206 protein-coding genes, 5 tRNA genes, 1 other RNA gene, 3 pseudogenes and 1 other annotated feature (2 of these 216 cut by a window edge) are annotated in these 230,686 nt (G+C 53.7%); of the genes and pseudogenes, 91 read left to right on the top strand and 124 right to left on the bottom strand.

Annotated features, from left to right (window positions below; translation table 11 throughout):
• The 3 genes from cysB to sohB form a co-directional block, all read right to left on the bottom strand.
• Positions 1–890, bottom strand: the 5' portion of a protein-coding gene (gene cysB / locus EPYR_RS08495; protein WP_012667989.1) for an HTH-type transcriptional regulator CysB. Its footprint begins 85 nt before the window's first position; the window shows 890 of its 975 coding nt (coding positions 1–890); its start codon is at positions 888–890; its stop codon lies beyond the left edge, outside the window.
• A gap of 211 nt (positions 891–1,101) precedes the next feature.
• Positions 1,102–3,699, bottom strand: a complete 2,598-nt coding sequence (topA, locus tag EPYR_RS08490; protein ID WP_012667988.1) for a type I DNA topoisomerase — start codon at positions 3,697–3,699, stop codon at positions 1,102–1,104.
• A gap of 534 nt (positions 3,700–4,233) precedes the next feature.
• Positions 4,234–5,283 (bottom strand): protease SohB, encoded by a 1,050-nt coding sequence (sohB, locus tag EPYR_RS08485; protein WP_012667987.1) that lies wholly within the window; start codon positions 5,281–5,283, stop codon positions 4,234–4,236.
• A 213-nt stretch (positions 5,284–5,496) separates the two neighbouring features.
• Between sohB and EPYR_RS08480 the strand changes: the two genes are divergently transcribed.
• Positions 5,497–6,264, top strand: coding sequence for a YciK family oxidoreductase (locus EPYR_RS08480; protein ID WP_012667986.1), 768 nt, complete (start codon positions 5,497–5,499; stop codon positions 6,262–6,264).
• A gap of 149 nt (positions 6,265–6,413) precedes the next feature.
• Here EPYR_RS08480 and rluB read toward each other — a convergent pair whose 3' ends face one another.
• The 4 genes from rluB to rnm all read right to left on the bottom strand — a co-directional run bounded on the left by rluB (position 6,414) and on the right by rnm (position 10,589).
• Positions 6,414–7,301: a 23S rRNA pseudouridine(2605) synthase RluB gene (gene rluB / locus EPYR_RS08475; protein ID WP_012667985.1), complete on the bottom strand. Its 888-nt coding sequence runs from the start codon at positions 7,299–7,301 to the stop codon at positions 6,414–6,416.
• Positions 7,302–7,765: 464 nt separating this feature from the next.
• A complete protein-coding gene (locus tag EPYR_RS08470) occupies positions 7,766–8,659 on the bottom strand; it encodes a hypothetical protein (RefSeq protein ID WP_231844234.1) in 894 nt (297 codons plus the stop codon).
• Positions 8,660–9,057: 398 nt separating this feature from the next.
• A complete protein-coding gene (locus tag EPYR_RS08465) occupies positions 9,058–9,678 on the bottom strand; it encodes an L-threonylcarbamoyladenylate synthase (RefSeq protein ID WP_012667983.1) in 621 nt (206 codons plus the stop codon).
• On the bottom strand, positions 9,678–10,589 hold the full coding sequence (rnm, locus tag EPYR_RS08460) for an RNase RNM (RefSeq protein ID WP_012667982.1): 912 nt from the start codon (positions 10,587–10,589) through the stop codon (positions 9,678–9,680). Before rnm ends, EPYR_RS08465 begins: the two co-directional genes overlap by 1 nt.
• A gap of 154 nt (positions 10,590–10,743) precedes the next feature.
• Positions 10,744–10,842: a sequence feature (Trp leader region), on the top strand.
• 24 nt (positions 10,843–10,866) lie between these two features.
• Between rnm and EPYR_RS08455 the strand changes: the two genes are divergently transcribed.
• From EPYR_RS08455 to EPYR_RS08425, 6 genes and pseudogenes are all read left to right on the top strand, one after another.
• Positions 10,867–12,429: an anthranilate synthase component 1 gene (locus tag EPYR_RS08455; RefSeq protein ID WP_012667981.1), complete on the top strand. Its 1,563-nt coding sequence runs from the start codon at positions 10,867–10,869 to the stop codon at positions 12,427–12,429.
• Positions 12,429–14,020 (top strand): annotated as a pseudogene (trpD, locus tag EPYR_RS21045) (bifunctional anthranilate synthase glutamate amidotransferase component TrpG/anthranilate phosphoribosyltransferase TrpD). The gene EPYR_RS08455 and the pseudogene trpD overlap by 1 nt, the downstream one beginning before the upstream one ends.
• A gap of 2 nt (positions 14,021–14,022) precedes the next feature.
• Positions 14,023–15,384, top strand: coding sequence for a bifunctional indole-3-glycerol-phosphate synthase TrpC/phosphoribosylanthranilate isomerase TrpF (trpCF, locus tag EPYR_RS08440; protein ID WP_012667978.1), 1,362 nt, complete (start codon positions 14,023–14,025; stop codon positions 15,382–15,384).
• A 14-nt stretch (positions 15,385–15,398) separates the two neighbouring features.
• Positions 15,399–16,589 carry a tryptophan synthase subunit beta gene (trpB, locus tag EPYR_RS08435; RefSeq protein ID WP_012667977.1) on the top strand — a complete coding sequence of 397 codons (1,191 nt, stop codon included), beginning with the start codon at positions 15,399–15,401 and terminating at the stop codon, positions 16,587–16,589.
• Positions 16,589–17,395, top strand: coding sequence for a tryptophan synthase subunit alpha (gene trpA / locus EPYR_RS08430; RefSeq protein WP_012667976.1), 807 nt, complete (start codon positions 16,589–16,591; stop codon positions 17,393–17,395). Before trpB ends, trpA begins: the two co-directional genes overlap by 1 nt.
• 156 nt (positions 17,396–17,551) lie before the next feature.
• Positions 17,552–17,866, top strand: coding sequence for a BON domain-containing protein (locus EPYR_RS08425; RefSeq protein ID WP_014538873.1), 315 nt, complete (start codon positions 17,552–17,554; stop codon positions 17,864–17,866).
• Positions 17,867–17,973: 107 nt separating this feature from the next.
• Here EPYR_RS08425 and ompW read toward each other — a convergent pair whose 3' ends face one another.
• Positions 17,974–18,606 carry an outer membrane protein OmpW gene (gene ompW / locus EPYR_RS08420; protein WP_012667974.1) on the bottom strand — a complete coding sequence of 211 codons (633 nt, stop codon included), beginning with the start codon at positions 18,604–18,606 and terminating at the stop codon, positions 17,974–17,976.
• A gap of 371 nt (positions 18,607–18,977) precedes the next feature.
• On the opposite strand from ompW, the gene EPYR_RS08415 reads away from it, so the two are divergent.
• The 3 genes from EPYR_RS08415 (at position 18,978) to yciA (ending at position 20,828) form a co-directional block, all read left to right on the top strand.
• Positions 18,978–19,715: a YciC family protein gene (locus EPYR_RS08415; protein WP_012667973.1), complete on the top strand. Its 738-nt coding sequence runs from the start codon at positions 18,978–18,980 to the stop codon at positions 19,713–19,715.
• A 76-nt stretch (positions 19,716–19,791) separates the two neighbouring features.
• On the top strand, positions 19,792–20,328 hold the full coding sequence (locus EPYR_RS08410; protein ID WP_012667972.1) for a septation protein A: 537 nt from the start codon (positions 19,792–19,794) through the stop codon (positions 20,326–20,328).
• Positions 20,329–20,399: 71 nt separating this feature from the next.
• Positions 20,400–20,828: an acyl-CoA thioester hydrolase YciA gene (gene yciA / locus EPYR_RS08405; protein ID WP_012667971.1), complete on the top strand. Its 429-nt coding sequence runs from the start codon at positions 20,400–20,402 to the stop codon at positions 20,826–20,828.
• A gap of 73 nt (positions 20,829–20,901) precedes the next feature.
• On the opposite strand, the gene tonB is transcribed toward yciA, so the two are convergent.
• Positions 20,902–21,615, bottom strand: coding sequence for a TonB system transport protein TonB (gene tonB, locus EPYR_RS08400; protein WP_012667970.1), 714 nt, complete (start codon positions 21,613–21,615; stop codon positions 20,902–20,904).
• Positions 21,616–21,819: 204 nt separating this feature from the next.
• Here tonB and EPYR_RS08395 point away from each other — a divergent pair, with 204 nt between their 5' ends.
• Positions 21,820–22,116: a YciI family protein gene (locus EPYR_RS08395; protein ID WP_012667969.1), complete on the top strand. Its 297-nt coding sequence runs from the start codon at positions 21,820–21,822 to the stop codon at positions 22,114–22,116.
• 45 nt (positions 22,117–22,161) lie between these two features.
• Here EPYR_RS08395 and EPYR_RS21350 read toward each other — a convergent pair whose 3' ends face one another.
• The gene (locus tag EPYR_RS21350; protein WP_014538870.1) at positions 22,162–22,275 is read right to left on the bottom strand and encodes a YciY family protein; all 114 of its coding nucleotides are present in this window, start codon (positions 22,273–22,275) and stop codon (positions 22,162–22,164) included.
• A gap of 191 nt (positions 22,276–22,466) precedes the next feature.
• Between EPYR_RS21350 and cls the strand changes: the two genes are divergently transcribed.
• Together cls and EPYR_RS08385 are read left to right on the top strand one after the other, a co-directional pair.
• The gene (gene cls / locus EPYR_RS08390) at positions 22,467–23,927 is read left to right on the top strand and encodes a cardiolipin synthase (RefSeq protein ID WP_012667968.1); all 1,461 of its coding nucleotides are present in this window, start codon (positions 22,467–22,469) and stop codon (positions 23,925–23,927) included.
• 47 nt (positions 23,928–23,974) lie between these two features.
• Positions 23,975–24,298 carry an HI1450 family dsDNA-mimic protein gene (locus tag EPYR_RS08385; RefSeq protein ID WP_012667967.1) on the top strand — a complete coding sequence of 108 codons (324 nt, stop codon included), beginning with the start codon at positions 23,975–23,977 and terminating at the stop codon, positions 24,296–24,298.
• A gap of 98 nt (positions 24,299–24,396) precedes the next feature.
• On the opposite strand, the gene oppF is transcribed toward EPYR_RS08385, so the two are convergent.
• From oppF to EPYR_RS08355, 6 genes are all read right to left on the bottom strand, one after another.
• A complete protein-coding gene (gene oppF, locus EPYR_RS08380) occupies positions 24,397–25,398 on the bottom strand; it encodes a murein tripeptide/oligopeptide ABC transporter ATP binding protein OppF (protein ID WP_012667966.1) in 1,002 nt (333 codons plus the stop codon).
• Positions 25,395–26,411 (bottom strand): ABC transporter ATP-binding protein, encoded by a 1,017-nt coding sequence (oppD, locus tag EPYR_RS08375; RefSeq protein ID WP_012667965.1) that lies wholly within the window; start codon positions 26,409–26,411, stop codon positions 25,395–25,397. The genes oppF and oppD overlap by 4 nt, the downstream gene beginning before the upstream one ends.
• Positions 26,412–26,422: 11 nt before the next feature.
• Positions 26,423–27,331: an oligopeptide ABC transporter permease OppC gene (gene oppC, locus EPYR_RS08370; protein ID WP_012667964.1), complete on the bottom strand. Its 909-nt coding sequence runs from the start codon at positions 27,329–27,331 to the stop codon at positions 26,423–26,425.
• Positions 27,332–27,345: 14 nt separating this feature from the next.
• Positions 27,346–28,266: an oligopeptide ABC transporter permease OppB gene (gene oppB / locus EPYR_RS08365; RefSeq protein ID WP_012667963.1), complete on the bottom strand. Its 921-nt coding sequence runs from the start codon at positions 28,264–28,266 to the stop codon at positions 27,346–27,348.
• An 85-nt stretch (positions 28,267–28,351) separates the two neighbouring features.
• The gene (gene oppA / locus EPYR_RS08360) at positions 28,352–29,983 is read right to left on the bottom strand and encodes an oligopeptide ABC transporter substrate-binding protein OppA (protein ID WP_012667962.1); all 1,632 of its coding nucleotides are present in this window, start codon (positions 29,981–29,983) and stop codon (positions 28,352–28,354) included.
• 173 nt (positions 29,984–30,156) lie between these two features.
• The gene (locus tag EPYR_RS08355; protein ID WP_012667961.1) at positions 30,157–31,791 is read right to left on the bottom strand and encodes an ABC transporter substrate-binding protein; all 1,635 of its coding nucleotides are present in this window, start codon (positions 31,789–31,791) and stop codon (positions 30,157–30,159) included.
• A 718-nt stretch (positions 31,792–32,509) separates the two neighbouring features.
• Between EPYR_RS08355 and EPYR_RS08350 the strand changes: the two genes are divergently transcribed.
• Entirely contained in the window at positions 32,510–33,550 is a 1,041-nt protein-coding gene (locus EPYR_RS08350) for an IS630 family transposase (RefSeq protein ID WP_012666458.1), read from the top strand.
• Positions 33,551–33,564: 14 nt separating this feature from the next.
• Here the strand turns inward: EPYR_RS08350 and EPYR_RS08345 are convergent, their stop codons facing one another.
• Positions 33,565–34,212, bottom strand: a complete 648-nt coding sequence (locus tag EPYR_RS08345; protein ID WP_012667960.1) for a YchE family NAAT transporter — start codon at positions 34,210–34,212, stop codon at positions 33,565–33,567.
• 129 nt (positions 34,213–34,341) lie between these two features.
• On the opposite strand from EPYR_RS08345, the gene EPYR_RS08340 reads away from it, so the two are divergent.
• Positions 34,342–35,007, top strand: coding sequence for a c-type cytochrome (locus tag EPYR_RS08340; protein WP_012667959.1), 666 nt, complete (start codon positions 34,342–34,344; stop codon positions 35,005–35,007).
• A gap of 336 nt (positions 35,008–35,343) precedes the next feature.
• Here the strand turns inward: EPYR_RS08340 and tdk are convergent, their stop codons facing one another.
• Positions 35,344–35,961 (bottom strand): thymidine kinase, encoded by a 618-nt coding sequence (gene tdk / locus EPYR_RS08335; protein WP_012667958.1) that lies wholly within the window; start codon positions 35,959–35,961, stop codon positions 35,344–35,346.
• 343 nt (positions 35,962–36,304) lie between these two features.
• Between tdk and hns the strand changes: the two genes are divergently transcribed.
• A complete protein-coding gene (gene hns, locus EPYR_RS08330; RefSeq protein WP_012667957.1) occupies positions 36,305–36,712 on the top strand; it encodes a histone-like nucleoid-structuring protein H-NS in 408 nt (135 codons plus the stop codon).
• Positions 36,713–36,841: 129 nt separating this feature from the next.
• On the opposite strand, the gene EPYR_RS08325 is transcribed toward hns, so the two are convergent.
• From EPYR_RS08325 to rssB, 4 genes are all read right to left on the bottom strand, one after another.
• Entirely contained in the window at positions 36,842–37,849 is a 1,008-nt protein-coding gene (locus EPYR_RS08325; RefSeq protein WP_012667956.1) for an NAD-dependent epimerase, read from the bottom strand.
• A 14-nt stretch (positions 37,850–37,863) separates the two neighbouring features.
• Positions 37,864–39,204, bottom strand: a complete 1,341-nt coding sequence (locus tag EPYR_RS08320) for a UDP-glucose dehydrogenase family protein (protein ID WP_012667955.1) — start codon at positions 39,202–39,204, stop codon at positions 37,864–37,866.
• Positions 39,205–39,231: 27 nt separating this feature from the next.
• A complete protein-coding gene (gene galU / locus EPYR_RS08315; protein ID WP_012667954.1) occupies positions 39,232–40,140 on the bottom strand; it encodes a UTP--glucose-1-phosphate uridylyltransferase GalU in 909 nt (302 codons plus the stop codon).
• Between the two features lie 194 nt (positions 40,141–40,334).
• Positions 40,335–41,348: a two-component system response regulator RssB gene (gene rssB / locus EPYR_RS08310; RefSeq protein WP_012667953.1), complete on the bottom strand. Its 1,014-nt coding sequence runs from the start codon at positions 41,346–41,348 to the stop codon at positions 40,335–40,337.
• 820 nt (positions 41,349–42,168) lie between these two features.
• On the opposite strand from rssB, the gene EPYR_RS08300 reads away from it, so the two are divergent.
• The 5 genes from EPYR_RS08300 (at position 42,169) to xthA (ending at position 44,880) form a co-directional block, all read left to right on the top strand.
• Positions 42,169–42,630, top strand: a complete 462-nt coding sequence (locus EPYR_RS08300; protein ID WP_012667952.1) for a YchJ family protein — start codon at positions 42,169–42,171, stop codon at positions 42,628–42,630.
• 38 nt (positions 42,631–42,668) lie between these two features.
• Positions 42,669–43,517, top strand: coding sequence for a formyltetrahydrofolate deformylase (gene purU, locus EPYR_RS08295; RefSeq protein ID WP_012667951.1), 849 nt, complete (start codon positions 42,669–42,671; stop codon positions 43,515–43,517).
• Between the two features lie 145 nt (positions 43,518–43,662).
• Positions 43,663–43,747: transfer RNA gene (locus EPYR_RS08290), tRNA-Tyr, on the top strand.
• A gap of 39 nt (positions 43,748–43,786) precedes the next feature.
• Positions 43,787–43,917: non-coding RNA, RtT sRNA (locus EPYR_RS19130), on the top strand.
• Between the two features lie 156 nt (positions 43,918–44,073).
• The gene (gene xthA, locus EPYR_RS08285) at positions 44,074–44,880 is read left to right on the top strand and encodes an exodeoxyribonuclease III (protein ID WP_012667950.1); all 807 of its coding nucleotides are present in this window, start codon (positions 44,074–44,076) and stop codon (positions 44,878–44,880) included.
• A gap of 73 nt (positions 44,881–44,953) precedes the next feature.
• Here xthA and EPYR_RS08280 read toward each other — a convergent pair whose 3' ends face one another.
• The 3 genes from EPYR_RS08280 to EPYR_RS08270 form a co-directional block, all read right to left on the bottom strand.
• Complete coding sequence (locus EPYR_RS08280) at positions 44,954–45,256, bottom strand: DUF1496 domain-containing protein (RefSeq protein ID WP_012667949.1); 303 nt, start codon at positions 45,254–45,256, stop codon at positions 44,954–44,956.
• Entirely contained in the window at positions 45,253–47,178 is a 1,926-nt protein-coding gene (locus EPYR_RS08275) for a DNA topoisomerase III (RefSeq protein WP_012667948.1), read from the bottom strand. The genes EPYR_RS08280 and EPYR_RS08275 overlap by 4 nt, the downstream gene beginning before the upstream one ends.
• 163 nt (positions 47,179–47,341) lie before the next feature.
• Positions 47,342–47,893: an NAD(P)H nitroreductase gene (locus EPYR_RS08270; protein WP_012667947.1), complete on the bottom strand. Its 552-nt coding sequence runs from the start codon at positions 47,891–47,893 to the stop codon at positions 47,342–47,344.
• A 192-nt stretch (positions 47,894–48,085) separates the two neighbouring features.
• On the opposite strand from EPYR_RS08270, the gene sppA reads away from it, so the two are divergent.
• The 3 genes from sppA (at position 48,086) to pncA (ending at position 51,700) form a co-directional block, all read left to right on the top strand.
• The gene (gene sppA, locus EPYR_RS08265) at positions 48,086–49,942 is read left to right on the top strand and encodes a signal peptide peptidase SppA (protein ID WP_012667946.1); all 1,857 of its coding nucleotides are present in this window, start codon (positions 48,086–48,088) and stop codon (positions 49,940–49,942) included.
• A 122-nt stretch (positions 49,943–50,064) separates the two neighbouring features.
• Positions 50,065–51,078 (top strand): asparaginase, encoded by a 1,014-nt coding sequence (gene ansA, locus EPYR_RS08260; RefSeq protein WP_012667945.1) that lies wholly within the window; start codon positions 50,065–50,067, stop codon positions 51,076–51,078.
• 7 nt (positions 51,079–51,085) lie between these two features.
• Positions 51,086–51,700: a bifunctional nicotinamidase/pyrazinamidase gene (pncA, locus tag EPYR_RS08255; RefSeq protein WP_012667944.1), complete on the top strand. Its 615-nt coding sequence runs from the start codon at positions 51,086–51,088 to the stop codon at positions 51,698–51,700.
• Between the two features lie 71 nt (positions 51,701–51,771).
• Here the strand turns inward: pncA and EPYR_RS08250 are convergent, their stop codons facing one another.
• Both EPYR_RS08250 and msrB read right to left on the bottom strand, forming a co-directional pair.
• Complete coding sequence (locus tag EPYR_RS08250; RefSeq protein WP_012667943.1) at positions 51,772–52,050, bottom strand: YeaC family protein; 279 nt, start codon at positions 52,048–52,050, stop codon at positions 51,772–51,774.
• Positions 52,051–52,059: 9 nt separating this feature from the next.
• Positions 52,060–52,470, bottom strand: coding sequence for a peptide-methionine (R)-S-oxide reductase MsrB (gene msrB / locus EPYR_RS08245; protein ID WP_012667942.1), 411 nt, complete (start codon positions 52,468–52,470; stop codon positions 52,060–52,062).
• Positions 52,471–52,808: 338 nt separating this feature from the next.
• Here msrB and gapA point away from each other — a divergent pair, with 338 nt between their 5' ends.
• On the top strand, positions 52,809–53,804 hold the full coding sequence (gene gapA, locus EPYR_RS08240) for a glyceraldehyde-3-phosphate dehydrogenase (protein WP_012667941.1): 996 nt from the start codon (positions 52,809–52,811) through the stop codon (positions 53,802–53,804).
• A 113-nt stretch (positions 53,805–53,917) separates the two neighbouring features.
• The gene (locus EPYR_RS08235; protein ID WP_012667940.1) at positions 53,918–54,796 is read left to right on the top strand and encodes a D-hexose-6-phosphate mutarotase; all 879 of its coding nucleotides are present in this window, start codon (positions 53,918–53,920) and stop codon (positions 54,794–54,796) included.
• Positions 54,797–54,975: 179 nt separating this feature from the next.
• On the opposite strand, the gene EPYR_RS08230 is transcribed toward EPYR_RS08235, so the two are convergent.
• Positions 54,976–55,167: an aldo-keto reductase family protein gene (locus EPYR_RS08230; RefSeq protein WP_014538864.1), complete on the bottom strand. Its 192-nt coding sequence runs from the start codon at positions 55,165–55,167 to the stop codon at positions 54,976–54,978.
• A 145-nt stretch (positions 55,168–55,312) separates the two neighbouring features.
• On the bottom strand, positions 55,313–56,101 hold the full coding sequence (locus EPYR_RS08225) for a MipA/OmpV family protein (RefSeq protein ID WP_014538862.1): 789 nt from the start codon (positions 56,099–56,101) through the stop codon (positions 55,313–55,315).
• A 514-nt stretch (positions 56,102–56,615) separates the two neighbouring features.
• Between EPYR_RS08225 and yeaG the strand changes: the two genes are divergently transcribed.
• The 5 genes from yeaG to EPYR_RS08200 all read left to right on the top strand — a co-directional run bounded on the left by yeaG (position 56,616) and on the right by EPYR_RS08200 (position 66,020).
• Entirely contained in the window at positions 56,616–58,550 is a 1,935-nt protein-coding gene (gene yeaG, locus EPYR_RS08220; RefSeq protein WP_012667938.1) for a protein kinase YeaG, read from the top strand.
• Between the two features lie 70 nt (positions 58,551–58,620).
• Positions 58,621–59,898 carry a YeaH/YhbH family protein gene (locus EPYR_RS08215; RefSeq protein WP_012667937.1) on the top strand — a complete coding sequence of 426 codons (1,278 nt, stop codon included), beginning with the start codon at positions 58,621–58,623 and terminating at the stop codon, positions 59,896–59,898.
• 1,155 nt (positions 59,899–61,053) lie between these two features.
• Positions 61,054–62,775: a potassium/proton antiporter gene (locus EPYR_RS08210; protein ID WP_012667936.1), complete on the top strand. Its 1,722-nt coding sequence runs from the start codon at positions 61,054–61,056 to the stop codon at positions 62,773–62,775.
• Between the two features lie 434 nt (positions 62,776–63,209).
• Positions 63,210–64,679, top strand: a complete 1,470-nt coding sequence (gene wbaP, locus EPYR_RS08205; protein WP_012667935.1) for an undecaprenyl-phosphate galactose phosphotransferase WbaP — start codon at positions 63,210–63,212, stop codon at positions 64,677–64,679.
• A gap of 150 nt (positions 64,680–64,829) precedes the next feature.
• Positions 64,830–66,020 (top strand): multidrug effflux MFS transporter, encoded by a 1,191-nt coding sequence (locus EPYR_RS08200; protein ID WP_012667934.1) that lies wholly within the window; start codon positions 64,830–64,832, stop codon positions 66,018–66,020.
• Positions 66,021–66,025: 5 nt separating this feature from the next.
• Here EPYR_RS08200 and dadX read toward each other — a convergent pair whose 3' ends face one another.
• Both dadX and EPYR_RS08190 read right to left on the bottom strand, forming a co-directional pair.
• Positions 66,026–67,096 (bottom strand): catabolic alanine racemase DadX, encoded by a 1,071-nt coding sequence (gene dadX, locus EPYR_RS08195; RefSeq protein ID WP_012667933.1) that lies wholly within the window; start codon positions 67,094–67,096, stop codon positions 66,026–66,028.
• Between the two features lie 27 nt (positions 67,097–67,123).
• Positions 67,124–68,425 (bottom strand): D-amino acid dehydrogenase, encoded by a 1,302-nt coding sequence (locus tag EPYR_RS08190; protein ID WP_012667932.1) that lies wholly within the window; start codon positions 68,423–68,425, stop codon positions 67,124–67,126.
• A gap of 509 nt (positions 68,426–68,934) precedes the next feature.
• On the opposite strand from EPYR_RS08190, the gene EPYR_RS08185 reads away from it, so the two are divergent.
• A complete protein-coding gene (locus EPYR_RS08185; RefSeq protein WP_012667931.1) occupies positions 68,935–70,473 on the top strand; it encodes a SpoVR family protein in 1,539 nt (512 codons plus the stop codon).
• A 97-nt stretch (positions 70,474–70,570) separates the two neighbouring features.
• Here the strand turns inward: EPYR_RS08185 and fadR are convergent, their stop codons facing one another.
• The gene (gene fadR, locus EPYR_RS08180; protein ID WP_012667930.1) at positions 70,571–71,287 is read right to left on the bottom strand and encodes a fatty acid metabolism transcriptional regulator FadR; all 717 of its coding nucleotides are present in this window, start codon (positions 71,285–71,287) and stop codon (positions 70,571–70,573) included.
• A 302-nt stretch (positions 71,288–71,589) separates the two neighbouring features.
• Between fadR and dsbB the strand changes: the two genes are divergently transcribed.
• The gene (gene dsbB, locus EPYR_RS08175) at positions 71,590–72,120 is read left to right on the top strand and encodes a disulfide bond formation protein DsbB (protein WP_012667929.1); all 531 of its coding nucleotides are present in this window, start codon (positions 71,590–71,592) and stop codon (positions 72,118–72,120) included.
• A 93-nt stretch (positions 72,121–72,213) separates the two neighbouring features.
• Here the strand turns inward: dsbB and EPYR_RS08170 are convergent, their stop codons facing one another.
• From EPYR_RS08170 to EPYR_RS08160, 3 genes are all read right to left on the bottom strand, one after another.
• Entirely contained in the window at positions 72,214–72,663 is a 450-nt protein-coding gene (locus EPYR_RS08170; protein ID WP_012667928.1) for a YcgN family cysteine cluster protein, read from the bottom strand.
• Between the two features lie 63 nt (positions 72,664–72,726).
• Positions 72,727–73,386, bottom strand: coding sequence for a fumarylacetoacetate hydrolase family protein (locus tag EPYR_RS08165; RefSeq protein WP_012667927.1), 660 nt, complete (start codon positions 73,384–73,386; stop codon positions 72,727–72,729).
• A gap of 314 nt (positions 73,387–73,700) precedes the next feature.
• Positions 73,701–73,976, bottom strand: coding sequence for a YcgL domain-containing protein (locus tag EPYR_RS08160; RefSeq protein WP_012667926.1), 276 nt, complete (start codon positions 73,974–73,976; stop codon positions 73,701–73,703).
• 154 nt (positions 73,977–74,130) lie between these two features.
• Between EPYR_RS08160 and minC the strand changes: the two genes are divergently transcribed.
• Genes minC through minE form a run of 3 tightly spaced genes read left to right on the top strand, consistent with a single transcriptional unit; the run spans position 74,131 to position 75,956 of the window.
• On the top strand, positions 74,131–74,823 hold the full coding sequence (minC, locus tag EPYR_RS08155) for a septum site-determining protein MinC (protein ID WP_012667925.1): 693 nt from the start codon (positions 74,131–74,133) through the stop codon (positions 74,821–74,823).
• A 41-nt stretch (positions 74,824–74,864) separates the two neighbouring features.
• The gene (minD, locus tag EPYR_RS08150) at positions 74,865–75,677 is read left to right on the top strand and encodes a septum site-determining protein MinD (RefSeq protein WP_012667924.1); all 813 of its coding nucleotides are present in this window, start codon (positions 74,865–74,867) and stop codon (positions 75,675–75,677) included.
• 3 nt (positions 75,678–75,680) lie between these two features.
• Positions 75,681–75,956, top strand: coding sequence for a cell division topological specificity factor MinE (gene minE, locus EPYR_RS08145; RefSeq protein WP_012667923.1), 276 nt, complete (start codon positions 75,681–75,683; stop codon positions 75,954–75,956).
• 52 nt (positions 75,957–76,008) lie between these two features.
• On the opposite strand, the gene rnd is transcribed toward minE, so the two are convergent.
• The 5 genes from rnd to EPYR_RS08120 all read right to left on the bottom strand — a co-directional run bounded on the left by rnd (position 76,009) and on the right by EPYR_RS08120 (position 82,455).
• A complete protein-coding gene (gene rnd, locus EPYR_RS08140) occupies positions 76,009–77,118 on the bottom strand; it encodes a ribonuclease D (protein WP_012667922.1) in 1,110 nt (369 codons plus the stop codon).
• Positions 77,119–77,240: 122 nt separating this feature from the next.
• A complete protein-coding gene (fadD, locus tag EPYR_RS08135) occupies positions 77,241–78,926 on the bottom strand; it encodes a long-chain-fatty-acid--CoA ligase FadD (protein ID WP_148217834.1) in 1,686 nt (561 codons plus the stop codon).
• Between the two features lie 204 nt (positions 78,927–79,130).
• Complete coding sequence (locus EPYR_RS08130) at positions 79,131–79,724, bottom strand: Slp/YeaY family lipoprotein (RefSeq protein ID WP_012667920.1); 594 nt, start codon at positions 79,722–79,724, stop codon at positions 79,131–79,133.
• Between the two features lie 57 nt (positions 79,725–79,781).
• Positions 79,782–80,483, bottom strand: coding sequence for a tRNA (adenosine(37)-N6)-threonylcarbamoyltransferase complex dimerization subunit type 1 TsaB (gene tsaB, locus EPYR_RS08125; protein WP_012667919.1), 702 nt, complete (start codon positions 80,481–80,483; stop codon positions 79,782–79,784).
• A 61-nt stretch (positions 80,484–80,544) separates the two neighbouring features.
• On the bottom strand, positions 80,545–82,455 hold the full coding sequence (locus EPYR_RS08120) for an ATP-dependent DNA helicase (RefSeq protein WP_012667918.1): 1,911 nt from the start codon (positions 82,453–82,455) through the stop codon (positions 80,545–80,547).
• Between the two features lie 132 nt (positions 82,456–82,587).
• On the opposite strand from EPYR_RS08120, the gene EPYR_RS08115 reads away from it, so the two are divergent.
• A complete protein-coding gene (locus tag EPYR_RS08115; RefSeq protein ID WP_012667917.1) occupies positions 82,588–82,932 on the top strand; it encodes a RidA family protein in 345 nt (114 codons plus the stop codon).
• A gap of 41 nt (positions 82,933–82,973) precedes the next feature.
• Here the strand turns inward: EPYR_RS08115 and EPYR_RS08110 are convergent, their stop codons facing one another.
• On the bottom strand, positions 82,974–83,201 hold the full coding sequence (locus tag EPYR_RS08110) for a YoaH family protein (RefSeq protein ID WP_012667916.1): 228 nt from the start codon (positions 83,199–83,201) through the stop codon (positions 82,974–82,976).
• Between the two features lie 114 nt (positions 83,202–83,315).
• Between EPYR_RS08110 and pabB the strand changes: the two genes are divergently transcribed.
• From pabB to sdaA, 3 genes are all read left to right on the top strand, one after another.
• Positions 83,316–84,683 (top strand): aminodeoxychorismate synthase component 1, encoded by a 1,368-nt coding sequence (gene pabB / locus EPYR_RS08105; RefSeq protein ID WP_012667915.1) that lies wholly within the window; start codon positions 83,316–83,318, stop codon positions 84,681–84,683.
• The gene (locus EPYR_RS08100) at positions 84,673–85,254 is read left to right on the top strand and encodes a CoA pyrophosphatase (protein WP_012667914.1); all 582 of its coding nucleotides are present in this window, start codon (positions 84,673–84,675) and stop codon (positions 85,252–85,254) included. Before pabB ends, EPYR_RS08100 begins: the two co-directional genes overlap by 11 nt.
• A gap of 186 nt (positions 85,255–85,440) precedes the next feature.
• The gene (sdaA, locus tag EPYR_RS08090) at positions 85,441–86,805 is read left to right on the top strand and encodes an L-serine ammonia-lyase (protein ID WP_012667913.1); all 1,365 of its coding nucleotides are present in this window, start codon (positions 85,441–85,443) and stop codon (positions 86,803–86,805) included.
• Positions 86,806–86,849: 44 nt separating this feature from the next.
• Here sdaA and EPYR_RS08085 read toward each other — a convergent pair whose 3' ends face one another.
• From EPYR_RS08085 to EPYR_RS08065, 6 genes and pseudogenes are all read right to left on the bottom strand, one after another.
• A complete protein-coding gene (locus EPYR_RS08085; protein ID WP_012667912.1) occupies positions 86,850–88,403 on the bottom strand; it encodes a TerC family protein in 1,554 nt (517 codons plus the stop codon).
• A 287-nt stretch (positions 88,404–88,690) separates the two neighbouring features.
• Entirely contained in the window at positions 88,691–89,509 is an 819-nt protein-coding gene (rlmA, locus tag EPYR_RS08080) for a 23S rRNA (guanine(745)-N(1))-methyltransferase (RefSeq protein WP_012667911.1), read from the bottom strand.
• A 173-nt stretch (positions 89,510–89,682) separates the two neighbouring features.
• Positions 89,683–89,892 carry a transcription antiterminator/RNA stability regulator CspE gene (gene cspE / locus EPYR_RS08075; RefSeq protein WP_001062678.1) on the bottom strand — a complete coding sequence of 70 codons (210 nt, stop codon included), beginning with the start codon at positions 89,890–89,892 and terminating at the stop codon, positions 89,683–89,685.
• Positions 89,879–90,048 (bottom strand): annotated as a pseudogene (locus EPYR_RS21515) (DUF2627 domain-containing protein). Before EPYR_RS21515 ends, cspE begins: the two are co-directional and overlap by 14 nt.
• 506 nt (positions 90,049–90,554) lie before the next feature.
• A complete protein-coding gene (locus EPYR_RS08070; protein ID WP_012667910.1) occupies positions 90,555–91,565 on the bottom strand; it encodes an MBL fold metallo-hydrolase in 1,011 nt (336 codons plus the stop codon).
• A 20-nt stretch (positions 91,566–91,585) separates the two neighbouring features.
• Positions 91,586–91,861, bottom strand: a complete 276-nt coding sequence (locus EPYR_RS08065; protein WP_012667909.1) for a YebO family protein — start codon at positions 91,859–91,861, stop codon at positions 91,586–91,588.
• Positions 91,862–92,088: 227 nt separating this feature from the next.
• Here EPYR_RS08065 and EPYR_RS08060 point away from each other — a divergent pair, with 227 nt between their 5' ends.
• Positions 92,089–92,325: a YobH family protein gene (locus tag EPYR_RS08060; RefSeq protein WP_012667908.1), complete on the top strand. Its 237-nt coding sequence runs from the start codon at positions 92,089–92,091 to the stop codon at positions 92,323–92,325.
• A 196-nt stretch (positions 92,326–92,521) separates the two neighbouring features.
• Here the strand turns inward: EPYR_RS08060 and htpX are convergent, their stop codons facing one another.
• From htpX to EPYR_RS08040, 4 genes are all read right to left on the bottom strand, one after another.
• Positions 92,522–93,400: a protease HtpX gene (htpX, locus tag EPYR_RS08055; RefSeq protein WP_012667907.1), complete on the bottom strand. Its 879-nt coding sequence runs from the start codon at positions 93,398–93,400 to the stop codon at positions 92,522–92,524.
• Between the two features lie 221 nt (positions 93,401–93,621).
• Positions 93,622–95,637, bottom strand: coding sequence for a carboxy terminal-processing peptidase (prc, locus tag EPYR_RS08050; RefSeq protein WP_012667906.1), 2,016 nt, complete (start codon positions 95,635–95,637; stop codon positions 93,622–93,624).
• A 19-nt stretch (positions 95,638–95,656) separates the two neighbouring features.
• A complete protein-coding gene (gene proQ, locus EPYR_RS08045; protein ID WP_012667905.1) occupies positions 95,657–96,349 on the bottom strand; it encodes an RNA chaperone ProQ in 693 nt (230 codons plus the stop codon).
• A 96-nt stretch (positions 96,350–96,445) separates the two neighbouring features.
• A complete protein-coding gene (locus EPYR_RS08040) occupies positions 96,446–96,946 on the bottom strand; it encodes a GAF domain-containing protein (protein ID WP_012667904.1) in 501 nt (166 codons plus the stop codon).
• Positions 96,947–97,156: 210 nt separating this feature from the next.
• On the opposite strand from EPYR_RS08040, the gene yebS reads away from it, so the two are divergent.
• The 3 genes from yebS (at position 97,157) to rsmF (ending at position 102,582) form a co-directional block, all read left to right on the top strand.
• The gene (gene yebS / locus EPYR_RS08035; RefSeq protein ID WP_041474204.1) at positions 97,157–98,401 is read left to right on the top strand and encodes a membrane integrity lipid transport subunit YebS; all 1,245 of its coding nucleotides are present in this window, start codon (positions 97,157–97,159) and stop codon (positions 98,399–98,401) included.
• Positions 98,370–101,003, top strand: coding sequence for a PqiB family protein (locus EPYR_RS08030; RefSeq protein WP_014538857.1), 2,634 nt, complete (start codon positions 98,370–98,372; stop codon positions 101,001–101,003). The genes yebS and EPYR_RS08030 overlap by 32 nt, the downstream gene beginning before the upstream one ends.
• Before the next feature lie 133 nt (positions 101,004–101,136).
• Positions 101,137–102,582, top strand: a complete 1,446-nt coding sequence (rsmF, locus tag EPYR_RS08025) for a 16S rRNA (cytosine(1407)-C(5))-methyltransferase RsmF (RefSeq protein WP_414738038.1) — start codon at positions 101,137–101,139, stop codon at positions 102,580–102,582.
• Positions 102,583–102,772: 190 nt separating this feature from the next.
• Here rsmF and EPYR_RS08020 read toward each other — a convergent pair whose 3' ends face one another.
• Complete coding sequence (locus EPYR_RS08020; RefSeq protein WP_012667900.1) at positions 102,773–103,066, bottom strand: hypothetical protein; 294 nt, start codon at positions 103,064–103,066, stop codon at positions 102,773–102,775.
• A 216-nt stretch (positions 103,067–103,282) separates the two neighbouring features.
• On the opposite strand from EPYR_RS08020, the gene EPYR_RS08015 reads away from it, so the two are divergent.
• Entirely contained in the window at positions 103,283–104,086 is an 804-nt protein-coding gene (locus tag EPYR_RS08015; protein ID WP_012667899.1) for a spermidine synthase, read from the top strand.
• Between the two features lie 107 nt (positions 104,087–104,193).
• On the top strand, positions 104,194–105,312 hold the full coding sequence (locus EPYR_RS08010) for an AI-2E family transporter (protein WP_012667898.1): 1,119 nt from the start codon (positions 104,194–104,196) through the stop codon (positions 105,310–105,312).
• 176 nt (positions 105,313–105,488) lie between these two features.
• Here the strand turns inward: EPYR_RS08010 and EPYR_RS08005 are convergent, their stop codons facing one another.
• The 5 genes from EPYR_RS08005 to EPYR_RS07980 form a co-directional block, all read right to left on the bottom strand.
• Positions 105,489–106,379: a LysO family transporter gene (locus tag EPYR_RS08005; protein ID WP_012667897.1), complete on the bottom strand. Its 891-nt coding sequence runs from the start codon at positions 106,377–106,379 to the stop codon at positions 105,489–105,491.
• A 54-nt stretch (positions 106,380–106,433) separates the two neighbouring features.
• Positions 106,434–107,102, bottom strand: coding sequence for a 2OG-Fe dioxygenase family protein (locus EPYR_RS08000; RefSeq protein WP_014538856.1), 669 nt, complete (start codon positions 107,100–107,102; stop codon positions 106,434–106,436).
• A gap of 582 nt (positions 107,103–107,684) precedes the next feature.
• Positions 107,685–108,725, bottom strand: coding sequence for a TIGR04086 family membrane protein (locus EPYR_RS07990; RefSeq protein ID WP_012667895.1), 1,041 nt, complete (start codon positions 108,723–108,725; stop codon positions 107,685–107,687).
• Between the two features lie 465 nt (positions 108,726–109,190).
• Positions 109,191–109,526 (bottom strand): DUF2511 domain-containing protein, encoded by a 336-nt coding sequence (locus EPYR_RS07985; protein WP_012667894.1) that lies wholly within the window; start codon positions 109,524–109,526, stop codon positions 109,191–109,193.
• Between the two features lie 49 nt (positions 109,527–109,575).
• A complete protein-coding gene (locus EPYR_RS07980; RefSeq protein ID WP_012667893.1) occupies positions 109,576–109,833 on the bottom strand; it encodes a hypothetical protein in 258 nt (85 codons plus the stop codon).
• Positions 109,834–110,039: 206 nt separating this feature from the next.
• Between EPYR_RS07980 and EPYR_RS07975 the strand changes: the two genes are divergently transcribed.
• Both EPYR_RS07975 and exoX read left to right on the top strand, forming a co-directional pair.
• Entirely contained in the window at positions 110,040–110,270 is a 231-nt protein-coding gene (locus EPYR_RS07975) for a DNA polymerase III subunit theta (protein WP_012667892.1), read from the top strand.
• 145 nt (positions 110,271–110,415) lie between these two features.
• On the top strand, positions 110,416–111,081 hold the full coding sequence (gene exoX, locus EPYR_RS07970) for an exodeoxyribonuclease X (protein WP_012667891.1): 666 nt from the start codon (positions 110,416–110,418) through the stop codon (positions 111,079–111,081).
• Here the strand turns inward: exoX and EPYR_RS07965 are convergent.
• The gene (locus EPYR_RS07965) at positions 111,078–113,138 is read right to left on the bottom strand and encodes a S9 family peptidase (RefSeq protein WP_012667890.1); all 2,061 of its coding nucleotides are present in this window, start codon (positions 113,136–113,138) and stop codon (positions 111,078–111,080) included. The two genes, exoX and EPYR_RS07965, sit on opposite strands and share 4 nt — an antisense overlap.
• Before the next feature lie 254 nt (positions 113,139–113,392).
• Here EPYR_RS07965 and EPYR_RS07960 point away from each other — a divergent pair, with 254 nt between their 5' ends.
• Positions 113,393–114,205, top strand: coding sequence for a sugar phosphate isomerase/epimerase family protein (locus tag EPYR_RS07960; protein WP_012667889.1), 813 nt, complete (start codon positions 113,393–113,395; stop codon positions 114,203–114,205).
• A gap of 41 nt (positions 114,206–114,246) precedes the next feature.
• On the opposite strand, the gene EPYR_RS07955 is transcribed toward EPYR_RS07960, so the two are convergent.
• Positions 114,247–114,546: a YebG family protein gene (locus EPYR_RS07955; protein ID WP_012667888.1), complete on the bottom strand. Its 300-nt coding sequence runs from the start codon at positions 114,544–114,546 to the stop codon at positions 114,247–114,249.
• Between the two features lie 138 nt (positions 114,547–114,684).
• On the opposite strand from EPYR_RS07955, the gene purT reads away from it, so the two are divergent.
• A complete protein-coding gene (gene purT, locus EPYR_RS07950; RefSeq protein WP_012667887.1) occupies positions 114,685–115,863 on the top strand; it encodes a formate-dependent phosphoribosylglycinamide formyltransferase in 1,179 nt (392 codons plus the stop codon).
• 201 nt (positions 115,864–116,064) lie between these two features.
• On the opposite strand, the gene zwf is transcribed toward purT, so the two are convergent.
• Entirely contained in the window at positions 116,065–117,540 is a 1,476-nt protein-coding gene (gene zwf / locus EPYR_RS07945; RefSeq protein ID WP_012667886.1) for a glucose-6-phosphate dehydrogenase, read from the bottom strand.
• 760 nt (positions 117,541–118,300) lie between these two features.
• Here zwf and pyk point away from each other — a divergent pair.
• Positions 118,301–119,782, top strand: coding sequence for a pyruvate kinase (gene pyk, locus EPYR_RS07940; RefSeq protein ID WP_012667885.1), 1,482 nt, complete (start codon positions 118,301–118,303; stop codon positions 119,780–119,782).
• Between the two features lie 211 nt (positions 119,783–119,993).
• Complete coding sequence (locus EPYR_RS07935) at positions 119,994–121,235, top strand: MFS transporter (RefSeq protein ID WP_012667883.1); 1,242 nt, start codon at positions 119,994–119,996, stop codon at positions 121,233–121,235.
• A 52-nt stretch (positions 121,236–121,287) separates the two neighbouring features.
• On the opposite strand, the gene lpxM is transcribed toward EPYR_RS07935, so the two are convergent.
• From lpxM to znuA, 3 genes are all read right to left on the bottom strand, one after another.
• Positions 121,288–122,259: a lauroyl-Kdo(2)-lipid IV(A) myristoyltransferase gene (gene lpxM, locus EPYR_RS07930; RefSeq protein ID WP_012667882.1), complete on the bottom strand. Its 972-nt coding sequence runs from the start codon at positions 122,257–122,259 to the stop codon at positions 121,288–121,290.
• A 138-nt stretch (positions 122,260–122,397) separates the two neighbouring features.
• Complete coding sequence (gene mepM / locus EPYR_RS07925) at positions 122,398–123,723, bottom strand: murein DD-endopeptidase MepM (RefSeq protein ID WP_012667881.1); 1,326 nt, start codon at positions 123,721–123,723, stop codon at positions 122,398–122,400.
• 11 nt (positions 123,724–123,734) lie between these two features.
• Positions 123,735–124,694 (bottom strand): zinc ABC transporter substrate-binding protein ZnuA, encoded by a 960-nt coding sequence (gene znuA / locus EPYR_RS07920; protein WP_012667880.1) that lies wholly within the window; start codon positions 124,692–124,694, stop codon positions 123,735–123,737.
• Between the two features lie 77 nt (positions 124,695–124,771).
• Here znuA and znuC point away from each other — a divergent pair, with 77 nt between their 5' ends.
• Positions 124,772–125,530, top strand: coding sequence for a zinc ABC transporter ATP-binding protein ZnuC (gene znuC, locus EPYR_RS07915; RefSeq protein WP_012667879.1), 759 nt, complete (start codon positions 124,772–124,774; stop codon positions 125,528–125,530).
• Entirely contained in the window at positions 125,523–126,308 is a 786-nt protein-coding gene (gene znuB / locus EPYR_RS07910) for a zinc ABC transporter permease subunit ZnuB (RefSeq protein ID WP_012667878.1), read from the top strand. The genes znuC and znuB overlap by 8 nt, the downstream gene beginning before the upstream one ends.
• 79 nt (positions 126,309–126,387) lie before the next feature.
• Here znuB and ruvB read toward each other — a convergent pair whose 3' ends face one another.
• From ruvB to aspS, 6 genes are all read right to left on the bottom strand, one after another.
• A complete protein-coding gene (gene ruvB, locus EPYR_RS07905; RefSeq protein WP_012667877.1) occupies positions 126,388–127,392 on the bottom strand; it encodes a Holliday junction branch migration DNA helicase RuvB in 1,005 nt (334 codons plus the stop codon).
• Between the two features lie 8 nt (positions 127,393–127,400).
• Complete coding sequence (ruvA, locus tag EPYR_RS07900; RefSeq protein ID WP_012667876.1) at positions 127,401–128,015, bottom strand: Holliday junction branch migration protein RuvA; 615 nt, start codon at positions 128,013–128,015, stop codon at positions 127,401–127,403.
• Between the two features lie 69 nt (positions 128,016–128,084).
• Positions 128,085–128,606, bottom strand: a complete 522-nt coding sequence (ruvC, locus tag EPYR_RS07895) for a crossover junction endodeoxyribonuclease RuvC (protein ID WP_012667875.1) — start codon at positions 128,604–128,606, stop codon at positions 128,085–128,087.
• Positions 128,607–128,637: 31 nt separating this feature from the next.
• The gene (locus EPYR_RS07890; RefSeq protein ID WP_012667874.1) at positions 128,638–129,381 is read right to left on the bottom strand and encodes a YebC/PmpR family DNA-binding transcriptional regulator; all 744 of its coding nucleotides are present in this window, start codon (positions 129,379–129,381) and stop codon (positions 128,638–128,640) included.
• Positions 129,382–129,470: 89 nt separating this feature from the next.
• The gene (gene nudB, locus EPYR_RS07885; protein WP_012667873.1) at positions 129,471–129,905 is read right to left on the bottom strand and encodes a dihydroneopterin triphosphate diphosphatase; all 435 of its coding nucleotides are present in this window, start codon (positions 129,903–129,905) and stop codon (positions 129,471–129,473) included.
• The gene (gene aspS / locus EPYR_RS07880; protein WP_012667872.1) at positions 129,905–131,692 is read right to left on the bottom strand and encodes an aspartate--tRNA ligase; all 1,788 of its coding nucleotides are present in this window, start codon (positions 131,690–131,692) and stop codon (positions 129,905–129,907) included. Before aspS ends, nudB begins: the two co-directional genes overlap by 1 nt.
• A 385-nt stretch (positions 131,693–132,077) precedes the next feature.
• On the opposite strand from aspS, the gene EPYR_RS07875 reads away from it, so the two are divergent.
• The 4 genes from EPYR_RS07875 (at position 132,078) to cmoB (ending at position 135,174) form a co-directional block, all read left to right on the top strand.
• Positions 132,078–132,902 carry a DUF72 domain-containing protein gene (locus EPYR_RS07875; RefSeq protein ID WP_014538851.1) on the top strand — a complete coding sequence of 275 codons (825 nt, stop codon included), beginning with the start codon at positions 132,078–132,080 and terminating at the stop codon, positions 132,900–132,902.
• A gap of 86 nt (positions 132,903–132,988) precedes the next feature.
• A complete protein-coding gene (locus EPYR_RS07870; protein ID WP_012667870.1) occupies positions 132,989–133,384 on the top strand; it encodes an MAPEG family protein in 396 nt (131 codons plus the stop codon).
• Between the two features lie 84 nt (positions 133,385–133,468).
• Positions 133,469–134,209 (top strand): carboxy-S-adenosyl-L-methionine synthase CmoA, encoded by a 741-nt coding sequence (cmoA, locus tag EPYR_RS07865; RefSeq protein WP_012667869.1) that lies wholly within the window; start codon positions 133,469–133,471, stop codon positions 134,207–134,209.
• Positions 134,209–135,174 carry a tRNA 5-methoxyuridine(34)/uridine 5-oxyacetic acid(34) synthase CmoB gene (gene cmoB, locus EPYR_RS07860; protein WP_012667868.1) on the top strand — a complete coding sequence of 322 codons (966 nt, stop codon included), beginning with the start codon at positions 134,209–134,211 and terminating at the stop codon, positions 135,172–135,174. The genes cmoA and cmoB overlap by 1 nt, the downstream gene beginning before the upstream one ends.
• Before the next feature lie 1,955 nt (positions 135,175–137,129).
• Here the strand turns inward: cmoB and cutC are convergent.
• Positions 137,130–137,882, bottom strand: coding sequence for a copper homeostasis protein CutC (cutC, locus tag EPYR_RS07850; protein ID WP_012667865.1), 753 nt, complete (start codon positions 137,880–137,882; stop codon positions 137,130–137,132).
• 89 nt (positions 137,883–137,971) lie between these two features.
• Between cutC and EPYR_RS07845 the strand changes: the two genes are divergently transcribed.
• On the top strand, positions 137,972–139,111 hold the full coding sequence (locus EPYR_RS07845; protein WP_012667864.1) for a MalY/PatB family protein: 1,140 nt from the start codon (positions 137,972–137,974) through the stop codon (positions 139,109–139,111).
• On the opposite strand, the gene EPYR_RS07840 is transcribed toward EPYR_RS07845, so the two are convergent.
• Positions 139,105–139,674, bottom strand: a complete 570-nt coding sequence (locus EPYR_RS07840) for a VOC family protein (RefSeq protein WP_012667863.1) — start codon at positions 139,672–139,674, stop codon at positions 139,105–139,107. The genes EPYR_RS07845 and EPYR_RS07840 overlap by 7 nt on opposite strands.
• Positions 139,675–140,011: 337 nt before the next feature.
• Here EPYR_RS07840 and argS point away from each other — a divergent pair, with 337 nt between their 5' ends.
• Positions 140,012–141,742 carry an arginine--tRNA ligase gene (gene argS, locus EPYR_RS07835; protein ID WP_012667862.1) on the top strand — a complete coding sequence of 577 codons (1,731 nt, stop codon included), beginning with the start codon at positions 140,012–140,014 and terminating at the stop codon, positions 141,740–141,742.
• A gap of 67 nt (positions 141,743–141,809) precedes the next feature.
• Here argS and flhE read toward each other — a convergent pair whose 3' ends face one another.
• The 20 genes from flhE to otsB all read right to left on the bottom strand — a co-directional run bounded on the left by flhE (position 141,810) and on the right by otsB (position 166,628).
• Positions 141,810–142,202, bottom strand: a complete 393-nt coding sequence (gene flhE / locus EPYR_RS07830) for a flagellar protein FlhE (RefSeq protein ID WP_012667861.1) — start codon at positions 142,200–142,202, stop codon at positions 141,810–141,812.
• On the bottom strand, positions 142,202–144,289 hold the full coding sequence (gene flhA, locus EPYR_RS07825) for a flagellar biosynthesis protein FlhA (protein ID WP_012667860.1): 2,088 nt from the start codon (positions 144,287–144,289) through the stop codon (positions 142,202–142,204). The genes flhE and flhA overlap by 1 nt, the downstream gene beginning before the upstream one ends.
• On the bottom strand, positions 144,282–145,433 hold the full coding sequence (gene flhB / locus EPYR_RS07820) for a flagellar biosynthesis protein FlhB (protein ID WP_012667859.1): 1,152 nt from the start codon (positions 145,431–145,433) through the stop codon (positions 144,282–144,284). Before flhB ends, flhA begins: the two co-directional genes overlap by 8 nt.
• Positions 145,434–145,595: 162 nt before the next feature.
• A complete protein-coding gene (gene cheZ / locus EPYR_RS07815; protein WP_012667858.1) occupies positions 145,596–146,240 on the bottom strand; it encodes a protein phosphatase CheZ in 645 nt (214 codons plus the stop codon).
• Between the two features lie 13 nt (positions 146,241–146,253).
• The gene (gene cheY, locus EPYR_RS07810; RefSeq protein ID WP_012667857.1) at positions 146,254–146,643 is read right to left on the bottom strand and encodes a chemotaxis response regulator CheY; all 390 of its coding nucleotides are present in this window, start codon (positions 146,641–146,643) and stop codon (positions 146,254–146,256) included.
• A gap of 102 nt (positions 146,644–146,745) precedes the next feature.
• Positions 146,746–147,795 (bottom strand): protein-glutamate methylesterase/protein-glutamine glutaminase, encoded by a 1,050-nt coding sequence (locus tag EPYR_RS07805; protein ID WP_012667856.1) that lies wholly within the window; start codon positions 147,793–147,795, stop codon positions 146,746–146,748.
• Positions 147,795–148,667, bottom strand: coding sequence for a protein-glutamate O-methyltransferase CheR (cheR, locus tag EPYR_RS07800; RefSeq protein WP_012667855.1), 873 nt, complete (start codon positions 148,665–148,667; stop codon positions 147,795–147,797). The genes EPYR_RS07805 and cheR overlap by 1 nt, the downstream gene beginning before the upstream one ends.
• A 36-nt stretch (positions 148,668–148,703) precedes the next feature.
• Positions 148,704–150,302 carry a methyl-accepting chemotaxis protein gene (locus EPYR_RS07795; protein ID WP_012667854.1) on the bottom strand — a complete coding sequence of 533 codons (1,599 nt, stop codon included), beginning with the start codon at positions 150,300–150,302 and terminating at the stop codon, positions 148,704–148,706.
• 118 nt (positions 150,303–150,420) lie between these two features.
• Positions 150,421–152,103, bottom strand: a complete 1,683-nt coding sequence (locus tag EPYR_RS07790) for a methyl-accepting chemotaxis protein (RefSeq protein ID WP_012667853.1) — start codon at positions 152,101–152,103, stop codon at positions 150,421–150,423.
• A 157-nt stretch (positions 152,104–152,260) separates the two neighbouring features.
• Entirely contained in the window at positions 152,261–153,925 is a 1,665-nt protein-coding gene (locus EPYR_RS07785) for a methyl-accepting chemotaxis protein (protein ID WP_014538847.1), read from the bottom strand.
• 78 nt (positions 153,926–154,003) lie between these two features.
• A complete protein-coding gene (locus EPYR_RS07780; protein WP_012667851.1) occupies positions 154,004–155,659 on the bottom strand; it encodes a methyl-accepting chemotaxis protein in 1,656 nt (551 codons plus the stop codon).
• Positions 155,660–156,129: 470 nt separating this feature from the next.
• Complete coding sequence (locus tag EPYR_RS07775; protein WP_012667849.1) at positions 156,130–157,794, bottom strand: methyl-accepting chemotaxis protein; 1,665 nt, start codon at positions 157,792–157,794, stop codon at positions 156,130–156,132.
• A 174-nt stretch (positions 157,795–157,968) separates the two neighbouring features.
• Entirely contained in the window at positions 157,969–158,466 is a 498-nt protein-coding gene (gene cheW / locus EPYR_RS07770) for a chemotaxis protein CheW (protein ID WP_012667848.1), read from the bottom strand.
• Between the two features lie 24 nt (positions 158,467–158,490).
• Complete coding sequence (gene cheA, locus EPYR_RS07765) at positions 158,491–160,446, bottom strand: chemotaxis protein CheA (RefSeq protein WP_012667847.1); 1,956 nt, start codon at positions 160,444–160,446, stop codon at positions 158,491–158,493.
• A 10-nt stretch (positions 160,447–160,456) separates the two neighbouring features.
• On the bottom strand, positions 160,457–161,488 hold the full coding sequence (gene motB, locus EPYR_RS07760) for a flagellar motor protein MotB (RefSeq protein WP_012667846.1): 1,032 nt from the start codon (positions 161,486–161,488) through the stop codon (positions 160,457–160,459).
• On the bottom strand, positions 161,485–162,369 hold the full coding sequence (gene motA, locus EPYR_RS07755) for a flagellar motor stator protein MotA (protein WP_012667845.1): 885 nt from the start codon (positions 162,367–162,369) through the stop codon (positions 161,485–161,487). Before motA ends, motB begins: the two co-directional genes overlap by 4 nt.
• Before the next feature lie 134 nt (positions 162,370–162,503).
• A complete protein-coding gene (gene flhC / locus EPYR_RS07750; protein WP_012667844.1) occupies positions 162,504–163,082 on the bottom strand; it encodes a flagellar transcriptional regulator FlhC in 579 nt (192 codons plus the stop codon).
• Complete coding sequence (gene flhD, locus EPYR_RS07745) at positions 163,082–163,435, bottom strand: flagellar transcriptional regulator FlhD (RefSeq protein ID WP_012667843.1); 354 nt, start codon at positions 163,433–163,435, stop codon at positions 163,082–163,084. Before flhD ends, flhC begins: the two co-directional genes overlap by 1 nt.
• A 978-nt stretch (positions 163,436–164,413) precedes the next feature.
• Positions 164,414–165,844 carry an alpha,alpha-trehalose-phosphate synthase gene (gene otsA / locus EPYR_RS07740; RefSeq protein ID WP_014538845.1) on the bottom strand — a complete coding sequence of 477 codons (1,431 nt, stop codon included), beginning with the start codon at positions 165,842–165,844 and terminating at the stop codon, positions 164,414–164,416.
• Positions 165,819–166,628 (bottom strand): trehalose-phosphatase, encoded by an 810-nt coding sequence (gene otsB, locus EPYR_RS07735; RefSeq protein ID WP_012667841.1) that lies wholly within the window; start codon positions 166,626–166,628, stop codon positions 165,819–165,821. The genes otsA and otsB overlap by 26 nt, the downstream gene beginning before the upstream one ends.
• A 714-nt stretch (positions 166,629–167,342) precedes the next feature.
• Here otsB and EPYR_RS07730 point away from each other — a divergent pair.
• From EPYR_RS07730 to umuC, 3 genes are all read left to right on the top strand, one after another.
• Complete coding sequence (locus EPYR_RS07730) at positions 167,343–168,074, top strand: YoaK family protein (RefSeq protein WP_012667840.1); 732 nt, start codon at positions 167,343–167,345, stop codon at positions 168,072–168,074.
• 171 nt (positions 168,075–168,245) lie between these two features.
• Entirely contained in the window at positions 168,246–168,665 is a 420-nt protein-coding gene (gene umuD / locus EPYR_RS07725; RefSeq protein ID WP_012667839.1) for a translesion error-prone DNA polymerase V autoproteolytic subunit, read from the top strand.
• A 2-nt stretch (positions 168,666–168,667) separates the two neighbouring features.
• Positions 168,668–169,930 (top strand): translesion error-prone DNA polymerase V subunit UmuC, encoded by a 1,263-nt coding sequence (gene umuC / locus EPYR_RS07720; RefSeq protein WP_012667838.1) that lies wholly within the window; start codon positions 168,668–168,670, stop codon positions 169,928–169,930.
• Positions 169,931–170,008: 78 nt separating this feature from the next.
• Here umuC and EPYR_RS07715 read toward each other — a convergent pair whose 3' ends face one another.
• From EPYR_RS07715 to hemB, 3 genes are all read right to left on the bottom strand, one after another.
• Positions 170,009–170,926 (bottom strand): nucleotidyl transferase AbiEii/AbiGii toxin family protein, encoded by a 918-nt coding sequence (locus tag EPYR_RS07715; RefSeq protein ID WP_012667837.1) that lies wholly within the window; start codon positions 170,924–170,926, stop codon positions 170,009–170,011.
• Positions 170,919–171,692, bottom strand: coding sequence for a type IV toxin-antitoxin system AbiEi family antitoxin (locus tag EPYR_RS07710; RefSeq protein ID WP_012667836.1), 774 nt, complete (start codon positions 171,690–171,692; stop codon positions 170,919–170,921). The genes EPYR_RS07715 and EPYR_RS07710 overlap by 8 nt, the downstream gene beginning before the upstream one ends.
• A gap of 484 nt (positions 171,693–172,176) precedes the next feature.
• Entirely contained in the window at positions 172,177–173,154 is a 978-nt protein-coding gene (hemB, locus tag EPYR_RS07705; RefSeq protein WP_012667835.1) for a porphobilinogen synthase, read from the bottom strand.
• Between the two features lie 227 nt (positions 173,155–173,381).
• Here hemB and EPYR_RS07700 point away from each other — a divergent pair, with 227 nt between their 5' ends.
• Positions 173,382–173,960 carry an NADPH-dependent FMN reductase gene (locus EPYR_RS07700; RefSeq protein WP_012667834.1) on the top strand — a complete coding sequence of 193 codons (579 nt, stop codon included), beginning with the start codon at positions 173,382–173,384 and terminating at the stop codon, positions 173,958–173,960.
• A gap of 94 nt (positions 173,961–174,054) precedes the next feature.
• Positions 174,055–175,389: a cation:proton antiporter gene (locus EPYR_RS07695; RefSeq protein ID WP_012667833.1), complete on the top strand. Its 1,335-nt coding sequence runs from the start codon at positions 174,055–174,057 to the stop codon at positions 175,387–175,389.
• Between the two features lie 256 nt (positions 175,390–175,645).
• On the opposite strand, the gene EPYR_RS20310 is transcribed toward EPYR_RS07695, so the two are convergent.
• From EPYR_RS20310 to exaC, 3 genes are all read right to left on the bottom strand, one after another.
• Positions 175,646–176,008 carry an MATE family efflux transporter gene (locus tag EPYR_RS20310; protein WP_014538840.1) on the bottom strand — a complete coding sequence of 121 codons (363 nt, stop codon included), beginning with the start codon at positions 176,006–176,008 and terminating at the stop codon, positions 175,646–175,648.
• Between the two features lie 155 nt (positions 176,009–176,163).
• Entirely contained in the window at positions 176,164–177,579 is a 1,416-nt protein-coding gene (locus EPYR_RS07685; protein WP_012667831.1) for a purine-cytosine permease family protein, read from the bottom strand.
• A gap of 210 nt (positions 177,580–177,789) precedes the next feature.
• Complete coding sequence (exaC, locus tag EPYR_RS07680; RefSeq protein WP_012667830.1) at positions 177,790–179,310, bottom strand: acetaldehyde dehydrogenase ExaC; 1,521 nt, start codon at positions 179,308–179,310, stop codon at positions 177,790–177,792.
• 365 nt (positions 179,311–179,675) lie between these two features.
• Here exaC and EPYR_RS07675 point away from each other — a divergent pair, with 365 nt between their 5' ends.
• Positions 179,676–180,551: a DMT family transporter gene (locus EPYR_RS07675; RefSeq protein ID WP_014538839.1), complete on the top strand. Its 876-nt coding sequence runs from the start codon at positions 179,676–179,678 to the stop codon at positions 180,549–180,551.
• Between the two features lie 15 nt (positions 180,552–180,566).
• Here the strand turns inward: EPYR_RS07675 and EPYR_RS07670 are convergent, their stop codons facing one another.
• The 4 genes and pseudogenes from EPYR_RS07670 to EPYR_RS07655 all read right to left on the bottom strand — a co-directional run.
• Positions 180,567–181,133: a TorD/DmsD family molecular chaperone gene (locus tag EPYR_RS07670; protein WP_012667828.1), complete on the bottom strand. Its 567-nt coding sequence runs from the start codon at positions 181,131–181,133 to the stop codon at positions 180,567–180,569.
• A 78-nt stretch (positions 181,134–181,211) separates the two neighbouring features.
• Positions 181,212–181,535 (bottom strand): CcdB family protein, encoded by a 324-nt coding sequence (locus EPYR_RS07665; RefSeq protein WP_012667827.1) that lies wholly within the window; start codon positions 181,533–181,535, stop codon positions 181,212–181,214.
• The gene (locus EPYR_RS07660) at positions 181,535–181,801 is read right to left on the bottom strand and encodes a type II toxin-antitoxin system CcdA family antitoxin (RefSeq protein ID WP_041474105.1); all 267 of its coding nucleotides are present in this window, start codon (positions 181,799–181,801) and stop codon (positions 181,535–181,537) included. Before EPYR_RS07660 ends, EPYR_RS07665 begins: the two co-directional genes overlap by 1 nt.
• 144 nt (positions 181,802–181,945) lie before the next feature.
• A pseudogene (locus EPYR_RS07655) lies at positions 181,946–182,212 on the bottom strand (MFS transporter); the annotation flags it as partial.
• Between the two features lie 230 nt (positions 182,213–182,442).
• On the opposite strand from EPYR_RS07655, the gene EPYR_RS07650 reads away from it, so the two are divergent.
• A tRNA-Ser gene (locus EPYR_RS07650) sits at positions 182,443–182,530 on the top strand.
• A gap of 382 nt (positions 182,531–182,912) precedes the next feature.
• Here the strand turns inward: EPYR_RS07650 and phoA are convergent.
• The gene (gene phoA / locus EPYR_RS07645) at positions 182,913–184,316 is read right to left on the bottom strand and encodes an alkaline phosphatase (RefSeq protein WP_012667825.1); all 1,404 of its coding nucleotides are present in this window, start codon (positions 184,314–184,316) and stop codon (positions 182,913–182,915) included.
• A gap of 241 nt (positions 184,317–184,557) precedes the next feature.
• Between phoA and EPYR_RS07640 the strand changes: the two genes are divergently transcribed.
• Positions 184,558–184,645 (top strand) — tRNA-Ser (locus EPYR_RS07640).
• 434 nt (positions 184,646–185,079) lie between these two features.
• Positions 185,080–185,820, top strand: coding sequence for a nitroreductase family protein (locus EPYR_RS07635; protein WP_012667824.1), 741 nt, complete (start codon positions 185,080–185,082; stop codon positions 185,818–185,820).
• Between the two features lie 78 nt (positions 185,821–185,898).
• Here EPYR_RS07635 and phoH read toward each other — a convergent pair whose 3' ends face one another.
• The 5 genes from phoH to putP form a co-directional block, all read right to left on the bottom strand.
• Positions 185,899–186,687 (bottom strand): phosphate starvation-inducible protein PhoH, encoded by a 789-nt coding sequence (phoH, locus tag EPYR_RS07630; RefSeq protein WP_012667823.1) that lies wholly within the window; start codon positions 186,685–186,687, stop codon positions 185,899–185,901.
• A 527-nt stretch (positions 186,688–187,214) separates the two neighbouring features.
• Positions 187,215–188,501, bottom strand: a complete 1,287-nt coding sequence (gene efeB / locus EPYR_RS07625; protein WP_012667822.1) for an iron uptake transporter deferrochelatase/peroxidase subunit — start codon at positions 188,499–188,501, stop codon at positions 187,215–187,217.
• Positions 188,502–188,507: 6 nt separating this feature from the next.
• A complete protein-coding gene (gene efeO / locus EPYR_RS07620) occupies positions 188,508–189,638 on the bottom strand; it encodes an iron uptake system protein EfeO (RefSeq protein ID WP_012667821.1) in 1,131 nt (376 codons plus the stop codon).
• A 56-nt stretch (positions 189,639–189,694) separates the two neighbouring features.
• Positions 189,695–190,528, bottom strand: coding sequence for an iron uptake transporter permease EfeU (efeU, locus tag EPYR_RS07615; protein ID WP_012667820.1), 834 nt, complete (start codon positions 190,526–190,528; stop codon positions 189,695–189,697).
• A 217-nt stretch (positions 190,529–190,745) separates the two neighbouring features.
• Positions 190,746–192,230 carry a sodium/proline symporter PutP gene (gene putP, locus EPYR_RS07610; RefSeq protein ID WP_012667819.1) on the bottom strand — a complete coding sequence of 495 codons (1,485 nt, stop codon included), beginning with the start codon at positions 192,228–192,230 and terminating at the stop codon, positions 190,746–190,748.
• Positions 192,231–192,658: 428 nt separating this feature from the next.
• On the opposite strand from putP, the gene putA reads away from it, so the two are divergent.
• Positions 192,659–196,606: a trifunctional transcriptional regulator/proline dehydrogenase/L-glutamate gamma-semialdehyde dehydrogenase gene (gene putA, locus EPYR_RS07605; RefSeq protein WP_012667818.1), complete on the top strand. Its 3,948-nt coding sequence runs from the start codon at positions 192,659–192,661 to the stop codon at positions 196,604–196,606.
• An 88-nt stretch (positions 196,607–196,694) separates the two neighbouring features.
• Here the strand turns inward: putA and EPYR_RS07600 are convergent, their stop codons facing one another.
• The 5 genes from EPYR_RS07600 to EPYR_RS07580 form a co-directional block, all read right to left on the bottom strand.
• Complete coding sequence (locus EPYR_RS07600; protein WP_012667817.1) at positions 196,695–196,901, bottom strand: hypothetical protein; 207 nt, start codon at positions 196,899–196,901, stop codon at positions 196,695–196,697.
• A 238-nt stretch (positions 196,902–197,139) separates the two neighbouring features.
• Complete coding sequence (gene fliZ, locus EPYR_RS07595; protein WP_012667816.1) at positions 197,140–197,664, bottom strand: flagella biosynthesis regulatory protein FliZ; 525 nt, start codon at positions 197,662–197,664, stop codon at positions 197,140–197,142.
• A gap of 41 nt (positions 197,665–197,705) precedes the next feature.
• Positions 197,706–198,428, bottom strand: coding sequence for an RNA polymerase sigma factor FliA (locus tag EPYR_RS07590; RefSeq protein WP_012667815.1), 723 nt, complete (start codon positions 198,426–198,428; stop codon positions 197,706–197,708).
• A 156-nt stretch (positions 198,429–198,584) separates the two neighbouring features.
• Entirely contained in the window at positions 198,585–199,553 is a 969-nt protein-coding gene (locus EPYR_RS07585) for an HNH endonuclease signature motif containing protein (protein ID WP_012667814.1), read from the bottom strand.
• Positions 199,554–199,623: 70 nt separating this feature from the next.
• A complete protein-coding gene (locus EPYR_RS07580; RefSeq protein ID WP_012667813.1) occupies positions 199,624–200,466 on the bottom strand; it encodes a flagellin N-terminal helical domain-containing protein in 843 nt (280 codons plus the stop codon).
• A gap of 276 nt (positions 200,467–200,742) precedes the next feature.
• Here EPYR_RS07580 and fliD point away from each other — a divergent pair, with 276 nt between their 5' ends.
• The 4 genes from fliD to amyA all read left to right on the top strand — a co-directional run bounded on the left by fliD (position 200,743) and on the right by amyA (position 204,578).
• Positions 200,743–202,146 (top strand): flagellar filament capping protein FliD, encoded by a 1,404-nt coding sequence (fliD, locus tag EPYR_RS07575; RefSeq protein WP_012667812.1) that lies wholly within the window; start codon positions 200,743–200,745, stop codon positions 202,144–202,146.
• A 17-nt stretch (positions 202,147–202,163) separates the two neighbouring features.
• Entirely contained in the window at positions 202,164–202,562 is a 399-nt protein-coding gene (fliS, locus tag EPYR_RS07570; protein WP_012667811.1) for a flagellar export chaperone FliS, read from the top strand.
• A gap of 12 nt (positions 202,563–202,574) precedes the next feature.
• On the top strand, positions 202,575–202,943 hold the full coding sequence (gene fliT, locus EPYR_RS07565) for a flagella biosynthesis regulatory protein FliT (RefSeq protein WP_012667810.1): 369 nt from the start codon (positions 202,575–202,577) through the stop codon (positions 202,941–202,943).
• Positions 202,944–203,075: 132 nt separating this feature from the next.
• Positions 203,076–204,578 (top strand): alpha-amylase, encoded by a 1,503-nt coding sequence (gene amyA, locus EPYR_RS07560; RefSeq protein WP_014538832.1) that lies wholly within the window; start codon positions 203,076–203,078, stop codon positions 204,576–204,578.
• A gap of 23 nt (positions 204,579–204,601) precedes the next feature.
• Here amyA and yedD read toward each other — a convergent pair whose 3' ends face one another.
• Positions 204,602–205,027 (bottom strand): lipoprotein YedD, encoded by a 426-nt coding sequence (gene yedD, locus EPYR_RS07555; protein WP_012667808.1) that lies wholly within the window; start codon positions 205,025–205,027, stop codon positions 204,602–204,604.
• 275 nt (positions 205,028–205,302) lie between these two features.
• Here yedD and EPYR_RS07550 point away from each other — a divergent pair, with 275 nt between their 5' ends.
• Positions 205,303–205,626: a DUF6388 family protein gene (locus EPYR_RS07550; RefSeq protein ID WP_012667807.1), complete on the top strand. Its 324-nt coding sequence runs from the start codon at positions 205,303–205,305 to the stop codon at positions 205,624–205,626.
• 64 nt (positions 205,627–205,690) lie between these two features.
• Here EPYR_RS07550 and EPYR_RS07545 read toward each other — a convergent pair whose 3' ends face one another.
• From EPYR_RS07545 to EPYR_RS07535, 4 genes are all read right to left on the bottom strand, one after another.
• Positions 205,691–205,870: a YodC family protein gene (locus EPYR_RS07545; RefSeq protein WP_012667806.1), complete on the bottom strand. Its 180-nt coding sequence runs from the start codon at positions 205,868–205,870 to the stop codon at positions 205,691–205,693.
• A gap of 180 nt (positions 205,871–206,050) precedes the next feature.
• Positions 206,051–206,182 (bottom strand): hypothetical protein, encoded by a 132-nt coding sequence (locus tag EPYR_RS21345; protein WP_014538830.1) that lies wholly within the window; start codon positions 206,180–206,182, stop codon positions 206,051–206,053.
• Between the two features lie 53 nt (positions 206,183–206,235).
• Positions 206,236–207,147 carry a DUF808 domain-containing protein gene (locus EPYR_RS07540; protein WP_014538829.1) on the bottom strand — a complete coding sequence of 304 codons (912 nt, stop codon included), beginning with the start codon at positions 207,145–207,147 and terminating at the stop codon, positions 206,236–206,238.
• 11 nt (positions 207,148–207,158) lie between these two features.
• Positions 207,159–207,434, bottom strand: a complete 276-nt coding sequence (locus EPYR_RS07535; RefSeq protein WP_012667804.1) for a hypothetical protein — start codon at positions 207,432–207,434, stop codon at positions 207,159–207,161.
• A 161-nt stretch (positions 207,435–207,595) separates the two neighbouring features.
• Between EPYR_RS07535 and yedA the strand changes: the two genes are divergently transcribed.
• Positions 207,596–208,510 (top strand): drug/metabolite exporter YedA, encoded by a 915-nt coding sequence (gene yedA, locus EPYR_RS07530; RefSeq protein ID WP_012667803.1) that lies wholly within the window; start codon positions 207,596–207,598, stop codon positions 208,508–208,510.
• Positions 208,511–208,513: 3 nt separating this feature from the next.
• Here yedA and EPYR_RS07525 read toward each other — a convergent pair whose 3' ends face one another.
• Both EPYR_RS07525 and EPYR_RS07520 read right to left on the bottom strand, forming a co-directional pair.
• Positions 208,514–208,981, bottom strand: coding sequence for a very short patch repair endonuclease (locus EPYR_RS07525; RefSeq protein WP_012667802.1), 468 nt, complete (start codon positions 208,979–208,981; stop codon positions 208,514–208,516).
• A gap of 81 nt (positions 208,982–209,062) precedes the next feature.
• Positions 209,063–210,466 carry a DNA cytosine methyltransferase gene (locus tag EPYR_RS07520; protein ID WP_012667801.1) on the bottom strand — a complete coding sequence of 468 codons (1,404 nt, stop codon included), beginning with the start codon at positions 210,464–210,466 and terminating at the stop codon, positions 209,063–209,065.
• 154 nt (positions 210,467–210,620) lie between these two features.
• On the opposite strand from EPYR_RS07520, the gene EPYR_RS07515 reads away from it, so the two are divergent.
• Positions 210,621–211,280, top strand: a complete 660-nt coding sequence (locus tag EPYR_RS07515; RefSeq protein WP_012667800.1) for an epoxyqueuosine reductase QueH — start codon at positions 210,621–210,623, stop codon at positions 211,278–211,280.
• 72 nt (positions 211,281–211,352) lie between these two features.
• Here EPYR_RS07515 and EPYR_RS07510 read toward each other — a convergent pair whose 3' ends face one another.
• Entirely contained in the window at positions 211,353–212,042 is a 690-nt protein-coding gene (locus tag EPYR_RS07510) for a phosphohydrolase (RefSeq protein WP_012667799.1), read from the bottom strand.
• Between the two features lie 586 nt (positions 212,043–212,628).
• Here EPYR_RS07510 and EPYR_RS07505 point away from each other — a divergent pair.
• The 10 genes from EPYR_RS07505 to EPYR_RS20300 all read left to right on the top strand — a co-directional run bounded on the left by EPYR_RS07505 (position 212,629) and on the right by EPYR_RS20300 (position 221,761).
• Positions 212,629–213,285 (top strand): hypothetical protein, encoded by a 657-nt coding sequence (locus EPYR_RS07505; protein ID WP_012667798.1) that lies wholly within the window; start codon positions 212,629–212,631, stop codon positions 213,283–213,285.
• Positions 213,286–213,327: 42 nt separating this feature from the next.
• Positions 213,328–214,110 (top strand): DgsA anti-repressor MtfA, encoded by a 783-nt coding sequence (gene mtfA, locus EPYR_RS07500; protein WP_012667797.1) that lies wholly within the window; start codon positions 213,328–213,330, stop codon positions 214,108–214,110.
• Between the two features lie 99 nt (positions 214,111–214,209).
• Positions 214,210–214,285, top strand: a tRNA-Asn gene (locus tag EPYR_RS07495).
• Positions 214,286–215,189: 904 nt separating this feature from the next.
• Positions 215,190–217,382 (top strand): catalase/peroxidase HPI, encoded by a 2,193-nt coding sequence (gene katG, locus EPYR_RS07490; protein WP_012667795.1) that lies wholly within the window; start codon positions 215,190–215,192, stop codon positions 217,380–217,382.
• Positions 217,383–217,676: 294 nt separating this feature from the next.
• The gene (locus EPYR_RS07485; protein ID WP_012667793.1) at positions 217,677–218,588 is read left to right on the top strand and encodes a metal ABC transporter substrate-binding protein; all 912 of its coding nucleotides are present in this window, start codon (positions 217,677–217,679) and stop codon (positions 218,586–218,588) included.
• On the top strand, positions 218,585–219,388 hold the full coding sequence (locus EPYR_RS07480; RefSeq protein WP_012667792.1) for a manganese/iron ABC transporter ATP-binding protein: 804 nt from the start codon (positions 218,585–218,587) through the stop codon (positions 219,386–219,388). The genes EPYR_RS07485 and EPYR_RS07480 overlap by 4 nt, the downstream gene beginning before the upstream one ends.
• The gene (gene sitC, locus EPYR_RS07475; RefSeq protein ID WP_012667791.1) at positions 219,388–220,245 is read left to right on the top strand and encodes an iron/manganese ABC transporter permease subunit SitC; all 858 of its coding nucleotides are present in this window, start codon (positions 219,388–219,390) and stop codon (positions 220,243–220,245) included. The genes EPYR_RS07480 and sitC overlap by 1 nt, the downstream gene beginning before the upstream one ends.
• The gene (locus EPYR_RS07470) at positions 220,242–221,078 is read left to right on the top strand and encodes a metal ABC transporter permease (RefSeq protein WP_012667790.1); all 837 of its coding nucleotides are present in this window, start codon (positions 220,242–220,244) and stop codon (positions 221,076–221,078) included. The genes sitC and EPYR_RS07470 overlap by 4 nt, the downstream gene beginning before the upstream one ends.
• 245 nt (positions 221,079–221,323) lie before the next feature.
• Positions 221,324–221,399, top strand: a tRNA-Asn gene (locus EPYR_RS07465).
• A 167-nt stretch (positions 221,400–221,566) separates the two neighbouring features.
• Entirely contained in the window at positions 221,567–221,761 is a 195-nt protein-coding gene (locus EPYR_RS20300; protein WP_148217832.1) for an Arm DNA-binding domain-containing protein, read from the top strand.
• A gap of 405 nt (positions 221,762–222,166) precedes the next feature.
• Here EPYR_RS20300 and EPYR_RS07460 read toward each other — a convergent pair whose 3' ends face one another.
• From EPYR_RS07460 to EPYR_RS07445, 4 genes are read right to left on the bottom strand one after another with little or no spacing between them, the layout of a single operon-like run.
• Entirely contained in the window at positions 222,167–223,591 is a 1,425-nt protein-coding gene (locus tag EPYR_RS07460) for an ABC transporter ATP-binding protein (protein WP_012667789.1), read from the bottom strand.
• Entirely contained in the window at positions 223,588–224,376 is a 789-nt protein-coding gene (locus EPYR_RS07455; protein ID WP_014538824.1) for an ABC transporter permease, read from the bottom strand. Before EPYR_RS07455 ends, EPYR_RS07460 begins: the two co-directional genes overlap by 4 nt.
• 11 nt (positions 224,377–224,387) lie before the next feature.
• Entirely contained in the window at positions 224,388–225,323 is a 936-nt protein-coding gene (locus EPYR_RS07450; RefSeq protein WP_014538823.1) for an ABC transporter permease, read from the bottom strand.
• Positions 225,320–226,843 carry an ABC transporter substrate-binding protein gene (locus EPYR_RS07445; RefSeq protein ID WP_012667786.1) on the bottom strand — a complete coding sequence of 508 codons (1,524 nt, stop codon included), beginning with the start codon at positions 226,841–226,843 and terminating at the stop codon, positions 225,320–225,322. The genes EPYR_RS07450 and EPYR_RS07445 overlap by 4 nt, the downstream gene beginning before the upstream one ends.
• A 275-nt stretch (positions 226,844–227,118) precedes the next feature.
• On the opposite strand from EPYR_RS07445, the gene EPYR_RS07440 reads away from it, so the two are divergent.
• The 4 genes from EPYR_RS07440 to EPYR_RS07425 form a co-directional block, all read left to right on the top strand.
• Positions 227,119–227,883: a hypothetical protein gene (locus EPYR_RS07440; protein ID WP_012667785.1), complete on the top strand. Its 765-nt coding sequence runs from the start codon at positions 227,119–227,121 to the stop codon at positions 227,881–227,883.
• An 81-nt stretch (positions 227,884–227,964) separates the two neighbouring features.
• On the top strand, positions 227,965–228,636 hold the full coding sequence (locus tag EPYR_RS07435) for a TetR family transcriptional regulator (RefSeq protein WP_012667784.1): 672 nt from the start codon (positions 227,965–227,967) through the stop codon (positions 228,634–228,636).
• 236 nt (positions 228,637–228,872) lie between these two features.
• Positions 228,873–229,709: a glycosyltransferase family 8 protein gene (locus EPYR_RS07430; protein WP_012667783.1), complete on the top strand. Its 837-nt coding sequence runs from the start codon at positions 228,873–228,875 to the stop codon at positions 229,707–229,709.
• Between the two features lie 485 nt (positions 229,710–230,194).
• A protein-coding gene (locus EPYR_RS07425) for a glycoside hydrolase family 28 protein (protein WP_014538821.1) crosses the window boundary here: on the top strand, positions 230,195–230,686 show its 5' portion. 702 nt of this gene lie beyond the right edge of the window; the window shows 492 of its 1,194 coding nt (coding positions 1–492); it begins with the start codon at positions 230,195–230,197; the stop codon falls past the right edge of the window.

Genomic DNA, 230,686 nt, shown 5'->3' with positions numbered 1-230,686 from the left:
CGCGTCAGGTGAGGAGCGAAACGTTGGATAAAGTCATACATGTAGCTGCGCAAGAATGTGCTGCGGCGAAAGCCAATTTTGGTGGTGCTGTAGGTGAACACGTCTGTCGCTTCGATCCGCACTAAATCGGGATCCGAAACCGGGTCTACCGCCATACTGGCGATGACGCCCACCCCAAGCCCCAGTCTGACATAAGTCTTAATCACATCCGCATCAGTGGCCGTAAAGACAATGCGCGGAGTCAAGCCGGCACGATTAAATGCAGTATCAAGTTCGGAGCGACCGGTGAAGCCAAAGGTGTAAGTGACCAGGGGGTATTCTGCCAGTTCTTCGATTGATACTTTGCTGCTGGCTGCCAGAGGATGATCCGGCGTCACCACGATGGCACGGTTCCAGTGATAGCAGGGTAGCATGATCAAATCATCATACAAATGGAGAGCTTCGGTAGCTATCGCAAAGTCAGCATTCCCCTTTGAGACGGCTTCAGCGATCTGAGTCGGCGAACCTTGATGCATATGCAAGGAGACGCGTGGGTAGCGCTCGATAAAGCCTTTAATGACATTCGGTAGGGCGTAACGTGCCTGAGTGTGAGTGGTGGCGACATATAGCGAACCTTTGTCTGGCCAGGTATGCTCACCCGCTACAGATTTGATCGCATCAACTTTTGACAATACCTCACGCGCGATGCGAATAATCTCCTGCCCAGCGGGGGTGACTTGAGTCAGATGCTTACCGCTGCGGGCAAAAATCTGGATACCCAGCTCATCCTCCAGCATACGCACCTGCTTACTGATGCCGGGTTGTGAAGTATAAAGACCTTCGGCTGTTGAAGAGACATTGAGATTATGATTCACCACTTCAACGATGTAACGCAGCTGCTGCAATTTCATTATGTATTCCATCCTGGGCGGGGCATGCGAAGAGAAACCGGAGGACATGCCGTAAACCGGCCTAATGCGATTAAATAATAAGAAAAGACATATCTATAACCACTATATCAAATATAGCGGATATGTATAGCATCGCCCGGGGAAAGCTGGAGAGAACAGGAAAAAGACGGGCAGCCCATTTCTGGACTGCCCACGACGGAAATAAGTGTAACTATTTTTTTGTGACTTCCCATTTACCATCAACATAGAAAGCGGACCAGCCGCTAGCCTTGCCGTCTTTTTCGGTACTGACATACTGCTGTTTGGTTTTGCGACTGAAGCGCACGACCGCCTTATTGCCATCCGCGTCCTTAGCGGGTGCATCTGCCAGATAGCGTAACTTTTCTGGCAGACGGTCGCGGAAGCGCTGCAGCTCTTCTACCTGCGGCGCGCGGGTTTCACGCGATTTAGGGAAGGTATTTGCCGCGAGGAACACACCGGCAGCACCGTCACGCAGAACAAAGTAAGCGTCTGACTTTTCACAAGGAAGTTCCGGGAGCGGTACTGGATCTTCTTTCGGTGGCGCGACATCCCCGTTGCGCAGAATTTTACGCGTGTTCTTACAGTCGTCGTTGGTGCAGGCCATGTACTTGCCGAAACGCCCCATTTTAAGGTGCATTTCTGAACCGCACTTCTCACATTCAACAACCGGCCCGTCATAACCTTTGATGCGGAACTCACCCTGTTCAATGTCGTAGCCATCGCATTCCGGGTTATTACCACAGACGTGCAGTTTACGCTGGTTATCGATCAGGTAACTGTCCATCGCCGTGCCACATTTACCGCAGCGACGACGCGCGCGCAGCGCGTTTGTTTCCGCATCATCACCTTCAAGAATATTAAGTACTTCATTCTCAGGGATCAGGTTGATGGTCTGTTTACAGCGCTCCTTCGGCGAGAGGGCATAGCCGGAACAGCCAAGGAACACGCCGGTGCTGGCGGTACGTATGCCCATTTGCCGGCTGCAGGTCGGGCACTCAATGGACGTCAGTACCATTTGGTTAGGCTGCATGCCGCCCTCTTCCGGATCTTTCTCTGCCTGCTCCAGCTGCTGGCTAAAATCACCGAAGAACTGATCAAGCACCGCTTTCCACTGCGCTTCGTTATTCGCCACCTTGTCCAGATTGTCTTCCATGTGCGCGGTGAAGTCATAATTCATCAGCTCACGGAAGTTCTCTTCAAGGCGGTCGGTAACGATCTCCCCCATTTTTTCAGCGTAGAATCGACGGCTTTCCACTTTCACGTAGCCGCGATCCTGAATGGTCGAGATGATTGATGCATAGGTAGATGGACGACCAATACCCCGTTTTTCCAGCTCGCGCACCAGCGAGGCTTCACTGAAACGGGCTGGCGGTTTGGTAAAGTGCTGACCTGGCAGCAACTGTTGCAGGCTCAACTCGCTGCCGACTTCCACCGCTGGCAAGGTACGGTCGTCGTCACCTTTACGCAGTGCCGGCATGACTCGCGTCCAGCCATCAAACCGCAGCGTACGTCCCTTCGCCTTGAGTTTGAAATCCGCAGCTTCCACGGTCAGGGTGGTGGAATCGAATTGCGCAGGCACCATCTGGCAGGCGACGAACTGACGCCAAATCAGCTGGTACAGCTTCTGCGCATCTGCGTCCATATCTTTCAGCTGCTCAGACTGCACTTTCACATCCGACGGGCGAATGGCTTCGTGCGCTTCCTGTGAATTCTCTTTACTGCTGTAAAGGTTGGCGGTTTTCGGCAGATATTTCGCCCCGAACTCCTCCTCGACATAACCGCGCACCATGCTGAGCGCATCCTGACTCAGGTTAGTGGAGTCGGTACGCATGTAGGTAATGTGCCCGGCCTCGTACAAACGCTGGGCCATCATCATGGTTTTTTTCACGCCAAAACCGAGGCGTGTACTGGCGGCCTGTTGCAATGTCGAAGTGATAAACGGTGCGCCAGGCTTACTGCCGGTTGGTTTATCTTCACGATCGACCACCACATAGCGCGCTTTTTCCAGCAGGCTGACTGCGGCATAAGTCTGCTCACGATTGATTGGCCGGAAAGGTTTATCGTGCTGATGAGTAACCTGCATCGGCAAATCGACGCCTTTTGGCGTGGTCAAATCGGCATTCAGCTCCCAGTACTCTTCTGGCACGAAAGCTTTAATTTCACGTTCGCGATCGACAACCAGACGCACCGCAACCGACTGGACACGCCCGGCGGACAACCCGCGCGCGACTTTTTTCCACAGCAGTGGTGAGACCATATAGCCCACCACACGGTCCATAAAACGCCGCGCCTGCTGAGCATTGACACGGTCGATATTCAGTTCGCCCGGCCTGTCAAAAGCCTGACGAATGGCATTCTTGGTGATTTCATTAAACACCACGCGGCTGTAGCGCGATTCGTCACCGCCGATCACTTCCCGCAGGTGCCAGGCGATGGCTTCCCCTTCGCGGTCAAGGTCGGTTGCGAGATAGATGTGGTCGGCTTTTTCCGCCAGCGCTTTCAGTTCAGCAACCACTTTTTCTTTGCCGGGCAGGATCTGATAATTCGCTTCCCAGCCGTGGAAAGGGTCGACGCCCATACGGTTGACTAACGCCGTCTTCTCGTCTTTTTTGACCTTTTTGGTGGTTTTACTGGTTGTAGAGTCAGCGCTCTTTTTAACTGTTGATCCACTTGTCGGCAAATCGCGAATATGACCCACACTGGATTTCACCACGTAGTCATTACCGAGATATTTATTGATCGTTTTGGCTTTTGCCGGGGACTCAACTATTACGAGAGCTTTTCCCATAGTTACCTTTACCTGATTAAAACATCCGAGAGTAATTTATGCCGTCATCCTGAAGACTCGCAGCGCAGTGGCGATATAAGGCTCTTGGGGAAAACGAATTCAACCCGCCTAACCTTTTATCAAAGCCGGTGCGAAAAGCCTTGATACAACATGTTGATTAACGGCATTTTTTACAACCTGTTAAGCGAATATCTAACAAAGCGTAAAGTCTGTTTTACGCCCGGAACCCGAAACGCCCACACTCTACCTGATAAAATCTGTTACGCAACTTAATTAGCATTAAGGCTCCATTTACGCCAGAAAAGGGACAAAAAAGAGAAGCGTTTTGCAAGCAAAGGCAAACTTATCAGATTTATTCTATTGAAGAATGCCAGTCCACAATTCAGAAGTGCTCAATGAGTATGACGGGTGCCGTTCCACTCTGCCGGTTGCGCTTAAAGCCGATAGCGCCCCGTCGCTGGCAGACCATTCCCTTCGGCACGCTGCGCTGTTGACGGCTGCCCTGACGCCCGCGAATGCGGGCATCATACACAGCTATAACAGCGGTTTATCGCCGCGTTGCCAGATGCGAAGCAGCAGGCGTTCAAGGCTAAGAGTGGCGCTCTGGGTAAAACGGTCCATCATCCCTTTCCGACGGGCGTAACGCACCCCGATGACCTGATGTTTTGCGATATGGTCAATAATCAGATCGTCACTTGTACCGATGGCATCGACCAGCCCTTTTTCCAGCGCCTGCTGGCCGTACCAGTGTTCGCCGGTGGCAACGCTGTCAATGTCAAGCGTTGGCCGCATCTGATGCACAAATTGCTTAAACAGCTGGTGAGTTTCATTCAGATCCTCGCGGAACTTCTCACGCCCCTGCTCGGTGTTTTCTCCGAACAGCGTCAGAGTACGCTTGTATTCCCCGGCCGTGTGCAGTTCAACGTCGATTTCATTGCGTTTCAGCAGACGGTTGAAATTGGGGATTTGCGCAACGACGCCAATCGAGCCAATAATAGAAAACGGCGCGGCAACGATACGATCCGCCACGCAGGCCATCATGTAACCCCCACTGGCGGCAACTTTGTCCACGGCCACCGTAAGCGGGATGTTTTTGTCCCGCAAGCGCTGCAGTTGAGATGCCGCCAGACCATAACCATGAACCACACCGCCGGGGCTTTCAAGGCGCAGCAGAACTTCATCCCCCTTTTCTGCCACGGCCATCACCGCAGAAACCTCTTCGCGCAACGAGGAGACTTCCCCGGCACCCATACTACCTTTGAAATCAATAACATAAAGCGTGGACTTCCCTTTGCTCACGGCATGACCAGACTTCGCCTGCTGCCTGGCCAATTTTGCCTCTTGTTTGTCCTTTTTTTTCTGCTCCTTGTTCCACAGCTTTTGCTGTGGGGGTTGCATTTTTGCCAGGCGCATCCTGTCCTGCATCTTAGTATAATTCTCATCCAGTCGGGTGAGTTTAAGCTGCCCGGCGTGGGCGCGCTTGCGCATCGCCAGCTGGGTAACGATGACCGCGATCGCCGCAATCGCCACCACCACAGTGACGGTTTTCGCCAGGAAAAGTCCGTAATAAGAGAGTAGATCCACACAATCCGCCTTAAATTACATTATGTTAGAGAGTAGATTAGTGTAGCTGAGTCATGGCCCGGAGTCGCCTGCAATCCGTTAACAAAAGATGAATCAGCGCCCAAAAGGATTGTACACGGTAGCCATTTCAGGCATAACTCGCATTATTCAATCTGTGCAAGGGTTCGCTGAAGCTACCCTCGCTATACAACCTCATCGTCAGAGGAATGTTACGTGCAATATCAACCAAAAAGCGACCTGCTTAATAACCGGGTCATTCTGGTGACCGGAGCCAGTGATGGCATCGGGCGCGAAGCGGCTTTAACCTATGCGCGTTATGGCTCACAGGTGGTACTTTTGGCTCGCAATGCAGAAAAACTGCTTCAGGTCAGTAAAGAAGTGGCGGCATGCAGTCAGTCACAACGGCCTGCGCTCTGGTTTGCACTCGATTTAGAGACAGCAACGCCGGAAAACTGCCAGCAGCTGGCACGTTCTCTCGCAGAAAAAATTCCGCGCCTTGATGGGGTATTGCATAACGCCGGGTTGCTGGGTGAAGTCTTGCCTGTGGCACAGCAGAACCCGGCCATCTGGCAACAGGTGATGCGGGTTAATATAGACGGCACATTCTTTCTCACTCAGGCATTGCTGCCGCTGCTGTTGAAATCGCCAGCGGCTTCTCTGGTCTTCACATCATCCAGCGTAGGTCGCCAGGGGCGCGCCGGCTGGGGCGCTTATTCGGTGTCCAAGTTCGCAACCGAAGGCATGATGCAGGTGCTGGCACAGGAGTACGATCCGCGCCAGCTGCGGGTGAACTGTATCAATCCAGGCGGTACGCGCACCAAAATGCGTGCCAGCGCCTTCCCCGATGAAAATGCCGATAAGCTGAAAACCCCCGCAGAGATCATGACGCTCTATCTGTGGCTGATGGGCGACGACAGCAAAGGTAAGACCGGTGTGAGTTTTGATGCACAGCCGGGGCGGAAGCCGGGCGCGGCAGAATAATCAACGGGGATAAAGCCTGAACACAGAGAGCGGGACTGCAAGAGCGGGTACAGTATAGGGAAACCGCTCAAGGGGGAATTAAACAGCAGACAAAAAGCGGCCGGATGAAAACATAAGGGCCGTGAGGCCCTGAGCGCCGTTGCTGGCGGTTAACCCTGCTGACGCTTTGAAGGGCGACGACCGCTGCCGGGTTTGCTCACCTTGGTGGTGGTATGACGTTTTACCGCACGACGGATTTGATTCGCCTTGGTGCGGCGGCGATCTTTTTCCACCGGGACTTTACTGACGGTTTCAGGTGCCAGCCCTACCAGCTCGCGCAGATAGTTGGTCGGAGACAGATCCAGCTCGGTCCAGCCACCGCGTGGCAGTCCTTTCGGCAAATCAATGTCACCATAGCGGATGCGGATCAGACGGCTAACCTGCACGCCTACCGCTTCCCACAGACGACGAACCTCGCGGTTGCGCCCTTCGGTCAGGGTCACGTTGTACCACTGGTTAATGCCTTCACCCCCGGTGAACTTCAGCGTTTTGAACGCCGCCGGGCCATCTTCCAGCTGAACGCCGCGACTGAGCAGTTTGATTTTTTCATCATCAACCGCACCAAACACGCGCACGGCATATTCGCGCTCCACTTCACGGCTTGGGTGCATCAGGCGGTTTGCCAGCTCGCCGTCAGTGGTGAACAGCAGCAGACCACAGGTATTCACGTCCAGTCGCCCAACCGCTATCCAGCGTGCGCCACGCAGTTTTGGCAGACGATCGAACACCGTCGGGCGTCCTTCCGGGTCGCTACGCGTGCAAAGCTCACCTTCCGGCTTGTAATAAGCCAGGACGCGACACACTTCGCTGATGGACTCACTGACCGGCACAACGTGCCCGTCGATGCGGATTTTCAAGGATGCGCCTGGCTCTACGCGGTCGCCCAACGTGGCAAGCTTGCCGTCTACGCTCACGCGCCCGGCGGAGATCATGGTTTCGATTTCACGCCGGGAACCGTGCCCGGCGCGTGCTAAAACTTTTTGTAACTTTTCGCTCATGGAGCTACCTCTGTGTCGCCTTCCCAGGCGTCATGATAAATAATTTCTTTATTTTTCAATGGTTTAAATTGAAATTGCGCTGCCATTATACAGCTTTTTCACTACGGTGTAACTCTCTTTGTTGCCCATTAATCTGCACGCTTTTTTATGCTGATAAGGGTTGATTGAAAATTCACAACATGGATTTCCACATATCGCAACAGCCGCTGTCTGCGGCATACAAGGGCTTGAGCGACGGCCAGGTTACTATGTACTTAACCGCTGCCCCTTATCAGACAGCAGAACATCGGAATCCACGAAAAGTTCAAATCTAAAAATCAGGATGCTGGTTTGACCCCACCAACCACCTTGCCATGGGCGGCCTATTGTGGCGCAACCTTGTCAGGCTGACCCGGAATCTGCCACGGAGGCTTAACGTATGGAAGGAACTTACCCCTGAAGGTGCGTCTTATTAACTTTTTCAATCATGTGATAATACGCCCAGGGGGATTCATTATCATCGCTAATACCATTTGATGTAGCAGATAATTCTCAATTAAGCGGCCAAAAGGAGCGTTCAGCACTTTGTCCATCTTAATTATGCCTGACGAAGGCGGAGTGACTGTATTAATAGTACCTCCGGCAAGAAACATCGACGAGTAACGATCTCGAAGCCGGGCCAACACCTTATGCGAAATTTTAAATGTCTTATCCGCAGCACGCAGTTCGACGAGATGATCCCACAACGCACTCATCTTTGAGGCCAGTACCAGTCCGGCATCATCTTTGTTAGCCTGAAATAAACTATCAGCCTGATTGAAAATCTCACTGATATCCCTTTCATTAAGATTTTGTTCATAAAGCCGTAATGTTAAGCTGTGCTGACTATCAAAATAGCCATGGGCAACAGTGAGTTGAGGGGACATGTCATTAAATATTTTTTTGATTGGGTCAACCACCTCAAGAACACCAGGATAACGGCAAGTCATTGCCCAAGTCGATATTTCTTTATCTGTGAAGCCATTTTTTTGGTTAGCGAGAGCTGCAACTGTTTGAGGGGATGCCTTCTCTTTCATAGCACTGTACAATAAAAGATACTCGTTTTTTTGTTGTTCTGTCTGGGGAACATTATTGCCACGGAATTTATTCGCAATACTACTTATACTCTCTAAACGATCTCGAAAAAATGGACAGGTCTGGCGAAGCTCTCCATAACTTCCACCTGAAAAAGATGCCACTTTTTGCAATAGTTCCACGGGGAGATTTTCAAAGTAATTAGTTACCTCCAATGTGCTTTTTACACTCGATGATTCTTCCGGCACTGGTGTTAACGAAGTGGTTGAAGTTGATTGAGACGTGCTGGTAACGTTCATTTTCATTATCTCATGTAATAAAAAATGCATGCTAATTCATTTACCAACATAAAGCCTTTCAGAAAACGCCTTTCTTTTGACGTAATTCTATAGACTGCCCTAAGGTTTAACGTGCCGTAAGAGCCTGCACGGTGAAATCGTTATTCTTCTATGGCGACCACCGGGTTTGAGCTTTTTGCCTGCCCGGATCGATCCACATGCCTGATGTCATTGCAGCGCCGCTACCGGCTTTAACCCCGGTAGCTTTTGCCACATCTGCGAAGACTGCTGTAATGCGCCAGCCAGGGACGCCAGTTATTCAACAAAAATTTTGCGCAAGCAAGATGGACGACGAAAATACCCGCGTCGAACGGCAGTGATTAGCCAGGACGTCTTGTTAGTTTCCCAAGGCGAACTTTTAGTCATTAACGAAAAGGCTGAACATCACCCACGCCTTCACGTACCACTTCCGGGGCAACTTCCGTTAAATCAATCACCGTGGTTGGCTGCTGGCCAAGATAACCACCGTGAATAATCAAGTCCACCAGCTTGCCAATCTCATCCTGAATCGCTTCCGGGTCGGACTCGGTAAAGTCATTGCCCGGCAGCATCAGCGAGGTCGACATCATCGGCTCGTTGAGTGCTTCCAGCAGGGCAAGAGCAATCGGGTTAGAGGGGACGCGCAAACCGATGGTTTTGCGTTTTTCGCTCATCAGGCGGCGCGGCACTTCTTTGGTGGCCTTGAGGATGAAGGTGTAGTTGCCCGGCGTATTGTTTTTAATTAAACGAAACGCGGTGTTGTCGACGTAAGCGTAGGTAGACAGCTCGGACAGATCGCGGCACATCAGGGTAAAGTTGTGATTGCCGTCAAGTTGACGAATACGGCAAATCCGCTCCATGGCGCTTTTATCTTCCAGCTTACATCCCAGCGCATATCCGGAATCGGTCGGGTAGACGATCACGCTGCCCTTATTTAACATCTCTACCGCCTGCTTAATCAGACGCGGCTGCGGGTTATCCGGGTGGATATAAAAAAACTGACTCATCACTCACCTCTTATCTGAAATTCCTGGCGACAAACCGATGCGGTAATATCAGGGAACCGCTGCCAGACGGCCTCTACGCCGCCAGGCAGCCATAATTTTTTGCCCAGTTCAATCCACGGGCACGCCTGATGGAAGTCAGATCCCTGCGAGGCGGCCAGCTGATAATCCTGGGCATAGCGTGCCAGCTGCTGGCGCTCGTTGGGTGCCTGCTGACACTGGGCAACTTCCATCGCGTCTCCACCCTGCTCGCTAAAATGTGCCAGCAGGCGCTTAAGCCATTTGGCAGACAGGCCGTAACGCCCCGGGTGGGCCACTACCGCCCTGCCGCCTGATTGATGAATGGCATCAATGGCTTGCTTAATTGTACACCACTGCGGCGGAGCGTAGCCGGTTTTGCCGCGTGCCAGATAGTCTTTGAAAACCTGTTGCATATTGTTGGCTTTACCGGCCGCAATAAGGAAACGAGCGAAATGCCCGCGCGTGATCGCGCCGCCTGCAGCCAGCGCCAGCGCCCCATCCAGCGCACCGGGAATATGCGCCTTTTCCAGCCGCTCGGCGATTAAGCGGGCGCGCGCAAGGCGACGTTCAGCCTGCGCGGCAAGCAGCGCAACCATCTGCGGATGCGCGATATCGATCCCCAGCCCGACAATATGGATCTCGTGATTCTCCCACAGGGTGGATATCTCCACGCCGTCGACCAGCCGCAGCGGCAGCTGATGGCGCGTCACCGCTTCACGCGCCGGGGCAATGCCGTCAGTGGTGTCATGGTCGGTGATGGCCAGTACGCCCACGCGCTGCTGCACTGCGCGCAACACCAGCTGTTCTGGCGTCAGTAAGCCATCGGAGGCGCGGGTATGGCTGTGAAGATCGTAAACAGGAAATGCACTGACTGGGGAAACGACGGCGGTCAAAACAACTCCGGGTAGACGGGGACATAGCGCAGCATGATAACGCGATTCCCGCTAAGTGAAAAAGAGTATTGACTTTTTTACCATGAACTAGTTAACTAGTACACAAGTTCACAAACAAGGTATCTGTCTCATGGCCTACTTATTCAACTTAAACACTGGCTGGTGGCGCACTTCTCCCTGACGGGCGAGGCGGTCATGCACGGTTAATTACGTTGTGCAGATACTCAGGCCCGCATAGTGCGGGCTTTTTTTTGAGCAAAATACAGAGAACATCTTAATGCCAAATGCCAAACCTGGAGTGAAGTTGATTACCGCCAGTGCACCGTACCGGGAAGATCCGGCTGCGGTTTTCCATCAGCTCTGCGCGGCACGTTCAGAGACGCTGCTGCTGGAATCTGCCGATGTCGACAGTAAATGCAATCTGAAAAGCCTGCTGATTGTTGACAGCGCCCTGCGCATCAGCGCACTGAATAATCGCGTGCACATCCAGGCGCTGTCGGCCAACGGTTGTGCGCTGCTGCCGTTACTGGATGCCGCGCTGCCCTCGACGGTAATCAACCAGATACGTCCTGAGAGTCGGGAACTGGTGTTCCCGCTCAATGAAGAAATCCAGGATGAAGACGCTAACCTGCGCGCCCTGTCAGTATTTGATGCGCTGCGCCTGATCCCCGGGCTGGTCAATTCTCCTCAGGAGGAGCGTGAGGCGATGCTGCTTGGCGGGCTGTTTGCCTATGACCTGGTCGCCGGCTTTGAAACGCTGCCGGAGCTTGATAACCAGCAGCGCTGCCCGGACTACTGTTTTTATCTGGCGGAAACGCTGCTGGTCATCGACCACCAGACACGGAGCGCTCGCCTGCAGGCCAGCCTGTTTACCCCGGAAGCGACTGAGTTTCTGCGTTTGCAGAGCCGTGTAGAACAGCTGTGCGGCATGATGTCTCAACCTGTCAGCGCCTTACCGGTGCAAAAGGTGGACAGTATGCAGCTTAGCGTCAGTCAGAGCGATGAAGAGTACTGCGCCATTGTGCGCCAGATGCAGGAGGCTATCCGTATCGGTGAAATTTTCCAGGTTGTGCCATCGCGCCGCTTCTCTCTGCCTTGCCCTTCCCCGCTGGCCGCTTACGACACGCTGAAAAACAGTAACCCCAGCCCGTATATGTTCTTTATGCAGGATCGTGACTTTAGCCTGTTCGGTGCCTCGCCGGAGAGTTCGCTGAAGTACGCAGCCGCCAGCAATCAAATCGAAATCTACCCGATTGCCGGAACGCGCCCGCGTGGCCGTCACGCAGACGGCTCGCTCGATCGCGATCTCGACAGCCGCATAGAGCTTGAAATGCGTACCGATCATAAAGAGATGGCCGAACATCTGATGCTGGTCGATCTGGCGCGTAACGATCTGGCACGTATCTGCCAGCCCGGTACGCGCTATGTTGCCGACCTGACAAAGGTCGATCGCTACACCTTCGTTATGCACCTGGTTTCGCGCGTTGTTGGCCAGCTGCGCAGCGATATTGATGTGCTGCACGCTTATCGCGCCTGTATGAACATGGGCACGCTGAGCGGTGCGCCGAAAGTGCGCGCCATGCAGCTGATTGCCAAAGCCGAAGGCACGCGGCGCGGCAGCTATGGCGGCGCGGTAGGCTACTTTACTGCCAGCGGCGATCTCGACACCTGTATTGTTATCCGCTCCGCGTACGTTGAAGACGGCGTGGCAACGGTGCAGGCCGGGGCTGGCGTGGTGCTGGACTCCTGTCCGCAGGCGGAAGCGGATGAAAGCCGCAATAAAGCGCGGGCGGTTTTGCGCGCCATCGCCACTGCTCATCACTGCCGGGAGATTTTCTGATGGCCGATATTCTGCTGCTCGATAACTTCGACTCATTCACTTACAACCTCGTTGACCAGCTGCGTACCTTTGGCCATCAGGTGACGATTTACCGTAATAACGTGCCGGCAGAGACGCTGATTGCTCGCCTGCAACAGATGGAAAATCCGGTACTGATGCTGTCACCCGGCCCCGGCGCGCCGTCGGCAGCAGGCTGTATGCCAGAACTGCTCCGACAGCTGCGAGGCCGTCTGCCGATCATTGGTATCTGTCTGGGGCACCAGGCGATAGTGGAGGCCTACGGCGGCCACGTTGGTCAGGCGGGTGAAATCCTGCACGGCAAGGCCTCTGCCATCAGCCATGACGATCAAGGCATGTTTGCCGGACTGAGCAACCCGCTGCCGGTGGCACGTTACCACTCACTGGTTGGCAGCAAAATTCCCGGCGGACTGACCGTTAATGCCACCTTTAACGATATGGTGATGGCGGTGCGCGATGACGCTAACCGCGTCTGCGGCTTCCAGTTCCATCCGGAATCCATTCTCACCAGCCAGGGGGCGCGCCTGCTGGAGCAAACCCTCGCCTGGGCGCTGGCGTAATCAAGGAGCCATTGATGAATAGCATTCTGGAAAAATTATACCAGTCCAGGGGACTGACACAGGCGGAAAGCCACCGGCTGTTCACTGCCATGATCGGCGGCCAGCTGGCACCCGCGCAGCTGGCCGCCGCGCTGATCGCCATAAAGGTGCGCGGTGAAACCCCGCAGGAGATTGCCGGAGCGGCAACCGCCCTGTTGGCCGATGCGAAACCCTTCCCGCGCCCTGATTATCCCTTTGCCGATATCGTTGGCACCGGCGGTGACGGCAGTAACAGTATTAATATCTCCACCGCCAGCGCCTTCGTTGCTGCGGCCTGCGGATTAAAAGTGGCGAAGCACGGCAACCGCAGCGTCTCCAGCCAGTCCGGCTCTTCAGATTTATTGGCGGCTTTTGGCATCAGCCTGGACTTACCAGCGGAACAGGCGCGCCAGGCGCTGGATGAGCTGAACGTCTGTTTCCTGTTTGCCCCGCAGTATCACAGCGGCTTCCGCCATGCCATGCCGGTGCGTAAAGAGCTGAAAACCCGCACTATCTTCAATGTTCTCGGCCCGTTGATTAACCCGGCGCGCCCGCCGCTGGCGCTGATCGGCGTCTACAGCCCGGAGCTGGTGTTGCCAATCGCCGAGACGCTGAAGATGCTGGGCTACCAGCGTGCGGCGGTGGTACACGGCGGCGGAATGGACGAAGTGGCGCTGCACAGTGCCACTCAGGTGGCCGAACTGCGCGACGGTGATATAACCCGCTACCAGCTGACGCCGGATGACTTCGGGCTGGGCAGTCACCCACAGGAGGCGCTGGCTGGGGGTTCGCCGGAAGAAAATCGTGACATTCTGGCGCGTTTACTCCAGGGTAATGGCCAACTGGCTCATGAAGAAGCCGTAGCGGCAAATGTCGCCCTGTTATTGAAAATTTTTGGCCATGAAGACCTACGGCTTAATGCCCGACAGGCGCTTGAAACCATCCGCAGCGGCAAAGCCTGGCAGCATGTGCTCGCACTGGCAGAAAGAGGATAATCATGCAGGAAACCATACTTGACCGAATCGTGCGCGATAAAGCCGTCTGGCTGGCGGCACGCCAGCAGCAGCAGCCGCTGGCCTCGTTTCAGAATGATATAGTCCCGGCCACGCGCAGTTTCTACGATGCCCTGAAGGGCGCCCGTACCGCATTTATTCTGGAGTGCAAAAAAGCCTCGCCGTCCAAGGGAGTGATCCGAGAGGACTTCGACCCGGCGGTGATCGCCGGCGTGTACCGGCATTACGCCTCCGCGATTTCCGTGCTGACCGATGAGCAGTACTTTCAGGGGAACTTTGACTTTCTCGCCATCGTCAGTGCGGCAGTCAGCCAGCCGGTGCTGTGCAAGGACTTTATTATCAGTCCGTATCAGATCCATCTGGCGCGCTATTATCAGGCAGACGCCATTCTGCTGATGCTGTCGGTACTGGACGATGAGCAGTATCGCCAGCTGGCCACCGTGGCACACAGCCTGAATATGGGCGTGCTGACGGAAGTCATCAACGATGAAGAGCTTAAGCGCGCCACCTCGCTGGGCGCTAAAGTGGTCGGCATCAATAACCGCGATTTGCGCGATCTGTCGATCGACCTTGACCGCACCCGCCGCCTGGCGCCTGCCGTGGCGCATAACGTCACGGTCATCAGTGAATCCGGTATCAATAGCCATGCCCAGGTACGCGAGCTAAGTCATTTCGCCAACGGCTTCCTGATAGGTTCGGCGCTGATGTCTGAAGATAATCTTGCCGCTGCCGTCAGGCGGGTGATGCTCGGCGAGAACAAGGTATGCGGACTGACCCGCCCCCAGGATGCGCGCAGTGCGCTGGAGTGCGGGGCTATCTATGGCGGGCTGATCTTCGCCGCCGGCTCGCCGCGCCAGATTGACGCAGTGCAAGCCCAGCAGGTGATCGCCGCCGCTGCGCTGCAGTATGTTGGCGTATTCCGCAACGACAGCGTGGGTGACATTGTCACTATTGCCCGGCACCTCAACCTGCACGCGGTACAGCTGCACGGCGACGAAAATCGCGATTTCATCAGCCAGCTGCGTGCCGCGCTGCCTGAAAATGTGCAGATCTGGAAAGCCTTCAGCATCAGCACCCGCCTGCCCGCACGCGACTGGCCGCACGTCGATCGCTACGTCTTTGACCAGGGGAATGGCGGCAGCGGTAAAGCATTCGACTGGTCGCTGTTAAAGGGTGAAAAGCTGGATAACGTCCTGCTGGCCGGTGGCCTGAGTGCGGATAACTGCGTTGTGGCCGCACAGCAGGGCTGTGCCGGTCTCGACTTTAATTCCGGCGTGGAGAGCGCTCCAGGGATCAAAGATGCAGCTAAAATGGCTTCCGTCTTCCAGACGCTGAAAGCCTGGTGAACAAGAGAGATAATATGACACGTTTAAACCCTTATTTTGGCGAGTTTGGTGGCATGTACGTGCCGCAGATCCTGATGCCTGCCCTGCTTCAACTGGAAGATGCGTTTATCAGCGCGCAGAGCGATCCCTCATTCCAGGCCGAATTTACCGACCTGCTAAAAAATTACGCTGGCCGCCCAACCGCGCTGACGCTGTGTAAAAACGTGACTAAGGGCAGCAAAACGCGCCTTTATCTGAAGCGTGAAGACCTGCTGCACGGCGGCGCGCACAAAACCAATCAGGTACTGGGCCAGGCGCTGCTGGCAAAGCGCATGGGCAAAAACGAAATTATTGCTGAGACCGGTGCCGGTCAGCACGGCGTTGCCTCGGCGCTGGCCTGCGCGCTGCTCGGCCTGAAATGCCGCATCTATATGGGTGCGAAGGATATTGAGCGTCAGTCGCCTAACGTATTTCGTATGCGCCTGATGGGTGCGGAGGTGATCCCGGTGCACAGCGGTGCCGCCACGCTAAAAGACGCCTGTAATGAAGCGCTGCGCGACTGGTCCGGCAGCTACGAAACCACCCACTATATGCTGGGTACGGCGGCAGGCCCGCATCCATTCCCGACCATCGTGCGTGAATTCCAGCGCATGATTGGGGAGGAGACTAAAGCTCAGATCCTACAGCAGGAAGGTCGCCTGCCGGATGCCGTCATCGCCTGCGTCGGCGGGGGGTCTAACGCCATCGGCATGTTTGCCGACTTTATTGATGAGTCGGGTGTGGAACTGATTGGCGTCGAGCCAGGCGGTCACGGTATTGAAAGCGGCGAGCATGGCGCTCCGCTCAAGCACGGGCGCGTCGGTATTTATTTTGGTATGAAATCACCGATGATGCAGACCACAGACGGGCAAATTGAAGAGTCTTATTCTATTTCAGCCGGTCTCGACTTCCCTTCAGTCGGCCCGCAGCATGCTCACCTTAACAGTATCGGCCGGGCGAACTACGTCTCGATTACCGATGAAGAAGCGCTGGATGCCTTCAAGGCGTTGTGCCGCAGCGAAGGGATCATCCCGGCGCTGGAATCCTCACATGCGCTGGCCCATGCGCTGAAAATGGCACGCGAAAATCCTGAAAAAGAGCAGCTGCTGGTGGTCAATCTTTCCGGCCGTGGTGACAAAGATATTTTCACCGTGCACGACATCCTTACCGCTAAGGGAGAAATCTGATGGATCGCTACGACCTCTGTTTTAAACGCCTGGCCGCAAAGCAGGAAGGGGCGTTTGTCCCCTTCGTCACCCTCGGCGACCCGACGCCCAAACTGTCGTTACAGATTATCGATGCGCTGGTGGCAGGCGGTGCTGATGCGCTTGAGCTGGGCATTCCCTTTTCCGACCCGCTGGCAGATGGCCCCACTATACAGAATGCTAACCTGCGCGCCTTCGCTGCCGGAGTCACGCCGGAGCAATGTTTTGAAATGCTGGCGGCGATCCGTGAGAAATACCCACAGCTGCCCATTGGCCTGCTGATGTACGCAAACCTGGTCTTCTCCAACGGCATTGATAACTTCTATTCCCGTTGCCAGCAGGTTGGCGTTGATTCGGTGCTGGTGGCCGATGTACCGGTTGAAGAGTCTGCCCCGTTCCGCCAGGCGGCCATGCGACATAACGTCGCGCCTATATTCATCTGCCCGCCAAACGCCAGTGACGATTTACTGCGTGAAATTGCTTCTCACGGCCGGGGGTATACCTACCTGCTGTCGCGTGCCGGGGTGACCGGTTCAGAAACCCGCGCCAGTCTGCCGCTTAAACACCTGGTGGATAAACTGCGCGAATATCATGCGGCCCCGGCGCTGCAGGGCTTTGGCATTTCCGAAGCCTCACAGGTGCAGCAGGCGATTGCTGCCGGGGCGAGAGGGGCGATTTCAGGTTCTGCCGTGGTCAAAATCATTGAGAAACATCTGACCGAGCCTGCGGTGATGCTGTCAGAACTGACCGCTTTTGCCGCCAGCCTGAAAGACGGCACCCGATGCTAACCCCTGATGATGCCTTATCCTGGCGATAAGGCATTATTTTCTTTCCAATTGTTGCGCCTGAAATTTGCAATTATCACCTTCGTCGACAAAAATTACTGCGTACCGCCATTTGTCGGTAAACGCAATGTCAACGTGAACAATAACAGGGAGTACGCTATGAAATGGTTTAACGTCTTGTCAGGTACCATTATTGCAGCCGTTGTCGCATTATCAGTCAGTGCCTGTGCACCCACGGCGACCAAAGAAGGAACGGGTGGTTATATCGACGACACGGTAGTGACCACCAAAGTCAAAACGGCTTTACTGGGCGATAAATCGCTTAAGTCGACTGAAATTAATGTTGAAACGTTTAAAGGCCGTGTGCAGCTGAGTGGCTTTGTTATCTCACCTCAGGCGGCAAACCGCGCAGTTCAGGTTACGCGTGGCGTGGCCGGGGTGAAATCCGTGGTCAACAATATGCAGATCAAGTAACCGGTTACCGCAATCATCAAGGCGCGATTATCGCGCCTTTTTTTGTCTCGTGCGGTTGGCGAACGTGACAGTACAGCGCTTCGGCCATTTGCAGCAGGATTGCCAAATCAGAAACGGTAACCGGCTCCAATAAAGAATACCCACGGGTCGATATGGGTATCAATGCTCTGTCGGGCTTCTCCGGCGTTGAAGCTGACCTTAGTGTCAATATCCATGTACCACACAGAGGCGTTCAGCATCCATTCAGGGGTTAGCTGGTAATCCAGCCCCACCTGACCCGCCATGCCCCAGCTGTTTTTAACGCTCAGATCGCTCAGTCCGGCGTCACGCCCCGTCTGGTTAAAATCAGCGTGATAGAACAGGGTATAGTTGACTCCGATACCCGCATAAGGCTGCCATTTGCTGGCATCGTCCATAAAGTACCACTGCGCCATCAGCGTTGGCGGCAGCTGGCGCACCGTGGCCAATGTCCCGGTCGGCCCCAGACCGACTTTGTGGCGGAACGGCGTGGCTGCCAGTAGCTCAATACCCAAGTGGTCAGTTGCCATCCAGGTAAAGGTCAGACCAAGCTGGGTGTTATTATCTACACTGAATTCCCCCAGACCCAACACATCATCAGATCCGCCGCCTGGCCGCACGGTAGCCGAACCCGCACGCATAAAAAAATCACCCGCCTGATGGGCGGAGGCGATCGCAGGCATCACCGCGATGACCGACAATGCCAGTGCTTTCAACTTCATCACCACTCCTTTGCATTCAATTTATTCATGTGCTTTGGCTGGACCCTCTGCGGAGGCTTAAGCCAAATTTCGCGACATATATTTACGCTGTTTTAACCCACTGGTCATGCTAATAATTCCAGATAAAGAAGTTAAAAAACATCAGGTTGATTTAGATCAATTTCCACCAGATGCAAAAGACAAGTTCGCTACAACCCGGTCGGTTTGCATCTGCGGATTAGCGAGCAATGTTCGGTAAAATGCGCACTGTCCTGCAAAGAATCGCCGCTAAAACCTTCTTTAAGCGAAAGTTATGTCAATCTGAGTGCCAGTACCCCACCGGAGCATGTACAATCGCCGGGTCTTTAAACCGGCCTTTTCAAGGAGAGTACATGTCTATCACGGCGGGTTCGCTATACCGTGACACGGGGAATTTTTTCCGCCATCAGCTGATCACCATTATTTTGATGGCGCTGCTGACTTCATTTGTCACCATGCTCATCGGCAAGGCGCTGACGCCGGGTATCGATCAGATGCAGATCCTCGGTGACGGCGCAGCGCGTTCTGCCAGCAACCTGATGGAGATGGTGCGCAACATGTCGCCCGAACAGCAACAGGTACTATTACGTGCTTCAGCCGCCGGAACCTTTGCCTCACTGATGGGGAACGTGCTGCTGCTGGGCGGCATGTTAAGCCTGATCCCTTTGGTTTCATCCGGGCAACGGGTCAGCGCTTTGCGCGCCATGGGTTCCGCTGCCCCGGAGCTGCCACGCCTGCTGCTGTTGACGTTCCTGATGACGCTGGTCATCCAACTCGGCTTTATGGCGCTGGTGGTTCCCGGCGTTCTGCTGGCGGTGACTCTGGCGCTGGCACCGATGATTATGACCACCGAGAAAGTCGGCGTTTTCGCAGCGATGCGCGCCAGCTTCCGCCTGTGCTGGAGCCAGATGAAACTGGTGGCTCCGGCAGTGACTCTGTGGATGGCGGCAAAGCTGATGGTACTGCTGCTGGCTTCGGCGTTGCTGGTGCTGCCGCCGGATGTTGCCTCGGTGCTGCTGAATGCACTGAGCAATCTGCTTTCTGCCGCGCTGATTATTTATCTGTCACGTTTGTATATGCTGTTACGTTGATTGTGGATGAATGCCTCGACAGGGGCATTTCATTGCATAATGATATTTCGCATTAGCCTGTTATCTGGAGGCCGCTATGAAGCAATTACTCGACTTTCTCCCCCTTGTGGTATTTTTTGTTTTCTACAAGCTGTACGACATTTTCGTCGCATCCGGCGCGCTGATTGTCGCTTCGGCTATCGCGCTGGCCATCAGTTGGCTGCTGTATCGCAAGCTGGAAAAAATGTCGCTGATTACCTTTGCCATGGTGGCTGTTTTTGGCACCTTGACGATTGCCCTGCATAATCCTGATTTTATTAAGTGGAAAGTGACCATCATTTATGGTCTTTTTGCCACCGCACTGCTGTTCAGCCACGGGTTTATGCAGCAGCCGCTGATTCAGAAAATGTTGGGCAAAGAGATCCAACTGCCCGCATTTGCCTGGCGCCGCCTGAACCTTGCCTGGGCGCTGTTTTTCCTCGCCTGTGGCGTGGCTAACATCTACGTTGCGTTCTGGCTGACTCAGGACACATGGATGAACTTTAAAGTCTTTGGCCTGAGCGGCCTGACGCTGCTGTTTACCCTGTTGAGCGGCATATATATTTATCGTTTGATGCCACAAGAAGAAAAATAAATGCCCTTCCCCGGCAAGCTCCTTGCCGGGGAATGAAAGACCACACCAGCGAACCATTCAAAGAGCAAATAATGAGCAAACAACTGAGAACCCCGCAGGGCGAGATGGTGCTGCGCACGCTTGCCATGCCGGCAGATACCAACGCTAACGGCGATATTTTTGGCGGCTGGCTGATGTCACAAATGGACATGGGCGGCGCTATTCTGGCTAAGGAGATTGCCGGAGGACGTGTGGTTACCGTACGGGTTGACGGCATGACATTTATGAAGCCGGTGGCGGTGGGCGATGTTGTTTGCTGCCACGCGCGCTGCGTGCGCACCGGCACCAGTTCCGTCACCGTCAATATTGAAGTGTGGATCAAGAAAGTATCATCGGAACCGATTGGTCAACGCTACTGCACCACCGAAGCGGTATTTATTTACGTCGCGGTGGACAGCCAGGGAAAACCGCGCCCGCTGCCGGAGGGTAAAAGCCACTTTAGCGCAGACCCGCAGCCTTAATCCCTTTTCGTTAACCTCCGGGAGCTGCCTGTATTCAGCGCCCGGAGCATTCGCCGGCATGGGGCTTACGGCGTTAGCCGATGCTGGAACCACCATTAAGCTTGAACTGAATGTTCATGGTAAGGTCTTTACCTGGTTTACCCGCCTCATAACGCCACTTGCGCATCGCCTGTTTCACTTCACGTTCGAACATATTGCGCGGCTCTGCCGACAAGATACGAATGTTGTCCACCTGCCCCGAACTGTCAACGTCGAACTGCACGCGTACTTGCCCTTCGATGTGCAAGGCAAAGGCGCGGGCGGGATAAGACGGCTTACCCACGCTTAACGCACGCGGTCCGCTTGACAGCGCACTGGAAGGCGATGGCGAATTTTTCGGCGCGGTGGAGGGTTTAGCCTGTTCTGCCGGCCGGGTTTCCAACGGGGCGGCCGGGCGAGGCTTCACCTCCGGCTTCGGCTTCACCACCTCTTTCTTAACCGGTTTTGGTTTGGGTTTGGGCTTAGGCTCAGGCTTGGGAATGGCTACCGGCTCTTTTTTTACCGGTTCGGGTTCGGGTTCTGCTTCGGCTTCAGGCTCCGGAGCGACGTCAGGCGGTACAGCCTGTGGTTCCGGCTGCATTTCAGGTGCCACCATCGATACGCTAATTGGCTGAGATGCTTTTGGCATGTCCACTGCCTGATGCAGTGAGGCATACAGCATTGCCCCAATCACCGCTCCATGCAGTGCGATCGAGCCAAGCAATGGCAGCGGTGAGCGGCGAGGTAAATCAGTTATCAGCGTGGTCATAATCTTTCTGGTCATCATGTGAGGTGACGATTTTAAATGCAAATAGCAATCAGTTTCAACAAACGCGCAGCGATAATCGCTGTTTTGCACCTTAAAGTTCATCAAACCGGCCTTAGCGACGGCTGAATAATCTTTATTTGCACAAACGTTAACGATCGCTTAACGTGAAGCCGAATCACATCCCCCCGACAGGAGTTCTCAAACGTGTTGTATGTCATTTACGCTGAAGATCATGCTGACTCTCTGGAGAAACGCACGGCGGTGCGCCCGGCGCACGTTGCCCGCTTACAGTTACTGCGTGACGAAGGGCGGCTGATTATTGCCGGCCCGATGCCGGCAGTTGACAGCAACGAACCGGGGGATGCGGGGTTTAGCGGTTCAACCATCATTGCCGAATTCCCGTCTCTGGAAGCGGCACAGAAGTGGGCGCAGGATGACCCGTACAATGCGGCGGGAGCCTACAAACACGCCACGGTCAAACCATTTAAACGGACGTTTTAAACCGTCGCCGCCCGGACGGCAAAGCTTCCCGGCCCGGTGACAGCATCAGAGAATGGGGCTGATAAACAAAATCGAGCGGCGTTGTTGCTGGCTCAGCTGATGGCGGAATGAGTACATATGCCCATAGCGACGTGATTGCCCTTCCAGCCAGCGCGCCACATCATTTCTGCTTCATCTCATTACAGCCTCTGTCCGGACATCTGTATAAGGAAAACTCGCGGCGCATGATAGACCTTTCTTGCATTCTGTAAGGTCCGATGTCTTTTAACAGTTTGCCGCTTTGAGGTTTTCAGCGCGATTAACTGCACGTAAACTCACCGCACTGATGTGTGAACGGGACTATTCACTTAATGACCACTTTTTACACCGTGATGAGCTGGCTGCTGGTATTCGGTTACTGGTTGCTGATTGCCGGCGTCACCTTGCGCATCCTGATGAAGCGCCGCGCAGTGCCATCTGCGATGGCCTGGCTGCTGATTATCTATATCCTGCCGCTGGTCGGCATAATCGCTTATCTTTCTCTGGGTGAACTTCATCTCGGTAAACGCCGGGCTGAACGGGCGCGCACCATGTGGCCATCTACCGCCCGCTGGCTTAACGAATTGAAGTCCGGTCACCCTATTTTTGCCAAAGAGAACAGCGATGTGGCCCAACCGCTGTTTCAGCTTTGTGAAAAGCGTCAGGGGGTGGCGGGAGTAAAAGGCAACCAGCTGCAGTTGCTGACCAGTACCGACGACACGCTACGTACGCTGGTGCGCGATATTCAACTGGCACGCCACAACATTGAGATGGTGTTTTACATCTGGCTACCCGGCGGGCACGCCGACCACGTTGCGGAAGCGCTGATGGCGGCCGCACGGCGTGGGGTGCATTGCCGTCTGCTGCTTGACTCGGCCGGCAGCGTAGATTTCTTCCGTAGCCCGTGGCCGGCGATGATGCGCAATGCCGGGGTAGACGTGGTGGAAGCGCTGCGCGTCAGTCTGCTGCGCGTGTTCCTGCGCCGCATGGATTTGCGCCAGCACCGCAAAGTGGTGCTGATTGATAATTATATTGCTTATACCGGCAGCATGAATCTGGTTGACCCGCGCTTCTTCAAACAACATGCCGGGGTCGGCCAGTGGGTAGACCTGATGGCGCGAATGGAAGGCCCGGTGGCAACGACCATGGGCATTATCTACGCCTGCGACTGGGAGATTGAAACCGGCAAGCGTATTCTGCCCCCCCCGCCCGACGACAATGTGATGCCGTTTGAGCAGGAGAGCGGCCATACCATTCAGGTAATCGCTTCCGGTCCCGGCTTCCCGGAAGATATGATACACCAGGCGTTGTTAACGGCCGTCTACTCGGCGCGTGAGCAGCTGATCATGACCACCCCCTACTTTGTGCCCAGCGATGACCTGCTGCATGCCATTTGTACCGCCGCCTGGCGCGGCGTTGAGGTCAGCATTATTGTGCCCCGCCACAATGACTCGCTGCTGGTGCGCTGGGCCAGCCGGGCCTTCTTTGATGAAATGCTGGCCGCCGGCGTGAAAATCTATCAGTTCGAGGGCGGGCTGCTACACAGTAAAAGTATTCTGGTTGACGGCCAGCTAAGCCTGGTCGGCACCGTCAATCTGGATATGCGCAGTCTGTGGCTCAACTTTGAGATAACGCTGGTGATCGATGATGACGGATTTGGCAGCGACCTGGCCCGCGTTCAGGAGGATTATATCGCCCGCTCCCGCCTGCTTGATGCCAGGCGTTGGGCGCACCGGGCATACTGGCAGCGCATTGTTGAACGACTGTTTTACTTCTTCAGCCCGTTACTGTAAAACGAGCCAAAAAGCACAGCGCCCTCAAAGGCAATACAGGAACCATTATGGATTTAAACAACCGCCTGAGCGAAGACGAAACCCTGGAACAGGCATACGATATTTTCCTTGAGCTGGCCGTCGATAATCTCGACCCCGCCGATGTGATTCTGTTCAATCTTCAGTTTGAGCAGCGCGGCGGCGCAGAGCTGTACGATCCCGCTGAAGACTGGGCTGAGCATGTTGACTTCGACCTTAATCCGGACTTTTTCGCTGAAGTGGTGATCGGCCTGGGCGAAGCAGACGGTGAGCCGATTAGTGATGTGTTTGCCCGCGTGCTGCTATGCCGCGAGAAAGACCATAAGCTGTGTCATATTTTGTGGAAAGAGTGATATAACGGCCATATTGAACGTGGCTGCCATTCAGCCACGTTCACGATGATGCGCTAACCGGTGGTGTCTGCTAACCTGACGGCTGCATTACCCGCGCATCACAGCGGATCGACCTTCAGGCAGGATACCGCATGGCGGAAACTGCCCTCCAGCAACGGGCGCGTTACGGCACATTCCGGCCCGGCTATCGGGCAGCGGGTGCGGAAAACGCAGCCCGATGGGGGATCGATAGGTGACGGCAGTTCTCCTTCCAGTAACTGGATAGTTTTGTTTTTCTCCAGATCGGGATCGGGGATCGGCACTGCTGACATCAGCGCACGGGTATAGGGGTGCTGCGGGTTCTGGTACACCTCGTCATAGGTGCCCAGTTCCACCGGGTGACCAAGATACATCACCAGTACGCGGTCAGAGATATGCTTTACCACCGCCAGATCGTGCGCAATAAAAATCAGCGACAGACCCATCTCACGCTGCAAATTCTGCAACAAATTGACCACCTGAGCCTGAATTGATACGTCCAGCGCCGAGACCGGCTCATCGCAGATAATCAGTTTAGGTTCCAGGATTAAAGCGCGGGCGATGCCGATACGCTGGCACTGGCCGCCGGAGAACTCGTGCGGATAGCGGTTAATCAGATTAGGTAGCAGCCCCACTTTCATCATCATCGTTTTCACGCGCTCTTTCACCTGCTCACGCGCCATGTCCGGATGGTAGGTACGCAGCGGTTCCGCGATGATATCTCCAATGGTCATACGTGGATTAAGCGATGCCAGCGGATCCTGGAATATCATCTGAATATCGCTGCGCGCCGCGCGCCATTGTTCGGCACTTTGCCCGAGCAAATCGCGCCCCAGCCACGCCACGCGTCCGTCGGTGGCTTTCACCAGCCCGATAATCGCCCGCGCCAGCGTGGACTTGCCACAGCCGGACTCGCCAACAATTCCCAGCGTTTCACCTTCGTATAAACGCAGACTGACGCCGTCTACCGCCTTCAGGGTCTTGGGGGCTTGCCAGAACCACTGCCGCCCATCTTTGATATCGAAATGGACCTTCAGGTCGGCAATTTCCAGCAGGATCTTTTTCTCTGCCACGCTATTCATACCAGTTCCTCCACGGGTTTGAAGCAGGCACGCAGTCGGCCTGGCGCAAAAGCCTCAAGCGGCGGTGTGGTCGTGCATACTTCCATAGCATGCGGGCAGCGCGGCTGGAACGGGCAACCGCCCGGCAGGCGCAGCAGGTTGGGCGGGTTGCCGGGGATGGTAATCAGCGACTCACCGGCTGGCGCATCCAGGCGCGGTACTGCGTCCAGCAGGCCAATGGAGTAAGGATGCGTCGGCTGGTAAAAGACATGGCGCGCATCACCATATTCCATGGTGCGCCCGGCATACATCACCAGCACGCGATCGCAGATGCCCGCCACCACGCCCAGATCGTGGGTGATCATAATAATGGCGGTATTGAACTCCCGTTTCAGTTCATTCAGCAGGGTCATAATTTGCGCCTGAACGGTGACGTCAAGTGCGGTGGTCGGCTCATCGGCGATGAGCAATTTTGGTTTGCACAGCAGCGCCATGGCAATCATCACGCGCTGGCGCATGCCGCCTGAAAATTCATGCGGGAACATGTTCATGCGTTTGCGCGCCTCCGGCATTTTGACCGCATCCAGCATGCGCACCGACTCTTCAAACGCCTGAGCGCCCTTCAGCCCTTTGTGCAGCTGCAACACTTCCATCAGCTGCTCACCGACGCGCATATAGGGGTTCAGCGAGGTCATCGGATCCTGGAAAATCATGGCGATTTGCTCGGCGCGCAGCTTATTCAGCTGCTTTTCCGGCAGATTGAGAATTTCGGCACCGTGGAATCGCGCCGAACCGCCAATACGGCCGTTGCTGGCTAGCAGCCCCATCAGGGCGAAAGCGGTCTGTGATTTTCCGGAACCTGACTCGCCGACAATGCCAAGCGTTTCCCCGGCATGCAGGCTGAAGTTAAGGTCGTTGACCGCCGTCACATCGCCGTCCGGGGTACTGAAGGTGACGCGCAGGTCTTTCACATCCAGCAGAGGTTCGCTTCCCTGGGTTTTCGCCATTGCGGGCTTTAATTCAATTACTCTCATCGGGAAAATCCTTAACGATCTTTCGGGTCGAGGGCATCACGTAAACCATCGCCGATAAAGTTAAAACAGAACAGGGTAATGACGAGGAACGCCGCCGGATAAAGCAGCAGCCACGGCGAAACTTCCATGGAATTGGCCCCGTCGCTGAGCAGTGCGCCCCAGCTGCTTAACGGCTCCTGGGTGCCCAAACCGAGGAAGCTAAGGAACGACTCAAACAGGATCATGCTGGGCACCAGCAGCGAGGCGTAAACCACCACAACGCCCAGCACATTAGGCACAATGTGGCGCAGCACGATTTTGAAGGTAGAGACACCCCCGACCTCGGCGGCTTCAATAAACTCTTTACGCTTCAGGCTCAACGTCTGACCACGCACGATACGCGCCATATCCAGCCAGGAAACCATGCCGATGGCGACAAATATCAGCAGGATATTCTGACCGAAAAAGGTCACCAGCAGGATAACGAAGAACATAAACGGAAATGAGTTGAGGATCTCCAGCAGGCGCATCATTACCGAGTCGGTTTTACCGCCGATATACCCCGCCAGGGTGCCGTAAAGCGTGCCGAGCACCACTGCCACCAGCGCGGCGGCAACGCCCACCATCAGCGAGATGCGCCCGCCGATTGCCACGCGCACCAGCAGATCGCGCCCGGAGGAGTCGGTGCCCATATAGTGACCGGAAGCGATGTCCGGCGCGGCTGACATCATCGCCCAGTCGGTATCATCATAGGTGAACGGCGACAGCATCGGGGCCAGTACCACGAACAGCGTCACCAGCAGCAGCACGACCAGGCTGGCCAGCGCCGCGCGGTTGTGAATAAAGCGACGGCGCGCATCCTGCCACAGGCTGCGCCCTTCGATTTCAAGCTTTTCGCTGAATTTATCCAGGGCTTCGCTGTTTTTATGACTTAACTTCATTGCCAGCTCCAGAATCAGTAACGAATTTTTGGATCGATAACGGCGTACAGCACGTCAACAATCGCGTTAAACAAGATGGTTAATGCGCCGACCAGAATGGTCAGACTTAACACCAGCGAGTAGTCGCGGTTAAGCGCGCCGTTAACAAACAGCTGGCCGATGCCGGGCAGGCCGTAAATGGTTTCAATCACCATCGAACCGGTAATAATGCCGACGAAAGCAGGCCCGAGGTAGGAGAGCACCGGCAGCAGCGCGGGCTTCAGCGCGTGGCGCAGCACGATGCGGTGCATCGGCAGACCTTTGGCGCGGGCGGTACGGATAAAGTTGGAGTGCAAAACTTCAATCATTGAACCACGGGTTATACGCGCAATGCTGGCAATATAGGCCAGCGACAGCGCCACCATTGGCAGGAGCATATACTTCAGCGCCCCGCCATTCCAGCCACCGCCGGGCAACCATTTCAGGGTAATCGAGAACAGCAGCACCAGCAGCGGTGCCACCACAAAGCTCGGAATAACGATGCCGGTCATCGCCACCCCCATTACCGCATAATCCCATTTGCTGTTTTGCTTCAGCGCAGCGATCACCCCAGCGCTAACGCCAAAGACCAGCGCAAACAGAAATGCCGCCGCGCCCAGCCTGGCGGAGACCGGGAATGAAGCGGCGACCAGGTCGTTAACCGAATAGTCTTTGTATTTAAACGACGGGCCGAAATCCCCGTGCGCCAGCTGCTGAAGATAGTTGAGATACTGCTTCCACATCGGGTCATTGAGATGATATTTGGCTTCAATATTGGCCATGACTTCTGGCGTCAGCTGACGCTCGCCGGTGAAGGGGCTACCGGGTGCCAGCCGCATCATAAAGAAAGAAATGGTGATCAGAATAAAGAGCGTCGGGATCGCTTCGAGAAAACGACGCAGAATAAATTTTAACATTGCCCGTACCTGCTGGCGTTAAGCCGCAGCGGCACAGCCGCTGCGGTGACATTGCGTTAAACGGGCAGCTCGCTGCCCGACCTGCTTAATGTTGAATAATGTACAGATTTTTATCGCGGATATTATCCAGCGGATCTTTTCCGTTATAGCCGCCGACCCACGGCTTCACCAGGCGCAGATTTTTGTAGTAATAGACCGGAATGATGCCGGATTCAGCATCAAGGACTTTCTCTGCTGCGCTATAGTCGGCGGCACGTTGGCTTTCATCTTTCGCCTGCAGTGTCGCCTTCACCGCCTTATCAAAGGCCGCGCTCTTGTAGTGAGAGGTATTGTTGCTGCTGTCTGACAACAGCATATTCACAAAACTACTCGGTTCATTGTAGTCGGCACACCAGGCCGCACGCGCCACGTCAAAGCTGCCCTGATGGCGGGTATCAATGTAGGTTTTCCACTCCTGGTTTTGCAGCTTAACGTTCACCCCAAGGTTCTTTTTCCAGATGGAGGCGGCGGCAATCGCCAGCTTTTTATGCAGATCGGAGGTGTTGTACAGCAGGTCAAAGGTTAGTGGCTTATCGGCGGTGTAACCCGCTGCCGCCAGCAGTTTTTTCGCTTCTTCGTTACGCTTGTCCTGTGACCAGGTGAACCACTCCGGCGGAGTCAGCTTAATGCCGTCGGTATAAGGAGGCGTAAAGCTGTAAGCCGGATCTTCGCCCTGCGCTTTCACCTTATTCACCAGAATATAGCGGTCAAGGCCCAGTTTTAACGCGGTACGCACGCGCACATCGTTGAACGGTGGCTTCTGGTTATTGATCTCGTAATAGTAGGTGCAAAGATAGGGTTCAGCGTGAATTTCAGCCGGGATCTCTTTTTTCAGCTTCTGATACAGTTCGATCGGTAAATAGTTGAAGGTCATATCGCTGCTGCCGCTGCGATAGCGGTTGGTATCGGTGACTTCAGACGAGATCGGCAGGAAAGTGACCTTGTTCAGCACGGTATGGGCGTTATCCCAATACTGCGGGTTGCGCTCCAGCACGATCCGTTCGTTTACCACCCACTCTGCCGGTTTAAACGCGCCGTTGCCGACGAAATTCGCTGGCTGGGTCCATTTTTCACCGAACTTCTCCACCGCCGGTTTGTAGACAGGTGACATGGATGCGTGGATCAGCAGCTTGTAAAAGTAAGGTACGGCGTCACTGAGCGTCACCTGTAACGTATGAGGATCAACCGCCTTCACGCCGAGGGTATCCGGCGACTTCTTGCCGGCGATAATGTCATCGACGTTCAGCAGGTGGCCATATTGCAGATAGCTGGCATAGGGCGACGCGGTTTTCGGGTCAGCCAGCCGCTGCCAGCTGTAGACAAAGTCCTGCGCGGTGACCGGCTCGCCGTTAGACCATTTCGCGGTGTTGCGCAGATGGAAAATCCATACCTTGCCGCCCTCTTTACTTTCCCAGCTTTCCGCCACGCCGGGGATCACTTGACCCTCTGTATCGGCAATAACCAGACCTTCCAGAATGTCGCGGTTGATATTTGATTCCGTAACGCCTTCGATCTTGTGCGGATCGAGCGACTGCGGCTCGGCACCGTTGCCCTTGACCAGCTCCTGCTTATCCGCCAGCTGCACGCCGGCCGGAACGTCAGCGGCCCACGCCAGGTTGCCGGTCAAAGCGGCCATGACGCCAGCGGCGATCAGCGTATTCTTGGTGATATGTTTCATTATTGACCTACTCCTGTTTTATATGTACCAACGTGTGCCGGGCACCGTGGCTGTCCCCTGTCGGGAAAACTTCACCGGGCGACGGAACGCGCCAGCCCGGTCTGTTTTTTTATATGCGCGAATGTGCGCTATGGTTTGCTATCATCCTCTCCCCCCAGGCTAAGCCCTGTGGTTCAGTGACGGGTAATATAAAAGTATTTAACGTCCATATGATCTTGTGGGTCTTTGCCGCTGTAGCCGCCCACCCAGGGTTTTATCAGTCGGGCGCTAACGCGGTAATAGACCGGAACCAGGGCAGAATCCTTATCCAGCAGCTGCTCGGCCTGCCGGTAAATCTGCGCCCGCTGCGCATTATCGGCAACGGTCAGCGAGCTTTTCATCAGCTCGTCAAAGGCCGCGCTGCGGTAAAATGTGGTATTGGTTGAGGCATTGCCAATCATCATATTGAGGAAGGTAGAAGGCTCGTTATAGTCGGAACACCAGGTGGCACGCGCCACGTCGTAGTTGCCCTGGTGGCGAGTATCGAGCAGGGTTTTCCACTCCTGATTGTGTAAAGTCACCTGCGCCCCGAGGTTTTTACTCCACATTGATGCAGCAGCAATCGCCTGCTGTTTGTTGACGTCAGAGGTGTTGTACAGCAGTGAAAAGCGCAGTGGATTGCTGGCGTTGTAACCCGCTTCTGCCAGCACGGCTTTAGCCTGCTGATTACGCTGCTGCTGGCCGATCGTGAACCACGCCGGAGGCGTTAACGCCGCGCCATCGGTATAGGGTGGCGTCAGGCTGTAAGCCGGGATCTGTCCCTGCCCCATGATTTTTTCCACAATAATGGTGCGATCCAGCGTCATCTTCACCGCAGCGCGCACCCGCGCATCGTTAAACGGCGGGCGGCGGTTATTCAGCTCGTAATAAAAAGTACAAAGGTAGGGGCTGACATGAACCTGCGCGCCCAGCTGCTGCTTAAGCTGCCGGAAGCGGTCCGGCGGCAGTGCACTGTTGCTGATATCGATCTCTCCGCTGCGGTAGCGGTTAACATCACTGGTTTCCGATGAAATGGGCAGAAAAGTGACCTGCTCGATCGCCGTTTTGCCATTGTTCCAGTACTGCGGATTGCGCTTAAGCACGATTTTTTCATTAATTACCCAGTCACTTAGCGTGTAGGCTCCGTTCCCCACATAGTGCGCGGGCTGCGTCCACTTCTCGCCCCAGGTTTCAATAGTGCGACGATTTAACGGCTTAAAGGGGGTATGGGCGGCCATCGCGAGAAAATAGGGTACGGGTTCGCTCAGCGTGACTTCAAGATGATGCGCATCCAGCGCCCGAACGCCCAGCGCGCTGGCAGGAAGCTGACCCGCCAGTATCTTATCGGCATTAAGCAGGTGTGCGGCCTGTGCAAAGCTGGCATAGGGCGAAGCGGTATCGGCTCTGACCAGTCGCTGCCAGCTATAGACGAAATCGTCAGCGGTCACCGGCTCACCGTTACTCCAGCGCGCATCGGGGCGCAGCGTTAAGATCCACACCTTGCCCTGCTGGTTCTGCCAGCTTTGCGCCACGCCGGGTGCCAGCTTGCCGTTATTATCGGTGGTGACCAGGCCTTCCAGCAGGTTCAGGGTCACATCACTTTCCGGCACCCCTTCGCTTTTTTGTGGATCGAGGGATGATGGCTCCGTGCCGTTATTAATCACCAGCTTCTGGCTGTCACTCAGCCTAACCCCCGCCGGAATATCGGCGGTAAGTGCCTGCATGCTCCACAGGCTAAACAGCATTCCCATTCCGGTCGTCGCCAGACACCGTGACTTAATATATTTCATCAGGCATTAACCCCTTTATCGTAGAAGCCTGCTCTAACCCGGCAGCGCGCCAGCAAAATCTTGCACATCTGATGCCAATCTTTGCCGATTTATTGAAAATTATCAGAAATATCTTAGCTCGCCTAATGCCAAATGATAAAAATGTTAACCCATTCTCTTTTAACATGATAAAGAGACAGGGGGATAGAGTTATTTATCATTGAAAAATAACAGGCAAGACATTGAATTAAATCATATATTTATATTCAACTTACCGGCTGTGCAAATATCGCGCTCAACCTGGTCAGAAGATAAACAAATTAAGCCAAATTTACTGAAATGATGATAAAATCGACAACGGAACCCTCTTCCTTCAGCAGTTAACGCCGCACGGTGGCTAATTAAACCTGCAATATGGGATGTGATTTAAATAACATTTGTTTCTAAGCTTTGGTCAGAAAGGTCTTTTGCAGTAATTACATTAATAATCATCACTTGGAATTAAGAATGATGAATAATTGCGCCATTACAGTGCAATCCAGCGGAATAATGCACGGATAAGGTGCACGGTTAAGGTTCCGGCAAAAAAAAAGCGCATTAAATGCGCTTAATGATTATTCTGTAAGAATTAAAAACTAAATAGCTGCGCGGAATAGTAGATCACTTTGAGGGAACTCAGCCCGGATTGTGCGATCTGATCAATCGCCAAATCAAAACAAATCACCAACCGGACTGAGCAATGCCGATCATAGCACCCATTTCCCGTGAAGAACGACGCCTGATGCGAAAAGCTATCCATAAAACGCGCGATAAAAATCATGCCCGCAGGCTGACGGCCATACTGATGTTGCACCGGGGAAACCGTGTCAGCCACGTCGCCAGAACGCTCTGTTGCGCCCGTTCATCCGTCGGGCGCTGGATTAACTGGTTTACGTTGTCCGGTGTTGAAGGTCTGAAATCGTTGCCCGCAGGGCGCTCCCGCCGATGGCCATTTGAGCATATCTGCACTCTGTTACGTGAACTGATAAAGCACTCTCCCGGCGATTTTGGTTATCAGCGTTCACGCTGGAGTACGGAATTGTTGGCTATAAAAATTAAAGACATAACCGGCTGCCGGTTGCATGCAGGAACCGTCCGTCGCTGGTTGCCCGCTGCCGGGCTGGTGTGGCGCAGAGCTGCGCCAACCCTGCGGATCCGTGACCCGCACAAAGATGAAAAGATGGCGGTGATCCGCCAGGCGTTGGACAAATGCAGCGCAGAGCATCCGGTATTTTATGAAGATGAAGTGGATATCCACCTCAATCCAAAAATCGGTGCTGACTGGCAACTGCGCGGGCAGCAAAGACGCGTGGTAACACCGGGTCAAAATGAAAAATATTACCTGGCGGGTGCGCTGCACAGCGGAACGGGCAAAGTCAGTTACGTTGGCGGTAACAGCAAAAGTTCGGTGCTGTTTATCAGCCTGCTTAAGCACCTGAAAGCGAGTTACCGCCGGGCAAAAACGATCACGCTGATTGTCGATAACTATATCATCCACAAAAGCCGTGAAACGCTGAGCTGGCTGAAACAGAATCCAAAGTTCAGGGTGATTTACCAGCCGGTTTACTCGCCGTGGGTCAATCATGTTGAGCGCCTGTGGCAGGCGCTGCACGATACCATTACACGCAATCATCAGTGCCGGTCAATGTGGCAACTGTTGAAAAAAGTACGCCACTTTATGAAAACGGTCAGCCCGTTCCCGGGCGGTAAACACGGACTGGCAAAAGTGGAGCGCTATTAGACGCAGCTATTTAGTCAGGTCACCAGCCCCGGAAACAGTGCGCGGATGCCGGTCACCATAAATTCGATGCCCAGCGCCATCAGCAACAGACCCATGATACGTGTCACCACGTTGATCCCGGTTTGCCCCAGCGCCCTGACCATCAAGGGTGCAGCGCGAAACAATAACCAGCAGCAGCCGGCAAACAGGGCAATGGCCAGACTGAAACCCAGCAGGTTTTGCCAGCTGTGATAGCGGGTGCTCCAGACAATGGTCGAGCTGATTGCCCCCGGCCCTGCCATCAGTGGTAGCGCCAGTGGCACAACGCCGATGCTTTCGCGATTGGCGGTTTCGGTTTTTTCCTGCTTGTTCTGTTTATCCTCACCCAATTTGCCGCTGATCATCGACATGGCGATAGTCACCACAAGAATACCGCCGGCAATGCGAAACGAGTCAATCGAAATACCAAAGATATGCAGGATGCCGTCCCCAAGAAACAGCGCGGTCCACAGTATGATAGCCACCGACAGGTTGGCTGTCAGATTGGTTTTATTGCGTGCCGCCGGGATTTGATCGCGGGTCATACTGATAAAAACCGGGATAATGCCAATCGGGTTAACCAGCGCGAACAGGCCAACAAAAAATTTGATATAGCCAGAGAGATCTAACAAAACGGGGTTCACAGCGCGCTCCTGTGGCGAGGGCAGATTGATGGCGGCTAATGTAATGGAAATCCACGTTGCTGACTATCCCTGACGACCGGAATATCAGCGCTTTATCGCCTCGTCTGGCTATAGCTGAATGGAGTCAGCTTGCATATCACTCCTCATCCGCAGGCGGGCATCGACAGCTGGAGCCAACATCAGCGGGTGACCTATTTGAAAACCGGCTTTGTGGCCGGAAAAGCCAGCGCTTCAGGCACGATGGCTGAAGCTGTCGAGCACAGCCTGCAATATCTTCACGATAGCGTCCTCAACGATATCGCCATCTACCTGAGGAGCGCACCTGCGCGCGGGGATCGCGCTCAAATCCGAGACCGCAGCGACTGGGGACAGCCTTCAAACGCCCTGAGCGCGTTGCGTGGCACTGATGCCAAAGCATGGAGGGCGCAGCCGGGCGCGCGGGTATTTGCCGGTAATTGTGCCAGCTGCCACCACGCAGAGGGTTCCGGTTCCGGACAGGGCCTGCATACTTACCCGTCGTTGTTTCACCACAGCACCACCGGCGCGGCGGATGTACGCAATCTGGTCTCGGTGGTGTTAAACGGCGTGCATCGTCATATGCAGCAGGGGGAGATCGTAATGCCTGCCTTTTCTGAAGAGCTGAATGACCAGCAGGTGGCCGATGTCAGTAATTTCGTTATCCGGCAGTTTGGCAATCCTGCTGCGGCTAAGGAGACCCCGCAGCAGGTGAAAGTACTGCGAGAGGAAGCAAAGCTGGCATCGCCCCCCGCATATATGCAGGGTGACACGCCATAAGTTGGCCAGGGTAAAGTCGAATGGCGGGCATGCAACTGGTCACGGCTAAGGTCGTTATCACTGATTTTATTAACGCCTGACTGTAACAGGGTTAAAAAAGCCGTTCCCATAAGGGGAGTCTGATAGCGTTAAAGATAAAAAACGCTCCCAGCCACGATGGTTGAGGGCGTGATAAATAGGGCTAAAATCGCTGGCGGGTTAACCGTTACGTCCGGATTTATGGTGATTAACTTAACTTTTAAGCAAAAATTTTCTCAAAGAAACAGTAAGTGATGCTTATAAACGCATTGGCTTTAGATTGGGTTAAGTTGTGCAAATAAAAAACACTTTGACCTCTTAGCCAGGCTGTTGCTTACCATAAATAGCCTGTAAAGATCCACTTTCCAGCGCTTCTGTGTAATGCTTACGACAGACAGAAACATAACGCTCATTACCGCCTATTTGTACCTGCTCCCCCTCTTTAAAAGGCTTCCCGCCTGCATCAATACGCAGCACCATGCTGGCTTTTCTACCGCAGTGACAGATGGTTTTTAATTCTATCAGCTTATCCGACCAGGCTAATAAATACTGACTACCCGTAAATAATTCACCGCGAAAGTCCGTGCGTAATCCATAACAGAGTACGGGTATATCTAGCATATCAACAACTTCAGATAATGATTTAACCTGTTCACGCGTCAGAAACTGGCTTTCATCGACCAGTACACAGTGCACCGCTTGCCGTTGATGTTCGGCGCTTATCTCAACAAACAGTGACGTACTGTTATTATACAACTTAGCGGGAGATGAAAGGCCGATGCGCGAACTGACTCTCGCTGCACCGAAACGATTATCGATCTCGGCGGTATACACCAGGGTTCTCATACCGCGTTCATGGTAATTATAGGAAGATTGTAACAAAGCTGTGGATTTTCCGGCATTCATCGCCGAGTAATAGAAATAAAGCTGAGCCATCAGCCCTTACTCCGAAGTCGCTAAAGATGATTGAGTATATCATAAACCGGGTAAAGCAACGGCCGCACGGGCATAGCGAAAGCTTGAGAGGAAAGTTTATCAACCCTGGCGGGAAAAATTTTACTAATAATAAATGCTATATCCCCCCCATTCAGGTAGGTAAACTCTGCCAGAGATGACGTTATTTAACTGCCCCCTATTTTCGCCCCTCTTTTTCTACCCGGTGGTTAACCGATTATTAGCTGCAACGTGTTTCTTCCGAAATTAACTATTGCAGTTCCCTGGCACCAACACTATTATTAGGCAGAATCATCCCTAACAATATAATTTTGAGAATTGGACTATGAGCGAAGCACTTAGAATTCTGAACAATATCCGCACACTCCGTGCTCAGGCAAGAGAATGTACTCTGGAAACTCTTGAAGAGATGCTGGAAAAACTCGACGTTGTGGTAAATGAACGCCGTGAAGAAGAAAGTCAGGCACAGGCAGAAGTTGAAGAGCGTGTGCGTAAACTTCAACAATACCGCGATATGTTGATTGCAGACGGCATTGATCCTAACGAACTCCTTTCCACACTGGCTGCAGCTAAAACCCCTGGTAAAGCTAAGCGCGCTGCTCGTCCGGCCAAATACTCTTATGTCGAAGAGAATGGCGAAAATAAAACCTGGACAGGCCAGGGTCGTACTCCGGCAGTTATCAAACAGGCTATCGAAGAGCAAGGCAAGAAGCTCGAAGACTTTCTGCTGTAATCTCGCTCAAAGTCCTGTTCTGGCGTTTCAATAATTGACCGTTTTTTTGCAATTGCTTTGTCATTGCCACCAGGTATAAAAAAGGAAGCCCAATTGCGGCTTCCTTTTTTTTCAGGCAATCAATCTGACTTACTGATGATAAAACCCTTTATACCAGGACACAAAACGCGCAACCCCCTCTTCAACTGAAGTTTGCGGTTTAAAACCGATGACCTCATACAAGGCCCGGGTATCCGCGCTGGTTTCGACGACGTCACCAGCCTGCATCGGCAGCATGTTCTTATCCGCCACCGTGCCCAATGCACTCTCCAGCGCCTCAATATAGGTCATTAACGTCACAGGCTGGCTGTTACCGATATTGTAAACCCGGTAAGGTGCCGAGCTGGTGGCAGGGCTACCTGCTTCAACCGTCCAGTCTTTATCCGCCTGCGGGGTAACATCCTGCAGGCGGAAAATGGACTCAACAATATCGTCAATATAGGTGAAGTCGCGCCGCATCTGGCCATGGTTATAAACGTCGATTTTTTCGCCGGCAATCATCGCACGAGTGAATTTAAATAATGCCATATCCGGACGCCCCCACGGACCGTAAACGGTGAAGAATCGCAGTCCGGTGGTCGGGATGCCATACAGATGAGAATAGGTATGAGACATCAGCTCATTGGCTTTTTTGGTCGCAGCGTACAGAGAAACCGGATGATCGACGGAATCATCGGTAGAAAATGGCATTTGACGATTAAGCCCGTAAACCGAGCTGGAAGAGGCGTATAACAGGTGTTCTACCTGGTTATGGCGACACCCTTCAAGAACATTAAGGTGACCCACCAGATTAGCGTCTGCATAGGCCAGCGGGTTTTCCAGTGAATAACGCACGCCTGCCTGTGCGCCAAGATGGATGACACGCTGAAAGCGATGGCAGCGAAATAATTCTGCCATACCTTCCCGGTCAGCCAGATCGCCTTTGATAAAGGTAAAACTGGCGTGTTGGGCGATGTGCGCCAGGCGGGCCGTTTTGAGATTAACATCATAATAGTCATTCAGGTTGTCAAGGCCGACAACCTGGTGACCGGCGTTAAGCAGGCGTTGCGTGACATGGAAGCCAATGAAGCCTGCTGCGCCGGTGACCAGATATTTCATAATGCCCTCGTTAATTATGCAATGTTGAGAGATGCTCCGCGGCCAATTGCATAATAAACAAAACCGCGCTTGCTGATTCTTTCTGGATCATACAGGTTACGACCATCAAAAATCACGGGTTCTTTAAGTGCATTTTTAATCACGTCAAAATCAGGCGCGCGGAAATTCTGCCACTCAGTGCAGATAACCAAACCATCAGCACCTTGTAATGCCGCTTCTTTGGTTCCCATCAGCTTCAGGTCGCTGCGCTGGCCGTAGATGCGCTGCGCTTCGTCCATTGCTTCCGGGTCGAAAGCGTTGACGGTCGCCCCGGCTTGCCATAGCGCTTCCATCAACACCCGGCTGGACGCTTCGCGCATATCATCAGTGTTCGGCTTAAACGAAAGCCCCCACAAGGCAAAGGTTTTACCGCGCAGGTTTTCACCGAAGTGACGTTTGATAAACGTCGGCAGCTTGTGTTTTTGCGCGTCGTTGACGTCTTCAACTGCCTGCAACAGGCGCGGCTGGTAGCCAATCTGCTCCGCAGTACGGATCAGAGCCTGAACGTCTTTCGGGAAGCATGAACCGCCATAACCACAGCCCGGATAGATAAATGAGTAGCCGATACGCGAGTCAGAACCAATCCCCTGACGCACCTTTTCAACATCAGCACCCAGGCGCTCCGCCAGGTTGGAGATTTCGTTCATAAAGCTGATTTTGGTCGCCAGCATGCAGTTTGCAGCATACTTGGTCAGCTCCGCACTGCGAATGTCCATCAGGATCATACGGTCATGATTACGATTGAACGGCTCGTACAGTTCACGCAGCAGTTCCACTACTTCGTCATTGTCCGTACCGATAACAATACGCTCCGGGCGCATACAATCGCTGACTGCAGCACCTTCTTTCAGGAATTCAGGATTGGACACCACATCAAAGTTCAGCGCCGCGCCGCGCCCCTTCAAGGTCTCCTCCATCACCTGGCGTACGCGGTCAGCAGTACCGACCGGAACGGTTGATTTATCCAGCACAACTTTATGCCCTTGCATATGCTGAGCAATAGTACGCGCAACCGCAGTGACGTACTTCAGGTCGGCCGAGCCATCTTCGTCCGGGGGCGTGCCAACTGCAATAAACTGCATAATACCGTGGTTGACGCCCTCTTCAGCATGGGTAGAGAACTTCAGGCGGCCAGCCTCATAATTCTGCATAACCAGTGGCGTCAAGCCAGGTTCAAAAATGGGAATAATCCCTTTCTTCAGATTTTCGACTTTGTTTTCATCGACATCGATGCAAAGAACGTCATGTCCGACTTCGGCCAGAACCGCAGCCTGAACCAGACCAACATAGCCGATACCAAATACGGTGACTTTCATTGAATTGTCCCGGTTAGAAATGAAAAATTACTTTTTGTTACCCACAGCGCTTTCCAGCCAGGCTTTGAAATCGCTGCCCAGAGTTTCGTGACGCACACCATATTCAACGAAAGCCTGCATATAGCCGAGCTTGTTACCACAGTCATGGCTGGCACCCTTCAGGTGATAAGCTTCTACCGTCTCTTTCTCCATCAGCATAGCGATTGAGTCGGTCAGCTGGATTTCATCACCGGCACCTGGAGGAGTTTTAGCCAGCAGTGGCCAGATATCAGCAGACAGCACGTAACGCCCGACGACTGCCAGATTTGAAGGGGCTTTATCGGCTTTAGGTTTTTCCACCACGCCGACCATTGGCGCGCTGTCGCCCGGGCTTAATTGCGCGCCCTGGCAATCCACCACACCGTAAGCGGTGACGTCAGAAACGGGTTCAACCATGATCTGGCTGTGGCCGGTTTCATCGAAGCGGCGAATCATTTCTGCCAGGTTATCTTTCGACAGATCTGATTCGTATTCATCCAGAATAACATCCGGCAGGATAACGGCTACCGGCTCGTTACCAATGACCGGCCATGCACACATAACCGCATGGCCAAGACCTTTAGCCAGCCCCTGACGAACCTGCATAATGGTAACGTGTGGTGGACAGATTGACTGAATCTCTTCCAGCAGCTGACGTTTAACACGTTTTTCCAGCATGGCTTCCAGCTCGAAGCTGGTGTCGAAGTGGTTTTCAATTGAGTTCTTGGAAGAGTGCGTAACCAGCACGATTTCGTTGATCCCAGCAGCAATACACTCGTTAACGACATACTGAATCAACGGCTTATCAACCAGTGGCAACATCTCTTTCGGAATCGCTTTGGTAGCAGGCAACATACGCGTTCCCAAACCAGCAACCGGGATAACCGCTTTTTTTACTTTTGAGTTATAGGCAGACATCAAAATACCTCTTATAGGCCGTTCAAGTTGTTACTTGATATGTCGATTTTAAAAACGAAATGAGTATACCAGTTCAATCATCGTGGATTTATCCTGGTTAGACCATTTCACAGTACTTTAAGATAATTTCCCAATTTTAAAGCGTATTAATGGCCCTGTCAGCGCAGACCCATCGAAAAAAAGCCAGAGGATGACTATTTTGTAGACAGCATCAGGCGCAAACGCCCACCCGCACCCCAGACCTGGCATTGCCATGCCTCGCATTGCTGGCTGATTTGATTAAGATGCGTGCTGCCGAGCGTACCAAGAGGCACGCCGTTGCTAAGTTTGATTTGATGTGTGTGGATATTGAGCGTGGCATTTAAACCGGCGGAAACCAGGATCAGGTTTTTCAACCCCTGATGGTAGTAGCCAACCAGCAGCGGGAACTGCCCCTGGAGATTGGCCTGGCGCAGTAGCAAATTGACCTGATTTAACAGACCGCCCAGTTCTGGCAAACGCTGCCCCCGATCGGATAATTGTTCCTGCAACAGGCCGTTAAACAGTGCACGGAGTAATAATGCAGCTAATACGCCATTATCACCCGCGCGCGTCACGTCCAGACAATAAAAAGCCAGGTCTTTATCAGAAAGTGCAGCAATATCCAGCACCAGCCCGGGCTGCTCGGCCATGGTGAGCTGGCGGTAATTGACGCGACAGTTGGCAATGGTTTGCTGAACCGGTGGCTGAAGCTGTTTAAGAAGTTTGGCGGCTGCCTGAGGATCGCTGACCAGCGCATCCCAGTCCTGAAACAGCTGTTCATCCTCTTCAACCTTAGAAGTGAACATCGAAGGATAGAGACATTCGAATACGGCTTCTCGCAGCCGCGCAAGGTCTTTGACCGGCTTAAGCAGCACATCCTGCACGCCAAGCCGCAATACATGGGCAATATCAGCCATGTTTTCCGTGGCGGAGATCACCAGGATCGGTATGACGCTGCCAGTGCTGCGCAGATGCTCAACCAGTTTGATACCATTCATACGCGGCATCGCCAGATCGCAAATCATCAGGTCGGGTGGCGCGCGGCCTATGCACTGAATCGCATGCAGACCATCGTCAGCCAGGGTGACCAGCGCGCCAAGTTGACCGAGGAAATTTTCCAGCAGGGAACGGAAAACAACTTCGTCCTCAACGATGAGAATATGTTTTCCTGTTAATGGCTTTTCCATTGCTTCCCCCTGCATAAAAGATACCTCAATAGTGATCTATAAACGGACTTTGCGCCTCTTTGCATGGCTCCAAATAGCATGCTGTATCGACCGGGTTTTAATGTTTGTGAGCCTCCGCTGCTTAGGGTCTCTCGCGGTGCTTCCCGGCCGCTGCTACGGTTCTGTCTGGCCGCTGGCAGAGCATCATAGGTATTTACAGGCGTTGGAGTTGTAACAAACATTAAGCGAACCTCGCGCCATCCGGTCTTCGCCTTAAACGGTGTTCGAAGAACTCGTAGGATATCAGCCCTCTTTCCTTCGCAACGGGCGCATTGTTGACCCAACCCGGTGCCGGGTAGCCAGTAAGTTGGCACAATCGCCCGCTCAAGGGTTCGGCTAATGCAAGTGGTCGTGCCGGCGTTGCAGAAGTAACAGCCCGAAGTTTCTGCAAAATCAGGTGGAGGCCGCGCTGCCCGGCAGCGGCAACCGTATCTGCCCTGGGCCGTCGCGCATCAGAAATGGAGGAAGGATCCATGCCCGCTTGATCCATCAGGCTGAACGGAGCAGCCCGGTAAGCATCCTCTGCCTGAAGTGCACCCATGGCGTCATGCCATCGTTCAGGCGCGTTAGTGAACTCCGAAGTCATTTTGCCTCCCTGTTCCAGGAGATAAATTTTCCTGGTTTACGCCCATCCCTTGACGGCAATCCAACCCCCCGCCGGATCTTAAGCTGTATCATTACACCCTGATGTTGAATTCAACCAACTCAATGGCATCCCCGGACGTGCTCGGTTACCATGACAACAGAATATAAAGCATTTTGTAAAACTTCCGGAGTTAACGTGTCTGAAAATTGCCCGTGCGGTAGCGGATTAGAGTATAGCTTATGTTGCGAACCGTATCTAAGAGGGCGTGCCTGGCCCGGCACGCCTGAAGTACTGATGCGCTCGCGGTATAGCGCTTATGTTAAGCAGGATTTACACTATCTGATTGCCAGCTGGCACCCTTCCTGCAATGCGCAAAATTTCGCCGCCAGGCTGGAAGAACGCTTTGCCAAGGTGCGCTGGCTCGGTCTCAGGGTCATCTCCAGTGAATGGACTGCGCAAAAAGAACAGGGTTATGTAACATTTTTTGCGCGATTTTCTCAAAGTCAGCAGGAAAGTTTTATTCACGAACGTTCACGCTTTCTTCGTGAAGAGCAACGCTGGTATTATATCGACGGAACCTTTCCACCAACGGGACGCAACGATTGCTGTCCTTGCGGCTCCGGAAAAAAATATAAGAAATGCTGCGGTCAGTATTGACCCTGATTTCCCTTCGTATCAACAGGATCACCATCGCAATGCAAGCGCAAACACTGCAACGAAAAGTTCTACGCACCATCTGCCCGGATGCTAAAGGGCTGATCGCTAAAATCACCAATATTTGCTACAAACACGAGCTGAACATTGTGCAAAACAATGAGTTTGTCGATCATCGCACCGGTCACTTCTTTATGCGTACCGAGCTGGAAGGCATTTTCAATGATGCCGCGCTGCTGGCCGATCTCGACGGCGCTTTGCCCGCCGGTTCAGTTCGTGAACTGCACCCTGCGGGTCGTCGTCGCATTGTTATTCTGGTAACCAAAGAAGCACATTGCCTCGGCGACCTGCTGATGAAAAGCGCTTACGGCGGGCTGGACGTTGAAATTGCTGCCGTCATTGGCAATCACGACACGCTACGAACGCTGGTTGAGCGCTTTGATATCCCCTTTACTCTCATTAGTCATGAAGGGGCAACGCGCGAAGAACACGACAGTAATATGGCTGCCGAAATTGACCGTTATCAGCCTGACTATGTGGTACTGGCGAAATACATGCGTGTATTATCGCCTGGATTTGTACAGCGTTACCCGAATCAGATCATCAATATCCACCACTCTTTCCTTCCCGCATTTATCGGCGCGCGCCCTTATCAGCAGGCACATGAGCGCGGGGTGAAGATTATCGGAGCCACCGCGCACTACGTAAATAACGATCTTGATGAAGGTCCGATCATTATGCAGGACGTTATTCATGTTGATCACACCTATTCGGCGGAAGATATGGAGCGCGCTGGTCGCGACGTTGAGAAGAATACTCTGAGCCGTGCCCTTTATCAGGTTCTGGCCCAGCGCGTGTTTGTCTACGGCAATCACACTATCATTCTTTGATTACGATGATGCTGTTTTGTTCGACAAAACAGCATCATGGATAAAAAAACGGCAAACACACCGCTGTATCTGATATGAGGCTTTACAGGGTGTAATCATTTGATATGATGCGCCCCGCTTAACAAGCACAGCAAGCAAGGCCAGTGGTGGGGTTCCCGAGCGGCCAAAGGGAGCAGACTGTAAATCTGCCGTCATCGACTTCGAAGGTTCGAATCCTTCCCCCACCACCATTTCAAATACCACGTTACCTTTACCTTCNCTCTGAATTTCCATATTCCCCACGGGGAAGGATGAGAAGCTTCGACCCGAAGGTTTGAGTCGAACGCAGTGAGACAACGCCATGCAATGGCGGCCCGAAGGGCGAGGAACGCAGTGACGAGTCATCCTTCCCCCACCACCATTTCAAATACCACGTTACCTTTACCTTCNCTCTGAATTTCCATATTCCCCACGGGGAAGGATGAGAAGCTTCGACCCGAAGGAACAGGGCATTTCTTTATCAGGCAAAATTCTGCTACCATCTGGCTCTCTTTTACCCGGCAAAATGACCCGCGTTATGAAATTTGTTTCTTTTAATATCAATGGGCTGCGCGCCCGCCCTCATCAACTGCAAGCCATTGTAGAACAGCATCAGCCCGATGTGATTGGCCTGCAGGAAACCAAAGTCCACGATGATATGTTTCCGCTTGAAGAAGTCGCCAGCCTCGGCTATCACGTCTTCTGTCATGGTCAAAAAGGCCATTACGGTGTGGCGCTGTTATGTAAACAACAGCCCGTCGCCGTGCGGCGTGGTTTTGCAGGCGATAACGAAGATGCGCAGCGCCGCATCATCATGGCGGATATCCTGACCCCTGCCGGGCCGCTAACGGTGATTAATGGCTACTTCCCGCAGGGAGAAAGCCGCGACCATCCGACTAAGTTTCCAGCCAAAGAGAAATTCTATCGCGATCTGCAAAGTTATCTTGAGCAGCAGCAAAAGGCCGATAATCAGCTGCTGATTATGGGAGATATGAATATCAGCAGCTCCGATTTGGATATCGGCATCGGTGAAGAAAGCCGTAAACGTTGGCTGCGCACCGGAAAATGTTCATTCCTGCCGGAAGAGCGCGAGTGGATGAGCACCTTGATGAACTGGGGGCTGTACGATACCTGGCGCACACAGAATGCGACAGTCAACGACCGTTTTTCGTGGTTTGACTATCGTTCAAAGGGCTTTGACGACAATCGCGGGTTACGAATCGACCTGATACTGGCGAGCAGGCCGCTGGCAGATCGCTGCGTAGCAACCGGTATTGATTACGACATTCGTGCGATGGAGAAACCTTCAGATCACGCCCCCATCTGGGCGGAGTTCAGCGAGTAATTCAACGCGAACGGGGGATACCGGACTGCAGGAAGCCAGCTAATCTGCCTGCAGCCCGACCGCGTCAAGGTGATTATTTCACCATCCGCCAGATAAGATTATTGGTTCCCAGCGAGTTTTCATCACGAACGCACTGGAGTAATACGCCTTCGCTTTTCAACACCGCCCCTTCAGTATAATGACGGTTTTCATAGACGCAGCAGCGCTGGCATGGCGGTTGAGAATCATGACCTCCCTGCGTCCAGACCTCGCGCGGCATATCCACCACCACATCCGTATTAATGCCATCCTGGTTGCCATTGTTGCTGATAACACGTTCGGCCAGCGCCGAAGCGCTTAGTCCGAGCAGTACTATCAGCGTCAGATGCAGTCTCATGTTTCGCTTTCCTTCTTTTGCGCCGTTTTACGGCGGGGCCTTTTCGTTTTGTCAGTTGCCGGAGCGGGCAAGCCGCGAAACGCATGCGCTGCGGGCTGTTGCCGTGCCTGTTGAATCAAACTGTGCAGCGTATCGACCAGAGGAGACATAAAGTCCTGGTATCGACACTGCTTCTCGCTGATTTTAGTCAGCGTTGATTCCCAGTGGGCGGTCATATCCGGCCGCGCCGCCATCTCCGGCAGAGAGTGGATCAGCGCGCGTCCGGCAGGGCTGGAGTGAATGTAACGCCCCTTCTTAAACAGAAAGGTACGCTTAAACAGCAGCTCGATGATCCCGGCGCGCGTCGCCTCCGTACCTAAACCATCGGTCGCGCGCAGCACTTTCTTGAGATCTTTATCCTGAACAAAACGTGCTATACCCGTCATTGCTGACAGTAAAGTTGCATCGGTGAAGGGGCGCGGTGGCTGGGTCTGCTTTTCCTGCACCTCTCCTCGTTCGCAAAGCAATTCATCCCCCTTTGTCACTACCGGCAGAGGCGTGCCGTCGTTTTCTTCATCACGTTCCTTGCTGCCCAGCAGCGCGCGCCAGCCGGCTTCCGCCAGAAAACGCGCTTTAGCCACGAACTTACCGCCGGCGATATCTAATTCGATTACGCATTTGCGATATACCGCATCGGGGCAGAACTGCATCAGATACTGGGTGGCGATCAGGCGATAAATCTGCTGTTCGTTATCCGAAAGACTAACCTGACTGCTGCGCGCGGTCGGGATAATCGCATGGTGAGCATCAACCTTTTTGTCGTCCCAGCAGCGGTTCTTCTGGTCACTGTTAAAATCGCCCGGCGGCGACAGATTCGGCTGATGAACATTAATCGCATTCAGCACCGCGTGCCGTCCGGCAAAATGCTCATCCGGCAGGTAACGGCTGTCAGAACGGGGGTAAGTGATCAGCTTATGGGTTTCGTACAGGCGCTGACAGGTGTCCAGCACCGTCTGCGCGCTAAGTCCGAAGCGTTTGCCCGCCTCAATCTGCAAGGCGGAAAGCGAAAACGGTAATGGTGCCGTCTCATTTTCACGCTTGTCGTTGTAGCTGGTGACATGAGCGGGATGTCCACCGATCCGCGCTACCACATGCTCCGCCAGCGGACGATGTAGCAGACGCCCTTCTTCATCCTGATAAGGCTCACAGGAGGCGCTGGGCTGCCACAGGGCGACAAACCGTTCGTCTGCGGGCGTAACAATATGGGCACGGACCTCGAAGAAGTCTTTCGCCACAAAGTTTTCGATTTCTTCATCGCGACGCACCACCAGCCCCAGCACCGGAGTTTGAACCCGCCCGACGGAAAGCACGCCGTCATAGCCGGCATTGCGCCCTAGCAGCGTGTAGGCCCGGGTCATATTGATGCCGTACAGCCAGTCGGCACGCGCACGCGCCAGCGCAGAGACACACAACGGGATAAACTCGCGGTTTTCACGCAGCCGCCCTATGGCTCTTTCCACCGCCTGGGGGTTGAGGTCGTTAATCAGGCAGCGCTGCACCTGCGCGCGTTTTTCAGCAGGTAGCGTCAGGTAATCCAGCACTTCATCGACCAGCAGCTGGCCTTCCCGGTCCGGGTCGCCGGCATGAACCACCACGCTGGCCTGTGCCAGCAGCCCTTTGATGACGTTGAGCTGTTTGGCCACCGACGGACGTGGCTGCAGCCGCCATTTTTCCGGCACTATCGGTAAATCGTCCAACGACCAGCGGGCAAAACGGCTGTTATAGCTGTCAGGCTGCGCCTGCTCCAGCAGGTGGCCGACGCACCAGGTCACCACCTGGTCGCTGCCGCAGGCAATGTAGCCGTCACCACGGCGATGGGGCTTGGGCAGAACATCCGCAATGGCGCGGGCAAGACTGGGTTTTTCGGCAATAAACAAACGCATCCGGGGGGAACTTCCTGCTCAGGGTTGGGTGTCAATTAATAGCCCTTCCGGCCTGCTGCTTCAGGCTTTCGCCCATCGGCCCGAGCGAAGCAGGTTGAAGAGCCGCTACGGCCTGCACGCACATCAGGCGGCAGGCACATCTTTTTTTAGCGGTGCTGATCATTCAAAAGTAGCTAATCAATGCGCGGCTGTCCGGCGGGACAACTCGGGTTGAAGATTTGAGCTGCGGCGTCCCCAGGTAGAGAAAACCGACAATCGCATCCTGGGGACGGCAATTGAACGCCTCGCGTACCGGCTCTGCCTCTGTCCAGGCTCCGCTACGCCAGATACCGTTAAACCCCTGCGCGGCGGCGGCCATTTGCATCGCCATAACGGCGCATCCGGCGGAAACCACTTGCTCCCAGCGCGGTACTTTAGGATGGTCTTCACAATGTGCCACCACGGTAATGATCATCGGCGCACGATATGGCGCAAGCCGCGCTTTCTCAATGGCTTTTTCATCCAGCCGTGCATCACACGACAGTTTTTCCAGCAGCGCGCTAAAGCGGTCACGTCCTTCATTCTCGATAATGATAAAGCGCCAGGGCTTTAGTGTGCCGTGATCCGGCGCGCGCTGGCCTGCACGCAAAATATTCTCCAATGCTTCACCTGCCGGGGCTGGCTCAGCCAGACGGGATGCAGAGCGGCGGTTGATCAGTAATTCCAAAGCATCCATAGCACCCTCCTGATAATCGTTGTCTCAGGCAGAAACTAGCACAGGATGATGTTTTGTTACAGCATTGCACTTTTTCCTGCTGACAATTCCGCCCCTGATAATTAGGATGTTAGCCATTACTGCCCGGTTTAGCGGATGCCAAGTGGCAATGATCCTCCGCACCGGGCATTTCATTGCCATTATGGAGAGTCTATGCGCGTGTTATGGCGGATTATCGCTACTATCTTTAAGTGGACGTGGCGGATGCTGAACTTCGTTCGCGAATTTGTGCTTAACCTGTTCCTGATCCTGCTGATTGTGGTCGCCCTGGGGCTTTGGTTCCAGTTACATAATGCCGGCACGCCGGCTGCGACGCAAAAAGGCGCGCTGGTCGTCAACCTGAGTGGTGCGGTGGTGGACAAACCGTCCGTCAGCAATAAATTCAGCAAGATTGGCCGCCAGCTGTTAGGTGCCAGCAGTGGCCGCCTTAAGGAAAACTCGCTGTTTGACGTGGTAGACGCCATTCGCCAGGCAAAAGACGATACCAATATCACCGGTATGGTGCTCGACCTGCGTCACTTTGCCGGCGGAGATCAGCCATCGCTACAATATATCGGTAAGGCGCTGCGTGAATTCCGTGACGGCGGTAAACCCATCTTCGCCACCGGAGAGAGCTACAGCCAGGCACAATACTATCTTGCCAGCTTTGCTAACAAAATTTACCTCTCGCCGCAAGGTAACGTTGACCTGCATGGTTTCGCTACCAACAGACTGTATTATAAAACATTAATAGATAAGCTGAAAATCAGCTCTCATGTGTTCCGCGTGGGCACCTACAAGTCAGCGGTAGAACCTTTCCTGCGTGACAGTATGTCACCAGAGGCGCGTGATGCCGATGGTCGCTGGGTCGGGGAACTGTGGCAAAATTACCTGAATATGCTGGCCGCTAACCGTCAGATAACCGTCGTTCAGGTCTTCCCTGGCGCACAGGGCGTGCTGAACGGGCTACAAAAGCTCGGCGGGGATACCGCTCAGTACGCGAAAGAAAATAAGCTGGTGGATGAACTGGCGTCTTCGTCGCGGGTTGAACACGAGTTGGTCAAAACCTTCGGCTGGGATAAAGGAACGAACCATTATCGCGGTACCAGCATCTATGACTATCAGGTGAAGGCTAACGGCAGTAGCGACGGGAATGTGGCGGTCATATTGGCCAACGGCGCGATCATGGATGGCGAGGAAGCGCCGGGTAGCGTCGGCGCAGACACCACCGCACTGGAGATCCGAGCAGCGCGCCTTGATCCTAAAATTAAAGCCATCGTCTTCCGCGTTAACAGCCCTGGCGGCAGCGTGACGGCCTCCGAGACCATTCGTGAAGAGCTGGCTGCTGCGAAGGAAGCTGGCAAGCCTGTGGTGGTCTCTATGGGCGGTATGGCGGCTTCCGGAGGCTACTGGGTATCAACACCGGCCAATTACATCATTGCCAGCCCCAATACGCTGACCGGTTCGATTGGCATCTTCGGTGTCATCAACACCGTAGAAAGCTCACTGGACGCCATTGGCGTGCATACCGACGGCGTGGCAACTTCACCGCTGGCTGATGTGGCCAGCACCAAGGCGCTGCCGCCGGAAGTGCAGCAGATGATGCAATTGAGCATCGATAAGGGCTATCAGAACTTCATCGGCCTGGTGGCTAAATCACGTAACAAAACCAGCGAGGAGATTGACAAGATTGCTCAGGGGCATGTCTGGACCGGCAGTGACGCGAAGGCGAAGGGTCTGATAGATGCGCTGGGTGATTTTGATGATGCGGTGGCTAAAGCGGCAGAGCTGGCAAAACTCGACAAGCCACAACTGAGCTGGTATCAGGGCGAGCCAGGTTTGCTGGATATGTTGTTCAGCCAGGTAGACGTTTCGGCACATGCTGCGCTTCCAGCCACCCTGAAAGCCTATCTGCCTGCCCCGATGTTTGATGTTATCTCGGCAATGAAAAAACAACCGGGCCTGATGGATAATCTCAACGATCCGCAAAACCGCTATGCTTTTTGCCTGACCTGCGGAGAGGTGAAATAACGGGCAGCGTCGTACATCATTCCATTGTGTGACGTCACCTTAGCCCGGCCATCGCTGGTCGGGCTGCTTCCAACCCTGTTTACCATTATACTGCGCTCTTTGAGGCATTCCTGAGTTTACCAATGCAAAAGAAATCCATTTACGTCGCCTATACTGGCGGGACCATCGGCATGCAGCGCTCCGAGCATGGCTTTATTCCGGTTTCCGGCCATCTGCAGAAACAGCTGGCCAATATGCCCGAGTTTCACCGGCCAGAAATGCCTGATTTCACCATCCATGAATATCAGCCTTTGATTGATTCGTCAGATATGACGCCGCAAGACTGGCAGACCATCGCCGATGATATAAAGCAAAACTACGATCGCTACGACGGTTTTGTTATCCTGCACGGTACTGACACCATGGCGTTTACCGCCTCGGCTCTCTCATTTATGCTGGAAAACCTCGCCAGGCCGGTTATCGTGACAGGGTCACAGATACCGCTTGAACAGCTGCGTTCCGACGGGCAGCAGAATTTGCTGAATTCGTTATTCGTTGCCGCCAACTACCCGATTAATGAAGTCACGCTGTTTTTCAATAACACCCTGTATCGTGGCAACCGCACCACCAAGGCACATGCCGACGGTTTTAACGCTTTCGCCTCGCCCAATCTGCCACCGCTGCTGGAAGCGGGTATCCATATTCGTCGTCTCAATACCCCTCCGGCTCCTGCTGGCGAGGGTGAATTGGTGGTGCACCCGATCACCCCGCAGCCTATCGGGGTGGTTACCCTCTATCCCGGCATTTCGGCCGAAGTGGTGCGCAATTTTCTTCAGCAGCCGGTTAAAGCGCTGATCCTGCGCTCTTACGGCGTGGGTAACGCGCCACAGAATAAGGCGTTTCTTCAGGAGCTTAAAGACGCCACCGGGCGCGGCATCGTGGTGGTGAATCTGACCCAGTGTATCTCCGGCAAGGTCAATATGGGCGGTTACGCCACCGGAAATGCGTTGGCACATGCAGGTGTGGTGAGCGGCGCAGATCTGACCGTTGAAGCCACGCTGACCAAGCTGCACTACCTGCTGAGCCAGGATCTGACCAGCGATGAAATCCGCCAGCTGATGAAGCAGAATCTGCGTGGCGAACTGACCCCGGATTGAGGCAACCATGAGCATACGTCAGGCACTATTATTGATAGACCTGCAAAATGACTTTTGTCCCGGCGGGGCGTTGGCCGTCAGCGAAGGGGATCAGACCATTGCCGTCGCTAACCGCCTTGCTGCCGATTTCCAGCGGCGTGGCGAGACGGTGATCGCCACCCTCGACTGGCATCCTGCAGGGCATGGCAGTTTTGCCTCCAACGCCGGGACTATAGTGGGAACCCAGGGCGATTTAAACGGCTTACCCCAGATCTGGTGGCCGGATCATTGCGTGCAGCATAGCCACGGTGCGCAGCTGCATCCTTTGCTCGATCGCGCGGCAATCAGCCTGCTGGTGCACAAAGGTGAGAATGCAGAAATTGATAGCTACAGTGCATTTTATGATAATGGCCAGCGCCATCAGACGCTGTTACACGGCTGGCTGAGTGAGCTTGGCATTACTGCCCTGACCGTAATGGGCCTGGCGACCGATTACTGCGTGAAATTTAGCGTGCTGGACGCACTGGCTCTGGGCTACCGGGTGACGGTGGTGACAGCAGGCTGCCGGGGCGTTAATCTGCATCCTGACGACAGTGACAATGCCCTGCTATCTATGACTCAGGCAGGTGCGATCCTCATTTAACCCTGTGCAGGGCGGGGTCGGAACTGGCTGACCCCTCTTTGGCTGCGCTAACTCATCCCTGCAGGGATCATTTACTGGAGCCTGATGCGCGTCACCGCCTCGTCGCAGATGCCGAACTCCTCTTTCAGCTGCTTTTTGCTTTTCATCACTATCTCCCCGCCCTTTGCCACACTCATATGTTGCGGGTTGTCATTGTTTCGCGCCTGCCAGAGTAGCACCAGCTGCAGGCTATGCTCTTTTTGCTCCGGCGTCAGCGCAACGCCATCGGCCCATTTGCCGGTTTCTACGGCGGTGACCAGGCGCTGATACACCTCCGACGTCATGCCGGCGATCATTTCATCCAGTTCCATCATGACTCCTTAGCCCGGCGTTTTATTGCCATCGTCATCGGTAAAACTCAGCGAGGCTGAATTAACACAAAAGCGTTCGCCTGTTGGCTGCGGGCCATCCGGGAAAACATGGCCGAGATGCGCGTCACAACTGCCACAGCGGATTTCAATGCGCTGCATGCCGTGAGTGTTATCCTCCAGATAGCGGATAGCCTCGTCGCTGTAGGGCTGATAAAAGCTGGGCCAGCCGCAGCCAGAATCATATTTAGCCCCCGACAAGAACAGCGACGCCCGGCAAACCAGACAATGGTAAATGCCGTCGCTTTTGTTGTGCAGCAGCTTGCCGGAGTACGGAGGCTCGGTGCCACGCTGTTGCGTCACATAGTGCTGCATTTCAGTTAAGGCGTTTTCGGATGAAAAAGAGGTGTCTTCATTAGCCATATTCAACTCTCTGACCAGGTTAATCCGTCAATTACAACTCATATTCTAACAAACACTTAACAACGTCAGGTGGATTTTTTGTGATCGCCCGGCAAGCTTTTGTGGCCAGACTTAAAATTGTGATGCAGATCACCATTCAGAGCTTGCCCCCTTTAGAAAAGAACAAACTGCCCCAAAATCAGTCCTGCCATTCGTTAAGAAACCGGTTTTATGTTGAATAATTCCTGATCTCTGGTTGATTTGTCGCAACTATTGACACGATTCCGCTTGACGCCTGGTAAGGTTTTTGTAATTTTACAGCCAACCTTTTATTCACTATCAACAAGCTGGTGGAATATATGACTATCAAAGTAGGTATCAACGGTTTTGGCCGTATCGGTCGCATCGTTTTCCGTGCTGCTCAGGAACGTTCTGACGTAGAAATCGTTGCTATCAACGATCTGCTCGACGCAGAGTACATGGCTTACATGCTGAAGTATGACTCAACTCACGGGCGTTTTAACGGCACCGTAGAAGTCAAAGACGGCCATCTGGTTGTTAACGGCAAAACCATCCGTGTTACCGCTGAGCGCGATCCAGCGAACCTGAAGTGGGATGCGGCCGGCGTTGATGTGGTAGCTGAAGCAACCGGTATCTTCCTGACCGATGAGACGGCACGTAAACACATCGAAGCTGGCGCTAAGAAAGTGGTACTGACTGGCCCGTCTAAAGATGATACCCCGATGTTCGTCATGGGTGTGAACCACAAGGCTTACGCGGGTCAGGCTATCGTTTCTAACGCCTCCTGCACCACTAACTGCCTGGCACCGCTGGCGAAAGTCATCAACGATAAATTCGGTATTGTTGAAGCACTGATGACCACTGTTCACGCGACGACGGCGACCCAGAAGACCGTTGACGGCCCGTCTCACAAAGACTGGCGCGGCGGCCGTGGCGCATCGCAGAACATTATCCCTTCTTCTACCGGTGCTGCGAAAGCGGTAGGTAAAGTGATCCCTGAGCTAAACGGCAAACTGACCGGTATGGCGTTCCGCGTTCCTACTCCTAACGTTTCCGTTGTTGATCTGACTGCACGTCTGGAAAAGCCGGCGTCTTACAAAGAAATCTGTGACACGATTAAAGCGGCTGCCGAAGGTGAGTTGAAAGGTATTCTGGGCTACACCGAAGATGAAGTGGTTTCTACCGATTTCAACGGCGAAAAACTGACCTCTATCTTTGATGCTAAAGCCGGTATCGCCCTGAATGACAACTTTGTGAAACTGGTATCCTGGTACGACAACGAAACAGGTTACTCGAACAAGGTTCTGGATCTGATTGCTCACATCGCTAAATAAGTTATCAGCCGCATAAACTGGCAAGACTTAAGGCAGTTTAAGGCTGGATGTGGAACAAACCTGAGGGCGACGCATGTCGCCCTTTTTTGTCGCTTAATTCTGGAGGCTGTCTGATGAACGAGAACATATTCTCCCTGCCTGTGCTTAACCCGTTGACCCCCTACCTCTCACAGCGCCAGCTGGGCGAGTTACCGGTCATTGTCATCACCCATCCCAAAGTACGCGCGGCCGTTACCCTTCAGGGCGCCCAGCTGATTGCCTGGCAGCCCACGGGTGAAAAGCCCGTTATCTGGCTTAGCGATAAAACTCCTCTGCGTGACGGAAAAGCGATTCGCGGCGGTGTGCCTGTTTGTTGGCCCTGGTTTGGCCCGGCCGGCGAGCCGGCACATGGCTTTGCCCGTCATCTGCCCTGGGAGCTTTTTGCACATGATGAGAACGAACAGTGCGTCATGTTGACGCTGGTATTGAAAAGCAGCGAGAGAACCAGGAAGTTATGGCCACACGATTTTACCCTGTTTGCCCGGTTCCGCTTTGGCGAACACTGTGAGATTGAACTTGAAGCACATGGTGCATTTGAGTCAACTGCCGCACTGCACAGTTACTTCGCCGTGGCGGATATCGGCGGCGTTTCGGTCAGTGGCCTGGGGCCGGGTTATATTGATAAAGTCAAAGATGGGGTGACGGGAACGTCTGACGACGGCGTACAAACCTATCCTCAGCGCACCGACCGTACTTACACGCAGCCTGACGATTGCAGCGTCATTAGCGATAACAGCGGAGAGCGGGTGATTGAAGTGCATCACCATTACCACAGTGACGTTGTCACATGGAATCCGGGACCCGCGTTATCATGTAGCATGGCCGATATGGCCAATGACGGATATAAAACCATGGTTTGTGTCGAAACGGCGCATATCAGTCAGCCAATGATCAGCAGCGACGACAGGCCAGCCCGACTGGCAACCACCTTCAGGGTTCGTCGAAAAAAGTGAAGTTTGCCGGGCGTATACACAACCCAGCCCAATCCTGAGTGAATACGCCCCGGAATGCAGAAACTGTAGTGCCGTTAAGCCGCTAAGGCCGCCAGGGGAGTCAAACGATGTCCAGCGCCACCCTGGCCGCTGGTGGGGGGAATGCCTGATTAATCAGGGCCAATTCATCACGACGAAAATTAAGCATGCCCGGGGTAAAACGTTGATACCCGCCAGGCGCGGTCGTGCCGAACGTTCAGCGCGTTACCGACGACCTGTTCCGCACCGCCATCGGCATACATCTCTGCGCTGTTTGTCAGGGTAAGGCTCATCTCCAGCCCCGTTAATAAAGCGGCAACCTGCTGCTGAGGCTGTCCGGCATATTCCCCCATAAACCACGTTCCCAGCCGATAGCAGGCCGTGCTGCGCCGTCAGTGATGACAACCGGTAGACTCATCAGGCTCTCCCCTGCTCTGTTTTGGTGCATTCCGATGATGCAAAAGGCGTAATGCGCCCTGAATACGGGCGCTCAGGCCATCAGAATGTGTAGCTCACCCCGGTGAATAACAGCATTTGTGCCTTTTCATCAACCATCGGGCTGTCTTTAATTTCGCTACCGGGACGCAAATAGCGGCCGGACAACATGGCATTCCAGTTTTCGCTTATTTTCCATCCCGCGCTCAGCTCCAGATAAGGGCTCCAGCTGCTATCGGGATCATAACTGTCAACACCACTGCGTTGGGATTCATTCGGGGTGACACCGTAATAGTAGCGATTTTGCCGGGCGCTACTCCATAGCGCTCCGATACCTGGCGTCAGGCTGAACTGACCGACTTCAAAGCGATAAAGATACGCTACATCCCAAATAATACCGTTGCTGTTATCAAGCATATCGCCTGCCAACGTGGTACGTACGATGCCCCAGTCTGCGCTATGACGATATGCCAACCCGCCCATCAGCGTCATACGGCGCTTGTTGAGCGATTTCATATCGGCGTCATCGGCATCATCGGGATCGTAATTTTGCGGTGAACCAATAACCGTCAATGACAGCTGATCCTGCGGGTCTTTCCACAAAAAATATCCCGCCTGCAGGCTACGAATATAGAAGCTGTCCCCTTCATAATTGATGACGGGCAATGGGTAGTAGCGATCCTGTCCACTTTTATACGGGCTTTGACTGTAGAGCAGCCCGCCTCCCAGCGTTAAGGGATTGGCCTGTGCCAGCGGTGCCATTAAGCAGCAGGGTAAAAACGCAGAAAGCGCGGTAAATTTGAAATGGTTCACAACTTGTTCAATCCATAAATATAACAATCGGACTGACATTCTAAACGGGATGTGTTGTCTGCGTCAGAGAATCATACAACCTGTAACACTCTGAATTCACTTTCAGCCATTTGCGCTGCCGCCGTATAGCAACTGGAGGCTTGCAGGATCCTGTCAGGGCGCAGCAGTCAAGACTCAGGCTGTGCGTCAATGTAACTTTGTTATTGAAATTTCATTGAAAACTACGCTAATTCAGGAAATTTTCTGAATGCGATCTACGCTTAATAATGAACTACCCAGTTCGGTGAGCAGGCGACCCTCATTTTAAAGCAGGCCTATAAATCATGCCAGGTTGGCATAAGGGTTGCTGTACTCAGCTATGAATTCTTCAGGAGTGGTTATTTCTTCAGCTCCTGGTATCTGTGCTATACCCCGATAATTCGGGTTGCAGGAAGGCAGCTTCACCGTGAGCCCCGACCACTTATCAAGTCAAGCGGTTCGGCCATGCAAGCGAAGCGAACCTACCTGCAGCGCGAAGTATTTCCGGTATAAAAACAAAAGGACGGGCAACGCCATGAATATATTCGATCACTATCGTCAGCGTTATGAAGCTGCCAAGGACGAAGAGTTCACACTGCAGGAATTCCTGACTATTTGCCGTCAGGATCGCAGTGCATACGCCAATGCGGCGGAACGACTATTAATGGCCATTGGTGAACCTGTGATGGTCGACACCGCTCTGGAGCCTCGCCTTTCACGGCTTTTCTCCAACCGCGTCGTCGCGCGTTACCCGGCGTTCGAAGAGTTTTATGGTATGGAAGAAGCGATTGAGCAGATCGTCTCCTACCTGAAACATGCTGCGCAGGGCCTTGAAGAGAAGAAACAAATTCTTTATCTGCTGGGGCCGGTGGGCGGGGGTAAATCTTCTCTTGCTGAACGGCTGAAATCACTGATGCAGCGCGTACCGATTTATGTGCTCACCGCAGACGGCGAACGCAGTCCGGTCAATGACCATCCGCTGTGCCTGTTTAACCCGCAGGAAGATGCCAACATTCTCGACAAAGAATATGGCGTACCCCGTCGCTATCTGGGTACGATCATGTCGCCGTGGGCCGCGAAGCGTATGCACGATTTCGGCGGGGATATCACCCGTTTCAAGGTAGTGAAAATCTGGCCGTCGATACTGGAGCAGGTTGCCATCGCCAAAACCGAGCCGGGTGATGAAAACAACCAGGATATCTCGGCGCTGGTGGGTAAAGTTGATATCCGCAAGCTGGAAAATCATGCGCAGAACGATCCTGATGCTTATGGTTATTCCGGCGCGCTGTGCCGGGCGAACCAGGGAATGATGGAGTTTGTCGAGATGTTTAAAGCGCCGATTAAGGTGCTTCATCCTCTGCTTACCGCGACTCAGGAAGGTAACTATAACGGCACAGAGGGCATTTCCGCCCTGCCTTTTAACGGGATTATTCTGGCGCACTCGAATGAATCAGAATGGGTTACGTTCCGTAATAACAAAAACAATGAGGCATTCCTTGACCGCGTTTACATCGTTAAGGTGCCCTACTGCCTGCGCGTTTCGGAAGAGATAAAAATCTACGAAAAATTGTTGGTTAACAGTGAACTGGCGCATGCGCCCTGTGCGCCGGGAACCCTGGAAACGCTGGCGCGCTTTTCCATCCTGTCGCGCTTAAAAGAGCCAGAGAACTCCAGCACCTACTCCAAAATGCGCGTCTATGACGGTGAAACCCTGAAGGATACCGATCCTAAGTCGAAATCCTATCAGGAGTACCGTGATTACGCCGGCGTGGATGAGGGGATGAACGGGCTGTCTACGCGCTTTGCCTTCAAAATCCTTTCGCGCGTATTCAATTTCGACCACGCCGAAGTGGCAGCAAACCCGGTTCATCTGTTCTATGTGCTTGAACAGCAGATAGATCGCGAGCAGTTTCCACAGGAACAGGCTGAAAAATATCTTGAATTCCTGAAGGGTTACCTGATCCCGAAATATGCCGAATTTATTGGTAAGGAAATTCAGACTGCCTACCTGGAGTCCTATTCAGAATATGGTCAAAACATTTTCGACCGTTACGTCTCCTATGCTGACTTCTGGATTCAGGATCAGGAATATCGCGATCCGGATACCGGCCAACTGTTTGACCGCGAAGCGCTGAATGCGGAGCTGGAAAAGATTGAAAAACCGGCCGGGATCAGTAATCCAAAAGACTTCCGTAACGAAATCGTCAACTTTGTGTTGCGCGCCCGCGCTCATAACAGCGGCCGTAATCCTAACTGGACCAGCTACGAGAAGCTGCGCACGGTGATTGAGAAAAAAATGTTTTCCAACACCGAAGAGCTGCTGCCCGTCATTTCGTTTAACGCGAAAACGTCTACCGACGAGCAGAAAAAACACGATGATTTTGTCGATCGCATGATGGAAAAAGGCTACACCCGTAAACAGGTTCGCCTGCTGTGCGAATGGTATTTACGCGTCAGAAAATCGTCCTGAACCGGCAGTCGCATCCGATCGGGCAAGGGGCATGTGCCCTTACCCGGTTGGTAACCATTTTGGGGGAGCTATGGCCTATTTTATCGATCGGCGTCTTAACGGTAAAAACAAAAGCGCGGTTAATCGCCAGCGTTTTTTGCGCCGCTACAAATCGCAAATAAAACAGTCGATCTCCGGAGCCATTAATAAGCGTTCGGTCACCGACGTAGAGAGCGGCGAATCCGTCTCGATTCCAATAGAGGACATTAACGAACCGAGTTTCCATCAGGGACGCGGTGGAGAACGCTATCGCGTTCATCCCGGCAATGACCATTTTGTGCAGAACGACCGCGTTGAGCGCCCCCATGGCGGTGGCGCAGGCGGGAGCGGTCAGGGCAATGCCGGAAAAGATGGCGAAGGACAGGACGAATTCGTCTTCAATATCTCTAAAGACGAATATCTGGACCTGTTATTCGAGGACCTGGCGCTACCGAATCTGAAGAAGAATCAGCAACGACAGCTTACCGAATATAAAACCCACCGCGCCGGCTACACCGCTAACGGCGTCCCGGCAAATATCAGCGTGGTGCGTTCCTTGCAGAACTCGCTGGCGCGGCGCACGGCCATGACCGCCGGTAAACGGCGTCTGCTTGCTGAATTGGAAGATTCTCTGCTGCGGGTGGAACAAAGCGAACCCGCTCAACTGCTGGAAGAACAGCGGTTACGTAAGGAAATAGAGGAGCTGCGTGCGCGTATTAAGCGCGTGCCTTTTATTGATACGTTCGATTTGCGCTACAAAAATTTTGAAAAGCGCGCGGAGCCTTCCAGTCAGGCAGTGATGTTTTGCCTGATGGATGTCTCCGGGTCGATGGACCAGGCCACCAAAGATATGGCTAAGCGTTTCTATATCCTGCTCTATCTTTTCTTAAGCAGAACGTATAAAAACGTCGATGTGGTTTATATCCGCCATCATACTCAGGCAAAAGAAGTGGATGAGCAGGAGTTCTTCTATTCACAGGAAACCGGGGGCACCATCGTTTCCAGTGCGCTCAAATTAATGGATGAAGTTGTCAAGGAACGCTATGACCCCGCGCAATGGAATATTTATGCAGCGCAAGCTTCAGATGGCGATAACTGGGCTGATGATTCGCCATTGTGCCATGAAATATTGGCCCGGCAGATTTTGCCGGTGGTACGTTACTACAGTTATATAGAGATTACCCGCCGCGCTCATCAAACTCTGTGGCGTGAATATGAACATCTGCAGACCAATTTCGATAATTTTGCCATTCAACACATCCGTGAACAGGAGGATATTTATCCGGTATTCCGTGAACTGTTCAAAAAACAGGTTGAAGAGAATTATTAACTTTATCCGCCTCAGCCGGCATTACATCGGTTGAGCTGCTGCTCATCTGGCTGCTGGCTGGCGCCCCAGGCCTGGAGGAAGTTGCCACCCGCGTTTCGGGGCTTCGCTTAAAGAGCAGGTTATCAACCTGCTCTTTTGAGTCATTCAGGTTGTTCGTTACCCTTTAGTCCGTTCAAAGTCGGCATACATTCCATTTATCCTACAAAAAAACAGGCGCTGTTGGTGATTTTCCGAAATTTTTCACCAATTAATCACAATAAGGTTTCCTGGTATAAAAGTTACCAATAAGCTCTACAATTCACTGCTGTTTTAACAAGTTTTTTTGTTACTATTATACGTCGGTGAAAAATATGTATAAAATTTCTAAACCCCTCTCTCCCCAACAACAAACACAAAACCCACCTTACAAGCGCTAGATTTACTTAAAATTGAGGAAGGGTCTACACGCAATTTAGGTAAGTACATTCTTAATATAAATAACAGTAATGGCAGTCGCTTTGTTATGGTTATGCCCCGTGCAGGAACCGTTATGGCTGAGGGGGTGGCAGGGCGAAAATTCAATAAGTGAACTCATCTATCGTCAGCGGCGAGGTGATTTATATGGCAGAATATGACTTCATCTTGAACAGGTTTCTCTGGAAAGCAATAAGTTTTGTGCAACATAGTTAAATGACCACCCTTGTTTAATTATAAAGTGTCTGATGGGGTCTGCTGCCATTGCAGCGGCTCCACCTTTTATTGTCCAAATGCAGAATACACCCACTAAATAGCTTGGCCACATAGCCTGGCCACGCTGGCCCGCTTCTCTTCAGCCCCCTTGCGCTAAACAGATTAGAGATGCCCCCCTTTTATCGCTCGCGCCATCGATTTAATTACAGGATGCCCATTTGCCATCAATGAGGTCAAAAGTCACGCTCAACCGAGCGCTCTGCGGTGGTAAAAATGTTCAGAATCCGCTTTGGCTGGCAATCAACAGTTTGATTGCCTTTTCTTAGCTCTGTGAACAACATTTATTCCTTTGAATTTTACGCTATTATATCAAGACTCTATTTAAGGCGCTTGAAGTCGTCTGATTCGCTTACAGTTTTTGACAATCAGCGTCGTCAGATAACACACTGTAAAAATAGTTTTTATTCTAAACAGGAGAAGTACACATTGGAAGCCAGCGCGATTTACAGTCTCTTCATCATTGGTTCAGTGCTGGTTGCCGCAAGCATTTTGCTCAGCTCTTTTTCCTCCAGATTAGGGATCCCGATCCTGGTTATTTTCCTTGCCCTTGGCATGCTGGCTGGCGTAGACGGCATCGGTGGCATCGCCTTTGATAACTACCCCGCCGCATACCTGATAAGCAATCTGGCTCTTGCGGTGATCTTACTTGATGGTGGAATGCGCACCCAGGCCAGTTCTTTTCGCGTCGCTTTAGGTCCGGCGCTTTCACTGGCAACGGTTGGTGTTCTGATCACCGCCGGGCTGACCGGACTGGCCGCCGCGTGGCTGTTCGATCTGAATGTGCTTAACGGTTTTCTGGTCGGTGCGATAATTGGCTCCACCGACGCGGCAGCGGTTTTCTCACTGTTGGGCGGCAAAGGCCTGAATGAACGCGTCAGCGCCACGCTGGAAATCGAATCGGGCAGCAATGACCCGATGGCCGTTTTTCTCACCATCACGCTGATTGAGATGATCCAACAGGGGCAAACGGGGCTTAGCTGGATGTTTGTCGTACATCTGGTTCAACAATTCGGCCTGGGTATTGTACTCGGTCTGGGCGGCGGCTGGGCGCTGCTGCAGGTGATCAACCGCGTGTCGCTGGCCAGCGGCCTTTACCCTCTGCTGGCAGTCAGTGGTGGCATTCTGGTTTTCTCGCTCACCACCGTGCTGGAAGGCAGCGGTATCCTTGCCGTTTATCTGTGTGGTTTTGTGCTAGGCAACCGCCCAATCCGCAACCGCCACGGTATTCTGCAAACTTTTGATGGCATGGCATGGCTAAGCCAAATTGGAATGTTCCTGGTGCTGGGACTGCTGGTTAATCCCGCTGACCTCTGGCGTATTGCTCTACCGGCTACCCTGCTTTCTCTCTGTCTGATACTGGTTGCTCGCCCGCTCTCGGTGATCATCGGGCTGTTACCTTTCCGTGGGTTTAATATTCGCGAGCGTATGTTCATCAGCTGGGTAGGATTGCGCGGTGCGTTACCGATCATTCTCGCGGTATTTCCGATGATGGCGGGCTTACCTCACGCGGCGCTGTTCTTTAATATCGCCTTCTTCGTGGTGCTGGTTTCACTGATGGTTCAGGGCACTTCACTCGGATGGGCCGCACGTAAAGCACGGGTGGTGGTGCCACCGCTGGCGTCGCCCATCTCCCGCATCGGGCTGGATATTCACCCTGAAAACCCTTGGGAACAGTTTGTTTACCAGCTCAGCGCCGATAAATGGTGCATCGGTGCAGCACTGCGCGATCTGCGCATGCCGCGCGAAACACGTATCGCCGCCCTGTTCCGAAATAACCTGTTGCTCCATCCAACCGGCAGCACCCGCCTGAAAGTCAATGATGTGTTATGCGTTATTGGCCGTGAGCGCGATCTGGCAGCACTGGGCAAACTGTTCAGCCAATCGCCGCCGGTGTCGTTAGATCAACGTTTCTTTGGTGACTTTATTTTGCAGGCAGACGCTCTGCTACAGGATGTTTCACAAATCTACGGCATTGAACTGGATGAAGAAACGGATACGCAACAAACGCTGGGCCAGCTGGTTTCCGGCATCATCGGCGGCGCTCCGGTGGTAGGCGATCAGGTAGAGTGGAAAAATATGCTGTGGACGGTCGCCGAGAAAGAAGCTAACGAAATCGTCAAGATCGGCGTAAAGGTACAGGATGAGTAATATCCCTGCCTGCATGCAGGGCTAAGCGCTTGTCTGATCAGCATGCTATGAGCATATTCGAAAACCGCCTCTGTTTACCACTGGCGGTTTTTTATTATCCTCTTAAGGTTCATCTTATTGTCAAATAAGCCTATTTCGCTGTTATTGCTCCGTCCCTGAATTAATTTTTCTGATGCACTTTTCCCCTGCTTGATCTTTAAACACCTTTTAGGATTTTCCCGTATTAACGAAAACCAGTAACTGCTGCATACTGATATTCTTATCATGTGGCTGAATACTGCTATGTCCGGCTACACAGCACAGTTATCGTTGTTACTGTAACGAGCAGGTTACATAAAATTATGTTGGTCAACCTGGGGTTTAATATGTCAACTGCTGGATCCGTAGATTATCCTCTGCAGGTCATTGCTCCCTTATAAAAGAGAACATGAATTATGGCAAGTACTCTGATAATTAAAGACAATCGCCGTACGTTAAGCGGTTCGCGAAAGAATGTTATTGCCAAAGTAGCTCTAAGCTTATCTGATTTATTCTCAATAAATTTAGCCCTTTTTTTATCGGCTGCGACCGTAAAGGCTATTTGGGGTGATCTGGATATGTTTATTCCAGCCCAGCAAATAGAAATTCGTTTTATTGCCCAGTCTGTCATGTCCATATTGTGCACCGCCTGGTTCTGGATGCGACTGCGTCATTATACCTATCGCAAACCTTTCTGGTTTGAATTAAAAGAGATCATTAAAACGCTGATCATTTTTTCATTGCTAGACCTGGCTCTTATTGCATTTTCAAAATGGGATTTTTCACGCACGCTGTGGAGCTTTACGTGGATATATGCCCTTATTTTTGTGCCGCTGCTGCGTTCCTCTGTTAAAAACACCATTCTGAAAACCGGGCATTGGCAGAAGCACACTATTATTATTGGCAGTGGTAGAAATGCGCACGAAGCATTTGCCGCACTGCAAAGTGAAGAGCTTCTCGGCTATGACGTTAAGGCATTTGTTTCGCCAGGCGGGGGCCATACAACGGAGGGCAGTTTCAACGGCATTCCGGTCATCGATCAACAGGATATTATATGGGATTCGGTCGATCTCGATAATACGCAATTCATCGTGGCGATGGAAAACGATCAGCGCGCATTGCGCGACCACTGGCTGAAACTACTCTCAGGCAAAAAGTGCCGCTCTGTTTCGGTGGTTCCTACTCTTCGCGGCGTGCCGCTTTACGGTACGGACATGTCGTTCGTCTTCAGCCACGAGGTGATGTTATTGCGTGTCAGTAATAATCTGGCTAAGCGCTCATCGCGATTCCTGAAGCGCACCTTTGATGTGGTCGTTGCCTCTCTGCTGCTGTTATTCCTTAGCCCTGTTTTCGCCGTGATCTGTTGGCTGGTGAGACGTGATGGCGGCAGCCCGATCTACGGTCATGAGCGCGTTGGCCAGGATGGTAAGAAATTTAAATGTCTGAAATTCCGTTCCATGGTAGTGAACTCGACTAAAGTGCTGGAAACGCTGCTGGCTACCAGTGAGGCAGCTCGCATCGAGTGGGATAAAGATTTTAAACTGAAAAACGATCCTCGCATCACGCAACTTGGCGCGTTTATGCGAAAAACCAGCCTTGATGAACTGCCCCAGCTGTGGAACGTGATCCGTGGGGAGATGAGCCTGGTGGGACCGCGCCCGGTGGTTGAAGCCGAGCTGGAGCGTTATGCCGGTGATGTCGATTATTACCTGATGGCGAAACCCGGTATGACCGGTTTATGGCAGGTTAGCGGGCGAAACGACATAGATTACGATACTCGCGTCTATTTCGATTCCTGGTATGTCAAAAACTGGGCGCTGTGGACGGATATTGCCATTCTGTTTAAAACCGCCGGCGTGGTACTGCGTCGTGACGGAGCTTATTAAGCTGACCCGCCCATTGCGGGTGACAGTCGTGCCACGGCACAGGGCGTGACTGTCACCTTCTGAGGAGCGCTTTTCTAAATTCATGCTTTTCTTTTCCATCGGTTAACTCTAACCTGTCCGGCTTGCTTTAACCCGGACACTCACCCTGCCATGCAAAAATTTACTCTGCTATTGCTCAGCCTGGTTCTGCTTGCCCCGCTGGGTATTGATCTCTACCTGCCCACGCTGCCCGACATCGCCAGCGGTCTGAACACGCCCCTAACCGCCATCCAGACCACTGTTCCGCTTTTTTTGCTGGTCATGGGCCTGGGACAAATTGTTGCCGGCCCGCTGGTCGATAATTTCGGTCGTAAACCGATCGCCTTACTCGGCCTGCTGCTTTACGTTACCGGCAGCGTTCTGGCGGCAACCGCCACCGGCTGGCCTCAATTCCTGTGCGCCCGCATCGTCCAGGGCTGCGCCGTGTGTTGTACCGCCGTGGTCGCTTTCACTGGCGTGCGCGACCGTCTTGACGGTGACGATGCGGCACGCGCCTACGGTTTCCTCAACGGAGCTTTGAATATTGTTCCGGCGCTGGCACCGATGCTGGGTGGCTTTCTGGCCGCAGCATTAGGCTGGCGGGCAAATTTCTGGTTCCTGGGTGCCTTTGCGGTGTTTATTGCCATACTCATCGCCCTCTTCCTGCCGGAAACCCGTCCACTTGATACCAGAAAAGTGAAGGGGTTGCCGTTAGTGCAATATTGGAAAATTCTGCGCCAGCCACGCTTTTTCACCTTTGCCTTTGCCAACGCGGGCGCGCTCGGCATGGTGCTCACCTATGTGTCGCTGGCACCGCAGGTGCTGATGACGGAAGGTCAGCTCAGCGCCATGCAGTTTTCCATGGCCTTTGGCGCAAATGGTTTTTGGATCATGCTGGTCAGCGTGGGGGTGAATAAGCTAATCCGCAGAGCGGGTCGCCCTTTCTGCCTGGCGGCAGGCGCGCTGGCCATGGTCGCCGGAGCCATCATGTTAATGGCAGGAGTCTTGTTGCTGCCTGAAAGCTGGCAGACAAACGGGTTGCTTTATATGTTACCGGTTGCCGTCGCCGTTGCCGGACTGGCATTTATCGTCGGCCCCGCCACCAGCTATGCTCTGGAGCCGTATCAGCAGCAGGCCGGGGTTGCTTCCGCGCTGGCAGGCTGTATTCAAATGGCGGGAGGAGCGTCCATCGGGCTGTTAGCGATGGCCATTCCCGTAGCGGAAAAGCCGGCTCTGAGCTTGATGATGCTGGCCGGGGCGCTGCTGGCGATCATCTCCTGGCGGATGAGCCGCTCAGAGCGCGGCACGCTGACCGCGCTCTGAGCGTTTTAGACAACTCTGACCGGCACCCTTGGCGCCAGCGCACACATCAGCTCATAACCCACGGTGCCGGATGCTGAAGCCACATCATCAATTTTGACGTTGTCGCCCCAAAGTTCAACCTGACTGCCTATTCCCGCCTGTAAGCACGGTGTCAGATCAACGGTGATCATATCCATCGAAACGGCCCCAACGATCTGCGTCTTTTCGCCATCGACCCGGATCGGCGTACCGGTGGGGGCATGACGCGGGTAACCATCAGCATAGCCGCAGGCCACGACGCCAATACGCTGACTGCAGTTTGCGCGGTATCGACTGCCATAACCCACCCCGGATCCGGCTGCGAGCTGCTGAACGGCGATAACTTCGCTGGTGAGGGTCATGACCGGCTGTAAACCGCTACCGGCAATATCCTGCCACTGACCGCTGGGAGAAGCCCCATACAAAATAATCCCCGGACGAACCCAGTCGTAATGCGTCTGTGGATGCCATAGCGTGGCGGCGGAGTTTGCCAGCGAACGAGGGCATTCAAGCCCTTCTGCTGCCTGCTCAATGCGTTTCAGCGGCTCGGCAACACCCTCCGCCGACTCTGCATCGGCAAAGTGTGCCATCAGCGTCAGCTCGCCGACATTCTCCAGCGATCGCAGCTTCTGCCAGACGCCATGCACCCGTTCGGGCTGAAAGCCAAGGCGGTTCATGCCGCTGTTCATTTTGAGATAGATATCAATGGGGGCAGAGAGCTTTGCCTGGGCCAGCGCATTAATTTGCCAGTTGCTGTGCACGCTGGTGGTTAGACGATAACGGTCAAGGATCTGCAGATCGTCCGGGTGGAAGAATCCTTCCAGTAACAAAATCGGTTTTTTCCAGCCGCGCTCACGCAGTAATATCGCCTCTTCCAGGTTGAGTAAGGCAAAACCATCGGTTTCGTTCAGGCTCTGCCAGACGTGGTCAATGCCGTGCCCGTAAGCGTTAGCTTTGACCACTGACCACAGGCGCGCACCACCCGCAGTATAGCGCGCTATGGCCAGATTTTGCCGCAACGCGGCGCGGTTTATCGTTGCGACAATCGGACGAGACATATCCTCTCCTTGTAACTATGCGATGAGTTAACGAACATTGACACTGTGCAGCGAACGAACGGGGGCAGGGTTGAAGCCAGGCAGATAGCGTATCACCGACAAATCGTCAGCAGAAATAGCCGGCGTGCGCCCGGAAATGATATCTGCCAACAGTTGCCCGGATCCGCAAGCCATGGTCCAGCCAAGAGTACCATGACCGGTATTAAGATACAGGTTTTTCAACGGGGTACGGCCAACAACGGGTGTGCCATCCGGGGTCATCGGACGCAGGCCACTCCAGAACGTTGCCTGCCCAATATCGCCCCCTTGTGGATAAAGATCGCGAACGACCATTTCCAACGTCCTGCGACGTGCAGGCAACAGCTGCGTATTGAAACCGACAATTTCAGCCATGCCGCCCACACGGATACGATTGTCAAAACGGGTAATTGCCACTTTATAGCTCTCATCCAGCACCGTGGATAGCGGAGCCGCTGTTGCATCTTTAACGGGGATAGTCAGCGAGTAACCCTTCAGTGGATAGACAGGGAGTTTAACGATATCATCCAGCAATCCGGTAGAGAAGGAGCCAAGTGCCACGACGTAGGCATCTGCTGTTATACGCTCACTGCCGCATTGCACGCCTGCAATGCGGTTGGCGTCCTGTAGCAACGCATCGACTGGCGTATTGAAACGGAAGTTGACACCAGCGGCCACCGCCATTTCCGCCAGACGCTGAGTAAACAACTGACAGTCACCTGTTTCATCGTTGGGTAAGCGTAGTCCTCCCGTCAGCTTGTGATGTGTGGTCGCCAGCGCAGGTTCGACCTGGCTCAGTTGCGCCGCTTCAAGCAGCTGATAAGGCACGCCCGCCTCGCGTAACACTTCGATATCTTTAGCCGCGCTCTCATACTGCTGAGCGGTACGAAACAGCTGCAGTGTTCCTCCCTGGCGACCTTCATAGGAGATGCCGGTCTGATGGCGTAGCGTTTTAAGGCAGTCGCGACTGTACTCTGCAATACGTACCATACGACTTTTATTCTGCTGATAATGGCGCATATCGCAGTTACGCAGCATCTGCCACATCCATTCCAGCTGGAATCGACTGCCATCAAGACGGATGGCTAATGGCGCGTGTCGCTGAAACATCCATTTAATGGCTTTCAGCGGCACGCCCGGTGCTGCCCAGGGAGCCGCATATCCCGGCGATATTTGCCCGGCATTTCCGGCACTGGTTTCCAGCGCCGGTGCAGGCTGACGGTCAATCACCGTGACTTCATGTCCGGCCTGGGCCAAATACCAGGCACTTGCCACGCCAATCACCCCACTACCCAGAATGACAACACGCATACCGACCTCATTCAGTGCAAAATAGAATAATATGCTGAAATGATCGCTTAACATTGGATTAAACAACCAAAATGAGCAGGTTATCTCAGCAGCAATTTCTAATTATTTTTTACCAAAATGCCTAAAAAATACAATATGGCTGAACGAGTTCAGTGCTAAATACTCCGTGAAAGCTTTTCAAAGCAGGGAATGTGTTATATCCAGCATAAATGCGTCATCGTCAGCATTTTCACACCTAAATCAGATCGCTCAGATAAAACAGGATTTTATGCTAAAAATACTTATTGAGGGTGCGTTTACCCTGTTATGGCGTTATTTTTTTTATTTGCGCTCTATTTTCTATCGAAAATTTCCATTGTTTTATCGCGAGGGATTAGAGACAGTGAACTATCATTGAGAGAACGGGTTTACTTCAAGGCTTTGTCGGTGCGCTAATGTTGAGCTGACAGGTCGATATGCAAACGGATCTTTTACTGCCCGATCCGCTTTTGTAAATAAAGGAGTGCGCTATGACCACCTTTTTTGATCTGCCGGTTGAGGACAATCAACGACTCAATGACGGACCGGACTGGACCTTTGAATTGCTTGACGTTTACCTCAAGGAGATCGACCGCGTCGCCAAATCCTACCGGCTGGAAACCTATCCCCACCAAATCGAGCTGATTACCTCTGAGCAAATGATGGATGCCTATTCAAGCGTCGGTATGCCAATCAATTATGCTCACTGGTCATTCGGCAAGAAATTTATTGAAACAGAGCAGCGCTATAAACATGGCCAACAGGGGCTGGCGTATGAGATCGTGATCAACTCTAATCCCTGTATCGCCTATCTGATGGAAGAGAACACCATGACCATGCAGGCGTTGGTGATAGCGCACGCCTGCTATGGTCATAACTCGTTTTTTAAAAACAACTACCTTTTCCGCACCTGGACCGATGCAGGTTCGATCGTCGATTATCTTATTTTCGCCCGAAACTACATATCACAGTGTGAAGAGCGTTATGGTGTTGAACAGGTGGAACGTTTGCTGGACTCCTGCCATGCCCTGATGAATTACGGCGTTGACCGCTACAAACGCCCGCAAAAAATTTCATTACAGGAAGAGAAAGCGCGGCAACACAGCCGTGAGGAGTATCTGCAAAGTCAGGTGAACATGCTGTGGCGCACCCTGCCGCGACGTGAACATGAAGAAGCTCATTTAGCCAGCGCACGTTATCCGGCAGAGCCGCAGGAAAACTTGCTCTACTTCATGGAGAAAAATGCCCCCCTGCTCGAACCCTGGCAGCGGGAATGCTTGCGTATAGTCCGCAAAGTCAGCCAGTATTTCTATCCACAGAAACAGACTCAGGTGATGAATGAGGGCTGGGCGACCTTCTGGCATTACACGATCCTTAACCATCTGTACGATGAAGGGAAAGTGACCGAGCGCTTTATGCTGGAGTTTTTGCACAGTCATACCAACGTCGTATTCCAGCCACCGTATAACAGTCAGTGGTATAACGGCATAAACCCTTATGCGTTGGGTTTCGCCATGTTTCAGGATATTAAACGCATCTGCCAGCATCCTACCGAAGAAGATCGCCACTGGTTCCCGGATATCGCGGGTTCAGACTGGCTGGATACTCTGCACTTCGCCATGCGCGAGTTTAAAGATGAGAGTTTTATCAGCCAGTTCCTGTCGCCAAAAGTCATGCGCGACTTACGCCTGTTTACCGTGATGGATGACGACCGTAATAACTTCCTGGAAATAGCGGCTATTCATGATGAAGCTGGTTATAGGAAAATTCGCCAACAGCTCTCCGATCAGTACAACCTGAGCAATCTTGAACCCAATATTCAGGTCTATGACGTGGATTTACGTGGTGACCGATCGCTGACGTTGCGTTATGTGCCGCACAAGCGGGCGCCTCTGGATAACAGCCGACGTGAGGTGTTAAAACATGTGCATCGGCTGTGGGGCTTTGACGTTAAGCTTGAACAGCGTAATGAAGATGGCAGCGTTGAGATCCTTGACCGCTGCCCTCCACGCCTCGGAACCGTTATCTGACCTGGCGGTCTCACGGCGGCACCTGACAGGCTAAACCTGATCAACTGAAGGGCGAGTGGCTGGCTGCTCGCCCTTCAGGCACTTTGCATCACGACCGTCAGCTCCCCCGTGGCATGTCGGTTGGCATACTGACCTGCATACTGTGCCAGATCTCACCGCTTCGACGGCCATAATCCCTGACGCAGTCAACAATCAATTCATGTTGTTGAGTATTCAGAATATTCAGCAACTGCTGGTAAAATGTTTGAGCCTGTCGGCGCGCCTCGGGATTCGAGAAGTAGTGACGACCTACGCGAGTGTACAGCCCCTTTAACCCATTAATAATAAGGCCATAAATCGGATTGCCGGAGGCAAACGCCAACCCGCGAAAAATGCTGTAGTCGAGATCGGTATAAGCCACTGCATGGTCTTCAACCTGCCTTGCCGTCTCCAGAACCTCACGCGCTTTATCCGGATAGGTTCGAATAGCACGGCGAATGAAGATTGAGGAGATATTGGTACGAACGGACAACAGGTTATCGATAAGCTGTGGCACGCTGTCGTGGTCAAGTCGCGCCAGCGTTTCAAGAATACTTAAGCCGGAGGTTTCCCAAAAGTTATTCACTTTTGTTGGCTTTCCATGTTGTATGGTAAGCCATCCATCACGCGCCAGTCGCTGCAGAACTTCACGCAACGTGGTTCGGGTAACGCCTATCAGTTCGGAGAGTTCGCGTTCAGCGGGGAGAATCGACCCCGGAGGGAAACGACTGTTCCAGATGCTTTCAATAATATACTCTTCCGCGAAACCCGCCGGGCTCTGCGCCTTAATGACCATAGCGTTATATTTCCGTTGCGTTTATAACTGAGAATTATACCAATCATAGCAGAGGCCCCTGGCATCACCTAGCCAGCCATGCAGCCAAAAGGAGATCGCAGGCAAAAATCAGCTAGATTTCTGTTTATCAGGATGGCTCTTGCCCAATGACTCGTCCGCAGGGTGAGTGTATTTATGCAGGTAATAATGCTGCTGTGGGACTGTTTAAGTATTTTTCATGCCTATATTTCTTGCTGGTAGGGTGGCACGCAGCCACTTTTGGTTTAAACTGCCGGGTAAACGCCTCTTACACGGACAGATTCATGTTGAGATACCTTAATCGCTGCTCTCAGGGCCGGGGAGCATGGCTTTTGTTAGCCCTGACCGCTTTTGCTCTGGAAATGAGCGCTCTTTATTTCCAACATGTTATGCAGCTTCCACCCTGCGTAATGTGTATTTATGAGCGCTGTGCTCTGTTTGGCATCATGGGAGCGGCTCTTGTTGGTGCCGTTGCGCCAAAGACCCCGTTACGCTGGGGAGCTATTCTGATATGGCTTTACAGCGCGTGGCAAGGCCTTCGTCTGGCAAGGGAACACACCATGATTCAGCTGCATCCCTCCCCGTTTGTCACCTGTGATTTTGCAGCTCGCTTCCCTTCCTGGTTGCCACTGGATAAATGGTTACCGTCGGTGTTTGTTGCCAGCGGTGACTGCGCGGTGAAATCCTGGTCGTTTCTGACGCTTTCTATGCCTCAGTGGTTGTTGGGGGTCTTCGCTGCCTACCTGCTGGTCGCCGTACTGGTGCTGATCGCTCAGGCATTTACCGCCAAAAGACGCGATCTGTTCTCGCGCTGAAGACAATCAGGGCCAGCGATGACTGGCCCTCGTTTTTACCCATTCCTGTGACAAGCTCTGCCGCTGCTGTGCCAACCCCGTATATTGAAATAATTATTTACCGTACCAGCGTGGACGGTTGATAATGTGCTCTTCCCAGTCAACAACTTCGCTTTCATGCACCGCGATGTGGCGCACTGAAATGCGCGCGGCATGCATGTGCGCACGCGATCCGCTGCGCAACGGATGCCAGGGCGGCAACGACTTACCTTCAGCGAGAACGCGATAAGCACAACTTGGCGGCAGCCACTGGAAAGTCGGCAAATTTTCCCGGGTAAGCTTAATGCAATCCTCTTCTAATTCGAAACGCTGCTCATAATGACGGCACTGGCAGGTTTTAATATTGAGCTGGTTGCAGGCCACGTTGGTGAAGTAGATCTCATCTGTGTCAGCGTCCTGCAATTTATTCAGACAGCATTGACCACAACCATCACATAAGGATTCCCATTCCTCATCGCTCATTTGTTCCAGCGTTTTACGCTGCCAGAAAGGGTTCTCAGTCATGTTCGCGTCCGGTAAAAGTAAAAACCCGCACCTTATAAGGGGTTTGGGCGTAAGATGCAAGCTTTACAGCACGCGGGTTGATACCGTGCGCCCGCCCAGAGAAAGCGCCAGTTTGTCACCAGACTGCATCGGGCCAACGCCCTCCGGCGTTCCGGTTAGGATAACGTCACCGGCGCGCAAGGTGAAATAGCGACTCATATAGACAATTAACGGCAGGATCTTGTGGATCATCCCGGCGGTCCTCCCCTGCTGACGAACTTCGCCATTAACAGTCAGTTTCAGCTCTACGTTCTGGGGATCGTCTTGAAACTCGCTTACCGGGATAAAGCCTGACATCGGGCAAGAGTTATCAAACCCTTTGGCCTTTTCCCATGGCTGCCCGGCCTGCTTACATCCGGCCTGCACCTCACGAAGGGTGAGATCGAGCGCGATACCATAACCTGCAATTGCCTGCGCAACATGCTGTTCACTTGCCTGTTTAAGCGTAGAGCCTATGAGCACCGCAAGTTCAATTTCGTGATGTACGGCACCGAGACCCTGCGGAACAGACAGTGGCTGGCGGAGATCGCAAATCGCCGTTTCCGGCTTGATAAACAGTACTGGCTCAGACGGGATGGCACCTCCCATCTCTTCGATGTGTTTCGCATAGTTACTGCCAACGCAAACCACTTTGCTTACCGGAAAATCCAACAATGCGCCCTGCCAGTTATGGTGCTGATACATGCTGTTCCCCTGCCTGTTTGATAAACACTGCCGGCTTGATACCGACGCGAATTTGAAGCATGCCCTGGTGACAGGTCAGACGCAATCCCGTGCCTTAAGGATATTCGCTTCAGTCATTACTCCGAATGTACTGAACGGAAATTGCGATGAAATGCGCCAACATTACAGCCCGGCATCAGGCTTAGGTCAGTCATACACAAAGAGGGCAGCTTCGGGCTGCCACTCATTAATTGCTATACCCGCCGGCAAATTTTGAATTTAATAAGAAAGCGTTATTTGATCTCGGCGGAGACAGGGACACAGATAATTCCTAACTAATCTTTTACCACGCCATTAAGATGTATCTTAAGCAAGCTCTCTGGCGGCGGCGGTAACTGTAAATAAAAGCCATCATCTTGTAGCGCCGTTTTCACTTTTTCAATGTCTGCACCTACCAGCTTTTTGCTGCCGTCAAGCGGCAGTATCATCGCCAGTCTGGGTTTTCCGAACCCCTTGAGTAGGGCTTCGGGTACGCGAGAAAAATCGTCTTTTTTCTCTACATAAAGATAGGTTTGGTCACGTTGAGGACTTCTATAGATCACACAAAACATGTTTTTACTCGAATTAAACCGATGTTGGCTTGCCTGAATATAACAGTAACTATAACATGCTTGCAGAACTTCTAAATATTACCTGGCTGGGTGTTACGCCATAAAGTGGCGTAAATTTGTCCGGGATGAGAAATAACAGGACAAAGCGGGACAGATGTCACAATCGTCAATCGAGTTGAAAGGCAGCAATTTTACGCTGTCGGTTATTCATTTACATCATACCGACCCCGCAATCGTGCGCAAAGCACTTGAGGAAAAGGTCAGTCAGGCGCCTGCTTTTCTGAAAAACGCGCCAGTGGTAGTCAATGTTGCAAACCTGACCAGTGAAGTAAATTGGCGGCAGATGCAGCAGGCCATTCTGGAGTCCGGCTTGTTCATTGTTGGCATTAGCGGCTGCAAAGATGAACAGCTAAAGCGCATCATCACGCGTTCTGGCCTGCCGGTGCTAAATGAAGGCAAAGAGCACAAAAATAACATCGATATTCCCCCTGTAGCCACTTCGACTGAGCTGGCGGTGGTTAAAACGCGGCTTATTTCTTCTCCCGTACGTTCCGGCCAGCAAATTTACGCTAAAGATTGCGATCTTATTGTCACCAACAGTGTCAGTGCGGGCGCTGAACTGATTGCTGACGGCAACATTCATATTTATGGCATGTTGCGCGGACGCGCTCTGGCTGGAGCAAGTGGCGATAAGAATTGTCAGATTTTTTGTACCAGTTTAACCGCAGAGCTGGTATCTATTGCCGGGAATTACTGGATTATGGACCAGATCCCGGCTGAGTATTTCGGCAAAGCGTCGCGTCTTTGTCTTAAAGACGGCGCATTGACTATACAGACATTGAACTGAGCCATGCTCAACAGCTTTTTCTTTTTCAAGGAAATTACTATATGGCACGCATAATTGTTGTTACATCGGGTAAGGGAGGCGTAGGTAAAACTACGTCCAGCGCGGCCATCGCTACCGGTCTGGCACAGAAAGGTAAAAAAACCGTTGTTATCGATTTTGATATCGGTCTGCGTAACCTCGATCTGATCATGGGCTGTGAGCGCCGCGTCGTCTATGACTTTGTGAACGTGATTCAGGGCGATGCCACTCTCAATCAAGCACTGATCAAAGACAAACGCACAGAGAATCTCTTTATTCTTCCTGCATCGCAGACCCGCGATAAAGACGCGCTGACCCGGGATGGCGTGGAGAAAGTATTAAACGATCTTGGCAAAATGGATTTCGACTTCATCGTTTGCGACTCACCAGCCGGAATCGAAACGGGTGCGCTGATGGCGCTTTATTTTGCTGATGAGGCCATTATCACCACTAATCCGGAAGTCTCTTCGGTACGTGACTCTGACCGCATCCTGGGCATTCTGTCTTCCAAGTCCCGTCGGGCAGAGAACGGGGAAGAGGCGATTAAAGAGCATCTGTTACTGACGCGTTATAATCCGGGCCGGGTCAATCGTGGTGACATGCTCAGCATGGAAGACGTGTTGGAGATACTGCGTATTCCTCTGGCTGGCGTCATTCCTGAAGACCAGTCAGTGTTACGCGCATCGAACCAGGGGGAGCCGGTTATCCTTGATGCTGAATCAGATGCAGGTAAAGCTTACGCTGATACCGTCGACCGCCTGCTTGGAGAAGATCGTCCCTTCCGCTTCATTGAAGAAGAGAAGAAGGGTTTCCTGAAACGCCTGTTTGGGGGATAAACCATGGCCTTACTCGATTTCTTTTTATCCCGAAAAAAGAGCACAGCCAATATAGCCAAGGAACGGCTACAGATCATCGTGGCGGAACGCAGAAGGGGCGACTGCGAGCCCCACTACCTGCCCCAGCTGAAAAGGGACATTTTGGAAGTGATTTGTAAATACGTGAAAATTGATCCAGACATGTTGAGCGTAAAGCTGGATCAAAAAGATGATGATATTTCCATTCTGGAGTTGAACGTCACGCTGCCTGAAACAGAAGCGGAAGAAATGCATAAATGATCTCTTCCTGCTCATAACATCCCCCTGCCTGTGCAGGGGGATGTTTGTTTAATCAGTCTGCCGCGAGGATCTCGGCAATACCTGCGTCCAACAGAACGCCACGCCAGCCGTCAACCAGTTCAGGTTTCCCCTGCTGAGGTTTGAGTTGCCAGTGCCAGTTTAATAGCTGATTTATCTGACGCCTTGATGCTAACAGCTCCTGACTGACGCCGTGACGCTCCGCCGTTTCGGCTACCAGTTCTTTAAGGCTCTTAAATATCTGCTTATAACGTGGATAGTCAATAAGGTTGGCTACAGGTGGCGGTAACTGTTCCTCCTCCAACGCCTTCGCCTTGGCAACCATCTTCAACAGCGCATTGCCGTGAAAACGAATCTCCTGCCCTGATAACCCTAAGTGATCCAGTTCTCCCAGGGTGCCGGGCATAAAGCGTGCAACCTTCCACAGATTCTCTTCACGAACGACAAAGTTTACCGCCATATCCTTTTCACGCGCTATTTCCAGTCGCCATGCGGCCATCAGGCGCAATGCCGCCAGCTGCTGTGGGCGTAACTGCCAGGCGTTAGTGATTTCCCGGTAGGCTTCTTGTGGTTTCAGTACGCTGGTGCGGCGCTGACAGAGCAAACGACACTCATCAAGCGCAGCGGCCATCTGACCTGCCGCTTCGGTTTCGTCTACCAGCTTACTGGCAATGGGCAGTAAATAGAACACATCGGCAGCCGCATACCGGCACTGCTTTTCACTCAATGGTCGTGCAAGCCAGTCGGTGCGCGATTCACTTTTATCCAGCGCGATGCCGGTAAAGGATTCAACGATAGTGGCAAAACCGCAGGATAAGGGACGCCCACTAAATGCCGCGAGGATCTGCGTATCAATCATTGGCTGCGGCAGCACGCCAAATTCATGCTGAAAAACTTCCAGATCCTCGCTCCCGGCATGCAGGTATTTTATGACCTGCTGATCCAACAGCAGATCTCTGAAGGGAGTCCAGTCGGTAATGGGAAGTGGATCAATCAGAGAGATAGTCTCTCCATCGTAAAGCTGGATCAACCCCAGACGGGGGTAGTAAGTACGGGTACGAACAAATTCAGTGTCCAGCGCCAGCGCCGGAACCCGGCGCGCGCGCAGGCAAACGTCGGAAAGCGCTGCGTTCGTGGTGATCATGGTGTAATTCAAGTTAGTATTCTCTCGTCACCGGCCGGGTCGTTGCGGTGGTCAATGGTAAGTGCAGAGTAAACATGCCGGGCGGCCCGGCATAGTATGTCAAGGCAAGCGCCTCAGGGGCATCAGCGTGACTGCTGCGTCATACTGGTGACTTCCTCGCGCAGTTGGCGTCGCAAGATTTTACCCACGTTGGTCTTTGGCAGCTGATTGCGGAATTCAACAATTTTGGGAACTTTGTAGCCTGTCAGATAATTTCTACAGTGGGCAATCAATTCATCTGCGGTCAGTGAAGCATCTTTCTTCACTACGCAGATTTTCACCGTTTCACCGGCGACATCATCCGGCACGCCAATGGCTGCCGCTTCACCCACTTTAGGATGCAGCATCAACACATCTTCAATTTCATTCGGGTAGACGTTAAACCCGGAGACCAGAATCATATCTTTTTTACGATCGACAATACGCAGGAAACCTTCCTCATCAACGGTAACAATATCACCGCTGCGAAGCCATCCATTTTTTAATACTTCTTCGGTATCCTGCTGGCGCTGCCAGTATCCTGACATGACCTGAGGCCCTTTGATGCACAGCTCGCCTGGTTCTCCAGCGGCCGTTTCGTTTCCGGCGTCATCGACCAGCATAATATCGGTAGAGGGCACGGGTAAACCAATGCTGCCATTGTGGTGCTGAATATCATAAGGGTTGACCGATACCAGCGGCGAACACTCCGTTAGCCCATAGCCCTCCAGCAGATAGTGCCCGGTGAGTTTCTCCCAACGCTCGGCAACCGTTTTTTGTACGGCCATACCGCCGCCTGCTGACAGGTTAAGCGAGGAGAAATCCAGCCGATTAAATGCCGCATCATTCAGTAGCGCGTTAAACAGGGTGTTGACACCGGTAATTGCCGTGAACGGATATCTGCCCAGCTCTTTGACCAAAGCCGGAATATCGCGTGGGTTTGTTATCAGCAGGTTGGCTCCGCCCAGCTCCATAAACAACAAACAGTTCACCGTAAGGGCAAAGATATGGTAAAGCGGCAATGCCGTTACTACGGTCTCTTCACCCGCTTTCAGCAGTGAACCGTAGGTCGCTTTGGTCTGCTCAAGATTAGCCTGCATATTGCGATGGGTCAGCATCGCCCCTTTGGCCACGCCAGTAGTACCGCCGGTATATTGCAAAAATGCCAAATCGTCATTAACAATGTGCGGTTTGGCGTATTCCATCCGTGCGCCACTTCGCAGCGCCTGGCGAAAAGAGACCGCCCCGGGCAGATGATAAGTCGGCACCATTTTTTTTATATACTTAACCACAAAGTTGACCAGCGCCCCTTTTGCGGCTGAAAGTTGGTCGCCAGGGCTGGTAAGGATAACGTGCTTTACCCCGCTGTTGGCCATTACTCTTTCCAGCGTATGGGCAAAATTGGTTAAGATAACAATGGCGCTGGCACCGCTATCCTTCAGCTGATGTTCGAGTTCTCGTGGGGTATATAGCGGGTTGACGTTTACCACGACCATCCCGGCGCGCAGTATACCGAACAGGGCGATCGGATATTGCAGTAGATTGGGCATCATCAGTGCCACCCGATCGCCTTTCTGCAAACCCAACCCCTGTTGCAGGTAGGCCGCAAATGAACGGCTAAGCGTGTCTAAATGGCTGAAAGAGAGGCTCTGCCCCATATTGATAAACGCCGTTTGCCTGGCGTAACGCAGTGCGGCATGTTCAAACAGGTCGATAAGCGAGCCGTAACGATCGGGATTAATCTCTGCCGGTACATCGACGGGGTATCGGTTTAACCAAACCTTATGCAAAGAGTTGCCTCGGAATTTGATATTGGACGTCATCGCAGTCTCGATTTTCCAGCATTTGTTAACATTACTTTAACTCATTACACCCATTTGCTACGCGTTCTCCAGCCAGGTTGCGAAGCCCATCACTAAATTATAAGTGAATAAAAACCGTTAACACGGCATACCCGTGGTGCGGATATGCAGTGAAGTGATGGACAGAACCGCTTATTCAGTGAGGATAGTCTGCACGCGAGCCGGACCAGGGTTGTAGTAGCCCCAGGGAGCAGGCCCCCAATATCCGCCACGATGATGGCCATAATCCGGGCCATACCAAATCCATGGGTCAATGGGTGCTGGCGCAATAATTTGCTGGCTGGGGTGCCAGCGCTGGTAGCCGGTAACGTTGACGATCAGGAAGGTGTATTGTGCATCACCAATTTTGCCTTTTTCAACGCCGCTGATGGGGCCAACCACGGTGACCATCCGATCGCTAAAATCTACCGGGTCAATAAAGCCATTGACATCCGCATAAATGCGCCCTAAAGACGGCGAGCCGAGTATCGGTCTGGCACCTTCATCAAGCGGCATGGCCGCGATTTCGAGGCGGGTCTTACCCTTGCGGTTATCCACTTTGATGACCTTGCCACCAAAACGTGATTCCTGACCGGTATACAGCTGCGGGGCAGCCAGCACCCGCACCAGATCCTGCTGCGGTGTGGCGGTCGTACCTTTAATCGAATCCGGCACCGTTATGCAACCGTTTAGCAACAGCGAGACAAGCAACAAGCCACTGAACTGCCACAACTTTGTTTTACGCATAAAAATTCCTCTGGTTTTGCTACTTGGACTGCGCATTTGTTAAATAGTTGCTGAGGCTTAGTCACGCCCGGGTAATTTTTTCCATGCGACATCGTTACGTAAGTATGTGGGTTCCGCGTGCTCAGGGGCCAACGTTAATCCTTCTGACAGCGCCTGCTGCGCAAGCGGAAGCATGTCTTCGGCGCACGGAAGCTCAACTGCCGTCATCACCAGATCGAGCCTGTCGAACCCGGCTATCTGCGGCCAGGCTTTCCAGCCCGTACCGACGCAGGCCCACTGGCCGCTCAGCGCCGCCATACGTTGCACTGCGGCCTCAGGTTTCAGTACCGCTTCAGTCTCTTCGCCGTGCCAGATGCCCTGCTCATCACGCTGATATTCTGCCCAATAGACTTCCCCCATACGCGCATCAATCGTTGCCAGCACGCGGGTTGCACCCTGTTGCCGCCATGCGCTTTGCGCCATCGTTTTCAGGGTTGAAATGCCGATTAAGGGTAGCCCGGCGCCCAACGCTAACCCCTGAGCGATACCAATACCAATTCGCACGCCGGTAAAGCTGCCGGGGCCGCGACCAAAGGCCAGTGCATCCAGCTCGTTTAACGCCACCCCGCCCTCCTGCAACAGCTGCTGTACCAGCGGAAGGATGCGTTGCGTATGTTCACGGGTGCAAAGCTCGAAATGGGCCAGCTGATGCTGATTATTCAATAGTGCGACCGAACAGGCCTCTGTCGCCGTATCAATCGCTAATATTCGCGTGGACATAGCCACCTCAAGGGTAAGGAATTTTCGGGCGCGTAGCATATCATATTGCTACCTTCATTCATTAGTGCTGCCCGCTGGCTTTGAGAAAATCCACGGCTTTTTGCAAATCGCGGGTGCGCGGCGTTGGCGGCAGGCTGTTAACGAATACCGCACCGTAAGGGCGCATGACCAGACGATTATCGCAAATCACCAATACGCCCCGGTCATTCACATCGCGGATCAGACGACCAACCCCCTGCTTCAGGGTAATCACCGCATCCGGCAGCTGAACCTCCGCAAAGGGATCGCCGCCGCGTACCTTGCAGTCTTCCATGCGCGCTTTTAACAGTGGGTCGTCGGGAGAGGTAAACGGCAGCTTATCGATAATCACCAGCGACAGTGCATCACCACGCACGTCCACCCCCTCCCAGAAGCTGCTGGTCGCCACCAGCAACGCATTGCCTGCCGTCACAAACTGTTTCAGCAGTTGGCCTTTGCTGGTTTCTCCCTGTAACAGGACTGGCAGGGTCAGCGTAGCGCGGAACTCGGCCGCTAAATCGCGCATGACCTGGTGAGATGTACAAAGGAAAAAGCAGCGGCCGTTATTTGCCTCGATTAACGGCCGTAACATATGCGCCAGCTGACGTGCGCCGCCGGGCTGATTAGGCGATGGCAGGTGACGCGGCACGCACAGCAGGGCCTGGCTGGCAAAGTCAAACGGGCTGGTGAGGATCAACGCTTCTGCCCCGCCTACGCCGAGACGCTCAACAAAATGGGTCATCTGTTCATTCACCGCCAGCGTCGCCGAGGTGAAGATCCAGCTGGCGGGGCGCTCATCCATCACTTCACGGAAACGATCTGACACCGACAGTGGCGTCAGCGCCAGCACAAAATGGCGCGAGTTACATTCATACCAATAGCTGAAGCCTGGCTGGCTGACATCCTTCAACCGTTTCAAACGCCCGCGATATAGCGCAGCACGTTCAAACGCCGCATCCAGCAGTGCGGAACGGCCGAGGGAGAGTTTAGCCACGTCATAACACAGCTCCAGCGCGTCATCGAGCAGCAACAGCGCGCGCTGGATAGGTGCATCGCGCAGCAGGTCGCGCAGATTGCCGCGAAAGCCGGGGTCGCCCAACGACAGTCGAAAATCCTGAGCGCTTTGCGCCAGGCGGTCGGCGGCCTTTTGCAGCTGTTGTACATCACGAATTTCGGTGCGGTACGCAATGGTGATGTCTTTCGCCAGATCGAGCAGCTGGCGGCTCGATAACTGCTGGCCGAAATACTGGCTGGCAATATCCGGCACCTGATGGGCTTCATCGAAGATCATCACATCAGCATCTGGGATCAGCTCGGCAAACCCGCCCTCCTTTACCACCATATCGGCAAGGAAAAGATGGTGATTAACCACCACCATATCGGCATCCATTGCCTTACGACGGGCTTTCACCACAAAGCAATCTTTATATTGTGGGCAGTCGCTGCCGAGGCAATTATCATTGGTGCTGGTCACCAGCGGCCAGATGATGCTGTCTTCTGCTACTCCGCCACAGGTGCTGATATCGCCGTCGACGGTTTCATTTGACCAGCCGCGCAGATGCACCAGGTCGCTCATCGCCTGCACCGCCAGCTCACCGCCCGCCATCGATTGCTGCTCCAACCGCTCCAGGCACAGATAATTAGAGCGCCCTTTAAGCAGAGCCATGCTACCCTTGAATTTCAGCGCTTTTGCCACCGTAGGCAAATCGCGGCTGTATAGCTGATCCTGCAACGCCTTGGAACCGGTAGAGACGATCACTTTTTTCCCGGAGCGCAAAGCCGGAGCAAGGTAAGCATAGGTTTTTCCAGTGCCGGTTCCCGCTTCAACCACCAGCTCGCCTTTATTTTCGATGGCACGAGCCACCGCCGTGGCCATCTCGCGCTGAGGTTCACGCGGCCTGAAGCCGGGTATTGCCTGCGCCAGGGCGCCATCTGCTGCAAAATCGTCTGTCACATATCCTCACGGGCGGTAAAAACGACTGTAATTATGTCAGTATCTGCCTGCACACTCCACCCTTTAGGTGACAGGCCACACCAATCTGTGCCAGTCTGATGCGGTTTTTAGTGGAGATGAAAAGGAACCAGTATGACCATTGAACGCATCGACCCGGAACACCGCATGTCCGAAGCGGTAGTACACAATGACACGGTCTACTACACCAGCGTGCCCGATAATCTGGATGAGGACGCTGAGGCGCAGACGGCAAATGCGCTGGCGACAATCGATAAGCTGCTCACGCGTGTTGGCTCAGATAAAAGCAAGATCCTGGACGCAACCCTGTTTCTGGTACACAAAGAAGATTTTGCGGCGATGAATCGTGCCTGGGATGCGTGGGTGTCGCCGGGCAACGCGCCGGTACGCTGTACCGTGCAGGCAAATCTGATGGATGAGAAATACCGGGTGGAAATTAAGATTATTGCAGCAAAATAGTTTGCCCCCCTGCCGCGCTGTGGCAGGGGCTGGCCCATCGGTTATTCTTCTTCCGGCTCTTCTTCGTCGTGGTTGTTGTCGCCCATATAGTCTTCTTCGTCTTCGTCGAACATTACGGCAACATGACCACCGGTATGATTCTCACGGATTTCCGCCGCCACCGTGCCGATTGCCTCACCGCTACTCATTCCTTCGGCCATCAGTTGCTGAATGCGTTCTACAGCCTGTTGCTGCTGTTCATATGACAACGCGGGTAATCCTGTGAACATAGTTAACTCCTGGGTGGTTTACACCACGGATTATTTCACGGGTGACAAAGAGATGCCAGTGGGATAAAAATATGTCAGGCTTAGCTTCTGTAATGTACTGGCTGCTGAAGAATCATGTCACCTGTTTATCATTCTCTGACTTATGCGCCCGATGCCGTTGAGCATCAGTTCGCCGCTCTCGCTCATCTGCCATGGGCGATGCTACTCCATTCGGGATTTGCCGATCACCACGACAATCGCTTTGATATCCTGGTCGCCGGGCCGCGTGTCACGCTGACAACACGCGGTGAGCAAACGGAAATAGCAGCGGATGGCCACTTTATGACCAGCAGCGCCGATCCGCTGGCACTCCTGCAGCAGCAGCTGGAAAATTGCGGTTTGCAGGCCGTGCCTGACGACGATTTTCCTTTTCAGGGCGGTGCGCTGGGGCTGTTTGGTTACGATCTTGGACGCCGCTTCGAGAAATTGCCCGTCAGTGCAGAACAACAGCTCACAACGCCGGATATGGCTGTCGGGATCTATGACTGGGCGCTGATCGCTGACCACCATCGCCGAACGCTGACCCTTGTCGTGCACGGTGATGCCGCAAGCAAACTGAGCTGGCTGGAAGCGCAACGCCCGCTACTGCCGGAACCTTTTCGCCTCACCAGCCGCTGGCAGGCGAATATGTCACGCACGGAGTATGGGGAAAAATTCCGTCAGGTTCAGCAATGGCTGCTGGCTGGCGACTGTTATCAGGTTAATCTGGCACAGCGTTTTGCCGCGACGTACCACGGCGATGAATGGCAGGCATTTTGCAGGCTGTGTAAGGCTAACCGCGCTCCGTTCAGCGCATTTTTGCGTTTGCCCGACAGCGCCATCCTCAGCCTGTCTCCCGAACGCTTCATTAAACTTGAGCGGCAACGGATTGAAACCCGGCCGATCAAGGGAACCCTGCCCCGCTTTGCCGATCCTGATGCCGACCGCCGGCAGGGAGAAAAGCTGGCGCAGTCGCCGAAAGACCGCAGTGAAAATCTGATGATTGTTGACCTGCTGCGTAATGATATCGGCCGGGTGGCGACACCGGGCAGCGTAGAGGTTCCCGAACTGTTCGTGGTGGAGCCATTCCCGGCGGTGCATCACCTTGTCAGTACTATTACCGCCGAGCTGAAGTCCGGACTTACCGCCTGCGATTTACTGCGCGCCTGCTTTCCCGGCGGCTCGATCACCGGTGCGCCTAAGGTCAGGTCGATGGAGATTATTGAAGAGCTTGAACCACAACGCCGCAATGCCTGGTGCGGCAGCATCGGCTACCTTAGCGTCTGTGGGCGCATGGATACCAGCATTACTATTCGCACGCTGATTGCCGAACGCGGCACGCTGTACTGCGCGGCCGGAGGGGGGATCGTCGCCGACAGCGATGAAGCGGCGGAGTATCAGGAAACCTTTGATAAGGTGAACCGCATTCTGCCCTGTCTGGAAGCGGGTGCCGATGAATCCTGAACATACCCTTCTGGAACGCTTCCTGACGCGCTTTCTGTTACAACCTCCTGCTACGCAAGAGCACAGCCACTTACCCCGGCGACAGGCGGCGGTATTAGTGCCAGTGATCGCACATGCCGCACCAACCTTATTGTTGACGCGACGAGCCGCCACGCTGCGTCAACATGCCGGTCAGGTCGCCTTTCCGGGTGGCGTGAGAGACGCCCTCGACAGTTCCCCGATCGCCACCGCCCTGCGGGAAGCGCAAGAAGAGGTGGCTATTCCTCCGGAGGCGGTAAGGGTGATCGGCGTTCTGCCGCCGGTGACCAGCAGCACCGGCTTTCAGGTTACCCCGGTCGTCGGCTTATTGCCTGCCGATATTTGCTGGCAGCCGAACGAAGGCGAAGTTGAATCGGTGTTCGAGATGCCGCTGGCAGAGGCGCTGCGTCTTAGCCGCTATACGCCACTTGATTTTAAGCGCGCGGGGCAACTTCATCGCGTGTGGCTCTCATGGTATGACGACTATTTCATCTGGGGCATGACCGCCGGAATTATCCGCCAGCTTAGCCTGCAGGTGGCAAACAGCGCATAAGGCAAACAAAATGTCGCCATATACGGAGATAACCGTTTTTTTACATTTCTTTTCGCCAGAATTTGGCTTGATATCGATCCTAATCACTGCAATGTGGTGTGATTTCATTTATATTTCTCGCAAAACAGGTGCGGTCTTTCGTGAACATCCCCACCACGTCATCAAATCCTTTAAGGAGCATCCAGCGTGATTAGCGTTTTCGACATGTTTAAGATCGGCATCGGCCCGTCAAGCTCTCATACGGTAGGCCCAATGAAAGCCGGCAAACAGTTTGTCGACGATCTGGTGGACAATCACCAGCTCTCATCGGTGACGCGTATTGCTGTCGATGTATACGGTTCTTTGTCACTGACCGGTAAAGGCCATCATACTGATATCGCCATTATTATGGGGCTGTCCGGTGCTTCGCCGCAAAGCGTTGATATTGATGCCATCCCCGGCTTTATTCGCGATGTTGAACAGCGCCAGCGCCTGCTGCTGGCTAACGGCGCACATGAAGTCGATTTCCCGCGTGAAGGCGGTATGGTGTTCCGCAGCGACAACCTTGTACTGCATGAAAACGGCATGAGTATTCATGCCTTCGCCGGTGACCTGAAAATTTACAGCAAGACTTACTATTCGGTCGGCGGGGGCTTTATCGTCGATGAGGAGCACTTCGGTCAAACGGCGCTCAATGCGGTGTCGGTTCCCTATCCGTTTCATTCCGCTAAAGAGATGCTGGCTAACTGCCAGATGACCGGCCTGTCCCTGTCCGGCATGGTGATGAAAAACGAGCTTGCCGTCCACAGCCGTGCGGACATTGAACGCTATTTCACCGACGTGTGGCAAACCATGCGCGACTGTATCGACCGTGGCTTAAATACGGAAGGGGTACTGCCCGGACCGCTGCGCGTGCCGCGCCGTGCATCAGCGCTGCGCCGCCTGCTGGTCTCCTCCGACAAGCTTTCAAGCGACCCGATGAACGTCATCGACTGGGTGAATATGTTTGCGCTGGCGGTCAATGAAGAAAATGCCGCCGGTGGACGTGTGGTGACCGCCCCAACCAACGGTGCCTGTGGCATTGTCCCGGCGGTGTTGGCCTACTATGACCATTTTATTGAACCGGTCAGTCCGGATATTTTCATTCGCTATTTTATGGCCTCCGGTGCTATCGGCATTCTGTATAAAATGAATGCTTCTATCTCTGGTGCTGAAGTCGGCTGCCAGGGTGAGGTGGGCGTCGCGTGTTCAATGGCTGCGGCCGGGCTGGCAGAACTGTTGGGAGCCAGCCCTGAACAGGTTTGCGTTGCAGCTGAAATCGGCATGGAGCACAATCTTGGGCTGACCTGTGACCCGGTGGCGGGCCAGGTTCAGGTTCCCTGTATCGAACGTAACGCGATTGCTTCGGTTAAGGCGATCAACTCCGCACGCATGGCAATGCGCCGCACCAGCGAAGCGCGAGTCTCGCTGGATAAAGTGATCGAAACGATGTACGAAACCGGTAAAGACATGAACGCCAAGTACCGCGAGACATCGCGCGGTGGCTTGGCCATAAAAGTGCAGTGCGATTAAAGAGCAAGAAAAAACCGGGAGATCCCCGGTTTTTTTGATAGCCATTAATGCTCGTCGTCGTCATGCTGCCGGGTAACGCGCACCAGGTCAATGCGATAATCGGTCGCTTCGATAATCTGGAAGCGCAACGGCGGCATAGCGATCACTTCTCCGGGCTTGGGCAACTGCCCTTTTTGTTCAATCAACAAACCCGCCAGTGAAGCGTGATCGTCTTCAGGCTTGACCAGATCCTGATTATCCAGCAAATGTTGCAGAGAGTGCAGATCCGTCCCTCCTTTCACCAGCCAGCCATCGCCATCAGCAACGATATCCGGGGTTTCGTCCTCGTCCGGGAACTCGCCGGCGATGGCTTCCAGCACGTCAAGCGGCGTAATCAATCCCTGCACCACGCCAAATTCATTGGTCACCACGACAAAACTGCCCTTGGCACGGCGTAAGACACCCAGCAGGTTCAGCGGGTCAAGCGTTTCCGGCACAATGATTGCCGATGTAGCCGCCGCGAATGTGGCAACGTCCATACCATGATCCAGAGCTACCAGCAGCTCCTTAGCGCGCACCACACCGACAATTTCATCCAGCTCACCACGACAAACCGGGAACAGGCTGTGCGGGGTATCCAATAATTGAATTCGAATTTCATCCACCGGACGCGTCGCATCTACCCAGGAAATCTCGCCACGCGGCGTCATGATACTGCGTACCGAACGTGAAGCCAGAGTCAGTACGCCATTGATCATATAACGCTCTTCGTCTTTAAACGCTTCCTGCGGCATAATGGCTGCCACTTCACTGTTTTCACTATTGTGGCTGTCGCTCTGACGGCGTCCGCCCATCAGCCGTTGGATCGCCTCGGCGGTTCGCTCACGCATAGGCCGCCGTTCCTGATGACGCACAAAGTTACGCCGGGCAATCTGGTTGAATAACTCAATCAGGATTGAGAAGCCGATTGCCGCATACAGATAACCTTTAGGAATATGGAAGCCGAAACCTTCCGCAACCAGGCTCAGACCAATCATCAGCAGGAAACTGAGACACAGCACCACCACCGTTGGATGAGCGTTAACAAAATGAGTCAGCGGCTTTGAAGCCAGCAGCATCATGCCCATAGCGACCACCACTGCCGTCATCATCACCGGCAGGTTGTTCACCATACCCACCGCAGTGATCACCGCATCGAGCGAAAACACGGCATCAAGAATGACAATCTGCACCACAACCGACCAGAAACTGGCGTAGCCTTTATGGCTCCCGCCGTGCATGTCGCGGTTTTCCAGCCGCTCATGAAGCTCCATGGTGGCTTTAAATAACAGGAAAAGCCCCCCCACCAACAGGATGAGGTCGCGCCCCGAGAAACTGAACTCGCCCACGTTAAACAGAGGACGGGTCAGCGTGACCATCCACGAAATCAGTGACAGCAGCCCTAATCGCATCACCATGGCCAGCGACAGTCCGATCAGACGCGCTTTATCACGCAGCTTCGGGGGAAGTTTATCTGCCAGGATGGCAATGAACACCAGATTATCGATGCCCAGTACGATTTCAAGAACGATCAGCGTGAGCAGACCGGCCCAGATTGAGGGGTCTAAAAGAAATTCCATGAAAGACTCCGGAAAAAGGAACGGGAAAGCGCAGCAGACGTCAGATTGAGCATGCGGCAGAGATGACAAACGAGGGTATATGAGGTTACGTCAGGAGACGTTGAGGCAAATGCCGGGTAGCCCGGTTGCATGATTAAGCGACTTCGGTGACAGTCCATAGGGAGGGCTGAGGCCCGTTACTCCTGTATGAAAAAAGGATCCCTACTTTATCAGCTGCCCGATGCAGGTCAAAATAATTTCTTGTACAGGACTATTTTGCACCACGGCAAGGCTATTTATTACACGGTTTAGCTTTCTCGCTGCCACAAACGAAGGGTGAAGTCCGTTTCGCAGGCGAACTGCTCGCTGGTGGCCAGAATCCCCCAGACTTCCGGGCGGGCGCGCCAGGCAAAAGGCGTCATCTGCAATAATGCTGCTGACTCTTCGCTGTTCAGCGTCATCGCATAACTCAGCTGCTGCTGTTCAATCAGCGTAAAGCCGGGCATCTGTTCCGGGGTGTTATCATGCAGCTGGACATCCTGATAGATCAGCGCCTTAAACTGCAGCAGATGACGCGGCCCGGGTGACACGGTTAGCACATAACCCTGCGGCTTCACTACCCGCGCCAGCTCTTCAGCCTTGCAGGGTGCATAGATACGTAATACGGCATCAAACTGGCTGTGACTGAACGGCAGACGATGACTGGAAGCCACGCAGAATTGCACGTTGTCATAGCGTTTCGCCCCCGAGCGCACCGCTATTTTCGCCACATCCAGCCCGTGCACCTGTGCCAGGCCCCGCGCCTGCAGGCGGCTGGCAACATGATGGGTGTAATAGCCTTCTCCACAACCGATATCCAGCACGCTGACCGGGTGTACTGGCAACAGCTGCATCAGCCAGTCGCCTACTCTCTGCTGCAACGGCTGATAATGCCCGGCATCAAGGAAGTTACGCCGCGCCTGCATCATATCCGCGCTATCTCCGGGTTGCTTTGAGCGTTTATGCTGTACCGGCAGCAGATTGACATACCCCTCTTTGGCCTGGTCAAACTGATGCTGATTCTCACAGCGCCAGGCACGATGATCAAACATCAGCGGCTGCTGGCAAAGAGGACATTGGTACGACATAACAACTCTCCATCAACAAAAGACGCAGCAGTTTACTGCAAAAGGACGGTAAAATCCCGCAGACCGGCCTGTGGCAAACAATAAAAAAGCCCCGTCATTGCTGACAGAGCTTCGGTATTCAGATATCAGCCTGGATTACACGCAGTGCGGCAATGACAAGCTCAGATCGAAAATCAGATAGCGGTGACGTTCACAGCTGCCGGGCCTTTCTGGCCATCCTGAATTTCGAACTCAACGTTCTGGCCTTCAGCCAGAGTTTTGAAGCCATTACCCTGGATTGCAGAGAAGTGTACGAACACATCTTTGCTGCCGTCAGCAGGAGTAATGAAACCAAAACCTTTAGACTCGTTGAACCACTTAACCTGACCTTTAATCTTTGCCATTTTGCAAATTCCTTAGAGAGTTTATTCGCCCGTGGGCTTTACATTCAGAAAAACCAGAGACATTACTGCATGTGGCATTAATTAAGGCTCGGCAAGGAAGTGGTATTCAACGTCAACGTCTTTACTCAGAACTTCTTTACTGAAGATGCCATACATAAACAGAACTGTACCTCGTTTTACCCGAATGTTTATCACATATCCGCTAATTAATGGCAAGTCATTTTTAAAAGGCTGTGGAGGTGTCGCACACATTTGAATCGATGTTTGCTACTTCACAGCGTATGTAACACAACTTGCGCATATTTTCACCCTGCCCCCTTCAAAGGCAGCCTGTACGCACTGTAGGGTACTGCCCTCGCTGCTAACAACCGTTCGACGCTAATATTCAGCTCAGGCAATATTGCATAATAGTGGCAAAGCAAAGTTGAAAGATGTGATTAAAGTTAGCCCGTGAGCAATATGCACGGCCTTCTTTTTTGGTAAAAAAAAACTCGCTAAGTACAACCTTATTTATCAATCGCCCCAAAATCAGAACATTGCCAGGCAACTTGCATCATTAAAACGCATTGTCGGCCAGCCGTTTAATAACGATTATATTATCGGTATTGTGAATGAAATAGATCGGTTCTGAATTATTACCGACTTGTTATAATATAGTTCGTTTAGGAATAATCCCCGATGATATTCGCCAGTAACCTTCTCCCACCGATTTTCCACGCCTTAAAACGGCTGCTGTCTAATCCTGCTGCCTGCATCGCCCGCTCCAACGCTGCTGGTGGCTCATCCAGCGATTCGTCGGCCAGTTCAAAGACTCCCCAATGAATCGGCATTGTCACTGGCTGTCCAATCGCCTGATGCAGAGATACTGCCCGATCGGGCCCCATATGATGATGACGCATGAACCATTCTGGTGCATAGGCCCCCACCGGTAAAGCGGCCAGGTTAAAAGGCCCCAAACGACGCGAAATATCCAGCAGATTATCCGAGTAGCCGCTGTCACCGCTAAACCACAGGTTGAGAGGCCCGGCTTTAATCACCCAGCCACACCACAGCGATCGGTTGCGGTCCCAGGGCGTTCTCATACTCCAGTGACGGGCGGGCACGGCGTGAAGAGTCAGCCCGCTCGTCTGCGTTTGCTGCCACCAGTCAAGTTGCACAACCTGCCGTACACCGAGTCGCTGGAACCATTTCTTCAGCCCAAGCGGAACGACAAAGGTCACCTGTGGAAAACGAACCAGGATTTTTTTGATTGTCCGGCGATCCAGATGGTCGTAATGATTATGCGAGATGAGCACCACATCCAGCGTCGGCAGGTCGTCTATAGCCAGCGCGGGCGGCGTTTTTCGACGCGGGCCGTAAAAACTGAGCGGAGAGGCGCGCATAGAGAGCGCCGGATCGATGAGCGTATAGCGCCCGGCATAGCGTAGCAGCAGGCAAGCATGTCCAAGCCACCAGACGCAATCTTCAACCCCTTTCAAATCGGCAGGTTGCCACCACTGCTGGATAAAATGTTCATAGCCTTGCGCCGGGGGGCGTGGCATCCCTTGCTGCTTGCGTTCGCGCCGCCAACGCTGTAAGTCACCTCTTTGCTGTAAATTTGGCTCAAGGTTACGGAATCCTTCCCGGGTATGATGGAAAAGTGAGGGGTCATACCATGAATTTTTCCGTGCCATCGGAGTTCCTTACCGTTCAGCTAACGCTCAGGTATCAGCCGGGCGTAGTCTTCATTCACGTCCGAAACGCGGCCTTTAGCATTCTGTTCTGCACTTGTTAGCGCGCCAGTCAGACGATGCAGTAACAGGTTTTGGCGTTTCTGCTCTGCCAACAACGATTCCAGTAGTTGGATCTGCTGATTGGCTCTCACGCTAACGCGGTTAACAAAGAACCACGCCACCAGACTTACAATGACCATTATCACGATTATCACAGTTGACGCTATTGCTGTCGCACCACTTGTCAATTCGTTCATTTCTGCCTCGAGGCTAGAGTTGCACTGCCTGGGAAAGGCAACACTGCCGGAGGATTTTACCTGTTCAGGCGCGAATTGACAGTGGAATTAATTTGATATCCTGTTCATTTTTTAAGATTTTTTGAATTAATTCAGCATACTCTTATCGATTAAACCTCTTATAATCAGCATCCTGCTATGCTGAGCGCGGCGGTGAATATGCCGCACGAAAAAAATAAGGGGAAATGATGAAATTTTTGCTACGGCTGGTCGCATTACTGGTCATAATCTGGCTTGCGATGCTATTAACAGGGTATGGCGTATTAACAGGAAGCAACAAAAACGTAGCAGGCATGGGCCTGCAGTGCAAGTACCTGACCGCTCGCGGTATGGTCATTGGTCAGTATCTGCACACTGACAGCGGAATTATTGGCGTAACCGACTGCCCACTGCTGAGAAAAAGCGGTGACGTGGTCGATAACTGATTATGATGCAGGCAGAACGTCACTCACCGCCGTTCACTGATGAATGTGGTCACCATCTGCAGCAGCGGAATTGCCGGGTAAACTGATTGCAGGCTGTGCGCGGCCGGTTGGTTACCGAGATCAGATCGAAATTGGGTACGTAACAGAACAAAACCCGCCGGTGGCGGGTTTTTTTTCGTGGGTGAAACAGCGCTTATCAGGTGTATTGACCGCTACGCAGCGCTTCAATACGTTTATCCAGCGGCGGGTGTGACATAAACAACTCACTTATCGACCTGGACTTACCGTTGATGCACAAGGCCATCATACTGCTGGCTTCCTGTGGTTCGTAGCTGGTTTTCAGACGTTGCAACGCGGCAATCATCTTTTCACGCCCGGCCAGACGAGCAGCACCGGCATCAGCGTGGAATTCACGGTGACGGGAGAACCACATAGTGATGGTACTGGCAACGATACCAAACACCAGCTCAAGAACCATGGAAACCACGAAGTAGACCATTGGGTTGCCGTTACTGCTTCCTTCTTCTTCCCGATCGCCCGACATAAAGCCGGCGGCTAACTGTGCCAGAATGCGTGAGATGAAGATAACAAAGGTATTCACAATACCCTGTATCAGCGTCATGGTGACCATATCGCCATTTGCAATGTGGCTGACTTCATGGGCCAGCACCGCTTCAGCCTCATCACGACTCATGTTCTGCAACAATCCTGTTGAAACAGCGACCAGAGAAGCATCTCGCCGTGCGCCGGTAGCAAAGGCGTTGATATCCGGCGCATGGTAGATGGCCACCTGCGGCATGGCAAAACCCGCCTGCTGAGACTGCCGGGCAATGGTTTCCAGCAGCCAGCGCTCGGTATCATTACGCGGTTGTTCAATCACTTCACCACCAACGGAACGCAGCGCCATCCACTTCGACATCAGCAGTGAAACAAACGCACCGCCAAAGCCAAACAGACCCGCCATGATCATCAGGCCCATAACACTGCTTGACTGGATCCCTGTCAGGCTGAGGATCAGCCCGAAAACCACCATCACCCCAAGGTTGGTTAGCAGGAAAAGCGCAATACGCATCATAAAATTTATTATTCCTCAGTTATTAGCTGTTCGCGTTTCACCATCCTAAGGTCAATACGCCGCTTTTCAAGCACACTTAAGCTTTAAGTGTTTAAAAAAACATAACTTTACATTTTATGTGATGTTTTGCACCGCATTTTGCGCGTAAAAACAGCAGATAAAAAAGGCACAGCGAATGCTGTGCCTGTTGAGCTGACTAAGCGATGGAGCGGGGTTGAAGATTATTTCTTATCCAGTTGAGCCAGATCGTTGGCAATCTGCACCGTTTCTTCAAGATAGGGGTCCGGATCCTGATAGTCTTTCGGCAGATCGTCGAGCTTTGCCAGCGGTTTCTTACCCGCTGTCTTGAGACGCGCATTGACGCGCTCCAGACGCCGTGAATCATCTTCACGACTCTCTTTCTCGCGGGTGGCAAGATTGAGAGAGATAATATTATGTTTGTCTTTATTGGCATTAAAACGCGCAATATCGCTAATGATGTACTGGAACTCGGCATTTTTAGCAATGCGATCCTGATGGTCCTTGAGAAGCTGAGGCTCCAACGGTTTCAGGTCACCGGTTTTCACATAGGTGGCCGCATTAACGCTGTCCCAGGGCAACGCATTGTCCTCAAACTTTTCGCCAGTTTCTACCGCTTCCACACCTGTAGGCATCAGCAGGTCTGGCGTGACGCCTTTGCGCTGCGTGCTTCCCCCATTAATCCGGTAGAACTTTTGGATCGTGTATTGGACAGAACCCAAGGCAGGCCATTCGGGGCGCAGCATCTGATCGTAAATGCGGTTCAGTGAGCGGTATTGTTGTACGGTACCCTTACCGAAGGTCGGCTCGCCGACAATCAGGGCGCGTCCGTAATCCTGCATGGCTGCTGCAAAGATCTCCGAAGCTGAAGCACTGAAGCGGTCGACCAGAACCACCAGCGGACCTTTGAAGTAGGTTACGCCATCGTTGTCGCTGTCCTGACGTACTTTGCCATTATTGTCACGCACCTGAACCACCGGGCCACCGGGAATAAACAGGCCTGACAATGATACCGCTTCGGTGAGTGCGCCACCGCCGTTAGTGCGCAGATCGATAACCACGCTGTCAACGTTTTGCTTTTGCAATTTCTGCAGCTGAACTTTAACGTCATCGGTCAGACCGACATAGAAGCCCGGAATATCAAGCACGCCGACTTTTTGTTTACCGGCATGATGAACGCTCATCTTAACCGCACGGTCTTCGAGGCGGATTTTTTCACGGGTCAGGGTGATAATGCGCGTCTTGGTGCCTTTTCCTGCAGGCAAAATCTCCAGGCGCAACTTACTGCCCTTCGGCCCTTTAATCTGCGCAACCACATCATCCAGACGCCAGCCAATCACATCCACCATCGGTTTACCCGGCTGGCCTACACCGACGATGCGATCGCCGACGGTGAAGCTTTTACTTTTCGCCGCAGGTCCACCGGCCACCATTGAGTTTATCGTGGTGTAGTCGTCGTCCATTTGCAGTACGGCACCAATACCCTCCAGAGAAAGGCTCATTTCGGTATTGAACTGTTCGGTACTTCGAGGCGACAGGTAGTTAGTGTGGGGATCGATTTCATGCGCAAACGCCGTCATCGCCAGCTGGAACACATCTTCACTGTTACTTTGCGCCAGCCGACGCTCGGCAAACTGATACCGCTTGGTGAGGACTTCGCGGATCTCTTTCTGATCTTTGCCGGCCAGCTTCAGACTTAGCTCGTCAAACTTGACTTTCTCATCCCACAGCTGATTAAGCTCCGCGCTGGTTTTGGGCCATGGCGATTTACTGCGGTCGATATCAATGCTGTCATTGCCGGTGAAATCCATCGGCTTATTCAGAACTGACAAAGCGTACTGATAACGTTCAAAACGGCGTTTTTGTGCCAGATTATACAGATCGTAGAATACCGAAAGCTGGCCATTTCTCAGACCGTCGCCCAACGTCGTTTTCTTGTCGGCGAATTGATCAATGTCCGATGCCAGCAGCACGTTGTGGCTGAAGTCGAGCAGGTTGAGATAGCGTTCGAAAATTTTAACGGAGAATTCTTGGTTGAGGTCGAACTGACGGTAATGAGAACGGGTAAAACGAGAAGTCACGCGCTCACTCACGGTAGCGTGCTGTGCCTCCTGATGAAGCTGCGGTATTTGGTCGGCGCGGATAATCATTTCAGCTGCGAAGACATTGCCTGCTAATAGCAGGCCCGCGAAAATGGTGCTTTTAAAAAGAGTGTTCATGCCCTGATTAGCCTCCGTATCAGAACTGCAAGTGTTCTGCGCGTACTATCATTGCCAGGCCGGAAGCAAGCTGAACCCGGACGCCATCTTTACCGATCTCGAGAATGGTTGCGTCCATCGCATTTTTTCCTGCGGTGACTTTGATGCTTTGACCCACTTGCAATGCTGTAGTGTCAGTAACCGGTTTATGCTGCTCCGGCCGGGACTCTTCGCGCGGGGCGGAAGTGTGGCGTGCTGCCTGGGGGCGAGCGGGTTTATTGCTCACGGTGCGCGGCTGATCCCCCTCGACGGCAGGTTTGCGCACGGGCTTACGTGGACGGCGAGGTGCGGTCTCTTCACCAGCTTCACGCTTTTTTGCCTGTTGCTGTTCGCGTTGCGCCTGCACGCGTGCTTTGGCTTCTTCAAGCTGTTTGCGCGCATGTTCAACGTGCTGTTCATCCAGTTGGCCACAGGCATTGCCGTCAAGGTCAACGCGCGTCGCGCCAGCCTTGATGCCATACAAATAACGCCAGCTGGAAGTATAAAGGCGGAGAGCCGAGCGGAGCTGAGTTTTACTCAGGCTCATTTCGCCCTGCACGCGTTCGACTAAATCCTGAAAAATTCCGATTTTCAGTGGTCGTGCTTCGCCTTCGGCGCTAAAGCATTGTGGGAAACGCTCTGCCAGAAAGGCGATGACTTCTTTAGTGCTATTCAACTTAGGTTGATTTTCCATGAAATTTCCTGATTACAACGGGTTTGCCAATCAGCACAGGCATGAACAGGCGACATTATAATGACCGCTTCAGCAATTGCTACGTGATCAGGCACTTTAGATGCGATTCATATGAATAAATTTTTCCACATCAGTCCCATCAAGTACGTTGCAAAGCCCGTCAGTTAACGCTTTTAACCCCTTTTCATCCTCACTATCAAAGCGGTTATATTCCACACTGTCGATATCCAGTACGCCAATCACGCGGCCATTGACCATTAGCGGGAGCACAATTTCTGCATTACTGGCTGCGTCGCAGGCAATGTGCCCCGGAAACGCATGCACATCATTCACGCGCTGAACGCTTTTCTCTGAAACGGCGGTTCCACAGACGCCGCGCCCAATGGGGATACGCACGCAGGCGACTTTCCCCTGAAAGGGGCCCAACACCAGCGTATTCTCTTCCGTTAACAGATAGAAACCCGCCCAGTTCACCCCCTCAAGACGTTCATACAAAAGCGCGCTACAATTACCCATCACCGCCAGAAAGCTGGTTTCACCGCTAAGTAACGCATTCATATCTCGATTGAGGTCAGTATAAAATTCTGCTTTAGTCATTGTTTAACCGTAGTTGAAAATGTGGCGATGCCGTCTTTCGCTCCACCGGGAAAATCAGGTGTGAAAAGCCTGACTGCCGGGGTGGAATTTCTTTATGTTTAATATAAGCTTGAACCGGACAGCACGCTAAAGCATGCAACATTCAGCCTGTTCAGTATGGCGTTAAACAACCTAACCTGCCCTGTCATGGGCCTAAGTTCGATCGGTAATATGAAAATACACGCCATCCGTTACGCTCTTTTGCAGGCACGTTATCAGCGATGTCCCGAATGCGATACCCTTTTTTGCTTACCGGATGTGAAGTCCAACCAGTCAGCGCACTGCCCACGCTGCAATGCCCGCATCCTCAATGGCCGTGACTGGTCGATGACGCGTTTGACCGCTATGGCTGTCACCATGATAGTGATGATGCCGTTTGCATTTGGTGAATCGATCCTGTCCATTCGCCTGCTGGGAACCAATATCTATGCCAGTCTGCTGGGCGGAATTCTGCAAATGGCGCAACAGGGTGATGTTATCACCGCAGCAATGGTGGCGTTTTGCACCGTAGGCGCACCGGTTGTGCTGGTCGCCGCCATTGGCGGGCTTTTTTTNGGCCGTAAAATGGGACTGAATCTGCGCCCGATATTGCTCATGCTCGACCGGCTGAAAGAGTGGATCATGCTGGATATTTATCTGGTCGGCATCGGCATCGCTTCAATCAAGGTACAGGATTATGCCGCTATAACGCCCGGTATCGGGCTGGCGGCTTTCATTATACTGACGCTACTTAGCCTGCTCACGCTTATCCATCTCAACGTTGAACAGCTTTGGCAGCGGTTTTATCCGCAGCCTGCGCCCAGCGTTTCGCTAGCTAAGCTACGGGTATGCCTGAGCTGCCGCCATACCGGAACCGCTGACGAGAGCGGACGCTGCCCGCGCTGCCATACGCCGCTCTATCTGCGGCGCCCCTTCAGTCTGCAAAAGTCGTTGGCGGCGCTGATCGCCTCGATTATTTTTCTTATCCCCGCTAATCTTCTACCGATTTCAGAAATCTGGCTGAATGGGGCACGTCAAGAAGATACGATCCTTTCCGGAATCCTTTCTCTGGCCTCCGGTAATATCCCGATAGCGGCGGTGGTGTTTATCGCCAGTATTCTGGTTCCCTTCACTAAGGTTATCGTGCTGAGCACCCTGCTGCTGAGCATTCATTTTAACTGTGAGCAAGGACTGAAAACCCGCATCCGTCTGCTGCGCCTGGTGAAGTGGGTTGGACGCTGGTCCATGCTCGACCTGTTTGTGATTTCTCTAACCATGTCGTTGGTCAACCGCGATCAGCTACTGGCCTTTACTATGGGACCCGCTGCTTTCTATTTTGGCAGCGCGGTCGTACTGACTATTCTTGCCGTTGAGTGGCTGGATAGCCGTTTACTTTGGGATTCTCATGCAACAGGAAACGCCAACTACACCGACTAGCGCTCGCCTTAAAAACCGGCGCAGAATATCGCCGTTTTGGCTGCTTCCATTTATAGCCCTGTTAATTGCCGGCTGGCTGCTCTGGACCAACTATCAGCAACGCGGCACCACCGTCACCATTGATTTCGCCACGGCGGACGGCATTGTGCCGGGGCGCACGCCGGTGCGCTATCAGGGAGTGGAGGTTGGCCTGGTGGAGGGGATCAGCATGACGGACAATCTGCGCACCATTAAAATTAAAGCCAGTATCAAAAGCGATATGAGAGAAGCGCTGCGCGAGAACACGCAGTTCTGGCTGGTGACACCAAAAGCCTCGCTGGCCGGTGTTTCCGGGCTGGACGCGTTGGTCGGCGGGAATTACATCGGCATGATGCCGGGTGAAGGTAAACCTCGTGAAAACTTCGTGGCGCTCGATACGCAGCCCAAATACCGTGTTAATTCGGGCGAGATGCTTATTCATTTGCAGGCTCCGGATCTCGGTGGCTTGAACAGTGGTTCACTGGTCTATTTTCGCAAAATTCCGGTCGGCCGTGTCTATGACTACAGTATTAATGCCGGCAGCAAAGGCGTAACGGTAGATGTTCTGATTGAGCGTCGTTTCACCCATCTGGTCAGAAGAGAGAGCCGTTTCTGGAATATTTCCGGCATCAAGGCCAATGTCGGTCTGGGGGGTGCGAAGGTCGAACTGGAAAACCTGCCTGCGCTGGTCAATGGTGCGATTGCCTTCGACTCGCCGGGTGAGTCACCGCCAGCCAACACCGACGATGACTACCGGCTTTATCCCGACCTGGCACAGAGTCAGCGCGGCGTGATCATTTCCCTCGATTTGCCGGACGGTAACAATCTGAAACGAGGCAGCACGCCGCTAATGTATCAGGGGCTGGAAGTCGGCACCCTGAATAAAATGACCCTGCTGCCCAATGGTAAGGTCAGCGGTGAACTGATACTTGATCCCTCGGTCACCGGATTAATGCGTGCGGGAACACGTATTGAAATGCGCGGCCCAAAAATCAGCCTGACTGACACCAGCCTGAGCAGCCTTTTAACTGGCAATACGCTGGAGCTTATCCCGGGCGAAGGCGATGCGCAGACGCATTTCGTGGTCCTGCCGAGCAATGAAACTCTGCTTCAGCAGCCGAACTCGTTGGAACTGACGCTCACGGCACCTGAAAGCTACGGCATCGATGCCGGTCAACCGCTGATACTGCACGGGATGCGCATTGGCCAGGTGGTCAACCGCACCCTGACTGAAAAAGGGGTTACCTTTAATGTGGTGGTGGCCGCCGATTATCGTCATCTGGTGCATGGCGACAGTAAGTTCATCATTAACAGCCGGCTGGACGTCAAGCTCGGTATTGACGGGATGGAAGTACTGGGTGCCAGCGCCCGGGAATGGGTAGATGGGGGTATTCGCCTTGATCCCGGCAGCAAGGGAATATCAAAGCGCCGCTATCCGCTGTATGCCAATGCCGAAAAGGCCGAAGAAGGCATTACTGGCGATCGCCTCCCGACGACTCTCACCCTGACGGCCAGCAGCCTGCCCGATATTCAGAGCGGTTCAGTGGTGCTGTTTCGTAAGTTTCAGGTCGGGGAGATTGTCAGCGTAACACCACGCGCAGACGCTTTTGATGTGAACGTGCATATTAAACCCGAATACCGCCGCCTGCTGACGCCGGGCAGCGTGTTCTGGGCAGAAGGCGGGGCGCGCGTCCAGCTAAACGGCAGCGGCCTGACGGTTCAGGCTTCCCCGCTAAACCGTGCGCTAAAAGGTGCAATCAGCTTCGATAACCTTGCCGGTGCTGGTGCTGGCTTAACCCCACGGGATAAGCGCGTACTGTATGCATCACAAACCGCCGCGCGCGCCGTAGGTAGCCAGATAACGCTGCGCACCTATGATGCCAGTAAGCTGTCATCGGGTATGCCTATCCGCTACCTTGGTATTGATATTGGCCAGCTTGAGACGTTGGCATTGGGGGAAGGCAATAACCAGGTCATAGCGGAGGCGGTGCTTTATCCTGAATATGTGCAGGACTTTGCCCGCTCGGGTTCACGCTTCTCGGTGGTGTCGCCACAGATATCTGCCGCCGGCGTTAACCATCTGGACACCCTGCTGCAGCCCTATATCAACGTCGACCCGGGTAAAGGCCGCGCGCTGCGCAGCTTTGAACTGCAGGAATCGACGATTACCGATGCGCGTTATCTGGACGGGCTAAACCTGGTGGTTGATGCACCTGAAGGTGGCTCGCTGTCAGTCGGTACGCCGGTGTTGTTCCGTGGCGTGGAGGTCGGTACGGTCACCGGTACTGCGCTGGGTACGATGGCGGATCGTGTTCAGATCACTCTGCGCATCAGCAAAAAATATCAGCATCTGGTACGGAACAATACCGTATTCTGGCTGGCATCAGGTTACAACCTGAAGTTTGGGCTGACGGGGGGCGTAGTAAAAACCGGTACATTCCAGCAGTTTATTCAGGGTGGCATCGCATTTGCCACGCCACCGACCGTGCCGCTGGCACCGCCAGCCTCCTCCGGCAAACACTTCCTGTTAGAGGACGAAGAACCTGGCGGCTGGCGTCAATGGGGCACCGCCCTGCCGCAGTAACCGTGCTCGTAGCGGAGCGACGATATCTCCCTCGTTCCGCTGCGCATTGAGGTGTTTTGCGAAAACGTCATAACGGGAAGCTCCGTCCCGGCAGAATACTTATGCTAAACTGGGTTCACTTTTTTTTTAGTGGATCCAGCCTGTGTCTCACACTTCCCGCGTGTTTTTTCCGCCAGCCTTTCTTGCACAAATGCAGCGGCTGCTGCCCGACGCCAGTGAATTTTCGCGCTTTATTGCCATCAGCCAACAACCGTTGCGCCGCAGTCTGCGCGTCAATACGCTAAAAATCAGCGTCGATGATTTTCTCCGCCTGGTCGAGCCTTATCAGTGGGCGTTGACGCCGATCCCATGGTGCCCGGAGGGGTTCTGGATTAGCCGCGACGATGCCGATAAGCTGCCGCTCGGCAGCACGGCGGAGCACCTGGCCGGGCTGCTCTATATACAGGAAGCCAGCTCAATGCTGCCGGTCAGCGCCCTGTTTGCTGGCGGTCATATGCCACAACGGGTTATGGATATGGCGGCAGCGCCTGGTTCAAAAACCACGCAGATAGCCGCATGTATGGGCGATCGCGGAGCCATTCTTGCAAATGAGTATTCAGCCAGCCGGGTCAAAGTGCTGCATGCCAACCTTAGCCGCTGCGGCGTTAGCAACACCGCCATGACCCACTTCGACGGGCGGGTATTTGGCTCCGCGCTACCGGAGTGCTTTGATGCGGTACTACTTGATGCGCCCTGCTCCGGCGAAGGGGTGGTGCGCAAAGACGCCGACGCCTTGCGCAACTGGTCCGAAACCAGCACGGCAGAGATTGCCGCAACGCAACGCGATCTGATCAACAGCGCTTTCCACGCCCTGCGCCCCGGTGGCACGTTGGTTTATTCAACCTGTACGCTTAACCTTAGCGAAAACCAGCAGGTGATCCGCTGGCTGCTTGAACAGTATCCGGATGCGGTTGAAATAGAGCCTCTGGACACCTTGTTCAACGGAGCTGAACAGGTCGCTACAGCGGAAGGTTTCCTGCATGTGTTTCCACACATTTTCGACAGCGAAGGCTTCTTCGTTGCCCGCCTGCGTAAAGTGGCGAGCGTGACAAAAATGCCGCAACCGACCTACAAGGTGGGCAAACCCCCTTTCAGTCCTGTAAGCCGTCAGCAGCAGCAGGAAGTGAATGACGCAGCGGCTAAGGTTGGTCTGCGCTGGGGGCCTGAGCTTAAACTATGGCAGCGCGACAAAGAGATATGGCTGTTTCCCGCAGAGATAGAACCCCTCCTGGGCCGGGTACGCTTCTCACGAATTGGCCTGAAGCTGGCGGAAACATTCACTAAAGGCTATCGCTGGCAGCATCATGCCGCCGTGGCGCTGGCTGATGCCAGCAGCGCTAATGCGTTCGAGCTTGACAGCCACCAGGCGGAGGAGTGGTATCGCGGTCGCGATATCTATCCCGAGCGCAGTTTACCTGGCGATGAGTTGATCATATGCCACCAAAAGCAACCTGTTGGTATAGCCAAGAAGGTAGGCAGGCGGATTAAGAACACCTATCCGCGTGAGCTGGTGCGCGATGGTAAGTTGTTCAGCGTGTAAACCTCAGGCGGCCGGTTCGCGGCCGCCTGCGCGCAATCTGTACCAGGTTAATATTGCTGCAGGTTTTGCCCCGGCACCAGACTGATTGTTGCAGGTCTGGTACTTCTGAATATCGTCAGTTAAACAAACCGCAGTTCACTGACAGGGCTGAAAGCAGCCAGTAGCCGAGGTTACGGCCCTGCCCGGTCAGTTACTTTAACGCACGCGGATTTTTACGCAGCGAAGCGGCCCAGTCAAAATCTTTGATTTCGCTTTCTTTTGCCGCTGACGGCTTGCGCGGCCTTTTAGCCAGCACCTGTTTACTGCTTTCGCGCGTTACGCGTTCTTTCATCACCAGACGCTTCGCTTCCTTCAGGATCTCTTTTTCTTCTTTTTTACTGGCAATATGGCTTAATTTGTCAGTCAGCAACTTAACCCGCTGCTCCACCAGAATTTTTTCGTCTGCGGTAAACTGGTCGATGGAAATCTCTTTGTCGTTTTTCATGCAACAGGCTCCTGGCCAGTTCACATTACAATGGGTATCCACAGCAATGGGCCATTCTCCATCGTAGAACGCCAGACTAATCTGTACAAGCAGAGTTAGCATTTGCCCGACATCAAATGTAAATGCAAAATACAATCCTGCTATAACAGGAAGAAAACCGCAGCCGACTGCTGCACCGGCCCCCGGTCAAACTCCGTACCTTACAGGAGAAGTAAAATGTCCGACGTTGATATCTATTCTTCCTCAACGCTGTTTCAACTGCGCGGAACTCAGGTAGCCACGATGCAGGATGAGTTCGGCACTGTGACGGTCATTGATAACCGCGATTTCCGCAGCATGAGCTTTGACCTGATTTTTGAGCAAAGTAAAATGCTGAAAAGCAATGCGGCACTGCCAGTGCATAATTATGTTCGCGCCATGCTGATGGCACGAACCTTGGTCAAGGCGCAAGAAATCCTGCTGCTGGGGTTGGGCGGAGGTAGCCTGCTACGCTCATTGTTCGCCTGCAACCCGCGTATCGCTGTTGATGTTGTGGAGCTGCGTCAGGCTGTACTGAGCGTGGCGCAGGACTATTTTTACCTGCCGCAAAGTGACAACATTCGTTATTTCATCGACGATGCCGCACGCTTTATCGCCGACCCAAATAGCCAACGCTGCTATCAGCTGATTTTCTCTGACCTTTATAATGCCAACGCTCTTGCACCTTTACAGGCAACGGAACACTTTTTACGCAACTGCGCCGCCAGGCTGCAACCCGGGGGCTGGCTGGTGCTAAATCATCCCCACCTACCGCAGCAGGATCCCCCTTTTTCACAGGCCCTGCAGGCTATTTATAGCAGCCTTTTCTACACTGTCGCGCCCAGCGGTAATGTGGTGATCTTTGCCAGCTGTACCCCCTGCACCCATCCGCTGCATCATCTGCAGCATCTCATGAGCAGCAGCGGGGCAGACTTTGCCACCGATTTTACTTCACTGGCACAGAAACTGAGCCGCTGGCCGGGTAGCGCGGCGCAACGTTAACGGTGACTGCCTGTATATTATTGGTATGACGGACAATATTGCCCTCGGCCTGCCAATAGTCTACTTTTAGCGTGCAACCAGTATGAGTTAATAACAGAGACGATGAAATGATCATTCAGGGCATGAGTAAGGGATTTTTTATTTTTATTCTGGCGATAACCACGCTGGGTTTTCTTCACATACTGGGGCCCTATTTTTCCGCCATCTTATGGGCCGCTATTCTGGCCATCATCTTCCACCCGCTGAAGAGCAAGATCGGCAAGCACTGCGGCGACAGAAACGGTCTGGCATCCATGTTGACGTTGTTAATCATCTGCCTGATTGTCTTCATCCCCCTGGCAGTGGTGGCCTCATCTCTGGCAGTTGAATTTAATGCGCTGTATAACCGAATCCAGGCCAATCAGACCGAACTGACCACGGTCGCCTCCAGCGTGGTGAACCATCTGCCCGAGTGGCTACGGCATTTCCTCGCAGAGAATAATCTGACGGATGCCAATGCAATTCAACAAAAGCTTTCCGGTGTGGCCATGAAGGGAGGTCAGTTCTTTGCAGGCAGCCTGATGATGATAGGTAAAAGCACTTTCAGCTTTACCATCGGTTTTGGCATTATGCTTTATTTGCTGTTCTTCCTGCTGAAAGATGGCGCTTATCTGGTGGGAATGGCGCTGGATGCCATTCCGCTCTCGCGCTTCGTCAAACATCATCTGTTTGTAAAATTCGCCGCTGTTTCCCGCGCGACGGTAAAAGGAACGGTGGTGGTTGCGGTGGTGCAGGGAACACTGGGCGGGATCGCTTTCTGGTGTGCCGGCATTCAGGGCAGCATTTTGTGGGGATCGCTGATGGCGTTCCTGTCGCTGATCCCGGCAGTAGGCTCGGCGATTATCTGGCTACCGGTGGTAATCTGGCTATTATTCTCCGGCGCGATGGTCAAAGGGCTGGCGCTGACATTCTTCTTCGTGGTGGTCATTGGCCTGGTGGATAATATTCTGCGCCCTCTTCTGGTCGGTAAAGACACCAAAATGCCCGATTATCTGATTCTGATCTCTACCCTGGGCGGCATGGAAATTTATGGCATTAATGGTTTTGTGATCGGGCCGTTGATTGCCGCACTGTTTATCTCCTGCTGGAATCTGCTTTCGGGCAGAGATCACCGAGGTAATACCGATGAAATCGACAGCGACTTTATGGAAGAAGGCCAGAATCACCCCGGGAATGAACACCAATAATACGTGGAACGAGGCCGGTTAATGGCCCCTTTTTTTGCAGATCGTTGGCTGAATAGTGGATTAACTTATGTCGGTTTTCGAGCGACGTGAGGCCTGTCTTTCCGGTCGTTTGAAAGATTCATCAATTTCTATATCAAACCTGATACGAAAAGGGCTATTCAATAGCCCTTTTCTGGTCAGAGTAATCCTACCGTTAATGAGATAAAAATGGGTGCTAACAACGTTAAGATAAATCCGCTCACGATGGCGTGCTGGATAAACTCTTCGTGACAGTTCTCTTTTATGAAGGGTAACGCTGAATCCAGTGCCGCCGCTCCGGATATACCAATAGCGCTTCTCGGCTGTTTTTTGCCTAAAAAGTACAGCACGAAAATGCTCAGCATTTCTCTGAAGAAATCAGTCATAAAAGCCATTGCGCCCATCTTAGGAGAAACCAGAATGTTCACCATAGGGCCTGAAAGTGAAAACCAGCCAAATCCACTTGAGACAACTAATGATTCCGCAAACGAATAATTGCTAACCGTTGAAAAAACCAGTACCGAAATCAGGTTGGCAGCGATGACTAAAGCCGGCAGTAAAAAAATCTCCGAACGCACGGTAGCAATACGGAAGTTTACCAGATCCATCCCGACGAGATAAATTAAGCCGTACAGGATGTAGTTGCTGGAAAAATGAATATCCTGCAATGAAAAATGAGTGAATCGGTATAACATCACGCCAACAGCAAAGGACAGTATCGCCTTTATACACCCTTTTACCGGTCCGGAGAAATTAGTGGGTTCGCTATGAGAATAAGCGCCCCCCCTCTTTCTGACTAAAATAATAAAGGTTGAAACAGACAGGATAGTTGCCAGAACCAACGCACTTTTTACTATTTCTGCCCCGATCTCTCTGTTGCTGAAAACCGCCCCGAAATCGATTCCCATGCAGAAAAGCAGCAGTAATACCACCAGTCCAATCTTGCTCAGGAGGATATTTCTGATTCTCGCTTTGAGTTTTTTCCCCGAAAAATACCCGGAGGATAACAGTAAGACCACGACAATAACGGACAATAACGATTCTTTCATTGCAATTCTTCTGTATTAAGGACGGATATTGATCTATTTAACGCATTAATTTTATCATATGCTTTGAGCAGTGCGAGAAAAATCAATCAGTATCATTGCCCTTTCAACAGGTGAAGCCGTACTTTGCATTGATAAGTGATCGACGTAGTGGCTTACCATCTCATCACACACGGAGAAACTATCCATAAATTCAGTAAGGGTAAAGCGATGGATAATCTCATCCTGATTCACTTCGTGCAGCTTTTTATTTCGCGCACTGACGCCCGCTATGTAATTATTGCCGCCTATTGCGTTAGAGCTACGACTGACTAAGTGGGCGAACGTAAAGGGTTCTCCATCCTGATGGAAACAATCAGGCGAGCTAAAGCCAGGGAGATGATTATTTTCACAGCGAACTTTAACCAGGTGCACACCGACATAGACAGGAAGGTGGTCGTGTTCAAAACCAAACGTTTGTTGAAAATCATCGATAATCAGTTCTTTCAGAAAATCAGTGCTTTTCAATGCTGAACTTAACGCATTGAAGTAGCGGATGGATCCGTGCTCTGGATTGTTGCTTCCCTGATCGTAGCCAGAAAACGCTTTACCATCCTTGTTATGTGTTGGCAGCCAGTGAAGTTCGTTATCTTTCCACGGGAGAATGATGGCATTGCCATATCTTCTGAAACGTAAAGTGCTGGCCGGAGCATGCTCATCTCGTTCAAGGAGGCTGACCTCATGCATAAGTAGCCCTTTATCTTCTGCTGAAACAGTAACATGTGATTTAAAGTGTGAAAATCCATCTTTGTGTAAGGTAAACATAACTCAATCTCTTCAATACTAAAGTTAAGAAAAATTAATATTCTTCCATCGGAGACTTTGTGTCAATATGTAAAAATTGTTAACCTGGGGTTAAATTGATATATGGAGTATCATAAATTTATTTCATCCATAAGCAAATTTTATAACCACCCCGGCTCGTTTCATTAGCAGAACGTATGGCTGATTTTTGTTCACCTTAATGCTTATGTGGGGACTTTCCACCATCAAGCGCCATCTTAAGATGGTTAGCCCCGACTCAAAGGTGCCGTAAAAACAGAGAGGGATAAACGTTTTGGTCAGCCGCATGGCAGAAAAGTCGTCCTGTGGGCGATACCATAGTAGGCGGGGGAAGATAACGTCTGGAGTGGCTTAAACGCCGGGGGTACCCTGTTCAGTCCGGGAGGATTCGGCCCGGTATTAAACCGGGCCGGGTAGCAGCCCACCGACTTGCCACACCATCTGTATTAAGGTGCTGGCACAATACGGTGACTGAGCAAATGATGATTAAGCCTTAATCTTTCTTTGGCCTGGCAGAGTATTAACGCCCCACAAACCGCTCAGCGTACTCACAATGGCGCCAATCAATAAACCGAAGAAGGACCAAAGAGCCACTTTCGCACCGGCTTTGGCTGCCGCATCGGCTTTTTCTTTAGCCTGCTGTTTCAGCTCAGCGTACTGCGTTTTGGCCTGATTGATATTATCTTCCAACTGCGAAATACGTTGGTCAACCTGCTGCACCGCTTTATCACGAGTCTGAATAAAGTTATCTACTGCTTTATCCGCTTGCTCCGGCGTCATCGAGGTATTTTCCGTCAGAGCCTTTTTCACATCATTTTTGTCTACGGAATGACCAATGGTTTCAGCGCGACTTTTTAGTTTTTCGGTCAGTGAATTAACGATGGCATCACTGTTTTCTGGATGACTCGCCAGGTTTTTAGCCGCACTGGCTAAATCGTCGCCCGCCGCTTCAAGCTGTGACTGCAGATACTCAGGCTGGAGTTCTTTGATGCCGCTTTTTTTCAGGGCTTCCATAACCTGTTGATCGGCATCCTGGGATTGCAACTTGGTATTCAGCCCAAGGCGGCCGTAAATCTTCTCACCCATATTGCCCGCGCCCTGAGCGGCTTGTCCGGCAACACTCCCGATCCCACTCGCCATGCTTCCGGTTGCAGAGGCAATGCCGCCCACCGCGTTACCGGCCGTATTTAATACGCCACCAACGGCAGCAAATCCAAGAATGGTGGCCACCAATAATGAGGTCGCCCAAATCAGAAAGCCGTGAATAGCACCATCAGCACCTGCCAGCCGTCCGGTAATAAAACCGCCACAGGCAAGACTAATGATGACCCCAATAACAGACCAGGCCAATACGGCCGTGTCTGCACCATTAACAATATCATCTGATTTTGGCGACAACATCGATAAGCCGAGGCTTGTCCCGAGGGTAGTAAGCAGAAGTGATACAGCTATTGCGGTCACTACGCCAGCGATAATACTGCCCCAGGAGACGCGTTTAGTCATTGCCAGTTCGTTTCTAAGTTCCATTTCTCACTCCGGTTTATATAACAATCAATAACTGCTTTCAGCGTTAACAGTATAGATGTCAATTTGGTTTCTTCCCGGAATCAGCTGAAATATTTGTGAATTTTTTCTAATCGTTAATGACGGTAAAACGCGCAAGGTTAATGACGTGGCCGGAGATGGATTTATCAATCGTTAACTTACATCAGGGATAATTAAGATATTTATCAGGCAAAAAAAAGACTGAAGACAAATCCTGTCTTCAGTCCAAGGTAATGGCTCTTGACAGAGCCGTGCGCTAAAAGTGGGTGTTCTTGCAGCCGTTGTGGCCTGGTACTTTTAAGATAGACCAGCAGCGGAGGAATTCCAGCTGACGATAAACGGCAAGGCGTACAATCATTAGCATTGTGATGGCGGCTACAAATTTGAGGCATGATACTACCCTGTGACCGCTGCATCTCAAGGCTTAAGGCACGCCCGTTGACGGCCTCAGTGACAGAGCTTCGCGGCACGGGCCACAATCGGTGCCAGACTTTTTTTCTGTCCGGGATGGTATGGGTCGTCTGCCAGAACCTTCGCTATGGGCACTCCCTTCATCTGGCCCGCCTGCACTTTGGCTTCGGCTGCGGCATTTAATGGATACTGCACCAGCGTGCCGTCGTTAATAGCAAACAGTATGTTGCCCTTCTCGCAGCTCAGCATCATCTCTTCACGCGTGAATGGCCAGTCGTTTTTACCCATATCGAAACGGCTTACGGTTTCAATACCGGCCACTGCGCTGCTGCTGATGCCCAGTGCCAGGCATGCTAATGCCAACTTTTTCATTTTGTTCTGTACCTCAAACGATATCACTTAAATCTGAAGGGTGAATAATTTAGCCTGCCCGGCTAATGGCCTGGGCCGGTTCCAGCCAGGCAAACCCGCTTACGGTCAACAGCACCGCTGCAGCCAGAATGATTTCCACCAGGGTAGTGGTGATAAACTGCTGTTGCCCGTGCGCCCCACCGATCAGCGCCAGCCCCAGCGCAATATGGCCATAGCGCGAAAAGCGCATCAGGCTTTGGCTAAGAGCAGCGTGCAAGCGCAAAGGTGCGAGAATTACGCTAACTATTCCCGCCCAGGCCAGCGGCATCAGCACGACCTGTGCAGATAACGCCCCAGGATAATACCCCTAATTCGCATTGATCCTTACAGGCGATGCAGCGGCTTGCTGCCAGAGGGCAAAAGAATACTCCGCTTAAAAAGCAGTGTCGAGGTAACGCCAGCAATCAACGGTCAGCAGGCTTGCTAATCCGTGCTTTGTGCATTATTTTCTGCCTCAAACTGGGGGGATACATCATGAGCTACAACCTGGCCACATTGCCACAGGAAGAAAAAGATAAGGTCAACGTAGACCTGGCCGCCGCCGGAGTGGCTTTCAAAGAGCGGTATAATATGCCGATCGTCGCCGAAATAGTTGAACGTGAACAGCCGGAAGCACTGCGTGACTGGTTTCGACAGCGCCTGATGCACTATCGTCAGGCTTCGCTTTCGCTCTCAAGGCTGCCGTACGAACCTAAACAAAAATAACGGTGCCATTTATTCACGCGATAGCAACCAGTGGTCAGCTGCTGGTACGAGTAAACAGATAATCAGTATCCGGCGTGCGGCTGACCATTGGCAAGCAGGAGCCTTTTCGTTACCCTGCACGTCAGTTTTATCATCGGGAGAAGCTATGTTCAGGGTTATAGACACGGAAACCTGTGGCCTGCAGGGCGGAGTGGTTGAAGTGGCTTCGGTTGACGTTATCAGTGGACAGATCCTCAATCCAATGAGCGATCTTATCTCACCTGACCGGCCAATCAGCCGTCAGGCCATGGCCGTCCATAAAATCACCGAGGCGATGGTGAGGGGAAAACCGGCCATAGAACAGGCGATAGGCCGCTATCACGGCAGCCCCTTCTATGTAGCACACAACGCCAGCTTTGACCGCCGCATGCTGCCTGAAATGCACGGGGATTGGATTTGCACCATGACCTTAGCGCGCCGCTTATGGCCTGGCCTGAAATACACAAATGAAGCGCTACGCCAGTCTCTGCAACTGGAGGTTTCACCACCAGCCGATTTACACGCTCACCGGGCATTATATGACTGCTACGTCACCGCTGCGCTATTGATGCGTATTATGTCGTTCAGCGGCTGGGATGCTGCGGAAATGCTGCGCCGGATGCAGGTTAAGGGGTCGAGTAGCTGTTTTCCTTTTGGCAAATATCGCGGACAAAAGGTTGACGATGTGGCGAAAAAAGATCCGGGCTATTTACAGTGGATGCTAAAAAAAATCCCGGATCTCAAACCCGACTTACGCAGCGCCATGCAGCGGGCATTAAGCGAGTCCGATTAAACCACCTGGCTGGCCAGCAGGCCCGTCGCCAGCGCGATCAGAAAGGCATATTCCATCACTAATCCTTCATGAGCCTTGAAGCGCCCGGATTTGCCGCCGTGGCCGGCATCCATTTCGGTGTGCAGCAGCAGCAGATGGTCGTCGGTTTTCAACTCGCGCAGCTTCGCCACCCATTTTGCCGGCTCCCAATACTGCACCTGGGGATCATGCAGCCCGGTAGTAACCAGCAGGTGCGGGTAAGACTGCGCTACCACGTTGTCATACGGGCTGTACTGCCGGATGTAGCGATAATATGGCTCATCGGCCGGATTTCCCCACTCGTCATATTCACCGGTGGTGAGGGGTATGGTTTCATCCAGCATGGTGGTCAGCACGTCCACAAATGGCACCTGCGCGACCACTCCGTGGAAACGGTTCGGCACCATGTTGATCACCGCGCCCATCAGTAAGCCCCCGGCGCTGCCCCCCATTGCGTAAAGTTTTTGCGCGTCACCGTAGTTTCTCGCCACCAGCGCATCGGTAATATCAATGAAGTCATGGAAGGTGTTCATCTTGTTGAACAGGCGTCCGTCGTCATACCAGCGTTGCCCCATTTCCCCTCCGCCCCGGATATGCGTCAGAGCATAGACGAACCCACGGTCGAGCAGACTGAGACGGCTGGCGCTGAAGTCGGCATCCATACTGCTGCCGTAGGAGCCATAGCCATAAACCAGCAGCGGGTTGGTTCCCGGCTGATAGCAGTCCCGGCGATAAACCAGCGAAACCGGCACTTCGACCCCGTCGCGCATGGTCATCCAGTGGTGCTCGCTACGATACAATAAGGCGTCAAAACCTTTTACTTCTGTCTGCTTCAGAACCTGCCGCTCACCGCTATCCAGATCGCGTTCATACAGCGTGTCCGGGGTGGTCATTGACGAATAGCCATAGCGCAGCTTGCTGGTTTCAGGGCTGGGGTTGTAACCAATCCAGGTGACATAAGCCGGATCGTCAAAGGCAATCGTGTAGCTTCTGCCGCTTTGCCAGTGGATCTGGCGCAGGCTGGATAATCCGTGCTGACGCTCTTCAACGACCAGCCAGTCGCGGAACAGGGAATAATCTTCCAGTACGATATCGTCACGCGCAGGGATCACCGTCTGCCACTGATGTTCATCAGCCTCTGCGCTGCGATACAGAGCAAAGTTCTTACCGTCGCGATTAGAACGTATATAGAAATTGCCCTGATAGTGATCGACGCTGTATTCATGGTCTTTACGACGTGCGCTAAACCGCTGCGGCTGCGCATTGGCCTGCTGCGCATCCAGCAGCATGACTTCGCTGGTGGTGCTGCTGCCAAGTACGATAGTAATAAACTGCTCTGAGGTGGTCTTATCAAGGCCGACATAAAAAGTGTCATCCTGCTCTTCATACACCAGCTGGTCCTGCTGCTGTGGAGTACCGAGCGAATGCCGCCATACCTGATAAGGCAGCAAAGTCTGTTTATCCTTCAGCACATAATAGAGCGTCTGTGAATCGCCAGACCAGGCCATGCTGGAGGAGACGCCCTCCAGCACCTCGGGATACCACTCGCCGCTGTGCAAATGACGTAGACGAATGGCATATACCCTGCGCGACAGAAAGTCTTCGGCCACCGCCATTGTCTGGTTATCCGGGCTGATGGCCACGCCACCCAGGGTATAAAACTCGCTGTCGGCAGCACGCTGGTTACCATCCAGCAGCGTGTCCCAGACTTCCGGCGTGAGGGTGTCCGCTGGCTGACGGGTATACAGGGTATATTCGTTGCCTTCCTCATAGCGACTTTGATAGCGGAAGCCGCTTTTAACATAGGGCACGGAATGATCCCGCGCCGGTATACGCCCAACGATCTCCTTTAGCAACTGCGCCTGGAGTGCCTGTTGCGGCTGAAGCTGCTGCAGACAAAAGTCGTTTTCAGCGCTAAGGTGCGCCAGCACCTGCGGATCTTCACGTCGATCGTCACGCAGCCAGTAATAGTTGTCGGTGCGCGTATCGCCATGCAAGGTCATAACATGGGGTATTTTCTTTGCTTTTGGTGGCGTCATATTTCGTTCGCAATGTGAGTTCAGGTAGGTCAGGTTGACACCTGGCTGGCAGATTGCCAAGTAAAGATAATGCGCCAGTGGAACGATTGACGTCGATCACCGGGCGTCTCAACAGCGACGTAAGGAAATGTCAAAGGAGGCAAAGACGATAACACGTCATCTTAATGCGCGCACATCATGTAAAAGGCGGGTTTGCGCCAGCCGTTATTGGCTTCTACCCTGAAAGCAGCAAGAAAAAAAATAAGGAAACGACGGTGAAGCTTTCAGACAACCCATTATTTATCAATACTATTCTGCTTGGCGGTAGTAGCGAAGAGAAATTACGCGCGGCCGCTGCGGCGGGGTTTCAGCAGGTGGAACTGTGGCAGCAGGATGTGGCAACAGCAGCAATGGGCGCTGCTGGCCTGGCCAATCTCTGCTCACGGCTGGCGTTATCATTGACGGATTACCAGGTGTTGATGGACTTTGATGGCGCACCGGATGAGATGCGCAATAATAAGCGTAACGAAGCCCTGGAGATGATGTCAACCGCACAACGATTGGGAGCCACTACGCTACTGGTCCCTGCTTCGACTCATCCCGCATGTTGTCAGCAGCGAACAGAAGAAGATTTACGCTGGCTGGTACAGCAGGCGGCACGCCACCATCTGCGCGTGGCCTATGAAGCGATGGCGTGGAGCCGGCACATTAACAACATCGCCGCAGCATGGCAGCTGGTGAAGCGCATCAATGCACCCAATCTGGGGCTGGTGGTCGACGCATTCCATATCTTTGTTTTGCAAAGAACGCTGGCAGATCTGGAAGGCATCCCGGCCGGCAAGATATTCCTGGTGCAATTGTCGGATCTGGATACCCAGCCGGATGCGCAACAGTTAAAAAAGGTTGCCCGCCATGACCGCCTGCTGCCAGGCGAAGGCCACTATCCGTTGCGGGCGCTACTAGAGCGCCTGCAACAAATTGGATACCAAGGGCCAATCGGACTTGAAGTCTTCAACGATCGGCTGCATCAGGCCGATCCCGTTATCACCGCAAAGGCGGCGATGGCGGCGTTACGCCAGCTGATGTAACCCGGCCAGATGGCCACGCCAGCTGGCCCGTCCTGGTGCACTCAGCCCGCTACCGCCCGCAGTTTGCTTTCGCTCACGTCGTCGCTTTTATCGGCGGCGTTTTCATCAGGCAGCCTGCCGGTGCGCAGGATCTGCTGCAGCACGTCTTTGTTTTCCGCCATAAAAAGCCCCAGCGATTCGTTCTGCTGATCCTCCATGTCCAGCGGACTGGCCGCCAGCCAGTCAGAGAACACTTCGGCCATATCGAGCATTTTGTCGTAGGCATCCGCCTCTTTTTTACTGGCAAACGTCATCTTTTCTTCACCTTTTCTGACGACGATATATTGAATTTCGACAGCCATAATTTCGCCCTGTTTAACTGTGTTTTTATACAGTATAGCAGCATGGCTTTTTTTCCTCAAGCGCCGGATGACGGATGAACACGCAAACGTTTTCGTTTATACTGCTGCGGTTTTTTTTAATCTACTCAGGTGGCGATGATGACAACTCTTGGAACCGCTCTGCGCCCGAATGCAACGCGCGTAATGCTGTTAGGATCGGGTGAACTGGGCAAAGAAGTGGCGCTGGAATGTCAGCGTTTGGGCGTGGAAACGATCGCGGTAGATCGCTACGCGGATGCCCCGGCCATGCAGGTTGCCCATCGCAGTTATGTGATCAATATGCTGGATGGCGCGGCTCTGGCAGCGCTGATAGCTAAAGAAAAGCCGGATTTTGTGGTGCCTGAAATTGAAGCCATCGCCACGGATATGCTGGTCGAACTGGAAAAACAGGGCCAAAATGTGGTTCCCACCGCCCGCGCCGCACGGTTAACTATGAATCGGGAGGGCATTCGCCGCCTGGCGGCAGAAGAGTTGCAGCTTCCCACTTCGGACTATCGCTTCGCCGACAGTTATGATGCATTTTGTTCCGCAGCACAAGCTATTGGCTTCCCGTGCATTATTAAGCCGGTGATGAGCTCCTCCGGCAAAGGCCAGAGCTTTATCCGCAAGGCCGCACAGCTGGCCAACGCCTGGGAATATGCTCAGCAGGGTGGCCGTGCAGGTGCCGGGCGCGTGATTGTTGAAGGCGTGGTGAAATTCGATTTTGAAATCACCCTGCTGACCATCAGTGCCGTGGATGGTATTCATTTTTGCGCGCCCATTGGCCATCGCCAGGAGGATGGCGATTATCGTGAGTCGTGGCAGCCACAGCAGATGAGCCAGCTGGCCCTGCAGCGCGCCCGGCAGATTGCCGAAAAGGTCGTGGCGGCTCTCGGTGGTCACGGCCTTTTTGGCGTGGAGCTATTTGTCTGTGGTGATGAGGTGGTGTTCAGTGAAGTGTCACCGCGCCCGCACGATACCGGCATGGTCACCTTAATTTCACAGGATGTTTCTGAGTTCGCCCTGCACGTTCGCGCTTTCCTCGGTCTGCCGGTGGGGGCAATACGTCAATATGGGCCGGCGGCATCGGCGGTTATCCTGCCGGAGCTACACAGTGATAACGTTCATTTTGCCAACCTTTCAGCCGCAGTCGGCGCGGGTCTGCAGGTTCGTCTGTTTGGCAAGCCGGAAATCCAGGGTAAACGCCGTTTAGGCGTCGTGCTGGCAACCGGGAGTGATATTGAGGATGCGGTACAGCGCGCCACAACGGCTGCCGCCGGCGTCAACGTCAGTGGCTGATAGCTACCGGCGCTACCGGGGGCGAATCAAATCTTCGCCCCAGATACTGCCTGCCGTGCCAGTTGGGTAATGTGATGGTCATCCCCTGTTTCCAGCGCATCGGCTGGTAACTGCCCGGCGAGCGTCGGCTTATTGTGCATAACCCACTATTTTTAGTGAAAAAAAAAGCCCGCCGAAGCGGGCTGCAACATTCAGCTCAATTTATTCAAATTCATTCCATGAGCGGCCATCACGGGTGATCATCGCTACCGAAGCCACCGGCCCCCAGGTACCCGCTTGGTAAGGTTTAGGCGCTTCTTTATCTGCAGACCAGGCATCCATGATGGAATCAACCCACTTCCAGGCCTCTTCCACTTCATCACGACGTACAAACAGGGCCTGGATACCGCGCATGGTTTCCAGCAGCAGGCGCTCGTAGGCATCCGCCAGATGAGACTGATTGAAGGTCTCTGAGAAGCTCAAATCCAGTTTGGTGGTTTGCAGGTTATGTTTGTGATCCAGTCCGGGCACTTTGTTGAGGATCTGGATATCGACGCCTTCATCCGGCTGCAGACGAATGGTCAGTTTGTTTTGCGGCAGTTCCTGCCAGCTGTCTTTGAACAGGTTCAGCGCCGGATTTTTAAAGTAGACAACAACTTCCGAACACTTGGTCGGCAGACGTTTACCGGTGCGCAGATAGAACGGCACGCCAGCCCAGCGCCAGTCGTCGATATCAACCCGGATAGAAACGAAGGTTTCCGTATTGCTGGACTTGTTTGCGCCCTCCTCCTCCAGGTAGCCAGGGACTTTTTTCCCCTGCACAAAACCTGAAGTGTACTGGCCGCGTACGGTTTTTTCACGCACGTTGGTATGGTCAATGCGGCGCAGGGAGCGCAGTACCTTGACTTTTTCATCACGAATACGGTCAGCAGACAGATCTGCCGGCGGTGACATCGCGATCATGGTTAACACCTGCAGCAGGTGGTTCTGAATCATGTCGCGCATCTGACCGGCTTTATCGAAGTAGCCCCAACGCCCTTCGATCCCTACCTCCTCTGCCACGGTTATCTGCACATGGTCGATAGTGCGATTGTCCCAGTTTGCGGCAAACAGCGAGTTAGCAAAGCGCAGTGCCAGCAGGTTAAGCACGGTCTCTTTGCCGAGATAATGGTCAATGCGGAAGACCTGGCTTTCTTCGAAGTACTCACCTACCTGATTGTTAATTTCCTGCGAAGTAACGAGCGAGGTGCCCAGCGGTTTTTCCATTACTACGCGTGCTGGTTTGGCATTGAGTTTGGCCTCGCCCAGCCCCTGACAAATAGCACCAAAAGTGCTTGGCGGCATGGCAAAATAGTTGATGGTGATGCGTTTTTTCTGGTCGAGCATTTTGCCAAGTCGAGGGAAATGACTGCTGTCAGTCACGTCAAGATTACAAAAATCGAGTCGGCTGCTGAGTTTATCCCACAGCGCCTCATCAATTTTTTCCTTCATAAAGGTTTCCAGCGCTTCACGCACGACCTTGGTATAAGCGGCTTTATCCCATTCCGCACGCCCCACGCCTATGATGCGTGACTCTTCATGAATCTGACCGGCTTTTTCTAACTGATACAGTGAGGGCAGCAGTTTTCGGCGTGCAAGGTCGCCTTTGGCACCGAAAATAACCAGATCGCATGCCTGGGCTGTTTGTGTAACCGCCATTTCATTCTCCTCGTTGCAGGATTAGCCAGTCCCGTAGATTCCGAACCAGGACAGGCTCTTAGTGTCATTTTGTATCTGTACAATGTACTGCTTTTGCCCGGTCCACGTAAACCTGGTGACGCAGGTCTGGCACAATGTATTCAATCAATGCGTTATTTTGTGGCAAACCACAGCGGGCATCCGCCCGTTCAGGCCTGAATTCTCATTATTGCCGTGAGTCAGATGACCTGTTTGAGCATCAGACTCGGCTCATTCACGACTAAAACGGAGTCTGATGCTGTGGTGACTCTGCGTTAAGCACTTAAGGTCAACGTCTATTCTCTACAAAATGACATTGATTTCTCCTTTGATTGAAATCGTCAAAATGTATAGGCCATTAACTGTATGAATAATAGACTGAAATAAAATTTTTGCTGTTCAAATTAGCAAAATGCCTGCCGGGATCTGCTGTCACTTTTGCAAAAAAAGCCCTGCTCCGGCAGTGGCTAACGCGCAGCAAGCCATCACCACCGGACATCTCATTAAGACTGAAGGAAAATGACCAAGGCCAGTAAGTGTTTAAGCTCAATGTTGACTATTGAGTTTACCGCTTTAGGTGATACCTTATGTGTGCATGTGCTTATGAAACTCTCATGACTCCTCTTGTCTCACCTCTGGCCAGAACCCCTGCAGGATGTTGAGAGCGCACAACAGACAGTTAAGACCTCTGCACATATTATTTCACAGGGATAGACTCACTATTCACTTCAGGTCGTATACAATGAATAATCAATCATCTTCACTTCTTCATCCTAAGTACCTTTCTCGTCGCCTCAGAAGAACCAAAATTGTTACCACGCTTGGCCCCGCTACCGATCGTGACAACAATCTGGAAAAGATCATCGCTGCGGGTGCCAATGTGGTACGACTGAACTTTTCACACGGCACCGCCCAGGATCACCAGATGCGCGCAAATAAGGTGCGCGAAGTCGCGGCAAAACTGGGGCGACACGTCGCCATTCTCGGCGATCTTCAGGGACCGAAAATCCGCGTTTCAACTTTCAAAGAAGGGAAAGTTTTCCTCAACCCAGGCGAGCGTTTTCTGCTGGATGCCAGCCTGGGTAAAGGCGAAGGCGACAAAGAAAGAGTAGGCATTGATTATAAAGGCCTGCCCGCTGATGTCGTACCGGGAGATATCCTGCTACTTGACGACGGGCGTGTGCAGCTGAAAGTGCTGGAAGTTAAAGGCATGAAGGTGTTCACCGAAGTGACCGTCGGCGGCCCGCTATCGAATAATAAAGGGATTAACAAGCTCGGCGGGGGGCTGTCGGCCGAAGCCCTTACGGAAAAAGACAAGGCGGATATTCTCACCGCCGCGCAAATCGGCGTCGACTATCTTGCCGTATCCTTCCCGCGCTGTGGTGAAGACCTGAATTATGCCCGCCGCCTGGCGCGTGAGGCCGGATGTGAAGCCAAAATCGTCTCCAAAGTCGAACGTGCTGAAGCGGTTGCCAGCCAGGAAGCGATGGATGACATTATTCTCGCCTCCGACGTGGTGATGGTTGCGAGGGGCGATTTGGGGGTGGAAATCGGTGATCCTGAGCTGGTTGGCATCCAGAAAGCGCTGATCCGCCGCGCACGCCAGCTGAACCGCTCCGTCATCACCGCCACTCAGATGATGGAATCAATGATAACTAACCCGATGCCAACCCGTGCTGAAGTCATGGACGTGGCCAACGCCGTACTGGATGGTACCGATGCGGTGATGCTGTCTGCAGAAACCGCCGCCGGACAGTACCCGGCAGAAACCGTCTCCGCCATGGCCAGGGTATGTGTGGGGGCAGAGAAGATCCCCAGCATCAATGTTTCCAAGCATCGCCTCGACGTTCAGTTTGACAATATCGAAGAAGCCATCGCCATGTCGTCCATGTACGCCGCGAACCATCTGCAGGGCGTGACCGCGATTATCACCATGACCGAATCCGGCCGTACTGCGCTGATGACCTCACGTATCACCTCAGGACTGCCGATTTTCGCCATGTCACGCCACGAGCGCACGTTGAACCTCACCACCCTTTATCGCGGCGTCACCCCGGTCTATTTCGACAGTCATAACGACGGCGTGGCTGCCGCACACGACGCGATTAACCTGCTGCGCGATAAAGGCTTTTTGGTGTCCGGCGATCTGGTTATCGTGACTCAGGGCGACGTGATGAGCACCACGGGTACCACCAATACCAGCCGTGTACTGCGCGTTGAGTAATCATGTCTGAAGCAATCGGGTCTCAGGCCCGATGGTTTCTCACCCGCTTGCCCCCTTCCAGTTCGTCTGCGTGGTTGCCGATCGGGTTATCATTTGCTTTATCTGCAAATGATAATTTTCCAGTATTTCCAGGTCAAAATACGGTATGTTAGCGCGGTCGCTAAGCCTCCGTGCTTTTTTTACTTTTATGCAATTCCAGGAAGGAGCCAGAATGGCGTCATACACCCCCGTGTCGAGCCTGACTCGCCGACATCTGATTTTCCCTTTATCATTAGTTCTGTTTGAGTTTGCCACCTATATCGCTCATGACATGATCCAGCCTGGAATGCTGCAGGTGACCGAAGAGTTCCACGTCAGCCCGGAGTGGGTTTCAGCCTCGCTGACGGCCTATCTGATTGGCGGCATGATGCTGCAATGGCTGCTTGGCCCGCTCTCCGATAAACTTGGACGACGGCCCGTGTTGTTGTCCGGCGTCGCCTTCTTTATGCTCACCTGCCTGGCCACTCACTGGGTGCAGAGCATCGAACAATTTGTCCTGCTGCGCTTCCTGCAGGGCACCAGCCTCTGTTTTATCGGCGCTGTGGGTTATGCCGCCATTCAGGAAGCCTTCAATGAAGCGCTTAGCGTGCGAATTATGGCGCTGATGGCCAACGTGGCGCTGTTGGCTCCCCTTGCCGGCCCGCTGGCCGGTGCCGCATTTTTGGAAATTGGCGACTGGCGTACCATGTTCTGGCTTTTTGCCCTGGTCACCGCCGTCGCGCTGATTGGACTGTGGCGCACAATGCCGGAGACAGCAGGTGACGCCCGCATCTCGCTGTCGTTAACATCACTCGGTAAGGGTTATATGGCGCTGGTTAAGGACCGTCAGGTGATGAGCGGTTCACTGGCGATTGGTCTGGTCACTATCCCCTGCCTTGCCTGGGTGGCATTATCACCGGTGATCCTCATCCACGATGCCGGTCTGAGCCGGATGGACTATGCGCTGCTGCAACTCCCGGTGTTTGTGGCAATGATTGCCGGGAACCTGACGCTGGGCAAGCTGTCCTCGCGGGTGGCGATCGATCGCCCACTACGGCTTGGCGCATGGCCCATTCTGGCAGGCCTGGCCATATCTGCGCTGGCTTCGGCTATCGACAATCACAGTTATTTGTGGCTGACGGCCGGGCTGAGTATTTATGGCTTTGGCACCGGGCTGGTCAATGCGGGAATGTATCGTCTGACGCTGTTCTCCAGTAATGCCGGTAAAGGCAGCGTTGCCGCGATGCTGGGCATGGTGAGCATTCTGGTCTTTGCGGCTGGCATTGAGCTGAGTAAATACGCTTATTTCGGCGATGGCGCCCGCGCCTTTAGCCTGGTCAATCTGGTATGCGGTGTACTCTGGTATGGGTTGGTCAGCGCGTTTTTACGCGAATGGAAACGCCGTTCGATGCTGAATAAAGTCGAGATTGCCTGACCGCCTGACGTTCTGTTTAGCCGGACAAGGGGAGCTTAGCTCCCCTTTTACTTTACTTTTTCGGGTAAAGCTCCTGACGTTCGTAGGGTTCTGCTTCACCCGGACGGCGGGTCTTCAGCAGCTTAAGGATCCAGGTGTACTGCTCCGGATGCGGGCGGACAAACGCTTCAATTTCTTCATTCAAACGCCGCGCCTGAGTCGCATCGTCGGTGTCCGGCAAATCGTCCATCGGTGGGCGCAAATAAATATCCAGCGAATGGGTTTTGCTGTCATATACCGGGAACAGCGGCACCACTTTTGCCCGGCACACTTTCATCATCCGCCCTACGGCGGGCAGCGTGGCTTTATACGTGGCAAAGAAATCAACAAATTCGCTATGATCCGCACCATGATCCTGATCGGGCAGATAATAGCCCCAGTACCCCTGACGAATAGAGCTGATAAATGGCTTGATGCCGTCGTTACGTGCATGCATACGCCCGCCAAAACGGCGGCGGACCAGGTTCCAGACGTAATCGATCACCTCATTACTCTGATTATGGAACATGGCCGCCATCCGCTGCCCTTCAGATGCCAAAACCATCGCCGGCAAATCAACCGCCCAGCCATGCGGCACCAGAAGAATGACGTTCTGCCCGCTGTCACGCAGCGCATCGATAATCTCACGGCCATGCCAGCGGATGCGTGATTTTGCCGCCTGTGGACGCAGTGCCAGTTCGGCCATCATCGCCATTGACTGCGGTGCCGTGGCAAACATCTCATCGATAATCTGCTCCCGCTCCACTTCCGACTTTTCAGGCAGACAGTATAGTAAATTGATCTGTGCACGGCGTCGGGCGCTGCGAGCCAGTTTGCCGGCTTGACGTCCTAACGCCCCCAGCAGCGGATCGCGCAGGCGTGGAGATACCAACGTCAGGGCTGCAAACGCGCCCACTCCCAGCCAACTCCCCCAGTAGCGGGGTAATAAAAAAGATTTCTGAAAGACGGGAATAAATTCAACATGACTTCTTTTTTTGTTTTCCATGCACTGGCCCCAAACAATAACCGGCTTATGATAGTGCTGACGTGGGATTTTGCAATGGTAACGGTCGAAACGCCCATTCACCCGCCAATAAAAAAGCCGACCGGTTCACCCCGTCGGCTTTGTGATGCTGGATTAAGGCTACCTGATATGCAGCTGAGGTATCACTTCACGCACCTGTGCCAGATAATCACGGCGCTCTTTACCGCTCAACCCTTCCATACGTGGCAGTCGGGCGGTCAGTGGGTTAACAGCCTGATTATTTATCCAGACTTCAAAGTGAACGTGCGGCCCGGTCGACCGTCCGGTGTTACCCGAAAGCGCAATACGATCGCCCCGCTTCACTTTTTGCCCCGGCTTTACTAATAGCGTCTTCAGATGCATATAGCGTGTCATATATTGACGGCCGTGGCGGATAGCGACATAGTTTCCGGCAGCCCCGCTACGCTTCGAGACGATAACCTCACCATCACCTATTGCCAGCACGGGAGTCCCCACGGGAACTGAGAAATCAACGCCTTTGTGCGGTGCAATGCGGCCGGTCACCGGATTAGTACGGCGCGGGTTAAAGTTGGAAGAAACGCGATACTGCTTAATGGTTGGGAAACGCATAAAGCCACGCGATAACCCTGAACCGCTTCGGTCGTAGAACTTACCGTCCTCTGCGCGAATAGCGTAATAATCCTTTCCTCCGCTGTTAACCCTCACCCCCAACAGTTGGCTCTGCTGGCTTTTACCGTCCAGCATTTCACGCGATGTCAGCACCGCGAAGCGATCGCCGTCACGCAGCTTGCGGAAATCCATTTGCCACTGCATCGATTTGATCACCGCGCTGACCTCACCACTGCTCAACCCGGCTGATTTGGCACTGTTGACAAAGCTGCCGTTTACCACGCCGTTCAGCACATGGTTCTGCCATTCGCCGCTCTGTAGCGCGGAGGAAAGTTTAAATGTGTCTCCGGCACGGTCGTAGGTGCGGCTTTCACGCCGGGAAACTTCCCAGGTCATACGCTGTAGCTGGCCATCGTTATTCAGCGTCCATGACAGCTGCTGACCGATTTGCAGATTGCGCAGTTCTCTGTCGATCTTTACCAGCTGGCTGATATCGGACATATCGATGCCATATTGATTCAACACGCTGCTGAGCGTATCACCGCCGGACACCACATAGTCGTGAGTGCCGCTCTCATTAGGCGTGTCTTGATCAATTTCATCGTTGGGGACTTCATCTTCCGGCGCCGGACTGTCCCCATCGATAGGTTCACTGGCTTCAGGGAGCAAGGTCCGTAGCTGATCCTGATTTATCTCAACCCGTTTGACGATCTGGCTTTCGCTATCGGGATGATAAACATAAGGCCGCCACACGGCAACGGCCAGAGTCACTACGGAAAGCGCCCCCAGCATGATGCGATGGGGGCGGGATAAACCATTTAACGCTACGCTGATAGCGTTGAGTTTTTGCTGCACTTAATGACCCTCTAATCTCCTTTCAGGCAGCTCGCATACTGGCTGGACAACTGCGAAAGAAACTGCACGTAGCTGTCTTTGCCTGGAGAGATATCTGTACCCAGTGGATCCAGCGTGCCCGAGCGCACTTTGGTTCCTCTGGCAACAGCCTCAATCACGGCTGGCCTGAACTGTGGTTCAGCGAAGACACATACCGCCTTCTGCTCAACCAGCTGTGTTCGTATTTGATGTAAACGCTGTGCACCGGGTTGGATTTCAGGGTTAACGGTAAAATGACCCACGGGGGACAGACCGTAGTGCTTTTCAAAGTAGGTGTAAGCATCATGAAAAACGAAATACCCTTTATCTTTCACCGGGGCAAGCTGGCTATTAATTTTCGCATCGGTAGACGACAGTTCTGCCTCAAAATGCTGCAGATTAGCATCTAATTGGTGCTTGCTGGTGGGCATAAGTTCCAACAATTTTGCATGGATTGCAATCGCCGTTTTCCTGGAGATATCTGGAGACATCCACAGATGCATATTATACTCACCGTGATGGTGGTGTTCATGCTCGTGCGCGCGCCCGTTTGCCCCGGCTGCGTGGGGGTCGTTTCCCTCATCGTCGTCGTCATCCGTGCCTTTCAGCAACAGCGATTTCACACCTGACAACTCGCTCATTTCCACGTTTTTTGCTGCCGGTAGTGTTGCCACTGACTTACTCATAAAGGCTTCCATCTCAGGCCCTACCCATACGACTAAGTTCGCATCCCGCAGGCGCTTGATGTCGGAAGGTCTTAGTGCATAATCATGTTCAGATGCCCCGTCCGGCAGCAGGATTTCTACCGGCGTTACGCCATCGGCAATCGCCGCCGCGATAAAGCCCACAGGTTTAACAGAGGCAACGACAGCCGCCTGAACCGGAAGTGCTAAGCAGGCAGTAATACCTACCCCGGTCAACATTGAAATAACAGGTAATTTTTTATGTAACATAATGATTCATTCCATCGTGATGAGCCTTATTTTTGTGATATTATAACATTTGAAAATTTCTGCAAACTGTAATTAATATGCCCAATTTGATCGCCCTTGAAAAAATATCAGTGAACTTTGGTCAACGGCAGGTGCTCTCTGACGTGTCGCTTTCACTACAGCCAGGCCGAATTCTAACCCTGCTTGGTCCGAACGGTGCAGGGAAATCGACACTGGTACGCGTGGTGCTGGGACTCATCGCACCCGGCTCCGGCAAGGTGCTGCGCCCGGAGCAGCTACGTATTGGCTACGTTCCGCAAAAAATTCACCTGGATGTCACGCTGCCGCTATCCGTCGGGCGCTTTATGCAGCTGCGCTCTGGCGTAAAGCGTGACGATATCCTGCCCGCCTTAAAACGGGTGCAGGCAGCGCACCTGCTGGAATTTCCCTTGCAAAAACTCTCCGGCGGCGAAATGCAGCGTGTCCTGCTGGCGCGAGCGTTGCTCAACCAGCCGCAGCTGCTGGTACTGGATGAACCCACTCAGGGAGTAGACGTTAATGGTCAGGTGGCGCTGTACGACCTGATTGACCAGCTTCGGCGCGAGCTGAACTGTGGCGTATTAATGGTTTCACACGATTTGCATCTGGTGATGGCAAAAACTGACGAGGTGCTGTGCCTCAATCATCACATTTGCTGTTCTGGTACGCCGGAAGCGGTATCTCAACACCCTGAATTTATTTCGATGTTTGGCCCTCGCGGTGCGGAGCAGTTGGCGATTTACCGCCACCATCACAACCACCGTCACGATCTCCAGGGACGAATTATTTTGCGCAAGGGATTTATCCGTCATGATTGAATTGCTCTTGCCCGGCTGGCTGGCCGGGGTTTTACTGGCACTGGCGGCCGGCCCTCTCGGCTCATTTGTTGTCTGGCGCCGCATGTCCTACTTTGGCGATACTCTGGCACATGCTTCGCTACTCGGCGTGGCCTTCGGCCTGTTGCTTAACATCAGCCCGTTTTATGCGGTCATTGTCGTGACGCTGCTGTTATCGCTAATCCTGGTCTGGCTTGAGCGCCGCCCCCATCTGGCACTTGACACCCTGCTGGGGATTATGGCACACAGCGCTCTGTCGTTAGGAATGGTGGTGGTCAGCCTGATGTCTGATGTGCGCGTCGATTTGATGGCCTACCTGTTTGGCGATCTGTTGGCGGTGACGCCGGGCGATCTGTGGACCATTTTGGCGGGCGTCACGCTGGTGTTAGCGCTGCTGGCGTGGCAGTGGCGCGCCCTGCTGTCACTGACGATCAGCCCGGAACTGGCGCAGGTGGATGGGATTAATATTCAGCGAACCAAAATGATCCTGATGTTGATTACAGCACTGACGATTGGTGTCGCGATGAAGTTTGTTGGCGCATTGATTATCACCTCCCTGCTGATTATTCCGGCAGCGACCGCGCGACGCTTCGCCCGCTCCCCGGAACAGATGGCGATAATGGCGGTGATTGTCGGTGTGCTGGCGGTTACGTCCGGGCTGAGCTTCTCGGCGTTTTATGATACGCCGGCGGGGCCATCGGTGGTGCTGGGTGCGTCTCTTATGTTTATGTTAAGCATGATAAAAAAGCCGCAGGTATAAATGCTGTCTGCTGGCGTACCGCATGGCAGGCCGGCAGCAGCAAATAACCCCCGGAGCCGGCCGCTAAGGGTCGGATCTGTCAGCCTTCGCGGGTGATGCCAAAATGTTTATAAGCATGTTGAGTGGCAAGACGGCCACGCGGCGTGCGCTGGATAAACCCCTGTTGGATCAAGTAAGGTTCCAGCACATCTTCGATGGTTTCGCGCTCTTCTCCAATAGCCGCCGCCAGATTGTCCAGCCCGACCGGCCCGCCCATAAACTTATCGATAATGGCCAGCAGCAGTTTGCGGTCCATATAGTCAAAGCCTTCAGAATCAACGCTTAGCATGTCCAGCGCTTTACAGGCCACGTCGCCGCTCATCTCCCCTGCCGCCCGCACCTCGGCAAAGTCACGCACGCGGCGCAGCAGGCGATTGGCAATACGCGGCGTACCGCGTGCACGGCGGGCGATCTCCAGCGCACCTTCATCGCTGAGCGGCAAACCGAGACAGGCAGCACTGCGCCCGACAATGTGCTGCAAGTCTTCGACGCGGTAAAACTCCAGACGCTGGACGATGCCAAAACGGTCACGCAGCGGTGAGGTCAGCGAACCGGCGCGGGTGGTGGCACCGATCAGGGTAAACGGGGGAAGATCGAGCTTTATCGAGCGTGCTGCCGGGCCTTCACCAATCATAATATCCAGCTGATAATCTTCCATAGCGGGATAAAGCACCTCTTCCACCACCGGCGACAGGCGATGGATCTCATCAATAAACAGCACGTCGTGCGGCTCCAGATTGGTCAGCATGGCGGCAAGATCGCCGGCTTTTTCCAGCACCGGGCCGGAGGTGGTGCGCAGATTAACCCCCATCTCATTGGCGACAATATTCGCCAGGGTGGTTTTACCCAAACCGGGAGGACCGAAAATCAGCAGATGATCGAGGGCATCACCACGCATCTGAGCGGCTTTGATAAAAATCTCCATCTGTTCGCGCACCACCGGCTGGCCGACATACTCTTCCAGCATCTTCGGGCGGATGGCGCGATCGATGACTTCCTCTTCGGTGATAACTCCGGCGGCGACCAGGCGATCGGCTTCTATCATGCTCTACCTCAAATAGCTGCGCGCAGCGCTTCACGAATTAACGTTTCGCAATCGGCATCAGGCTTACCTGTCTTAACGATCATCCGGCTGGCCTCCTGTGGCTTGTACCCCAGGGCGATCAGCGCCGCTACCGCTTCGCTTTCGGCATCGTTGCCCGTCTCTTTGGTCATTTCACTGGTCAGCGCAAACGGTGCGTCGCTGGCAAACAGATCGCCGTGCATCCCTTTAAAGCGGTCTTTCATTTCGACCACCAGACGCTCGGCGGTTTTTTTGCCGACGCCCGGCAGCTTGACCAGCGCCGCAATCTCGCCGCGCTCAACGGCGGTCACAAACTGCTGCGCCGACATACCGGACAGAATAGCCAGTGCCAGTTTCGGCCCAACGCCGTTCACTTTGATCAGTTCCCGGAACAGTGCGCGCTCCGGCTTACTGTTAAAGCCAAACAGCAGTTGGGCATCTTCACGCACCACAAAATGGGTGAAGATCACCGCTTCCTGCTGGAGTTCGGGAAGCTCATAAAAACAGGTCATTGGCATTTGCACCTCATAACCGACACCGCTGGCTTCAATTAACACCGCTGGCGGCTGTTTTTCCAGGATAATGCCTCTCAGACGACCTATCACAATAGCTTCCTCAAGATAATCATAATCAGGGGTTTATAGCATAAAAAAAGCTGGATAGATATCCAGCTTTTAACGCAGACGACCGCGTGCGAGGTTGAGATTTCCCTCACCCAGGCGGGTGACATTCTGGCTCATATGGCAATGGGTGATGGCAATGGCCAGCGCATCTGCCGCATCTGCCTGTGGGTTAGCGGGCAGTTTAAGCAGGGTACGTACCATATGCTGCACCTGACTTTTCTCGGCGCTACCAATACCAACCACGGTCTGTTTCACCTGGCGAGCCGCATACTCAAATACCGGCAGATCCTGATTGACCGCCGCGACGATTGCCGCTCCGCGCGCCTGGCCCAGCTTGAGCGCTGAGTCAGCGTTCTTCGCCATAAAGACCTGCTCGATAGCAAAGTATTCCGGCCGGAACTGGGTGATGATTTCACTCACTCCGGCGTAGATCAGCTTAAGGCGGGACGGCAGATCGGTGACGCTGGTACGGATGCACCCGCTGCCCAGATAACTCAACTGCCGCCCCGTTTGACGGATGACGCCGTAGCCAGTCACGCGCGAACCGGGGTCAATTCCGAGGATTATCGCCATGCTGCGCTCCCGGCGAACGGCCGGCAGAACCTCACAGGGTTTCCGCCACCTCGTCAGAAATCTCACCATTATGGTAAACTTCCTGTACGTCATCGCAGTCTTCCAGCATATCGATCAGGCGCAGCAGTTTCGGCGCGGTTTCCATATCCATGTCCGCTTTGGTCGATGGGATCATGGTGACTTCAGCACTTTCAGCCTGCAGGCCCGCCGCATCCAGCACATCCTTCACTGCGCCCATGTTTTCCCAGGCGGTAAACACATCGATAGCGCCATCATCATAAGTGACCACGTCGTCAGCCCCCGCTTCCAGCGCCGCATCCATCACCGTATCTTCGTTCAGGCCCGGTGCGTATGAAATCACCCCTTTTCTGGTGAACAGATAGGCTACAGAGCCGTCGGTACCGAGGTTGCCACCGGTTTTGCTAAAGGCATGACGCACTTCGGAAACGGTACGGTTGCGGTTGTCGCTCAGGCATTCAACCATCACCGCTGTGCCGCCCGGGCCGTAGCCTTCATAAATGATGGTTTCCATATTGGAATCATCATCACCGCCAACGCCGCGTGCAATGGCACGGTTCATGGTGTCACGCGTCATATTGTTTGCCAGCGCTTTGTCCATGGCTGCACGCAGACGCGGGTTAGAACCGGCATCTCCACCGCCCAGTTTGGCTGCGGTCACCAGTTCACGGATGATTTTGGTGAAGATTTTACCGCGTTTGGCATCCTGAGCAGCCTTGCGGTGCTTGGTGTTTGCCCATTTACTATGTCCCGCCATCTTGAATATTCTCTCCGTATTGCATATTGCACAGGCTATCTTCGCCGAAAATGCCTGGACATCTGACTGAGTTCAAAAGATTAACCCGTTTATCTGACAAATTCTTCAATTGCCTGGCGATTACTCCAGGACTTGGTGAGCGCGGCGGCGTCCGGTGGTGCCAGCCACTGAAAGGCCAGGTGCTCGCTCAGCCTGATATCGCGTTCGCCCGGCAGCGCCAGGGTAAACCAGTGTTCCCGGTTATGGGTGGTGCCCGGCGCGTAACGATGGCGAAAATGACTGAAGATTTCGAATTCGATATAACGCTGGCAGTCGACGAGGCGCAGTTGCCCGGCGTTAACATCAATACCGGTTTCTTCCTGAACTTCGCGCTGCGCGGTTTGCGCCAGGCTTTCACCCGGCTCACAGCTGCCGGTCACCGATTGCCAGAAAGCCACATCATCACGCCGCTGCAACATCAACACCCGTCCGGTGTCACTCGCGTAAATCACGACCAGAACCGAAACCGGATGCTTACAAGCCATTAATCGTTCTCTGACTGCGAGTCTTTACTCTTTTTCACCACTTCAATGCCCAGCTCGGTTAACGACGCCGGGTTAGCAAAGTTCGGCGCTTCCGTCATCAGACAGGCGGCAGCGGTGGTTTTCGGGAAGGCGATCACATCACGAATATTATCCGTGCCGGTCAACAGCATCACCAGCCTGTCGAGGCCGAAAGCGAGGCCCGCGTGCGGCGGTGTGCCAAATTTCAACGCGTCCAGAAGGAAACCAAACTTCTCACGCTGTTCGTGCTCGGTAATACCGAGAATGCCAAACACCGTCTGCTGCATCTGCCCGTTATGGATACGCACGGAGCCTCCCCCAACTTCATAGCCGTTGATAACCATATCGTAAGCGTTGGCAATCGCGGTTTCTGGCGCGTTTTTCAACTGCTCTGGCGACATGTCTTTCGGCGCGGTGAACGGATGGTGCATGGCGGTCAATCCTTCTTCGCCATCGTCTTCGAACAGGGGGAAATCCACCACCCACAGCGGCGCCCAGGCGGATTCGTTGGTGATTTTCAGATCGCGCCCCAGCTTCAGGCGCAGCGCGCCCAGCGCATCGGCCACCACTTTCGCCCTGTCGGCACCGAAGAAGATCAGGTCACCGTCGAGAGCAGCGGTACGTTGCAGAATCGCGTCAACGATGTCGGCATTAAGGAATTTCGCCACCGGGCTGGTAATGCCTTCAAGACCCTTAGCTCGCTCGTTAATCTTGATGTAAGCCAGGCCTTTCGCGCCGTAGATCTCAATAAACCGGGTGTAATCGTCAATCTGCTTACGGCTAAGACCGGCACCGCCCGGTACGCGCAGCGCTGCCACGCGCCCTTTCGCATCGTTTGCCGGGCCTGAAAATACCTTAAACTCAAGGTCTTTCAGCAGGTCGGCAACATCCACCAGCTCCATCGGGTTACGCAAGTCCGGCTTATCGGAACCATAACGGCGCATCGCTTCAGCGAAGGTCATACTCGGGAATGCACCGAGATCCACTGATTTGACGTCCAGCCACAGGTTGCGCACCAGGCGTTCCATTATTTCGCGCACCTGGGGTGCAGTCATAAATGAGGTTTCTACGTCAATCTGAGTAAATTCCGGCTGACGGTCGGCGCGCAGATCTTCATCACGGAAACATTTGACGATTTGATAGTAGCGATCGAAGCCCGACATCATCAGCAGCTGCTTGAACAGCTGGGGCGACTGCGGTAGCGCATAGAACTTACCTTTATGCACGCGGCTTGGCACCAGATAGTCACGCGCGCCTTCCGGCGTGGCTTTCGTCAGCATCGGGGTTTCAATATCCAGGAAGCCTTCGTCGTCCATAAAACGGCGCACCAAACTGGTGATTTTGGCACGCGCCTTAAGGCGGTTTGCCATCTCGGGGCGACGCAGATCGAGATAGCGATATTTCAGCCGGGCTTCTTCACTGTTCGTCTGGTTTGAATCCAGCGGCAGCGGTTCCGAACGGTTAATGATGGTCAGCTCGGTGGCGAAAACTTCGATTTCACCGGTCGCCATGTCGCCATTTTTATTTTTGTCATCGCGTGCGCGCACGGTGCCAACAATGCGGATGCAGAATTCGTTACGCAACTCGGAAGCCTGCTTGAAAGCCTGCTGGTGGTCCGGGTCGAAGAACACCTGCACGATGCCTTCACGGTCACGCATATCAATAAAAATCAGGCTGCCGAGGTCGCGGCGGCGGTTAACCCAGCCACAAAGTGTTACTTGCTGGCCTACATGAGACAGATTGATCTGCCCACAATACTCGGTACGCATAACGATATCCTTTTAACTTCAGCGCTACTGGCGCAGCATTTTTAATCAATATCCGGCTCGGAGGAGCGCTACTGCCGCGAAAAATGGCCTTCATTATAATGGAAAACGGCTCACAGGATAAGTGCTGTCGGCGGGAGAACACGTCCGCTATCGCGCCGTTGACGATAACCGGTTAACAATACGGCAGCAGCATAACAAAACGGCCAAACCCACGCGCGGCGGCTGACTGACCGCCAGGCAAGTGGCGGCGTGCATCAGTCAGATTGATGTCTGCCCGGTCATCCTGTGGCGGTAAACCTTACGGGCGCTGCCCTCAAGCCCTTTCTTGCGCTATTATCTGCTAAAACATAAGAGTCGCCGGCAAGCGATTCAACCAGGATAAGTGATGATGCCGTTTTACCTCGGCCTGCCGCAGTGGCAGCACCCGCAATGGAAAAAACTGGGGATGACTACCCTGGAAGATTATGCCCGCTACTTCAACTGCGTTGAAGGCAATACCACGCTCTATGCCCTGCCAAAGCCGGAGGTTGTACAGCGCTGGCGTTCGATGACCCACGACGAGTTTCGTTTCTGCTTCAAGTTTCCCGCCACGATAAGCCACCAGGCATCGCTGCGTCAGTGTGGCTCTCTCTGTACGGAATTCTTTGGCCTGCTGGAGCCGCTGGCAGACCGCATCGGTCAGTACTGGTTGCAACTTCCTTCTGCCTTTTCGCCATCAGACCTGCCTGCACTTTGGACGTTTCTGGACGCCCTGCCACAACCGTTTCGCTATGGCGTTGAGGTCAGACATCCTGAGTTCTTTGCCAAAGGCGAGGCGGAACGCGCGCTCAATCGCGGGCTGCATCAGCGCAACGTCAACCGGGTTATCCTTGATACGCGCGGCGTTCACAGCGCTAACCCATCCCATGCTGCCATTGTTGAAGCACAGCGTAAAAAGCCCCGACTGCCGGTACACGCGGTGATGACGGCAGATGCGCCAATGATCCGCTTTATCTGCGGCGATGACGCACAGGCCAATTTGCGCTGGTTTCAATCCTGGCTGGATCGTTTACCGCAATGGTGCCGTACAGGCCAGCCTTGGTTATTTATTCACACCCCGGACGTGGGTTTTGCTCCCGAACTGGTACGCTTCCTTTGGCCAGAGTTACGGCGTGCGCTACCGCAATTGGGTGAGGCGCCCGACTGGCCGCAACAAGAGATGTTGTTCTGACTCCCTTGCGAGCCGCAAACAGGGCGACAGTCCGGATTTTGTTGGCTACCATATAGTCGAAAATAGTGTTACAGGATGGGAAAGAAATGGTCAGTGCTCTCTACGTGGTGCTTGGCGCGCTTTTAATGGTGAAATTTTCACTGGATGTGGTACGCCTGCGCCGCCAGTATCGCGTATCCATTGGCGACGGCGGCGTTTCCGATATTCAACTTGCCATTCGTATTCACGGTAATGCGGTGGAAAATATTCCGCTTGCGCTGCTGCTGCTGGTAATGATGGAGATGAACGGATGCAATATCTGGTTACTGCATCTGCTGGGGCTGTTTTTCTTCTTTGGTCGTCTTCTGCACGCTTATGGCTTACGCAGCAGAACGTTGCTGTGGCGGCGCAATGGCATGATCCTGACGCTGCTCTCCTTGCTGGGTATGGTTATCGTTAATTTGTTGTTCCTGCCGTGGGACCTGATTTTGACGCTGGATTAGCCATGCCGATGGCAGAAAAGATGCACCCCGCACGGCTTTCTGCCAGAATACGTCCTTTCCGTCAGCTTCCCCGGACTTACCACTATGTCTAACCGCGATACGCTGTTCTCTGCGCCCATAGCCAAACTTGGCGACTGGACATTTGATGAGCGCGTTGCTGAAGTGTTTCCTGACATGATTCAGCGTTCCGTGCCCGGCTATTCCAATATCATTTCGATGATTGGCATGTTAGCCGAGCGCTTTGTTCAGAACGACTCCCGGATCTACGATCTCGGCTGCTCGCTGGGTGCCGCCACCCTTTCAGTTCGGCGCAATATTAAGGCAACAGGTTGCAACATCATTGCCGTAGATAACTCACCGGCAATGGTTGAGCGCTGCCGTCGCCATATTGATGCCTTTCGCGCCGCTACGCCGGTTGAGGTGATCGAGGCCGATATTCGCCAGGTGCCGATCGAAAACGCCTCGCTGGTGGTGTTGAACTTTACCCTGCAATTTTTGCAGCCGGAAGAGCGCCAGCAGCTGCTGAATACCATTTATCAGGGGCTGAAGCCGGGGGGCGCGCTGGTGCTGTCCGAAAAGTTTAGCTTTGCCGATGCCGACGTGGGCGAGCTGTTATTCAATATGCATCACGACTTCAAGCGCGCCAACGGCTACAGCGAGCTGGAAATCAGCCAGAAACGCAGCATGTTAGAAAATGTGATGCTGACTGACAGCGTGGACACGCATAAACAGCGCCTGCAGCTGGCCGGTTTTCAGCATGCGGAACTGTGGTTCCAGTGTTTTAACTTTGGCTCTCTGATCGCCTTAAAAGCAGGTAATGCCTGATGGATTTCGCCAACTTTTATCAGCTCATTGCTAAAAGCCCGCTCTCCCACTGGCTGGAGACGCTGCCCGCCCAGCTTGCCGCATGGCAGCGTGAATCGCTGCACGGTCATTTTAAAAACTGGGATCGCTCAGTCGGGTATCTGCCAAGCCTGGCGCCCGAATCACTGGATTTACTGCATGGCGTAACGGCCGACAGCAGCCAGCTTTCTCCGCGCCAGCGCGACGGGATTGAGAAATTACTGCGTAATCTGATGCCCTGGCGCAAAGGTCCTTTTTCGCTTTATGGCGTAAATATCGATACCGAATGGCGCTCTGACTGGAAGTGGGACCGGGTGCTGCCGCATATCTCATCGCTGGCCGGCCGTACCGTACTGGATGTGGGCTGTGGCAATGGCTACCATATGTGGCGCATGCTCGGCGCGGGGGCGCATAGGGTGGTGGGTATCGATCCGATGCAGCTGTTTTTATGTCAGTTTGAAGCGGTGCGTAAACTGCTGGGTAATGACCAGCGCGCTCACCTGCTGCCGCTGGGCATTGAACAGCTGCCGGAGCTGAACGCATTCGATACGGTGTTTTCCATGGGCGTGCTCTACCACCGCCGTTCACCGCTTGACCACCTCTACCAGCTGAAAAATCAGCTGGTCAGCGGTGGCGAACTGGTGCTGGAAACGCTGGTGATAGATGCTGACGACCAGCAGGTGCTGGTGCCGGGTGAACGCTACGCGCAGATGCGTAATATCTACTTTATTCCTTCGGCCGGCGCGCTGAAAAACTGGCTGGAGAAGTGCGGCTTCGTTGATGTGCGTATCGTTGACCATTCTTTCACCAGCATCGACGAGCAGCGCCGCACCAGCTGGATGACCAGCGAATCGCTTGCCGAGTTCCTCGACCCCAACGATGCAACAAAAACCCTAGAGGGCTACCCTGCTCCGCTGCGTGCCGTACTGGTGGCGACTAAGCCCTGAAGATAAACCGACCTGAATATGTATCTTAATCCTCCGGGGCGAACGTAAATACGTTCGCCCCGAAAGGTCATCCCTGAAATTTACGACGGTGGATCGCGCCAGCGCGAAAGCCCGTCATTTTAAGCTGGGATGTCCGCTACGCTGACCCGGCTATCAGCCATTCCAGACAGGACGTCTGGAGATTTCATACGGGTCGTTCGCCACTTTTTCAGCCAGGTCTTTCAACATCTTCGCTGCATCACTGTCTTTACGAATCCCGCATATTTTCACTACTTCCGTCCAGGGTTCACCTCTTAAAATACGGTATGTTGCACCTCTTTGCGCCGTTTCAATTTCAAGAATATTCCTTGCGCTTTTGGACTTAATATTATGTTTCAATATGGAGGCAGAAACCGAAAAATCACGATCAATGAGGGGCACCAGCCAGTTTCTGACAAATGCTTTTTCAAGCTGTTCCACTGCCTTTTCTGACAGTATTCCGAACTTTTCCTTAGCGGAATTGAGGTTCTGCCCACTGCTAACATATTGAGCTGCCGGCCCTTTTGCAAAAATCATCTCCAGCNTTTCCCTTGCCCTTGCTGTCATCAAGCCAAAATGCGACATCACTTCTTTAACGTTACAGTCTCTGCTGTTAACAAATTCGCCTGCCGGCCCTTTTGCAAAAATCATCTCCAGCNTTTCCCTTGCCCTTGCTGTCATCAAGCCAAAATGCGACATCACTTCTTTAACGTTACAGTCTCTGCTGTTAACAAATTCGCCTGCCGGCCCTTTTGCAAAAATCATCTCCAGCNTTTCCCTTGCCCTTGCTGTCATCAAGCCAAAATGCGACATCACTTCTTTAACGTTACAGTCTCTGCTGTTAACAAATTCGCCTGCCGGCCCTTCTGCAACAAACACCTCCAGCGTTTCCCTTGCCCTTGCTGACACCAGCCCATAGCGGGACATGGCTTCTTCAACAGGAGAACCCGATACGGTGACAAGGTCTTTTAGGTTATTTTTGGAAATAGCCGTCATCTCTAGCTGTTCTATTAAGGATGGATCTATTATTTTATGATTTCCCACAATAATATTAACACGTTCACGAGACTTTACCCGTTCTAAAGCAATAAAATTCGCAGCTGCAAAATATTGTTCAATAGAGATGCCCTTCAGATTATCCCATAATTTTGATACATGGATATAATTTCCAAGCGGTTCCAGTTTTGGCGCATTGCCTATATAATCATCCGCCTGCTGTATTAAAGATTGATATTCTTTGGTATGTGCATTCTTCGACTCAACTAAACTTTCAATAGCTAGTTGAGTTAGCGGGGGGGGATTTGTCAAACTTTTTACCCGTAAAGCGGTAAGTGAATTATTCGCCGTAGCAATTTTCCTGATAAAGTTTCTATCACTATCGTTTAATGTCCCAGGAAATTGCGCGCTAAACTTAATTCTTTCATCTTGAAAGATACCATACGGTCCGTCGGATATTCCTGACATCTAAACCCTACTTATCGACATTAATTTTCTCAACTGTTCTCTGCTGTGGCGCAACACCAACCCTGAGGATTTTTTATACTGCTACCCATCAGGGATATTTACAGGCCGTCTTTTATACCCGCCCGGCTAAAAATACTATCAAAAACGGTAAACCCGGATTTTGAGGGATATCAATCGCCATTTATCATCGACTTTGCAGCCGATGACCGGCTGAACAAGCCAGAGTCGACTGACCACCTAACCAGAAATAAGCCATTATGCTGCATGGATTATGATTTTGGCTGCATGACGGCTGTGCTGCGGTGCACGGTCAGTATGCTGATTAATGTCACCATTGCCACAGACAAAAAAAACCCCAACAAAGGTGCTGGGGTCTGGTACTGGCAAACATCACGTCAACGTTCGGCGTGCTGCGCGGCAAAATCGGTTGGTTATCTTTGTGCAGGGGAACCTGTTTAGCGGCTGGCACCCTTTTATGCCACCTGCTCCGGTGAAGCCATAAGAACGCTTTTCATCGCGGCGACAACATCTGCATCCACACAGGTACGGCTAAACTCGTCATTCTCAGCCTCGGAACACATTGAGACGCCCGCTTTACGATAACGCATGGTTGAGGAAATTCGCTGGCTTGCTGAACTATGAATTTCCATTACGCCTGCATCAATAAACTTTTGCAAGTTGCTTAAACGCACTCCCGCTCCGGCCATGATGATTGGACCACCGGCCTGTCGGGTAAGTTCCCTGAGCAAGGGTAACCCGCTTTCCGCACTCTGCTGCTGGCCGGAGGTCAGGATGCGCGTTACGCCCAAATCCGCAATTTGCGCCAGGGCAGCCAGCGGGTTGTGGCACAGATCGAATGCACGATGGAAGGTGATGTCCATCCCCTGACAAAGTTGCATCACCTGACGCATACGCGGCAGATCGACATGCCCGTCTACATCCAGCAAACCAATGACCAGCCCGGGAAATCCCAGCTCACGTATAAACGCGATATCAGACTTAATCTGGTCAAATTCACCGTCACTGTAACAAAAATCGCCGCCTCGCGGGCGCACGATTGGGTGAACCGGAATGCCCACACGTTGACGTGCACTTCGCAAAGCGCCGGCCGAAGGGGTCAGCCCGCCTTCTGTTGGTGCAGTGCACAATTCAATGCGGTCGGCACCCGCTCGCTCTGCCGTGACGGCACATTCCACTCCGTAGCAGCATATTTCCAGTTGTCGCATCCCATCCTCCGGTTATCACTGCTGTCCTGATTGTTAATGTATACTAAAACGTTGCTGTATTAGTTCTTCTATTAACTGGAACCGTTATCATGCCATTCAATTTTGACCAACGGATAGACCGCCGTCACAGCGATAGCCTTAAGTGGAGAAAGTACGGCGACCGGGATATTATTCCACTGTGGATTGCTGATACCGATTTTCGTGCTGCAGACTGCATTATTGACGCCTTACAGCAACGTGTCTCCCAGGGAATTTTTGGTTACGGTTTCCCCTCTGAAGAACTGATCGGGGTGGTCATTGAGCGCCTGGGCAGGCTCTACGGCTGGCAGATCCAGCCTGAGTGGCTGGTCTTTTTACCCGGCGTGGTGACCGGTATTAACATCGCCGTGCGTGCTTTTACCGAAGCGCATCAGGGCACGGTCGCCCCAACGCCCATTTATCCGCCGTTTTTCCTGGCTGCCAAATTAGCCGCACGAACCCATCTGAGCGCGGCGCTCCGGCTGCGGCAGCAGCGTTGGGTACTGGATCTGGACAGCCTGGAGGACAAACTTAGCGGCAATGAGAAAATGCTGCTGTTGTGTAACCCACATAATCCCGGCGGCACCGTTTATCGCCGCGACGAACTGGAGGCGCAGTTGCGCTTCGCCCAGCGTCATGACCTGCTGGTCTGTTCGGATGAAATCCACTGCGACCTGCTGCTGGAGCCGGGCGCCCGGCATATTCCCTTCGCCAGCCTGAGCGAGGATGCGGCACAGCGTTCTGTCACCCTGCTGTCGCCGTCAAAAAGTTTCAATATTGCCGGACTGGGCGCTTCACTGGCGGTGATCCCTAATCCTGAGCTGCGCGCGCATTTTAACCGTACGCGCAAAGGAATAGTACCGGATGTTGATGTACTGGCTTACGTCGCCGCCACCGCCGCCTGGCGCGATGGTCAGCCATGGCTGGACGCGCAGCTGGATTATCTGCGCGCCAACCGCGACAGCCTGGTGCAGCACGTCAATAAACTACCGGGCCTGAGCATGGTGTCGCCGGAAGCCAGCTTTCTCGGCTGGATAGATGCCAGCGGACTCGGCGTTGCAAACCCGGCGCTGTTCTTCGAAACACACGGACTCGGATTCTCGCCAGGGCATGACTTCGGCAACAATCAATTTATTCGTTTCAACTTCGGCTGTCAGCGCCAGCTGCTGAAGCAGGCGCTGCTTCGCATGACGCGGGCAGTCGGTTACTGACCCTCGTTTTCGCTGGCGACGATCTCTTTCAGGCTCCAGGGGTGAAATTTGATGGTGACCTGACCGTCGGTTACCGCCAGCGTGGGGTTCGGCAGCTTTTCGCCGTCACCTTTTGGCGCGCTGGTTTTAATGGATATGCCCTGCTGAGTCAGCCCTTCGTCGGCCATCAGCGCCAGCGCGCGCGTGCCTAAGGTGCTCGCCTCACCGCGCAGCACCACTTCGACATGCTCCCAACCTTCATGGCGGTAAAGGCGCTGGCCAGGCCAGGGCAGTTCGACAACGGAGATGCTCCATGGCCCAACGTCAAGCGGGGTCGCTAATTCAAACAGGGCGACAGGTCGCCCGGCAATGTCCTTTTGCGAAAACAGCGTCGCGCAGCGCAGCAGCCCCTGCTGCCAGCGTTCTGCGGTGGCGTTCTGGTGGCAGCGCAGCGCAATATGGTCGACCTCTAAAGGCAGCAGATCCAGCCCTAAACGCTGCGCAAGATGATGGATCGCGTTGGTGAAACGCGGCAAATCCGCGAGGATATCGGCCAGTTCTGGCACATGCTTGATGTCTGACATAACAAGATCCTTTCTCTGCCGGAACCCGGCTTAGCAAAAACGACGTCTTAGCCAATATTGTGCCATACGACATCAGGAAAATAACCGTCGCAGCGGGATAACAGGCTTATTATGCCACCCCGCTTCGCGCTGGCAGACAGCCGCTTAGCCGGATGTTCCCGCCCGGGCAGCATGCCGCAACCACAACGTCAGGTTCCTGGATAACTTGTCACTAAATGCAGTATACTTTTCCCCTTCTTTTTTGACCGCTGCCAGTCATGAATGATTATTTTCCTGTGGCGGCGTGGTGACCACCTCTTGCCCACCCGCGTGGGCTGAGAAAAATTAAGGTAACTCGGTGAATATTCAGGCCCTTCTCTCAGAAAAAGTCAGTCAGGCGATGATCGCAGTAGGCGCTCCGGCAGATTGCGAGCCTCAGGTGCGGCAGTCGGCTAAAGCGCAGTTTGGTGATTACCAGGCTAACGGCATAATGGCCGTAGCAAAAAACCTGGGTATGCCGCCGCGACAACTGGCAGAAAAGGTGCTGGAGCAGCTGGATCTTAGCGGTATTGCGCACAAAGTTGACATTGCCGGCCCTGGCTTTATCAATATCTTCCTTGCGCCGCAGTGGCTGTCGGCACAAATTGACAGCGTGCTGACGGCACCGAAGCTGGGGATTTCGCCCGTCGAGCCTAAAACGGTGGTCATTGACTACTCTGCGCCCAACGTCGCCAAAGAGATGCACGTCGGCCACGTACGCTCGACGATTATCGGCGATGCGGCGGCGCGTACTCTGGCGTTCCTCGGCCATAAGGTTATCCGCGCCAACCACGTCGGCGACTGGGGCACCCAGTTTGGTATGCTGATTGCTTTCCTGGAGAAGCAGCAGAACGAGCATCAGGAAACCCTCGCCCTCGCCGATCTCGAAGCTTTCTACCGTGAAGCCAAGCGAACCTACGATGAAGATCCTGCTTTCGCCGAACGCGCGCGTGGCTACGTGGTTAAGCTACAGGGCGGGGATGAGTACTGCCGCAAAATGTGGAAGCAGCTGGTCGACATCACCATGACGCAGAACCAGCTAATTTATGACCGCATGAACGTCACGCTGGCTCGTGATGATGTGATGGGGGAAAGCCTGTACAACGATATGCTACCCGGCATCGTCGCAGACCTGAAAGCCAAAGGGCTGGCGGTGGAAAGCGAAGGGGCAACGGTGGTTTTCCTTGATGAGTATAAAAACAAGGACGGTGAACCGATGGGCGTGATCGTGCAGAAAAAGGACGGCGGCTATCTCTACACCACCACCGACATTGCCTGTGCCAAATACCGCTATGAAACCCTGAAAGCCGACCGGGTGCTGTATTACATCGATTCGCGCCAGCACCAGCATTTGATGCAGGCATGGACTATCGTACGCAAAGCCGGTTATGTGCCGGAAAACATCCCGTTAGAACACCATATGTTCGGCATGATGTTGGGTAAAGACGGTAAGCCGTTTAAAACCCGCGCGGGTGGAACCATCAAACTGTCCGACCTGCTGGATGAAGCGATAGACCGTGCGACCAGACTGGTGGCGGAAAAAAACCCCGATATGCCCGCCGGGGAGCTGAAAGCACTGGCGAATATCGTCGGTATCGGCGCAGTGAAATATGCCGACCTGTCTAAAAGCCGCACCACAGACTATATCTTCGACTGGGACAACATGCTGGCGTTTGAAGGCAATACCGCACCCTACATGCAGTACGCCTATACCCGCGTGCTGTCGGTATTCCGCAAAGCGGGTATCGATGCAGAAGCGGTGAGCGGCACAACGCGCATTATTGAGGATCGTGAAGCGGCACTTGCCGTACGCCTGTTACAGTTTGACGAGACGATAACCCAGGTTGCGCGCGACGGCATGCCGCATGTGATGTGTGCCTATCTGTACGATCTGGCCGGGCTGTTCTCGGGCTTTTACGAGCACTGCCCTATCCTTAACGCGGAAGATGAAGCCACCAAACAGAGCCGTCTGCGCCTGGCGCTGTTAACGGCTAAAACCCTGAAACAGGGGCTGGATACCTTAGGCATTGCAACGGTAGAGCGGATGTAACTCCAGCGGGCCTGTCTGCAGAAGATCGGCCCGCCAACCGGGCGTGACCGCCCGACTTCGCTTCAGGCTAATGGTAATTGACCATTACCTCATTACTCACCACGCGCAGCAGCGGAAACACCCGCCCTTTTCCCTCAACCTGAAAGATAAAGCGTAATGTTTCCCCGGCAGCAACGTCGGTTAAACCACGCGTTACGCCGCTGCCGCCTTCCACCACGACACAACGATCTGTTGCGCAGAGCCGTACCTGCAACCCGGCGGGAGCCGGGGTGCTCAGCGTATAACGCCAGGCCACATCGGTCATCACCCCGGCGACCCCGGCTGGCGGAATAAGCGGCTGGGAGGATGCCGCCACGCCCCGGTTCGCCAGTGCAGGCCCGGTAGCGCTGGCCTGCCAACCCCCGTCAGTAGCCGTGGCCACAACGGGAAAGCTGAACAGTAACCACAGTATCGCTTTCATCACTGGCCGCCGATGGTTGACGTCATACGGATCTGGCGATTGTCGGTCAGTTCCATATTCGAGATGACCATCAGCTGCGGCAGCGAGCGCCGCAGAAAACGTGCCAGCAGCGCACGCAGCGGGTGATTCACCAGCAGCACCGGCGGTGCGCCCAGCCCTTCCTGATGCTGGAGCGCACTTTGTGCCTGAGCCAGCAGTCTGTCTGCCAGCCCCGGCTCCAGACCTCCGCCGCCCTGCAATGCCTGCAACAATAGACGTTCCAGCGTGGAGTCCAGCCCGATCACTTGTACTTCACCGTTGCCGGGGAACCACTGTTGGGTGATGGCACGGCCGAGGGCAACACGCACCACCGACGTCAGTTCCTGGGGATCGGTTTGCACTGCTGCGTGCTCCGCCAGCGTCTCGATGATCGTGCGCATATCGCGGATAGAAACCCGTTCGGCCAGCAGATTCTGCAATACCTTATGCAGGGTGGTCAATGTCATTACGGCTGGGATCACGTCTTCAGTCAGTTTCGGCATATCCTGGCTGACCCGGTCAAGCAGCTGCTGTGCTTCCTGGCGGCCAAACAGATCGCTGGCGTACTGACCAATCAGATGGTTGAGATGGGTCGCCACCACGGTACTGGCTTCAACCACCGTAAAGCCCTGAATCTGCGCCTGCTCTTTTAGCGCACTGTCAATCCAGATAGCATCCAGGCCAAAGGCCGGGTCAGTGGTTTTCTCGCCGGGCAGCGTACCGGCAGCCGTGCCGGGGTTAATCGCCATCCAGCGGCCCGGAAAGGCATCACCGCTGCCAATTTCCACGCCCTTCATCAGAATGCGGTAGCGCGCGGGGGTCAAATCCATATTGTCCCGGATATGCACCACCGGCGGCAGGAAACCCATCTCCTGAGCAAATTTCTTGCGGATGCTGCGAATGCGTCCAAGCAGTTCGCCATCCTGGGCGCTGTCGACCATCGGGATCAGCCGATAGCCAACCTCCATCCCCAGTGAATCTTCCAGCTGGACATCGCTCCAGGTGGCTTCCATGCTGGAGGTGTTTTCCGGCTGTTTGCTGACCGTCTGTGCTACGGCAGTGGTTTTAGGTGCCATCTGTTTGCCGCGAACCCACCATGCCAGTGCCAGTAAGCCGGCGGTAAACAGCAGAAACACGAAGTTTGGCATTCCCGGCACCAGGCCCAGCATGCCTAATACGCCCGCGCTGAGCATCATCACGCGCGGGTTACTAAACATCTGACTGACCATCTGCTCGCCCACGTCCTGATCAGTACCGACCCGCGTGACGATAACCCCCGCCGCAGTAGAGATCACCAGCGCCGGGATCTGCGCCACCAGCCCGTCACCAATGGTTAACAGGGTGTAGGTTTCCGCCGCATGTCCTGCGTCCATTCCGTGCTGTATGACGCCAACCAGCAGGCCGCCGATCACGTTTATCACCATGATCATAATCCCGGCTATCGCATCACCGCGCACAAACTTACTGGCACCATCCATGGAGCCGTAGAAATCCGCTTCCTGTGTCACATCACTACGGCGCTTTTTCGCCTCGTCTTCGCCAATTAAGCCGGCGTTAAGATCGGCATCGATAGCCATCTGTTTGCCCGGCATCCCGTCAAGCACAAAGCGCGCGCCCACTTCGGCAATACGCCCTGCACCCTTGGTAATCACCATAAAGTTGATGATCACCAGAATGATGAAAACCACGATACCGATCGCGAAGTTGCCACCCACCAGGAAGTGGCCAAAGGCTTCGACCACCCGCCCGGCAGCACCCGCCCCGGTATGGCCTTCCAGCAGAATGACGCGCGTCGAGGCAACGTTTAGCGCCAGGCGTAGCAGGGTTGAGAACAGCAAAATAGTGGGGAAGGCGGCAAATTCCAGCGTGCGCCGGGTAAACATCGCCACCAGCAGCACCATAATCGATAAGGCAATATTAAAGGTGAACAGCAGGTCAAGGATGAACGGCGGTAGCGGCAGCACCATCATCGACAGGATCAGCAGGATCAAAATTGGACCGGCCAGCACTTTCCACTGCGTGTCTTTCAGGTTGCCCGGTAAGCGAAGTAAAGCGGCCAGATTAGCCATCAGATTTTTGTTCTCCAGCGAAGTCCAGCGCTTCCGGCACCGGCAGTTTAACAGGTCGTTTCGGGACAAGCCCCCCTTCCACTTTCCAGCGGCGCAGTTGCCAAACCCAGGCCAGTACCTCGGCCACGGCTGCATACAATGCGCCCGGGATATGCTGGCCAATCTCACTGTGGCGATAGAGTGCTCGCGCCAGCGGCGGAGCTTCAAGGACAGGGATGCGGTTTGCTGCCCCCAGCTCGCGGATGCGCAAGGCAATATCCCCAGCGCCTTTGGCCACAACTTTAGGCGCGCTCATTTTTTTCTCGTCATACTGCAACGCCACAGAGTAGTGAGTCGGGTTAGTGACGATGACATCGGCTTTCGGCACATCGGCCATCATCCGCCGGCGGGCGGCGGCGCGCATCTGCTGCCGGATCCGCCCTTTAACATGCGGGTCACCTTCCTGCTGTTTGTGCTCATCGCGTATGTCCTGGTGAGACATACGCAAATTTTTGAAATAGCTAAAGAGCTGGTAAAACACGTCAAAGCCGACCATCGGTGACAAACCGAGCACCACCAGAATGCAGCACATGGCGATCATGTTCATCGCACCCGCCAGCGCGGTAAGCGGAGATTCCGCCATCAAATGCAGCATCCCGGCCCAGTGGTGCCAGATATATAAACCGCAAACAACGCCCACCAGCGTGGCTTTCAGCACCGCCTTGAGCAATTCCGCTGCGGATTGTACCGAGAACAGTTTGCCCAATCCCTTGATGGGATTCATTTTTCCGGGGTCAAACTTGATCGCTTTACCGCTAATCACCAGTCCGCCGAGTAACATCGGCGCAGCAATCGCCACCACCACCAGGCCAAACATCATCGGCAGTACCGCCATCACCGCCTGCAGCAGCATATTCGCGATCAGACGCAGCATCTGACTGGTATCACTGACGACCGAATGATTGAATACCAGACCATCGGCCAGCAGCGCACCCATTTTGCGCCCCATCCACTCGCCCCCGACCCACAGAATGCTCAGCCCGGTCATCAGCATCAGGAGCGATGTCAGTTCACGCGAGCGCGGGATCTGCCCTTCTTCACGCGCCTTTTCCAGTCGGTGCGCCGTGGGGGACTCTGTTTTTTCCTCATCGCTATCCTGAGACACGGACTCTGACCTTCAGCACGGAATGACAGCGGGTAGGATGCCAAATTCACACCGGGGTAATGCCGCGAGTAAGCAGGTAAATAGGGGGTTATTTATGGAATGGCTGAAAGTGGGGGGCAACGAGGCGGGAAAACAGGGGCGGATGCCGTCCGCCCCGCGATATCAGAACCCGAGACTATCCAGCAGGTCGTCAACCTGATCCTGGCTTGCCACCACGTTTGGCGCGGCCGCATTAATCTGCGGGCCATTAAGCAAATTATTGGTCTCTTTTTTGACACGCTGACCTTGATCAGGGACGTTTTCAAGCAGAACCGTCAGCAGCTGACGCTCGATTTCCTGGATCACATCCATCATGCGTTTAATCACCTGCCCGGTCAGATCCTGGAAGTCCTGAGCCATCATGATTTCCATCAGCTGGGCATTAGTGAAAGACGTATGTCCCGGCACTGCTTCCAGATAGCCGCGCGTGTCCGAAACCAAAGAGCGAGCATCTGCCAGTTCGATAGGATTTTCAAACCACTCATCCCAACGGCCTTTGAGTTGCTTCGCTCCATCTTCCAACTGCGTCTGGCGCGGCTGGGAAGCTTCTACGCAGTTCAACGCGCGATCTGCCGCCTGAGCAGTCATCTGTACTACATAATCGAGGCGATCGCGGGCATCGGGGATCGCCTCTGCCGCTTCGGCAATCGCCTGATCCAGCCCAAGCTCGCGCAAGCTGTCGCGCAGCATCCGCGTCAGTGAACCAATTTTGGAGATAATGTCCTGTGCCGAAGCAGCATCGACATTTGGTTTCGGAATAGTACTCATCTCGGCTCCTAACTTACATACCCAGTTTTTCGAAGATTTTGCCTAACTTCTCTTCCAGGGTAGCCGCTGTAAAGGGTTTAACCACATAGCCGCTGGCGCCAGCCTGGGCCGCAGCAATGATGTTCTCTTTCTTGGCTTCAGCCGTTACCATCAGAACCGGTAACTTGCCCAACGCGCCGTCCGATCGAATGGTTTTCAACAGTTCCAGCCCGTCCATATTGGGCATGTTCCAGTCAGAAACCACGAAGTCAAACCCCCCGGCGCGCAGCTTATTCAGCGCATCAACGCCGTCTTCCGCTTCTTCAACGTTGTTGAAGCCCAGCTCTTTCAAAAGGTTGCGGACGATACGACGCATCGTGTTGAAGTCGTCTACCACCAAAAATCGCATATTTTTATCGACCATAACTACTCCCGTTTTTTGTAGCCCTACGAGGACCGGTTCAGACTTTGCCGCACCCTCACACCAGCGTGGTGCTGTGAGATAACCTGACCTGTGCGACACGGCCTAGATACGTAACGCCTGTCCGACGCTAATTTTTGCCAGCATGTGCTGGCTGATTTGGTGAAGATCGACCACTTCACTGGCTCCCCCAAGGGCTATTGCCTCACGGGGCATGCCAAATACCACACAGCTTGCTTCATTCTGGGCGATAGTCCAGGCTCCCGCCTTGTTCATCGCCAGCATTCCGGCAGCGCCATCGCTTCCCATACCGGTGAGGATCACCCCGACGGCATTTCGTCCGGCAAAATGCGCCACGGAGTTGAACAGCACGTCAACTGACGGTTTGTGACGATTCACGGATGGCCCGTCATTCAATTTGACCTGGTAATTGGCACCGCTACGCGCCAGCTCAAGGTGCATGGCACCCGGTGCAATATAGGCGTGGCCGGGCAGAATACGTTCCCCATCCTCCGCTTCTTTCACCGTGATCTGGCACAGCTTATTCAGGCGGTCGGCAAAGGAGCGAGTGAAGCCGGCGGGCATATGTTGCGTAATCAGCAGTGCCGGACTGGTTATCGGCAACGGTTGCAGCACATGGCGAATGGCCTCCGTACCGCCGGTCGACGCACCAATGGCGATCAGCTTTTCACTGCTTAGCAGCGGTCCAGCCTTAAGCATCACCGGTGCGGGCTGCGCGCTGCGCGGATGCAGGCGGGCGCGGGAAGCGGCGCGCACCTTGTCAGCGATAGTCTGGCTGTAGGCCAGCATCCCATCGCGGATCCCCAGCGACGGCTTGGTGACGAAGTCCACCGCCCCCAGCTCCAGCGCACGCAGAGTGATCTCTGAGCCTTGCCCGGTCAGTGATGAGACCATAACAACCGGCATCGGGCGCAGACGCATCAGCTTTTCCAGAAAGTCGAGGCCGTCCATGCGCGGCATTTCAACATCCAGGGTTAATACATCCGGATTGAATTGCTTGATCAAATCCCTTGCCACTAGCGGATCCGGCGCTGAAGCGACCATCTCCATATCGGCATGACTGTTGACAATTTCGGTCATTAACTGACGCATCAGGGCCGAATCATCAACGCATAGTACTCTGATTTTACTCATCATCTTTCCTTAGTCAGTCCATAGACCGTCTGGCCTCGCAGATAGAACTCTTTACTGATTTGGCTAAAGTTTTCTGAGTGACCGGCAAACAGCAGGCCGCCCGGTTTTAGTAAGGGCACGAAACGCCGTAAGATCTTCTCCTGCGTCTCTTTATCAAAATAGATCATCACGTTACGGCAGAATATCGCGTTAAATGTTCCGGGTAGCGCCCAGTCATTCGCCAGCAGGTTGAGTTGAGAAAAGGTGACCCGATTCGTCAGCTCCGGCCGCACCCGCACCATGCCCTCTTGCGGGCCGGTACCGCGCAGAAAAAAGCGCTGTAGCTGTGGTTGCGATAGCGTGCGTAGCTCTTCCTGGCGGTATACTCCTGCCAGCGCCTTTTCTAATACCTGAGTATCAATATCACTGGCATGGATCTGAAATTTCCCCGCCTCGCCACCCGCTGTTTCTGCCAGCGTCATGGCGATGGAGTAAGGCTCTTCTCCGGTTGATGCCGCCGCACACCAGACGCTGTAATTCCCCGTATGACGCGCCGCATGAGCCGCCAGAATCGGAAAATGGTGCGCCTCACGGAAAAAGGCCGTCAGGTTAGTGGTCAGGGCGTTAATAAACGCCTGCCATTCGGCGCTACTGGTGTCCTTTTCCAGCAGCGCAAGATAGTGACCAAAATCGTTAATGTTCAGGGTGCGCAACCTGCGCACCAGGCGGTTGTAAACCATTTCGCTCTTATGGTCGGCGAGAACAATGCCAGCCCGCTGATAAATCAACTGACTGATACGCTTAAAATGCGTATCGGACAATGGCAGGCGCTGAACCATCTGCGTCAGTAGCGATGCACTTTCCGGTGGAGCCAACAAGGTCGTTTTTTTCATTTAGCCATCCCGCCTGCGCGGATCAATTCATACATTTTATTTGGCTTCTCTGCCGACTTTGTGGCCAGCAAATCCGTCACTCTTCTGACCGGCATCCAGCACGAAGCGGCTGACCGTTGCCGTCAATTGCCCGGCTTGTGCCTCCAGCGCGCCGGTGGCGGCGGCTCCCTCTTCAACCAGCGCGGCATTCTGCTGGGTAACCTGATCCATCTGGCTGACCGCCAGCGCCACCTGTTCAATGCCACGCCGTTGTTCGTCACTGGCGGCGGCGATTTCGCCCATAATGTCGCTGACCCGATTAACGCTTTGTACAATCTCACCCATGGTTTCTCCGGCGGTAGCCACCAGCCCGGCTCCCTGGCCGACGCGTGAAACGGACTCTTCAATCAGCGTCTTGATCTCTTTCGCCGCCCCGGCGCTGCGCTGCGCCAGATTACGTACTTCACCGGCCACCACGGCAAAACCACGCCCCTGCTCGCCGGCGCGCGCCGCTTCTACCGCCGCGTTGAGCGCCAGAATATTAGTCTGGAAGGCGATACCATCAATCACGCTGGTAATATCGGCTATCTTCTTCGAGCTGTCGGCAATATCATTCATGGTGGTCACTACGTTATCGGTCAACGTACCGCCTTTTCGCGCAGTGCCTGAAGCTAAGCGCGCCAGATCTGAAGCCTGGCGTGCGTTATCAGCGTTGGCCGCCACCGTTGCGGTCAGCTGTTCCATACTGGCCGCCGTCTCGGCCAGCGATGCCGCCTGCTGCTCGGTGCGTGCAGACAAATCGTTGTTACCGGTGGCGATCTCCTGAATACCGGTCTGCATGCTGCGACTGCCATCACGCACGTCACGCACTGTCAATGCCAGCGCCTGTTGCATATGCTGCAGGCTGTTAAATAACTGGCCCAGCTCATTGCTGCCCCCCGCTTCGATCTGGCCATTCAGATCGCCGCGCGAAATACGTTCAAAGTGGCTGCGCATTCGTGCCAGCGGCGCAATCAGGCTGCGCTTTGCCCAAAGCATTGCGGTGAGCGTTAGCAGCAGCGACAGCACTACCGCTGTGACGAATATCACTTTGGACTGCAGGTAAAAACCCTTACTGGCTTCACCGGCATGATCGCGCAGCACATCAATGTGCTTCATCCAGCGGCTGTATAGCCGCTGGAACTGCTCCTGTTTGCCCTGCGTGGGCGAGTCGAGAAATGCCTGTAGCTGATTTTTTTGTAGATAGTCAGTCAGCTGCACCAGTTCTTGGTAGTACACGCCATAAGCCACTGTAATATCCTGCTTTAACGCCTCGCCTTCGGGCGTTACCGTAGCGATCGCCTGAAAAGCGTTAAACGCTTTCTCGGCCATAGCCAGGTCAGTCTGTGCCTTGTCCATCAGGGTGAGTACCTGATCATGAGGACGATTAAGCGCGGCACGGTTACTCGCACGGCTCAAATTGAGACGGGCGCTCAGCAGTGCCGCCCAGCTCTCGCCTAATGTATCGCGCTGAGCGCCGCTGATCTCGACCTGATACAGATTGTGGGCATCAAGCCGGAAAGAGTTAAACGACAAGCCGCTGGCCAGCATCTGCATCAGGCAGAAAAGGCCAAACAGGCAGATAATGGTGCCAGAAATACGTAAACGACTTAACATTGCATTCTCCCCGGAAATATTGCTCGCCAATGCCAGCAAAAATTTGTCACAAACGGCCCGCGCACGGATTAAGCCCTGCTTGATGGTGTTGCCGCCTGGCTAGCCCGTGCACCTTGTCTTAAAACGTTTCCCAGTTTTCGTCAGGGCCAGCCGCCTTCGGCTCGGCTTTTTTTGCCGTGGCAACAGGCGACAGACGGGAAGAAAGCGGCACGCCAGAGTTATTAACGGCCGCAGTGAGATTTTCTTTACCGATTTGGAACACCGCCATCGCCTGTTTAAGCCCGCCGGACTGTTTTTCCAGCAAAGCCGCTGCCGCCGCAGACTGTTCCACCAGCGCAGCATTCTGCTGGGTAACGCGATCCATTTCGCTGACGGCAGCCCCCACCAGGTCGATGCCACGGCTCTGTTCACCGGAAGCGGAAGCAATTTCACCCATGATGTCGGTCACGCGCGTAACGGCGTTGACGATTTCGCTCATGGTTTCCCCGGCGCTTTCCACCAGCACCGATCCGGTGTCAATGCGCGCCACGGAGTCATCGATCAACCCTTTAATTTCCCTGGCAGCCTGCGCGCTGCGCTGCGCCAGGTTACGCACTTCTCCTGCCACCACGGCAAAACCGCGCCCCTGCTCGCCGGCACGCGCCGCCTCTACCGCCGCATTGAGCGCCAGAATATTGGTCTGGAAGGCGATACCGTCGATGACGCTGGTAATATCGGCAATTTGCTGAGAGCTTCCGGCAATCTCGCTCATGGTTTTCACCACGCCATCCACCACCTTGCCCCCTTTCAGCGCGGTTTCCGAGGCGCTGAGCGCCAGCCGCGACGCCTGGCGGGCATTTTCGGCGTTCTGCTTAACGGTTGCCGTCAGCTGTTCCATGCTGGCAGCGGTCTGCTGCAGCGCGGCGGCCTGCTGTCCGGTGCGGGATGACAGGTCAGTATTGCCGGCGGCGATTTCGCCGACGCCGTTAAAGATGGCATCGGAACCGTTGCGTACCGCGCTGACGGTGCGCGCCAGTTCATCCTGCATGTGCTGCAGGCTGGCAGCCAGCTGCGCCATTTCATTATGCCCCTGAACGGTTATCCGCCGGGTTAAATCACCACGGGCAATATGGCGAATATGGTCAATACTGGTCTGGAGCGGCAGTAGCAGAATGCGATGCATGGCGCTCCAGACGCCTGAAATCACCAGCAGCGTGACCACCAGCACCAGCACAATAAACCAGATCGCCTGCCGGTAAGCGTGCAGGTTGTCTGCCGCGCCCTGAGCGGCCAGCGCGTCATTTTTTGCCAGCCAGGCGTCATAGGCTTTGCTGAAATCGTTTTGATAGCTCTGGATCGGTTGACCAAAGAACTCGGTAATTTTACCTTTATTCATCAGGGGGATAAGTCCGCTCAGTGCATCATGCAGTACGGTATAGTTTTTCTGTACCGCCTGGACGTTGGCCGAGGCTTTACCAGCCGCAGACAAATGCGATTGCCACAGCCGGTAGTTTTTATCTGCAAGGCTTAACCGATCCTGTGCTGCGTCAAGCAACTGTTTAACCGTGTCGCCACTGCCCATGCGGTTGGCATCCAGCATATAGCGGATGCCGGAGCGACTGAGGCTATTCCGCGCCTGCATCAGGGCGTTCCATGACTGGTTAAGCGCAGATTGTTGCAGGCGCAACTGTTGTGATATGGCAAAATTATTTTTGTCGCCTTGCAGCGAGTGGCAGAACAAGCCACCGGTGATTAACTGTAATGAACCTAAAAATACCAGCACCAGAATAAGGCTGGTAACAACCTTCATGCGCGTAAACATAATCTTCCTTATTGAGCGGTTCGGTCAGTTGTTATCGGCCGCCGGTCAGAGATCTTTACGCTGTTTAACGCCTGAAGGTTGATTTTATTTCTTATCGAAGGGGAGTGGTGTCTGTTCTGCGATCAACCCGTGGGAGTGGTCGACCGCTGCCCGGGCGTCAGAACGTTTCCCAGTTGCTGTCACGATCTGCGGGTGTCGGCCGTACCCCTGTTGCCATCGGGGCGATCGTCGGGTGCTTCAGCTCGCTGCTGGCAACGGCGGGCTGCTGCGTGATGCGGAACACCGCTACCGCCTGTTTCAGTCTGCNGGCCTGATCCTCCAGCGATGCCGATGCCGACGCTGACTGTTCCACCAGCGCGGCGTTGTGCTGGGTGACGCGGTCCATTTCGCTCACGGCAGTGCCAACCTGATCGATTCCACGGCTTTGCTCATCGGAAGCGGAAGCGATCTCTGCCATAATGTCGGTCACACGCGTCACCGAATTAACGATATCGCTCATGGTTTCCCCGGCGCTTTCCACCAGTACCGATCCGGTATCAATACGCGACACGGAGTCTTCGATCAGCCCTTTAATTTCCTTCGCCGCCTGTGCGCTACGCTGGGCGAGGCTGCGCACCTCCCCGGCCACCACGGCGAAGCCGCGCCCCTGCTCACCGGCGCGCGCTGCCTCGACTGCCGCATTCAGCGACAGAATATTGGTCTGAAAGGCAATACTGTCGATCATGCCGGTAATATCGGCGATTTTTTTTGAACTGTCGGCAATCTCGCTCATGGTTTTCACCATGCCATCCACCACTTTGCCCCCTTTCAGGGCGGTTTCAGAGGCGTTGAGCACCAGCTGACTCGCCTTAATGGCATTTTCGGCGTTCTGCTTCACCGTGGCGGTGAGTTGCTCCATGCTGGCAGCGGTCTGGCCCAGCGCAGCAGCCTGCTGTTCGGTACGGGACGACAGGTCACTGTTTCCGGCGGCAATTTCACTGGCGCTGGTCAGGATGGTATCAGAACCGTCGCGCACCACGCCGACGGTTCGTGCCAGTTCATCCTGCATATGTTGCAAACTGGCGGCCAGCTGCGCCATTTCGTTATGTCCCTGCAATGCGTTCGCCTGAGTCAGATCGCCGCTGGCGATCTGACGGATGTGTTCAATACTTTGCTGCAACGGACGTAGCAGAATGTGATGGATTCCTGCCCATACCGCCGCAAGAATTGCCAGCGATATTAGCAGGATAGTCAACATCACCCAGATAGCGCGCTGATAAGCGTTATTGTTCTCTTCAGAACCCTCATTCAGCAGTCGACCGGCGTATTCCAGCCAGCAATCATAGGCCTTTTCAAAGTCATTCTGGAAATCCGTGGTCGGCTGGTCAACACTACCTTTAAGGTCCCTGTTGGTCAGCATCCGCGTCAGCTCGCTTAACGCATCGTGCAGAATGACATAGCGTTCGTTGACTCCCTTAACGTGTGGCTGGGTAACCGCTTCCGCCGGTTGCACTTGCATAAATGCGGCAAACTGCTGCCCGGCAACGTTCAGCTGGGTTTTCGCCAGTGCAAGCAGTTCATCGACAGTGGGACCGTTTCCCTGACCTTTTTCGTCCTGCATGTAACGCGTTGCTGCCCGGTTGAGGGTAATACGCGTTTGCACCAGCGCCACCCATGTAGAGGTAAGATTTGTCTGTTCGCAGCGGATCTGTTGTGTCAGCGTGAAGTTTTTCTTGTCACCATTCAGTGAATACAGGAACAGACCGCCTGAAATCAGCTGTAGTGAGCCGAATAAAACTAAAACCAGTGCCAGGCTGGTCACGACTTTCATACGCTTAAACATCTTTTTCCCCGGTTACAAGATGAAAAAAATTGCGGTTCATGAATAATATCAGCATGGGTGCTCACCCTGTTTCGAGGATTAAAAGGTTTCCCAGTGCGTGTCATCGTTCGCCGGTTCAGCCGTTGCCGTTGCACCCTGCGCTGGCCGCTTCGCCACCGCATCGGCAGTATTGTGCGGCAACCTGATGCTGAAAGCCGCCACCGACTGCGTCAGGCGGGCGGCCTGCTCTTCCAGCGAGGCCGCCGCCGAAGCGGATTCTTCCACCAGCGCGGCGTTCTGCTGGGTAACGCGGTCCATTTCGCTGACGGCAGCGCCAACCTGATCGATTCCACGGCTCTGTTCTTCAGAGGCCGAGGCAATTTCACCCATGATATCGGTGACGCGGGTCACCGAATTAACGATATCGTTCATGGTTTCCCCGGCACTTTCCACCAGTACCGATCCGGTATCAACGCGTTCCACGGAGTCTTCGATCAGCTCTTTGATTTCCTTAGCCGCCTGTGCGCTACGCTGGGCGAGGCTGCGCACCTCTCCGGCCACCACGGCGAAGCCGCGTCCCTGCTCACCGGCGCGCGCTGCCTCCACCGCCGCATTCAGCGACAGAATATTGGTCTGAAAGGCAATACTGTCGATCACGCCAGTGATATCGGCGATCTTTTTTGAACTACTGGCAATCTCATTCATGGTCTTCACCACGCTGTCCACGACCTTGCCGCCCTTCAGCGCCGTTTGAGAAGCGCTGAGCGCCAGCTGTGACGCCTGGCAGGCATTTTCAGCGTTCTGCTTCACCGTGGCGGTGAGTTGCTCCATGCTGGCAGCGGTCTGACCCAGCGCGGCGGCCTGCTGCTCGGTGCGGGATGACAGCTCATTGTTACCGGCGGCAATTTCACTGGCACCGGTCAGAATGGCATCGGAACCGTCGCGCACCGCGCCGACGGTACGTACCAGTTCAGACTGCATATATTGCAGTCTGGCGGCCAGCTGGGCCATTTCGTTATGCCCGTCGACGGTTATCTGCCGGGTTAAATCACCGCTGGCGATAGCACTAATATGGTCAATACTGGTACGTAGCGGCCGCAGCAAAATATGACGTGTTCCGAGCCACACGCCGAAGCTCATTAGCAACGCCACCACCAGCACGCTGCCCAGGATCCAAATTGACCTGTGCCAGGCATGCAGATTTTCTTCAGCTCCGGCATCCATCAGGGCATCTCTTTTCTGCTGCCAGGCCGTGTATGACCCGGTAAAAGCGTCCAGAAAGGCCTGGGTGGGCTGAGCATAATAATCGCTGAGTTTACCTACTTTGATGAACTGATGAAGTTCAGCCAGCGCACCATGTAGTGCGACGTAGCCTTTCTCCATTTCCCGCGCCTCGTCTGAGTTTTTACTCAATTCGGACAAAGATGAATCCCAGCGCTGATAGCTTTTTTCAGCAAGGATCAGCTGCCTCTGCGCCACCGCCAGAAATTCATCAACGCTATTGCCGGCACCCTTTCGATCCATATCTAACCTGAAACGATGAGCGGCAAGACTCATGGCGGTTCGCGTCTGAACCAGCGCATTGAATGTGTTATTCAGTTCGGTTTGCTGCTGTCGTAGCGTTTGAGATACGGCGAAGTTATCTTTAACGCCTTTCAAGGACTGGAAGAAAAGACCGCCAGCGGTCAATTGCAAAAAACAAAAAAACACCAGCACCAGAATCAAGCTGGTAACAACCTTCATGTGCTTAAACATCATTTTCCCTGTTAGCCGATTTTAGCGGAAAGCAGTGGAACACATAAAAAAAAAACGGCATAGCAAGTTAATGTTAATTAAGAATATTAATGAGTCTGTAACTAATCATTCACTTCGGCAGGCAGATGCGGGCGTTTGTACAGATTTAACGGCCGTCTTTTTTTATTCTCTGTCAATGCGTACTGATGTCATGCAGCGGGTCGGGAGGTTTCCGGTGACCACTATTACTGGTCGCAGCGACCGGCTCAGATGAGGTTAATGCAGCGGTCAGCGGCGGGGGTTTTAATGCCGCCTCGCTGTTGCGATATGGCGAAGTTGTTTTGTCGCCTTTCAGCGCCCGGAAGGACAGGCCGCCAGACGGGGATGTTGATGCTGTTTAAACGGCTGAAGGCTGATTTTACTTTCAGCGACAGAGGATTGCTGTCAGTTCTGCGGTCGACCCGTTATGGCGGTCGACCGCAGCTAAGTGGTTAGAAAGTTTCCCAGTTGCTGTCACTGAGCGCGGGCGACGAGCGTTCGGGCATGGCCGCCTGGCTCAGCACAGGACGCTTCAGCGCGGGGGCAGCCGGGCGGTGCTGCTGCGTGATGCGGAACACCGCTACCGCCTGTTTCAGTCTGCTGGCCTGATCCTCCAGCGATGCCGATGCCGACGCTGACTGTTCCACCAGCGCCGCGTTCTGCTGGGTGACGCGGTCCATTTCGTTTACCGCCTCTCCCACCTGGTCGATGCCCCGGCTCTGTTCATCGCTGGCGGAAGCAATTTCACCCATAATATCGGTGACGCGGGTGACCGCATTGACGATATCGGTCATCGTCTCACCGGCGGTGCCTACCAGCGCGGATCCGCTGTCAACACGCGCCACGGAGTCATCGATCAAGCCTTTGATTTCCTTCGCCGCCTGAGCGCTGCGCTGCGCCAGGTTACGCACTTCTCCCGCCACCACGGCAAAACCTCGTCCCTGCTCACCCGCTCGTGCCGCTTCTACCGCCGCGTTCAACGCCAGGATATTGGTCTGGAAGGCGATGCCGTCGATAACGCTGGTAATATCCGCAATTTTCTTCGAGCTACCGGCAATATCGCTCATGGTTTTCACCACGCCATCCACCACTTTGCCGCCCTTATGCGCCGTTTCTGATGCCGTCAACGCCAGTTTTGATGCCTGACGCGCATTTTCGGCGTTCTGTTTTACCGTGGCGGTCAGCTGCTCCATACTGGCTGCGGTCTGTTCCAGCGAGGCGGCCTGCTGTTCAGTTCTCGCCGAAAGATCGTTATTACCTGAAGATATTTCGCTGGCGCCGGTATAAATTGCATCGGAACCATCGCGCACCACGCTGACGGTTTTGACCAGCGCCTGCTGCATATTCTTCACGCTGCCCGCAAGCTGTGCCATTTCGTTATCACCGTTTACTTCAATGCTGTGCGTCAGATCGCCTTCGGCAATACGGCTGATATGCGCAATTGTCGCCTGCAGCGGGCGGATAAGAATATTGCGCAGAACAAACCAGCACAGCACGATAAGCATTACTACCAGCGTCAGCAGGCCGGCGATCGCCCACAGCATATGATCATAGGCCTGCTGGCTCTGTTTAGCCCCGTCCTTTACCATCTGATTCATCAAGTCGCGCCATTTGGTATAAGCAACTTGCGTCGCCATCTGCTTCTGTTCGATATTTTGCCTGAACATGGCATCCAGCTGTCTGTTATCCATCTGCTGCGTCATGGTTTGCAGCGCGCTGCTGTAATTCAGATAAGCGTCATCCAGCTCTTTCGTCACCTTGGGATCGAAACCAGGCATGTCCGGCGTTACTTTGTAGGTAGCGTAGTAGGTCTTGGCAGTAGCCAACAGCTGTTTCGCCCGCACGCTTAACTCCGCCAGCGAGGCGTTGCTGCCCGCGTTGGCGGCATCACTTTGTATACGCAACATGCCACGGTTCAGCACAATGCGCGTCTGGTTGAGCGCAATCCACGCGTCGGTAAACTGGGTGACGTTTTCACTGGACAGGTCCGATAACGCAAAATTTTCTTTGTCCTGGGTTAGCGCTTTAAAAAACAGGCCGCCCGACACCAGCTGTAACATGCCGAAGATCAACAGAACGAGGATCAGGCTGGTGACGACTTTCATACGCGTGAACATAATTTACCTTTGATTAAAATAATGTAATAACACCGGAAACCGGTTAGCAGACGACCCTCTTTACCAACAGGGTCACTAAAATTCGGCGCACAGAGGCTGGCTGACATCACGCCTGCCGGGTAAAAAAAGGGCAGATCAACGATCTGCCCGGTGGGATCCTGAACGCACTAAGCCTTATGAACTGCGCAGCCTGTCCATCAACGCCATATCTTCGCTGCCGAGCAGTTTTTCGATATCGACCAGAATCAGCATCCGCTCGCCCAGCGCGCCCAGTCCGGTCAGGTACTCGGTGGACATCGTTACGGCGAACTCCGGTGAAGGTCGGATCTGGTCCTGGGTCAACGAGAGAACGTCGGACACCCCATCCACCACGATACCCACCACGCGCTGTTCGAGGTTCAACACGATCACCACGGTGTTGTCGTTATAGTCGACATCAGGCTGGGCAAATTTAATCCGCAGATCGATGATCGGCACGATAACGCCGCGCAGATTGGTCACGCCTTTAATAAACGCCGGGGTATTGGCGATGCGGGTAACCTGATCGTAGCCACGGATCTCCTGCACTTTGAGGATATCAATCCCGTATTCTTCTTCACCCAGCGTGAACACCAGAAACTCCTGTCCCACGGTTTCGCCGGCGAGTTTGGTGGCAGTAGCCATCCCAGTCATAATTCTACCCTTAATCAGTTATTGTCAGGCTGCGGCTCCCGCCACACGCTTTTCACGGTTCAGAGACTGCAATGCTGAGACATCGACGATAAGCGCCACGCTGCCATCGCCAAGGATGGTGGCGGCGGAGATGCCCGGTACTTTGCGATAATTACTTTCCAGGTTTTTCACCACCACCTGGTGCTGGCCAATCAGCTGATCGACCAGCAGCGCATAGCGTTTGCCCGCGCTCTGCAAGATGACGGCGATCCCCTGAGTCGCTTCGGTTTTGGCATCCTGCACGTCAAAAACCTTCCACAGCTCGACCAGCGGCAGATATTCGCCGCGTACTTCCAGTACGCGTTCAGCGCCTGCCAGCGCCTTCAGGTCTTCCGCCTGCGGTTGCAGCGATTCCATCACCGCATTCAGCGGCAGAATAAAGACTTCGTTCGCCACGCGAACCGACATGCCGTCAAGGATTGCCAGCGTCAACGGCAGCAGGATGCGGATGGTGGCACCTTTGCCCTGCTTCGAGGATATTTCAACGTGCCCGCCCATCTCCTGGATGTTACGTTTCACTACGTCCATACCCACGCCGCGACCGGAAACATCGGTCACCTGCTCGGCGGTGGAGAAACCCGGAGCGAAAATCAGCATGCCGACTTCTTCGTCGCTCATGGCATCACTGACCGGCAGACCGGAGGATAATGCCTTAGCCAGAATACGTTCACGGTTAAGACCCGCTCCGTCATCGGTCACTTCGATGCAGATGTTACCGCCCTGATGTTCGGCTGAAAGCGTCAGATTACCTGTCGCAGTCTTACCGGCAGCGACGCGTTTATCCGGCGACTCGATGCCGTGATCGAGGCTGTTTCGTACCAGGTGCGTTAACGGATCGATGATGCGCTCGATCAGACTCTTATCCAGTTCAGTTGAACTTCCCAGCAGGGTCAGCTCCACTTCTTTACCCAGCTTACTGGCCAAGTCGCGAACCAAACGCGGGAAGCGGCTGAAGACATACTCCATCGGCATCATGCGGATTGACATCACCGATTCTTGCAAGTCGCGGGCATTGCGTTCCAGCTGGCCCATGCTGTTCAGCAAGTCGCCATGATGTACCGGGTCGAGTGCGCCCGATCGCTGGGCCAGCATTGACTGGGTGATCACCAGTTCACCCACCAGGTTAATCAGCTGATCGACCTTTTCGACCGCCACGCGAATACTGCTCGATTCGCTGCCCTTCGCCGCTGACTTTTTCGCCGTTTCACGTTTAGGTACCGCGCTTTCGCTAACGCTTGCCGGTTGCGGCGCTGCCGGTACGGCTTCCACGTTTTGCGCAGCCGTAACGTTATTCAGCGCTTCCGTTTGCGGAAAATGAATCTGCGATTCGTCAATGACAAAGCACAATACCGCGATGATATCGTCTCTGCCGACCGATGATTCCAGCATGGCTTCCAGGGAGCTTTCCCCCTTTACCACCGCAGAGACCGTACCGAGATTAGCCAGTTCTTCCAGCATCAGATCGGCTTCGTTCACCTTCAGGCCGCTCAGCTTGATGTGCAGACCGCTGGCGGTAACGGACGCAGACTCCACGCCCGCTGCTGGCGCTTCCCCATTCGCTTCCAGCGCCAGCTGGCGCAGTGCCTGGCAAATGTATTCAAAGGCCGCAGCATCGGGTTCTGTGCTGGTTTTATAGGCATCTAACTGTTCCTGCATAATATCTTTAGTTTCCAAAAACAGGTTGACGATATCGGTGCTAAGCGGCATTTCGCCACGGCGCGCACCATCGAGAATATTTTCCAGAATATGCGTGGTTTCCTGTAATACAGTAAAACCGAATGTTCCGGCCCCGCCTTTGATGGAATGGGCCGCGCGGAAAATAGCATTTAGCTGTTCCGAATCGGGTTCCTGTGGGTCAAGAACCAACAGGTGTTGTTCCATGTCAGCCAATAATTCATCGGCTTCATCAAAGAACGTCTGGTAAAAATCGCTGATATCCATGCTCACGGTATTACCTCGGCTGTGAGTCGCGCTCGGTCTGGGCAGACGGTGCCGTTGCAGCAGGTAACGAAGTTACTGCCGCGCTGGCACCACCAGGCTCAGCCTGTGAGAGTTGAGGGTCTTGTTTTTTACTGGTAACGGAAGGGACTTCCGGTGCCGCTATCTCATTAAGGCTATTAGTATCTTTAATTTCTATCGCATCACTCTCAGCATTTTCCCGCTCTATCTGCGCTTGTGTATCATGGTTCAAGACCAGCAGACTGATACGTCGGTTTACCGCATCGTTAGCACCACGGTTCTTTAATTTCATGGTGTCAGACATCCCCACCACCCGCAGCATCTTGCCGCTGTTCAGTCCCCCGGCAACCAGTTCACGGCGTGAAGCGTTAGCGCGGTCAGCCGAAAGTTCCCAGTTACTGTAGCCACGTTCCCCCCCTGGGTACGGGAAATCATCGGTATGGCCGGCGAGGCTAATACGGTTAGGGATCTGATTCAGAATCGGTGCGATGGCGCGTAAAATATCGCGCATATACGATTCCACCTCAGCACTGCCGGTTTTAAACATCGGGCGGTTCTGGCTGTCAATAATCTGAATACGTAGCCCTTCTTGCACCATGTTAATAATCAGGTGCGGACGCAGGGCGCGCAGTCGTGGATCCGCTTCAATCAGCTGGTCCAGATTTTCACGCAGCCGGTTAAGACGAATTTCATCCAGCTTACTTTTTTGTTTATCCAAATCGGCGACTTTATGCACTTCACCGATCTTCTCCGTCGGATCCCGTCCCCCGCCGGGGATTGGGCTGCTGCTATCGCTGCTGCGCTGCCCCCCGGTCAACGCGACCTTTAGCGGCGTTTTGAAGTAATCGGCAATCTGCACCAATTGTTGAGGGCTGGAGATAGAAATCAGCCACATCACCAAAAAAAAAGCCATCATCGCCGTCATAAAGTCGGCGTAGGCAATTTTCCATGAGCCGTGCGAGCCGACATGCTTATGCGACTTTTTCCGCTTTACCAGCACAATGGGGCGACCGTTATGCTTCATGCGTCCTGTTCCGATGTCTGTTGTGGAGATTTCGCATTGCGTACATGCTCTTCCAGTTCGATAAACGAAGGTCGTTCGGTTGAATACAGCGTCTTACGGCCAAATTCCACCGCGATCTGCGGGGCATAACCGTTCAGGCTGGATAGCAGCGTGACCTTAATGCACTGCATCATCTTGGTGTTCTCTGCGCATTTCTGGCGCAGCACGCCCGACAGCGGTGAGATAAAACCGTAAGCCAGCAGAATACCCAGGAAGGTTCCTACCATCGCATTGGCGATCAGCGCACCAAGCTCGGCGGCCGGTCGGTCGGCGGCGGCAAGCGTATGGATAATGCCCATCACTGCGGCGACGATACCAAATGCCGGAAGAGAATCGCCCATGGTGCCCAGCGCAATAGCCGGAACTTCGCACTCGTGTTCGTAGGTTTCGATCTCTTCATCCATCAATGCTTCGATTTCAAAGGCATTCATGTTGCCGCTGACCATCAGGCGTAAATAATCGTTAATAAAGTCGACCAGTCTTTTATCGGCAAGGATGCGTGGGTAATTAGCGAAAATCTCACTTTCCTGTGGATTATCGATATCACGCTCCAGTGACAGCATGCCCTGCTGGCGCGATTTAGCCATCAGCCGATACAGCAACGCCATCAGATCCATATACACGGCTTTGTTATATTTTGATCCACGCATCAGCAACGGTAGTGATTTCAACGTTGCTTTAATCGCCTTGCCGTTATTACCGACGATAAAGGCTCCCACGCCGGCACCGACAATAATCAGCACCTCCGAAGGTTGATAGAGCGCGCCGAGGTGGCCGCCTACCATCGCGTAACCGCCTAACACCGAGCCAAGAACAATGATATAACCCAATATAATCAGCAAGATAAATCCTTACGCTGCAAAACGTGTGGGTGAAAGGAGAGCCAGAAATTGGACAGGTCTGTGCGCCAGATACGGGGCAAAAAAAAGCAGCGGTCAAAGACCGCTGCTGGATTCACTCCGTGTGGCAGACGCGATTAAACGGCTTGTTTAACCTGTTCATCCAGCAGTTGTGAGTTGTTATCGGCAGTTTCAAGCGAAAGTTTACGTCTTTTTACCGCCCGGGAAGGTGGCTGGCAAAGGCTGCAGGTGAAGCTTCCGCGCGGTTGATGTGCGTGGCTGATAAAGCTTCCACCACAGCATTTACAATCGGTTAATTCCAGCATTCCGCTTTCGACAAACCGCACCAGGGTCCAGGCGCGCGTGAGCGCCAGTAGCGGGCTTTCGTCCTGTTGCGGGCACTGTTCAAGATAGAGTCGATAGGCTTTAATGACCGCCTTGACACCGTGACATAACCCACTCTTCACCATAAATTGCCAGGCATTACAGAACATGGAAGCATGAATATTTTGCTCCCAGGTCATAAACCAGTCGGTTGAAAATGGCAGCATGCCTTTCGGCGGCGGGCTACCACGCAGCTCCTTGTACAACTTAATCAGGCGGCCACGGCTTAGCTGAGTTTCACTCTCTAACATCTGCAGGCGTGCGCCCAGAGTGATCAACTCTATTGCCAGTTGAATATCACGCGCTTCCTGAACAATGCTTTTTTCGCTCATTAACTGGCGGCCCTTTTTTTCGGCGTCTCTTGTTCTTTCGTTACGTCACGCAACAAACGGCTGGATAGCAGGATACCGGTATGGATTTGCTGCAGGTCCTCCACCCGTGACTCCTTGGTTAAGCGACTGATTGACTGGTGGTCGTTGAAACGGAACTGACAAACCAGTTGGTTAGTCTCGGCAAGTTTAACCATTTCTGGCAATGTCAGCCTTGCCAAAGCATCAGCCATTGCTTCGTCAATACCCAGGCGAAACATCGCCGAGGCTTTTTCCTGATTAATTATTCGTTGTGCAAGCAATAAGTAAGACAAATTGATGTCGTAAATATGTTTGAGTAATTCTGATGTACCCATTTTTCCATCCTGACTGGCACTACTTTTAACGTGTGCGGTGGATACCGCTACCTGGTTGCTGGTTGGTAGATCTAAAGATGGCAAAATAATTAGTGGCAGGAGCCAAAGATGAGCTAAAGCTGACTTGTTTCTTAGTATGCAGAGAAACCAGGCCAGGGATAATTATAGACTCATTTTGCCAGCGGCTATTCCTGAGCCTTTTCTTCCCTGACTTCTTCCTTCATCACTTCTTGTTACATTCTACTAGGACTATTCCTAAAGCAAGGCAACTCTATCCCCTCTGATTTAGACATACAACGTGAGGCAACCCCAATTTTAGATAAAGTGTGATGCAGATCACACTTTATCTAAAATTATTTCTTAAAAAACCATCAGAAACACTGTTGATTAGCTCACTAACTAATCATTAATGATTTTTTTTGGAAATTTTAGTCCTTTTAATAATTATGACCGGTCACTGAATACCTCCCGACAAATTCAATGATAAAAAAAACTACAAAAGACGCATTTATGCAGCATAAAAAAGTCAATATATTTGATAGTTAAGAAATTTATCACCATACAAACGCATCATAGCAGTAGTAATGGATCAATCACTCACGGTGGGTAATCGATCGGAAAACCTTGTCAGAAGTGTGATATATCGCAGGTTTTCAACAGGAATTGATAGCGTTTTGTCAGCAGATAACACCGTTCGTTTAGCGAATAACAACAGCTGTAAACGAGTGTTACATAAGCGATGCAAATGTTTTAGGCAAAACCATTGGATTATCTGATATGAGCATCAGCAGTAACGTGGGAACCTTTAGCGAAATGCCCTTTTTGTGCAAACTTTATGCTTTACGAGGTGTTTTCTCGCCGCTTGCCATCGGTAAAGCGTAAGATAATGTCAACCTTCACCGGCTGGTGAAGGGATCGTGGGGGGAACTGAGGTGGGGTACATATAAAGATGGGCCTGATTCAGGCCCCCCTCTATAATCAGGCCAGTTTTGACAGGTGGCTCGCAGACTTTTCGTTATCAGCCAATATGCGTGACGGTGTCACTGACAGTAAATCTTGCAGATAGCTTTCGCGCCATTGAGTGATATCATTTTGGCGCAGAACCGCCATCATGTCGTTGTAGCGTGCGATGCGTTCAGTGCGCGGCATCGTTAAAGCACGATGCAGAGCCGCAGCCACGTCATCACGGTCGTACGGGTTGACGATCAGAGCAGAGGTCAGCTCGTTTGCTGCTCCGGCAAAGCGCGACAGCACCAGAACCCCAGGATTGTCAGGATCCTGAGCAGCAACATACTCTTTTGCCACCAGGTTCATGCCGTCACGCAATGGCGTCACCAGTCCGATGTCGGTCAGGCGGAAGATTTTCATCAACAGCCGGCGATCAAAATGCTGATTGAGATAGTAGAGCGGGGTCCAGCCTAAGGTGCCATATTTACCGTTAATTCGCCCAGCTTCAGTTTCCAGCTGGTGACGGATATCCTGGTAAGCCTGCACATCACCACGCGAGGTGGGGGCAATCTGCGAATAGCGGATTTTGCCGTGGTGCTGCGGGTAATGCTCCAGCAGCGCCTCATAGGCGAGGAAGCGTTCCGGTAACCCTTTGGAGTAATCCAGCCGTTCACAGGCGATAATATTCTGTGCGTCGCCGAGATCTCTCTTCATTGCCACCATTTTCGGCGGCAGCGGGCCTTCGGCCATTTCTTTAATACTGTCGGGTTCAATGCCAATCGGATAGACCTCAGTGGCAAAGGCATGGCCGAAAGCCCGATGCTGTTTGCCATCGCTTTGCAGCGAGGTGAGTGACGATATGCATTCGATAAACGCGACGCGGTCGCTTTCCGTCTGGAAGCCCAACAAATCGTATTCACACATCATCTGCAACAGCTCGGCATGGGGCGGTAGCGCAGTAAAGATTTCCGGGGTGGGAAAGGGAATGTGCAGGAAAAAACCAATGCGGTTGGTCACGCCCAGCTTGCGCAGTTCAGCGGCAAAGGGTAGCAGATGGTAATCATGGATCCACAGGATATCATCCTCTTTCAGCAGCGGCTGCAGGCGATGGGCCAGCAGCGAATTCACGCGGTGGTACCCTTCCCACGCTTCACGTTGGAAGTTGACCAGGTCGAGGCGATAATGAAACGCTGGCCAAAGTACGGCATTAGAAAATTGCAGGTAGTAGAGATCATAATCATTCTGATTCAAGCCGAAAGAGGCATAGGTAATGCCGCCCTGCTGCAGAATGTTGACTTCATCGTCATCTTCGCCAATTTCATTTATCTCACCGTTCCAGCCATACCACACGCCGCCGGTTGTTTTTAGCGCGTCAACGATGCCGACAGTCAGGCCCCCGGCACTGCCCTTACTGCCATCAGGAATGGCGATACGGTTAGATACGACTACTAAGCGACTCATAACTTTGACTCCTTAGCGACGCTTTTGCGCCGTTGTCCAGTTGTTTTCGAGCCTGAACCAGCCAGCGATAAACCGCGTTAACATCGGCCAGATGTCCCCGCGCTTCACTGGAACCGGTACCGACTTTAATTGAGATGCCCCCGATGGCATTGACCGCGTTAAAACCGGCTTCATCGGTCAAATCATCCCCGAGGAAAACCGGTACGCGACAGGCAAACGGAGGCAGTTGCATAAATTGGTTAATGGCGGCGCCTTTGTTCACATCCTGCGGTTTCAGTTCCACCACACATTTTCCCGGCTGCTGCGCCAGCTCAGGAAAACGCGCCATCATTGAGGCGGCCAGCTGCTCTATCTGCTGCTGATGCTGCGGTGCCTGCCGGTAATGCAGAGCAAATGCGGCTCCTTTCGTCTCCAGCATAGCGCCCGGCAGCGACGCGATGGCCTGTTCCAGCTCCCGCTGCAATGTACTGACAGTATGTGGGGCAAGCGCCACGCGCGTGATATTGCCGTCAACATCACGGCGCTCGGCACCGTGCACGCCGGCCATCGGCAGAACCAGCGGTGCTGCCAGAGCGTCCAGTTCGACAATCGGGCGGCCGGATATCAGCGCGACGGCCCCGTCACAATGCTGCGCCAGCCATTGCAAATCATCCAGCACAGAAGCAGGTATTGATACCTCATCCGGACGCGACTGGATCGCTGCCAGAGTGCCATCCACATCAAAGAAAAAGGCATAGGCCGTTGCGGCTTGCAACGAGGGAACGGAATCTGTTGGTATCGGCACATCTTCCTCCTGAGTCACGAGTTAGGAAAGATGCTGCAGGCCATAAAGGGTAACCGCGCGCGCTGAACGGTAAAACAGAGAGAAGCGCATGCCGTCAGACGACGATGAGAGGATCGTGGTTTTTCTCACCATGTCAACCCCTTAAGTGCGGACAACATCGCAGCTTATTATAGGATAATTTCCAGATAAAACCAAAAAATGCAAAATAACCCCATGATAAAAAAGATAATTCAGTTCAAAGCGATTCAGCCTTTCTATTTTTTGATTCGACGATACTGACCTGCGATTTCAGCGGGCTGATACTTTCTGCACTGACAGGCCAGTATAACAGTTTTCAATAAACGCTACCCTGCCGGCTGGTGAAGCGTGTTGAATAGCAGCCTGCCTGCCCGGGGCTGTTTCACCGGATCTGCATCGCCATCGCGCCCCCTTCACGGCGTTACGGTGGCTCTGCGTTGTGCCTCTCTAACGCATTTCATCATGCCTGCGCATCACCGGGACGGTTCTGCACAGCGGCCAAACACATTATGCGTAACGCCAGTAACCGGGCTTTTTTTACACGCTTTTTAAGCAAAAAAACCGCTATTTTTCAGACCAGTCTGAGATATTGGCATTCATTCCCCATATGTTCACTAAACCTGTGTGAAAACGTTATATTGCGTTAAAATTGGCAACAGCCCGGCTGATCGCCAACCGCAACAATAAGGGGCGATAATGCTGCGCATGATGATTAAAAGAAAGCGTGAAAGAACGCACGCTGAAGACCGTTACCTGGCGCTGGTACTGGCCACCAGCGCCGGCTTGCTGAATGCAATGGCGTTGGGGGCATTCGGTATTTTCCCATCGCATATGTCCGGCAATGCTGCACAATTATCCTCCGAGGTCTCCAACGTCGACATCAGGGATCTGAAATTTTTGCTGGCAATTCTTACCGCTTTTGTTATCGGCTGCGTAACATCTCGTCTGATAGTGATCTGGGGTATTAAGAATAAGCTGCGAACGATATTCAGTATTGTTCTGCTGATTGAAGGGGTGATGTTGATGCTGCTGTCGGCGTTTGAAACGTTTTTTTATGCTGCCGGCAATAACCGCGAGGCAATTGTCTGCCTCGGTTTTCTAATGGGGATCCACAATGCCACGTCCACCCAGCTGTCTAACGGCCGCGTGCGTTCCACCCACGTTACCGGCACTTTGACGGATGCGGGGATCGCTCTCGGTTCCGTACTGACCGCCTGGTTCCAGCGTGACCGCTCACAGCCGATAGCCGCCGCATGCCAGCAGTTTGTGACTCACCTGGTGACCATTGTTTCCTTTCTGAGCGGAGGTATGGCCGGCCTGCTGTTATTCGAACAGTTTAGTTTCAGCTCAATGATCGCCGTAGGGGTGTTCCTGGCGCTGATTGCCATCAGCTCGATCGTGATCACCGTACGCATTGCGCGATACTAGCCCGCCGGCCACTCTCCTTCAGCGGCGCGCCATCGTCAGGCTTTGATCCACTGTAAAAAGTTAAATTCCGTGCCTGTTCAAATGCTTCCTGAAATTCTCTGGCGGGTGGCTTGATCGTTCCGGTTAATCGCTGATACTGTATATAAATACAGTTATATTGAGGTTGCCGTTATGCCGTTTATCCGTCCGCTCGACATTGATTGCCCCCTGCTACTTCCGTTGTTCTCCGAGCGCGTACCCTGTGGTTTTCCCAGCCCTGCCCAGGATTACGTGGAAGACCGCATCGACCTGAATAAACTCGCTATTAAGCACCCAAGCGCCACCTATTTTATCAAAGTCAGCGGTGACTCAATGCGCGAAGCAGGGATCGGCGATGGTGATTTGCTGATCGTTGATCGTTCGCTGAACGCAGTTCATGGCGATATCGTGGTGGCCGCCATCGCCGGTGAGTTTACCGTTAAGGAGCTGCGTACCCATCCGGTTCTGCAGCTGGTGCCGCATAACCCTCACTATCCGCCCATTTCATTCCAAAATGCAGAAGAGCTGGAAATCTTTGGCGTGGTCACTTTTACCCTGAAAGCGCATAAGTAATCATGTTTGCTCTGGTCGATGTGAACAGCTTTTATACTTCTTGTGAGACCGTTTTTCGCCCCGACCTGTGGGGAAAAGCGGTCGTGGTGGTATCGAATAACGATGGCTGCGTGATTTCACGATCTGCGGAGGCAAAATTACTGGGCATAAAAATGGGGGAACCCTTTTTTAAAATAAAAAATAATACATACCCATCTGAAATTCACGTATTCAGTTCCAATTATGCGCTGTATGCCGACCTCAGTGAACGCGTTATGCAGACGCTGACCGATATCGCTCCCGCCATTGAGATATATTCCATCGATGAAGCCTTCGTTAATCTGACTGGCGTCAACAATTGCGTATCTCTTGCAGATTTTGGTCATGAGATGCGCAATCAGGTGCTAAGAAATACCGGGCTGACGGTTGGCGTAGGCATTGCGCAAACCAAGACGCTGGCGAAGCTGGCCAATCATGCAGCGAAAAAATGGCCGGCTACCGGCGGCGTTGTCGATTTATCCTCTATTGACCGCCAGCGCAAACTACTGGCGCTGGTGGCAGTGGAAGACGTTTGGGGCGTTGGACGGCGTATCAGTAAAAAGCTCAATCTGATGGGCATTGAGACCGCACTCGATCTGGCAGAAAGCTCGCTGTGGGTGATCAGGAAACATTTCAACGTCGTGCTGGAAAGGACCGCGCGTGAACTGCGTGGTGACCCCTGTCTGGAGCTGGAAGAGTTTGCTCCGACTAAGCAGCAGATCGTCTGTAGCCGCTCGTTTGGCAACCGCCTGACGCAATATTCAGACGTGCATCAGGCCGTTTGTGCCTATGCCGAGCGAGCCGCAGAAAAACTGCGTGGTGAGCGGCAGTTCTGCCGTTTTATCAGCGTGTTTGTGCGCACCAGCCCGCATGCGGACAATGAAGTGTACTACGGCAACCAGGCGTCCACCCGGTTGATGACACCGTCAAATGACACGCGTGACATTATTCGTGCCGCAACCGAATCGCTGGCGCGTATCTGGATAGACGGGCACCGCTATATGAAAGCCGGCGTCATGCTGGCAGATTTCTACAGTAACGGGGTTTCGCAACTTAACCTGTTTGATGAACAGCGCGTGTGGGCGAACAGCGCCGCGCTGATGCAAACCATCGACAGCTTAAACCGTTCGGGTAAAGGCAAGGTCTGGTTTGCCGGCCAGGGGATAGAAAAGGCCTGGAAGATGAAGCGGGAGATGCTCTCCCCCGCTTACACCACGCGCTATGCCGACCTTCCCGTGGCGAAGTGATGCGTGACAGATGAGCACATCAGTTTAAAAAAGACCACGGAGTGACACTAAAGGTAAATGTATATGTTAAATTCTAAACTACTTTATCCACTCGGCAAGAACAGCCTCAAGCTTCGCCAACGCCTGAATATGCTTACCTTTTGGTATGCACCCAATATTTTGCAACTTCCACTTAACCGCTGGTAGATGCTGAATCTGATCTTCAGGAGCCAGACTCCAGTCCGGTTGACCACTTTTGAAAGACATCAAAAAATCATAATCCTGCTGCGTGAATTGTGCTTTGAGAGCAGTAACCATTAAGTTGGGTATCGCATTGAGTTCTTCCAGAGAAACCGCATCGAATGTCATTCCGTTAAATTCATTCGCATATAGCTCAGAAATATCTTTCCAGCGGGGATTAAGCACCTCTGATAATGGGCGTTGGTGTCCCAATAGATAGGTGATGAAACCATTAAAGATCTGGCGATCAATGCCTTGCGTTTCGAGTAGCATTTTGACGTCATAAAAATCACGGGGATGTTGCCTGTCAAGCGCAGCACAAAGCTTGCCACCATAGAGATCGGCAAGCGATACAACCTGAATAGTAGCGAAACCGAACTCGTCCTCTACCGCTTCAACAATATCACGTTCTTCTGGGGGATAGAGTGTGCCTCGCGCAACAGGCGAAACTTCTATCTTTATCTGTGCCTCCTGAGAAGAAACCACAATGCGCATTTCATCAGAATGATTCGTTTGTAGCACCGCCGAAATGCCAGCCTGTTGTTGCAGTATTTCAGCAATACGCATCAAAGCAGCCCGAACATTTGGCAATGCCACATCTCTGCTTTCCAGCAAAACGTAAGCCAAATCGATATCAACCGATAAACGTGGAAAATCACGGACAAACAAGTTTATAGCCGTTCCACCTTTTAGTGCAAAGCATCGCTCTGCTGCCACAACAGGCAATGCGCTGAGCAGCAACGCAACTTGCCGATAATAAGGTGATTGCTTATCCATGTGAGATCCCTTTGCTAACAAAACTCGCTGGAACAGTGATCTGATATTTTAGATCCAGCTTGCCACCAGATACGATCTGCCGTTTCCCGGCCCCTAAATCAATGTTGGCTTTATCTATTCGCGTAACCCATGCATGAGCATAATGATCGGCCAGAAACAGGTAAAGGCGGTTAGTTTTCACTGCTCGACTGGATTGCAACAACACTTCGACTTTACGTGGACTCAGGTTTACCAGCCCCTGAAACAGCTCCGCAGCGTGCTCAAATGACAGCGAACCAGGGACTGCATTAGCAATCTCGTAAGCAGCTAATTCCGGCACACTCGCTTTCAACCGCTCACCCTTAATTTCTACCGCTGTCAGATACTTTTCGTCATTCATATTGAGCTTCTGATTAGAAAGTAAAAGCCACTCGACATTGGGAAATTCTTTGAACCACTTTGGCAACGAAGCTTTGTCTTCTACGTAAAGCCAAATTGCCTGGCGCGTTAAGTGAAGATAATGAGAGCGTCCCTGCCAGGTCAGGCTGGTAAGCCCCGCCAGATGCACAGAAATCCCCAGCTGATTTTGCAGGCATAAGACGGCATCGTTCCACTGAGGTTCACGCCCACTCCGCACGTATACACCGGCACGTAGCTTTTGTAACCAGTCACTATGCATATACTTATTGGCTAAAGAAGGGCTAATACCATTTTTTGTCAACCAGGACTGTAATACCAAGGAGCCAGGCGCAGTGTTCTGCAAAAGCCAGTTTAGTTTTGATGACATACAATCACCCTGGGTTTAACAAAATAACAAATAGTAAACTATTGAGTGGGTAATATGTCAATAGTGAGAAAAAACAGCCCAACTACACTACGGGATATGACAGCCAGCTCAGACCTTATCAATATAATGGTGGTTTGACGCCGAATGAATCAGAACGATTGTTCTGGAAAAACGCTAAAGCCGTGGCCAATTTTTGTTGACCACGACAGTTGCTACCATCCGTAAAAAGCCTGGAGCAAATTGATTGAGCACCCAACTTTGGCAAAACCACTTCTGGCGTTAATCATCGGCTTGGTGCTTTTTCCATTTTTTCTGAGCAATGTCACCATCCCGCATAATAGTGCCGTTCACTATTAGAGATCTTCCGGCATACTGACGCTGCCCCGGAGGAGATCGCTATGCGTAAAGCCCGCTTCACCGAACACCAAATCATCGCCGTCCTGAAGTCCGTTGAAGCGGGCAAAACGGTGAAGGCTACGCCAGATCAGAGAATATTCTTCTCGGCGAGGTCAAGAGCAAAGTAGCTGAAAATAATATCGGCACCGGCGCGTTTGATCGCCCCCAGGCTTTCCAGCACCACTTCGGTTTCGCTAATGGCACCCGCCTGCGCACCGAACTTAATCATCGCGTACTCACCGCTCACCTGATAGGCCGCCAGCGGCAGTTGGGTGCGGTCACGTACTTCGCGCAGAATATCCAGATAGGCACCCGCCGGTTTAACCATCAGCGCATCCGCCCCTTCCGCTTCGTCGATCAGCGATTCACGAATCGCTTCGCGGCGGTTCATCGGATTCATCTGGTAGGTTTTGCGATCGCCTTTCAGCGAGGTGCCTGCCGCTTCGCGGAACGGGCCGTAGAAGGAGGAGGCGAACTTGGTAGAATAGGACATGATGGCGGTATCGGTAAAGCCAGCCGCATCCAGCGCGTGACGGATCGCCGCCACCTGGCCGTCCATTGCCGCCGACGGCGCGATAAAATCAGCCCCTGCTGCGGCGGCCACCACCGCCTGCCTGCCAAGGTTTTTTAGCGTGGCGTCATTATCCACGCCGTGGTCATGCAGCACGCCGCAGTGGCCGTGGCTGGTATACTCACAAAAACAGGTATCGGACATCACAATCATTTCCGGCACCGTCTGTTTGCAAATACGTGACATACGCGCCACCAGCCCGTTCTCGTTCCAGGTATCGCTGCCGTCAGCATCGGTATGGTGAGAAATACCGAAGGTCATCACCGACCGCACGCCCGCTTTGGCAATACGTTCAATCTCATACGCCAGGCGCTTTTCCGGAATGCGCATCACCCCCGGCATGGCAGCAATCGGCTTATAGTCGTCAAGGCCTTCCTCAACAAAGATCGGCAGCGCCAGATCGTTCAGACTGAGGGTGTTTTCCTGAAACAGAGAGCGAAGAGAAGCGGAATGACGCAGGCGTCGTGGACGCTGGATAGGAAAATAGCTGGACAAAACAACCTCTTTTTTAGCGGGGCATCCACCGGGTATCGGCACCGGTGATGATGAAATAAATCGTGTGCTAACAGTATACCCCAGGGTATCAGATGACAATCTTTCAGCATGAATTGCCGCCCCTGGCGGCACAGAATGTGTCACCTGGTACGTCCTGAAAACACGGTTCCCCTTGCAAGAGGGCAACAAATGGCGCCTTATTAACCTTACCCACTTTCTGTTAATTTATGGAAACCATCATGTCTGAGAAAGAATCACTTAGGTTTGTCACCCTGCTGGGCAGCCTGCGTCAGGCCTCTCTTAATGCCGTGATAGCCAACAGCCTGCCCGCGCTGGCTCCTCCAGGCATTGAAATCCATGCCCTGGGTTCCATTGCCGACTTTCCTCATTACAATGCCGACATTGAGGCAAACGGTTTCCCGGCTGCGGTGCTGGCGATGGGAAATGCGATTGCCGCCGCCGACGGCGTGATTATTGTCACGCCGGAGTATAACTATTCGCTGCCGGGCGCGCTGAAGAATGCCATCGACTGGCTGTCACGCCTGGCGGAAAATCCTTTCGCTAATAAACCGGTCGCTATTCAGACTGCCTCACCGGGGGCAATTGGCGGCGCGCGCGCTCAGTACCATCTGCGCCAGAGCATGGTGTTTCTCAATGCCCGGGTGTTGAATAAGCCGGAAATTTTCATCGGCCAGGCCAGCAGCCGAATTGATGTGGAGAACGGCACCATCAGCGACGAAAGTACCCGCCACCATCTGACTGCCCAGCTGAAGACGCTGGCGCTGGCTGCGCGCCACACGGATTGATCACTGATGACGCGAAAAAAATGGCAGACGGCGGCAGCCTTTCCCCATATTCCGTCCATACTGAGCAGATAAAAAAATCGATTCAGGAGTGATGATGGCGTTTTTAGGCTGGACCGCCGCTACCGGTGGCTTACTGTTGTTGATCTCTCTGGCATCAGGATGGATTAGCCGGGGACCGGTAACGGGATTCGCACTCTACCTGTTTGCCGGTATTGTCTGCGGGCCGTGGGTGCTGGATTTATTACACGTTGATATCGCAGACCATGCTGAGCTTGCCAAAAACCTGACCGAAATCGCCATGGCCGCGTCGCTGTTTATTACCGGGCTAAAACTGCGGTTGCCGCTTAACGACCCGGGCTGGCGCATGGGCTTGCGGCTGGCGTTTCCCGCCATGTTGCTGACGGTGGCGGGCGTTACGCTGGCCGCGCATCTGCTGGCCGGGTTTTCCTGGCCGCTGGCGCTGGCGTTTGGCGCTATCGTTGCGCCAACCGACCCGGTGCTCGCCAGTCTGATTTCAGTCAATGATGCCAGTGATAGTGATAATCTGCGCGTTTCGCTGTCGAGTGAGGCCGGGCTGAACGACGGCACCGCCCTGCCGCTGTTGATGCTGGCGATGGCACTGCTAACCGGTAGTGGCGAAATGTCCTGGGCCTTCTTCAGCCACTGGGCGCTGGTTGATGTGCTGTGGGCAGTCGTCGGCGGCAGCGCGATCGGTTTTGTCCTTGGTCGGCTCATCGGGCAGTATGCCACGTATCTGCGTCATACCCAGCAGGATGTCGCCCCCAACGACTCTCTGGCGCTGGCGCTGATCGCCCTCAGCTATGCGGCGGCCCAGGCGCTGGATGCTTCCGGTTTTCTCGCGGCGTTTGCAGCCGGTGTCGGGCTGCGACGCGCAGAAATTGGCGTAGTGCGGCGTTTTCCTTACCAGGACTATCAGCAAGGTAACCCGCATCCACCGGCCGAGGAACTGGTCAATCCCAACGCCCGACATGCGTTTGAAGAGACCAATCCGGCCAGTTCCGCCGGGCTGGTGGTGAGCGATGCGCTGTCTTTTGGCGACACTATTGAGCGCCTGTTCGCCGCCGCCATTATTATCGTGCTGGGCATCACCCTCGCGCAGCACTGGAACCCGAATGGACTGCTTTTGGCCGCGCTGCTGTTTGTGGTCATCCGCCCGCTGTCGGTATGGCTTGCCACAGCAGGCATGAAAACCCCCGGCCTGCAGCGAGCCACCATTGGCTGGTTGGGCATACGCGGTATCGGCAGTATTAACTACATTGCCTGGGCTTACACCCACGGGCTGGCTGGCGCAGAGGCAACGCGCATGGCCGATATGGCTTTCACCCTGATCGTCGCCAGCGTCGTCGTGCACGGCATCTCGGTGACGCCGCTACTTAACTGGCGTCAGGCACGCCGCAGCCGCCAGTAACCCCATGCTTACCCCTGTTGCTTGCCTGGCTGCTTAAACTGCGGCGGTTCGGCAAGACAGGTTTCAACAGATCGTACTTAATCATAATGCGCAGAATGCCAGGGAACACCAGAAACTCTGACAGCACCAGAGAGCTGGCGGCTCCGATAGCACCCTAGTGCCATGCCAGCAGGTAGCAAACTGGAATATTGATCAGCCAAACGATAAACATCACATGCATACGCTGCTTTGCCAGCCCGTGCGGGATAAGGATTTGTCATCCGGCAGGATAGCAAACGTTGCCGAAGATAAAGCCACAGACGGCCACCCGCAGAACATTGGCAGAATCATGAAACGCCTCGCCCAGCAGGATGCGCACCACATAGCCTGCAAAGAAAAAGGTAAACACCACAATAGACAGGCTGTTCAAAAATGAGCAAGTGATGCTTTTACGCGTGGCGGCAACCGCCATAGCGCGGTCTTTATGGAACAGGTGACCGACACGCGGGAAAAACGCGTTACCTGTCTGTTCCGGCACTAAATTGGCGGCCTTTTTCAGAGGGTCGGCTCCGTCATACAGCCCTACCCTATAGGTACTGAATAGCGAGGATGCAGTGAGAAATAAGACTGTCGATGACAACCTCCGCTCTCCGTTGCCGGCGGTTTATTGCCAATAAAAGTAAGGGATATTTATCTGTTTAATCCTTATCACGCTGTACGGCAGCGGGACATGGTGCTCGCGCTGCCGTCAGGCTACAGGATATTTCAGGATGCGAATACGAGGTCCGGCGCTGGCTACCTGGTGGAGCACACCACCGCTTCTCCGCGCCAACGGCTAACGGCAAGCCAGCACAATGCGGTAAATACCCAGCCAATCAGCCACGAAATATCATTGCCGGCAAACCATCCCACCAGCGCGCCCTGGTAGAATTCGTTAGCGACAAACGGCAGCTGAACCAGCACGCCCAGCGCGTAGGTACTCATCCCCACCCCATTCCAGCGGCCATAACACCCGTCAGGATCGCTTAGCGCCGCCATGTCCAGCTGCCCGCGCGTGACAAAATAGTAGTCCGTCAGGTTGATCGCACTCCAGGGCACAAAGAAAACCAGCAGGAACAACAGGAAATGAGTAAAGGACTTGAGAAATGAAGGCTGACTCAGCATGGCAATGCCACAGGAGATCAGCACCATCAGCACAATAAACAGCATCCGCATACCTTCGCTAATCGCAGCGCGCTGGCGGAAGCCGCACACAATGGTCGCCAGTGACATAAAGCTGCCGTAAGCGTTCAGGGTGGTGAAGGTTATTTTGCCAAAGCAGATGGCAAAATAGAGCACCAGCGCCATCATTCCGCTGGAACCCAGCCCGACGATGTAACCCACTTCATGACCGGAGAACGCACTTCCGGCCAGCCCCGCCGCCATCACCCCCAGCGTCATTGATGATTGCGCGCCCAGCACGCTACCGCTGAATACCGCCAGAAAGGTTCTGTGCGCCGATACCGTGCGCGGCAGATAGCGTGAGTAGTCAGATACATAGGGGCAGAAGGCGATCTGCCAGGAGGACGCGAGCGACACCGCCAGCAAAAACATCGGCAGTGAAAAATGGCGGTTATCCCACAGCCCACTGAGATCGTTTTCCAGCAGCAGGCGGGCAAACAGATAGACAAACGCCAGTACGCCAACCACGCTGGCGACCTTCCCCAGCGCGTGGATAACACGGTAACCAGCTATGGCCACCATAATGATAATCAGTGCAAATATCATCATCCCGCTGCGGTCGCTGACGTTGACCAGGTGGGCCAGCGCCTGGCCGGCCAGCACCGTGCCGCTAGCGGAAAAACCGACGTACATCATGCACACCAGCACCAGCGGGATCGCGGCACCGTAGATGCCGAACTGCGTCCGGCAGGTGATCATCTGCGGCAGGCCGTGGCGCGGCCCCTGGATGGCATGCAGCGCCATAATCACCGCGCCGATCAGTTGCCCCACCAGCAGCCCTGCCAGCGACCACACCACATCGCCCCCCAGCACCACCGCCAGCGCGCCGGTAACGATGGCGGTGATCTGTAAATTCCCGCCGAACCACAGGGTGAACTGGCTGAATACCCGGCCATGGCGCTCGGCATCGGGGATATAATCAATCGTGCGGCTTTCGATCAGTCGCCGTGACTGCGGCTCAGCCGATGACGAAGTGGAACTGAAGGACATAACCAACTCCTTGTCTGGAGGAACAGCCACAGCCCGAGGTGGATGAGGCTATTTTGTGCGTATCAGGTGGTGCACGCTTGTCTGTACAACCTAAAAAACACCGTGCCATAAACGGCATAAGTCAGCAATTTTCAGCGCTACAGGAAAGAGTAATGATGGCAGGGCTGAATACGGCAACGGGCCGCCAATCCGGCCCGTAAAGACCCGTTTTCAGAAGAAACCGAGCGGCTGTACGCTATAGCTAACCAGCAGATTTTTGGTCTGCTGGTAGTGATCGAGCATCATTTTATGGGTTTCACGCCCGATACCGGATTTTTTATAGCCGCCAAATGCCGCGTGTGCCGGATAAAGATGGTAGCAGTTGATCCAGACGCGTCCGGCTTTGATCGCCCGCCCGACGCGGTACGCCCGGTTAATATCGCGCGTCCAGACGCCTACGCCCAGGCCATAGACCGAGTCGTTAGCCAGCGCAATCGCTTCCGCTTCATCTTTAAAGGTAGTTACCCCCACTACCGGCCCGAATATCTCTTCCTGAAACACGCGCATCCGGTTATTGCCCTTGAGTAACGTTGGCTGGATGTAATAACCGCCGGACAAATCCCCGGGCAGTTTCTCCACCTCTCCCCCCGTTAGCACCTGCGCGCCCTCTTGCCTTGCGATCTCCAGATAAGCGAGGATTTTGTCAAACTGCTGCTGCGAGGCCTGCGCCCCGACCATAGTATCAGTATCCAGCGGATCGCCGCGTTTGATGGTTTTTATGCGTTCCAGCACCGCCGCCATAAAGGGTTCATATATCGATTCCTGCACCAGCACGCGTGAAGGACAGGTACAGACTTCCCCTTGATTCAGGAAGCCCAGCACGACCCCTTCAGCCGCCTTTTCGATAAAGGATGGCTCGGCCTGCATAATGTCGGCGAAGAAGATGTTCGGTGACTTACCCCCCAGCTCAACGGTAGACGGGATCAGGTTTTTCGCCGCCAGTTCAAGAATATGGCCGCCGGTGGCGGTTGATCCGGTAAAGGCAACTTTAGCAATACGCGGGCTGGCAGCCAGCGCTTCCCCCGCTTCGCGCCCGAAACCGTGGATGACGTTCAGCACGCCTTTTGGCAACAGGTCGGCGACAAGTTCAACAAACAGCGTAATCGACAGCGGCGTCTGTTCAGCCGGTTTCAGCACCACGCAGTTGCCGGCCGCCAGCGCGGGGGCCAGTTTCCATGCCGCCATCAGCAGCGGGAAGTTCCACGGGATTATTTGCGCCACTACGCCCAGCGGCTCGTGGAAATGGTAAGCGGCGGTGAACTCATCAATCTCCGTGGCTGCTCCTTCCTGAGCGCGAAGGCAGCCGGCAAAATAGCGGAAGTGATCTACGGCAAGCGGCAGGTCAGCGGCGAGGGTTTCACGCACCGGTTTGCCATTGTCCCAGCTTTCATTCACCGCCAGCCGTTGCAGATTTTGTTCCATCCGGTCGGCAATGTTCAGCAGTGCCAGCGAACGCGCCTGAACCGAGGTTTTGCCCCAGGCATCGGCGGCGGCGTGGGCGGCATCCAGCGCGTTTTCAACGTCCTCTTTGTCCGAACGCGGGAACTCGCCGATGACCGAACCGTTTACCGGCGAGCTATTGGTGAACCAGGCACCGTTAACCGGTGCAACAAATTTCCCGTTGATGTAATTATCATACCTGGGCTTAAGGATAATCAGTGAATCATCATTGCCTGGACGGGCATAGCGCATGGTCATTCTCCTGTAGCGTATCGATCGCTGTGGCCGGGTTGAAGGTTACAATCAGTTAACCTTTAGTTAACCTATTCGACCTCGGCGAGAATGTCAGATCGCCCGGCAGGAACTGTGACGTTGTCGAAAGGAATACAGGACAGGACGCTGAAAAACGTGACGTCACACGGCGGGGGATCGTGTACGCTATCAGCATCGAGAGCGAAAAAGAGTGACGAGGTACGCCAGGGGGGCGTTCATCAGCTACGCGGCTGTTTTTAACAACTGAGTATCCATTAGCGGAAAAACCCCAGCTCAGGGCATTTCACCGGTGCCATTTCGTGCCAGGATTAACCAAACAACTTTGTTTTACTGAGGATTTTGCGGTGGCATTGCGTCATTTTTTGCTGATTTTAATGGTGGTGTCCATCTGGGCATTCAATAACATTGCGATTAAATGGGGGCTGCTCGACCTGCCGCCCCTGCTGCTTATCACCCTGCGTTTTGTGGTTGTGGCACTTATTCTGCTGCCCTTTACCCGCGTGACCCGTCAGCAGATCCCTTATCTGGCCACCCTGGGTTTCACCTTCGGCTTTTTGCACTTCGCCCTGCTGTTTGTTGGCCTGAACTACACCGATGCCGGAACCGCAGCCGTCATTGTGCAACTGGGCACGCCAATTGCCATGCTGCTGGCGATGGTGGTGCTGAAAGAAAAGCTGCGGCTGGTACAACTGCTGGGCATTGCGGTTTCACTGAGCGGCGTGGTGGTGCTGTCTGGCAGCCCGACCATCCCGGGCTGGGGGGTTCTGCTGCTGCTGCTGCTTAGCGCATGCGGCTGGGCGACCAGCAATTTGATTGTGAAAATCTCACCGTCGATCCCGCCGTTGACCCTGACCGCCTGGCTTTCTCTGTTTGCCATTCCGCTGGTCGGATGCGCCTCGTGGCTGAACGAATCACACCAGCTTACGCTTTTGATGCACGCTTCGTGGCGTGGCTGGTTTGCCATTCTGTACAGCGCCATCGCCTCGTCCGTTATCGCCTATTCGCTGTGGTACAGCCTGCTGAAGCACTATAACGTGAATCTGATCATGCCTTATTCGCTGTTAACCCCAGTGCTGGCGGTGCTGATGGGCGTTTTCGTATTGGGCGACAGCCTGAACCTTTTCAAAGTCACTGGTTCACTGCTGGTGATTGCCGGCACGGCGGTGGCGGTGATCAATCTGCGCAATCTGAAAATGCACGCGCTCCTCCGCCGCCGTTGAATTCACTAAGGACGATCAGTTATCTCCTGCATCATCAACGTCTTCTGCCAGTTCGTCGCGCATCGCCTGAATCGCTTCACGGCTGATTGCCGCCAGGGTACGGTAGAAGGCGGTGGCGGCATGCGCTTCCACCTTACCGAGAAACGCGCCTGCCCATGGCAGCAGATAGCGGTCAAACAGCGTGACCTGCGCCTGATACTCGTCGGCTTCTGACTGGTCCTCAAGCCATGAGGAGGCCAGCAGCAGCGCGCCGATATGGTCGGTGGGCGCGTCGGTCAGCGGCATCCCGCGCTGGCTAAGAAAAGCCCGCACGTCGGCTTCTTGCGGACCGTTTACCCACTGCGAACCGTATGGCGGCACCTTGCATTCGCTGCCAACAAACAGCGCGTGGTAATCGTCTGCCAACAGCTGCGGATCGCAGTTTTGCTGCAGGCGAGTTAACAGTTCGTCCTGCTCCAGCGGCCAGTGCTGCTGAAGCTTACCTTCACGCAGCAGTGTGAACAGGGGTGCCAGCAGCGCATCCTGCGGCGGGCGGTTATACAGCGAGCCAAGCAGGCGGCAGATAATGGAAAATTCATTCATGTCTTTCAGTTCCGTAAGAAGTTACGCGTGACAATGTCACAAAAAGGGCGTAAGGCGGCAGCGTATTTCAGAAAAGATTCAGGTATTGGTGATGATGGCGTAAAGGGCCGAGATAATTTCATTTCCCGATGAAGCCAGGCTGCAGACGAAATTTGATGGGTTGATTTTCTTTGTTTCCAGAAAAGTGATGGCCGGGGTGAATACATAATAAGCTTCTTTATGAATGACGACCTGGGGAGTGATTCGTTTCTGGTTGAGATGAATGTCACGTTCAGATACCAGAGGAACAACGATCCGGGAGGTTAAATCATCAAAATAATCATTCTGGATAATAAGATAAAACGGCCAAAGCCTGTTCTTTTTGACCGATGGATTGCGATACACATCGAATTGCCGAGGCATTACAAGCTGCCGAAATACTCATCATCCGTAAGCATTCCGGCTTGTGCCATAAAGACATTCATCGTTTGCAGATCTTCTTTTTCTTTCTCCCGTTGATACTTTTTGGCTTCTATAGCTTGCGTCAAAAGGTTATCCAACGTAGCCGAGAGGTTCATATCCATGCTACGGGCTTTATCAACCAGTGAAGCCGTCAGATACACATTGGTGCTTCTTTTGGTGCTGTGACGGGGAGAGGTAACTGAACTCCTGCTGCTGCGCGCGGAGATATGCGCATAAGTATGAGGGGCGATAAAAAAAGAATCAAGCCCTGCAAGGGCATTGAAACAGCGCCATCCCCATTGCCATTTATCAATAGCCACGATCGATATCAACACGACCCGATGGCATATCACCGTTTTCACAATTTGTCATACCATACCAAGCACAAACAGATGACGGTTACTAAGAAAACGCCCGCTGAGATAGCCGCCAAACAGGTGCAGCCCGTAGTTGAATGCGCCAAATACTCCCATCATGGTACTGGCCTGCCCTTCGCTGAAACCGAGCCGTTTGGTGGCATACAGCAACAGGCTGGAATAGAGTACCGCAAAGCCCATGGTGGCAAAGGTTTGAATAAAGAACAGCGCGCCGGTTCCTGTTATCGCCCGCTGTTGCGGTATCTGGTCGGTACGATCCACAGCTAACCTCAATTTTCTAGTCAAAATAAACCGACCGTTATGCACCCTTCGTCAAAATGGTGGAGACAGATTTGCGTTAATGCTTTGATAAAACTGCACTGATGATGGTTAAATCAGCAAACTGCTTTAAAAGTGACTAAACGCGCATAATTTCCTGCAATGACGGTTGACCGCCGCAGACGATTTACTTACATTAGCGCACGTCAGCAATTTGATTGCGGCGGCAAACTGGTGAGGTGTCCGAGTGGCTGAAGGAGCACGCCTGGAAAGTGTGTATACGGCAACGTATCGAGGGTTCGAACCCCTCTCTCACCACCATCTTNAAAAAGAAAGCCCGAATTCACGTTCGGGCTTTTTTTGTGCATATTCCCCGGATGAGAGAGGGAGTGAAGAACCCTCGTCAGGGTTCGACAAAACGGCAGGACGGCCGTTTTGCACAGCCGCAGGCTGCCCGAAGGGCGGGGCACAGGGACAAAAACGCCGGGAGCGTTTTTGAACGACGCTTGCGTCGGCCCGAAGGGCGAGTCTCATGGATGAGACGAGTAATTAGCGAGTGATCCCCCTCTCTCACCACCATCTTCAAAAAGAAAGCCCGAATTCACGTTCGGGCTTTTTTGTGCCTGTTCCGCTGGTATTTACCGCAACAGGATATATCCGTGAAGACGTCTCATCCTGATACGACCACCACAGGAAACATCACTTAGCGGATCTCAAGCGCAGACTTAATGGTATAGAACAGATCCGTCTGGTCAGTCAGACCTACCACATTCGCTGCATGTGGGCCATACGCAGCAATACGCAGCTGAGTACCGGTATGCCCCTGTGACTCTTCTTCCGAATTACCGTAACTGATAGTCATCGGGCTGCCATCTTTGGTGATCAGCGTCTGCGTCAGGCCCGGAGCCTTGCTGTCGTTGGCGATAATCTGGCTGGCGTGGGCATGGTCGGCGGTGACGATCACCAGCGTATTGCCATCCTTGCGGGCGAATTCCAGCGCCTTTTGCACCGCTTCATCCAAATCGACCGTTTCGCCGATCTGCCCACACGGATTCGCCGCGTGATCCTGCTTATCAATTGAGGCACCTTCAACCTGCAGGAAGAAGCCCTGAGGATGGCTGCTCAGTAGCGTAATGGCTTTATCCGTCATCTGCGCAAGGGTCGGTGTGGATGCCGGGCGTTCGGCGTTGACTTCACAGGCGATCGGTTTACCGTTCAGATTGCCGTGATAGCTGGCCTTCGGTCCTTTCCAGCGCACCGGCATATTGCCGTCGGCAAACAGTCCCAGCACCGGTTTCTCATTGCTGGCGCCAGCCAGCGAATTCATCCCGTCGAGGTCACTGACCAGCTGATAGCCGCGCAGCTTTGCCTGCTCCTCCAGCGTCTTACCCTGCCATTCGCCGCCGCGCGCCGTCTCCGCGAAGGTTTTTCCACCACCGCCGAAAGTGACGTCTGCACGCGTATTCAATAGCTGTTCCGCTATCGACCCCTTGCCGCCTTTCTCCAGCGCATTGATTGGACACAGCTCGCTGGTTTTCACCGGACCATAGCATTTACGTGAAGTGACATGAGCAATCTGCGCCGCCGGCGTTGCGTCTTCCAGCTCCGCAGTAGAAACATTCCCGGTTGCCCTGCCAGCGCCCTTCGCCAGTTCAAGCAGCGTAGGATGATCCTTACCCGTGACATCAACCCCGATGGCACCATTGTAGGATTTAACCCCGGTCGACCAGGCGGTGGCCGATGCTGCTGAATCGGTGACGTAGTCAGGTTTATGCGTTTTCTTATCCAGTGCATAGTGGGTGTACTGCCCCGTGAGCGGCAGCGCATCGATACCTTTAAAGAAACCGCCCGCCCCCTCGGCATAGTTACGTGCCGCAGTGATCTCAGAATCACCCATGCCATCACCGATCAGCAAAATGACATTTTTCGCCCTGCTATTGCTTAGAGCGGCCTTAATCGCTGCGGTCTGGTCGCTATCCAGGCGGCGAGCACCACCCGGCTGGGTGATATCGCCCTGGGCTGCGCGGTGCCAGGTCGCCACATCGGCAACGGCAGAGGAACAGATCAGTGAACTCATCATTGCAAGAGCCAGAACTTCATGTTTCATACAGGCAATCTCCATACCTAAATTTTGCGAAATAGTTCAGGAGGCAGTCTGCGATACACCTGTTTCATTTTTGCGTCAAAGCTATGACAAAGAGATGGCAATGAGACACAGCTGGCAGCAGATATTCCGCTTGCTTACCAGTCAGGCGAACGCCAGCCCAGAGGGCAAATACTGCTTGACCCACTCGCTGCTACTGCCTATAGTAGCGCCCCGTCAGCCCATGTGGTTGATGGAAAAACAGGGTGAGGTGTCCGAGTGGCTGAAGGAGCACGCCTGGAAAGTGTGTATACGGCAACGTATCGAGGGTTCGAACCCCTCTCTCACCACCATCTTNAAAAAGAAAGCCCGAATTCACGTTCGGGCTTTTTTTGTGCATATTCCCCGGATGAGAGAGGGAGTGAAGAACCCTCGTCAGGATTTCTTTTTCCCCTGAGCAGCCCTCAAAATGGCCATACTCGCTAAATCCCGTTAATGCTCAAATTGGTTGTCACCAACAAACTTTCTTCACTAAGCATAACAGCTTTGCGATAAGTCTTATCAGTCGTTAAGGCAAATCACAATGCTCTGCTGCCGGGCTGGCGGTGCCATAAAAGGAAAAGGGTTGCTTACCTTCATACGGGTTCAGAAAGTGACTGAGCGACAGCTCCGGCACTCTTTTAACAAAAAAAATGTGATACCTCGCACAAACTAACCATTATTTCTTGCAAAATAATGACTATCTTATCTCCATATTTTTACCAATCCCGAAAATTCCAGGTGTCCCATGAATGAAATAACCCAACTGTTAAAAAGCCACCGCAGCGACCGCAGCTATTCAGATAAACCCGTTCCTGAAGAGGTGCTGGACGACATTATCGAAGCAGCCTGGCGTGCGCCAACATCGGTAAATTCACAGCAGGTCTCGCTGGTAGTGGTTCGCGATGCGGCAGCCCGCGCGCGCATTGCTGAACTGGCGGGTGGCCAGCCATGGATTGCACAAGCTCCGGTATTTATTACCGTGGTGCTGGACATGTACAAAAGCCAGCAGGGCATTGCCGCCGAGGGTAAAAAACAGATTGCCCATGAAAGCATTGAAAGCCTGATCTCCGGCTCGACCGATGTCGGGATCGCGCTGGGCGCTCTGATGACCGCCGCGCGTTCACACGGTCTGGGGATAGTCCCGATTGGCGGTATCCGCCGCGATCCGCAAGCGATGATTGAACTGCTGCAGCTGCCGGAACTGACCTTCCCGGTAGCGGGCGTGGTGCTGGGCTATATTGACCAGCCCGCTGCTGAAAAACCGCGCATGTCGCTGGCCGGCTTCCGTCATGAAGAGCGTTACAACACCAGCGTACTACCAGGGGTAATTGAAGCTTACAACCAGGTGCTGACGGATCACTGGCAGCAAACCGGTCGTCAAGACGGGGATAACTGGGGCAACAACACCGCCAGCTATTACCAGCACATCTACTTCCCGCAGGTGCAACCGGCGATACGCAAACAGGGTTTTGGCGTTAATAAATAAAGGCAAAAAAGCCCGGCATGACCGGGCTTCCGATACCAACAGGATGTGAGGCTGCATCAGCCCCGTGACAACGGTTACTTACCCATAGGCCAGCAAGGCATGCTGGCACAGTTCGGAACGGACGCAGTCTCGTTGAGTGAAACGCACCACGCCAACCATATCATCTTCGCTGAAGCGCGCCAGCGCATCACTAAGCCCGGACTGTACGTGGGCGGGCAAATCACACTGGGTAATGTCGCCATTTACAATCACCGTGACGTTCTCTCCAAGGCGGGTTAAGAACATTTTCATCTGGGCAGCGGTCACGTTCTGCGCCTCATCGAGGATCACCACAGCGTTTTCGAACGTCCTGCCGCGCATATAGGCAAACGGCGCAATTTCCACCTTGCCGATTTCAGGCCGCAGGCAGTACTGCATAAAAGAAGAGCCAAGACGTTTAACCAGAACGTCATAAACGGGTCGGAAATAAGGGGCAAATTTTTCTGAGATATCCCCCGGCAGGAATCCCAAGTCCTCATCCGCCTGCAGTACCGGGCGCGTGACGATAATCCTGTCAACATCCTTGTGTATCAGAGCCTCGGCCGCTTTTGCGGCGCTGATCCACGTTTTACCACAGCCTGCTTCGCCGGTGGCAAAGATCAGTTTTTTGCTTTCTATGGCGTTAAGATAGTGCGCCTGAGCTTCATTTCTGGCTTCAATCGGCGAATGGTCACGGCTGTCGCGTGCCATACCAATCGAGTCCAACCCACCCAATTGCACCAGCGAGGTGACCGATTCTTCTTCACGCTGACGGTGACTGCGTGAATCGCTACGAAGCACACGTTTTGCTTCCCGACGCGCTTTGATCACTGCTTTCTGTCTTCCCATAGTGGCACCTTACAGTTGGTTTCATTTCCCGCATCAATGTGATTGACGCGATTACGTGAACGCTTTAGAGGTTTTGGCTTCCTTTTAAGCCATGTACGGCCGTTAAAACAGATGCACGGCAAAAGAACGTTGCAATGCACCGTAAAGGACGATACGAACAGGGTTGTCGTTGGAAGATAAAAGAAGTGAAGGTGGGAGAGGAGAGTTGTTCCCCACATGTTATCGCATTGAAACGCCGTTTGGCTAATGGTCCGCTAAAGGACTTCTGCATCCGCTCTCTCCATAGTGAAACACGCTATGCGAAAAACAACAGCAATTTCATATTCTTCATTATAGCTAAAAATTGCAACACTTTTTTCATGGCGGTGATAACAAAATAGCCGTAACTTTATAAAACAGTCAGTTATACAAATATTGAAGGCGTAATTACGTGCTGAAACGGCGTTATGTTAATCAGCCCGGACAGGCTAACAGAGCGATATCATTGAAAGATGATGAGCGGATGCATATCAATCCGCTCATTGAAATCAGGAGGAGAGCAGCCCCTGAGCCAGATAATGTTGGTCATCGGGTACTCCCGGCAAAGCAAAGAAGTAACCTCCACCAACAGGCTTGATATACTCTTCCAGCGCTTCTCCGTTCAACCGCTGCTGTACCGTCAGAAAGCCCTTTTCCAAATCATGCTGATAGCAGATAAACAGCAGCCCCATCTCCAGCTGACCGGAATGAGACACGCCAAGCGAATAGCTGTAGCCACGGCGCAGCAGCAGACTGCTCAGCGTTTGTGCAGTACGCGGATTCGCCAGACGGATATGCGCATCCATCGGTATCACCTCCCCTGCCGGATCGCTGGCATAGTCCGGTACATCGTGCTCCTGCTGCATCCCTAACGGTGCACCGCTGTGTTTCTCGCGGCCAAATATGGTCTGCTGTTCACGCAGCGGGGTACGATCCCAGAACTCGACGTGGAACTGAATGATGCGCACGGCCTGATAGCTGCCCCCAACCGCCCATGCCGGCTCGCCCTGCTCTTGACTTACCCACAGAATGTTATCCATCAATCGATTATCGGCAGTATCCGGGTTGGCGGTGCCATCCTTGAAGCCCAACAGATTTATCGGCGTTTCTTTGCCCCTGCTGCGTGCCGCATGGTTAGAGATAAACCCTTCACGCCGCCAGCGTACGCTGAGCAGATCCGGCGAATGCTTGATAATATCGCGCAACGCGTGGATCACCGTATCGTTAGTATTTGCGCAAATTTGCAATAGCAGGTCGCCGTGACACAGGCTGCCGTCCAGCGCATCGTTGGGGAAACGCGTCATACGCTGAAGTTTTAGCGGTTTCAACGCCTGCAGGCCGAAACGCTCGTCAAACAGCGAACTGCCGACAGAAACGGTAATGGTCAGATTATCCGGCCAGATATCCTCGCCGAGAATGCCGGAATCCATCGGCGGAAGCTGAGGATTGGTCACCCGTGGCGCTTTCCCTCCACGGGTAAGAAACGCGATACGCGCGGTCAACAGCCTGAACAAACGCTCGAGATCGGCTTTATCGCTGGCCAGCACATCAAATGCCACCAGCATCATCGCCGCCTGTTGCGGCGTGACGATCCCGGCCTGGTGAACGCCACAGAACGGCTGCCGCTCTTCACGCGCGCCGGGTGGCAGCGTTCCCGGCGAAGAGGTGTTGTCAGCAGCAGAGGCGGCATGAACCGGACAACCGCCCGCAACCGCCAGCGCGCCACTGAGAATGCCCATTCCTTTGAGTAAACGGCGGCGTGACGCTAATGCCACGCCTTCGACTGTTTTCGCCATCGCTGATTAATCCAAACCCAGGGTACCGCGCAGCAGCGAAAGATCCTCGGCCAGCGCCGTGATCGGGCCTTTCAATGCTTTGCGATCAACATCAGTTAACTTATCGTAAGATTCATAGCCTTCATGAGTGCGGTACTTCGCCAGAATGGTATCGACCTTGTTGAAGTTACCGTCCACTTTTACCAGCAGCTGTGGGTCAGCTTTTTCCACCAGCGGGCGCAGCAGGTTGACAATTTTCTGCGCGCCGTCAACGTTGGCCTTGAAATCCCATAGATCGGTGCGGCTGTAGCGGTCTTCTTCACCTGAAATCTTGCTGGCGGCGATCTCTTCGATCAGGCCGGCAGCCCCTCCCACGACTTTGCCCGGCGGGAAGGCCAACTCGTTGATACGGGTTTGCAGATCCAGCACGTTTTTGTACAGCTGGTCGGCGAACTTATCCATACCTTCCGTCGTGTTATCCGCAAACAGCACTTTTTCCAGACGATGGAAGCCGGTAAAGGCCGGGTCTTCTGCTTTTTTCTCGAAGTCATCTTCACGCGCGTCAATAGCACCATCAAGATCGGAAAACAGCTCGGCGATTGGCTCAATACGCTCATAATGCTGACGGGTCGGCGCATATAGCGCTTTCGCCTTGTTGACATCCCCTGCTTTCACCGCGTCGGTAAACGCTTTCGTCGCGTCCACCAGCTGTGCCACTTCCTGAGTCACATACAGCTTGTAGTTGGCTATCGGCCCCACCAGCTGCAGCAGATCCGGCTTGCCATCATTAGCCTGATGACTGTCGCCAGCTTTAACAATCAGCTTGCCCTTTGGGTTGCTTAGCAGGCCACAGGTCATGTCGTACTCCCCTGCCTCCAGATTAGCCGTCATCTTCTGCGTAAAGCCCGGCGCGATATTTTCGCGCTCTTCCACCACCATCACCCCTTTGAGGATCTCCCACTCCAGACCTTTCTGGCTGTTATTTTTGATGATGAACTGGGTTTTACCGGCAGCAACCGTCAGCGTCATTGGTTCGCACTGCCGGTCGTTCACACTCACATTAACCTGAGGGATATCCGCCGCCAGCGCAGCGGTAGATGAGGTTAAAGCCGCCAGCAGCGTCACGTTCAGTGCCTGACGGCGAAATTGTGTCGTCATAATGTCATTCCTGTCAGAGAGTTGAAACCGGCAGGTCGGCGACCTGCCCGGCAGAATCAGCGTGCAGCGGGGGCGGCAGAGGATGGAGCGCGCCCAGGCATCATAAACAACAGCAGTGCAGGAACCAGATAGATAAACCACATCGCCACTTCACTGACGCTTGGCGCTTCCTGATAGCCCAGCAGGCCCTCCAACAGCGTGCCAAAGATGCTGTGGGTAGAGAGGGTTTGGCTGAAGTCAAACGCCACCTCCTGGAAATGATTCCACAGGCCGGCTTCATGGAAGGCGCGCACGGCACCTGCTGCCAGCCCGGCGGCGACAAAGATGATAAACAGGCTGGTCCACTTAAAGAAGCTGGCCAGATTCAGGCGCACCCCGCCCCAATAAATCAGCATACCGAGCACCATTGCCGTGCCCAGGCCAAGCATCGCCCCCAGCGGCGGCGCATAACCCACGTCCTGCTGAAAAGCGGCCAGCAAGAAGAAAACCGATTCAAGACCTTCACGCGCAACGGCGAGGAACACCATCAGGATCAGCGCCCAGCCGCTGTTGCTCCCCTTCTGTAAGGCGTTGTCCACCGCATCTTCCAGCTGCGCCTTCACGTTACGCGATACTTTGCGCATCCAGAACACCATCCAGGTGAGTACCCCTACGGCGATGACGGCGACCAAACCTTCGAACAGCTCCTGCTGTTTCTGGGGAAATTCGCCGGTGGTCTCATTGATAAACCAGCCCAGACCCAGACACATGGCGGCGGCAGCGAACACGCCAGCCCACAGGGTAGCAAACCACTGACCACGCCCGGTACGTTTCAGGTAGCTGGCAATCAGGCTGACAATCAGCGCCGCTTCAAGCCCTTCACGTAACATGATAAGAAACGGGACAAACATGCCTCATACCTCGAAAGAGTAGATTACCGTCAAAACGGGTAAATAAAAGTAAAATGCGAACGATAGGGATTATCATTATCGTGCAGGGAAATACAAGTCAGAAGTGGATCTTTTTTATGCTGATTGATGACAGCCGGTCGCTGTCATCAGAGTCTCTTAACTGAGATGCGGGGTAATGATGCGCCGGGGCCAAATGGCACCAGCGCAGAAGAACGGCTTAATCGGCCTGATATTCCGCTTCGGCAGCGGCGAAACGCTGCTGTGCGGCGGCAGATGGGGGTTTATCAGCCAGACTGAATAGCACAATAGCGATACTGGCAAACAGGAAGCCGGGAATAATCTCGTAGAGACCCATCCAGGCGTACTGCTTCCAGATAAGGACGGTGGCAGCACCGACAATCATTCCGGCCAGCGCGCCGTTACGCGTCATGCGTTGCCAGATCAGTGATAACAGGACCACCGGACCAAATGCCGCGCCAAAGCCTGCCCAGGCATAGCTGACCAGGCCCAGTACACGGTTTTCCGGGTTAGCCGCCAGCGCAATAGCAATGACCGCCACCAACAGCACCATCACCCGACCCACCCATACCAGCTCTGGCTGGCTGGCGCCTTTACGCAGGAAGTTTTTGTAGAGGTCTTCAGTTAGCGCGCTTGAGCACACCAGCAGCTGACAGCTGAGCGTCGACATCACCGCAGCCAGAATGGCCGACAGCAGGATCCCGGCAATCCATGGATTAAACAGGATGCGCGTCAGTTCAATAAAGATGCGTTCACCATTTTTGGATACCTCTCCCGCATGTTCAGGATGGTTTTCGAAATAGGCGATGCCGAAGAAACCGACCGCCACCGCTCCCATCAGACACAGGATCATCCAAATCATGCCGATACGGCGCGCCGTGCGAATAGAACGGTGTGAATCTGCTGCCATAAAGCGCGCCAGAATATGCGGCTGACCAAAATAGCCAAGACCCCAACCGAGCAGCGAAACAATCGCCACAAAGTTAAGGTTCTTCAGCATATCCATATTTTGCGTGCTTTTGGCGGCAATCACCTGCATCGCATCGCCCAGGCCGCCGACGGCGACGATAACCATTACCGGCGTCAGGATCAGCGCAAAAATCATCAGGCTGGCCTGCACGGTATCGGTCCAGCTCACCGCGAGGAATCCCCCGACAAAGGTATAAACGATAGTGGCGGCAGCACCGGCCCACAGCGCGGTTTCGTAGCTCATACCGAAGGTACTTTCGAACAGACGCGCGCCGGCTACCACGCCGGAAGCACAGTAAATGGTGAAGAACACCAGGATCACCAGCGCCGAAATCACCCGTAGCAGCTTGCTGCTGTCTTCAAAACGGCTGGAGAAGAAATCCGGCAGCGTCAGGGCATTGTCGTGATGTTCGGTCTGCACACGCAGACGGCCGGCGACAATTTTCCAGTTAAGGTAAGCACCCAGCGTCAGGCCGATGGCGATCCAGCTTTCTGAAATGCCCGACAGGAAGATCGCTCCCGGCAAGCCCATTAGCAGCCAGCCACTCATATCTGAGGCCCCGGCCGACAATGCCGTCACCATGCTGCCCAGACTGCGGCCCCCCAGAATATAGTCATCAAAGTTTTTTGTTGAGCGGTAGGCAATAAATCCGATCAGCACCATGCCGAGAATGTAAACACAAAATGTCACCATCATTGGTGTACTAAGAGTCATTGAGCTTCTCCATTTATTATCAGTTTCCTCTGACCATAAGCATTCTTCGCAGATTGCTGCAACGAAGCAGCGAACTGAAGGCTAAGGTGGGGCTTATCCTGCCGTAATCAGCAACAGCGCACAAACGATTTAACACAGCATGCACATTGTTTTCACCTGGAATTTACTTATAAATTGCCACAGGTTGCACTGCGTCACAGTTATCCAGGTTGCACCAACAATTTTGCAGTGAAAAGCCCGCCAGCCACGGGTTTCAGTGGCCGGCAAGGATCTTACAGCAATATTCATGCCGCTTTTTGTCTGATACCGGTGGTCAGGTTATCAGTAATGAGGCGGGGGTCACATTTAACGTGGTTGCACAAAGTTGCAACATCAGTGATATTGCAGTCTATATCGTTAGCCATCTACTGATTCGGGAGCTGTAAGGCATGGGCACGACCACTATGGGTGTGAAACTGGACGACGCCACGCGCGATCGTATTAAGCAGGCGGCGGCGCAGATCGACCGCACGCCGCACTGGCTGATCAAGCAGTCCATTTTCAATTATCTGCAACAGTTAGAACAAGGCAGTGCGCTACCTGAACTGCCAGTCAATGGCGAGCAGGCGGAAAGCGATGAACGCCCGCCGGAAGAGGCGCACCAGCCGTTTCTGGACTTTGCCGAGCATATCCTGCCGCAGTCAGTGGCCCGCGCTGCCATCACCTCCGCATGGCGGCGCCCGGAAACTGAAGCGGTGCCCATGCTGCTGGAACAGGCACGTTTACCGGCTAACCTTGCCGAGGCAACGCACCGTCTTGCCTGGCAGCTTGCGGATCGGCTGAGACACCAAAAAGGTGCAGGTGGACGCGCCGGCATGGTGCAAAGCCTGCTGCAGGAGTTTTCGCTGTCCTCACAAGAAGGCGTGGCGCTTATGTGCCTGGCGGAGGCCCTGCTGCGCATTCCCGATAAGCCAACGCGCGATGCGTTGATCCGCGATAAAATCAGTAACGGCAACTGGCATTCGCACCTCGGACGCAGCCCGTCGCTGTTTGTCAACGCCGCGACCTGGGGCTTGCTGTTCACCGGTCGCCTGGTCTCGACCCATAACGAAGCCAATTTGTCGCGTTCGCTCAATCGCATCATCGGTAAGAGCGGCGAGCCGTTGATCCGCAAAGGCGTCGATATGGCCATGCGTCTGATGGGCGAGCAGTTCGTCACCGGCGAAACCATTGCCGAAGCGCTGGCCAATGCGCGCAAGCTGGAAGAGAAAGGTTTCCGCTACTCATACGATATGCTGGGTGAAGCTGCGCTCACCGCCCAGGATGCCAAAGCCTATCTGATCTCCTATCAGCAGGCGATCAACGCGATTGGTAAAGCCTCAAACGGGCGCGGAATTTACGAAGGCCCGGGCATTTCGATCAAGCTTTCGGCTCTGCACCCGCGCTACCAACGCGCCCAATACGACCGGGTGATGGAAGAGCTGTACCCATTGCTGAAATCGCTGACGCTGCTGGCCCGCTCTTACGATATCGGCATTAATATCGATGCCGAAGAGGCCGACCGCCTGGAGCTGTCGCTGGATCTGTTGGAAAAACTGTGTTTCGAGCCGGAGCTGGAGGGCTGGAACGGTATTGGCTTCGTGATTCAGTCCTATCAGAAACGCTGTCCGATGGTGATCGATTATCTGACCGACCTCGCGCAGCGCAGCCGCCGCCGCCTGATGATCCGCCTGGTCAAAGGTGCGTACTGGGATAGCGAAATTAAACGCGCCCAGATGGACGGGCTGGAAGGCTACCCGGTGTACACCCGTAAGGTGTACACCGATATCTCCTATATCGCCTGCGCCCGCAAATTGCTGGCGGCGCCAAACCTTGTCTATCCACAGTTCGCCACCCATAACGCCCATACGCTGGCGGCCATTTACCAGCTGGCTGGCAACAACTATTATCCTGGCCAGTACGAATTCCAGTGCCTGCACGGCATGGGCGAACCGCTATATGAACAGGTTGTAGGGAAAGTTGCCGACGGTAAACTTAACCGCCCTTGCCGCATCTATGCACCGGTAGGTACGCATGAAACGCTGCTGGCCTATCTGGTGCGTCGCCTGCTGGAAAACGGTGCCAATACCTCTTTTGTTAACCGCATTGCCGATGCCACCTTGCCGCTTGACGAGCTGGTAGCAGACCCGGTGGCTGCGGTGGAAAAACTGGCCAACAGCGAAGGCGCCGTCGGTTTGCCGCATCCGAAAATCCCGCTGCCACGCGATCTGTACGGGAAACATCGGCAGAATTCCGCCGGGCTGGATCTGGCCAACGAACACCGTCTGGCTTCTTTGTCCAGCGCTTTGTTAAGCGGTGCCAGTCAGAACTGGCAAGCGCAGCCGTTGATTGACGGTCCGCTGGAGACGGGAGAACTGCTGCCGGTGCGAAACCCGGCAGAGCCGCTGGACGTGGTCGGACAGGTACGTCATGCCACGGCCGGAGAAGTTTCTGCCGCGCTGGATGCGGCGGTCACCGAAGGGGCCATCTGGTTTGCCACTCCGCCCCAGGAACGCGCCGCCATTCTGGAGCGCGCTGCGGTCATGATGGAGGGCCAGATGCAGCATCTGATCGGCATTCTGGTACGTGAAGCCGGTAAAACCTTCAGTAACGCCATTGCCGAAGTGCGCGAGGCGGTCGACTTCCTCAACTATTACGCCGGACAGGTGCGCGACGACTTTGATAATGAGACCCACCGCCCGCTCGGTCCGGTGGTGTGCATCAGTCCGTGGAACTTTCCGCTGGCGATTTTCAGCGGGCAGATTGCTGCCGCGCTGGCGGCTGGCAACAGCGTGCTGGCTAAACCGGCTGAGCAAACGCCGCTGATTGCGGCACAGGCGGTTACCATTCTGCATGACGCCGGCGTGCCGCCTGGCGCGTTGCAACTGCTGCCGGGCGCGGGCGAAACCGTGGGCGCACAGCTGGTTCAGGATGAACGCGTACGCGGTGTGATGTTTACCGGCTCCACCGCCGTTGCCACTCTGTTGCAACGTAATCTGGCCAGCCGTCTCGACCCGCAAGGCCGCCCAACGCCGCTGGTGGCCGAAACCGGCGGGATGAACGCGATGATCGTGGATTCTTCAGCCCTCACCGAACAGGTTGTCACCGATATTGTGGCCTCTGCTTTCGACAGTGCGGGACAACGCTGTTCCGCTCTGCGCCTGCTGTGCATACAGGAAGACGTCGCGGAACATACCTTACAGATGCTGCGCGGTGCGATGGCCGAATGTCGTATGGGTAACCCTGAGCGTTTCTCCACCGACATTGGCCCGGTGATCGATGCCGAAGCGAAAGCCAGCATCGAACAGCATATCCGGGCTATGCAGGGCAAGGGTTTCAGCGTCTTCCAGACGGCCCAGCAGCAGGCACAGGATTGCCGTGAATGGCAAAGCGGCACTTTCGTGCTGCCAACTCTGATTGAGCTGAATGACGTATCCGACCTGACTCAAGAGGTGTTTGGCCCGGTGCTGCATGTGGTGCGCTTTGCGCGCAGTCATCTGCCGCAGCTGGTGCAGCAGATTAACGCATCCGGATACGGCTTAACCCTGGGCGTGCATACGCGCATTGATGAAACTATCGCCCAGGTAACGCAGAAGGCACACGTTGGCAACCTGTACGTTAACCGCAATATCGTCGGTGCGGTCGTTGGCGTGCAGCCGTTCGGTGGTGAAGGGCTGTCCGGCACCGGCCCTAAAGCCGGTGGGCCGCTGTATCTGTACCGTCTGCTGTCGCACCGGCCGGACGGCGCGCTGCGCGTGACGCTGGATCGCCATGATAAAGAGCGACCGATGGATGCCCTGCTGCGCCCCGCTCTGCTGCAACCGCATCAGGCATTGAGCGAGTGGGCCGCCGAGCGTCCTGAACTGGCTGCCTGCTGCGCACGCTACGCGGAACTGGGTCAGGGTGGCACCGTGCGCCTGCTGCCCGGGCCGACCGGGGAGCGTAATACCTTTGCCCTGCTGCCACGCAATCAGGTGCTGTGCCTGGCAGACAACGAACAGGATGCGCTGGTGCAGCTGGCAGCCGTCACCGCAGTCGGCAGTCGGGCGTTGTGGAGCGACGATGAGCTGCATCGTAACCTGTGGCGGCAGTTGCCTGAACAGGTTCGCCAGCGCATCGACTTTTCTGCAGTACCGCTGGAACAGGGTGAATTTGACGCGGTTATCTGGCACGGTGATGCCGACCAGCTACGCGCGCTGTGTGAAGCCGTGGCCGCGCGGGACGGCGCCATTGTTTCGGTACAGGGATTTGCGCGCGGAGAAACCAATCTGCTGCTGGAGCGTCTGCTGCTGGAGCGTTCGCTCAGTGTCAACACCGCAGCGGCGGGCGGCAATGCCAGCCTGATGACCATCGGCTAACGGCAGCCTGATGGGTTGGTGAGCCGTTGACGCTATGCCAGATGGCAGCCCGGTTTTGACCGGGCTGCTTTTTTTGTCGTTTAGCCAGTCATGCGCTCAGTGGCGCGCGGATCTCCAGCGCCAGCGAACGGCGGAGGGCCTCCACTTTCACCCGCCGACCGGTCGCCTTGCATGACACCGTCACGCTTGCCAGTTCGCATTCAGGCAGCGGCTGTTCCAGCCAGCCATGGGTGCCGGCAGACCACCACGGCGGCAAAATCCCCCCCTCGCTGTGATGGGCAATTTCTGTGCACATTCAATGTAGCCCAGTGCCCCCAGCGCGTGGAACCGCCGAAAGCCACTGGCGTGACACCGTCACGCTTGATGACAATATCACGTCCAGGAAAGCTTGATAAACGGGCAAGGTGCTATGAGGCGGTGGGCGCACCCGGTAGTTCAATACGGGGAAAGTGAATGATATTGTGTAAAGACAAGCTGGCCTGTATAGCTGGCGCTTAAGTTATCTCTACGGTGTTACAAACATTCCCCGTCGGTCATCTGCCAGCAGCGGATAACTTATTACTCTGCCAGCCGAGGAATTGATCGTACTTACGCAGCGCGATACGATAATTGTTGTTACCGGCGTCCGGCAGATCGTTTTTAAGACATTCTTGCCAGCTCGGGCCGTAAAGCCGTTCCGACGGGAAATTGCGCGCCGACAGCATACCGTCAAGACGACGCAGGCGAACAACGTATTCGCGAATGGTGCTGTGGCTCATTTCCGTCTGTTCAAACAGATACTGTTTGAACGCCATAATGTCGAAGTAGGTTGGATTGGTGTTGCAATAAATGTCGCTACAGAAACGACACAGTGCAGTCAGCTCAAGTTGCAGCTTCAACCAGACCCGCTCATCCACAGGCTGATCCATCCTGGCGATGGCTTCTTTATTGATGATTTGACCGCGAAACACCAGCGCCATACGATCCAGTACCTTAGCGCAATGTGAGCAATGGATCTGGCTGTGTTTGTAGTCTTTCAAATAGCGGCTTAACGGCCTGGTTTGAATTTTCATTACCATTTAAGGTTCCCGGTTAGGTTGAAAGGGCAAAACTGACTTTGTCAGCACGCTCCCGATAACCTGGCTCGCAGGCGTTTTATCGCCTGGCTGTGCAGCTGGCTGACGCGGGATTCCCCTACCTCCAGCACTGCGCCAATCTCTTTCAAATTCAGCTCTTCCTGGTAATAGAGCGTAAGCACCATTTTTTCGCGCTCGGGCAAGCCATCAATCGCTTCGATAACACGGTCGCGCAGATCCCCCTCCAGCAGCTGATGCAGCGGATTTTCCTGCTCGTGGCCTTCCGTCACCAGTTCCGCGCTGTCGCCATGTTCCTCACGATATTCATCGAAGGAAAACAGCTGACTGTTATTGGTATCCAGCAGAATTTGTCGGTACTCCTCCAGTGGAACATCTAACTGTGCCGCCACTTCCTGTTCGGTAGCCGTTCGGCCCAATGCCTGTTCCACCTGGTGCATGGCTCCTGCCACTTCGCGCGCGTTGCGACGCACGCTGCGCGGCGCCCAGTCGCGGCTACGCAGCTCGTCGAGCATGGCACCGCGAATACGCTGTACGGCATAGGTGGTAAACGCCGTTCCCTGCATGGCATCGTAACGTTCTACCGCGTTCAGCAGTCCGATCCCTCCGGCCTGAAGCAGGTCGTCAAGTTCAACGCTGGCCGGCAGACGAACCTGAAGGCGCAGCGCCTCATGACGCACCAGCGGTATGTATCGCTGCCACAGCGAATGTTTGTCCATCACGCCATTGGCGGTATACAGATCGTTCACTCTGACCTACCCAGGATTAATTAAGTTATCGGCATGATTATCGGTTTCTGTTGCTATTTTGATTGAGGGAATAGCGGTTAAAAACGCGGGTTATTTCATTTTTGTTGGTTGATAGCTCCCCGCTATCCGCATCTCTGGCACGGGGGAGCCGTCAGGTTAAACGTGGCTCAGGAGCCGCTGGCGCGTGGTTTCCGGCACCAGCGCCCACAGGGCGCAGACCTGGCCCTCAAGCTGCTGATAAAAGGGCAACAGAGCGCAATCTTGCGGAGAAATGCAGCGAAAATGCACCGTCCCCTGAACCGGATCGATGCTCATCCGTTTACTGGCAAACAGCCGTTGCAGATCGCTACGCAAGAAAAGACCGTTATCCGTGCTGTTATCCAGCAAAAAATCCTGTTCGTTCTCCCGCGTGTTGATATGGCAGGCTTCGACCCACGGCCACGCATGCTCGTCGGTCAGTTGCGTCCCGGTGACCACGCAGGCACCGTAGCGCTCGCGCAGCGCGCTGGTGAACTCCTGGTGGCTGACGCGATGCCACAGGCGTGCTTTCACCCTTCGCCCCACCTGAGTGCCGGCAATGACGCCGCCAGGCTGCGGCAGCAGCGGCGAGGTCAGCACCACAATAAACTGCAACTGGCGCGCATATTCAAAGCAGGGGTGCGACTGGCGGTCATACAGCTGCCAGTATTCATCCTCTTCTTCAGTGCGCAACAGCATCAGGCTGTAACCGCGTTGCTGAAGCAGGCTTTGTGCCATGATCGACGCCGGATCGAGCATGGCCAACACCTTGCTTTCCCCCATGACTTTCCAGCTATTCCACGCTGCGGGGGCTGCCGGTCGACGAAAGTAGAGAAAGCTCTGCTGGCATTGCAGATAGTGTTCGAAGCGCTGCAGGTAGTTTTTACGCTCGTTATCGTGGCTAATAAACAGCAAGTCTTCCAACGCAATATGGCTGTCTTGACTGGCAAACACGGCGCGGATCGTCCAGTTCTTGCTGGAAGTGGACGGACTGAGCAGGCCACGGGCGGTTAACGATTTATCATCAGGGTACTTTTTGCTGTAGCGGTCGTTTATTTCCTCAAACGGCAGCAGTTCCCCGGGGATCAGGTCATAATTGAAGCGCATAAAACACTCCAGAGAAAAAAAACCCCGCAAGCGCGGGGTTAAAGGGTTCAGTAAGGGGTTAACGCGAGGGTTAGCCCTGCAGCAGAGACAGAACCTGCTGTGGAACCTGGTTCGCTTTAGCCAACACGGAGTTGCCTGCCTGCTGGATGATCTGTGCCTTAGACATGTTGGACACTTCAGTTGCGTAATCCGCATCCTGGATGCGTGACTGTGCAGAAGACAGGTTAGTCGTGGTGTTGTTCAGGTTGGTCACCGCAGAATCCAGACGGTTCTGTACCGCACCCAGGCCTGAACGCAGTTTGTCAACGCTGGCAATGGCTTTGTCCAGCAGAGTCAGCGGATCGGCAGTGGTAGCTGCTGCGGTGGTGCCATCAGCTTCTTTCGTCGCCACGGTGAATTTATCCAGACCCAGGGTAGCAGAGTCGATTTTCTTCAGGCCAACTTCGATCGTTTCGTTATCGTTAGCACCCACCTGGATTTTCATGGCGTTGTCCTGAGCCAGAACTTTCACGCCGTTGAACTGAGTCTGACCCGATACGCGGTCAATTTCGTCCAGACGTGATTTGATTTCGTCCTGGATTGAAGACAGGTCAGAATCAGAGTTAGTGCCGTTTTTAGCCTGAACGGTCAGTTCACGTACGCGCTGTAAGTTGTTGTTGATGCCTGACAGAGCGCCTTCAGTGGTCTGTGCCAGCGAGATACCGTCGTTAGCATTACGCGCAGCCTGAGTCAGGCCCTTGATATTGGCGGTGATGCGGTTAGAAATCGCCTGACCTGCTGCATCGTCTTTAGAGCTGGTGATGCGTGAACCAGAAGACAGACGCTCCATAGAAGATGACAGCGCTGACTGGTTTTTGTTGATGTTATTTTGAGTGATCAGCGAGAGGCTGTTGGTATTGATAACTTGTGCCATGATAGATGTTCCTGTTTAATCAGTTCGGTTGTATGGGTTAGGGTTATTCGCCCCCGGCTTCATCGCCGTCAAAGTTGTTATCGTCTGCCTCTCAATAACCTTTAGAACTTTTTTACACTCGCGCTGATTTTTTTCTTTCCCTGCTACTGCACGAAATGCCCCTCTTTATTGCCGCTATTCTTTTTATTGCACCAGTTAAATAATCGTAAACTTTGCTCAATAACAGCCGATAACCTCCGTACCCATACTCCGTGCTGACGATAAAAAGGAAACATCATGGCTAGTATTTCTACTTTAGGTATCGGCTCCGGCCTCGATCTGAATAGCATTCTGGATAAAATGCAAACGGCAGAGAAAGAGGCTCTGAAGCCCATCACTAATCAGCAAACGGCATCAAACGCCAGGCTGAGCGCCTATAGCACCATGAAAAGCGCGCTGGAAACCTTCCAGACCGCTAACGCTAAACTGAATAATGCCGATCTGTATAGCGCTACCACCACCACCAGCAGTTCCAGCGCCTTCAGCGCAACCACCACTGCCGCCGCCACTGCGGGCAAATACAACATCAGCGTGTCGTCCCTGGCCAGGGCGCAAACCCTGACCACGGCGGTACAGAGCAGCAACAGTAAAGCTCTGGCTAGCAGCGACAGCACGATTGCCATTAAACTGGCGGGTAGCAACAATGTGGTCAATGTGGCAGTCAGTGCTACGGACTCTTCGCTGAACGGCATGCGTGATGCGATCAATAAAGCCAATGCAGGCGTTACCGCCAGCATTATCAAAAGCGGCGATGGCAGTTATCGCTTGTCACTGACCTCGGCTAAAACCGGAACCGACAATGCGATGACGCTGTCCGTTAGCGGCGACAGTGCGCTGCAAGGCATGCTTAATTATGATGGTGCTGGCAGCAGCAATCTTACGCAGAGCGTGGCGGCGCAAAATGCCAAATTAACGGTAAACAACGTTGAGATCGAAAACAGCAGCAACACCATCAGTGATGCACTGGAAGGAATAACCCTTAACCTTAGCGATATGACCAGCGGCAACCAGACGCTGGCGGTTAATAAAGACACCAACAGTACCTCGACGGTGATTTCCGACTGGGCAAATGCTTACAACACTCTGCTGGATACCTTTGGCACGCTGACCAAATACACCGCAGTGAAAAAGAATGCTGATACTCAGGACAGCAGCAACGGCCCGCTGCTTGGCGACAGCACCCTGCGTACGATTCAGTCGCAGATGAAAACGATGCTAACCAACGCCTCCAGCACGTCGACCTTTAAGACGCTGTCGCAAATCGGTATCACCAGCGATCCCAGCACCGGCAAGCTCAAAACCGATAAAACCACACTCGATGCGGCGCTGACCAAAGATCCTGAAGGAATCAAAGCGATGATTTTCGGTGATGGAAAAACCACCGGGATCGCCACCAAAATGGCGAAAAGCCTCACCGGCTGGTTATCTGCTACCGGTGAAGTTCAAGCGGCAAAAGACGGTGTCAGCAAGACGCTGACCAGCCTTAACGCGCAGTATACAAAGGTCAGCGACCGTATTGATGACACCATTGCGCGCTTGAAAAAGCAGTTTACCGCATTGGATGTCACCATTAGCAAACTGAACTCTACCAGCAGCTATTTGACGTCGCAGTTTTCTACCTCAAGCAGTTCCAGTAAGTAATAAGGTAAGGAGCCAAAATGTATAGTGCCAGCGGTACGAAAGCCTATGCAAAAATCGGCGTAGAAAGTGCAGTAATGAGTGCCAGCAACGACCAGCTGATTACCCTACTGTTCGACGGGGCGCTTAGCGCCCTGGTGCGCGCTCGTCTGTTTTTGCTGGACGGTAACACGGTAAAAAAAGGAGAGTCGCTTTCCAAAGCGATAAACATCATCGATAACGGTTTGAAGCCGGGTGTGGATGCAACCAGTGACGACGAGTTAACGCGCAACCTGGCAGAACTGTACCGTTATATGGTGTACCGCCTGCTGCGCGCTAACCTGGATAACGATGCTGAAGGTATTGAAGAAGTTGAAGCGCTGCTGCGCAATATTGCCGATGCCTGGAAAGAGGTTTCTGGCACCACCGCTTTGGTTTAGGACGTTTTACTCATGAATAATGCCCGGTATCTGTTCGCGCTCTATCAGGATATTTTGACCCACAGCCAGTCTATGCTGCGTTTGGCTGCGAACAGTCAGTGGGAAGAACTGACCAACAGGGAAGTGAATCATTATCTCAGCGCCGTGGAAAAGCTGACGCAGGCGATGCAGCAGCAACACGTTACGTCCCACACTCAGGATCTGCTGCGCCCGGTGCTGCGTCACATCCTTGATAATGAAGCGGAAATAAAGCAACTGCTCCAGTATCGTCAGGAGGAAATCTCCTCGCAAATCCAGCAAGCCGGCCGCCAGAAATCCGTCAATAGTGCCTACAGCCAAAGCGCCGGAGTGGTGTTATTTCCTACCCGTACCCACGGATAATGCTCATTTCTCGCTGGGTCAGCCTGACTCAGCGCCCGTTTTGCATCGGCGCGAAAAAATAAATTCGCGCCGGCCCGCGCTTTTCCACCGCTCTCGCGCATACTTCATTTTCACCTCGGTTGAAAATGGAACATGTCTATGCGCAATCTCACGCTGTTGCAGTTTTTTCACTGGTATTACCCCACAGGCGGCAAACTTTGGCCGGAAGCGGCAGAACGTGCGCCGTGGCTGGCGGAGATGGGTATCAGCGCCGTCTGGCTGCCCCCGGCGTATAAAGGCGAATCCGGCGGTTATTCGGTGGGCTACGACAGCTACGATCTGTTTGACCTGGGAGAATTCGATCAAAAAGGTTCACGCGCCACCAAATACGGTGACAAACAGCAACTTTTGCACGCCGTTGAAACACTGAAAGCCCACGGCGTGGGGGTGCTCCTTGATGTGGTACTGAATCATAAAATGGGTGCCGACGAAAAAGAGCAGATACAGGTTAACCGCGTTAATCCGGATAATCGCGAGGAAATCGATCCCGAGGTGCTGGAGGCAGAGGCATGGACGCGCTTTACCTTTCCGGCACGTCGTGGTCAGTATTCGCAGTTTACCTGGGACTACAAGTGCTTCAGCGGCGTCGATCATATTGAAAACCCCGATGAGAACGGCGTGTTTAAAATCGTTAATGATTATACCGGCGAAGGCTGGAACCAGCAGGTGGATGACGAGCTGGGCAATTTCGATTATCTGATGGGTGCCAATATCGATTTCCGCAACCACGCGGTGACCGAGGAGCTAAAGTACTGGGCGCGTTGGGTCATGGATGAAGTGCACTGCAGCGGTTTTCGTCTCGACGCGGTGAAGCACATCCCTGCCTGGTTTTATAAAGAGTGGATTGAGCATGTGCAGGAGGTGGCCGAAGAACCGCTGTTTATCGTCGCGGAATACTGGTCACACGAGGTGGATAAGCTGCAGCAGTATATTCATCAGGTTGAAGGCAAAACCATGCTGTTTGACGCTCCGCTGCAGATGAACTTCCACCGTGCCTCAAAACAGGGAGCCGATTACGATCTCAGCCAGATATTCACCAATACGCTGGTGGCGGCCGACCCGTGGCATGCGGTGACCCTTGTTGCCAACCACGATACCCAGCCGCTCCAGGCGCTGGAAGCACCGGTAGAACCCTGGTTTAAGCCGCTGGCCTACGCGCTGATCCTGCTGCGTGAAAATGGAGTTCCCGTGCTGTTTTATCCCGACCTCTTTGGTGCCAGCTACGAAGATGAAGGCAACGACGGCGAACAGTATCAAATTGATATCCCGATCATTGCCGAACTTGAAGCGCTGGTGCGCGCCAGGCAGCTGTACGCCCACGGGGCGCAGCGCGAGTGGTTCGACAATCCTGACTGTATCGCCTTTTCCCGCAGCGGTACGGAAGAACTTCCCGGCTGCGTGGTGATAATGTCGAACAGCGGCGCGGGAGAGAAAACGCTGGAACTGGGGGGGAACTTCGCCGGAAAGCAGTGGTATGACTATCTCGGTCACGTTGCGGATCGGATAAACAGCGACGAACAGGGTACGGCGGTGTTTCGCTGCCAGCCCGGCAGCGTCAGCGTATGGGTCATTGAACAGCAGCCAGTCGCAGACTGATTTATCACGACTGGCCGTGGCGTTTAGCGCGTTTTAACCTTGTCAGCCGGCTTCTTCAGGGCGTCGAGCTGCTGCTGACACTCGGCCGTGGGCTGCGCAACCTTCTGTAAAATTAACCTGTCGTAATGCAACTCGTTGCCTTTCAGCTCCAGCGGCATCACACGCTGCTGGGTATTGACGTTAACCCACTGGTCATCAGCCCGGGTCAGCTTTCCGGGCTTTGCCAGCACGCGCTGCCACTGGCGGCAGTCAAGCGTTTCGCCCTGTGCGGTGATAAGCAGGCTGGCTTTCGCCTGGTCACTGACCAGACCGCTCTGTGGCCCGAAGGTTTGCCAGTTGCCCACCAGCTCGGCCGGGGCTGGCGTTTTCACCGCTCCGGAATAGTTTGGCAGCTCTGCGCAACCATTCAAAACCATGGCTCCCACCGTAGCGATAATCCACTTTTTCATTCTTTCATCCTGATTTTCTTAATAACGCGATAAGTTATAATTTTTGACTGCCCTGCCGCAAGTCTGATGCGCCATGACACAGCCATTTTTGCTCTTTCTGCGATATCCCATTAATTTCCGCTAACAGGCGTCATGCCGCAGGCAATTTCTCCGCCGTGCGGACCACAATGAGCAATCAGGGCGACAGACGCACTCCTGCCCGGCTTTCACCGATTAAGCGCCCCGTGTACACTGTGACCCGCATCTATCCAGGCACTTATGCAGGCAGAACCGCTATGAAAACCGTTGAAGAATATTACGCCATCGCCAAAGAACTGTTTCTTGAAGCGCATCCGACGCTGAAATCCGGCATTGAAAATCTCACCACCGAACAGGCCGCCACGCTCGGTATCAGCCTGGAACAGCTACAGTCCATGCAAAAAGACCGCGCATATGCGGCCTGGGTCCGCGAAAAGAAACTCGACGGCATGCTGTTTGCTATCCAGCTGGCCGAGCCGGATAAAGAAGTGATGGTTGTGGCAATTGAGCACTATCTGCACTCCCATGCTGAAGCGCTGGGGATGAGCTGGGAAGAATTTTGTCTTAAAAACGAACTTTAAACGTGCCGGGCGAGCAGATCATGCATCGCCCACCGGCAAGCGGCTATCGCGTCAGGTCCTTTGGTTAGCTCATCAGATGCGCTGCTGAATCCTTCAACAACAGTTCCTCCGCGCTATAGGCCTCACGCCGGACGCTAAAACCGTCATACCAGCGGCACTCAACCATGCCGCTGGCGAAACCTGTCACAATCATTGCTGGCCCCCCCTCCTTGTGCTGCACTTCATCGCTTATCGTAAAGTCCATCAAGCACCTCTCAACCGACTGGGTATCCAAGCCTTAGTTATAGCATCTGAGCATTATTTGTTCCGTTAATACCGGGTTAAACATGTGTTAATTAAAATTAAGCGGTTAAAAACGCAGGAAATAAAAAAAGCGAGGCGTTTAAGCACTCGCTTTTTATGTGAAGCTCGTCTCATTTATGGGCTAGATTTTACAGCCTTCGCAATCGGCTTCGTCACCGAGGTCGACAGGAACTTCTGCTGCTTTCTGCTCGGCGCGCGCGCGCGCCTGCTCCAGCTCTGCATCAATATCAAATTCGAAAATATCGTCTTGCATTATCCACCTCACAAAAAAGGGCAGCCTGGATAAAACGGCTTTCAGCCCCGCCTTTATACGGATGACTGACGCATTTTGCCAACCCTATTTACCACCCACAGCACAATCGAACCCACGATAAAGCCCAGTACCAGATTAGCCAGATTATTGACCACTGCTGCCATCAGGCCAGGCATCTCCGCGCTGAATTCAGCAATCGGGTGATGCAATTGCGGCAGCCCGTGTACGATTATCCCGCCGCCGACCAGGAACATAGCCAGCGTACCGACCACCGTCAGGGTTTTCATCAGCCAGGGAGCCGACGCCAACAGTAACCCACCCATCGCCTGAGCGGACGACGCGCTTTTTTGCTTCAGCCACAGGCCGAGATCGTCAATTTTCACGATAGCTGCCACAATGCCATACACGCCAATGGTCACCAGGATGGCCACGCCTGCCAGGATAATGACCTGATTAAGCAGCGGTGCCTCGGAGACAATGCCGAGAGTGATTGCCACAATTTCCGCCGAGAGGATAAAGTCAGTACGCACCGCCCCTTTCACTTTCTTCTTCTCAAAAGCGGCCGGATCCTGTTGCGCGACCTTGAGCAGCCGTTGTTCCCGCGCCTCTGGCGTCTCCTCGCTTTTGTTCTTATGCAGGCTGTGCAGTACCTTTTCCACGCCTTCATAGCAAAGGTATGCGCCCCCCACCATCAGCAACGGAGTAATAGCCCACGGGGCGAAGGCGCTGATCAGCAGCGCCAGCGGTACCAGAATCAGCTTATTAAGGAACGAGCCTTTCGCCACGCCCCATACTACCGGCAGTTCACGACTGGCATTCATCCCGCTGACCTGTTGTGCGTTCAGCGAAAGGTCATCACCCAGCACGCCGGCGGTTTTCTTCGCTGCGACTTTACCCATAACGGCAACATCGTCCAGCAGCGTGGCAATATCATCCAGCAAGGTCAATAAGCTACTTCCAGCCAAAATCTCATTCCTTATTTATGTTCATCATATTGACAACAGGGGCACAGTTCTACTTCACTCACCGCCATATCGGCGATGCCGTCGCAGTCCCACTCAACACGTACCGACTGGCCTTGTGCTTGCGCATGGTGCAGGTACTTACTCACCGGGCTCTCTGTCATTCCACCGATCTGTTCAGTAGCGATCAGATGTTCGCCTACATAAATACGCGCCGTAGCCTCGGTGTTCACCATGCGTTCGCCGCTGAGTTTATACAAACGTCTTACCGTCAGTTTGACACTGCCCATGGCCCACCTTTGGCTGGCTATATTAATAAGAAATCGATCTAAGCAATTATGAGCAACAAGTGCAAATTTTGTAAAAAAAAATGCCTATTCATTGCCAATGAGTGGCAAAATCTTCGCCACATTGCAGTCTGTTAACCTGATTTTAACCGGAAGATCCTGACATGACACTACGCCGTGCGCCCAAACTGCTGCCTCTGGTGGCAGCGCTGTTTGCTCTCTACTTTATTTGGGGTTCTACCTATCTGGTTATCCGCATTGGCGTTGAAAGCTGGCCGCCGATGATGATGGCCGGGCTGCGCTTTTTACTGGCTGGCGTGGTGCTGCTGACTTTGCTGTTACTGCGGGGAGAGAAGCTTCCCCCGCTGCGCGCGGCCGGAAATGCGGCGCTGATTGGCGTACTGCTGCTGGCGATGGGCAACGGCGCGGTGACCGTAGCCGAGCACCAGCATGTCCCTTCCGGGCTGGCAGCAGTCATGGTCGCCACCGTGCCGCTGTTCGCCATGTGTTTCAGCCGGCTGTTTGGCATCGCGACACGGTGGGTTGAGTGGCTGGGGATCGGCATCGGGCTGGTCGGGATTATCCTGCTTAACAGCGGCGGACATCTGGCGGGCAATCCGTGGGCGGCGTTGATGATCCTCGCGGGGTCTATGAGCTGGGCGTTTGGTTCAGTATGGGGATCGCGCGTTGAACTGCCGCACGGCATGATGGCCGGAGCCATCGAAATGCTGGCCGCTGGCGTCGTGTTACTGACGGCAAGCGCCATCAATGGCGAACATTTGACGCAGGCACCGGCGCTTAATGGCCTGCTGGCGCTCGGTTACCTTAGCCTGTTCGGTTCAGTGATTGCCATCAACGCCTATATGTTCCTGATCCGCAATGTCAGCCCGGCAATCGCCACCAGCTATGCCTACGTTAATCCGGTGGTAGCGGTGCTGTTAGGTATTGCCTTTGCCGGTGAGAGCCTGACGGAGCGCGAATGGCAGGCGCTGGGCATTATCGTATTGGCGGTGATTCTGGTGACGCTGGGAAAATATTTTCTGCCGGCCAGGCCGGTGGTAAAAACCTTCGAGCCTTAATCCTTACAGCTGACGAATACCCCATTCGTCGATCTCGCCGTTGCCCGCTGCGGCGCAGATCCACTCCTCCAGACGCGTGCTGATCTCCTGCTCCTGCAGCCTGGTTTTTCCGCGCAGCGCGCACTCCCAAACCAACAGTACGCGCCAGCCGCTGGCGGTCAACTCGGCAATATGGCGCTGGTCACGGGCGACATTACTGTCAATTTTTCCCTGCCAGAACGCCGTGCGCGTGGCGGGCAATTTGAACAGATGACAGTGATGGCCGTGCCAGAAACAGCCGTGGACAAAAATAATTGCCCGCCAGTCAGGCAGGATAAAATCGGGTCGCCCCGCCAGCGCTTTGTCCTGTACCCGGTAAGGCAGGCCAAGCTCGCTCAACAGCGCAGCAAGGCGTTGTTCAATTGCCGTATCGCGGGTACGAATGGCGCGCATGTTTTTGCTACGCACCGCTGAGGTATGAACGTCGGCCATCTTGATATTCCCTCAATGATGACAATAAGTGTAGCTAAAACTGGCGCGGCAGTAGCGGCAACACTTCACATTCCCTGACTGTCACTGACGCTGGCGCACCGCCTGCTCGATCCATGGCAGCAGAAGTTTTGCTACCGCTGCGAAGGCAGGCACCACCACCGAGTTGCCAAACTGCCGATAAGCCTGGGTATCCGAAACCGGAATACGGAATGTCTGTGCGCCGGGCTGCTCGAAGCCCATTAACCTTGCGCACTCACGCGGCGTCAGGCGGCGCGGCCGACGCTGCTGGTTGTCGGGGTTATCGAAATCCCGCTCTCCTGTCGCCTTATCCCAGCCGCGATCGATCAGGATCTCCGAACCGTCTTTGTAATAGCGTGCTGACAGGGTGCGTACCACGCCGTTTTCCAGCGCCGGGTCCACCAGCCCATAACCAAAACCGTTGCCGCGCGCCTGATGTTTTTTTGCATACTGATAAAGGTATTTCCATAAGGTCGGCGTCAGAATATATTTCGCCTCAACGTGGCTATCCAGCAGCGCTTTTAGCGGGGTACGCTGTAGTGGGTACAATGCGGGCAACGCGCTCAGACTGAAAGCGGGCAGCTTGAGATCGCGTCGGAAACCGACCAGAATAATGCGCTCCCGGTGCTGCGGCAGAAAGTGCTTACCGTCGACGATTTTCGGGTCCTGCGGCCCGCTGACGTCGGCATCCGCCACCTCGTAGCCCAGCTCATCCAGCGTTGCCATAATCACGCGGAATGTGTTGCCGTTATCGTGGCTCTTCAGGTTTTTCACGTTTTCCAACACGAAAATCGCCGGCTTTTTCGCCGTAATAATGCGCGCTACATCAAAAAAAAGCGTCCCCTGGGCTTCGCATTCAAAGCCGTGCGCGCGTCCGAGCGCATTTTTTTTTGATACGCCTGCCAGCGAGAATGGCTGGCAAGGAAAACCGGCCAGCAGCACATCATGATCCGGCACCTGCTGCTGAATATGCTGGTAGGCTTGCCTGTCGGTGATTTCGGGCTTGCCGCTCAGGGTGACATCACGGATATCCTGATTGAAGCGGTGCTGCCGTTCATCGCAATACCAGTTGGCTTTGTAAGTGCGCACCGCGTGCTTATTCCACTCGCTGGTAAATGCGCACTGGCCGCCAATGGCTTCAAAACCGCTGCGTATGCCTCCAATTCCGGCGAACAGATCGATAAAGCGAAACGCATAGTCAGGATGATGTGCGGGAGGTGCCGGCAGCATGTTGTGCAACATGCTGACTTCAGCTTCATTTAGCGTGTGGCTTCTACTGCCTTTAATCCAACGATTGACGGAGTCTCGCGTCCATTCCCGAAGGCTGACCTTACCTAAGGTCGCTGCTACGGTCTTCCGATCGTAAATCTCCAGCACGCGCAGTAACAGCTGGCGATCATCGTCTTCTTTCTGCCGTGCTTGTGCCTGTCGGCCTGGCCCGGCGGCCACGCGGTCAAAATCGCTCATAATCACTCGGTAAAAGGAATAAACGGGTGACAGTCTATCACTTCACTGGTCCTTAACCAGGAGAATTCATCCCTGACGTGATGAAGGGTAATGACAGCGCAGCAGGGTGCTACTACAATGGTGCGGTTTTCTTATTAGCATTGGAATTGTCCCCATGAGCGCACCACAACGCGACCTGCTGACGCTGCCAGACGGCGCAAAAAAACTCCTGCTGCACTCCTGCTGTGCCCCCTGTTCCGGCGAAGTGATGGAGGCCCTGCAGGCATCCGGCATTGACTACACCATTTTCTTCTACAACCCGAATATTCACCCACAGAAAGAGTATCTGTTGCGTAAAGAAGAAAATATTCGCTTTGCTGAACAGCACGGCATCCCGTTCGTCGATGCCGACTACGATACTGATAACTGGTTTGAACGTGCAAAAGGCATGGAGATGGAGCCAGAACGCGGTGTGCGCTGTACCATGTGCTTTGATATGCGCTTTGAACGCACTGCGCTTTATGCATGGGAAAACGATTTCCCGGTGATCTCCAGCTCGCTGGGCATTTCGCGCTGGAAAAATATGCAGCAAATCAACGACTGCGGTGACCGTGCCGCCGCGCCCTATCCCGGCATCAGCTATTGGGATTATAACTGGCGCAAAAAAGGCGGCTCGGCGCGCATGATAGAGATCAGCAAACGCGAACGTTTCTATCAGCAGGAATACTGCGGCTGTGTGTATTCGCTACGCGACACCAACCTTCATCGTAAAAGCCAGGGGCGTCCGTTAATCAAACTGGGCGTACTCTATTACGGTGATGACCAGGCGGAATAGCGATGATTTGGCGTCCTTGTGCTCGGGACGCCGGGTAATATGACGGTGAGTTATTCAACGTCTGTCAGGCGGTTAAAGGCTGAATTCGGCCAGCACGCTTTCATCCAGGGCGAAAAAATCGCCCTTCAGTTCTGCACACAGTTTTGCCATATAGGTTACCAGGAAGTCGGCATTATATTGCGCAAGACGCTTACCCTCAGCCGTTTGCATCGTTTGCGGTAGCTTGAGTAATTTCTTTTGAAAATGATCCAATGCCCATCGGGCATCATCCAGCGGGCGTTCGCGCCCAAGCGGATCGCTGCTATCGAATAACGCCCGCCCTAACGCGCCAGAGACATAAAATACGCGCGCAAGGCCAATCGCCCCCAGGGACTCAATCCGGTCAGCATCCTGAACGATTTTAGCCTCAATTGTTTCTGCCGCCACCCCGGCACTAAAACTGTGCGCGTGGACGGCATGCGTCACTGCATCTATTTTATTGCATGGAAAGTCCGGGAATATCTGCCGTAAAATGCGCCGCGTCTCGTCAGCAGCCTGTGCCGAAGCGAGATGCCGCTGTGGGTGGTTTTTCGGCAGGTTAACAATATCGTGGAAGTAGCATCCGGCCATCACCACCAGCGCATCCGCATCAACCCCCTGCATGATGCGCTGCGCGGTTTGCCAAACCCGCTTAAGGTGTGCCACGTCATGGGCTTTGTCATCATGCTGCCAGCTTTCGTTAAGCCAGTGTTCAAAACGTGATTGCCAGTGAGCCAGCGTCATGGGCTTCTCCTTCATGTTCAGACGTTTTTGAGATGTCATGAGTGATTGCCCATTTGCGGCCGCCAACGATCGACGGCATAATTTGAGCTAAATCAAACTGATAGGTTTATTTGTTGCTCAGTACATCACTTTTTTCATATTGGACAGTGACCCGTGCTGTTTCAGGCATCTTCAATTCCCGTTAATGATCAATTGCCGTGATGAAATAGCGTGGCCGGGGTAAAACGCCCTGAGACAGCTCATCAGTATATGCCTGTCGGCTTCACCCTGTCTTCTGCTGTTAAGCCACAGGTTACTGCGCCGGACACCGGGTATTTCAACACTAACGTATTGTATTGGTATAAAATATCAAGCTGACGACATAATGGAATGTCCAACGTGCCGGGCGCTAAGGGCAAATTGTAACCTGGCAAAGTGCTCATTCCCGTCAATCACTTCAGTGCTTTTTTCATCATCTTCACGGAAGGTGAGCCAAAAATTTACCCAAGCTTTTCATTTGAGCTAATGTTAGGAATTACCCTTACAGGATGACGGTTCTATGCACCGGCCTGGAACAAGAATGTGGAATTTTATTAGAGGCCAAACAATGAAAGAACGCCCGATTTTATTCAGCCATCAACGGGTGCGCGCCCTGCTCTCGGGCCAACAACGACAAACACGGCGTATCATGAAATCACAACCTCTTGAACCAGGTCAGGATAATCACGAAGGCTGCTATGGTATCGACGTGCTGGGTAATCATCTGCAGGGTAACCGCGTACTGAGCCTCGATAATCTGAGCCACCACTGCCCTTACGGACAGCCTGGTGATCGCCTGTGGGTACGTGAAACATGGCGTGGGCCGATTGTACCGGCAGAGGATATCGTGCGCTACCAGCAGTCACCGTCGCAGTTCAAAAAGGCAGATTATTGCCAGTATCAGGCCGACAGCAGCATTTATAGTGCAGACGATCAGGAACAACTGGGTGGGTGGCAGGCAGGCATTCATATGCCGCGCTGGGCCAGCCGTATCGATCTGCTTATCACCGATATCCGGGTAGAAAAGATCCAGGATATCAGCGATGACGATGTGATGGCGGAAGGCGTGCAGGTTGAGACTCACTTTCTCAACAATTTTTTCACTCTGCAAAGCGAAGCTGGATCGGCAAAAGACGCCTATCGCAAGCAGTGGGTCACGCTATACGGCTGCAACAGCTGGGAAGCAAATCCCTGGGTATGGGTGATCGAATTTAAGCCGATCTGACTGGCGGTTATCACAGCCTTTAGCAGACAAGAGCGAAAACAGATGTTTAAGTGGCCGTGGAAAAGTGAAAAAAACGCACCTGTTGCTGCCCCCCCCTGGACACAGGCGCTGCATATACCGCTACTGACAACCCTGAGCACGGCGGAAAGTCAGGAGCTGTGCCAGCTTGCCGATCGTTTTCTACGCCAGAAACGCCTGGTACCCTTGCAGGGTTTGGTGCTGGATCCGCTCAGTTGCTGTCGTCTGGCTTTACTGTTCTGCCTGCCGGTGATGAGACTCGGCTATGACTGGCTGGACGGTTTTCACGAAGTATTGATCTATCCCTCTCCCTTTGTGGTCGATGAAGAATGGCAGGACGAGTTTGGACTGGTGCACCGCGAACCTACGGTACATGCCGGTCAGAGCTGGCAACAGGGGCCGATCGTTCTCAACTGGCTGGACGTGCAGGTTTCCTTTGACCGCTCCGGTTACAATCTGGTGATCCACGAGGTGGCGCATAAACTGGATGCTCGCGGCAGCGGTATTGCCAACGGCATTCCTGCTATTGCTCTGCACGATGTGATGGGCTGGGAACGCGATCTGCACGCTGCGATGAACCTGATTCAGGAAGAGGTCGACCAGCGAGGAGAAGATGCCGCCAGTATTGACCCCTACGCGGCCAGCGAACCGGCCGAATGCTTTGCTGTTCTTTCAGAGTATTTTTTTAGCGCCCCTGAACTGTTGGTTTCCCGTTTTCCATCGCTTTATCAGCGTCTTTGCCAGTTTTATCGCCAGGATCCCTGGCAGCGCCTGCAAGTACACAATGGTGGAACAACCGTTCATTAATCCACCGGGTTGATGTTAACGCAGCCAGTTGATAGCTAAACTTTTTTTGCTGTTGACAGCCAGAATGCAGATCGCTAGAATTCGCCGCGTTAAAACAAATCCTCTGTAGTTCAGTCGGTAGAACGGCGGACTGTTAATCCGTATGTCACTGGTTCGAGTCCAGTCAGAGGAGCCAATTTAAGGGAAGTGGATGTCTACGGGCGTCTTTTTTTATCTCAGGCTATGTAGTTACCCTCATCACCATGTCCGGCAACGCCCACTGATCCCTACTCCCCCACATTTGAGGTTATGTTTTTTGGTACAATCGGTTCCTTTGTTTTATACCCTCACATGGGAGCCTGACCCGTAGCACTCAATGATGTAAATATAAGCCATGCTACACTTTCCAATAAGCCAGTAAAGCTCACCAATGGCGTCGATATATGTTTGTTGATAAATCCTGACGGCACAAAAGTTACCTGCTGCCGGAAGAATCCCCGCCGTTCCTGAACTTAAACAATATCTCCCCTGCAGCAAAAGAAAACTATTCTGTGTAATCTAATAAACCTCTTTTTTGAAAGTATTTTTATCTTATTAGTTAATGCTCATGTATTTCGCACGGGAATACACTTTCCCTGCCACTAGTTCATTTTCTTAATTTTGTGAAAAATCTTACTTCTTTTTCATGATAAGTAATCAAGATAAATACAATAAAACATAATCTCACTTCTAGAAAATATCTTTTTTAATCCTCGCATTGATATGATTTTCTCCTCGGTGTGAAGGCAGGGTTATTGGCAGCAACTTGTGGCGGTCGCAAACAATCATTCTCCTAAACAGGACTTTTTACTGTTAATGACGAATTTATCCCTAAATGATTTACAATCACACAACAGGAATAATCTGCTGCCGGGACCGCATCATCAAATGAAAACGTGCGGTCTGCAACGGGCTGCTATTTCACCCGTTATGATCTGGAATAAAAATTGAAGCAGAAATATAAAAGGTATTACCTATCAAACAAGTTGATTAATTCAGATATCAACTATCATCAGTGCCCGTTAAGCTGCCTCTGTCAATATGAGTGATGGAGTCCGAAAATGAATACGCATAATACGAATGACAGTGCGCCGGCGGGAAAATGCCCTTTCCATGCCCAAAGTGAGGAAAAAAGCGTTCTGGCCCAAGGTGCTGGTGGCGGAACCCGTCACCGTGACTGGTGGCCTGATCAACTGCGTGTTGATTTATTAAATCAGCACTCTCAACGTTCCAACCCGCTCAATGAAAATTTCAATTATCGTGATGAGTTTCGCAAACTGAACTATCCCCAGCTTAAAGCCGATCTCAAATCACTGCTTAACGACTCGCAGGAGTGGTGGCCCGCCGACTGGGGTAGCTATATCGGGCTGTTTATCCGCATGGCCTGGCACAGCGCCGGTACTTACCGTACCGTTGACGGCCGTGGAGGCTCCGGACGCGGTCAGCAGCGCTTTGCACCGCTTAATGCCTGGCCGGATAACGTCAGTCTGGATAAAGCGAGACGCCTGCTATGGCCGGTAAAGCAAAAATATGGCCAGAAGATATCCTGGGCCGATCTCTATATTCTTGCTGGAAACGTTGCACTGGAAAACGCCGGTTTCAGTACCTTTGGCTTTGCTGCCGGGCGCGAAGACGTCTGGGAGCCTGACCTGGATATCAACTGGGGGGGCGAGAAAGAGTGGCTGACGCACCGCCATCCGGAAAGTCTTGCCAATGCACCACTGGGCGCGACGGAGATGGGGCTTATCTACGTCAATCCGGAAGGCCCTGAAGCCAGCGGTAATCCGGCATCTGCGGCTCCGGCCATCCGCGCCACCTTTGGCAACATGGGGATGAATGATGAAGAGATTGTCGCCCTGATAGCCGGAGGCCATACGCTGGGTAAAACCCACGGTGCCGGAGAGGCCAGCCACGTTGGCGTTGACCCGGAAGCGGCTCCGCTTGAATCCCAGGGGCTGGGCTGGACAAGCAGCTACGGTGGCGGTTCAGGCGCAGACGCCATCACTTCCGGTCTGGAAGTGATCTGGACACAGACGCCAACCCAGTGGAGCAACTCCTTTTTCGAAAACCTGTTCAAATATGAGTGGGTACAAACTCACAGCCCGGCCGGCGCGATTCAGTTCGAGGCTCAGGATGCGGAAGCATCGATCCCCGACCCGTTCGATGCCAATAAAAAGCGTAAGCCTGCCATGCTGGTCACCGATCTGACGCTGCGCTTCGATGCGGAATTTGGAAAAATATCGCGGCGTTTCCTGCAGGATCCGCAGTCGTTTAACGAAGCCTTCGCCCGCGCCTGGTTCAAGTTGACCCATCGAGATATGGGGCCGAAAGCGCGCTATCTGGGGCCTGAAGTCCCGCAAGAAGACCTGCTCTGGCAGGATCCGCTCCCAGTCCCTGTGCACCAGCCCTCGTCCGGTGATATCGACGATGTAAAGGCAGCAATTGCCTTAAGCGGGCTTTCAGTCAGTGAACTGGTGTCGGTTGCCTGGGCATCCGCCTCGACTTTTCGCGGCGGTGACAAACGCGGTGGCGCTAACGGTGCACGCCTGGCCCTGGCGCCACAAAAAGACTGGCCGGTTAATGCCATCGCCAGCCGCGCTCTGCCTCAGCTACAGGCGATACAGCAGGCATCTGGTAAAATTTCGTTAGCGGATACGCTCGTGCTGGCGGGCGTAGTCGGTATTGAGCAAGCCGCAACGGCGGCCGGCGTCAGCATTGAAGTGCCATTTACCGCTGGTCGTGTCGATGCGCGGCAGGAACAGACGGATATCGATTCTTTCAACCTGCTGCAGCCGCTGGCGGATGGTTTCCGCAACTACCAACGTATAGCAAACGGGCCGTCAACCGAGACTTTGCTCATCGACAAGGCCCAGCAGCTGACGTTAAGTACCCCAGAGTTGACCGTGCTGGTTGGCGGGCTGCGCGTGCTTGGCGCTAATTTCGATGCCAGCGAACACGGTGTGCTCACCGAACATGTTGGCGTACTCAGCAACGACTTTTTCGTCAATTTGCTCGATATGCGTACCGCGTGGCGTGCCGCTGACGGCGGAGACGGGCTGTTCGCCGGTTACGACCGTAAAACGGGTGAAGTCAGATACAGTGCCACACGCGCCGACCTTGTATTTGGCTCTAATGCCATCCTGCGAGCAGTGGCAGAAGTTTACGCCTCCGCCGATGCCGGGCAGAAATTTGTCACCGACTTTGTTGCAGCCTGGAACAAAGTGATGAATCTCGACCGCTTCGACCTGGGCTAAACACCACCCGGTAAGGATGACTTACCGGGTTTTCACTGAGTTAAAGGCTGACGGATAGGCTAATCCATAAGGCTTTAACTCTTCGCAAGATGACAGGTCAATCTCAGGACTCCAGCCGGCTTTATGGCGGATGACACCAGAACGCTTTCCCCTTTCAGTGCTGCCCGCACATCCGACTTCGATAAGACGCCAGTCAACCTTTTGTGCAAAAATCATTCACAACGAGGTATAGCTTATGCTATATATTATAGCAGTTGCTATTTAAGGCGTATTTTAAGCACTCCGGGAGAGCTCATGTCATATCTGTATCGATTAAAAGGATGGTTATGTGGCGTGGCGCTCGCCGCGCTGCCGCTGGCACCCGCGCTGGCACAGGATAAGTTTAAGGTGATCACCACCTTTACCATTATTGCCGACATGGCACAGAACGTCGCCGGAGATGCGGCAGAAGTCGCGTCAATAACCAAACCGGGCGCCGAGATCCACGAATATCAGCCAACACCCGGTGATATTAAGCGCGCTCAGGGTGCGCAGCTGATCCTGGCCAACGGGCTTAACCTCGAATTATGGTTTAAACGCTTTTACCAACATCTGTCCGGGGTGCCGGAAGTGGTGGTTTCCGACGGGATTATTCCGCTGGGTATCAGCGAAGGCCCCTATAACGGTAAACCTAATCCCCATGCGTGGATGTCGCCCAACAATGCGCTGATCTACGTGGATAATATCCGCGATGCGCTGGTGAAATACGATCCTGTCCATGCCGACATCTATCGCAAAAATGCGGCTGCCTATAAAGAAAAAATTAGCGCGACCATCGCCCCGGTGCAGCAGGCGCTGGCACAGCTACCCGCAGACAAACGCTGGCTGGTAACCAGTGAAGGTGCATTTTCATATCTGACGCGTGATTTTGGTTTGCAGGAACTGTATCTGTGGCCAATCAATGCCGATCAGCAGGGAACGCCTCAACAGGTGCGCAAAGTCATCGACAAAGTGAAACAATATCAAATTCCGGCCGTATTCAGCGAAAGTACCGTATCCGATAAAGCCGCCCGTCAGGTTGCGCGTGAGACCGGCAGCCACTACGGCGGCATACTCTATGTTGATTCGCTCAGCACCGCAGATGGCCCGGTTCCGACCTATCTCGACCTGCTGCGCGTCACCAGTGAAACTCTTGTCAACGGTATTCATCAGGGGTTGGCTAAATGAACATTAGCGCCGCACGTCAGAACGGCATTGAGGTTGCTAACCTGACGGTCACCTATCGCAACGGGCACACTGCCCTGCGCGCCGCCTCATTACAGATCCCCACCGCCAGCATTGCTGCGCTGCTCGGGATCAACGGTTCCGGGAAATCGACGCTGTTTAAAGCCATTATGGGCTTTGTCCCCCCCTCGTCCGGAACGATTACTCTGCTGGATCAACCGTGGCACAGGGCGCTAAAAAACAACCTGGTGTCATATGTTCCGCAGTCCGAGGATGTCGACTGGTCGTTTCCGGTACTGGTCGAGGACGTGGTAATGATGGGTCGTTACGGGCATATGGGCATGCTGCGCATTGCCCGCGCCGAAGACAAACGCCTGGTCGCTGCGGCTCTGGAGCGAGTTGGCATGACAGACTTCCGCCGTCGTCAAATCGGTGAACTGTCCGGCGGGCAGAAAAAACGCGTCTTTCTCGCTCGCGCTATCGCACAACGTGGTCAGGTGATCCTGCTGGATGAACCATTTACCGGCGTCGACGTCAATACCGAGCGCCAGATCGTCAACCTGCTGCATGAGCTGCGCGACGAAGGGCGCACCATGCTGGTCTCTACCCACAACCTGGCTTCCGTCACTGACTATTGTGACCACACGGTTATCGTCAAAGGTACGGTGCTGGCCTGCGGCCCCACTGCCACCACCTTTACCCGTAGCAACCTGGAGAATGCCTTTAGCGGTGAGTTGCGCGATCTGGTGTTTAACGACGCTGACCCTCTGCCGGCGCTCTCACTCGTTCAGGGGGACCGCTGATGGCATGGCTGACTGAACCTTTCCACTACCAATATATGCTTAATGCAATGTGGGTTTCAGCGCTGGTGGGCGGCGTTTGCGCCTTTCTTTCCTGCTACCTGATGCTAAAGGGCTGGTCATTAATCGGTGACGCGCTGTCGCACTCGATCGTTCCGGGCGTGGCTGGCGCCTGGATGCTGGGGCTGCCTTTCGCTCTCGGGGCTTTTCTCTCCGGAGGTCTTGCAGCGGGCAGTATGCTGTTTCTGAACCAGCGCACACGTCTGAAGGAGGATGCGATTATCGGGCTAATCTTCTCTTCCTTCTTTGGCATCGGCCTATTTATGGTTTCTCTTAATCCCACTGCGGTAAATATTCAGACCATTGTACTCGGCAATATTCTGGCCATTGCGCCAGAGGATATTTTACAGCTCGCCATCATTGGCTTCACTTCGCTGCTGATATTATTGATGAAGTGGAAAGATTTGATGGTGACTTTCTTTGATGAGAATCACGCCCGCTCGGTGGGTCTTAACCCGACGCGCCTCAAGCTGTTGTTTTTCACCCTGCTGGCAGCCTGCACCATTGCCGCCCTGCAAACCGTTGGCGCTTTCCTGGTGATCTGCCTGGTGGTGACGCCCGGCGCCACCGCTTATCTGCTTACCGACCGTTTCCCGTCGCTGCTGATGATTGCGGTCGTTATCGGCAGCGTCACCAGCTTCTTCGGCGCATGGGTAAGCTACTACCTTGATGGCGCTACCGGGGGCATTATTGTTGTGGCACAGACGCTGGTGTTTCTGACTGCCTTTGTGCTGGCACCTAAACACGGCCTGCTGGCACGGCGCAAACGTGTAGCGCTGTCAGAACAGGGGGCATTATGAGCCTGACAGAACTGCTGCTTAGCCCGTTTCAGTTTGACTTTATGAATACGGCACTGGCCATATCGGTGATTGTCGCTATCCCCTGCGCCCTGCTCTCCAGCTTCATGGTGATCAAAGGCTGGTCGCTGATGGGCGATGCCATGAGCCATGCGGTGTTTCCCGGCGTGGTGGTGGCCTGGATACTCGGCATCCCTCTGGCTGTCGGCGCGTTTTGTGCCGGGCTGTTCTGCGCAATGGCGACTGGCTTCGTGACGGAGAACAGCCGCATTAAACAGGATACCGTGATGGGCATTATCTTTTCCGGGATGTTCGCCGCTGGTCTGATCCTCTATATCTCGGTGAAATCCGAGGTGCATCTCGACCACATCCTGTTCGGCGATATGTTAGGTATTTCCCCCAGCGATATGCTGCAAAGCGCAGCCATTGCCGGCGTTATCGCTGCTATCATTGGCATTAAATGGCGCGATTTGGTGCTGCATGCTTTTGATGCGCAGCAGGCGAAAGCATGCGGGCTGAACACAACGCTACTGCACTATGGCCTGCTGAGCATGATCGCACTGACCATCGTCGCCACGCTGAAAGCAGTGGGGATCGTGTTGTCAATTGCGCTGCTCATTGCCCCGGGGGCCATTGCCATTCTGCTTATGCGCACTTTCTCATCGGTGATGATCTGTGCGTTGCTGTTGGCAATCGCGGTCTGCTTTAGCGGCACGTACCTGTCATTCTTCCTCGACAGTGCTCCCGGTCCCACCATCGTGGTGCTGTTCGCTCTGCTGTTTGTCATGGCGTTTATTTATTCTCTGCGCCGCGAGCGCAAGATACTTTTGACCTGATTAGCAGGGATGGCGTCGGCAGAGGACGCCATCTCCGATCGGTTTAGCTGATACCCAGCTCATCAGTCCCCATACAATAATCAGGCGGATGGCAAACAGCTTGCAGCCTGAATTGGAAGAAATCCAGGATAAAATGCATATCAAATCATCAGGTTGCTGCAAACATCAGCAATCAATTGACCAGGGTAACTTTTCCCGTTGACACCTACGCCTGAGATAATTATTATTCGCCCCGTTCAAACGATTCCTCTGTAGTTCAGTCGGTAGAACGGCGGACTGTTAATCCGTATGTCACTGGTTCGAGTCCAGTCAGAGGAGCCATTTTCAGGTTAGCAGACGTTCCATCATCTCTGCTTTCCGCTTTTTATTCATGCAGTTATCCTCTCCCCCATGTTCGACACCATCCTTTAAAGTACGGCATCATTAACCCATATTTGCTGACACATCCGGTTCGATCCGTTTTGTACTATCATACAGGGGGCTGATCTGTGGCGCTCACTGGTATAAAAATTAGAAATACAGAGCCTTCCGTGAAAGCCGTCAAACTCACGAACGCCTTCGCTATGTATCTGCTCATCCATCCCAACGGCTCAAAATACTGGCGTGAACTGCCCTCACATCAGCCATCTGTTGTGCTCAATCCTTCAACACCCATGCTGCTCAATATAGAAGGAAAACGATAATGCGGAGGTTTTTAATCTCAATATTTTTACTACTATTAATTGTTATTGACTGTCTGATTATAAGGAAGCCACATATCTCTCACAGACTTCAGAACGGCGATGATCTGGTGTTCGGTAAAACGGGCTTTGCGCATAACGGTCTCCTCAGGAGGCATCATCAGTATGCCGGAAGATCTCTAAAAGTGAATNGCACCATTATGCGGGATGCTTACACTTCCAGCTGGAGAGTATTTGAGCGGCGGGCGGACCCAGCTCAGCACCCAGAATATTCCGGTGCTGATTGGCGATACACAATTGAACCCGACTGCCGGTTACCACGCTATTAACCGCACTTGACTAAACGGCGGGACGATCCGAATCCTGTCTAATACCATCCTGAATAGCGCTGCGCCGATCGGAAGTCTACTAAGCGCGCTGGTCTCCCGCGCGTTTCAACACCTGTTCAGCCCCCAACCTGATGCGCCGGTGGCTGATGCGGTCAATAAGCGCCTCGTCGTGGCTGACTATCAGCAGCGCACAGTTCTGCTCTGCGGCCACTTCAACCAGCAGTTCGATGGTCTGCTGCTGGGTCAGAAGATCAAGCCGGGAAGTCGGCTCGTCGGCAAACAGAAATACCGGGTCAAGCAGCAGTACGCGCAGCAGCGCAAAGCGTTGCAGTTCGCCTCCGGAGATTTCCTTTGGGTAACGGTCAAGTAGCAGAGGGGAGATTTGCAGCCGCTCCATCAGCTGCCCGATGCGTTGACCATCGAGTCGGTGACGGCGAACCACATCGTCAAGTGCCTGGCGCAATCTGGCATGAGGGGCAAAGGCAGACGGGGGATCCTGGAAGATTTTCTGATACCTGACCGCTGCCTGCAGAGGATCGCGCACCACCTCGCCGCTATCAGCAGCCAGTAACCCGAGTAAAATATCGCCAAAGCTGCTTTTACCGCAGCCGCTCGGGCCGGTAATTCCAATCACTTCTCCGGCATGCACACACAGCGACTGACGGCTGAACAGTTGGCAACCGCCGCGCTTTTTACTGAGATTATGGGCTTCCAGTACCACCTGCCGATGGTGCACTGCGGTTTCACGCACGGGCCAACGCGTCGGATCGGCGGCCAGCAGCGCCTGAGTGTAGGGATGTTGCGGCCGCGTCAGCACCTGCTGTGCGCTGCCGCGTTCGACAATTTCACCCTGCCGCATTATCGCTAACTCACCACCCAGCTGCCGCGCCAGTTCAATATCATGGGTGATAGTGAACAGCCCGCCGCCGGCCTGAACTGCACGCAATAACAAGGTAATCACCTCGTCGCGGCGTGCCACGTCCAGCCCTTTTGTCGGCTCGTCGGCAACAATAATTTGCGCACCACCGGCACGGACAGCCGCAAACGCCACCCGCTGGGCCATACCTCCGGACAGCGCCTGTGGCAGCTTATTAGCGGCCTGTTCCACCCCCAATGCCTGCAAATCGTTGATGGCTAGCGCGCGCGCGCGTGCCGCCGTCATACCGCGTAAAAACCGATAGCTCTCTGCCACCTGGTCTCCTGCTCGCATGATAGGATCAAGCGCCAGCCACGGCTCCTGCGGCAAGATACCCAGCGTATGTCCCCACAGGGAGCGTGCCGGGCGGCTGGCCAGATCGTGACGCTGGCCGTTAACATTCAGCGCCCCACTTGCCTGCAATCCGTCGGGCAACGTACCTGTCACCGCCTGAGCCAGCAGGCTTTTACCTGAACCGCTCTCACCCAACAGAGTAAACGGCCGGCCAGCATGCAGCGTGAATGACAGCGGCTGTACATTCATTTCGCCTCCGCTGACGGCTGCCTGTACAATGTCCATCAGCATCATGATTTCTCTCTCCCTGCCAGTAGTAACAGGCTTAACACCAGTAAAAATACCACCACCACCGGCTGCAGCAGCGCATAGGGCGCTTCTTCGTAATAAGGCAGCAGCTCGGTCATCATCAGCCCCAGTTCAGGCGTGGGGGGACGCACACCAACGCTGACAAAACCGAGTGCGGCAATCGCCATCACCGCGCTGGCTGCACCGAATGCGGCCACGGTCAGTACCAGCGGAGCCATCTCCGGCCACAAATGGCGGCGAAAGATAAGCCACGGGCTGAAGCCCAACAGGCGAGAAGCCTGCACCGCCGGGGACATTAACAGCGGGCGAGCGATGGCGCGGCTAAGGCGGAAGTACTCAACCCACAGCAGCAGCGAAATACCGATATACAGCATAAGGGCGGAGTCCGGCACCAGGGCGGTTAACAGTAAAACCAGTAACAGCCCCGGTAGCGCCAGAAAGGCATCAGCCAGCAGCGAAACAGCACGATCGACCACTCCGCCGCGCCATGCGGCCAGTACGCCAAGAAAAATACCCGGAATAAGCGCACTCAACACGGCGATTAGCGCCAGCCCAAGCGACAAACGGATCGCCGCCGTGAGGCGTGCAAACAGCGAGCGCCCAAGATGATCATAACCCAGCGGAGCATCCGGGCCGGGCCACTGTAACGCCAGCATCAACTGCTGACGCAGCGGATCCTGTGGCCACAGTAATGGCAGAATAAAGGCGAAGATCCCCAACAGCAGTAGCAAGGTCGCTCCGGCACGTTGTGCCATTGAGGTGCGACACATCAGTTCTTTTATCACGCGTTGTGCCTCCGTGGATCCAGCCAGTAGCACAGCCCGTCACTCAGTGCATTGAGCAGCACAAATAGCAGGCCCATGATCAGCGCCGTACCCTGGATCACAGGGACATCACGCGCAAATATGGCATGCACCAGCGCATGGCCAATCCCCGGCCACGCAAACAGAGTTTCCACCACAATCACCCCTTCAATCAGATAGATAAACTGTACGCTGAGGTAGGCGATCAGCGGCACGCTGGCGTTACGCAGCCCGTGACGCCAGAACAGCGTCCGCTCGTTCAGCCCTTTGGTGCGGCCAAATTGATAGCAGGCCGATTCGCTTACCTGATGCATTGCATTGCGCGCCACGCGGCCAGAAACCGCTGCCAGCCCGAGGGCCAACGTCAGTGCCGGCAACAGCAGATGCGCAGCATTACCGTAGCCCGCAGCGGGAAGCCAGCCGAGGCCGAGGGCGAATACCAGCACCAGAATCAGCCCCAGCACAAAATGCGGCAGCGCACGCAGCGCGGTGGACATCGCCAACAGTATGCGGTCAAGTTTTCCGCCGGGGAACAGCCCGGCAATAAGGCCCGGCAGTGGCCCGAGCAGCAACGACAGCAGCAGCGCCGCCGCCGCCAGCAGCAGGGACTGCCCCAACTGAGGCCCGATCTCTTGCATCACTGGCGCGCCCGAAACCAGCGAGTTACCGGGATTAAAATGCAGCAGTGCGATAAACCAGTCGGCGAGCGCCTGCCAGGCCGGACGATCCAGCCCCAGTTCCTGCTGCACCGCGCTGGCCGCAGCCGCATCAACATGGTCATAACCATAGCGCCCGGCGGCGATGCGCCAGGCGTTGTCTCCGGGCAGCGCACGCATCATGACAAAAGTCAGCCCGCCCACCAGCAGCGCCACCAGCACGGCCTGCAGCAGTCGGTAACCCAGCATCCGCATCATTCTGCCCACCTCATTTTTTCCAACCCGAAGCTGCGCTCAAAAGGGTCGAGCACGGCACCACTCAGACGAGGAGAGACGGCGGCGCTCTGCTGATACCACACCACCGGAATAGTGGGCAGCTCGCTTTGCAGAATACGCGTCAGCAGTTCACGCTGTTGCTGACTGTCAGCCGCATTGCTGCCGGTTTCCAGCCTGGCTAACGTCTGATCAAAGGTCGCATTTGACCAGTTCATTGCCCCCCAGTCCCCGCCCCGTGGCGCATAATCCTGTAGCAGCGTGCCGAGCGGCTCCGGCGTCAGCGCAAAATTGCGCGCCACCAGCGCCAGCTCCAGCGTACCGTCATGGTGCATGGCGGCTATCTCACCGGAATTTGTCGTGTTTATTGCCACCTGTACGCCAATATCTCGCAGCTGCTGCTGGATGGCGGCAGCAATCAGCGGCAGTTCCGGGCGATCGGGATAGGTGGTCAGCGTAAGAGAAAACAGCTGGCCGTTACGTTGCAGCGTACCCTCTGCGCCCGGTTTCCAGCCGAGTTCAGCCAGCAGCGCCCGCGCCTGCGGCAAATTGTGACTCAGTGGTGCCAGGCTGGCGTTATGCCACTGCGCCACGGAAGGCGGGAACAGCTGGTCAGCCGCCGCCGGGTAACGCAGAATGGCGCGGGCAATACCATCGCGATCCAGCGCCATGCTCAACGCCTGGCGCGCGCGCACATCGGCCAGCAGCGGATGCCCGGCATTCACTTTTAACAGTACGCTGCGCGGAATGGCCATCGACAGCAGCTGTACTTTGGCATTTTTATTCAGCCGACTGCGGCTGGCCGGGTCGAGATTCAGCACCAGATCGGCGTTGCCGCTCTCGGCCAGTAGCGCCCGCGTTTCTGCACGGCCCACCGCCATATAGCTGGCCTGTTCGATAGACGGGGCTGCACCCCAATAATCGTGGAAGCGCGCCACGGTCAATTTCTGAGGCGGCTGAAGCGAGGTGAGACGGTACGGCCCGGTGCCGATGACCTGTACCACTTTATGCGCATCGTTATACGAGGCGGCAGCGAGGATCTGCGCCCGGTTTTCCGCCAGCATGCTCAGTAATGGGGTAAACGGCTGGGTAAGCGCAATCAGAACCTGCTGCCCCTCGGCACGAATATCAGCTATTGGCGCTTTATCCAACAGGCCCGGCTTGCTCCTGGCAACGTTGAGCGCGTTAACCACGTTCTGCGCCGTCAACGTGCTGCCGTCATGGAATTTCACGCCGGAACGCAGCGTGAAGCGCCACACCAGACCATTCTCTGTTACCGACCAGCTGCTGGCCAGACCCGGCAGCGGCTGTCCGTGACTGTCGGCATTGACCAGCGTTTCAACGATGGACATTTTCAGGAAGATATCCCCTGACAAAGTGGGGTCACTGCCTTTAATTTCAAACGGGGCGACCAGTGCGGCGACCCGCTCAGGGGCTGCGTTGACTGGAGCATTAACCACGGCGAGCAGCATAGCCAGCAGAGGCGAGAGAGCAAATTTGAGCATCAGGTTATCAATCCTTTCTCCGGTAAAATGGAACCCTGCAGGTCAGACCCGCGCGGCGGATGATATATGCTACTTTATAACATTACAATAAATAAGCAGTATTGACTCAACCTCCGGTTAATGACGGGATAAAGCCCGACCAGCCAACATGCTTCAACGTTGGAATGGATTGTTGCTGAAAAAAGCCTTACGCCTTTAGCACTAAGTATTATCTGCCATACTTTGTGGCACTTCTCCGGCCATCGGCTGGAGCCACCTTCAATGCGAGGCTTACGATGAATACTGAACTCAGCCCATCTCCGGCCTATTTCCAGCTGCATAAGACCCTGCTGCAACAGCGATCTACGGTGCAGTCAGCCGAACTTATCCAACAACTTAACCGGGCATTATTAGCCGGGGAGGTCGTGAGCGCTGCGTTTTACGACCTCACGTTATTGAAACTCCTGCAGCAGCGTAAAGCTCTGCCGCTGCTTACGTCCAACGCAGAGAAGGAGATATCAGCGTTTATTGACCAGCTGGCTCCTCTGCTGGCTGAAGAGCCTAACGATGCATCTCGGTTTACTCAGCTGCAGCACAACGTCGCGGTATTCAGCCAGCATTTCCCCTGGCAGCATGCCAGCCTGTCACTGGTTCAATACAGGCTATTTCTGCTTACCTATCAATGCTGGCAAAAAACGTTGGCCATGCTGTTCAGTGCTGAAGATCACCAGGCGGTATTTGCCCAACTCAACAAAGTGCTGAACAGATCCAGTTGCCGTGTCGCCTTATTGGGAGATGCGCATCATCTGTACCTGGTTTTAGCCAATCTGCTGGTGAGCTGCCGACACAAGCAGGAGGAGAGCTGTGGCAATCACCACCTGCTAACGGGTTATATTGCCGCAGCCGATATTGCCGCCCGGGGCATCGTTGCGTTTGCCGTTACCGCAGAAGCGCTATTGCGTGGCCATTCGCTGCCGGGAACGGCACAGCTGGCTGAGCGAATGAAACAGCACCATATCAGCGTTATTGAACGCACTCATCCCTGGTTTAACACCCTGTAGAGCAGGCAGATTTGTAAGCCGCCTCAACTGGCGATACTCTGGCAGAGATTTCAGTGAAAGAACGACGGATGTTGAACGGTTATGCTAATCCCTGCCAAACGCAAAAACGATCCTGAAGGATTAAAGAAACGCATCCTTGCCAGTGCATTAAAAACGTTTGCCGAATACGGTCTGACGGGCGCCCGAATGGAGCAAATAGCGGCACACGCGCAAACCACCAAACGTATGGTGGTTTACCACTTCAATAATAAAGAAAGGCTTTACATCGCCGTGCTGCATCTTGTTTATCAGGAAATGCGCCAACATGAAGCCGGGCTTAACCTGTCAGCAATGACCCCATCGCAAGCTATAGCTCGCCTGGCTGAATCCAGCTTCGACTATCACGTTACCCATCCTGATTTTATACGACTTATCTGTAGTGAAAACTTGATACGCGGTCGCTATATCACTCAGTCAGACGCGTTCAAAACGCTTAACCAAAGCGCCCTGCAAGTGCTGGAGGAGATTCTGGTTCGCGGTAAACAGAGTGGAGAATTTGACCCAAGGATAGCCACCGTCGACGTGCATCGCCTGATCAGCAGTATCTGTACACACTGCGTGGCTAACCGCTACACCTTCCATACTCTGTTCGCTAACAATGAGAGCGAACAACAGATTCTTGCGCGTAACCGCCAGCTGGTTATCGATGCGACTTTGCGCTATCTGCGTCCTGTCGAATACGTGGTGCAAAAAAACGAACCAGGCGGGTTTTAGTCCGCTTATTCGGCAAAAATACGATTTCCCTTCTACGCTTAACGCTTGCAGCTGTCTCCCCGCTTTACTTTTTATTCAGCGCAGTTATTACCCTCGATACGAACTGTTAATGACCGATTAAAAGTGCGACGTCAGGCAACGGAGACAGGCTAATTTTGCCATAAGCTATTGTTGAGATTCACAACACAGCTTCAGTCATCCATCCCAGGTGTTAATGCTGGATGAAGGAGTAAGCAATGAAAGCCTGGGTCACTTTACTGACGCAGCCAGATTATCTGCCGGGCGTACGAACGCTGCACGCCTCACTTCAGGCGTCACAAAGCCGCTATCCGCTGGTGGTGATGATAACCGGAAATATTGATGCCACAGCACGTCAGCGGCTGGAGCAGCAAGGCTGCATTTTGCGTGACGTTGCGCCAATCCGCCCCAACCCACAGCTGTCAGAACGTTATGCCCACGCGCGTTTTTCTGAAGTTTGGACTAAGCTGGCGGTCTGGGCCTTAACTGAATTTGAGCAGGTCGCCTTTCTTGATGCCGACATGTTGGTGATGCAAAATATGGATGAGCTTTTCAGCCATCCGCTAGCGGACGGCACCATTGCCGCCTGCCACGCCTGCCGCTGTAATCCTGGAAAGTTAGCCAGCTATCCGGCCAGCTGGATAGCTGAAAACTGTTTCTACAGCTGGTGTACGGGCGTCGATCACGTTGAACAAGCCGATAAGGTAGATAACTACCTGAACAGCGGTTTTCTGCTGCTGAAGCCGGACAATGAGGTGTTTGATAACATGCTGATCGCGCTTGCAGCGATGGATGATCTGACGGAATACAGGTTCCCCGAACAAGATTTCCTTAATCAGTTTTATCGTGCGCGCTGGCGGCCGCTGCCCTGGATATATAATGCACTTAAGACCTTGCCGCATCAGCATCCTGCTGTCTGGCAGCTTGCGCGGGTCAAAAATATCCACTTTATCCTTGATAAACCCTGGCAAAAGCCTCGGGATAAGACCGATCGTGACTTTGCCTTAAATAAGCTGTGGTGGGATGTTGCGCAACAACTGCCTGGGGAAGATTAGCCCTAAGATGGTCGGCCGCCAGTCATCATTAACCACTAAGACTATCCTGTTATTTATTATATAAATCCTGAATCTTGTTTAATTATTCGCACTGCGAACGCGCCATCTGATAATTTACTAACTTTGTTGAATCCGCACTGGATAGAAGCTGGAATAAATAGCTCAGCTCATAAGCCATCTGATATTAACGCTTATTCCATTTTATTTTCCAAACTCTGTTTCCTTCATATCGATCGTTCAGAGATAGCCGGATATGCTATCGCCCACAGCTACGCAAAAAAAACTAAAAAAACCATTTATGCTGTTATATCAAACGCGGTGATAATCACACCTGACTTCGCCAGCGGTTAATTAACGTAACGGGCAAACCCCGACTGGACGCCCGTATCCTTTTTTTAGGAATTTTCCAGTTAAAAATGGTATCTTTGATGACTAGTCTGCCACCTTATTTATTAAGTTTTTTATATCCAGGGATTACTATCATCATGAATAATATTACAAAAATAACGGCATTGATCGTACTGTCATGCGGACAGTGTGAAGCCGGGGATATGCGAAGCGTATCCGAGCCGGAATATCCCGCTGTCTGTAGCGTTCTACAGGCTGGCCCGGGAATAAGTACTGATGCGATACAAAATGCGCTTAATAACTGCGCGCCAGGCGAGGCGGTAAAACTGCAAAAATCAGCCAGCAGTGCGGTCTTTCTGAGCGGCCCGTTAAGCCTGCCGTCGGGCAAAAATCTCTGGGTGGACAGCGGGGTCAGTCTTAAAGCGGTCAACAACGCCGCAGCGTTTGATCAGACGAGGAATTCTTGCGGCGTGCTGGATAAAAGCGGCAAAGGATGTCACGCCCTTATCACGGTTTCCAACGGCAAAAACAGCGGCATTTACGGCAAGGGAGCGATCGACGGGCAAGGCGGTGCGCTGCTGGAGGATAAAAAGACCAGCTGGTGGCAGCTTGCCGCAATGGCAAAAAAC

The sequence above is a fragment of the Erwinia pyrifoliae DSM 12163 genome (genome assembly GCF_000026985.1).
Taxonomy (GTDB): domain Bacteria; phylum Pseudomonadota; class Gammaproteobacteria; order Enterobacterales; family Enterobacteriaceae; genus Erwinia; species Erwinia pyrifoliae.
The sequence above is the reverse complement of the archived record's forward strand: the minus strand, read 5'-3'. Positions and strand labels throughout refer to the sequence as shown.

Bases quoted from the DNA above. Each gene is read 5' to 3' on its own strand.
- EPYR_RS08410 (WP_012667972.1), top strand. From the start codon at position 19,792: ATGAAGCAATTACTCGACTTTCTCCCCCTTGTGGTATTTTTTGTTTTC.
- EPYR_RS07890 (WP_012667874.1), bottom strand. From the start codon at position 129,381: ATGGCGGGACATAGTAAATGGGCAAACACCAAGCACCGCAAGGCTGCT.
- tonB (WP_012667970.1), bottom strand. From the start codon at position 21,615: ATGACCACGCTGATAACTGATTTACCTCGCCGCTCACCGCTGCCATTG.
- trpB (WP_012667977.1), top strand. From the start codon at position 15,399: ATGACACGTTTAAACCCTTATTTTGGCGAGTTTGGTGGCATGTACGTG.
- EPYR_RS07695 (WP_012667833.1), top strand. From the start codon at position 174,055: ATGGCGTTTTTAGGCTGGACCGCCGCTACCGGTGGCTTACTGTTGTTG.
- EPYR_RS08355 (WP_012667961.1), bottom strand. From the start codon at position 31,791: ATGAAATATATTAAGTCACGGTGTCTGGCGACGACCGGAATGGGAATG.
- topA (WP_012667988.1), bottom strand. From the start codon at position 3,699: ATGGGAAAAGCTCTCGTAATAGTTGAGTCCCCGGCAAAAGCCAAAACG.
- EPYR_RS07805 (WP_012667856.1), bottom strand. From the start codon at position 147,795: ATGAGTAAAATCAGAGTACTATGCGTTGATGATTCGGCCCTGATGCGT.
- EPYR_RS08085 (WP_012667912.1), bottom strand. From the start codon at position 88,403: ATGGAATTTCTTTTAGACCCCTCAATCTGGGCCGGTCTGCTCACGCTG.
- cheW (WP_012667848.1), bottom strand. From the start codon at position 158,466: ATGACTGGGATGGCTACTGCCACCAAACTCGCCGGCGAAACCGTGGGA.
- EPYR_RS07525 (WP_012667802.1), bottom strand. From the start codon at position 208,981: ATGGCCGACGTTCATACCTCAGCGGTGCGTAGCAAAAACATGCGCGCC.
- oppC (WP_012667964.1), bottom strand. From the start codon at position 27,331: ATGAAGTTAAGTCATAAAAACAGCGAAGCCCTGGATAAATTCAGCGAA.
- EPYR_RS07535 (WP_012667804.1), bottom strand. From the start codon at position 207,434: ATGGGCAGTGTCAAACTGACGGTAAGACGTTTGTATAAACTCAGCGGC.
- purU (WP_012667951.1), top strand. From the start codon at position 42,669: ATGCAAGCGCAAACACTGCAACGAAAAGTTCTACGCACCATCTGCCCG.
- katG (WP_012667795.1), top strand. From the start codon at position 215,190: ATGAATACGCATAATACGAATGACAGTGCGCCGGCGGGAAAATGCCCT.
- dsbB (WP_012667929.1), top strand. From the start codon at position 71,590: ATGTTGAGATACCTTAATCGCTGCTCTCAGGGCCGGGGAGCATGGCTT.
- yedA (WP_012667803.1), top strand. From the start codon at position 207,596: ATGACACTACGCCGTGCGCCCAAACTGCTGCCTCTGGTGGCAGCGCTG.
- EPYR_RS08020 (WP_012667900.1), bottom strand. From the start codon at position 103,066: ATGAAAAACGACAAAGAGATTTCCATCGACCAGTTTACCGCAGACGAA.
- EPYR_RS07480 (WP_012667792.1), top strand. From the start codon at position 218,585: ATGAACATTAGCGCCGCACGTCAGAACGGCATTGAGGTTGCTAACCTG.
- umuD (WP_012667839.1), top strand. From the start codon at position 168,246: ATGCCGTTTATCCGTCCGCTCGACATTGATTGCCCCCTGCTACTTCCG.
- aspS (WP_012667872.1), bottom strand. From the start codon at position 131,692: ATGCGTACCGAGTATTGTGGGCAGATCAATCTGTCTCATGTAGGCCAG.
- EPYR_RS07985 (WP_012667894.1), bottom strand. From the start codon at position 109,526: ATGAAAAAGTTGGCATTAGCATGCCTGGCACTGGGCATCAGCAGCAGC.
- EPYR_RS08230 (WP_014538864.1), bottom strand. From the start codon at position 55,167: ATGGGGGAATATGCCGGACAGCCTCAGCAGCAGGTTGCCGCTTTATTA.
- EPYR_RS07505 (WP_012667798.1), top strand. From the start codon at position 212,629: ATGAAAGAACGCCCGATTTTATTCAGCCATCAACGGGTGCGCGCCCTG.
- EPYR_RS08225 (WP_014538862.1), bottom strand. From the start codon at position 56,101: ATGTCAGTCCGATTGTTATATTTATGGATTGAACAAGTTGTGAACCAT.
- EPYR_RS07840 (WP_012667863.1), bottom strand. From the start codon at position 139,674: ATGTCAGACATCAAGCATGTGCCAGAACTGGCCGATATCCTCGCGGAT.
- exaC (WP_012667830.1), bottom strand. From the start codon at position 179,310: ATGCGCTATGCCCGTCCAGGCAATGATGATTCACTGATTATCCTTAAG.
- EPYR_RS07450 (WP_014538823.1), bottom strand. From the start codon at position 225,323: ATGATGCGGATGCTGGGTTACCGACTGCTGCAGGCCGTGCTGGTGGCG.
- EPYR_RS07980 (WP_012667893.1), bottom strand. From the start codon at position 109,833: ATGCCGCTGGCCTGGGCGGGAATAGTTAGCGTAATTCTCGCACCTTTG.
- gapA (WP_012667941.1), top strand. From the start codon at position 52,809: ATGACTATCAAAGTAGGTATCAACGGTTTTGGCCGTATCGGTCGCATC.
- htpX (WP_012667907.1), bottom strand. From the start codon at position 93,400: ATGATGCGTATTGCGCTTTTCCTGCTAACCAACCTTGGGGTGATGGTG.
- EPYR_RS08160 (WP_012667926.1), bottom strand. From the start codon at position 73,976: ATGTTTTGTGTGATCTATAGAAGTCCTCAACGTGACCAAACCTATCTT.
- purT (WP_012667887.1), top strand. From the start codon at position 114,685: ATGACAACTCTTGGAACCGCTCTGCGCCCGAATGCAACGCGCGTAATG.
- tsaB (WP_012667919.1), bottom strand. From the start codon at position 80,483: ATGTCCACGCGAATATTAGCGATTGATACGGCGACAGAGGCCTGTTCG.
- efeO (WP_012667821.1), bottom strand. From the start codon at position 189,638: ATGACGACACAATTTCGCCGTCAGGCACTGAACGTGACGCTGCTGGCG.
- wbaP (WP_012667935.1), top strand. From the start codon at position 63,210: ATGGCAAGTACTCTGATAATTAAAGACAATCGCCGTACGTTAAGCGGT.
- otsA (WP_014538845.1), bottom strand. From the start codon at position 165,844: ATGAGTCGCTTAGTAGTCGTATCTAACCGTATCGCCATTCCTGATGGC.
- galU (WP_012667954.1), bottom strand. From the start codon at position 40,140: ATGTCTGCCTATAACTCAAAAGTAAAAAAAGCGGTTATCCCGGTTGCT.
- pyk (WP_012667885.1), top strand. From the start codon at position 118,301: ATGAATAATCAATCATCTTCACTTCTTCATCCTAAGTACCTTTCTCGT.
- EPYR_RS07470 (WP_012667790.1), top strand. From the start codon at position 220,242: ATGAGCCTGACAGAACTGCTGCTTAGCCCGTTTCAGTTTGACTTTATG.
- minC (WP_012667925.1), top strand. From the start codon at position 74,131: ATGTCACAATCGTCAATCGAGTTGAAAGGCAGCAATTTTACGCTGTCG.
- EPYR_RS07685 (WP_012667831.1), bottom strand. From the start codon at position 177,579: ATGTCCTTCAGTTCCACTTCGTCATCGGCTGAGCCGCAGTCACGGCGA.
- EPYR_RS07870 (WP_012667870.1), top strand. From the start codon at position 132,989: ATGGTCAGTGCTCTCTACGTGGTGCTTGGCGCGCTTTTAATGGTGAAA.
- fliS (WP_012667811.1), top strand. From the start codon at position 202,164: ATGTATAGTGCCAGCGGTACGAAAGCCTATGCAAAAATCGGCGTAGAA.
- amyA (WP_014538832.1), top strand. From the start codon at position 203,076: ATGTCTATGCGCAATCTCACGCTGTTGCAGTTTTTTCACTGGTATTAC.
- EPYR_RS07715 (WP_012667837.1), bottom strand. From the start codon at position 170,926: ATGGATAAGCAATCACCTTATTATCGGCAAGTTGCGTTGCTGCTCAGC.
- EPYR_RS08215 (WP_012667937.1), top strand. From the start codon at position 58,621: ATGGCCTATTTTATCGATCGGCGTCTTAACGGTAAAAACAAAAGCGCG.
- EPYR_RS07935 (WP_012667883.1), top strand. From the start codon at position 119,994: ATGGCGTCATACACCCCCGTGTCGAGCCTGACTCGCCGACATCTGATT.
- trpA (WP_012667976.1), top strand. From the start codon at position 16,589: ATGGATCGCTACGACCTCTGTTTTAAACGCCTGGCCGCAAAGCAGGAA.
- EPYR_RS08280 (WP_012667949.1), bottom strand. From the start codon at position 45,256: ATGAGACTGCATCTGACGCTGATAGTACTGCTCGGACTAAGCGCTTCG.
- sppA (WP_012667946.1), top strand. From the start codon at position 48,086: ATGCGCGTGTTATGGCGGATTATCGCTACTATCTTTAAGTGGACGTGG.
- efeB (WP_012667822.1), bottom strand. From the start codon at position 188,501: ATGGCGAAAACAGTCGAAGGCGTGGCATTAGCGTCACGCCGCCGTTTA.
- minD (WP_012667924.1), top strand. From the start codon at position 74,865: ATGGCACGCATAATTGTTGTTACATCGGGTAAGGGAGGCGTAGGTAAA.
- znuC (WP_012667879.1), top strand. From the start codon at position 124,772: ATGCCCAATTTGATCGCCCTTGAAAAAATATCAGTGAACTTTGGTCAA.
- putP (WP_012667819.1), bottom strand. From the start codon at position 192,230: ATGACTCTTAGTACACCAATGATGGTGACATTTTGTGTTTACATTCTC.
- EPYR_RS08385 (WP_012667967.1), top strand. From the start codon at position 23,975: ATGGATTTAAACAACCGCCTGAGCGAAGACGAAACCCTGGAACAGGCA.
- EPYR_RS07435 (WP_012667784.1), top strand. From the start codon at position 227,965: ATGCTAATCCCTGCCAAACGCAAAAACGATCCTGAAGGATTAAAGAAA.
- trpCF (WP_012667978.1), top strand. From the start codon at position 14,023: ATGCAGGAAACCATACTTGACCGAATCGTGCGCGATAAAGCCGTCTGG.
- flhE (WP_012667861.1), bottom strand. From the start codon at position 142,202: ATGAAAGCGATACTGTGGTTACTGTTCAGCTTTCCCGTTGTGGCCACG.
- fliD (WP_012667812.1), top strand. From the start codon at position 200,743: ATGGCTAGTATTTCTACTTTAGGTATCGGCTCCGGCCTCGATCTGAAT.
- EPYR_RS08040 (WP_012667904.1), bottom strand. From the start codon at position 96,946: ATGACTAAAGCAGAATTTTATACTGACCTCAATCGAGATATGAATGCG.
- EPYR_RS08200 (WP_012667934.1), top strand. From the start codon at position 64,830: ATGCAAAAATTTACTCTGCTATTGCTCAGCCTGGTTCTGCTTGCCCCG.
- EPYR_RS07455 (WP_014538824.1), bottom strand. From the start codon at position 224,376: ATGTGTCGCACCTCAATGGCACAACGTGCCGGAGCGACCTTGCTACTG.
- EPYR_RS21345 (WP_014538830.1), bottom strand. From the start codon at position 206,182: ATGCAAGACGATATTTTCGAATTTGATATTGATGCAGAGCTGGAGCAG.
- oppD (WP_012667965.1), bottom strand. From the start codon at position 26,411: ATGAGAGTAATTGAATTAAAGCCCGCAATGGCGAAAACCCAGGGAAGC.
- ansA (WP_012667945.1), top strand. From the start codon at position 50,065: ATGCAAAAGAAATCCATTTACGTCGCCTATACTGGCGGGACCATCGGC.
- EPYR_RS07965 (WP_012667890.1), bottom strand. From the start codon at position 113,138: ATGACGCCACCAAAAGCAAAGAAAATACCCCATGTTATGACCTTGCAT.
- ruvC (WP_012667875.1), bottom strand. From the start codon at position 128,606: ATGGCGATAATCCTCGGAATTGACCCCGGTTCGCGCGTGACTGGCTAC.
- EPYR_RS08350 (WP_012666458.1), top strand. From the start codon at position 32,510: ATGCCGATCATAGCACCCATTTCCCGTGAAGAACGACGCCTGATGCGA.
- dadX (WP_012667933.1), bottom strand. From the start codon at position 67,096: ATGTCTCGTCCGATTGTCGCAACGATAAACCGCGCCGCGTTGCGGCAA.
- hns (WP_012667957.1), top strand. From the start codon at position 36,305: ATGAGCGAAGCACTTAGAATTCTGAACAATATCCGCACACTCCGTGCT.
- motB (WP_012667846.1), bottom strand. From the start codon at position 161,488: ATGAAGCATAACGGTCGCCCCATTGTGCTGGTAAAGCGGAAAAAGTCG.
- EPYR_RS08270 (WP_012667947.1), bottom strand. From the start codon at position 47,893: ATGGATGCTTTGGAATTACTGATCAACCGCCGCTCTGCATCCCGTCTG.
- tdk (WP_012667958.1), bottom strand. From the start codon at position 35,961: ATGGCTCAGCTTTATTTCTATTACTCGGCGATGAATGCCGGAAAATCC.
- cmoB (WP_012667868.1), top strand. From the start codon at position 134,209: ATGGATTTCGCCAACTTTTATCAGCTCATTGCTAAAAGCCCGCTCTCC.
- EPYR_RS07545 (WP_012667806.1), bottom strand. From the start codon at position 205,870: ATGGACTTTACGATAAGCGATGAAGTGCAGCACAAGGAGGGGGGGCCA.
- fliZ (WP_012667816.1), bottom strand. From the start codon at position 197,664: ATGGTAATGAAAATTCAAACCAGGCCGTTAAGCCGCTATTTGAAAGAC.
- EPYR_RS07670 (WP_012667828.1), bottom strand. From the start codon at position 181,133: ATGAATGAATTTTCCATTATCTGCCGCCTGCTTGGCTCGCTGTATAAC.
- EPYR_RS07775 (WP_012667849.1), bottom strand. From the start codon at position 157,794: ATGTTCACGCGTATGAAAGTCGTCACCAGCCTGATCCTCGTTCTGTTG.
- EPYR_RS08165 (WP_012667927.1), bottom strand. From the start codon at position 73,386: ATGTATCAGCACCATAACTGGCAGGGCGCATTGTTGGATTTTCCGGTA.
- EPYR_RS08005 (WP_012667897.1), bottom strand. From the start codon at position 106,379: ATGAAAGAATCGTTATTGTCCGTTATTGTCGTGGTCTTACTGTTATCC.
- msrB (WP_012667942.1), bottom strand. From the start codon at position 52,470: ATGGCTAATGAAGACACCTCTTTTTCATCCGAAAACGCCTTAACTGAA.
- flhD (WP_012667843.1), bottom strand. From the start codon at position 163,435: ATGGGTACATCAGAATTACTCAAACATATTTACGACATCAATTTGTCT.
- fadR (WP_012667930.1), bottom strand. From the start codon at position 71,287: ATGGTCATTAAGGCGCAGAGCCCGGCGGGTTTCGCGGAAGAGTATATT.
- fliT (WP_012667810.1), top strand. From the start codon at position 202,575: ATGAATAATGCCCGGTATCTGTTCGCGCTCTATCAGGATATTTTGACC.
- rnd (WP_012667922.1), bottom strand. From the start codon at position 77,118: ATGATCACCACGAACGCAGCGCTTTCCGACGTTTGCCTGCGCGCGCGC.
- EPYR_RS07700 (WP_012667834.1), top strand. From the start codon at position 173,382: ATGGAAACCATCATGTCTGAGAAAGAATCACTTAGGTTTGTCACCCTG.
- putA (WP_012667818.1), top strand. From the start codon at position 192,659: ATGGGCACGACCACTATGGGTGTGAAACTGGACGACGCCACGCGCGAT.
- EPYR_RS08000 (WP_014538856.1), bottom strand. From the start codon at position 107,102: ATGCATGAGGTCAGCCTCCTTGAACGAGATGAGCATGCTCCGGCCAGC.
- EPYR_RS08010 (WP_012667898.1), top strand. From the start codon at position 104,194: ATGATCATTCAGGGCATGAGTAAGGGATTTTTTATTTTTATTCTGGCG.
- EPYR_RS07550 (WP_012667807.1), top strand. From the start codon at position 205,303: ATGAAAACCGTTGAAGAATATTACGCCATCGCCAAAGAACTGTTTCTT.
- cutC (WP_012667865.1), bottom strand. From the start codon at position 137,882: ATGCGACAACTGGAAATATGCTGCTACGGAGTGGAATGTGCCGTCACG.
- EPYR_RS07430 (WP_012667783.1), top strand. From the start codon at position 228,873: ATGAAAGCCTGGGTCACTTTACTGACGCAGCCAGATTATCTGCCGGGC.
- EPYR_RS07875 (WP_014538851.1), top strand. From the start codon at position 132,078: ATGATGCCGTTTTACCTCGGCCTGCCGCAGTGGCAGCACCCGCAATGG.
- EPYR_RS07585 (WP_012667814.1), bottom strand. From the start codon at position 199,553: ATGCGCTTCAATTATGACCTGATCCCCGGGGAACTGCTGCCGTTTGAG.
- rluB (WP_012667985.1), bottom strand. From the start codon at position 7,301: ATGAGCGAAAAGTTACAAAAAGTTTTAGCACGCGCCGGGCACGGTTCC.
- EPYR_RS08325 (WP_012667956.1), bottom strand. From the start codon at position 37,849: ATGAAATATCTGGTCACCGGCGCAGCAGGCTTCATTGGCTTCCATGTC.
- EPYR_RS07730 (WP_012667840.1), top strand. From the start codon at position 167,343: ATGCTGCGCATGATGATTAAAAGAAAGCGTGAAAGAACGCACGCTGAA.
- pncA (WP_012667944.1), top strand. From the start codon at position 51,086: ATGAGCATACGTCAGGCACTATTATTGATAGACCTGCAAAATGACTTT.
- rlmA (WP_012667911.1), bottom strand. From the start codon at position 89,509: ATGTCGTACCAATGTCCTCTTTGCCAGCAGCCGCTGATGTTTGATCAT.
- mtfA (WP_012667797.1), top strand. From the start codon at position 213,328: ATGTTTAAGTGGCCGTGGAAAAGTGAAAAAAACGCACCTGTTGCTGCC.
- EPYR_RS08170 (WP_012667928.1), bottom strand. From the start codon at position 72,663: ATGACTGAGAACCCTTTCTGGCAGCGTAAAACGCTGGAACAAATGAGC.
- EPYR_RS08425 (WP_014538873.1), top strand. From the start codon at position 17,552: ATGAAATGGTTTAACGTCTTGTCAGGTACCATTATTGCAGCCGTTGTC.
- EPYR_RS08455 (WP_012667981.1), top strand. From the start codon at position 10,867: ATGCCAAATGCCAAACCTGGAGTGAAGTTGATTACCGCCAGTGCACCG.
- yciA (WP_012667971.1), top strand. From the start codon at position 20,400: ATGAGCAAACAACTGAGAACCCCGCAGGGCGAGATGGTGCTGCGCACG.
- oppA (WP_012667962.1), bottom strand. From the start codon at position 29,983: ATGAAACATATCACCAAGAATACGCTGATCGCCGCTGGCGTCATGGCC.
- EPYR_RS08185 (WP_012667931.1), top strand. From the start codon at position 68,935: ATGACCACCTTTTTTGATCTGCCGGTTGAGGACAATCAACGACTCAAT.
- EPYR_RS07780 (WP_012667851.1), bottom strand. From the start codon at position 155,659: ATGTTTAAGCACATGAAGGTTGTTACCAGCTTGATTCTGGTGCTGGTG.
- lpxM (WP_012667882.1), bottom strand. From the start codon at position 122,259: ATGGAAAACAAAAAAAGAAGTCATGTTGAATTTATTCCCGTCTTTCAG.
- EPYR_RS07440 (WP_012667785.1), top strand. From the start codon at position 227,119: ATGAATACTGAACTCAGCCCATCTCCGGCCTATTTCCAGCTGCATAAG.
- EPYR_RS08015 (WP_012667899.1), top strand. From the start codon at position 103,283: ATGTCCGACGTTGATATCTATTCTTCCTCAACGCTGTTTCAACTGCGC.
- EPYR_RS07520 (WP_012667801.1), bottom strand. From the start codon at position 210,466: ATGAGCGATTTTGACCGCGTGGCCGCCGGGCCAGGCCGACAGGCACAA.
- EPYR_RS08190 (WP_012667932.1), bottom strand. From the start codon at position 68,425: ATGCGTGTTGTCATTCTGGGTAGTGGGGTGATTGGCGTGGCAAGTGCC.
- EPYR_RS08250 (WP_012667943.1), bottom strand. From the start codon at position 52,050: ATGGAACTGGATGAAATGATCGCCGGCATGACGTCGGAGGTGTATCAG.
- cspE (WP_001062678.1), bottom strand. From the start codon at position 89,892: ATGGCAAAGATTAAAGGTCAGGTTAAGTGGTTCAACGAGTCTAAAGGT.
- cls (WP_012667968.1), top strand. From the start codon at position 22,467: ATGACCACTTTTTACACCGTGATGAGCTGGCTGCTGGTATTCGGTTAC.
- EPYR_RS07795 (WP_012667854.1), bottom strand. From the start codon at position 150,302: ATGTTAAGTCGTTTACGTATTTCTGGCACCATTATCTGCCTGTTTGGC.
- EPYR_RS08470 (WP_231844234.1), bottom strand. From the start codon at position 8,659: ATGAAAATGAACGTTACCAGCACGTCTCAATCAACTTCAACCACTTCG.
- yeaG (WP_012667938.1), top strand. From the start codon at position 56,616: ATGAATATATTCGATCACTATCGTCAGCGTTATGAAGCTGCCAAGGAC.
- xthA (WP_012667950.1), top strand. From the start codon at position 44,074: ATGAAATTTGTTTCTTTTAATATCAATGGGCTGCGCGCCCGCCCTCAT.
- rssB (WP_012667953.1), bottom strand. From the start codon at position 41,348: ATGGAAAAGCCATTAACAGGAAAACATATTCTCATCGTTGAGGACGAA.
- proQ (WP_012667905.1), bottom strand. From the start codon at position 96,349: ATGGAAAATCAACCTAAGTTGAATAGCACTAAAGAAGTCATCGCCTTT.
- cmoA (WP_012667869.1), top strand. From the start codon at position 133,469: ATGTCTAACCGCGATACGCTGTTCTCTGCGCCCATAGCCAAACTTGGC.
- phoH (WP_012667823.1), bottom strand. From the start codon at position 186,687: ATGGGAAGACAGAAAGCAGTGATCAAAGCGCGTCGGGAAGCAAAACGT.
- phoA (WP_012667825.1), bottom strand. From the start codon at position 184,316: ATGAAACATGAAGTTCTGGCTCTTGCAATGATGAGTTCACTGATCTGT.
- EPYR_RS07710 (WP_012667836.1), bottom strand. From the start codon at position 171,692: ATGTCATCAAAACTAAACTGGCTTTTGCAGAACACTGCGCCTGGCTCC.
- EPYR_RS07460 (WP_012667789.1), bottom strand. From the start codon at position 223,591: ATGATGCTGATGGACATTGTACAGGCAGCCGTCAGCGGAGGCGAAATG.
- EPYR_RS08070 (WP_012667910.1), bottom strand. From the start codon at position 91,565: ATGGCACGGAAAAATTCATGGTATGACCCCTCACTTTTCCATCATACC.
- EPYR_RS07845 (WP_012667864.1), top strand. From the start codon at position 137,972: ATGCCATTCAATTTTGACCAACGGATAGACCGCCGTCACAGCGATAGC.
- nudB (WP_012667873.1), bottom strand. From the start codon at position 129,905: ATGGCTTGTAAGCATCCGGTTTCGGTTCTGGTCGTGATTTACGCGAGT.
- oppF (WP_012667966.1), bottom strand. From the start codon at position 25,398: ATGAATAGCGTGGCAGAGAAAAAGATCCTGCTGGAAATTGCCGACCTG.
- EPYR_RS08060 (WP_012667908.1), top strand. From the start codon at position 92,089: ATGAAATTTTTGCTACGGCTGGTCGCATTACTGGTCATAATCTGGCTT.
- EPYR_RS08465 (WP_012667983.1), bottom strand. From the start codon at position 9,678: ATGAGTCAGTTTTTTTATATCCACCCGGATAACCCGCAGCCGCGTCTG.
- znuA (WP_012667880.1), bottom strand. From the start codon at position 124,694: ATGTTACATAAAAAATTACCTGTTATTTCAATGTTGACCGGGGTAGGT.
- EPYR_RS08115 (WP_012667917.1), top strand. From the start codon at position 82,588: ATGACCATTGAACGCATCGACCCGGAACACCGCATGTCCGAAGCGGTA.
- cheZ (WP_012667858.1), bottom strand. From the start codon at position 146,240: ATGAGTACTATTCCGAAACCAAATGTCGATGCTGCTTCGGCACAGGAC.
- exoX (WP_012667891.1), top strand. From the start codon at position 110,416: ATGTTCAGGGTTATAGACACGGAAACCTGTGGCCTGCAGGGCGGAGTG.
- pabB (WP_012667915.1), top strand. From the start codon at position 83,316: ATGTCACCTGTTTATCATTCTCTGACTTATGCGCCCGATGCCGTTGAG.
- EPYR_RS07635 (WP_012667824.1), top strand. From the start codon at position 185,080: ATGAATGAAATAACCCAACTGTTAAAAAGCCACCGCAGCGACCGCAGC.
- yedD (WP_012667808.1), bottom strand. From the start codon at position 205,027: ATGAAAAAGTGGATTATCGCTACGGTGGGAGCCATGGTTTTGAATGGT.
- EPYR_RS07510 (WP_012667799.1), bottom strand. From the start codon at position 212,042: ATGACGCTGGCTCACTGGCAATCACGTTTTGAACACTGGCTTAACGAA.
- EPYR_RS07975 (WP_012667892.1), top strand. From the start codon at position 110,040: ATGAGCTACAACCTGGCCACATTGCCACAGGAAGAAAAAGATAAGGTC.
- EPYR_RS07600 (WP_012667817.1), bottom strand. From the start codon at position 196,901: ATGTGCACAGAAATTGCCCATCACAGCGAGGGGGGGATTTTGCCGCCG.
- minE (WP_012667923.1), top strand. From the start codon at position 75,681: ATGGCCTTACTCGATTTCTTTTTATCCCGAAAAAAGAGCACAGCCAAT.
- EPYR_RS07515 (WP_012667800.1), top strand. From the start codon at position 210,621: ATGAGCGCACCACAACGCGACCTGCTGACGCTGCCAGACGGCGCAAAA.
- EPYR_RS08030 (WP_014538857.1), top strand. From the start codon at position 98,370: ATGCAACAGGAAACGCCAACTACACCGACTAGCGCTCGCCTTAAAAAC.
- ompW (WP_012667974.1), bottom strand. From the start codon at position 18,606: ATGAAGTTGAAAGCACTGGCATTGTCGGTCATCGCGGTGATGCCTGCG.
- EPYR_RS08130 (WP_012667920.1), bottom strand. From the start codon at position 79,724: ATGCGTAAAACAAAGTTGTGGCAGTTCAGTGGCTTGTTGCTTGTCTCG.
- EPYR_RS08235 (WP_012667940.1), top strand. From the start codon at position 53,918: ATGAACGAGAACATATTCTCCCTGCCTGTGCTTAACCCGTTGACCCCC.
- EPYR_RS08110 (WP_012667916.1), bottom strand. From the start codon at position 83,201: ATGTTCACAGGATTACCCGCGTTGTCATATGAACAGCAGCAACAGGCT.
- efeU (WP_012667820.1), bottom strand. From the start codon at position 190,528: ATGTTTGTCCCGTTTCTTATCATGTTACGTGAAGGGCTTGAAGCGGCG.
- EPYR_RS07580 (WP_012667813.1), bottom strand. From the start codon at position 200,466: ATGGCACAAGTTATCAATACCAACAGCCTCTCGCTGATCACTCAAAAT.
- znuB (WP_012667878.1), top strand. From the start codon at position 125,523: ATGATTGAATTGCTCTTGCCCGGCTGGCTGGCCGGGGTTTTACTGGCA.
- umuC (WP_012667838.1), top strand. From the start codon at position 168,668: ATGTTTGCTCTGGTCGATGTGAACAGCTTTTATACTTCTTGTGAGACC.
- EPYR_RS07990 (WP_012667895.1), bottom strand. From the start codon at position 108,725: ATGGAACTTAGAAACGAACTGGCAATGACTAAACGCGTCTCCTGGGGC.
- cheR (WP_012667855.1), bottom strand. From the start codon at position 148,667: ATGAAAAAAACGACCTTGTTGGCTCCACCGGAAAGTGCATCGCTACTG.
- oppB (WP_012667963.1), bottom strand. From the start codon at position 28,266: ATGTTAAAATTTATTCTGCGTCGTTTTCTCGAAGCGATCCCGACGCTC.
- ruvB (WP_012667877.1), bottom strand. From the start codon at position 127,392: ATGATAGAAGCCGATCGCCTGGTCGCCGCCGGAGTTATCACCGAAGAG.
- flhC (WP_012667844.1), bottom strand. From the start codon at position 163,082: ATGAGCGAAAAAAGCATTGTTCAGGAAGCGCGTGATATTCAACTGGCA.
- cheY (WP_012667857.1), bottom strand. From the start codon at position 146,643: ATGGTCGATAAAAATATGCGATTTTTGGTGGTAGACGACTTCAACACG.
- EPYR_RS08100 (WP_012667914.1), top strand. From the start codon at position 84,673: ATGAATCCTGAACATACCCTTCTGGAACGCTTCCTGACGCGCTTTCTG.
- zwf (WP_012667886.1), bottom strand. From the start codon at position 117,540: ATGGCGGTTACACAAACAGCCCAGGCATGCGATCTGGTTATTTTCGGT.
- cheA (WP_012667847.1), bottom strand. From the start codon at position 160,446: ATGGATATCAGCGATTTTTACCAGACGTTCTTTGATGAAGCCGATGAA.
- EPYR_RS08065 (WP_012667909.1), bottom strand. From the start codon at position 91,861: ATGAACGAATTGACAAGTGGTGCGACAGCAATAGCGTCAACTGTGATA.
- EPYR_RS07665 (WP_012667827.1), bottom strand. From the start codon at position 181,535: ATGCCTCGGCAATTCGATGTGTATCGCAATCCATCGGTCAAAAAGAAC.
- EPYR_RS07955 (WP_012667888.1), bottom strand. From the start codon at position 114,546: ATGGCTGTCGAAATTCAATATATCGTCGTCAGAAAAGGTGAAGAAAAG.
- EPYR_RS08275 (WP_012667948.1), bottom strand. From the start codon at position 47,178: ATGCGTTTGTTTATTGCCGAAAAACCCAGTCTTGCCCGCGCCATTGCG.
- EPYR_RS07790 (WP_012667853.1), bottom strand. From the start codon at position 152,103: ATGTTTACGCGCATGAAGGTTGTTACCAGCCTTATTCTGGTGCTGGTA.
- EPYR_RS07445 (WP_012667786.1), bottom strand. From the start codon at position 226,843: ATGCTCAAATTTGCTCTCTCGCCTCTGCTGGCTATGCTGCTCGCCGTG.
- EPYR_RS08415 (WP_012667973.1), top strand. From the start codon at position 18,978: ATGTCTATCACGGCGGGTTCGCTATACCGTGACACGGGGAATTTTTTC.
- EPYR_RS08320 (WP_012667955.1), bottom strand. From the start codon at position 39,204: ATGAAAGTCACCGTATTTGGTATCGGCTATGTTGGTCTGGTTCAGGCT.
- EPYR_RS07485 (WP_012667793.1), top strand. From the start codon at position 217,677: ATGTCATATCTGTATCGATTAAAAGGATGGTTATGTGGCGTGGCGCTC.
- flhA (WP_012667860.1), bottom strand. From the start codon at position 144,289: ATGGCTAATCTGGCCGCTTTACTTCGCTTACCGGGCAACCTGAAAGAC.
- prc (WP_012667906.1), bottom strand. From the start codon at position 95,637: ATGAACACTCTTTTTAAAAGCACCATTTTCGCGGGCCTGCTATTAGCA.
- sitC (WP_012667791.1), top strand. From the start codon at position 219,388: ATGGCATGGCTGACTGAACCTTTCCACTACCAATATATGCTTAATGCA.